This is a genomic window from Brevibacterium sp. HMSC063G07 (assembly GCF_001810665.1).
Lineage (GTDB): Bacteria > Actinomycetota > Actinomycetes > Actinomycetales > Brevibacteriaceae > Brevibacterium.
Map to the genome: position 1 here is coordinate 1 of NZ_KV802360.1, position 170147 is coordinate 170147.

The following is a 170147-nucleotide window of genomic DNA, read 5'->3' on the forward strand; positions in this document are numbered from 1 at the left end:
CAAAGAACAGACACACAAAGAATCCACACCCACAAACGCAGGCACATCATCAAAAGTGAAAGTCTTACGCTCGGAATGTGAGCGCTTGGCTATCTTAGCCTGAAGTTCATCTGCTTGCAAATCTCTGATCTGCTGCAGTTAATCTTCGCCTGTGCCGTTTCGCTTTCGCGTCCTGGCAACGAGATATAACTTTAGACTGCAGCCAACCAGCTTTGCAAGCCGGTATTGCGTGATGTGCACCACCCGCCTTTTGCCGCGGAGGACACCTCGTGTCTTCTCCTCAGCAGACCTCAGCGGCGGCCCGCCCGGCCAGCGCAGGACCTCAGCCCATCCAGCCCTCACACGGGCTGAGCGCGACTGGGCCGGACATTGACATCCCGCACTGTGACACGAAACCACGACCTCGACGCGCGAGGACTGCCAAGAAAGGCAGTACCTCAAGAGATTGGATCTTCTCGACGGGTTCTATCGCCAGCACTGGCATATCAACGTCCCCCAGCTCATGGGGACCGTCGAATGGCCGGGCCGCGGGTCGATGGATTGCCAGTTTGTTCGGTCGCTGCGGTCGTGGCGAGCTTCTGCCGGCATTATTGAAGCTGCGGAGTTGAAAACCATCTCATGGAACCCAGGAGCTGGGACCCGGCCACGATGGCAAGAGTCGACCTAACACGGTTAGTTCGAACTTCGAGTTCAGCAGGGGGACCCGACACCTTGGGTGTTTCGTCTCCTACGCAACTGTGGTGATTTGGACTAACACTTCGACGTACCGTATCTGGCTACCACCCAGGTAACGTAAACAATGACAGTGCATCGAAGACCATCACAGCTACGCCTGATCCGACAAACAACAGTGCAGCGACCGCGACAGTCGTCGACATGCACATGCACAGTCAAACAACGACGACCTTCCCCTCGGACCTTCCTTTCCCGGCACCTCCAACATACTGAAGGGCCCGACGTCGACGGGCGCCCGAAAAGAATCACTCATTTCGCTACTCGCCCACGTCCATGCCTCGCTGACGAACCATTCGGACTACTACATACGGGAATGCCCCGACAGGATGTCGAATGGTGCTGGATCACGTCCAGCAGAGCGCTCCTAGCTCCTGAGTCCTCGATTCACTATGAGTGTGACCTGCGTTTCAGATCACAAGACCGGTAAATTACGTTACACGCTAGGTTGTCAGGCAATTCACGATGCAAAGAGTTGGGTGCTCACCTCAGCGCAGTTTGACAGCGCGAATAAGCGCCACTGTGGCCAGGGAAAACAGAGCAGCGATCGCGACAGCAGTGCCGATCAGTGGCAGCGCTGAACCGACAGTCAGACCACCCGACCCAGCAAGGGCGGTCGAACCAAGGTTGAGTGCCCGGGTGTTTATTCCCTGCGGGAGTACGAAACTCAGCGGTCGAAGCGCAACAGACGTGACGCTGGCTACGCCGATGACGCACCCCAACAAGCAGATAGCGACGGGCGCAGCAAAGGACTTCAGCAACATCGAGAGAAGGGACTGCACTGCAATAAGCGGCAACGCAGCAACCACCGAGATCACTCCGACCAGCACAAACTGCCAAGGGATAGCTCCATCAAGGTCCAGGAAGACCACGCCGGAGACGACAGTCCCGATGACGAGGACGACCTGCATAAATGCAACTGGAACAGTGATTGCCGCGATCTTTGCAACGACCAAAGCTAGGGGTTTTCGTGTGGTGGTCAGCAGCAGGTTCCAGTTTGTTCCGCGGTGTTCCATCCTCCAGGCCGTTGCTGCGAGTAGCGCAATGCCCATTGAATAGAACAACAAGCCGTAGAACAGGGTGACTTGGGAGGTAAACGATTGCCACCCGGTGTCAAGAGTCTCAGTGTTGTTGGCCAAATTGATTGTGCCCGTGACTACGGCTAATACTGGCAAGATCAGAGCGATGAGCCATGTGGTCGAACGCTTAAGTTTTAGAAGTTCAGCTCGAAACACTGGTTTACCTCTCAATTCGGTTGAGTCGATGAGTAACAACAGCAAATGCCAGAGCAACGATGAGCAGGAATCCGACGACCCACCCGTACTCCGGCGTGATGTATGCAACACTGCCCCCGCGTTGTCCAGCGTGTGAAATCATTGCGTAGTACCCCCACGGGATGAAGCGCGCGATGGGGCCCGGCATGAGAAAGGTAAAAGCAGCGAGAAATGCGCCCAGCATTCCAATACCCACGCTGATCAACTGGTTCTCAACGACTGCTGCCAGCCAAATATGTATTGCCAGGAAGCCGACGTCGACGAAGAACAGCAGCAGGGTGTACCCCACCCAGGGCCCTGGCTCAAGGGGTGCCCGGATACCCGCGAGCAATCCGATTCCGATGACGAGCAAAGTCTGAATCGCGACTGCCGGCACTAATACGATGCTTAAAGTTATTAGCTTGGCTTGACATAGCCTGCCAGGTGAGTATCCGGCGGTCGATGCGAGCGTCCATCCCACACCGGAGTGTTCGATGTCGGTTTGCCGACTCGCGATTACTGAGATCAAGATTGGTGACGTCATTGCAGACATCAACGTGTATGTCGTCAAGAGTCCCGCCCACGGCATGGAATCTGGATCGTTCAAGGTTTCCTGGGTGCTTCCCGAAAAGAGGGAGAAGCTCGATAGCACAGCGACAGCTACAACGAGGATAGCCACGGTCGGAGCTGTCCGCAGTCGGCGCATCTTGTGAAATTCCAACACCATTGCGAGCTTCACAGCAAACCCTCGCGTCCAGTGAGGTCCATGAACACGTCTTCCAGGCTCTGCTGTACTCGACGAACCTCAAAGATGGGCACGTTAGCTACAGCCAGACGGTGAATCATTTCGGCAGTCTCTGTCTTATTGATGCCGCTGACTACTACCCCGCCTTGAGTCTTGGTTGCGTCAACGCCTTGTGCCAAGACAGCTTCAGGGTCGGGAGTTTCAATGATGAGGTCGGGTAGCGAATGCTCGAAAAGCGTTTCGCGAGTGCCTTGAAAGATCATCCGCCCTTGAGAAAGAATCCCAAGCACATTCGCCATCTTGTCTATTTCGTCGAGGAGATGGCTAGATACCATCACTGTGATTCCCTCGTGGGCCAGATGCACGAGCAAGTTTCGAATTTCCTCGATGCCGGCGGGATCAAGGCCGTTGGTCGGTTCGTCGAGGACAAGTAGGGACGGGCCCCTCGCGATGGCCATCGCAATGCCGAGCCGTTGTTTCATGCCCAATGAGTAGTTGCGAACGAGTTTTGTGCGGTGCTCCGTTAGCCGAACCGTCGACAGCGCATAGTCGATCTGTGCATTCGACAGGCCAAGCATGTCGCGCACAATCCGCATGTTTTCCTCCCCGGAGAGATGGCCGTACCCCGGTGGAGCTTCGATCATGGATCCGATTGCCGGTAACAGCTCGGTTCTGCTCGTAGGATTGAGTTCGCGCCCGAAGAGTTCTATCTCTCCATGCGTCGGTGATGTCAGACCAAGCAACATTCTCATGGTGGTCGATTTGCCTGAACCGTTTGGCCCCAAAAAGCCGTACACCGAGCCTTCTGGTACGTTCAGGTCGAGAGCGTCGACCGCCGTGTGGTTCTTGAATGTCTTTGTCAAAGCATGCGTCTTGATTACTGCTGTCATAATGGTCCTTCCAGAGTCAGCATGGTTCTATCGTCTCCAGAGCTGCACCATGACGAAACATCCCCTGGGACCATCTTGGAGGCATACTCCGGTATCCCACTGCCAAGCATCCGCCCCGGTAGGGTTAGCACTATGATGCCCACGATCGAGTCATCGTTCGCACGACTCCGCTCGCAGCTCTCGCAGTTGCCGAACGTTGCCCTCGCCTTAGCCATCCTGGTGGCCGCGTTGTTGAGCCGACCCGCGCCACCCACGGGAACGATCCAAGCGTTTCATTGGGCAATCACAGCGCTATGCGTCATTCTTGCCACGTTCAGAAATGCGGTGCCGCTCGTTTCGGTCGTAGGCTTCGCAGTGGCTGGGGCCGCACATGTCCTCGCTACCCATAAGCTCAGCCTTCTGACTATCGCACTCGCATTGTCTGTGGCATATGGTTCACAAACACAGGTCAAATCGTCGTGGCGGTGGCTCAGCCTTGTTGCTCTGCTGGTCGGAACTACGGTCACGATTCTCCTTATCGCAAAAGATTCGGCACTCGAGTCCTGGCTGGATCCACTTATCGCCACCACTATGGCCTGGTCGCTTATCATCGCAGCCGCTCTTGCCGGGCTATTGCGCCAGCGCAATCGGGAACAATTCGATATGGCGATCGAGCGAGCAGAACTGCTTGAAGAACAAAGAAGGGTTGAGCAGCGGCTCAATACCATCGAAGAACGGGCGAACATGGCGCGAGAAATCCATGATGTCCTAGGGCATTCGCTCAGCGTTGTTGCGGTTCAGGCGGAAGGAGCCAGATATATCCTTGAATCCGATCCAAACGGCGCCGATAGGCTGCTCCAAGATATAGGTAATGTCAGTCGAGAAGCTGTCAGCGAGGTTTCAAGAGTTACCCGCCTGTTGCGTGGACCTACCGGACAGAGCGCGCAGCTGGTCGACAAGCCTCCACCTCCGCAACTCAGCGATTTGGAAGGTTTTGTATCGTCGGTCCGATCCACGAATCCGTCTGTAGAACTACAAATCCTTGGAAACATCGACGATGTGCCAGCTCAAATAAGCGGTGCCGCTTACCGTATCGTCCAGGAATCTTGTGTCAACGCGTTGAAACATGCACCGGGTGGGAGTGTAACGATTAGAGTACAGATCGAAGCAAGTAGGATCATGTTGCACATATGCAACACTGCCGGTAGCGCAGTGCGAGAAAGGACTACCGTCGGAACCGGAACCGGGATCGTCGGAATGAAAGAAACAGCTCTTGCTTTTGACGGCACCCTCACAGCAGGTGCGGACGCAACCACTGGCGAGTGGCATGTCAAGAGTGAACTGTTTTGGAGCAGGTCATGATTACTCTCGGTCTCGTCGATGATGAACCCCTTTTCAGTGCTGGGTTGGCCCTAATTCTCAACGGTCAAACAGGCATGGATGTCTCGTGGCAGGCACAAGATGGACAAGAGGCGATCGACCGTCAGCGGAATACTCCGGTGGATGTGATTTTGCTAGATATACAAATGCCTATCTTTGATGGAATCCAAACAACCAAGAAACTGCTGGAAGTGAACTCCGCAGTGAAGATTGCAATTCTGACGACCTTTGATTCCGACAATAACGTGATCAAGGCTATAGACAACGGCGCATCTGGTTTCTTGATGAAGAACACTCCGCCTGACGAACTAGTCGAAGCCGTTCGTGTGATCCACCGCGGCGAGTCGGTCATCTCCCCTGGCCCCACCGCAAAACTGTTCGACCGTATACGTCAAATGGATAATGATCGCTTCGATCCAGCACACGCTGGCACCGATCAAATGCAGCTCCGCGACTGCCTTACGCTTAGGGAAACTGAAGTGCTAAAGCTAGTGGCCCACGGACATTCAAACAGAGAAATCTGCGAAGTCCTGTCGCTTTCTATGCCAACTGTTAAGAAGCACATCGGAAACCTCTTCTCCAAGACCCAGGCACGCGATCGCGTCCACCTCGTGTTACTAGCTTTTCGCACTGGGATCGCCGCGCCGATATAGAAGCACCGCTCATCGTGAAGGAATTCGGTACCGAGACCACCCATTCGACCCAAGAGCGTCACAACATGGTCGACGCGAACAGTGTCAAGCGAATGAGCCGCTCATAGTACGGAGCCAGTTCTTGGCTGACTCAGTTCAAAGGCAACTTCGTCGTGGCTTCGTCGACCGACCGCAAGCTGTTGTGCCAGCAGCTGAATCTGGCGAATTTCACTACCGCTGCTGGAACCAGGACCGGAATAGGGTCCAACCGGGAAGAGCACGAATACGACGATGAAGCCCACGACCCTCAGCCTCTTGGAAATTTCTCGCGGGAACGAGCAAGTCCGCGCACCGAGCGAGTCAAGCGCGTAAATTTTAGAATGACACAACGCCACTCGGGCCACATTGTTTAAATGGTTACAGTTCAGAAGGGCCGCCCGTACGCTCGCGGCGTCAGTGACGCGTTGATTACCGCAGCGAAAGAGTTGATGATCACGGAGGGTTATTCGGCCCTCAGCGTTGATAGGCTGACCAAGAAGGCAGGGACGACAAGACCGACATTCTACAGCCCATTTAATGGCATTGCCGACATTGCCCTTACCGTGATCCGGAAAGAATATGGTGTTGGCGCTGAGGTAGACACCGGTTCAATCGCCACAGACATCCTCGCTCTTCAAAACCGCGAAGTTGAGATGCTATCGACGCCACTCGTTCGCAAGAACCTCACGGGTATCCTTGAAGCGATCCGGCAAGACAGTGAATTCGGTGAGCTGTTTGCTGAACAATTTGTCAAACCTCGAAGAAGAAATGTCCACCGAGTCCCGTCGCTTGCTCAGGCAAGGGGCAAGGCGGTAGGCGAAGTCAGCGCCTCTGACGTGTGTGACGCTCTGCTCGGGCCTTTGTTAGTCCGAGCAGTTCTACCGGGCTCACCCCCCCTGGATGCAGCGATTGCGGAAACATCAACGAGGATGGTTCTTGCTGCTATAACCACGTGAAGACATACACTCTGGACCGGACTTGCACGTTTCCCAGGTGCATGCGGAACGTTGGCGCCTCGTTGAAGGAGCACAGCACGAGTCTGCAGCCGATGACGGAAAATGCAACAACAACTCGACAACCAGAACGATTCGCATCACTGCATTCAGCGGCCCCGCGTCCTAGGAATATCGGCTGACGCGAACCGGGGGTATAAACTCCGCCCCGGCTGGTTGGGGCAGGCGGCCTTCAGAACGAAGGAGTGGTCAGCTTTCTACCCTCTCGTACGTTCTATACGCCCATCTGCATTCTTCTTTCCCTGAGCGCGACCGAAACTCCGGAATAGGGTGCCAAAGTCCGCCTACAAACGACACGCTGGTCAACACGTATCTTACTCTCATCCCCCGTACCGAAGTCATTTCTTGTTCCCCACCTCGTAGCCCTGCAATGAGGTCGAGACCAGGTGCCCATTGGACACCGATGGATTACTCTCAGCGCGGCCAGCCGAATTCAGTCCTTTCCCATGCACAGCAGCTGTTGACCGCAAGAGCGCAACGCCGCTCAGTGAAGGCCATGCGAAACATCGGCTGCGTGTCAACGGGTTCTGATCGTGCATTGCCTGCGCACAAGCAGCTCTTGTCACCCTTGGCCCATCCTGGCGCCAGGACCCAATGCGCCGCTTCCAGCCGCCAGGTCAGCCGTCCGCACATGAGCACATCATCGCGCCGACCCCACATGAGCGCACTGATGTGCGCTCGACCACACAAGCGCTTTAGACTCAGCCCGACTATGGCTGAGAAATTCGACCCGATTCGTGAAGCGCGCCGGCAGTGGCTGGCTCACGGCTACGCAGAAGCGGCCGACGGGATGACGCTGACTACCAGCATCATGCGCTCCCAGCAGCTGCTCATGGCACGCATCGACCGTGCACTGCGGCCGCTGAAGCTGACATTCGCCCGCTACGAGCTTTTGACCCTTCTGCGCTTCAGCAGTCACGGTGAACTCCCGATGTCAGTGGTCTCCCGACGGCTTCAGGTGCATCCAACCTCGACAACAAACGCCGTCGACCGCTTAGAGCGGGCCGGCCTAGTCGAGCGCGCGCCGCATCCGCAAGACGGGCGATCCACAATCGTCCGACTGACCGATGCGGGCTGCGAACTGTCCCTTGCCGCAACAGAAGCCCTCAACCGCGAGGTATTCAGCCACCCGGGGATTGAAGGAAAGCGTCTGGATCAGCTGCTGCAGCTTCTGGCCGAACACCGAGGGGCGCTGGCAGAGGAATGACACCCGCGGGCGACGCCTCGCCCCTCCCACCACCTCGTGCACTGAATATTCACTTCCCCGCCAGGAGACCAACACCGGCGCGCGTGACGAAAAGGTGTGACACCGACTACACTGACGGCGACTTTGTTTGACGTCCTACTAAATTTTGGAGGCAACCACATGGCACGTAGCACCGCGGCTTCTCTGCCCTTCGGGCTGAGCGATGACCAGCTCGAACTGGCGAACATGTGCCGCGAGTTCGCGGACGAACAGCTGGCACCGCACGCTCTCGAATGGGATGCGAATTCGCACTTCCCCGTCGACGTCATCAAGTCGACCGCAGACCTGGGAATGGGAGGCATCTACATCGACGAAGACTTAGGCGGCTCGGGCCTGGGACGAATGGATGCGGCCCTCATCTTCGAGAACCTGTCGACCGGCTGCCCCGCTGTGGCTTCGTACATCTCGATTCACAACATGGTCGCCTCGGTCATCGAGCGCTTCGGCAACCAAGACCAGCATGAGCGCTACCTGTCAAAGCTCGTGACGTTTGAAAACCTCGCCAGCTACTGCCTGACCGAACCGAACGCCGGTTCTGACGCAGCCGGCCTGCGCACCTCGGCCCGCCGCGATGGCGATCACTACATCCTCAACGGCGTCAAGCAGTTCATTTCGGGTGCCGGTGCATCGGATGTCTACCTGGTCATGGCCCGCACCGGCCAGGACGGCGCCCGCGGAATCTCGGCCTTCATCCTCGAAAAGGGCATGGAAGGGCTGGATTTCGGACCCGACGAAATCAAGATGGGCTGGCACGCACAGCCCACCCGCCAGGTCATCATGGAAAACGTGCGCGTTCCCGTGGAAAACCTGGTCGGCGAAGAAGGCGAAGGCTTCAAAGCCGCTATGAGCGGTCTGGACGGCGGGCGCCTCAACATCGGCGCCGCGTCTCTCGGCGGCGGCCAGTCGGCACTGGAAAAGGCAGTGCAGTACCTGGGTGAACGCCAGGCATTCGGTCAAGACCTCAACCAGTTCCAAGCGCTGCGCTTTGAAGTCGCCCAAATGCAGGCAGACCTCGAAGCCGCCCGTTCGCTCCTGTGGCGCGCCGCCCAGGCCTACGACGCCAAACACGAAAACACGACCCTGCTGTCAGCAATGGCGAAGCTCAAAGCGACCGACACCGGCTTCGACGTTGCCAACCGCGCCCTGCAGCTGTTCGGCGGCTACGGCTACCTCCACGAGTACGGTGTGGAGAAGCTGGTCCGCGACCTGCGCGTCCACCAGATTCTCGAAGGAACAAACGAAATCATGCGCGTCATCATTTCGCGCAAGAGCACAGGAGTTGCATAAGTTGAGTGAAGAAACGCCCGTCGTCCTCAGCGCCGAAGGCGGCTTGGGACGCATTGAACTGAACAAGCCGCGTGCAATCAACGCCCTGAACCAGGAAATGGTCGACATCGTCAACGAGGCCCTGGTCAAGTGGCAGGACGACGATTCAATCAAGGCTGTACTCGTCACCGGCCGCGGTGAGCGCGGGCTGTGCGCAGGCGGCGACATCAAGGCCATCCACGCATCGCTGATCGACGGCACTGACGTGAACCTGCGGTTCTTCGGCGAAGAGTACGTGATGAACGACCGGATCGCCCGCTTCCCCAAGCCCTATGTGGCTTTCATGAACGGCATCACGATGGGCGGCGGCGTTGGAATCTCGGTGCACGGTTCACACCGCGTCGTCACCGACAGCACCAAGATCGGCATGCCCGAGACCACGATCGGTCTGTTCCCGGATGTCGGCGGCACCTACCTGCTCTCCCGGGCTCCCGGCGCGGTCGGCATGTACCTGGGCCTGACTGGCCTGCCGGTCGGCGCAGGCACCGCGCTGGCCGCGGGTCTTGCCGACTACTACATCGAGGACGCCAAACTCGAAAAGGTCGCGGCAGAACTGGGCAAACGCCCGGCAGAAGCCGAAGCTGTTCTCAAGGAGTTCGCCGCAGAAGCTCCCGCGGATGAACTCGATGAGCACCGCGAAGCCATTGACCACGCCTTTTCGGCCGACTCAGTCGAGGAGATCCTCGAGCGTCTGCGCGGACTCGGCACCGAGTGGGGCACCAAAATGGCTGACCTCATTGAAACGAAATCGCCGCTGAGCCTGAAGGTGACGTTCGAATCGATTCGCACCGCCGGCGACATGAGCCTCGAAGAGGTTCTGGAGCGCGACCTGCGCACCGGAATCAACCTCGGCAAACACAATGACCTGACCGAAGGCATCCGTGCCCAGGTCATCGACAAGGACCGCAACCCGCAGTGGAAGCCGGCCACCCTGGAAGAAGTCAGCAGTGAACTCGTCCAGGAAGTCCTGACAGAACCCGCAGCACGAAAGGTTTTCCAGTGACCCAGTACGAAACCATCAAGGTCGACATTTCGGACAAGATCGGCACAATCACCCTGGCTCCGGGCCCCATGAACCCGCTGAGCTCAAAAGTCATGAAAGACGTCACGGCAGCGCTTGCCGAATTCGACGCCTCTGACGATGTGCGCGCAATCATCATCACCGGTGACGGCGACAAGGCGTTCGCCGCCGGTGCTGACATCAAGGAAATGGCTTCGCTTGAATTTGCCGAAGCCTACCGCGAAGACTTCTTCGTCGGCTGGAACCGCCTACGTGAAGTCCGCAAGCCGATCATCGCCGCCGTCAACGGCTACGCGCTCGGCGGCGGCTGCGAACTGGCGATGATGTGTGACTTCATCATCGCCTCCGACCGTGCTCAGTTCGGCCAGCCGGAGATCAACCTGGGCGTGCTGCCCGGCATGGGCGGATCCCAGCGCCTGACCCGCGCCATCGGCAAAGCAAAGGCTATGGACCTGTGCCTGACCGGCCGTTTCATCAAAGCTGACGAAGCTTTGGAGTCCAACCTCGTGGCACGCGTTGTACCGCATGAGGAGCTCATGGACACCGCCCGTGAAGCCGCCGGCGTCATCGCCTCGAAGTCGCTCATTGCATCGGCAATGGTGAAGGAAGCCGTCAACGCGGCCTTCGAGACTACCCTCGACCAGGGTCTGCTGTACGAACGTCGGCTGTTCCACTCCTCGCTGGCCACAGAAGACCAGAAGGAAGGCATGGGCGCTTTTGTCGAGAAGCGCAAGCCCGAATTCAAGGACCGCTGATCAGCTTGCCGTGACCAGTATGCGAACGCCCCGCCCACCGGCGGGGCGTTCGTCGTCTAAAGTGATGTCGGACACTCGAACCGAAGGAGCTTCATGACCGTCGAACGCACCGAACTTCCCGAACAGCTGCGCACTGATCTGCGCCTGCCAGTTGTGGCTTCGCCCATGTTCATCGCATCGGGCCCCGAACTCGTCAAAGCCCAGTGCCAGGCAGGAATCATCGGCGCCTTCCCCACCCTGAACGCCCGTCCACAGGAAGCACTGTCGGACTGGTTTGACGAGATCAGCGAATCCAATGCCGAATTCGCGAAGAACAACCCCGGCACGCCCGTGGGCCCGTTTGCCGCGAACCTCATCGTACACCGCTCCAATGACCGTATTGAGCACGACCTCGGCGTTGTTGTGGACCACAAGGTCCCGATTGTCATCACGTCACTCGGTGCGCGCGAAGACGTCTACGAGGCCGTCCATTCCTACGGCGGCATTGTGCTGCACGATGTGATCAACAACCGCTTTGCCCACAAGGCCATTGAGAAGGGCGCGGACGGCCTGGTTGCTGTCTCCGCCGGTGCCGGGGGCCATGCCGGTGCGCTTTCGCCGTTTGCGCTCATCCGCGAGATCCGCGAATGGTTCGGCGGCCCCCTGCTGCTGTCGGGAAGCATTGCCCACGGCACCTCGGTTCTGGCCGCACAGGCCGCCGGAGCGGATTTCGCCTATGTCGGTTCGGCCTTCTTGGCCTGCCCCGAAGCGAATGTCGTTGAGGGATACCGCGACATGATTGTGTCTTCTGGCGCAAGCGACGTTGTGTATTCGAATCTGTTTACGGGAGTGCACGGCAATTATCTGCGCGGCTCAATTGAGGCCGCCGGCATGGACCCGGACAATCTGCCCGAATCCGATCCTTCGAAGATGAACTTCGGCAGCGGCGGGTCGTCGAAGTCGAAAGCCTGGAAGGACATTTGGGGTTCGGGCCAGGGCATTGGTGCGGTGCGCGAGAAGCTGCCGGTCGCCGCGCTCGTGGATCGTCTCGAAGGCGAGTATCGGGCCGCCGTCGAGGATCTGCGCGGCCGGATCTTCTGAGGCTGCGCTGTGGGGAACTCACTTTCCCTCGCGCACGAGGTGGAGGTCGGCGGGTCTGTCGCCTCCGCCTCGGCGGCGGTACGGTGAGCGTATGAAGATTGCGCTTGCACAGATCAATACGACTCCTGATGTTTCGGCCAATGTGAGCAAGGTCGAAGACTATGTGCGTTCGGCCGCTGAGGCAGGAGCTGTCCTGGTGCAGTTTCCGGAGGCCACAATGCGGTCGTTCGGCCCGGGGCTGCGGGAGGACACGCGAGCGCACGCGGCTGACTGGCAGGAGCGGATGCAGGCGCTTGCGGATGAGCACGGACTGACGATTGTGACCGGAGAGTTCTTCGCGCACGGGGCCCGAGTGGTCAATCAGCTGGCGGTCTACTCCCCCGCTGGTCAGCGCGTGGCGTACGAAAAGATCCACCTGTACGACGCTTTTGGGTTCCGTGAGTCCGACACGGTGGAACCGGGCAGTGACATTGTCACCGTCGATGTCGACGGGGTGGCCGTCGGCCTTGCCATCTGCTACGACATTCGCTTCCCGAAGCTGTTTGCGGAGCTTTCCCGCGCGGGTGCGAAGCTGACGCTGGTGTCCGCCTCTTGGGGTGCGGGCCCGGGCAAGCTCTACCAGTGGGACCTTTTGGCGCGGGTGCGGGCACTGGATTCCAACATGATCGTCTCCGCGGTAGATCAGGCGGACCCGGAAGTCTCCGGTGTTCAGGTGCCTGCAGACGCGCCGACGGGTGTGGGCGGTTCGCTCGTCGTTGACCCGTTCGGTGAGCTGATCGCGCAGGATGACGGGCAGGGTGAGCAGCTGGTTGTCGCCGACATTGATTTCGCAGTCGTCGACAAAGCCAAAGCAGCGCTTCCGGTTCTCGAAAACGCGCGTCTGGGCTACTGACGTCGCCTGCCAGGATCAGGGCCTCCCGACGGCTAAACGGGTGTGGTCTGCGCACTGGATTTTCAGCTGCCATTTGCCTGTAGACGATTAGATTAGAGCCGACGGCAGACCGCCGTTGTAACGCATACCGCCCGAAGCTCACCGGGCGGAGGAAGGCGAAAGTCTATGACCCGCACCTATGTTGTCACCGGCTCAGCGTCGGGTATCGGCGCCGCAACCGTCGAGATTCTGCGCAAACGCGGTGACCGCGTTGTCGGAATCGACCTGAAGAACGCTGATATTGAGGCTGACCTGTCCACTCCGGAGGGCCGCTCGCAGGCTGCCGCTTCCGCTGTTGAACTTGCCGGTGGGACAGTTGACGCTGTCATCGCCTCTGCCGGTATTGCCGCTCCTATTCCTAAGACCGTGTCGGTGAACTACTTCGGCGTTGTTGAGCTTCTGGAAGCTCTGCTACCTGCGCTGAAGAAGTCGGAGGCTCCTCGGGTTGCTGTTGTTTCGTCCATGGCGTCACTGCAGCCGAACGATCCCGCCATGGTCGAGGCGATGCTCGCCGGCGACGAAGCCAAGGCCCTTGAGATCGCTGAGAGTCACCTGTCGGATGACCCGATGACCGGCTATGTTTCCTACCCCTCTTCCAAGCGCGCTCTGTCGCGCTGGATCCGCCGCGTCTCGATTTCCGACGAATGGGCTGGCGCCGGTATTCCGGTCAACGCGATTGCCCCGGGCACGGTGCTGACTCCCATGACGGAAGAGCTTCTGTCCACTCCCGAAATGACGGCGTATGTCGACCAGCAGGTTCCCATGCCGCTGAACTACCACCAGCCGCCGGAGTCTGTGGCTGACGCGCTCATCTGGATTACGGAACCTGCCAACACCCACATGGCCGGACAGACCATCTACGTGGATGGCGGTGCAGAAGTTTCGCTGCGCGGCGAAGACGTCTGGGCCTGGAACGACTGAGGTCACCGGCCCTTTGACTGAGGCTGCTGCTCGCAGCCGACCGAAGCTAAACAGCAGCGGTCACTCGCTGAAGTCGGGCGCCAGCTCCGGTACTACGACTTCCCGGCGAAAGAGCACCGCTCAAAGACAGCGGCCCGGAACTGTTCTGAACAGTTCCGGGCCGCTGCTATACGAGCCGATGTGTGTGGACGTGGCTCAGAAGTCCCAGTCGTCGTCTTCGGTGGATTCGGCCTTGCCGATGACGTAGCTGGAGCCGCTGCCGGAGAAGAAGTCGTGGTTTTCGTCCGCGTTCGGGTTGAGCGAAGACAGAATAGCCGGGTTCACATCCGTGACTTCGGCCGGGAACATGGCCTCATACCCCAGGTTCATGAGCGCCTTGTTCGCGTTGTAGTTGAGGAACTTCTTCACGTCCTCAGCCAAGCCCACCCGGTCGTAGATCAGGTGGGTGTAGGCGACTTCGTTTTCGTACAGATCGAACAGAACTTCGTAGGTGAAGTCCTTGAGCTCCTGGCGGCGCTGCTCGGATTCGCTCTTGAGGTTCTGCTGGTACTTGTACCCGATGTAGTAGCCGTGCACCGCCTCGTCGCGAATAATCAGCCGAATGAGGTCGGCGGTGTTCGTCAGCTTCGCGCGTGATGACCAGTACAGCGGCAGGTAGAAGCCCGAATAGAACATGAACGATTCCAGAAGCGTGGAAGCGATCTTGCGCTTCTGCGGGTCATCCCCGTGGTACAGGTCGGTGACGACCTTCGCCTTCTTCTGCAGGGTCGGCTCTTCTTTTGCCCACCGGAAGACTTCGTCAATCTGGCGGGTGTTCGACAAGGTCGAGAAGATCGACGAATACGACTTCGCGTGCACCGACTCCATAAAGCAGATGTTGGTGTACACGGCCTCTTCGTGCGGTGTCAGGGCGTCCGGCAGCAGCGAAACCGCACCGATGGTGCCCTGAATGGTGTCCAGCAGAGTCAGCCCTGCAAACACCTGCATGGTCATCCACTTTTCGTCATCGCTGAGCGTGGCCCACGACTGGATGTCATTGGACAGCGGAACCTTTTCCGGCAGCCAGAAGTTCGACGTGAGCCGATCCCACACCTCAAGGTCGATGTCGTCCTCAATGCGGTTCCAGTTGATCGCCTCAGCCCGCTCGGACAGTCCAAAGTCACGTGTCTGTGTCACTGTTGTTCCCTTCTGTTCTCCCGCTGCTAGTCACAGCATGCAGGAAACGCAGCCTTCGACTTCCGTACCGGTCAGCGCCATCTGGCGGATGCGGCTGTAGTAGACCGTTTTGATGCCCTTGGTCCAGGCGTAGATCTGGGCCTTGTTGACATCACGCGTGGTGGCGGTGTCCTTGAAGAACAGCGTCAGCGACAGCCCCTGATCCACGTGCTGGGTGGCTTCGGCGTAGGTGTCGATGATCTTCTCCGGGCCGATTTCGTAGGCATCCTGGAAGTACTCCAGGTTGTCGTTCGTCATGTGCGGTGCCGGGTAGTACACGCGGCCGATCTTGCCTTCCTTGCGGATTTCCACCGGAGCGGCGATCGGGTGAATCGACGATGTTGAGTTGTTGATGTAGGAAATCGAGCCCGTCGGCGGCACAGCCTGCAGGTTCTGGTTGTAGATGCCGTGCTCGGCGACATCGTCGCGCAGCTTGGCCCAGTCGTCCTGGGTGGGAATGTGCACACCGGCTTCTTCGAAGATCTGTGCCACACGCTGCGTGCGCGGAGCCCATTCCTGCTGCGTGTACTTCTCGAAGTACTCACCGGAGGCGTATTTGGAGTCTTCGAAGCCCTCAAAGGCCCGACCGCGTTCTTTGGCGATCTCCATGGATGCGCGCACCGCGTGGAAGGCCACGGTGTAGAAGTACATGCTGGTGAAGTCGAGTCCCTCTTCGGAACCGTAGTGAATCCGCTCGCGGCCCAGGTAGCCGTGCAGGTTCATCTGGCCCAGGCCGATGGCGTGCGACATCGAGTTGCCGCGTTCAATCGAGGGAACCGAAGCGATGTTCGAAGTCTCCGACACGGCGGTCAGGCCGCGGATGGCGACTTCGACGGTCTGCCCGAAGTCTTCGGAGTCCATAGTCGCGGCGATGTTGAGCGAACCGAGGTTGCAGGAGATGTCCTTGCCGATGTGGTTGTAGGTGAGGTCTTCGTTGTAGAGCGAAGCGGAGTTCACCTGCAGGATCTCCGAGCACAGGTTCGACATGGTGATGCGGCCCTTGATGGGGTTGGCACGGTTGACCGTGTCTTCGTACATGATGTACGGATAGCCCGATTCGAACTGGATCTCGGCGAGCGTTTGGAAGAATTCGCGCGCGTTGATCTTGGTTTTCTTGATCCGCGCGTCGTCGACCATTTCGTAGTACTTCTCTGTCACCGAGATTTCGGTGAACGGCACCCCGTAGACGCTTTCGACGTCGTAGGGGCTGAACAGGTACATGGGCTCGTTCTTCTTGGCCAAGTGGAACGTGATGTCCGGAATGACCACACCCAGTGACAGGGTCTTGATGCGGATCTTTTCGTCTGCGTTTTCGCGCTTGGTGTCCAAGAAGCTGTAGATGTCCGGGTGGTGGGCGTTCAAGTACACCGCACCGGCACCTTGGCGGGCGCCCAGCTGGTTGGCGTAGGAGAAGGCGTCTTCGAGCATCTTCATGACGGGAATGACACCCGAGGACTGGTTTTCGATCTTCTTAATGGGTGCGCCGGCTTCGCGGATGTTGGTCATGCAAAAAGCCACACCGCCGCCGCGCTTGGACAGCTGCAGCGCAGAGTTCACCGACCGGCCGATGGACTCCATGTTGTCTTCAATGCGCAGCAGGAAGCAGGAGACCATTTCGCCGCGCTGCTTCTTGCCGGCGTTGAGGAACGTGGGCGTTGCAGGCTGGAAACGACCGGAGATGATTTCATCGACAAGCTGACGGGCAAGCTTTTCGTCACCGCGGGCAAGGAACAGAGCCACCATGACGACGCGGTCTTCGAAACGCTCAAGATAGCGCTTGCCGTCAAAGGTCTTCAGCGTGTAGGACGTGTAGAACTTGAACGCACCGAGGAACGTCTCGAAGCGGAACTTCTTGGCGTATGCGTGCTTGGACAGCTCTGAAATGAAGGCGAACGAGTACTGGTCGAGCACTTCTTTTTCATAGTACTGGTGCTCGATGAGGTAGTTGAGCTTCTCTTCCAGGTCGTGGAAGAAGACGGTGTTGTTGTTGACGTGCTGGAGAAAGAACTGTCGTGCCGCCTGCTTGTCGCGTTCAAACTGAATGCGACCGTCCTGGTCGTACAGGTTGAGCATGGCGTTGAGAGCGTGGTAGTCGAGGTCGGTGTCCTCGCGGATGATGGCTTCTAGGTCGCGGTCTGCGGCTGTCGTTGACACAGCTTGTCCAACCCTTCTTTCACTTTGTCGACGTCCTCCTGCGTTCCGAACATTTCGAAGTTGTAGAGGACGGGAACTTTGGTCTTCTCTGCCACCGTGTAGGCCGCACGGCAGAAGTTGCTGCCGAAGTTCGTGTTTCCAGAGCCGATGACTCCGACGATCTTGTCGCGGTTTTCTTTGACATTGAGGAATTTGATCACCTGCCGCGGCGTGGAGCCGGCGTTGCGTCCGGCTCCGTACGTCGGCGTGATGAGGACGAAGGGTTCGCTGACCAGCGGAGTGTCGTCCTTCGTCAGCAGAGGCAGCCGCACGGCGGGCAGCCCCAGTTTTTCTACAAACCGGTGGGTGTATTCAGAACTACTGGAGTAGTAGACGATCAGCATGATCAGACCGCTGCGGCCTCCGCACTGTCAGTTGCGAGAGCATTGATCTTGTCGGGGCGGAAGCCCGACCAGTGATCGCCGTCGGTCACAACGACGGGAGCCTGCATGTAGCCCATCGCCTTGACAACGTCGAGGGCACCATGGTCCTGGCTGAGGTCAACCGACCGGTACTCCAGACCGCGGACATCCAGGGCGCGGAACGTTGCAGTGCACTGGACGCAGGAGGGTTTGGTGTAAACGGTGATCATGTGGGTCTCCTTCAAGGTGACTCGGATCTCAGGCTGCTGGCCGTCCAAACCGGACGGGTGAGTAACCACAAGATGTTGTGTTCCGATAAGAGACTACGCCCATATCTAGGCTTTTTCGAGCAAATCTCCTGGCGCCGCGCCGCGTCCCACCCAGTGTCAACAAGGGGCTGTCAGCCCGTCATCCACAGTTGTGAACTTCCAAAATCACATCAATGTAGTTCAACTCCCGCGAGATTCCGGGGATCGCCCGAGATTCGCAGAGTTTTCAGCCTGGGCTCTATCCACAGGTTTTCGACATCTGTCCACAAGAAAAATTTTTTCAGTTTAATGCATCACACCGGGCCTGTCAGGGCCCAATTCGAGCAAAAAAACAAAGGCCTTCAGTCCCAGCGATATCTGATTGGGCCCCAAGACCCGGGCCCGCCAGAGGCGCACGCAGAGATATACCTTGCAGCATATGGGCGGGCGCTGTTGGCCATACTGGATATGTCATGATGCAGCTCACCCCTCAAACCTGAAGCTGAATCATCGCAACTAGGAGGAACACGTGAGCGAATCCCAACCCCTGGGCCCAGCCGACTACAGCCTGACCCCGCGCTTTGCAGGCCCACCGACCTTCGGCCTCCTGCCGCGCATTGACGAAGTCGAAGCACAGCGGCCAGGCCAGCCAATCGACGTCAAGGTCATCGGCATCCCCTTCGACGCCGGTGTGAGCTACCGCAGCGGCACCAGGTTCGGCCCCTCCCACATCCGCCAGTCCTCCAAGCTGCTGCGCCCCTACAACCAGGCCACCGACGTGCACCCGTTCTCCTGGCAGCAGGTCGCCGACTGCGGAGATCTGGGCGTGAACCCCTTCAACATCGAAGAGGCCATCGCCGCTGTCGAAGCCAACGCCGACGAAGCGCGCAAAGACGGCTCGAAGCTGCTCACCCTGGGCGGAGACCACACGCTTGCCCTGCCGAACATCCGCTCGCTGCACAAAACCCACGGAAAGATTGCGGTGCTGCACTTCGACGCTCACCTGGACACGTGGGACACCTACATGGGTGCGCCCTACACTCACGGAACGCCGTTCCGTCGCGCATCAGAAGAGGGTCTGCTCGACCTCGAACACTGTATGCACGTGGGAATCCGCGGTCCCCTGTACGGCAAGAAGGACCTCGAGGACGATGCTGTGCTCGGCTTCCAGATTCTGCGCTCCGACGACTACCAGTTCCAGCCGCTGCCGGACATTGTCGCCCGCATCCGCAAGCGCCTGGGTGATGCGCCCGTCTACATTTCCGTCGACATCGACGTGCTCGACCCCGCGGCCGCACCGGGCACCGGCACCCCCGAGGCCGGCGGTATGACAAGCCGCGAACTGCTCAACTCCATTCGCGGCCTCCAGGGACTCAACATCGTCGGCGCTGAAATCGTCGAAGTCGCTCCTGCCTATGACCACGCCGAAATCACCGGTCTGGCCGCAGCACAGGTCGGCTACGAACTCCTTTCTCTGTGGGCCGCTCAGAAGAAGGGCGCCGAATCTCCCACGGGCTTCGCCGCTGACAACCTCGGCTGATCCGCTTGCCCTCCCGCGGACTGCCTACACGGCACAAGTGGGAGGGAAGCTCCGCCTCGTACTCTGACCATCCCCTTCTACCCTGGACCAGGAGCACACGTGACCAGCATCAACGAACGCCTGAAGCGCGTTGACGACGCCTATCGCAACGGCGGTTTGGCCGTCATCGCCGCACTGGCGGCCCACGGCGTCGACACCGTGTTCGGCATTCCCGGAACCCACAATCTGGAGTTCTACCGCCACCTTGAAACCTTCGGCATCCGCGCCATCACGCCCCGCCACGAACAGGGTGCAGGCTATGGCGCTGACGGCTACTGGCTGCTCAGCGGCAAACCCGGTGTTGTCATCACAACCTCCGGTCCGGGCCTGACGAACGTCATCACGGCAGCCGCCACCGCCTATGCGGAATCCCGTCCCATGCTCATCCTTTCCCCCGGTGTGCCCAACGGGTTGGAGCGGGCCGATGTCGGTCTGCTGCACGAAACAAAGGCCACCGCCGAAGCCATCGACAATCTCCTGGTCGGCTCCAAGCGCACCCGCACCGCCGAAGGTGCCGCTGCCGCCGTGTCCGAGGCTTTCGCCCGGTTCGCTTCGGAACGGCCGGGGCCGATCCACATCGAGGTGCCGCTCGATGTTCTCGAGGGCCCCTGGCACGGCACCGCCGAGGTGCCGCGCACCGTCACGCCGATACAGCCGGCTCCCGCAGTAGTTGCCGAAGCTGCCGAGGCGCTGACGGCGGCACAGCGTCCGCTCATCATTGCCGGCGGTGGTGCCCGCCGCATGGCCGGGCCGCTGACCGCGCTGGCTGAAAAGCTCGACGCACCGCTTGTGACCACCGCCAACGGCAAGGGCGCAGTCGATGAGTCACACCCCCTGTCCTTGGGTGCCAGCGTGCGCTTTCCTTCGGTGCAGAAAGAGTCGCAGAACGCCGACGTCCTGTTGGTGATCGGTTCAGAGCTTGCAGACTCCGACCTGTGGGGCGGACGGATCGGCGCGCGCGGCGTCAATTCCTGGGACCACCTGGGCTGCCCACCCGAACAGCCCGAAAACCAGCCGACCCAGACAGTCATCCGCTGCGACATCGACCCCGATCAGCTGCACAAAAACCTGCCGGGCAACATCCTGGTTCACTCCGACAGCCGGGAGTTCGTCGATGCGCTGAGCCGGGAACTGGGTGAGCAGCCGGGCCGCAGCGGCGCTGAACGGACAGCCGATCTCAATCGCGAATGGCGCAGCGAATTCCCCGACGGTGCGGGAGTGTGGACGACGCGGGCAATCACAGCCGCAGGCGGGCCCGGAACCGTGATCGCCGGTGATTCTTCGCAGGTCACCTACGACGGAGCCGTCCACGCCCTGCAGGCCCACAGCGAAGACCAGCTGCTGTACATGCCGGGCTTTGCCACCCTCGGCTACGGCATTCCCGCTGCAATCGGCGCCAAGCTGGCAGATCCAAACCGCCCGGTGGTCGTCCACGTGGGCGACGGCGCTGCCATGTTCTCCATCCAGGAAGTCATGACAGCAGTCGAACTGGGTCTGGGCATCCCCATGGTCATCGTCGACAACGGGGGCTATGCCGAAATCGAAGCGCAGATGCAGCAGCGGCACATCGACCCGTTCGCCGTCCACCTGGCCAGGCCGAATTTCGCGGCTTTGGGCACGGCGTTCGGCGGCAAGGGCGTAGAATTGGACGCCACCGACCCCGACTGCTCTGACCAGCTGGAACGCGCAGTTGCCGAGGCGTTGGGCGCTGATGTCCCAACACTCATCCACGTGAGGATCTGATCCGCTTCACCAACCACCCGAATCCGTCGGGGCACGCACTGCAGCTGCCCCACTGCCCTTCCCGCAAGAGAGAAACACCATGGAAACAGCAATCGTAGCCGTCTACCTGGCGTGCATGCTCGCATTCGGCGTCTGGGGTCGAATCCGCGCGAAGAACCAGGAGGACTTCCTTGTTGCCGGACGGCGGCTGGGACCGTTGGTGTTCATGGGCACTATGGCCGCCGTTGTGCTCGGCGGAGCCTCTACCGTCGGAGGTGTCGGCCTGGGATACGTCCACGGACTGTCGGGCATGTGGCTGGTTGTGTGCATCGGCTTGGGCATCATCATTCTGAGCCTGCTCTTCGCCCCAACGATCCAACGCCTGGAGATCTACACGGTGTCCCAGATGCTGGAGCTGCGCTACGGAATCGGCTCCCGCACTGTTTCGGGAATCATCATGACCGCATACGGGCTGATGATCTCGACAACCTCCACGGTGGCATACGGCGCGATCTTCCACTCGCTGTTGGGCATCGACCGGGTGCCTGCGGTGCTCATCGGCGGAGCTGTCGTCATCGTCTACTCCATGCTCGGCGGCATGTGGTCGATCACCATGACCGATTTCGTGCAGTTCCTCATCCAAACCGTCGGCATCTTCATCATCCTGCTGCCGATCGTCCTGACAGACGCAGGCGGCTTCACCGCCATCCGGAACGCAGTGGGTCCCGAAGCGTTCGACCCGGTGGCCATCGGGCCGAACATGATCATCACCTACGTTCTCATCTACACAATCGGCCTGCTCATCGGTCAGGACATCTGGCAGCGCGTGTTCACCGCCCGCTCCCCCGGCACCGCTCGCTGGGGTGGTTTCGCCGCCGGTGTGTACTGCGTGCTCTACGGTGCTGCCGGTGCCCTGGTGGGTGTGGGGGCCCGCGTGCTGGTGCCCGGCATCGAAGACTCCGACCAGGTGTTCACAGCCGTCACCGAACATGCGCTGTCACCGCTGCTTGCCGGACTGGTTCTCTCAGCAGCGCTGTCGGCTGTCATGTCGACGTCATCCGGTGCGCTTCTTGCCGCCTCAACGGTTCTGCGTCAGGACGTTGTTGAACCCGCTCTGGCCAAGCGCACATCGACCAGCAGCGGACTCGGCGAAGCTCTGCGCGGCAGCCTCGTGCGCGAAACCGGGGACGAAGTTCGCGACTCACGGATCTACCTGGTCAGTTTGGGAATCGTGTCGATCATCCTGGCCTGCGTCATGACCAGCGTGGTCGATGCGCTGACAATTGCATACAACATCCTCGTGGCCGGTTTGTTCATCCCGATTGTCGGCGGGCTGGTGTGGAAGCGCGGCACCATCGTCGGAGTTCTGGCGGGCATGATCGCAGGAACAGGTACCGCTGTCATCTTCATGATCGTCAACGGGCTGTTTGCGAACACGCCGATCTACTTCGGCCTGGGCGCTTCGCTCATCGCCTACGTTGTCGGCTCGCTCATGTCCCGGCCCACGCCGGAGCGGATCATGACTGCGTGGCAGCAGCGCATCCGCCGCGGCACTGAGGATATGCCGCGGGCTTGATGTCGGGCAGCGGCTAGACCGACGCCGGATTCACGCAGTAATGCAGGTTTGCGCTTTAATGCGCTGCATTACTGCGTGATTTCGCATTAAAGCGCAAACCTGCGGCCACTACGGACAGCTCGTTGCCCTGTGCCAGTTCTTGCCGGGCCCGGCATCGTCACAGGTGGGCTTTGCTCTGGGCCTGCTCCGCGGCGGAACCCTGGGCGCCCTTGCCGCATGGACAGCCTTCACTCTCCCCTCCGCCCTGCTTCTGGTGCTGTTCGCACTTGGTGCCGTCCACCTCGGCGGCCCTGTGGGTGACGGCCTCCTCATGGGCTTGAAAGCTGTTGCCGTTGTTGTTGTGGCGCACGCGGTGATGGGTATGGCGACAACGCTCGCGCCAGATTTTCGTCGCGCGCTCATTGCAGCCACGGGAGCTGCTGCGGCCCTGCTGGTACCTGGGAACCTCGGGCAGGTGACGGCTATCGGTGCGGGCATTGTGGCGGGACTGCTCTTCTGCCGTGGGGTGGCTGGTGGCGCTGACCATCCGCTGCGTGTGCACGTTTCGACGACAGTGGGTCTGATCAGTGTTGGCCTGTTCGCGGTCCTCTTGATGGGCCTTCCCCTGCTGGCCAGTTTGGCTGCGCCCCAGTGGGTCGCCACCGCCGAGGCGTGGCTCAGTGCGGCGGTTGCGCTGATTGCCGTTTTCCTCCCCGGACTGCTCCTGGTGATAGCCACGCTTCCGTTCTGGGCGTCAGTGCAGACAAGCCCGCTTGCGCGCGCTGGTGTGGCTGGAGCGAATGCCGCTGTTGTCGGGATCCTCGCCGCGGCCCTCATCACCCCGGTTGTGTCTTCAGCTATTACGGGGCCCGCTCCCCTGCTGATTGCTCTGGCGTGCCTGGCGCTGCTCATGCTGGCTAAGTGGCCCGCATGGGCCGTCGTGCTGATCGGCGCAGTGACGGGACTGGCGGCAAACCTTATTGGGGCGTAGGCAGGCAACTTTCGAAGGGCTGTGTCAGCGCTGCTGAATACACTTGCTTCGAACAGCGAGAGGAGCATTGCATGAGCACGATAACTGTCGAACTGCCTGACGAAAGCGCCGTTCTTGTTCGCAAATTTGCCGATTCTGAAGGCGTCACGGTTTCCGACTTCGCCCGGTCAGCGATCTTGGAGAAAATCGAAGACTCCTTTGACCTACAAGAGCTCCACGAAGCAATTTCGGAGGACAACGGCGAACGTTTCAGCATTGACGAGGTCCTAGAGGAACTCTGAGCGCGACCCAACCATCGAGGTGTTTTCTATCGGCCGGAGCGACAAAATCTACAAGAGTTGACCGGAAAAGCTGCGGAAGCGCACTTTGAAGCTCTTTACTCGAAGGGAACAATGACTTCACTTACGACTGAGCGATTGGCACTACGACCACCGCATGACGGCGATGAAGATGCTGTGTTCAGCATCCACTCTGACCCAAGGACCTACCAGCATCGCCCTGAACTGGCGATGAAGAACCGTGACGAGGCCTTCGAGCTGCTGGCCGCGTGGCAGCGCAACTGGGCGGAGGACGGAATCGGCTACTTTGTCGTTTTCCGAGAACCAGCCGAGATCATCGGCTTTACAGGCTTGCGCTTCTCAGAGGAACAGGGCCAAAAGGTACTCAACCTCTACTACCGCTTTGCGCCCGAAGCCCAGGGAAGGGGCTATGCGGCCGAGGCCGCAGCTGCCGCCATTGACTGGGCACGTCAGACGCATCCTGAGCGTCCAGTCGTGGCGATTATTGATCCAAGCAACGCCCCATCCGCCCGGCTGGCAGAAAAGCTCGGCCTGCACCTGCAGACGGCAGACCATGAACAAGGCCACCTGTACCGGCGCTGAGGACAAACCAATGTCGGGGACAAAATGAACCCCAGTCGTTCGAAGAACCACCGGGGCCTGCAGAGCCACCCAAAGGCGCATTCCGAAACTTGCTGCCTCTTGCTCAGCAGGCAAGTCAGAACGCCTTCACCGAATTGATCTGTGGTTCTCCGCCTGCACCCAAGTTTCCCGCCGGTCAACTGAGAATTCGCTCGACAAGTGGGATTGCGTATTTCCAGTCGTCGCCGTCGGGGTCGACAAGATCATCGTCATCAAACCAGGTTTTATCAGCTTCTGGATGGGGGCCAATCAAGCCCACACTTCCCTCCCCAAACCGATAGTACGCGGCGGCGATGTCGCCTGTTTCGTAATGGGCATAAGCCTCAGCGCCTTCTTTGGGCAGCCTCGCTCCCTCTTGAAAATAGGTCCATCGCGAGGTTTCGTCCCACGTGACTGCCACAACTTGAGCCGTGCTGTCTGTCACGGGGAAGCCGGGAACATTCACCTGACCCTCGACGGGTTCGTTCACAAGACCAAAGCCTTCGGTCCCTGCAAGATATGCACCCATGCAGACCCCAAGGTAGCTTCCGCCTGCCATAACAAAGTCAGCAACCCCGCGAATGAAATCGGAAGGAAAACTCTGCGCAGCGGCGGGAATATCGTCTCCACCGCCCGGCTGAGCGTAGAGAGCGACTCCAGAAAGAGCACTCGCTTCGAGAGGGAACTTTTCATCCGGGCCGATGAACGCAACGTCCATACCCAGCGGCGATTGAGACAGCCGCTCTGCAAGAGTTTCCGCGCAGCCTTCGCACCCCGCCGGCCCGCGGTAGACCAGGGCCTTCCGCGCACCCGAAGTTTCGCTGTGTTTCGTGCTGATTGGTGCACAACCGTTAACCAACCCAACAAACGGGGCCGTCAGCAGCCCGGCGAGGACCGACCGACGGGTCCATGCAGAAGGTGATTCAAACGCAGTCATTACTCAATGCTAAGCAAGCCTTCTCTGCTGGTCGCACAAGCCAAGGAAACTCTGGCGTCAGTCATGACAGCATGATTCGCACCCGCAGTTCGCCAGGCCGAAACACAAAAAGTCCCGAAACATCGAGTGAACTACGTCCCAGGACTTTACACGGTTGTCCGTACTCAACTTTGGCTACAAAACTCAAGTGGGTGTACGAAACGGCTGGGTGGCTGAATCGCAAACCACTGCTGGGTTCACCCCTACAAGGATCTTGCACCCAACTGATGCACACCGAACATCAGTGCCGAGTTAGAAGTTGCTATTCGCAATACTCGACAGATAAGAATCCCTGCAAGCACCCAAACAGAAAATCATAATGGATTGCAGCGGTGAGCGTTCATTCCCCCTCTCCCCCACCTCTACTATAGTGAGTACGCTGAATTCACAGCCAACGTCCTTTCCCGGACCCACTTAAAGTGCAAGACACTCAGTCAACCAAACCTTTGGCAGTCCCTGGCGTTGGACTATCACCGCGCTTGGCGTCAGGGGCTTGTCCTGCCGGGGAAAGACCGCACTCGAATGCGTACTCTCGCAGACAGGAATCAAATCGTGGGGGCGACTTGGAGAGGCACTGTTCTGTTCGATGCGCCGATGGCTCACCGGCTGTTACGCCGTGCCTCGAGAATCCTTCGACAACGGGGCGGGAAACCGACCCTCGAACGTGAGACGACAACCTGGCAAATCATCGAAGCCTGGGAGAACTGACCTTCCCTTCGGGACCGGGACTGGTGGTGGGCACGTTGCGCTGACCGGTTGCAGAACGTGACCACCCCCCAGACAGCTGCCACGCTCACCAACCGTCGTGAAACGGCGGTCGATAGCTTGGCTGCAGCTGTATTACCGCTCAGGCCCCTCGCGAGCCAGCAGCACAGCCAATGCAAGCAACTGGCGGCAAGAAGATAATCGATTACGGCGTTACTCAGCCGTGGGCTCCCACATTGCATGAGTTGATGCCGCTTCTGACGGCCTCCATACGAAGACCATCAGTCAGCACACCTCTCCCCCCTTCGTGGTCACCCACTCTGCTCCGCGCATCGTGTGACGGTCAACTTCAAAAGCAGGGCGCATATGGCCACGTCAGTCGAGCCCGCGCCGCACCAACTGTCGAGGCGGCCTCGTCAGCAGCAGCGCTGCCAGCATTCCCGCGACGACGACCCCCGCCCCCAGCATGGCTTGGTAGCCCCACAGTGGGACGGTGTCCAGCCACGCCCCGCTGGAAGCGATCCGCCTCTTCCAAGCGACGTGGTAGGCGCTGACCGCGAGCCCGGTGCCGAGCCCTAACGGCACCCCGAACAGCAAGATCACCGCAGCTTTCGCGATCCCGATCCGCACGAGCACGCCTCGTGACGCACCCACCGCATAGGCCGTGATCGCGTCGCGGCGCCCCTGCGTGGCGGACAGCAGCACCGCGATGGCCGCCGCTGCAACGGAGAGGACCCCCAGCAGCACCGGCGGCCCCCACGTGGCCGCACGCTCCTCTGGCCCCCTGTTGCCCTCAAGCGGGTCTGTCGAGTCCGGGAGGCTCACCCACACCAGCCCGCCGACTCTTTCGTCACCCAAGCGCTCGAGCGTAGCTTCATCCAGCGGTTTCGAGGTGTCTGCCAGCACGCCCTCCAGCACGATGTGGTCGAGACCAAGGCCACGCGCCGTCGAAGGTGACATCACGAGGCCGGTACCGATGCCCCGCACAAACTTCGCCGGGAGCTTCACCTCGTCGTGCGGATCAGTTTCGAGCGTGTCGAGCTTCTCACGAGGGATGCGCGCAAGACGGACACGACCGTCGTCATCGATCAACGAGGCATCGCTCACCAACACACCCCCACTATCCAGCACCTGCGCGGCGGCGTCGGCCCCTGGCAGACGCATCGCCTGCAGCGCAGGGCCATCCATCAACACCGGCGGCTCCGAGGGAGATTCGGGGCTTCCGAACCGGGTGGTCCCCCCATTGAAGGCAGCACCAGAGACCTCGCTCACGCAACGAAGCGGAGCTCCCGGAGTTCGTGCCGAGGCGGCGTGAACCAATGTGTTTTCGGGGCATTCGCGGCCCTTCGGCTGGAGAGGGAGAAGCAATGTCGGCGAGTCGTGGGCCAACGCTTCGACGGGATGCGAACCGTCGACCTCAGGCAGGCTGCGGGACAGCTCTTCCAGCGCAGCATCGGCGATGGCCCGATCGAGCACCGGGTCGATGGACACCGTCGGAGAGACGAGGAATGTCCCCCGCCAGTCGACGGACTCGCCCGTCGTCCGAAGATCGGCATGCTGCGACGCGCCCATGACCAACAGATACGACGCTGCCAGCAGCGAGAACATCACGCCGAGGACCGCCGGCACCGTCCGCGACGGATGATCGGCCGCATCTCGAAGCGCCAGCTTCCACACCGGTCGACGGCCATCCCCGAGCCTCCCGAGGAGTGGAAGCAGCCCTCGCACCGTGACCGCGAGGCCGGCCAGCGCGGCCACGATGGCAAGTGACGCCCCAATGACGAACACCGTCGCGCCTGGCGGCAGCGAGCCCGGCGCAAGTTCCGCCTTAGCTTCCTGGCCCGCCACATGTTCGGGCACTCGCGCCAACAGCGTCGCCGCGCCAACCAGCACCGAAATACCGAGCAGTGCGGGGCCGATGATGAGCGAGCGTCCCCGACGACGACGTTGCGCGCGCACGCTGGGCCTGTCGCGCAGCGCATCGACTACCGAGAGACGAGCGACGGAGCGCGCCGGCCCCCACGCGGCGATCAGGCCGAGCAGCACGGCGATGCATGCACCGGCAACGAGCACCCACCAGGGGAAGTTGGCGAGCGCCACGTCCGCACCAAATCGCGGCTGCTCGGAGTCCTCGGCTGGCACCATCGCCCCGAGCAGTGCGCCGAATCCCGCAGCTGACGCGACTGCCAGCACGCATCCCAGCACCGCACCGAATACTCCGATGACAAGCCCTTGGGACAGCACGATGCGCCGCAGGTGGCGTGGGGTGGCGCCGACCGCCCCGGCAAGTCCGAGCGTGCGCCGCGACTGCTCCGCGGAAATCGCAATCGCAGGAGTGACGAGGAAGAACACGAGCAGCCCACCCACCACAAGTGCTACCGCGACGCCGATAGCTCGCTCCAGCAGCTGCGCTGGATCGATGTCCGCCGGGTAGAGCTCGTCGGCGGCCGGGTAGTGTTCGAGCACGTGCCTGGAAATCGCGAAAGCCTGGAGCTTGTTCAGCGCTTTGGCATCCGTCCACGTCACGGGCTCCGAACCGTGCGCGAACCAGTGCCGTTGCAGCCCTTCCGGATGCTTCGCGGCCAGCGACGACAACCAGCCCGACGGCGCCCAGGCGCGGGTGCCGGACGTGTCAGCGATGCCAGCCACACGGTAACCTCGGGCGGAATCGTTCATCGCGGCGGCGAGGTTGCCGTCGTAACTGCGAACGCCGACGTCCGGTGGCGCGAGGAAGCCCAGCGAATCGCCCACTTCGAGGTGGAGTCGGTCGGCCAGGGAGCGCGTGATGATGACTTCCGAGGGCGTCGTCGGAGCGGTGCCCTCAGCCACACGCGGCGCGCTGGCGGAAAAGGCCCACGGTTCGCCCTCCCACAGCTCCACCATCGCGAGCCGCTTGGGGGGCTTCCCATCGAGCGTCTTCACTTGACTGTCGAGGGTCTGCTCCTGCCCCGGCTGCAGCCCGAGCTCTGGCGATGCGACGAGCGACGGCGACGTCCAGTACTCGGAGAGCTCGATGGCCGGTGGGAGTGCCGCGCGAATCTGCTCCGGATCTGCGGCGCGCACTTCTTCATCGTCCATCCACGGCCCGGGGGCACCCTCGGGGATCTGCGGAAATGGTGGTCCACCCTGCGGCAGGGCTGCGGCCGTGATGGTGGCCTGGCCACCGTCGGGAATGCTCTCCAGCACACGCTTCGTGGTCGGGGCGCCCGGCGAGGAGATAGAGAAGAACGTGCCGAGCGCCGCGACCGGCAAGGCGATGAGCAAAGCGGCGAGAATCGTCCGGGTCAAGTGGCGTCGAGCGTCGCGGCTCGCCAACCGCAGCACGGCGCGCCAGGCGCTCATCGGGGTGCTCCGTCGCCGGTGTGGAGCTCGTCAAGCAGCTGGTTCGGGTCGGTCGGCCCAGCCTCTCCCGAGATGCGCCCATCGCGCAGATATACCGTGCGGTCCGCCCATGCCGCGAATCGAGGCTCGTGCGTCACCATGACCACCGCCGCTCCCTCGTCAGCACGCTGGCGAAGGAGTTCGAGCACCGCGACGCCGGTCTCGCTGTCGAGCGCGCCCGTGGGTTCGTCGGCGAGCAGGAGCCGTCGAGGCCCGACGAGCGCCCGGGAGATGGCGACGCGCTGGGCCTGACCACCCGACATTTCCTCGGGACGACGATCAGCGAGCTTGGCAATCCCACATTGGGTAAGCACATCCATCGCCGCGCGTCGAGCTCGACGCCATGGCATGCCGTCGAGCTCGAGGGGAAAGGTGACGTTCTCGACGGCGCTCAGCCCAGGCAGGAGGTTGAAGTCTTGGAACACGTAGCCGACGTGGCGGCGTCGCATGGATGCGAGCTGCGGGCTGGTGAGCCCGGAGAGCGGGGATCCCTCGACGAGCACCTCGCCGCTCGTCGGGGAGTCGAGGCCTCCCGCGAGATTCAGCAGCGTCGATTTGCCCGAGCCTGAAGGTCCCATGATGGCAACGAATTCGCCCGCCTCGACGACGAGGCTCACGGCGTCAAGAGCGGTGACTCGACGCGCACCCTCGCCGTGGACGCGGGTCACATCACGTAGCGCTAACAGCGGGCCCGGCGACGTCATCGGCGGCCTTTCGCGTTGCTCACCGGCGAGGGCTCAGCCGTGATGGCTGCGTCGGCGTCTGAGCGCACCTCGGCACGACGGCCCAGGGTGCCTTCGATGTGGTCGAGCCAACGGAGTTCAGCTTCGGTGAGGAACAGGTGGTGGTCAAGCACGAGCTGGCCGACGAAATCGTCGGCTTGACGACGCAAGCGGGTGAGATCGTGCAGGGTCCGCTGCGTCGTGCTGCGCTGGCGCTGCACAAGCGCGAGCACGTCGACGCCGGGCGTGACCGTAGCGAGGGCGAGCTTCACGACGAGCTCGCCCCGGCCGCGCTGCTCTGCGACTACAGGGCGCTCCCACCAGACCTGGAGATCATCGGCGCCCTTGCTCGTGAGCCGCCAAGGCTGGCCGCCTGACTCGCCGTCGGTCTCCGTGTCGTCGCGGACCACGAGTCCGTCGCGCTCCAGGCGCTGGAGCGTCGACGACGCCTGCCCAATGTTGAGCGGCCAACTCTGGCCGGTGGACGCGTCGAAGCGTTTACAGAGTTGGTATGTCGACGACGGCTCCGACGACAGGAGCGCAAGTATCGCGTGCTTTACGGACATGCACTGTCCCCCGTTTCATGAATACAACGAATGGTTACCTGATAACCAGTTACAAGGTAACCCCTGGTGGTTGAGACTGTCAACAAGCGCAGCCGCAGCTGGCGCGGTGGCTAGGTGGCTACGGATGCCGCGCGAGTACGGTACGGCCCTGGCACTGGGCCCGACGGCGTCGAGCGCCCGCGAGAACCACTGGAGAAGCTGCCGATGACCGTGATCGTCACGCGCTCCGAAAGCCATTGCAGACCACGTGGATCTACCACCAGCTGCTGGATGCTTCGCGCAACAACAGGGCATTTCAGGCTCGCGCCAGTGATGGCGTTGCTGCAAAGCCCTGACTCTTCGCGCCCAACGACCGTGGCAACAATGGTCAAGTCGACGAGAACAGTCATGTATCGGTGTTTAATACTAAAGATCGAGGCCTCGCGCCTCCCCACTTATATGGAGAAGGTGCAAGGTGTTTCAGAAACATCGAAAACCGGCAGAAAGCACCGGTACTACTACTGCTTCAACCAGCGTAAGAAGCAGTGCACGCTTAAGCCCCTCCGTAAAGACGACTTGGAGGCACGTGTCGCGGAGACGGCTGAGGACTTCCTCGACGACGAAGCCATGTTGGCTTCTCTAGCCGTGGACATGGCAGTCCACTACCGAGAGACGCATGAACGGGGAACGGCAGTTCTAGAGGCACTGGAGGCTCGCCGGAAGGGTGTGGCGGCCAAGCTGGCTAACTTCGTCAAAGCGATAGCTGCTGGCATCTTCAATGACGCCACAGCTGAGGCTATGCAGGTATTGGAAGACCAAAAGCGTGAGCTTGATGGTGCGATCCAGGCCGAGCATGTCAAAGCAGCCCCGTTCGAGGATGAGGTCAGCATCGGAACGTTCTACAAAAAGTATGCCGGGGCAACAATGGATGCCCCTGAGACCAGGGATCTGCTGCTGGAGTACTTCATGGACAAGATCTTCGTCGGTCCAGGCGAGCTGACCATCGCATCATGGTTCTTCGACCACGGTGCAGAAGTCACCTTCGAGGAACTCTCTGACGCAAAAGAAATGGGGGAAGCGTTGACTATAGAGTTCAACGCTTCCCCCGAGGTGGAGATGGCGGGAATCGAACCCGCGTCCGTCGACGATGCACCGAGGCTTCTCCGGGTGCAGTTCGTGAAGAATGTTTCTTAGGTCCTGAGCTTGGCACGAACACCGTGCTCAACAGACGGAGTTGGGTAGAAGTCCCGACGGTGTCCCCAACAAACACCGTCAGCAGTGGCTTTCTAAGCTGATACCGGGAGCTAGGCCGAAAGCAGACCTAGGCCGGCAGAGTCGCAGCTCGCTAGTTGAAGGCCTTTATCAGGCGGCGAGGGCGAACTCGGTGCGGTCGTTAGATTTAGCACCTATTCTTTTGCAAGGATCGTTAACGAGATGACCCTGCATCCTCGACCCGCTTCACTCGACACACACGTCAACGTCGAAACCGATCATCCCCATATGAATTTGTCTAACACACAGCGTTAACGCTGCAGGCTCAGACGATTATTCCACCCCCGCCCCACACAAAGCCAACCGGGGCGCGAAGCAGTGAGATCAGCACCCGAAAACAGATCTGAAGCCACACTCACGCATAACTTCAGACCCACCCTGCTGGCAAACTGAATCCCCAAATCCCACAGGGTTATCCACAGCCGTGGACGAGCAGTGCTCAACAAGCAGGAACCGCCTCAGCGCGGGGCCAACGCCAGCAGGAAGCCCTCTTGATCCACAGATCCAACCACAGGCAGAAGAATAGCGTGCATAAACTCACAAACATATATTTATGCAGGTCAGAAGCTCAGCATCTGTCAAGTCGACTGCAGGGCAACCCCTGGCAGAAACTTGATCGGCCGACTTATCCCCAGGTTGTCCACAGCCGATGCAAAACCCTGTCCCAGCGCCTGAACTCCACACAACAGGCCCCCGAGAATCCACAAGTCCCGTTGCCGTCCCCGGAAGGGAATGGCAACGAGACCAAATCGGCGCTGGGTGAGCTCCGCCTCGTCAGAGAAATGGTGCTCTGTCAACCTAAGCGTGCTGGGAAATCAGTGCAATCCTCAGAGACCCTTGGTGCTCTGGGTATCGGGCCCGCCAGATGGACGGGTGCGCTTGAGTTCGTAGAAGGTTTCAACCGTGGCCAAGCTGCTCAGGCCGTCCCACATGGCGAGGCTTTCTTCTTCCGCGGGAAGGGTAAGGATGACCGGACCAAAGTAGCCCTGTTTGGAGCCGTCTTCGCGTTCGAAGGCGATGATTGGCACACCGACATCGTCTCCGACCAGGTCGAGAGCCGACTTCAGTTCAGCGTTGAGGTGCTCATCCCAGCTGTCATCGTCAGCGGCTTTCAGAAGGTCTTCGGAAAGGCCAGAATCAGCAAGGATTTCACTGATGAGTTCGTCAGTGAAGTCCGTGCCGTCAACGTGCCGAGCCGCACCGAACACGGTGTACAGACCACCTGCGTTGACGCCTTCTTTCTCAGCCGCCGCAATCACACGCAGCACACGGTGACCGGCGTTGTGGCCTTTCGAGTGACCTGAGTTTTCATTGGCACCGCCGGGCAGTTCGTCGTTCTTAATCGCCAAGCTGAATGGCCGCCACGTGACGTCAATGTCGCGCTTAGCGCTGACCTGCACAAGCCAGCGGCTGGTGACCCAGCAGAAGGGGCAAGAGGGATCGTAATAGAAATCTACTCGCTGCATAGCCCCGAGTTTAACGACTCACGCTGAGGGACGCACTGGTCAAAGCCCCTGCCGAGGTGCCGGCTCAGTCCCCGATCATGTGCCGGCTGACAGCCGACTAAAGGAAGGCCGAGGTTCCGCTCACCTGTTCTGCCGCAGCGACATGGCGCGTTCGGCTTCGCGCTTGTCCTGCTTTTCGCGCAGTGCCTGACGCTTGTCCCAATCCTTCTTGCCCTTTGCCAGGGCGAAGGAGATCTTGACGCGCGAACCAGAGAAGTACAGCTCAAGCGGTACCAGAGTGCGCCCGGATTCTTTGAGCTTCTGAGTGATCCTGATGATCTCGGCTTTGTGCAGAAGCATCTTCCGCTTGCGCCTGGCCGCGTGATTCGTCCAGGTCCCCTGGAGGTATTCGGGAATGTAGATGTTCTCGATCCAGGCTTCACCGCGGTCAATGTGGGCATAGCCGTCAGTGATTGATGCCCGGCCTTCGCGCAGCGACTTCACTTCCGTGCCCGTGAGTACGAGGCCAGCTTCGAATTCCTCTTCCAGGTGGTAGTCAAAAGAGGCACGGCGATTGCGCGCGACGACCTTTTTGCCGTCGTTCTTTATGAACTCGCCGGTCTTAGCCATGTTCTGGGATCGTCCTTTTTATCAGGGCAGAGCGTTTTCTTCTTCTGCCTTCTGCTGTTCTTCCTTGCGCCAGCGGATGCCCGCTTCGAGGAAGCCGTCGATGTCACCATCGAAAACAGCAGAGGGATTGTTGACTTCGTAGCCGGTGCGCAGGTCCTTGACCATCTGGTACGGGTGGGTGACGTAGGAGCGCATCTGGTCGCCCCACGATGCCTTGATGTCACCGGCGAGGCTCTTCTTCTGCGCCTCTTCTTCTTCGTGCTTCAGCTGCAGCAGTCGCGACTGGAGCACTCGCATGGCTGCCGCGCGGTTCTGAATCTGCGACTTTTCGTTCTGCATTGACACAACCACACCCGTGGGGATGTGGGTAATGCGCACAGCGGAGTCAGTCGTGTTGACCGACTGACCGCCGGGACCGGAGGAACGGTACACGTCGATGCGCAGGTCGTTTTCGTCAATGTCGACGTGGTCGGTCTGCTCGATGAGCGGAATGACTTCGACTGCCGCAAATGAGGTTTGGCGGCGGCCCTGGTTGTCGAACGGGCTGATGCGCACCAGGCGGTGCGTGCCGGCTTCAACTGACAGGGTGCCGTAGGCGTAGGGCGCATTGATCTGGATGGTCGCAGACTTCACACCCGCACCTTCTGCGTACGAGGTGTCGAGTTCCTGCACGTTGTATTCGTTGTTTTCCGCCCAGCGCACGTACATGCGGGTGAGCGTCTGTGCGAAGTCGGTGGCGTCGTCACCGCCTGCACCGGAGCGAACCGTGATCACCGCGGAGCGTTCGTCATATTCACCGGACAGGAGCGTGGCGATTTCCATGTCCGACAGTTCGCGGGAAAGCTTGTTGACTTCGTCTTGCGCTTCTTGCAGGGCGTCGCCGTCGTCTTCGTCTTCGGCCATGGAGACCAGCAGTTCGACGTCGTCAATGCGCTCATCAAACTTTTCGAGTTTTTCAAGCCTGGACTGGCGGTGCGAAAGCTTCGAGGTGACCTGCTGGGCCTCATCCGGGTTGTCCCACAGGTCAGGTGCTGCCGCCTGCTCGGTGAGCTCAGCGACTTCTGAGCGCAGCTGATCGATGTTGGACACCTCGCGAATCGAGGCGAAGGTCTGCTTGAGGTCGGCGATTTCGCTCGCAAAGTCAAAGGCCATAGTCCCGCCAGTCTACGGCACCGGGTTCAGAAGCCGCTGACCGTTGTCCCACAGGACAGCTCGCATCCACTCTTCCCCCAGCTCCAGCCGCTCAAGCGCTTCAACCTGGTGCGCGTAGCTGTAGGGAATGTTGGGGAAATCTGAGGCGAACACAATCCGATCCCCGTAATCGCCCAAGCGCCTCCGGTACTTCCCTGAAGTCGGGGCGAACCGCTCCGTGAAGTCAGTTAGCGCCATACAGGTGTCCAGGTGGAAGTTGGGGTGCTCATCGGCGAGGTCAAGGAACGCATCGTAATCCGGCATACCCAGGTGGGCCATAACCAAGGTGAGGCGCGGGAACCGTCTCAGCACCTCGCGAATCGGCTCGATGCCGGTGTGCGCTCCTCTCTGGGGAGCATGGCCGGCATGAATGACGATGGGCAGTTCCGCCTCGGCAATCATGCCCCACACGGGGTCGAGGTGGGGGTCGGTCGGGTCGTAGCCGCCCACCTGCACGTGGGCTTTGAAAACCCGGGTGCCGGACTCGATGGCGGTGCGGACGTAGTCTTCAGCTTCGGGTTCCGGGTAGAAGGTGCTGCTGTGAGCGCAGTCGGGGGTGCGGGCGGCGAAGTCGGCGGCCCAGGAGTTGAGCCATGCGGCCATGTCCGGCTTGTGCGGGTAGAGCAGCGATGTGAACTGCTTGACCCCCAGCGTGCGCAGCGTGTCGATTCGCTCAGCTTCATCAGTGCGGTAGGTGATGGGCCAGTCGTAGCCGAGGACGTCCTCTGCCTGTTCGAAGTAAGCCCACACTTTGCGCAGCACGTTGTGCGGCATGAAGTGCGTGTGAATATCGGTCAGACCGGGGATGTCCAACTGTGTGCACAGGTTCCGGATGTAGTTCGCATCGTCATTGAGGCTCGCCATGGGTTCACTGTAGATGACGCGCGGAGTACGGGTGCTGAGCCTGTTGACTGCTGCACTGATCAGGCGAAGTTATCCACAGATTCGGCGCGAGCCGTAGCCAGCCGGCCGCAAGTCCTCTATATTTCGAATTACCGAACTCGCTGTGCAAAGGAGCACCGCGGCGCAGAGGATGAAAAGAGGCTGAAGCTTCATGGACGCCACCGACATCATCGCCGAACAGGTCCGTGATGCCGTCCGGCTTCGAGGTCTTGACCCGCGTATGGAGCCCGAGCCCACACGGGCACTCATCCGCGATGTCATCGCCGCCTACGACGAACACACACTCAGCGGATCACTTCCTCTTCTTGACGATCCTGAGCAGGCATTTCAGCGGATTGTCGATGACCTCACCGGCTTCGGTCCCCTGCAGCGTTTTCTTGACGACCCAAACGTCGAAGAAGTCTGGATCAACAGCCCCGACAAGGTGTTCATCAGCCGTGAGGGCATCAGCGAACTCACCACGCTCGTGCTCACCGATACCGATGTCTACGAACTCATTGAAAAGATGCTGCGCACCAGCGGACGCCGCGTGGACCTGTCGCAGCCTTTTGTCGATGCGATCCTGCCTGACGGTTCACGCCTGCACGTGGTCCTGCCGGACATCACACGCCGTCACCCCTCGGTGAACATCCGCAAGTTCATCAAGAAGACCCGCAGCCTCGACGACCTGGTCAGAACAGGTTCCCTCACCTCGGCAGCGGCGCGATTCCTTGACGCAGCAGTCAAAGCCGGAGCGAACATCGTCGTCTCCGGGGCAACCCAGGCGGGCAAGACGACAATGCTCAATGCACTCGCCGGTTCCATTCCGGCGCGCGAACGGGTCATCTCCTGTGAAGAGGTTTTCGAATTGGCCATCCCCGCCCGAGACTGGGTGCCCATGCAGTGCCGCCAGGCATCCCTGGAGGGAACGGGCGAAGTCACACTGCGCGATCTCGTGAAAGAGGCCCTGCGGATGCGGCCCACTCGGATTGTCGTCGGCGAAGTCCGGCAGGCTGAGAGCTTCGACCTGCTCATTGCTCTTAACTCCGGTTTGCCCGGCATGGGCACCATCCACGCAAACTCAGCCCGAACCGCAGTGACGAAGCTGTGCACCCTGCCGCTGCTGGCCGGGCCGAACATCGGCTCTGAATTCGTCACCCCCACAGTCGCCGCAGCACTGGACCTCGTTGTGCACTTGGCATTAAACGCCGACGGGTCCCGCAGGGTCGTGGAAATCGCAGCCGTTCCCGGCGGGATGGAAAACGGCGTTGTCGAACTCGAAAGCGTTTTCCACACGGTGGACGGCAACCTGGTCCGCGGCACCGGTTTCACGCACCTGGGCGAGCGCTTCGCCCGCATGGGACTGAACATTCACCAGATCCTGGAGGGCATATGAGCGCCTCGGCAACCGCCGTTATGTGCGGCATGGGAATCGGCACCGGATTGGCACTGCTGTGGCTGGCCATGTGGGACGGCCCGCCCAAACACAAACGCACGCTCGGATTCATCCAAAACCTCGAAGATCAGCTGCGAGCCGCCGGGTTCCACCGTCTGAGGGCAGCGCACGTTTTCGCGGTTGCCGCTCTCGCTGCGGTGCTGACGATGTTCACACTGTGGGCAATCACGGCGGCAGTGCCGATCGCCGCGTGCTTTGGCATCTTTGCAGCGGCGACGCCATTTGCCGTTTTGAAGGCAAAAGCACGCAAAACGGCTTTCGTCCGCCGCGACCTGTGGCCGCAGGCGGTCGACCATTTGAGTTCGGGTGTGCGTGCCGGGCTGTCCCTGCCCGAGGCTGTTGCAGCTCTTGCCGAACGCGGCCCCGAGGGCCTGCGCCCGATCTTCGCAGTGTTTGCCCGCGAATACCGCGCAACGGGTGTTTTCTCTGTCGCTCTGGACCGGTTGAAAGAAGCAGCGGCCGATCCAGTGGCTGATCGAATCGTGGCCGCGTTGCGAGTGACCCGCGATGTCGGCGGTTCCGATTTGGGAACCCTGCTGAAAACGCTGAGTCACTTTCTGCGTGAAGATTCACGCACCCGGGCAGAACTCACAGCACGCCAGTCGTGGACTGTCACCGGTGCTCGGCTGGCGGTGGCCGCCCCGTGGGTTGTTCTGGGCATGCTCGCCACCCGGCCGGAAGCTGCTGCCGCCTACAGTTCACCGCGCGGCGCATTGCTTCTGGCCGTCGGGCTGGTGGTGTCGCTCACAGCGTATTCGGCCATGAAGAGAATCGGCAGACTGCCGGAAGAGCCACGAGTTCTGAGGTCATGATGTCCCCCGTCGCTGTCATCGCCCTGGGCATGCTCATAGGCATCGCCGCTGTCAATCTTGTGCTGTCCCTGCCGATTATGCGCCGGCCCAGCCTTGAGGATCGTCTGGCGCCGTACATGCGGGAGTCCGAAACCGTGGGCCGGATGTACTCACTGTCAGCACCGGATACCAGCGGGCTTCGCGGAATCATCGACACCGCCGTGGGGCGGGCCGCCAGCTGGCTGGGTGAACGACTGACAACCGATGCCGGGGTGCGCAGTCGGCTGGAACGCCTGGGCCCGCATGCCACAGTTGAGCGCTTCCGCGCCCAGCAGATCGTCTGGACCGCCGCCGGAATCGTCATCGGCATCGCGGCTGCAGTCGGTCTGTCTGCTCTGCGCGGCTTCTACCCCGTCGTAGTCATCACAATGCTCGTCCTGTGCGGCGTCGCCGGGCACTTCTTCAACGACTGGCTTCTCACACGCGCCGTCCGTCGCCGCGAACAGCGGATCCTCGCGGAATTCCCGACTATTGCCGAACTGCTCGCGCTGTCCATCACCGCCGGCGAATCCACCGTCGACGCTCTTGAGCGCATCTGCCGCACAACAACCGGGGAGCTGAGCCGCGAACTGCAGGCTGCGTTAGGCGAGGCACGCACTGGGACACCCCTGGTGGAGGCTCTTGACACCATGGCGCAGCGCTCCGGGGTGCGCAGCCTCGGCCAGTTCGTCGATGGCATTGCCGTCGCGATTGCCCGAGGCACTCCCCTGTCAGAGGTCCTGCGTGCCCAGGCCGCTGATGTCCGTGCTGAGGGCCGCCGCTCACTCATGGAACTGGCCGGCCGCAAAGAGGTCGGGATGCTCGTTCCCGTTGTCGCTTTCGTCCTGCCGATCACCGTCATCTTCGCTGTCTATCCATCGCTCGCTGTCCTGCAGCTGGGACCGTAGAGATTCGCCCCGACACAAGTTCAAAGGAGAACTCATGTTTGACCGATTCACCGCACACCTCCTGACCTTCGCCGCTGTCGTCTTCGCACCGGCAGCACCGCGTCGCCGCCGCAGCGACCGCGGAGATGTTCCCGGCTGGGTGCTCATAACAGTTATGACAGCGGCCTTGGTTGTCGGCTTGTGGGCATTGGCCGGCGAAGCGTTCACCAGCTTCTTCCAAGACGCAATGAACAAGGTCCGCAGCGCCGGCTGATGACTGCAAGCAGAGCGCCAGCTTGCAAAGCACCCGCCCGCAGGGCCGATGCAGGCAACGCGGTTGCCGAATTCGTCCTTGTCGCAGCGCTGCTGAGCCTGGTCTTCGCGGCCGTTCTGCAGATTGTGCTGGCCATCCACGTGCGCAACACCGTGACGGATTCAGCCCTGGCAGGTGCCCGCCACGCCAGCCTCGTCGGCCACACGCCCGCACAGGGAGCGGATGTTGCGCGCGAACTCATCACCACCGCGATTTCACCGCGCTACGCGGAAGACATCACGGTCGAAGAAGACCACGAGGCGGGGCTGGTCACCGTCACTGTCCGCACCCCGGTTCCCGTGGTCGGGTTTCTGGGCCCCGGCGGCGTGTGGGAGCTGCGGGGGCGCGCCCTGATGGAGGACCCGTCATGAGGAAAGCGGATGCTGGGCGAGCCCCGATCGAGTTCATCTTCGCCTCGATAGTCCTCATCATCCCCCTGGTGTACGGGGCTGTTGCGTTCTCGCAGGTGCAGTCAGCCGCCTACGCGGCCCAGGCTTCTGCCGTCGATGCCGCACGCGCGGCCGCCCGCTACCCGCAGACGGCTCAGGAGCGCGCACAACAGTCGGCAAAGCTGCACTTTGCCGACTTCGGTTTGGACTCTGCCGAATACACCATCAGCTTTGACTGTGCCGGGGACTGTCAGAAAGACGGGACTCGTGTAACGGCAACTGTGAGATCTACGGTTCCGCTGCCTGGCATCCCCAACTGGCTGGCCAGCGGCGGCAGGGCAGGCATCACCGTGCAGTCAGAGCACGCCGACATCGTTGCGGCATTCGGCGAGGTCAGACCATGAACCGCCGCAGGGACCGCGGATCGATCATGCCTCTGTCGATCGGCTTCATGAGCATCGCCTTGGCGCTGCTGATCATTGCGGTTGTCATCACCGATATCTACATGGCCCACAGGAAGCTGTTTGCCCTGGCGGATTCAGCTGCCCTGGCCGCCGCGGACTCCTACACACCAGGTCTGACAGAACGGCCGTCCCTCTACTTCACCAATTCCGATATCGAAAGCGCAGCCAGCCGCTATATTCGGCTCTCCGCCGACGATTCCCGGTGGACCAACATGCGCGTGCGGGCGCAGACCACCGATGCCAATCACGTTTCCGTAGAACTCACCGCCGGCTACAGACCAGTTCTGATCAGCCCTTTTGTGCCAAAGGGACTGCCGCTGCGCGCATCGGTCACGGTTGAGGGCGCTCTGCTCGATCCCGCCCGGCGGTAAATCTCGAGGTGCCGCTCGGCTGCGTCAGCCCGGGCGGCTGCGATGGTGCCGATGTGATCCGGTGACTTCTGTTCGGCGCAGTGTGGATAAGACAACGGCAATGCACAGGGCTAAGCAGCAGGCTGCGCGGTTCTCCCCTGCTGTCCTATGTTCCGAGCATGGCTCAGACAACAGTTCACGTCACCGGTCAGGGGCACGCGTCCTATGCGCTCAGTGCCCCTGACCGGGCGAGTGCTGCTGATGTTCTAGCGGCCTTCACCCGTCACACCGGAGCTGAGTCGGCGACTGCGTGGGCAGTCAGCCCCGATGGCGAACACTTCCAGCCCGCCTCGGAAACCTGGCGCCAATGGTGTGCCCGGTATCCGGCAACCGTGGTCAGCCGTCCAAGCCAGCTGGATGTGCGCGCTGGACTGACCGGCGTTCAGCCGGCCGCCAGAGTTGTGGCCGGACCGGATGCGGGTTTCGCTTTCATCCTGCCTGCCCACTCCGTCACGGTCGGCCGCAGCGAGCGTGCTGACTTCTGCCTGCACGACCCTTTCGCATCGCGTGTTCCGCAGCGACTGCAGTTCGGCACGAACACGGTTGGCAGCAGCATCGTGGTTGTTGACGACGGGCAGCCTGAGACCATCAGCAGCTCAACTGTTCCCTGGCCGAAAGCGCCGCGGGTGGCGCAGCTGAACCGCCCATCGATACTGCATCTGGTCCTTCCGCTGCTCATTGGGCTTGTCTTGGCCGTGGCGATGCAGGTGTGGTGGTTTCTTGCCTTCAGCCTCTCGGGACCGCTGAGCGCGGGACTGCAGCTGCTCACGGAGCGTCGGCGCATCCGCCGACAGTCAGCCGAAGGACTGCGCGCCTACGCAGCCAGGTTGCGTGCTTTGGCAGATGAAGTCAATCTGCAGACAGTCGAAGCGAAGATCCCACCCAGTCGAGACCCGCTGACGGTGTGTGTCGGATACGGGACTGTTCTTCTTCCGGCTGCTGTTGCCGAACCTGCCGAGCCCGAAGAATCATGGGATGACGATTACTGTGCGGCTTGCCAGACACTCGAGGGTCGGACCGTGCTGCCGATCGAGGCTGACAGTCGCAGAATTCAAACGCAGGCGCCCATCAACATCGACCTGCGGCAGCATGCTGTGGTGCTCTGCGGTGCAGAAGCCGTGCCGATTGCCCGCGCGCTGTGCGCTCAGGTCTGCACTGCGTCTGTACCTCTTGTCCACGGTCACGCGGCTGTCCAGCGCTCACCGGAACTGGTGTCTGTCCTGCCGACCTGCCCCTGTGTTCGCGGCCAAAGCTGTATCGACAGCGAAGCAGAAGTGTCGATCACCGTTGAAGACGACCGCATCGTGGTGGCCGGTGCCGAAACACGGCTGCGTGTTGTAATCGAAGCGTCTGCCCGCACGGCGCGAATTGTGCAAGCCGCTCCGTCTTCTGCAGCTGTTCCCCAACCTGGAATGTTCAATCCCGCGCGTATGACTACCGGTCGGTTCCTCAGCCTGTGCCCGCACACTGCAGGAACAGCGGATGCGTGGGCCGCACCCGTGAGCTTCGATGATCTTGCGGCCCAGTGTACGCAAACGGCTGTTCCCATCGGCATGGGCGAAAATGGTCCGATTTTCGCTGATCTGCGCGCCGATGGGCCGCACGCTCTTGTCGCCGGAACCACCGGAAGCGGAAAATCTGTCCTCCTGCAGACTTGGATCGCCGCTTTGTGCCGAAGCAGAAAGCCGGAGGAGCTGCGGCTTATCCTCATGGATTTCAAGGGCGGAGCAGCATTTGCCCCGCTTGCTGACCTGCCGCACGTTGAATCGTGTTCGGACAACCTGGACCTGCGATCGGCTCTGCGCACACTGCGCAGCGTTCAGGCCGAAGTTCGCTACCGCGAAGCAGTTCTCAAAGGCTCAGGCTGTCCTGACATCGATGCGCACAATCAGGCCGGTGCTGAACCTCCGCTGCCCAGAATCGTCGTTGTGATCGACGAATTCCAAGTGCTGACAGCAGACTTTCCTCCGGGAGTCGAAGCGCTCGAATCCCTCACCGCGCTGGGCCGATCGCTGGGCATCCACATTGTCCTTGCCACGCAGAAGCCCTCGGGGGTCATCACATCGCGCATGCGGACGAACATCGCACTGCGCGTCTGCATGCGGGTGCGAGACGCTGCCGACTCACTCGAAGTTCTCGATTCCCCCGCGGCTGCCGATATCCCACCGGACCGGCCGGGCATGGGCTGCATATCCACTGGCCACCGCAGCGATATGTTTCGCGCAGCCTCGCTGGATGTTCCCACTGACGCATCCGCCACGGTGAGTTGGCGGCTGCTGGCGGGTAGCAAGCGCGAAAGCGATTCCGCCTCGGGTGAGTGCGGTATCGAAGTTGAAGACCCGCCTGCACCGATCCTGCAGAAGCTGCGGCAGATCAGTCCGCCGCAGCGCACGCGCAGGATCACTCCGGAGGCGCTGCCGGACATCCTGCCGTTCACCGATTCAGGCCCCGTGGGGCGGATTGACCTTCCTGACCGCCAAACTCTCGTCGACTGGACACCCGATGCCGATATCAGCACAGCGATTCTGGGAGGGCCCCGCACGGGCAAGTCATCCCTGCTGTGGCTGCTTGCCGATGGGTCTGACAGCACATGTGAACGTGGTAGGGCGCTATCGTCTGGCTCACCGTCAGCGCCAGACGGCATTGTGGCTCCGACCGGTGTGGTCTTTACGCGAGACAAGCCCTCGCACTGCCGGTATGAGCTGCTCGTAGTCAATCATTCCGATGCCTGGCTGGTGGAATACGCGCTCGGTCTGATTGAACGCACGATCTCTTCCGGTGGCCGACCGCGGGTGTTCATCGACGATTTCGAACACCTGACTGCCCAGCCGCACATCCTCATGCGGGTGGAGGCGCTGCTCGGCGACGCTGCGACCACTATTGTGTGCGACCGCAGAACACTGCATTCGCGGGTCGGCGGATCGGTCAGCAGACGAGTTTTCTTCCCACCTGCCTCTGACGGTGACGCTGTTTTTCTCGGGCTCAGCAATCACCGCTTTGACGGTTTTCCACCCGCCGGACGTGCTGTTCTCATCGGCCCGCCCACCGATTGTGCCGGTGCCAGTGCTGATGAAAGACACCATGCGCTGGGGGCGGACGTTATCGGAGCTGACGGGGTCGATGTGCAGGTCGCCTGTGCGGCAAGTGCTGTCGGTTCTGCCGCTGCTGCCAAGTCTACCGCCACTGCGGGTGTTGGGGGCGGCATTGCTGAATCGCCTCTCCCGCTGCCGTGGGGTGCCGGGCGTTCACCGGCCTACGGCATTCTCGGCTACGACCCCTGCGGCCAACCGGCTGTGTGGGACACGGAAGAGCACGGCCAAGTGCTGAGCATCATCGGTCCCGCCGAGGTGCGGCAGGCAATAGTGGCAGGCCTGCCCGACTGCTTCACGCAGCTCAGTGCGGCCGATGCACTTCCAAGTGACCTAGCACCGGCTATGACGGCAGATCGAGCAATTCTCGGATGGGGTCTGCACGAACAGCTGCCGTACGGTTCACCTGCTGCACAGGCGAGCGCTTTGGGCCCCAGAATCATCGTCGGAGCCAGAGCCCAGGCCGAACTGGAAAACCTGGGCCTGCGACACCTGCCGGTGGCCCCACCGGGTGTTGCGTGGTTCATCACGCGGACTGCCGCGATACCCATCCAGCTGCAGGGAACTCAGCGGCACGAACCTGCCAAGTCAGAAGGCCCCGTCACGCCGAAAGAAGGAGAACCGCTGTGAGACTCAGCTGGTGGCAACCGTGTCGTATTCGTAGAGCACGCGTGCTTTGCCGGCCTCCACCAGGCCGTCAATGAGCGTTGAGAGCACCGGCATTTCGTCTGTTACCTCAACCACAACAGGGGTGTCCGTCGACAGACGGGCAATGAGCGCGCCCGTGTCCTCAAGTGCGGCCTGGAACTCAGGAGTATCAGCCGATTCCGCCTGGTGCACAGCGCCGTCGCCCTCAGCCCCGGCCGCATCAGCGTCGGACACCGCGCCGCCGGGCACAGCCCCGTCGTACACGGAGCCGACGGTCAGCTCGGTCGCACCGTCCTCACCGTCGTCAATCGCGGGGAACGACACTGCGAAAGCCGTGATCTGACCATCACGTCGCATAAGCGCCGCCCCGTGCGCACCGGTTGCCTCAGACAGGAAACGCTGATTGACCTGGCCAATCGTCATCTCGGCCGGACGGTCAGCGCGATTAACGCCCGCATACCAACTGCCGAACGCCTGGGTGAGCGCAACAGAACCGGTCGCAGTCACCTCGAAGTCCTCCAACCGGTCAGCACCCAAACCACCCAGCCCGGCAGCCTCAATGCGGACCACCCGGGTGCAAAACAGCGGCGAAAAGCCCCACGCGGCAGCAGCCTGCGCTCCCGCCGTGCCCGGCTCCACCCGAGCACGCAGCGGCAGCCCCTCCAGATCCGTGCCGACAACAGCCTCGCGTGCAGCAGTCAGCAGAGCCGAACCGACACCTCGTCGTTCATCAGTTGAGGCAACCTCAACGTGCACCCACGCACGCTTGGGGTGCGCCGGCGACTGCGCCACAGCGGCGGCACCGACCAGCACATCATCAGCCACCTGGGCGACAACGGCCCGGCTGACAGGAGCATCAGCATCCGCCCGAAACAGCGAACGAGCCATGTGAGCGGCAGGATTCTGCGGATCGCCGAGGATCGTGTTGAGCTTGAGATCGTCACCGTCGACAAAAGGGCGGATATGCATACAAAGTCCTTCCAGGGCAACTGACCCCACTATTTTAGGCCCGCCCACACCAGCACCCAGAGGCGGCAGTTGTGCCCAGAAGAGCTGTGTCCCACTCTGCCCGGCGCAAGGGCATTCCGCTACCGTTATGACATGACTTCGAATACCTCGCCCACTAAGGCGCAGATGACGGACAATCCCATGAAAGCGGCCGAAGAAGCCGCAGCGGTCATCAACTCGGCAGCCGGTGTCGACAAACACGACATCGCCCTGGTTCTCGGCTCCGGCTGGGGCAGCGCAGCGGACCTGCTGGGCGACACGATCGCCGAAACCCCGGCGGCAGAAGTCCCCGGATTCCATGCCTCGGTCGTTGCCGGCCACGGCGGCACCCTCCGGTCCATCCGCCTGAAGAACAGCGACAAAATCGCCCTCGTGCTCGGTGCGCGCACCCACTACTACGAAGGCCGCGGCGTACGCGCAGTCGCCCACGGAGTCCGCACCGCAGCGGCCGCCGGGGCAGACAAACTAGTCCTGACCAACGGCTGCGGCTCAACCTCGGAAGAGTTCGCACCCGGCACCCCGGTCATCATCAGCGACCACCTCAACCTCACCGCCATCAGCCCGCTCGAAGGTGCGAACTTCGTTGACCTGACCGACCTCTACTCACCGCGCCTTCGCGAGGTTCTGCGCAGTGTGGACCCTGAACTCAAAGACGGCGTCTACGCCCAGTTCCCCGGACCGCACTACGAAACCCCGGCGGAAGTGCGCATGGCCCGCACCCTCGGCGCAGACCTCGTCGGCATGTCCACCGCGCTCGAAGCAATCGCAGCACGGGCCGCCGGATTGGAAGTTGTCGGCATTTCACTGGTGACCAACCTCGGCGCCGGAGTATCCGCCACTGCCCTGTCCCACGCCGAAGTCATCGAAGCCGGCCAGGCCGCAGGACCGCGCATCTCTGCTCTGCTGGCCGAAGCCGTCAGCACCATGGCCGAACTGCCCCGACAGGAGCGCTGACCCATGATCGCCGATCGCTTCACAAATGGCTTCGACCCCGAAATCGTCAAAGCTTGGATCGCTGACGACCCCGACCCCGTCACGGCCGCAGCCCTCCAGAAGCAGCTGGACGCGGCCACCGGCGAACCTGGCGAAGCTGCAGACCGCGCAATCGCCGACATCACGGAAGGCTTTCAGGGTCTTCTGCAGTTCGGAACGGCCGGTCTGCGCGGCGAAATCGGGCCAGGCCCCAGCCGCATGAACGCAGCCGTCGTCACCCGTGCAGCCGCAGGACTCGCAGCAGCTCTGCGCGATGTTGTCGGTGAGGGCTTCACCGTCGCCATCGGCTGCGATGCTCGCCACGGCTCCGCCGATTTCGCCCGCGTCACCGCCGCCGTCGTCACCCAGGCCGGTGGCCACGCCATGCTCTTGCCCGCACAGCTGCCCACGCCCCTTCTGGCCTTCGCCGTCAAACATCTGGGAACTGACGCCGGAGTGATGGTCACAGCCAGCCACAACCCGCCCCAAGACAACGGCTACAAGGTCTACCTTGGCGAGCGGCCCCTCGTCGGTTCGGCTCGTGCAGCCGCGGCTGCTGACGGGCGCGAACTCACAGATGCCGAACTCGAAACCATTGCGGCCGGTGCAGGCGCGCAGATCGTTGAGCCCTTTGACGCATTCATTGCCGGCAAAATCGCCGAGGTTCCGTCTGTCGGCAGCATGACCCTGCCGGACACCGGGTGGACCGAACTGGGCGACGAGGTGCTCGATGCCTACACCGAGCGGCTTGCTGAATTCAGTGACATGGCCGGTGCCCGCCAGAGCGCACCGCTGACGATTGTCTACACTGCCATGCACGGCGTGGGCGGTCAGACCGCGCTGCGTGTTCTTTCCCAGGCCGGCTTCACGGATGTTCACGTGGTCGATCAGCAGCACCAGCCCGACCCCGACTTCCCCACCGTCACCTTCCCCAACCCGGAAGAGCCCGGTGCGCTCGAGCTCGCCTTTGCCAAAGCGCGGGAGGTCGGCGCGGATCTCATCATTGCGAATGACCCGGATGCCGACCGCGTATCGGCCGCTGTGCCGGATCCGCGGGACGAAAGCGGCTACCGTCAGCTCTCCGGTGACGAGGTGGGGCTTCTGCTTGCCGAATTCATGGCCGGAACCGTGCGAGCCCGCCAGGCTGTGGGCGAGACATGCGTCATGGCGAACTCGATCGTGTCCTCGACCGCTGTTGCCCATTTAGCGGCCAACCGAGGCATTGCGCACCGGCAGACGCTGACCGGCTTCAAATGGATCACCCGCGTACCCGGTCTGGTGTACGGCTACGAGGAAGCACTCGGCTACTGCGTCGACCCCGAAGCTGTGCGCGATAAGGACGGCATAAGCGCTGCCGTTGTCTTCGCCGGTCTCGTCTCCAAACTCAAAAGCGTTGGACTCAGTGTTGAAGACCAGCTGGATGACATTCGTCAGCGCGACGGTGTCTTCCTCACCGCGCCACTGACATTCCGCTTTGACGACGTGGAGAAGATCACCGCGGCAGTTGACTCGCTGCGCAGCACCCCTCCTGCCGAACTCGCGGGGCGGGACGTCGTCGAAGTCATCGACCTGGCTGCTGGAAGCGATGAGCTGCCGCCCACCAACGGCATCAAACTGCGTCTGGCAGGCGGTGACAGGATCATCATCCGCCCGTCGGGCACAGAGCCGAAGCTCAAGTGCTACCTGGAAACGGTCGCACCGGCTGACGGCTTCGACACCCCCGAGGACGTGCGCACCGCAGTTGCCGAATGTCGCCAGCGTCTATCGGCGCTCTCAGCCGCACTCGGCACATACCTGGGGCTGTAAAAGCTCACGCTGGCAGACCACCAACTCAGCCAAGACACACAGCCGCCGAACCTCGACACACCGCAAAAGAACAAATCCACCCGTTAGCCGTGCGGCTAGCGGGTGGATTTGCTGCTATCGGGAGTTTTCCGGCTGACGAGTGTTTTCCGGCTAGAGCCGAACCCAGAACCTCAGTCTTCGAAGCCGTCGAGAACCGCAGCGGAACCGGAAAGGCCCAAACGCGATGCTCCGGCTTCAATCATTTCGCGGGCAGCTTCAGCCGAGCGGATACCGCCGGAGGCCTTAACACCCAGAGCGTCGCCGACGGTCTTGCGCATGATGGCAACAGCGTGAGCCGAAGCCCCACCAGCCGGGTGGAAGCCGGTGGAGGTCTTCACAAAGTGAGCACCGGCGCGCACCGAGGCTTCGCACGCGGCGACGATTTCGTCGTCTTCGAGCGCTGCGGATTCGATGATGACCTTGACCAGGGCATCGTGCCCGGCCTTCTTCGCGGCATCTGCAACGGCTTCGACAACGCCGCGGATGTCAGCTTCGACGTCATCCCACAGTCCGGCCTTGGCGGCACCGATGTTGATGACCATGTCGACTTCCTGAGCACCCTGTTCAACAGCCAGTGCCGCCTCGGCAGCCTTGATCTGGGGGGCGACAGCACCGGAGGGGAACCCGCAGACGGTTGCGATCACAAGGTTGCCCGTGTCTTTCAGCGGCAGAGCCGACGGCGACACGCACACTGCGAGCACGCCGAGCTTCTTGGCTTCCTCAACGAGAGCGGCGAAGTCTTCCGGGGTGGATTCGGGCTTGAGCAGCGTGTGGTCGATCATCGCTGCGACATCGGTCTTCTTCATAATGCTCCTTGAGTTCACTTGATGTGTTCGAAGATGACCGAGGTGGATTCGGCAGCCGCTGTCGCTTCCGAGCTTCCTGCCGGGGCGATCACAGCTGCCCCCTCGAGGCTTTCGAGGGCTCGGTCGAAGCGCTGGGCTTCATCTGTGTACAGGGTCATGAGCGGGGCACCGGCTTCAACAGTCTCGCCGGGCTTGGCGTGCAGGCGAATGCCCGCACCGGCCTGTACGGCGTCGCCCGGACGGGCGCGGCCTGCGCCCAGTCGCCACGATGCCTGGCCCACAGAAAGCGCGTCAAGACCGGTGAGAACACCGGATTCAGGGGCCGTGACAACGTGGTTCTCGCGGCCCATCGGCAGTTTCGCGTCAGGGTCACCGCCCTGTGCGCTGATCATCTGACGCCACTTGTCCATGGCGCGTCCGTCCTTGAGTGCCGCGGCGACATCGACGTCTGTCTTGCCGACGAGTGCCAGCATTTCCTGCGCCAGAGCGACGGTGAGTTCGACGACGTCGGCCGGGCCGCCGCCGGCGAGCACCTCGACGCTTTCCTCAACTTCGATCGCATTGCCCACAGCCAGGCCCAGCGGGGTGGACATGTCGGTGATGAACGCGGATGTTGCGGTGCCTGCGGCTTTACCGAGTTCAACCATGGTGCGGGCAAGCTCCTCGGCCTTCTGCCGGTCTTTCATAAACGCGCCGGAGCCGGTTTTGACGTCCAGCACGAGAGCTTCTGTGCCCTCGGCGATCTTCTTCGACATGATCGATGAGGCGATCAGCGGAATCGTGTCGACGATCCCGGTGATGTCGCGCAGCGCGTACAGCTTCTTGTCTGCAGGTGCCAGCCCTTCTGTGGTTTCGCAGATGATGGCGCCGACCTCGTCAAGCTGTCGCACAATGCCCTCGGTGGAGATCGCTCCGTGCCAGCCGGGGATCGCTTCGAGTTTGTCGAGCGTGCCCCCGGTGTGGCCGAGTCCGCGGCCGGACAGCTGCGGTACGGCGACGTCGAACACTGCGACAAGCGGTGCCAGCGGCAACGTGATCTTATCGCCCACACCGCCGGTGGAGTGCTTGTCCGTGGTCGGCACCGACAGGCTGGAGAAGTCCAGGGTTTCACCGGACTTGATCATCGCCTGCGTCCAGCGCGTGATTTCGCGCGACTCCATGCCGTTGAGGAAGATCGCCATGCCGAGAGCAGACATCTGCTCATCGGCAATGACGCCGCGGGTGTAGGCGTCGATTGTCCAGTCGATCTGCTCGTCGGTCAGGGAATTGCCGTCGCGCTTGGCGATGATGATGTCAACGGCGTCAAACTTTTCCACGTCACACACTCCTCATGGTTGCGGTTGGGTGGTCTGCTGTTTCAGGTGGTCGGGCCCGAACGCTTCGGGCAGCACGGTAGACAGCGGCTGGATGCCGCTGGGCATGTCCAGCAGGAGGTCAGGTCCGCCGAATTCGTAGAGCAGCTGGCGGCATCGCCCACACGGGACAAGCTTGCTGCCCTGGCCGTCGCTGCAGCTGAAGGCGACGAGCTTGCCTCCCCCGGTTGCCGCCAGCTGCGATACGAGTCCGCACTCGGCGCACAGGCCGAGCCCGTAGGAGGCGTTCTCGACGTTGCATCCGGTGATCACCCGGCCGTCGTCCACGAGCGCTGCCACCCCGACCGGGTAGCCGGAGTACGGCGCGTAGGCTCGCCGCATGGCTTGGCGGGCCTGTTTTCGCAGGTCCTCCCACACGCGCTCGTCCACGCTGCCCGGCATGCTGTCGGCCTGTCGGCTGTCGCTCTTTTCTGACGAGGCGCCGCTTGGCTGATCGGGCATGTGCATCACTGCTTGGAGTAGGGTACGCCTTCGGCCGCCGGTGCGCGCACTTTGCCCACGAATCCGGCGACGGCGAAGATCGTGACGATGTACGGCAGCATGAGCAGCAGGTCCGGCGGGATCGGCGAGCCAATGGCCGAAAGCGAATTGCCGAGGTTCTTCGCGAACCCGAACAGCAGCGCAGCCATGAGCGCGCCGCGGGGGTTCCATTTGCCGAGGATCATGGCGGCCAGGGCAATGTATCCCTGTCCGGCTGTCATTTCCTTGCCGAAGGCAAGACCCGAACCGACGGTGAAGAACGCTCCGCCCAGACCGGCAATTGCACCGGCCATGATGGTGTTGAGCACGCGGCCGCGGTTGACGTTGATGCCGACGGTGTCAGCTGCCCGCGGGTGTTCGCCGATTGCGCGCAGGCGCAGGCCCCACTTGGAGTTGAACAGCGCAATCTGCAGAACCGCCACGAGGATGTACATGAGGTACACGAGGATGTTCTGGTTGAACAGCACCGGTCCGATGATCGGAATGTCCGACAGGACCGGCACGGGCAGTGCCGGAAGGCGCATGGAGCGGTTCCACTGTTCGGGGTTGTCCGACAGGACGGTTGAGAAGAAGAAGCTGGTCAGACCAATCACGAGGACGTTGAGGACGACACCGATGATGATCTGGTCGACCCAGTAGCGCACCGCGAAGAACACGAGGACAATCGCCACGAGCACGCCGCCGATGGGTGCGGCGACAAGGCCCGCGTAGGGGCTGCCCACGAGCGAGGCGACGACTGCGGCAACAAAAGCACCGGCCAGCAGCTGGCCTTCAATTGCGATGTTGATGATGCCCGCGCGTTCGCCCACCAGACCGCACATTGCGCCGAAGATCAGCGGAACCGACAGTGCAAGAGCACCGGCGAGCAGAGCGGTTGCGGGGATGACGCCTGATCCGGCGCCGGACCACGCGAGGAACGCAATGACGAACAGCACGCCGACGGCCACGGGAAGCCAGTTGCCGATTGTGATGCGCTTGAGCTGACCCCAGAAGGACAGTCCCGCAAGCACTGCCAGCAGCAGTCCCATCACAATGCCGGTGGTTTTGGCATCGACGGTGATGTTCGGAATGTGGAAGAAGTCGCCCTGCTGGCCCAGCTGGAAGGTTGCGTTTCGACCGCCTTCGGCGGCCAGGCCGAAGGCCGCCAGTGCGATGAAGGCGAGGACGCCGTAGACAACCGGGAACTTCCAGTCCCTCGGTGCGAGCTTCTGGGCGCTGTGAACGCTGGTCTGTGTGCTCATCGTTCCTCCCCGCCGTTAGCAGCGGCTGCGGTCGTCGGTGCGGCGTCTGCCGCTTCTGTGCTTTCGGCTTTCGCGCCGGTCGAGTCTGCTGTTTCATCACCTGTCGAGGTGCCGGTCGACTTCACGTCTTCACGGCGCTTTTCGATGGGCTCCGGCAGGCGGAAGATTGCCCTGACCAGCGGGGGTGCCGCAATCAGGAGCACGATGATCGACTGCACGACGAGCACGATGTCAATCGGCGTGCCGGTTTGGGCCTGCATGAGGTAGCCGCCGGCTTTGAAACCGCCGAACAGAATCCCGGCGAAGAACACTCCGATCGGGCGCGAACGGCCCAGAAGAGCCACCGTGATGGCGTCGAAGCCGATCGTTCCGGCGATGCCGCCGCCGACGTTGCCCTCTGTGGCGAGCACCTGGTTGGCGCCGCCGGCACCTGCCAGCGCACCCGCTACCGCCATGACGACGATCGTCACCTTCGACACGGAAATGCCGGCGGTGCGCGCCGCGGCCGGGTTCTGTCCGACCATGCGCATTTCGAATCCGATGGTGGATCGCTCAAGCAGCCACCAGATGATCGCGGTGGCCAGTATGGCGATCACAAAGCCGATGTGCAGGCGGAACGGGTCCGGCAGGATCTTGAAGAAGTGCGCGGTCGAGTCAATATTGGCCGTCAGCGGGATCGAACCGGACTTGTGCTTGTACCACTCCTGTTTGAGCAGATAGGCCATGAGGTACAGCGCGATCGAGTTGAGCATGATCGTCACGATCACTTCGTTCGCACCGGTCTTGGCTTTCAGCACACCGGCAATCGAAGCCCAGATGGCGCCTGCGAGCATACCGCCGAGAAGTGCCACGAGCATGTGGAGGACAGCCGGCAGGTGCAGCGCGTAGCCGAGGTATCCGCCGATGACGGCTCCGAGGATGACCTGGCCCTGACCGCCGATGTTGAACAGACCCGAGCGGAAGGCCAGCGCGATGCCCAGTGCGGTGAGGATCAGCGGGGTTCCCGACACCAGCGATTCGGTCAGCGGGCGCACAGAGCGCACAAAGGAATTCGCGTTCCAGTCGAACACGGCACCCCGGAAGAGAGCCGAGTAGGCTTCGAGAACCGAGTGGAAAGCGTAGTAGAAGAAGTCGCCCGGCCGGGCGAAGATGTAGCCTGCGGCCCGCTGGACGTCGGCGTCGGCCAGGATGATGAGCACGGCTCCTGCGACGAGCGCAATGACGATCGCCAGAACCGACACCAGCCAGCTGCCCGACAGCAGTCCGCGGATGATGCTCTGGCGCGCACTGCCTCGATCAGCGCTGGCGGCAGTGGTCTTCTGATTCATACGATGTCCTCCTGGGCTGCCTGGCTGACCTCTGTCACGGCCGAACCGTCGGCAACGCGGGCGTTGGCTTCTTCTTCGGGCACACCGGCCATCATGAGGCCCAGAACGTCACGCGATGTGCCGCCGGGCACGGTGCCGATGATCTGTCCGCGGTACATCACGGCGATCCTGTCGGCAAGGTTGAGCACTTCGTCGAGTTCTGTTGAGACGATAAGGCACGGAGTTCCGCTGTCACGCTCTTCGATGATCCGCTTGTGGACGAACTCGATGGATCCGACGTCCAGGCCGCGGGTGGGCTGACTGGCCACGAGCAGACGCAGATCGCGTCCCATTTCGCGCGACAGAACAACTTTCTGCTGGTTGCCGCCCGAAAGCGTGGAGATTTGGTCCTGCACTGATCCGCAGCGGATGTCGAACTGCTCGACCTTTTCCAATGCGGCTGAGCGGATGGCCGACGGATTCAGCGCCAGTCCGTTGGCGTAGGGCTTCTGGTCGTACCAGTCGAGGATCATGTTCTCTTCAATCGAGAACCCTGCCACGATCCCGTCTGTTGAGCGGTCCTCGGGGACGAACCCGATGCCCTTGTTGAGTCTGGCCTTAATCGACGAGGCTTCGAGGTTCACGCCGTCAAGTTCGATCGTTCCGGCAGCCGGGGCCTCCAGACCGATGATCGCTTCGGCAAGTTCTGTCTGGCCATTGCCGTCAACGCCTGCGATCGCAAGGATTTCGCCCCGGCGCACGTCGAGGGACACCTGGTTGAGCGCCGGCAGGTTGTTCTTGTCGAGCACCGTCAGATCTGTGACCTTGAGTGCGACATCGCCGGGTTCGGCGGGCGTCTTGTCAGACTTGAGGTTGACTTCGCGGCCGACCATGGCCGAGGCGAGTTCCGCCTCTGAAGACTCCGGGCTGACTTCGCCGACGACCTTGCCGCGGCGGATGACCGTGATGGAGTCTGCAACGGCGCGGACTTCGCGCAGTTTGTGGGTGATGAACACGATCGATGTGCCGCGCTCTTTGAGCTGGCGCATGATTTCGATGAGTTCGTCTGTTTCGTGCGGGGTGAGCACCGCGGTCGGTTCGTCGAGGATCAGCACCTGAGCATCACGCGACAGGGCTTTGATGATCTCGACGCGCTGCTGCACACCGACGGGAAGGTCTTCAATGTAGGCATCGGGGTCGATGTCGAAGCCGAAGCGGGCTGAGATCTCCTTGACTTTCTCCCGAGCCTGCTTGAGATCCAAAAGGCCGAGCGATTTGGTGGGCTCATAGCCCAGGGCCACAGATTCTGCGACCGTGAACACGGGAATGAGCATGAAGTGCTGGTGCACCATGCCGATGCCTGCCGCAACAGCGTCACCCGGACCCGAAAAAGACACGGGTTCGTCGTCAATGAGGATACGGCCGGCGGTGGGCTCATACAGTCCGTAGAGAACGTTCATGAGAGTTGATTTTCCTGCACCGTTCTCCCCCAGGAGCGCATGGATTTCGCCTGGTTCGACGACGAGGTCAATCGAATCGTTTGCGGTGAATTCACCGAACTTCTTCGTGATTCCCTCGAGGGTGAGTTTCACTGATTACTCCTCAATACATGTGGACAGGCGCGGTCCCGGCAGGAAGATTCTAACTGCATGAGGACAGTCGCTCTTCCATGCCGGGACCGGCGTCTCGTTTCAGAGACCTGCGCGTTCAGCGCGGGGTCACTTAGGAGCGTTCTCGGTTTCGACCTTGGTCTTGCCGTCGATGATCTCCTGCTTGATCTTTTCGACGCCGTCCTTGACGTCGTCGGAGACCTTGTCTTCGAAATCGTGGAACGGAGCGATCGACACGCCTTCGTTCTTCAGATCGCCGATGTAGGGCTCACCGGTGAAGTTGTCTTCCGAAGCTTCCTTGGCGCTGTCGTAGACGGCGTTGGACATCTCCTTGAGCACCGAGGTCAGCATGAGGTCGCCGTACTCGGTGGTTTCGTAGCCGTCAGCGTCAACCCACACGAGCGAAACATCGCCGTGCTTCTTAGCCGATTCAGCCGCACCGAGGCCCACCGGCCCTGCAACGGGCATCACGATGTCAGCACCCTGCGAAATGAACTGGTCTGTCAGAGCCTGACCCTGACCCTGGTCGGAGAAGTTTCCGACGAAGGAGCCCTTCTGCTTGGCTTTGTCCCAGCCGAGCAGTTCGACCTTGCCGTCGTGGTCCTTGTTGTAGCGGTCCACACCGTCGGCAAAGCCGTCCATGAAGATAGACACGGACGGAATCTGCATGCCGCCGAAGGTGGCGACTTTGCCGCTCTTGGTGGTGCCTGCGGCAACGTAGCCTGCAAGGTATGCGGCTTCAGCGGTGTTGAACACCAGCGGCTTGGCGTTGTCGTACTCGACGGTTTCGCCGTTTTCGTCAGAGAAGTAGGAGTCGACGAGCGCGTATTCGATGTCGCTGTTCTGCTTGGCGGACTTGCCGAGTTCAGCGGCGAGGTTGAAGCCCACGCCGTAGATGATGCTGCAGCCGTTCTGCACCATGGTGTCGACGTTCTGCGAGTAGTCCGACTTGTCCTTGGATTCGGCGACTGCCTCCTGCAGGCCGAAGTCCTTCACGGCGCGGTCGAAGCCGTCCTTTGACGACTGGTTGAACGACTTGTCATCCCAACCGCCTTCGTCAGAGATGATGCAGGCCTTGAAGTCAGACTTCTTGGCATCGGCGCCGCCCTCCGGGGCTTCACCGCAGGCGGAAAGAGCGAGAGCTGCGGTCGCAAAGACGGCGACGGCAGGAGCGAGAAACTTGCGCTTCACAGTCACTTCCTTAGAAAGACGCACCGAATGGGAGGACCGTCGAGACTGTGGGTGCCTATGAGCACAGCTGTCTGAACAGCCCGCGCGCAGTGCGTGCAGTGATATTACGACTCCAAGAATACTGGAAGAACACCCAGGATTTCATGAGGGGGATCACAGAGCCCTGCCCGCCGTGTTCGCTTCGGTCCGCTTGCCCAGAATGGCGGGCATCGCAGGCTTCGCGCTCGCGTGAACTTAGACACGTCCGCGTCTCGTATTTCGGAGCCTGATTCCCTGCAGTCTCGGCGTTCGCGTTGCCCCTGTCCATAAATGGGGCTGCTTGATCCCAAAGCGCGGACATCGCCAGAGGCGCGGTCGGATTTTCCCAATTAGGATGAACGCCATGCTTCCGGATTCCCTTAACCGCCTGTTCGACACCGCTGGCAAACAGCATTTTCCGTCGGACACTGAATTCAACGCGGAGCTTGCGCGCTTGGTCCATGCCAATATGGCGCAGACCAACCTCATTCGCACCGCGCAAGCACACTTCGCCCGCCGTCACGGTCTCAATCTTGTCGATTTCACCGTCCTGACTGAGATCGTCTACGCGACAGACCAGCACACGACCATCACCCCCGGCTACATCAGCGAACGCGTGGCCCTGTCGGCTTCTACCCTGACCTCTATTCTTGAGCGTCTGGTCTCCCGCGGCCTGCTGGTGCGCGAACGCGACATGACGGACAAGCGCCGGATCGCCGTCAACTACACGGCGGACGCCGCGGAGCTCATCACGAACTTCTACGGCGCAGTCGGCAAGATCTACGCCGCGGCCTTTGCAGACAGGCGAAAAGCGGCAAAGGCTCTCGACATGGCAGAGCAGCTCGAAGACGCCAACCGGTCCCTCTACGAATCTCTGCGCGACCGCATCCTCTGACACTCCGCCAACTCGCACTGCGCCCAGCAGGCACCTCGTAATCATCCGTGCGGGGTTTGGAGCCTGCTGGGCCACCACACCCTGTCGCCGATCAGGGTGAACACGGCCGGCACGATGACAGTGCGCACCAGAAGGGTGTCGATGAGCACGCCGATTCCCACAATCAGGCCCAGCTGCCCCAGGGTCACCAGCGGCAGCACACCCAAGGCGGCGAAGACGGCGGCGAGCACAATGCCCGCGCTCGCAATGACCCCGCCGGTGTGGGTGACGGCTTCGATCATGCCTTCGGCGGTTCCGCGCAGACCGGCCTCGCGGCGGGCCCTGTGAACCAAGAAGATCGTGTAGTCAATGCCGAGGGCCACAAGGAACAGGAACGCCAGAAGCGGAACCTGCAGATCCAGCGCTTCGCTTCCCAACATCAGGCGGCTGAGAACCCAGCCTGCACCAATCGCGGCAAGCGAACTGGCCGCATTGATCGCCAGCAGAACAACCGGGGCAACAGCCGAACGAGCAACGAAGATGAGCACGATGAGCGTCACCCCGAGAATCAGGGGGACGATCAGCGCGAAGTCCTGTGCATTGCCCGCGCGCGCATCGACATCCGCTGCGACCTGCCCGCCGACCAGAGCATCCGCACCGTTTATCGCACCGACGGCGTCGCGCAGCTCATCGATCTGCGCCAGACTCTTGTCCGTGCTCGGGCTGTAGTCGCTTGTCACCATGATCTTCGACAGACCGTCGTGCGTGTCTACTTCACCGGCACGGACAACGCCTTCGCGGTCTTCCACCGCCGCCACGACGTCATCAGCCTTGTCTTCGTTCGCGACGATGAGGATCGGCTGGGCCTCACCGGGAGGGAAATGCTGCGACAGGGTTTCCAGACCGGCTGCCGACTCCGACTGCACCCGGAACCGATCAAGCTGGTCAAGGCCGACCTTCACACCGAACAGCCCCGATGCCATAACGGCCAGCGCGGCGATGCCCGCACCTGCTGACACAAGAGGCCGGCGGGCAACGGAAGTCGCCACACGATGCCACACCCCACCCCGGCCCGCAGCGGCACCGCAGCGCGGAATCGAGGGCCAGAAGGCGCCTCGTCCGACTATCGCGAGCATCGGAGTCAGCACAAGAAGAACAGCAGCCAGTGCGGTCAGCAGGCCGATAGCCGAAGTGACGCCCAGGCCGTGCGTACCGGGAATGACGGCCAGCACGAGTGTCAGCAGAGACAGCACAACCGTGAGATTTGAGGCGACAATCGCACCGACCGTGTGCCGCCACGCAGCCGCAAGCGCCGCCCGGTGGTCGGCCTGGCGCAGCAGTTCCTCGCGGTAGCGCGAAATGAGCAGAAGCGCATAGTTGGTGCCCGCGCCGAATACGAGCACGCTGATGATTCCGGCATCGAACTGCAGATTCCACGCTTGGCCAGCCGCTGCTGTCAGGCGGCCCGCGAGACCATCAGCCAGGCCGACGGCGAGCAGCGGCACCAGCCACAGAATCGGCGAGCGGTAGGTGACGATCAGCAGGACGGCGACAATCGCGATCGTCACCGCCAGCAGAGTGAAGTCCGCCCCGTCAAACGCGGCGGCGACGTCCGCACCGAAGGCAGGCCCGCCCGTGACCTCCAGCTTCAGATCGGCCGGGCCGTGCTCAGCGACGGCCTCGCGCAGCTCGCCGATAACTTCGGCATTGGCGGTGTTGGATTCGCCCGCCTGGATAGGGGCGAGGACGACCGCGGCGCGACCGTCCTCACTGAGAATAGGCTCGGATGCCTCACCGAGCGATGCTGACGCGGTTCTGCTCAGCGCCTCAGCGAGGTCTTTCAGTTCGGTCTTCTGGCCGTCTGTGATCTTTTCGCCGTCACGCGCGGTGGCGACGATCAGCACGGACTGTTCGTCCGCGCCGGGAAATTCGTCCAGCAGCGCCTGCGCCCTTTGTGATTCGGATGCGGCCGGGGCCTGTTCGCTGGCTTCGGGCGCTTTCGCCGAACCGAAAACTCCGAACAGCACCCCCATCACCACAAGGCCGATGATGAGTGTGAACCATGACCCCCGCTTGGAGGTGATTCTGTCTGCAAAACCGTGTCGTTCCATGTTTCCAGTTCACCGAAAACACGGGGTGATCCCATCGGTTCTTCGGCTGAACCGGAGTCATACTTTCGGACGACACCGCACTGGGGGCGGGGTCGTGGCCGCTGGCGCAGTCAGCTGTCTTCGAGCAGATCAGACAGTTCGAGCCAGCGCTCTTCGAGCTGTTCGGCTTCTTCGCGGTGTCCCCGCAGTTCTTCGCCGAGGGCCTGCAGCCCCTCGAAGTCGGTCTGGTCGTGTTCGCCGAGCCGTTCGAGAACCTTCTCGATTTCGCCGTTGACCCGGTCGAGCCTGCGTTCGATCGCGCCGACCTCTTTGCGCTTGGCGTGCCTTTCGGCGCCGGTCAGTCCGCTGTCAGCAGAGGATGCCGAGGTTCCGCTGTCTTGGTTCCGGGCACCTCGGCTGCTGCTGTCGGCACCGTCAAGTTCAGCGGCGAGTTTCAGGTATTCGTCGATTCCGCCGGGCACGTGGCGCAGCGTGCCGTCGAGAATTGCGTACTGCTGGTCGGTGACGCGCTCAATGAGGTAGCGGTCGTGGGATACGACGATGAGTGTCCCCGGCCAGGAGTCCATGAGGTCTTCCATGGCGGCGAGCATGTCAGCGTCAACGTCGTTGGTCGGTTCGTCCAACAGGATGACATTGGGTTCATCCAGCAGCAGCAACAGCAGCTGAAGGCGCTTCTTCTGCCCGCCGGAGAGGTCTTCGACATAGGCCGAGAGATGTTCGCGCTGAAAGCCCAGCCGTTCCAGAAGCTGCGCCGGGGTGTGGTCTTTGCCGTCGATTTCAAAGCTCGTTTTGGTGCGGGCGAGAACTTCGCGCACACGGTCGCGGCCGATGTCGGCAAGCTGGGAAAACTGCTGGTCGAGCACCCCCAGTTTGACGGTCTTGCCGCGTTTGATCCGCCCGTCGGTCGGCTGCAGGCTGCCGGCGATCAGCCCCAGCAGCGTCGATTTTCCCGACCCGTTGCGGCCGAGGATTCCGGTGCGCTCACCGGGGGCGATCCGCCACGTGACACCCGTGAGCACATAGCCGTCCGGGTAGGCAAAGGCCACATCTTCGAGATCGACGACGTCTTTGCCCAGGCGCGACACCGCCAGCCGTTTGAGTTCAAGCGAGTCGCGTACCGGCGGAACATCGGCAATGAGCTGATTGGCCGCTTCCACGCGGAACTTCGGCTTGGATGTGCGGGCGGGGGCGCCTCGGCGCAGCCAGGCGAGCTCTTTGCGCATGAGGTTTTGGCGCTTGGCCTCTGCTGCCGCGGCCAGGCGGTCGCGTTCGACTCTCTGCAGGACATAGGCCGCGTATCCGCCCTCAAACTGGTCGACCGTGCCGTCGTGAACTTCCCACGTGTCGGTGCTGACCTCGTCGAGGAACCACCTGTCGTGGGTGACGACCAAGAGTCCCCCCGTGTTTTTGGGCCAGCGCTTGTTCAGGTGGCCGGCCAGCCAGGCAATGCCCTCAACATCCAGATGGTTGGTCGGTTCGTCGAGTGCGAGCACATCCCAGTCGTCCACCAGCAGGGCGGCGAGTGCCACGCGCCTGCGCTGCCCGCCTGAAAGTGCGGAAATCTGGCGGTCCCAGTCGAGATCGCCCACAAGACCCGCAATGATGTCGCGGATCCGAGCGTCGGAAGCCCATTCGTATTCGGGGCGGTTACCGACAATTGCGATGCCGACGGTGTCATCGGGGTTGAGGCTGTCAGTCTGGGTGAGAACTCCCACGCGCAGCCCACCGCGCTGGGTCACGCGGCCAGAATCGGGCTCCATCTGCCCGGTCAGCAGTGCCATCAGCGTCGATTTGCCGTCGCCGTTGCGGCCGACGATGCCGATCCTGTCGCCTTCGTGGACACCGATGGTGAGCGAATCGAAGACGGTCTTCGTGGGATAGTCCAGCGAAATGTCTTCGGCTCCGATCAGATGTGCCACGGTGCGTCCTTCCTGCAGTCAGTCGGCTGAGGCTCTTCAGCCGCCGTCTCAGTCTATTGGTCGTTCACGCGCCCAGCTCCACCAGGAGCACACCGGTGCAGATGAGCGCAATGCCGGCACCCATTGCCAGGGTCAGAGGCTCCTTGAAGATCAGAGCTGCGAGCACAGCTGTGGCGGCCACGCCGATGGCCGACCACAGTCCGTAGCCAACAGACAGGGGCATGCCCGCGGCAAGTGCGAGCGAAAGGAAGAAGAACGCCCCCGCGTAGCCGATGCCGACTGGGATGTACCAGCGTTTGCGCCCGAAAGCAGCTAAGCGCAGGAACATTGTGGCGGCGATTTCGGTGACGATCGCAAGGCCGAGGAAAACCCAGGTCACTGTGAGTCCTCCCGCTTGTCTTCGGAAGGGTCACCGGCGGGAGCAGAACTGTCAGCCTCCAGCAGGTCCGCCCATTCTTCGTACTCAGCGGACATCGTGAGCTCGTCAGCGTCGACTGCCGGCCCCAGAGCCGCCGGGAGGGATTCGGTGACCGGTCCCACCTCGGCTGGGTAGACCGTCGTATCCCAGAACGTGCCGTCGTCTTCGACCTCAAGCTCAGCCGATTCGGCCAGGAACTCCTGAGCTCGGCGCTTGAGCGCCCGACCCGAAGCGACCTCAACGACAACCACGCCGATGGCGATCAGCCCAATCCCCACCCACGAAATCAGGCTGAGCTCTTCGCTGAAGAACGCAGAAGAAGCCGCAGCTGTCAGCGCAACACCAGCGGCTCCCCAGATTCCATAGGCGATGCCCAAGCCAAGGCCCCTGCGCAGAGCCTTCGACAAGCACATGAAGGCGGCACCGTATCCGGTGACGACTGCCGCATAGAGAACCGGCACCTCGAGAGCGGCTTTAAGACTGAGAGTGGCGAGCACTTCGGCAATGATGGCGCTGCCCAGCCACAGTGTCGCGGTTTTCTTGACTTCCGCAGGAACGGCAGCCTGGTGAGCTGCGATGTGCTGCTCTTCGAAGAGGGCTCCGGGGCGGTGGTCCTCAGTCCTCAACGAGGTGAGCTCCCGGGGCGGGTCCCGTTGTGCGCACGACATTGCGCACAGACGTGCTGGCTTCGAGAATGACAGCGAGGTCAAGGGCGTGAGTGGCATCTTCGGCGAGGAAGGCAACAGTCGGCCCGGAACCGGACACGAGCCCTCCGAGGGCTTCAGCTTCACGTCCGGTTCTCAGCACCTCGCGCAGTTGGGGCAGCATGTCGCAGGCGGCGGCTTCGAGATCGTTGTGCAGAGCATCAGCCAACCGGTGCGGGTCACCGGCGACAAACGCTGCAACAGCCTCCCCAGCATCGACCGTCGGGCCCGGTGCGCGGCCCTCGGCTCGCATCTGGTCCAGCCGACCGTAGACCAGCGGTGTTGACAGTTCGCTCGCCGATGTTGCCAGCACCCAGTGAAACTGCGCATCAGACATGACGGTGGCGAGCTCATCGCCGCGGCCGGTGCCGATAGCCGTCCCGCCCAGGAGCGCAAAGGGCACGTCCGCCCCGAGTGCTGCCGCGGTGTCATGAAGCAGCTGCGGATCGTCCAGGCCGATGCGCGCCGCATACGCGACCAGCGCTGCTGCGGCATCGGCAGAACCGCCTCCCATTCCACCTGCGACCGGCACGTTCTTGTCGATTGCGATGTCAACCGCAATGTGAGTGTCCGTCGCCCGGGCGAGCGCGTTCACAGCTTTTCGAGCCAAGTTCCGCTCGTCACAGGGAATGGATGACGATGCGTAGGGGCCAGCCACCGTCACCTTCGGGTTGGCGGGGTCGTCAGCTTCTGTCAGTGCGATGGTTTCGCGCACGTTGAGGGCGTGGAAGACGGTGACGAGGTCGTGATAGCCGTCATCGCCTGGTTCGCCGACGCCGAGCATGGCGTTGACTTTGCCGTGAGCGGTGGCCCGAATCATGTGGCTCCTCTGATTGTTTGGGTCCACACTATCGGCTGATGAGCGTTTCTCAGCGAAGCCGGGCTCTATCAGGTGTGCACGGTCAGGACTGTGCTTCTGCGCGGGCGAGCGCAATGAAATCCTCGATCGCGAGTGTTTCACCCCGCGCCTGCGGGCTGATGCCCGCAGCTTCGAGGATCTTCTGAGCGGGCTCTCCCCCGCCGAAAACACCGCTGAGGGCGGCACGCAGGGTTTTGCGGCGCTGCGCAAAGGCCGCGTCGATGAGTGCGAAGACTCGGCTGCGCTCAACCTCGTCGGCCCCCGGCAGCGGCTGTGCATGGCGGACGATTCGCACAAGCCCCGAACCGATGTTCGGGGCCGGCCAGAAGACGTTCTTCCCGATGTCAGAGCCTCGCGATACCGTTCCATACCACTGAGCTTTGAGGCTGGGCACTCCGTAGACTCTGCTGCCGGGACGGGCGGCAAGCCTGTCAGCAACTTCGGCCTGCACCATCACCAGCACATTTTCAATCGAGGGAAACTGGGCCAGAAAGTGCAGAAGCACCGGGACGGCCACGTTGTACGGCAGGTTCGCTGCGAGTGCCCGCGGCTGTCGCGGCAGTTCGGTCACGTGCAGGGCATCGCCGACCACCAGGTCGAACGCGGCGTCGGGACCGTGGAATTCCTCGATCGTGCGCGGCAGCCGGGAGGCCAAGAGCTCATCGAGTTCGACGGCGACAACCGGGTGACCAGCCTCCAGCAGACCCAGAGTGAGCGAACCCAAGCCGGGCCCCACCTCGGCAACGGTGATGCCGGGCGCCAACTGGGCTTCGGCAATAATCATGCGCACCGTGTTGGGGTCGATCACGAAGTTCTGGCCGCGCTGTTTGGTGGGGCGCAGTCGAAGTTCCGCAGCGATCTCGCGCACAGTGCGGGCGGTCAGGAGGGTAGTCACATTCATAGCCTATAGGCTCGAAGGCATGGACCCTCAGACTGCCGCTGCCCTGCTCGACCCTGATGTGCTGGCTGTTCTCGACTCAATCGAGTACAGCCCTTCTGCTGAAATGCAGATTCAGCAGCGACTGCGCAAACAAGGACTGTCACCGGATGTCGTGGCCGCCGTTATGACACAGGCGCAGCTGCGGATCGAGGCGCGTGCCAAATTCGGGCCGTTTGCCGATTCCATGCTGTTCACCCGCGACGGCCTGGGGCAGGCCACCCGCCTGCCGGTTGCGGCGATGCACGCCAAGCGCATCCACAGGGGCAAACCTCAGCTGATTGCCGATCTTGGCTGCGGGATCGGGGCTGATGCTCTTGCCTTCGCCGGTGTTGGCGCAGCTTCCGTGTACGCCTGCGATTCCGACGAGGTCACTGCCGCGCTCGCCGCCTACAACCTGCGGCCGTTTGACGCGATTGCCGAGCACGCCCGCGCGGAGGACTTCAACCTTGATCGGGCTGACGCCCTGTGGCTGGATCCTGCCCGGCGCAGCGGGAAGAACGCGGACGGTTCGGCATTCCGCCTATCGCACCCGGAGGCTTTTTCGCCGCGGCTGTCATGGGCTTTGGCCGCGGCCGAGCGTGTGCCCAGTGTCGGCATCAAGCTCGGCCCCGCTTTGAGTCACGGTCTCGTGCCTGCCGGTTGGGAGGCTCAGTGGACTTCGCACATGGGCGATGTTGTTGAGGTTGCGCTGTTTCGCGGTCACGCGCAGGAACGCGAGGGACGAGCGGCCCTCATCATGGGCGAAGAAGGATCGCTCACGGTAACGGAAGCCGATCTTCCCTCCGCCGAGGTGGAAGTCGCCTCCATCGGCGACTACCTGTTCGAACCGGACGGGGCGGTTATTCGGTCCGGCCTCATTCAAGCTCTCTGCGCCCCGCTGGGTGCCCACAGGATTCATGAGTCGATTGCGTACCTGTCCGGGGACCGCCCTGCCGAAGGGCCTGCCGCCCAGGCGGTTTCGCAGTACCGGGTGGAGGACATTCTGCCCACCGGAATCAGGTCCCTGCGCGGTGCGCTGACGCAGCGCGGAATCACCCAGGTGGTCGTCAAGAAGCGCGGCATGGACATTGATCCCGCTCAGGTTCAGCGCCAGCTGAAACTCGAACCGGCGGGCAAGGGCCAGCCGTCTGAATCTGCGGTCGTCATCTTCACCCGGGTGGGCGAACAGCGCTGCGCCATCCTCGCCCGCGAATGTTGAAGCGCGTGGCGAGCGCATTACCGCCCGGCTGCCCAGCCAACCTCGCGCGCAGACCGGCCTCCACCTCGTCAGGTCGGCGCCCGCCGCCCGGTTGCCCAGCCAGCTTCGCGCTGTAATGCAGGTTCACGCGTTAATGCGCTGCATATAAGGGTGAAAACGCATTACAGCGTGGATCCGCACCGACGGGCATCCGGCTAACCGCACTTGGGCGGTTTCAGACCCGAAACGGAGACCGGCAGCCGCGCGGAGGCTTCAAGTTTGCCTGCCAGATAGGCGGCGACGGCGTTCATGGCGTATTTGCTGTCGGCATAGGTCGCCAAAACCGTGTCGGCATTCCTCGCTGCGGGTGCGACATTCCACGGCCCGCCCATACCGACGACAACATCCGCTCCGCCGCCGGAAGAGCTGTCGGTCCCATCAACCAACCGCACGCGCGTACCCCCATCGGCCGTAATACCGTGTTTCTTCAGCGCCTTCTTCAGAGCCTCAGCAGCAGCTGACTGTCCGGAAATCGAAACGCTTTTCACCGGCTTCGCCGAACAGCTGCCAGCAAGAACCGTGAGAGATTCGCGTCCGACCTCGTTGAAGATCTCGTCCGCCGATTTCTTGTCAGCTTTGCCGTTTCCAGCACCTTCGTCCCCACCTTCAGCGCTGTCACCACCACCGTGCGCTCTCTGCTGCCACAGGCTCATGGCAACAACGCGCTGCGCTTTGGCCTGCATGTCTTCAGCCGACAGTTCGCCTGAGTCCATAGCCTTTTTCACAGCCCGCACTGCCGCGTCCAAATCAGGCGGCATGAGAGCAAGGTCCGCTCCGGCTTTCAGCGCCTCGACGGTTTCCTCACCGGCGGGAACACCCTTCGTAATGGCTCCCATATTGAGCCCGTCGGTCACCGCAACCCCTGAAAAGCCAAGGTCGTCCCGCAGTGCGTCATACACTTTCGGATTCAGCGAGGCAGGCTTGTCACCGGCCCCGGCAACCCGCATATGGCCCACCAGAACAGAGGACACACCGGCCTTGATCGCCGCTTCGAACGGCTGCCATTCGGTGTCGCTGTATTCTTCCAGCGTCTTCTTCGATTCGGGCAGGTCGATATGCGAGTCAACCGTCAGCTGCCCGTGGCCGGGAAAGTGCTTGGCGCTCGAGGCGATGCCCGCTTTCAGATATCCCGTCACGGCCGACTCAACAGCAGCCGAAACAGTCTTCTGACTGTCCCCGGCCGCGCGAACATTGACCGCCGGGTCTTTCTTCCCCAGGGTGACATCAGCCACCGGAGCCCAGTTGACCGTGAAGCCCAGATCGGCCAACTGCCCACCCTGCACGGTCATGGCCTGTTCCGTCAGCTCGGGCTCGCCGGCTGCACCGAAGGCCATGAGAGGAGGAAAGCTGTACGCAGCGGATTCGAGCCTGGCGACTGGGCCGCCTTCTTGGTCCACGCTCAGCTGCACGGGCCATGCGCGCTCACCCGCAGCTTTGCGCAGTGTTGCCGTGTAGTTCTTGACCTGCTCGGGCGTCGTGCCGTCGGGCAGGTTATAGCCCATGATGATGACACCGGACAGACTGTGCTTTTTGATCGTCTTCCCGGCCGCAGCGGGATCTGCACCGTCGTACGTGCCCATGATGGTTGCGCCGACCAGCTGGTCATCGCTCATGTTTTCGACGATCTTGCGGGCCTTGCGCAGATCGTCCTCGCTGACCCCTGACGAGGCGGAGGAGGGTTCTTCTGCAGTGCTCGGTCCCGCTGGGGTCGGTGTGGGCTGGTTCGGCCCCGAGCACCCTGCAAGAACCATGACGCCGGCGGTCAGTGCGGAGAGGAATCGAAACGCGCGCATCTGTGAGAGTGTAGTGGGAATGGCTGTTGTCCGTATGAACGAAGGATTGCCGTATGTCGCTCATCACCGCCGATGCGCTCAAAGCCGCTCTTGCAGACGCAGATTCTGCACACCGATTCGTCATCCTCGACGTCCGCTGGACCCTGCAGAAGCCCAACGGGTTGCACGACTATGCGGCCGGACACATTCCCGGGGCTCAGTATGCAGACCTTGACACACAGCTGTCGGGAACATCGGATGATCCCACTCTGGGCCGCCACCCGCTGCCGGATGCCGCTGACCTGCAGGAAGCTGTCCGCGGCTGGGGCATCACCCCGGATTCGACCGTCGTCGTCTATGACGACAACAGCTCTTTGGGTGCCGCCCGCGGCTGGTGGATTCTGCGGTGGGCGGGCCTTGACGACGTGCGCATCCTCGACGGCGGGCTGAACGCCTGGAAGGCCGCCGGAGGTGGGCTTTCGACCGAAAGTCCGCAGCCGAAGCCCTCCGACATCACGATCACCACCGGTGCGATGCCGACGGTCGATGCAGACCAGGCCGCGGCAACGGCAGCACTTGGCACACTGCTCGACGCCCGACCGTCGGCTCGCTTCCGCGGTGAAGACGATTCCATGGATCCGCGCGCAGGCCACATTCCCGGTGCTCTCAACCGCCCGGCCGCCGACAACTACCGCGGGGGCGCACTCCTGCCGAAGCACGAACTCGCAGCCCAGTTCGCCGAGCTCGGTGCTGACAGCGGCGGTGTCGTCGCCTACTGCGGTTCCGGTGTGACTGCCTGCAGCAACATCTTCGCCCTCGAACAGATCGGCGTGCACGCGGCCCTGTACTCCCCCAGTTGGTCGGGTTGGTCGGCAGATGAGTCCCGCCCGACGGCAAAGGGCTGAGGGCCGCAGCTGACCCGGTGTTACCTGCCGGTTGGTTTAGGATGACCGCATGCTTTCTTTTGCCTCGTCCGCTCAGTCGACACTGGGAGCGGAATGGGAACTTGCGATCGTCGATGCCGAAGACTTCGCTTTGGCCTCCCGCGCGCCTGAAGTCCTCGAGGCTCTCAAAGCTGACGGCAACGAGAACTTCCAGGGCAAGATCGTGGGCGAAATGCTCACCAACACCCTCGAAATCGTCAGCGGAGTGCAGGCCGAGGTAGCCGGCATCACAGCTGACCTGAGCGAAACTCTCGACTATCTGCGCAGCATCCTGGCGCCTCGCGGGCTCGACGTTCTTTCCGCGGGCACGCACCCCTTCTCCCCGTGGTGGGAACAGGAAGTCACACCGGCCTACCGCTACGAAGAGCTGGTCAACCGCACCCAGTGGTGGGGCAGGCAGATGCTGATCTTCGGTGTGCACACCCACGTGGGCATCGCGAATCGCGATCACGTCATGCCGATTGTCCGGGCCCTCATGGCCTATGTGCCGCACTTGGAAGCCGTCAGCGCGTCCAGCCCCTACTGGGCCGGTCATGACACCCAGTACGCGTCGAACCGCGCCATGCTCTTCCAGCAGCTGCCCACTGCGGGTCTGCCCTTCCAGCTGAAGAACTGGGGTGAATACGAAGACTACATCGGCGACATGCTGCACACCGGCGTGGTCGATTCGATCAACGAAATCCGCTGGGACATTCGCCCGGCTCCCGGCTGGGGCACCGTCGAGGTCCGCGTGTGCGACGGCATTCCGACACTCGCGGAACTTGCCGCAGTCACGGCTTTTGTCCAGTGCCTTGTCCACGACATGTCGCAGCGGCTGGATCGGGGCGAAGAGCTCAACTTTCTGCCGGACTGGTTCCACCGTGAAAACAAGTGGCGTTCGGCTCGCTACGGCATGGACACGATCATCATTGAAAACGCCGCCTGCGACGAACGTCTGGTAACGGATGTCATAGCTGACGAGGTGGAGCGACTGGCCCCGATTGCCCAGGAACTCGGGTGCTCGGCTGAACTGGAGTCAATGCTGAACTTTGCCCGCGTGGGAGCCTCTTACCAGCGGCAGAAGAAGCTGTTCGAGGAAACCGGCCGCATAGAAGACGTGGCTGGTCTGCTGGCTGCGGAAATGCGCGCTGGCAAGCCCGCCGGGTGGTAATAGCTCAGGCAGACGCTGCGCCGCGGCAGTGCTGCGGGCATAAAGGCAGGGCGGCAAGCGCTGAGTCCTCACTGTGCTGAATGCTGACGCAGCACCTGCTCCAGTTCCGGCCATGCGGCTGCGAATCCCGGGTGAAGTTCGTATTCGGGGACTTCTTCCACCGGCACCCACCGCAGTTCAATGCTTTCAGCGTCTGCCACGCGCTCTTCGAGCCTCTGCGTAGCCTGCGTGATGACGGTCGTGTAGGCCCAGCCTTCTTTGTCGACCCGGTATTCGCCGATGACCGTAATGCCCTCACCGCCTGGTCCGGGCACACCGGTTTCCTCCCAACATTCGCGAATGGCACCCTGCTGGGGTGTTTCGCCTTCGTCGAGCGCACCGCCGGGAATGCCCCACGTGCCGCCCTGGGCTGACCACACGGCACGGTGCTGCAGCAGCACCCCTCGGTCGGGGTCATGAATGAGCAGACCGGCTGCGCCGAACAGGCCCCAGAAGCGTCCCTGCGGGGTTTCCACCCAGCCGTCACCGGCGCGGCGCTGCTGGCGCAGGTGCTCTTCCGGTGGGCGTGAATCGCGAGCGCTGGCAGGACCTTCAGATGACAACCTGGTCGACCTCCAATGAACTTGTCACACCGAAATCCGGTGCTGAGGGCTGTTTTCCGCGGGCAACCACATGTGCGCCCAGGGCTGCCATCATCGCCCCGTTGTCAGTGCACAGGCTCAGCGGCGGGATGAGCAGGGAAATGCCTTCGTCGGCACACCGTTGGCTCAGCCGTTCGCGCAGGCGGCCGTTGGCGGCGACTCCCCCGCCCAGAAGCACCCGGTTGATGCCGGTGTCTTTGCAGGCCAAAAGTGTTTTGCGCACAAGAACATCGACCACGGCCTCTTCAAAAGACGCGGCGATATCGGCCAGGCGCACCCGCTGGGATGCAGGTTTGGCCTTTTCGGCTTCAACAGCCCGCAGCGCCGCGGTTTTCAGACCGGAGAACGAAAACGCGTATCGGCGTTCGGGGTCGCGCAGGTCTTTTGCCGTCATGAGTCCGCGCGGGAACTTCACCGCCGTCGGATTGCCCGCCGCACCATCGTCGAAACCACCCGCGGCGGCCTTGGAAATGTTCGGCCCACCCGGATAGTCCAGCCCCAGCAGGCGGGCAGTCTTGTCGAACGCCTCACCGGCAGCATCGTCGATTGTCGAGCCCAAAAGTTCAATCCCGTCCACCAGGTCGGTGATCTTGAGGATTTCCGTGTGCCCACCCGACACGAGCAGCGCGATAGTCGGCAGTTCAAGACCGAAGCCGGGCTCCGCCTCGTCAGAGGCAGAGTCCAGGGTTGCCGCAGCAACGTGACCGGCCAGGTGATTGAGCCCGTACAGGGGTTTTCCGGTCGCAGCGGCTAGGCCCTTTGCAGCACTCACCCCCACCATGAGCGCCCCGGACAGTCCCGGGCCGGCGGTTACACACACAGCGTCAATGTCATCCAGGCTCACCCCCGCGGTCTGCAGGGCCTTGGTGAGTGTCGGAGCGAACGCCTGCACGTGGGCACGCGATGCGACTTCCGGCACCACCCCGCCGAAGCGGACGTGTTCATCCATGGACGATGCCACGGTGTTCGCCAGCAGCGTGCGGCCGCGCACAATGCCGACCCCGGTTTCATCGCACGAAGTCTCAATGCCCAGGATGAGCGGCTCAGTCATCGCTGCTGTCATCGCATTCCGGAACCTGGGCAGAGCCAGACTTCACGCTGTCCGCTCCGAATTCCGCGACCGCCAGTTCGGTGTAGCGGGCGTACAGTGCAGCTTCGCTTTCAGACGCTGTCAGATCGGCGTCGCCGAAGGTCCCGGCCAGCAGCCGCAGGTGCGTATCCCACACCGGCCCCACCTGTGGGATCAGCTGCGCGGCCTCTGCGTCTGACGCGTACGTGTGGGCTGCCGTGACTGTGACTCCGGGCTGCCCTGCGAGGGCTTGTGTCAGGCGCAGGCTGATGCGGCCCAGTCCGCCGAGTTCCACCAGCACGTGCTCGTCTTCCACACTGGATAGAACGTGGGCGTTCAGGGGACTTCCCTCGAAATCGAACTCGATTTCGGTGACATCTGAGGCTTCGCTGACAGCCGAGGTGCCCTCGCCCTGATCGGCGTCTTCACCTTGAACCGGGCGGAATGGAGCGAACCACAGTGCGCACTCCATGGGGCTGGTGACGCGCTTCCACACGGTGTGAATATCGGCGCTGATGGTTGTGCTCAGCACAAGGTCGGTGCCGTCTTCCCAGTGTGTGATGGATGCCGAAATCATGTTCACAAGCCTAGCAACGACGCCCGCATGACCAGCGCGTCCGCGCCCCTGTAATAGCCGGGCCTGGTGTGCAGAACGACAAAGCCAAGCGACTCGTACAGGCCCAGTGCTGCCGTGTTGTCGCTGCGCACTTCAAGGTACACCGCTTCGACCCCGCGGGCGCGGGCAGTGTCCAGGAGGGATTGCAGGAGAAGACGACCGGCGCCTCGACCCCGGATGTTGGGGTGGGTGGCGATTGTGAGGATCTCAGCTTCTCTGCCGCTGATGCTCAGTCCGGCAAAACCGGCCAGGCCATCTTCGGCGTAGGCTGCGGCGAGAAACACGGATGGGCTTGCCGCCTGCGTCCAGAAGAAGTCTTCACTCCAGGCGTCAGGGCCGAAGATCTCCCGGTCCATACGGGCTGCGGTGGGAATGTCCCACCACTGCAGCGGGCTGAGGCTGACGGTCATAGCGGCGGGCTGATCAGCGGCCGGGCAGCGGTCTGGCATCTGGTTCGCGCAGGTACAGCGGGATGGGATCCAGCTGCTGGCGGCCCGCGGCTTCTGTGCGCGCGGCTATCCGGGCGATGTCAGATGCCAGCGCCTCGGTCGGAAAGCGCGGATCGGGTGGCCCGAGAACATCAGCGTAGAGCTCAAAGCCAGCGCCGATGCGCAAGAGGGCGGGCCCTATTGGGTTCGGCTCTGCGAGGTTGTGTTCGGTGGGGCTGTGTTCGGTGGGGTCGGCATACCCGGAGTCACCGTCAGCAGCTGTGCCCAGGCCCTTGAGTTTGGCCAAATCAGCAGGTTTGGCGACGTCCGGGCCAGCAGCCAGCATCGGCAGGCCGGCCTCGTCGAGTCCTGCGTATTCAGCCCAGTAGACCTCACGGCGGCGGGCGTCTGAGGCCACGAGAATCCGCACGTCGCCAACGGCTTCGCCAGCGCGGCGCAGCTGTTCGTACACCGCGAGCGCCAGACCGTCCTGGGAGCGCACACCCACTGTGGGAAGCCCGCGCCCCACGGCGAAGCCCAAGCCGGAGGCAATGCCTGCGCGCATACCGGTAAACGGCGCTGGCCCCACGCCGACGGCCACGAGTTCGGGTTCTGGCGTCTGCTGCAGCACATCGGTCAGCGCCGGTCCTAAAAGTTCAGCGTGGCGACGCGCCCGCGACTGCGCCCATTCGGCTTCAGTCCGGTCATCGGCGACAACGGCAACAGAAGCGGCGGACGATGTATCGAGGGCAACGACCACGGGGGGCTTGGGCTGGGCTTCGCCGGTGTTCCGGGCAGTCACTTCATGGCCTCCTTCACACGTGCCAGACGGGGTGCCCAGGAATCGCCGAAGCCCTGCAGAACAGCCTCGCGCTGACCGGATTCCGGGTCGGCGGAATCGGGCCTGGTCAGGGTGATCTCCAGGTGGTCGTCCGCCAGGGATTCAGCCACGCCCGCGCCCCATTCGACGACCGTGACGACCTCGTGCTGTTCAGAGTCGAGGTCGAGGTCATCGAGTTCGGCAGCGTCTTCCAGCCGGTAGGCGTCAACGTGGACGAGGCCAGGACCGTCGCCTGCCGGCGGGTGCTCCCTGGCGATGATGAAGGTCGGTGAGGATACGCGCCCGCGAACGTTGAGGTGCACAGCCAGTGACTGCGTGAACGTGGTTTTTCCCGCCCCGAGCCCGCCGGTGAGGATGATGAGGTCCCCGGCGCGCAGCTGCGGCGCCAGTGCAGCGGCGAGTTCAGCCGTACGGGCTTGGTTGCGCAGCTCGATGTCGATGCGGCTCACGCGAGCTCCCCGCTTTCGTCGGCATCGCCTGCCTCGGCACCGGAATCACCGACAGCGCGCCCGGTCATGATCCGCTCAACGCGACTGCCGATGCCGGTGACGATTTCGTAGTTGATGGTCCCACCCCACGCGCCCCAGTCAGCCGCCGTGGGCTCACCGAACTCGCCGGGGCCGAAGATGATCACTTCATCGCCAACGCCCACATCCGAGTCCAGGCCGACTTCCACCACAATCTGGTCCATCGCGATTCGGCCCACCTGCCGGTACTGGCGTCCTCCGATGAAAACGCGCGCGGCATTGGATGCAGACCGCGGCAGACCGTCAGCGTAGCCGCCGGCCACGAGCGCAAAGCGGGTGTCGGCTTCACACGTGTAGGTCAGTCCGTAGCTGGCGTGACTGCCGCGGGCTACGTCTTTGAGCGCTACGACCTGGGATTTCAGCGTCATGGCCGGACGCAGTCCAAGGCTTTCCGGGCTGCTGCCCGCGAAGGGGCTGAGCCCATAGACTGCCAGTCCGGTCCGCACGGCGCGCGCGGTCAGTGTGTCCGGTCCCGTGCCGATTGTCAGCGCGGCGGGCGAATTCGACGCGTGGACGATGAGTTCGTCCTCTTCGCCGAGCTCTGGTTGGGACAGCAGGAAACCGCGCAGCTTCGCGATCTCCTCGGTGAAGATGCTGTACTGGTGGTCGGTGAACTCGCTGCCCGGCTCGTCGGCAACTGCCAGGTGGGTCATTGCGCCGACGATTCTCAGGCCCGCGCGAACACCGTCGTCCATCTGGGCGACTTCGCGCAGGAAGCCGTCAAGCTGGTGTTCGGTCATACCGCCCCGGCCCAGCCCGGAGTCGATTTTGATATGGATGCGCAGCGGATTGTCTGTACACTGCCGGGCTGCTTGGGCAAGGTGCGGCAGCTGTTCGGCAGCGCTGATCCCCACTTCGATGTTCTTCTCAGCAAGTTGGGCGAAGTCCACGCCGATGGGCATCAGCCAGCACAGAACAGCAGTGTCTTCTGCTCCTGTGAGCCCCTCAGCGGCCAGGCGCTCTAAAAGGTCGCGCACCTGCAGGGCTTCGGGCACTGTGGCCGTGCCGATTCTGCGAATGCCGGCTTCGACCAGGACGGGAACGACCCCCGTGATGCCGTGGCCGTAGGCGTCGGCTTTGACTACCGGAATGACACCGGCTTCGCCCGCGTGTTCGCGCAGCACCGCAAGGTTGGTGCGGATGGCGTCACGGTCGATGTGCGCCGTCAGCAGCGATGGCCCGTAAGCCGTGGTGGGCAGAAGTTGCGATGACGATGGGGACACGCCTCGATCCTAACGCCCCCGAGCTTTGAGCACAGCCTGCTCCACAGCCTGCGGCAGGCCGGAGGCGTGGACGGCGGTCTTGCCCGCCCTCCCGTGGAGCAGAACGGCAGCCGCGGCGGTCACGGCCGTCGTACCGGGGTCGAGGCGCCCTTTGGCTGCCGCTCTTTCTGCCAGGAACGCTGCGAGCACCCCCGTGAGCACGTCCCCTGAGCCTGCTGTCGCAAGGTTGGCTGAACCGGCTTGGGGCAGGTGGACGGTGCCGTCGGGTTCGGCAATGACGCTGCGGTGGCCCTTGAGCAGAACGACCGCGTCGAGTTCTTCGGCGGCAGCGCGAGCCCAGTGCAGCTGGTCCTGTTCAATCTGGGCCCGCTGCACGCTGTGCCCGCGTGCTGTGAGAAGCCTTTCGAGTTCCCCGGCGTGCGGTGTGATGATGCTGCCTGTCGGCAGGTGTTCGGGCAGATGGTCCAGGGCGCCCGCATCGGCAATGACCGGCTCCCCGCTGGCGAACACGGCTTCAGTCCTGTCGCTGCTGGGGCTGCCGGGGCCAACGGCCCACACTTGGACGCGCCCGTCGGCTGCAACGGCTTCTGGAACCTCGGCTGCAACGGCGGACCGCAGCTGAGCATCCCCGGTGATCCGCACCATTCCGGCACCTGCGGCCACCGCAGCGCTGGTGCACAGAACGGCAGCACCGGGATAGTCAGCGGAACCAGCGCAGATGCCCGCAACACCTCGGGTGTACTTGTGGTCCTCCCCCGTCGGCGCTTTGACGAGTTCGCGCAGATCATCCCTTCTGTACACCCACGCATCCGGCACGGTATCTGAGAAATCCAGGCCGATGGGCGCAAGCACAACGCGGCCGGCAGCGGAAGCGCCAGCACCCGTGAACAGGCCGGTTTTGAGGCCGCCGAAGGTGACCGTCCAATCAGCCTGCACGGCAGCCTGTGCGCTGCGTCCGGTCGATGCGTCAATGCCCGTGGGCACGTCGACCGCCACTGTGATCTGCCCCTCCGCACGGGCCGAACTGGCCTGCCACACGCACAGCAGCTGCACAATGTCCTCCGGCAGCTGGGGTTTGGCGCCGGTGCCGAATATCCCGTCGACAACCAGATCAGCCGCTCCCAGGTGGCCCGGCGCCTCGGCGATTTCAGCTTGCCGGCAACCAGCGCTCAGGGCGGCAGCAAGGCCCGCCCGGTGGGGTGTGCCGAGGGTGTGCAGGAGGGTGACGGCAGCACCGCGGCGGGCGAGGTCAGCGGCAGCGAACAGGGCATCCCCGCCGTTGTTGCCCGGACCGGTGAGAACAGCTGCGCGCCGACCGTAGACGGTGCCGCCGCCTAAGCGCAGCACTCGGCGACACACGGCCGCCAACTGACCCGCGGCCCGACGCATGAGCCTGTCGCCTTCACCGGCTTCCAAAAGCGGAGCTTCGGCCTGGCGGATCTGCTCACCGGTGTACGCGGGGCGGGGCATAGTGTTTCCTGTTCTGTTCGAGCTGGGGGCAATGCGCGGGGTGACTCGGTTTCTGCTGGTTCAGCCGGGGTTGTTCCGGCGGGCTTCCTCCCGCATCCGATTGCGCTCTTGCCGCCTGAGTGCGACATCGGCGCGGAACTGGGCGAGCGCACGGTCGTGCTCTTCTGTTCCCGGCAGCGGCGGGGCCGGCTGGTCGACAGGCGGGGACAGTGACGGTCCGCTGCCTTCGACAATGACGTAGGTGATTGTGCGGTCCCCGTCGTGGGTGATCGACAGGTGCACGTGCTCACCTCCGCGCTGGCGGAACATCTCCAACACCCAACCGCTCAAACGGAAAGACGGGGCACCGGAGAAGGCCGACACCACCTCGGCCTCCTGCCACGGAATGATCTGCGGGAACTGCAGAGCCTTGACCAGGGCCTCTTTTGCCGAGAACCGGGCGGCGAGGCTTTCCGGGCTGCGCCGCCTTCCGTTCTTCTTCAGCTGCTCGGCAGGAGTCAGCAGGCGGTCCAGGAGTTCGGGCACCCGCTCAATGTGCTCCTGGAAGCGGGGAACGTCGGCAATGTCAACGCCGATGCCGATGATGCCCACGGCTCTGTCCTCCTCTATGCGGCTCTGTCCGACCGTTTATTCGACCGTGACGGATTTCGCGAGGTTGCGCGGCTGGTCGACATCCAGGCCCTTGGCCTGAGCCAGTTCCATAGCGAAGATCTGCAGCGGCACCGTAGTCAGCAGGGGTGCCAGCAGCGTGGTGGTGTTGGGCACGTAGATGACTTCGGAGGCGTACTCGCGCACTGCTTCGTCACCCTGTTCGGCAATGACGATCGTGTTGGCTCCGCGAGCCCGGACCTCCTGAATATTGGAGACGACCTTCGAGTGCAGCGAATCCCTGCCGAAGCGGCTGGGCACGATGATGATGACAACCTGGCCCTCGTCGATCAGCGCGATGGGACCGTGTTTGAGTTCGCCCGCGGCGAAGCCCTCGGCGTGAATATAGGCGAGCTCTTTGAGTTTGAGCGCGCCCTCCATGGCCACGGGGAAGCCCACGTGGCGGCCCAGGAACAGCACGGACGGGGTTTCGGCCAGGCGCTTGGCCAGGTCGGTGATCTGCTGGGAGTCGTCATCCAAAAGCTGCTGGACCTTGCCCGGAATGTTCTGCAGTTCGTCCAGGATCAGCTGGATTTCGTCGCGGTACTTGTTGCCGCGCAGCTGTGCCAGATACAGACCCAGCAGGTAGCAGGCGACAATCTGAGAAAGGAACGCTTTGGTGGAGGCCACTGCGATTTCGGGGCCCGCGTGCGTGTAAAGAACGGCATCGGATTCGCGCGGAATGGTCGAACCGTAGGTGTTGCAGATGGCAACCACCTTCGCCCCTTGGTGGCGGGCGTGGCGCAGGGCCATGATGGTGTCCATCGTTTCGCCGGACTGCGAAATCGCGACGACGAGGGTCTTCTCCGACACGATCGGGTCGCGGTAGCGGAATTCGTGGGCCAGTTCGACTTCCACCGGGATGCGGCACCAGTGCTCGATCGCGTATTTGGCGACCTGACCGGCGTAGGCGGCCGTGCCGCAGGCCACGACGATGATCTTGTCAACGGATTTCAGCACGGATTCGTCAATCCGCATTTCGTCGAGGGTGAGGCGCCCGTCGGTGTCGAAGCGGCCCAGGAGCGTATCGGCGACTGCCTGCGGCTGGTCGTGGATTTCCTTTTCCATGAACGACGTGAATCCGCCCTTGTCCACAGTTGCCGGATCCCAGTCGATCTCATACTCGGTGCCTTCGACCGGGTTGCCGTCGAAGTCCATGATGTCGACTGAATCAGCTGTGATGGTGACGACTTCGTCCTGGCCGATCTCAACGGCGCGGCGGGTGTAGTCGATGAACGCGGCAACATCCGAACCCAGGTAGTTGGCGTCCTGGCCCAGGCCGATGACCAGCGGCGAATTGCGGCGGGCCGCGACAACCGTTCCGGGTTTGTCAGCGTGGACGGCCAGCAGGGTAAAAGCACCTTCAAGCTCGTTAGAAGTCCGCCGCATGGCTTCGGTGAGGTCACCGGTTTCGCGGTAGTTCTTGGCCAGCTGGTGCGCTGCGACTTCCGTGTCGGTTTCAGATGCGAATTCGACGCCGTCCTTCAGCAGGCGCTCTTTGAGTGAGGCGTAGTTTTCGACGATTCCGTTGTGGATCAGCGCCAGACGGCCGTCATCGGCCAGGTGGGGGTGCGCGTTTTCGTCAGTCGGTGCCCCGTGGGTTGCCCAGCGGGTGTGGCCGATGCCGGTTGCGGCTTTCGGCAGCGGGTGTTCGGCAAGCTCAGCTTTGAGATTGTCCAGCTTCCCGGCCTTTTTCGCTGATGCCAGCTGGCCGGTCTCGGTCACGAATGCAACGCCCGCGGAATCATAGCCGCGGTACTCCATTCGCTTGAGGCCTCCGACTGTGACGTCTTCAGCGGTGATCTGGGCGTTCGGGTTTCCAACGAATCCAACAATTCCACACATAGACCTCAATATTAACGCGCGGTTGTGCCTTAAGCTGGAATTCCCTGTCTGGGGGATCGCTGAGCGAAACGAGGATCTGCATCACCTATGGAACACAACGACGCCGCTACGTCCGTTCGATCCAGCGACCTCGATCCCGCGCGGCTGCTTGCCGGACTGCGCCCGCACCAGAAGTCGGGCAGCCAGTCCGTCTCATCGCCCTTCTGGCGCTTTGACCGCACAACGTGGTCAGAACTTGCCCAGGCCACTCCCCTGCCGCTGACGGCCGAGGATGTTGAGCGGCTGCGCGGCAAGGGCGAGCGCATGGACACCACGGAGATCGAAGAGATCTACCTGCCTCTGTCGCGCCTGCTCAACCTGTATGTTTCAGCACGTCGCAAAAAGCACAGGCTCACGCGGGAGTTCTTTGCTCCGCTGCGCGCCAGCGGCCACGACCCCGCCCCACAGCACATCCCGTTTGTCATCGGCGTGGCCGGTTCAGTGGCTGTCGGCAAGTCCACCACCGCGCGAGTTCTGCGCGAAATGATGGCCCGGTGGCCGGACACCCCGCAGGTTGAGCTCGTCACCACCGACGGATTCCTCTTTCCCAATGCCGAACTGGCACGCCGGGGTCTGACATCCCGGAAGGGCTTTCCGGAATCCTACGACCGGCGGGCGCTCATGCGCTTCCTCGCCACCGTCAAGTCCGGTGCGGGCGAAGCTCGCGCCCCCGTGTATTCGCACCACACCTACGACATTGTTCCCGGTGCTGAGATCACGGTGCGCTCACCGGATGTTCTGATTGTCGAAGGGCTCAACGTCCTGCAGCCGCCCAGGCCGCGCGCCGATGGGAAAGTGGGAATGTCGGTCAGCGACTACTTCGATTTCTCCGTCTACGTCGATGCGGCACCCGGTGATATCCGCCAGTGGTACATCGACCGGTTCATGGAGCTGAAGTCAGGTGCTTTCACTCAGCCGGATTCGTACTTCCACCGCTATTCAGAGTTGACAGAAGACGAAGCGCTCACCCTTGCCGGGGAGATTTGGGACTCCATCAACTCTCCCAATCTGCGTGAGAACGTTGCGCCGTCGCGCGGTCGGGCCGATCTGATTCTGACGAAGTCGGCTGACCATTCAGTACGCCGGATCCAGCTGCGCAAACTGTAGTCAGCCTGCAGTGCTGGACCCGGCGTCTGGTGGGTCTTACAGGGCCTGAGCCCTGCGGATGGGTGGATCAGAAAGCGGGGAGCACCGCGCCGTCGGTCCACTTGTCTTCGATGAACTTCTTCACTTCCGGTGAGTGCAGCAGTTCGTCGAGCTTCTTGATGGCTTCGTTGTCCTGGTCGCCTTCGCGGACTGCGAGGAAGTTCGCGTAGGGGTTGTCTTCAGCCGATTCGACGAGCACCGAGTCCTTGGTGGGCGACAGTCCGGCTTCCAGGGCGTTGTTGCCGTTGATGATCGAAGCATCGGTGTCTTCCAAGGTGCGCGACAGCTGTGCTGCGTCGGCTTCCTTGAATTCGAGCTTCTTCGGGTTGTCCTTGATGTCCTTGATTGTGGCGGTGGTTGCGTCCTTGCCGTCAGCGAGGCTGATAACGCCTTCCTTGGCAAGCATTTCGAGTGCGCGGCCCTGGTTGGCGGGGTCGTTGTTGATGCCGATGGTGCCGCCGTCGGGAAGTTCGTCAACCGACTCCACCTTCTTGGAGAACAGTGCGATCGGTTCGATGTGCACGCCTTCGAAACCGTGGATCTTGTAGCCCTGGCCTTCGACTTCCTCGTCCAGGTACGGCTTGTGCTGGAAGTAGTTGGCGTCGAGGTCGCCGTCGACGAGCGCACGGTTGGGCAGCGCGTAGTCGGTGTACTCCTTGATCTCGATGTCAAGGCCGGCTTCTTCAGCCAGGTTTTCGTCGACGTAGCGCAGAATGTCACCGTGTGGGACAGGTGAAACGCCGACGGTCAGCTTGGTGATATCGCCGTTCTTCTGGCCGACCTCCTGGTCTCCTCCGCCTGCACCGCAGCCGGTGAGAACCAGGCTTGCGGTAGCGACGATAGCTGCGATGCGCAGTTTCATATGTGCAGTCCTTCTATGCGAATTGTTCAGTTATTGTCGTCACCTTCTCACTGTGCGGACACGCATTGCCCGTGTTTCGTCATAAACCTCCACATGACGAGGCGGAGCCGGACTGCCGCTGAGAGACAGCCCAGCCCGGACGCACTGCCTCTGGGCGGGGCTAGACTTCCCGTGCGTCCCTGTGAGGCCGGCTCGGCTGATACGGGTGAGGAAAGGAGCACCGTGACGAACTACTCCCCCATGGCGATTCTGCATCGCACAACTGCCAGCCAGCGCACTAAGGGCCGTCCCGCCCCCGAGGTTGACCGGGAAGCTCTTCGGCGCATCGGCGGTTTTGCCGCCGGGCACAAGAGCAAACTGGTCCTTTTCATCCTGCTCTCGGCGGTATCCGCCGGTGTTGCAGTGGCCACTCCGGTGCTGGCCGGGCGGGTGGTCAATGCCATTACCGCTGGTGGGCCTGCGAAGCTGATTGTCGGCACGGCGGTTCTCATGGGCTTGCTCGCAGTGGTCGATGCGGCCCTGACAATACTGTCGCGCTTTCTTTCTGCCCGCATCGGCGAAGGGCTCATCTACGATCTGCGCACAGCCGTTTTCGACCACGTGCAGACTCTGCCGGTCGCGTTTTTCAACCGGACCCGCACGGGTGCGCTCATATCGCGGCTGAACAACGATGTCATGGGTGCCCAGCGGGCGTTTTCCAACACGCTGTCCGGGGTTGTGACGAACCTTGTGCCGCTTGCTCTGACAGTCGGTGTGATGGTCGCGATTTCGTGGCAGGTGACGGTGCTGTCCGTGCTGCTCCTGCCGATTTTCCTCGTGCCCGCCCGCTTCATTGCGGGGCGTTTGGCGTCGCTGCAGTTTGCTGCCGCTGATCTCAACGCGGCTATGTCCACACGTATGACAGAGCGGTTTTCCGCTGGTGGGGCGACTCTGGTCAAGCTGTTCGGCAGCCCGCAGAAGGAATCTGCGGAATTTGCTGAGCGTGCTGGCCGAGTGCGCGATATCGGTGTGCGCACCGCCATGCTGCAGGTGACATTCCTTGCCGCGCTCACTCTCGTGTCGGCACTGGCTTTGGCGCTGGTCTACGGCGTCGGCGGTATGCAGGCGGTAGCCGGTTCACTCGATGCCGGGAAGGTTGTTACGCTCGCACTTCTGCTGACCCGCCTGTACACCCCGCTGACGATGCTGGCGAATGCGCGCATGGACGTGACATCGGCCATTGTGTCGTTCCAGCGGGTGTTCGAGGTTCTCGACTTGCGCTCGACCGTTCAGGAGCCTGTCGATCCGAAGCCCCTGCCGGCGGGCCCTGTGTCTGTGGAGTACCGGGATGTTTCGTTCCGCTACCCCACCGCCGCCGAGGTGTCGCTCGCCTCTCTTGAAGACGTTGCGGTTCTCGACGGTCGGGAATCAGCCGAGGTGCTGCACGGGCTGAACATCTCCGTCCCGGCAGGGCACACGGTCGCCCTGGTCGGCTCATCCGGTGCTGGGAAGTCCACGATCGCCTCCTTGCTGCCCAGGCTGTACGACGTGACGAAAGGCTCGGTTGAGCTGTCCGGTGTTGATGTGCGCCAGCTGAGCTTTGACACGCTGAAGTCGACCGTCGGCATGGTCACCCAGGACGGACACCTGTTTCACGAATCGATCCGCGACAATCTGACGATTGCCAAACCGGACGCATCGGATGCTCAGCTGCGCTCTGCGCTGGAGCGCGCCAGGCTCTGGACCGTCATCGACGCCCTGCCCGACGGTCTTGACACCGTGATCGGAGAAAGGGGCTACCGGCTGTCCGGCGGGGAACGCCAGCGGCTGACAATTGCCCGCCTGCTGCTGGCCGAACCGGCGGTCGTGGTGCTCGATGAGGCTACGAGCGCTCTCGATTCAACAAACGAGGCGGCTGTCCAACAGGCCCTGAACGAAGCTATGACCGGCAGGACGGCGCTTGTCATCGCCCACCGACTGTCGACTGTGCGCAGTGCCGATCAGATCATCGTGATCGAAGGAGGGCAGGCTGTTGAACGCGGCACCCACAGCGAGCTTCTGGCTCAGGGCGGTCGCTACGCGCAGCTGTACACCACCCAGTTTGCAGACCAAGAAGAGTCAGAAGATCCTGCCGGCGGCGCCTCGGCAGAATAGGGACTCCCGCTGTAGCGGCAGAGATCGGGCCTCTATGCGATGGCCCTCAGACATCGATTGAGCTCACCGCACCTGCTCGCAGCAGAAGCGGCCAGACCAGCAGGAAGATGAGCGCGCCAGCTGCTGAGCACAGTAACGTCGAAACTGCGACCATCAGCCCGTTGGTCAGCCACGGGCCGGTGACGATGTACAGAGCAGCCGGGGTCGCGAAGGCTATGAACAGTGCTGTCATTGCGCTCCAGCGGGCAGGCGCGGCCGGGTCGGCCACATAGCCCGCCCGCACGAAACCGGTGAGAAAAGCACCGACCGCGGCGATGCCGCCGAGTACGGCAAATGATGATGTCAGCACACCGAACATCCACCACAGGCCGGACATACCCGACGTTGCCCGAGCCACGAGGCTCAAGCCGATTACGACGACGGTGCCGACCGCCGTCGAGGCAGCTGCGGCAAACCCGGCGGCTAAGCGTCCGTAGAGGACTTTCCCGCTGCGCGCGCTCTTCTGCACCGCCCGGTCACCGCCCGTTCATCAGCTCAGCGGCAGCCCGCCGCAGACGCTCACAGAGCAAGGTTCTGCTTGACGCACTCGGCCAGGCGTTCGGCCTGCTTCTGCGCTTCGGATTCTGTTTCGGCTTCGACCATGACGCGGATGACCGGTTCGGTGCCGGAGGCCCGCAGAAGAACACGGCCTGTCTTGCCGAGCTCGCCTTCGACAGCGGCGACCTCAGCCTGAACGGCGGGGTCGTCGGTGCGTGTCTTGTCGACTCCGCTGACGTTGATGAGAACCTGCGGCAGCTGCGGGATTTCCGCGGCAAGATCAGCCAGCGTACGGCCGGTGGAGGCCAGGCGGTTGATCAGGTGAAGTGCTGTCAGCACTCCGTCGCCGGTTGTTCCGTGATCAAGCAGGAGCACATGGCCGGACTGTTCACCGCCGAGCACGTGACCGCCGGCCAGCATGCCCTCCAGCACGTAGCGGTCGCCGACTTTCGTCTGCACGTCCGCAATGCCCGCCCGCTCCATTGCCAGTTTGAGTCCAAGGTTCGACATGACGGTTGTGACGAGCGTGTCGTTCTTCAGAGTGCCCGCTTCTTTCATGCCCAGCGCCAGGATGCCCATGATCTGGTCTCCGTTGACTTCGCGCCCGCGCGCATCAACTGCCAAACAGCGGTCGGCATCACCGTCAAAGGCCACCCCCAGGTCAGCGCCGTTTTCGACGACAGCTTCCTGCAGTGACCCCAGGTGTGTGGAGCCGACACCGTCGTTGATGTTCAGGCCGTCAGGGCTGGCCGCAATCACCGTCACATCCGCACCAGCCTGACGCAGGGCCGCCGGGCCTACGACAGATGCGGCACCATTGGCGCAGTCGACAACCACGCGCAGTCCCTGCAGCGGGGTCGAAGTGTCGCCGAGGGTGGACACCAGGTGTTCGGTGAATTCATCTGCTGCCGCAGCATACGGTTTGATGCGGCCGACATCCGCGCCGGTGGGACGATCCCATTCAGCGTCGAGCAGTTCGAGGATTTCGTCTTCCGCGGCATCGTCGAGCTTGGTGCCGCCGGGACCGAAGAACTTAATGCCGTTGTCCGGCATGGGATTGTGGCTGGCGGACAGCACAACACCGAAATCAGCACCGGTTGCCTTCACGGCATAGGCCACACCCGGGGTGGGCAGAACACCGGCGTTCCACACATCTACACCCGTCGAGGCGATTCCGCCGGAAATAGCCGAAGCCAGGAAGTCACCGCTGATGCGGGTGTCCCTGCCGACAATCGCAAAGGGGCGTTTGCCGCCTGACCCATAGCGCTTCTCGGGCCTGCCGAGAACCCGGCTGCCTGCCACACCCAACTGGAGAGCGAGTCGAGCGGTGATGTCCCTGTTGGCCAGACCGCGAACACCGTCCGTGCCGAAAAGCCTGCTCATAGAACCTCCTGTTTTTGATCGGAACCATTTTACGTTTGCGAAGCTGAACACCTGATCAGAACCCCGCAGTGCATGAAGAACACAGCGGAAGGCGCGCGGCGCCTCGTACCCGGAAAGCACAAAACCCCCGCACCGAAAGTGCGGGGGTCTTGATGCAGGCGTCGTGCGCCCCAAGTGCGATCTGCCCGGGTGGGCGAAGATCAGCGCTTGGAGAACTGCGGAGCCTTGCGAGCCTTCTTGAGACCGGCCTTCTTGCGTTCGGGAACGCGAGCGTCACGCGTGAGGTAACCGGCCTTCTTCAGTTCAGGGCGGTTGTTTTCACGGTCGATTTCGTTCAGCGAACGGGCGATGCCCAGGCGGACAGCACCGGCCTGGCCGGAGGGTCCACCACCGGAAATGCGCACGAAGACGTCAAAACGGCCTTCGAGGTCAAGCAGGCGGAAGGGTTCGCGAACGAGCTGCTGGTGCATCTTGTTCGGGAAGTAGGCTTCAAGGTCACGACCGTTGATCTTCCATTCACCGGTGCCGGGGACCAGGCGGACGCGAGCGATTGCGCGCTTGCGACGGCCAACGCCCTGGCCGGGAGCGGTGAGCGATTCGCCGCGGCCACCGGCCACGGTTTCGCCGAGACCAGCCGAAGCCGGGGTTTCGGTCGAGTACGACGTCATTTCGACGTCCTCGTTCAGGTTCTGGTTGTCAGCCACGATTCTCCTCGGTTAACTGAGCCTTGGGCGCTTACTGCGCGACCTGGCTGATTTCGTACTTCTGCGGGTTCTGCGAGGCGTGCGGGTGCTCAGCACCTGCGTACACCTTCAGCTTGCGCATCTGGGCACGGCCGAGGCGGTTCTTGGGGATCATGCCTGCAACAGCCTTCTCCACTGCACGCTCGGGGAACTTCTCAAGGAGCTCTTCGTAGCTGAGGCTCTTGAGACCACCCGGGTAGTTGGAGTGGCGGTAGGCGCGCTTCTTCTCCAGCTTGTCGCCGGTGAGCACAATCTTGTCCGCGTTGATGATGATGACAAAGTCACCCGTGTCGATGTGAGGTGCGAATTCCACCTTGTGCTTGCCGCGCAGCAGACGAGCTGCCTGCGAAGCAAGGCGACCGAGAACGACGTCAGTGGCGTCGATGACGTGCCACTGGCGCTCGACATCGCCGGGCTTTGGTGTGTACGTACGCAAAAGTTGCCTTCTTTTCGTCTCTAGCTTCCAAGCCACACACGTCTGCCTGACAAGGTCGTGAGTCTTGTTCAGCAGTACTTGACTTGCTTGAGGTGCACGGTACGCGTATACATTTCCCGCTTGTCCTGCAACGCGACTAGAGGTCTGCGGCATGTGTATCTGACGTACAGCGACTGTCCATACTAGCCCGGATTCGCGCGGCTTTGCAAAACGGGGCCGGTGTATGCGGAAACGCTTCGGCGGGCAGCTCCCCTGTGGGAACTGCCCGCCGAAGCATTCAGGGCTTGCGCCTCAGTGACTCAGAACCTTAAGAACCGCAGCTTCAGTTCACGTCTGCGTTTTTGCGGCGGGTGACGACAAGCGCACCGGCACCGGTCAGCAGCAGTGCGACTGCCGCGGCAGCAGCCAGGCCGAGTTCCGTACCCGTGCGCGGCAGCGGGTTGTTCGCTCCGTCACCCGGCTTATCGCCGTCGGTGTCGGCAGCTCCCGGCTGCGCGTCCTTGTCACCGGCTTCCGGCTCAGCGCCCTTGTCGCCAGCCCCCGGCTTGACGGTCTTGTCGTCAGCTTCCGGCTTTTGCGCATCGGCAGGTTTGTCGGCAGCAGAAACCACACTCACGGGAATTTCGACCTTGCCGCCGATGGGCAGCGGGTTGTTGTCCCACCAGTCGTGATCGGGCGAAGCAGTGAGGGAAGCCGTCATCTTCGAGCCCTTGTCTGCCTTGGCTTTGCCGCCTTCGGCCTTAGCAGACTCAGCTCCGTCAACCTTGCCGCCGGCCTTCGGTGTGCCCTTCTTGCCGGCGTCCTTTGAAGCGGTGACCTTGAACTTCACCTCGGACTTGCCTTCGGGAACCGAGTCGAACTTCGCAGCGTTCTTCTTGCCCTTGACGGCGTGCTTGCCAAGGTCGATCGAAACACCCTTCGGCAGGTCGAAGGTCATCTGCAGAGGGCCCTTGATTTCCTTCTTGGCGTTGAACTGAACGCCGATCTCCGCGGTGCTGCCGGCCTTGATTGCAAAGCCGCCGTCTTTGCCCGCAGGATGGTCGATGGAGACTTCGAGGTCGCCGTTCTTCATCACGTCCAGCGCAGCGTCAGCCTGACGTTCGTCCTTGTCGGCCTTCACCTTCTTGCCTTCATCCTGACGGGCATTGAAGTAGGCTTCCCAGACTTCGAAGTCGGTCAGACCGGACTGTTCGAACTTGCCGTTGGCAAAGGCCTCGAAGTTGTCGCCGCCTGCCGCCAGGAAGGACAGGGTGGCCACACGGTAGGTCTTCTTCGGGTCAATGTCCTTGCCGTTTACCTTGACGGATACCACGTGCTTGCCGCGTTCAGCCTTGGAGTCGTAGACGACTTCGAGTTCCTTAGACACGCCCAGGTGCAGGAACGGACGGCTGACACCATCAGGCTGCCACTGCTGTTCAAACAGCTTGATGACGTCGGAGCCCTTGAGCGAAACAACTCCGTGGTCATTGGCAAACGGAAGAACCTGGTTGAGTTCTGCAACCGTGACTTCGCCGGGCTTTTCGCCGTTGAAGATGTCATCGACCTTCAGATCGGTGCGCAGACCACCCGGGTTCGTGATGCCGAAGTCCGACTTCTCCAGCTGAGACAGGCCGGTGCCTTCGTTGAGTGCGTCAGCAACGAGGTTGCCGAGCGTCGATTCGGCACCGCGGTCTTCCTTGCCGTCCTTGTCGAAGGCGCGCGTGATGTCTTCGTCGATTTCACCGGCTACTTCCTTGCCGATTTCCTGCGACTTTTCGGTGGCTGCCTTGATGATCTCACCGGTCTTGCCGATGGTCTCAGTCGAGGCAGTCTGCCCCTTGGTGTCGACAACTTCCTGACTGTCGACGGTCCAGCTGCCGTCGCCCTTGGAGGTCAGGTTGATCGCGGCGACGTTCTTGCCGTACTGGCCTGCCTGCATCACGGGGACCGTATTGTCGCCCTTCTTGTAGGTGCAGTTGACCGGAACGTGCGTGTGGCCGAGGAAGAACGCGTCGACTGAATCGTCAGCGGAGTCGAGGATGCTCTTGACTTCCTTGCTCTTGCCGATCGCAGTGGAGCAGCTGTCTCCCTCAGCTGATCCGCTCATACCGACGTGCGCCTGAACAAGCGTCACGTCCGGTGCCTGATCCTCGGGCAGGTCGGCGATCTTCTTCGAGGTGTTCTTGACCGCTTCTGCGGTGTCGCCGAAGTCAAGGTTCTTGATTCCAGACGGGCTGACGAGGCTTGCGGTTTCCTGCGTCACAACACCGATGACGGCAATCTTGATGCCGTCCTTTTCGATGATTTCGTAGTCCTTGACGCCTTCTGGGACGTCTTTGGTGCCCTTCTTGTAGACGTTGGCGGCCAGGTGCGGGAACTCTGCCTTGTGAGGCCCTGCCAGCACGCGCTCGCTGAAGTCTTTGAAACCGCGGTCGTATTCGTGGTTGCCCATTGCCGAGGCGTCGAGCCCCAGTGCGTTGAGGTAGTCAATCGTGGGCTCGTCTTTCTGGGAAGACGACACGTAGGTGCTTGCGCCGATGTTGTCGCCGGCGGACAGCAGAACTGAGCTGCCCTCAGCTTTGCCGCGCTGGTTTTCGATGGTCGAGGCCATTGCCTGGCCGTCGGGGTCTGCGATTCGTCCGTGGAAGTCGGTGATTCCCAGCACCTGGAGCTTGGCGCCCTCCGGGGCGTCCGCGTAAACCGGCATTGCGCCGAGAGGTGCGACCAGTGCGGCGGCGGCAGCGCCTCCGCACAGCGCACGGCGTGCTTTGAACATGTTCAATCCTCTGTTTCTGAGTCAGCGTCTATTCGCGTGTTCCTGGAAAAGGTCTGACCATAGTGTTGCAAATCTGAGACATTTTTGGGGACTTCTTTATGAACTCAACATGGCCTATTCATGAAGGGCCGTTGTCGTGCGCTACCCGTTTCCCAGCTCGGCCGAATCCCTCCGAGCCCGTGTCTGCCGCGCCCGCGCGGCCCATTCATCTTCCGGAGGATAGCCCACTTCTTCCATCACCAGCCCCTCCCCGGGGGCTATGTAAAGCGGTTCCGGGCTTCCACCTTGTGAGCTGGCTCGTTCCAGCAATTGGGCAGGGTAATCAGCTGACCACGCACCCGTGCCGACTCGGATCAGGCCGCCGACGATTGCGCGGACCATGTGGTGGCAGAAGGCATCCGCGCGCAGCCTGAAGACAATCACACCATCACGGTCGCGGCCGACTGAGATCTGCTGCAGCGTGCGGATAGTTGTCGAATCCGGGCGGGGTTTGCAGAACGGCAGAAAGTCATGCAGGCCCAGCAGTCCGGCAGCGGCACGGGCCATGGCGTCAGAGTCGAGGGCACCTCGGTGGCGGACCGTAGCGGCGGCCAGAAGGGGATCGAAGAACGACAGGTCATCAGCCAGCCGGTACGAGTAGGCCCGCCACTGTGCCGAGAAGCGCGCATCGAAGTCATCCGATACCGCAGCGGCACCGTGAATGACGACATCGTGGGCATCCAGCCGACTCAGCGCACCGCGCAGACGGCTGACAAGGGCAGATTCAGGCGTGCGCGGAACACCGTCCCGATCGACTCGGCGCTGCCCCACGAGTGCCGCAATCTGGGCTTCGCCGAGGTCCAGGTGGACAGCCTGCCGGCGCGCGTGCACTCCCGCATCGGTGCGCCCGGCAACAACCGTGCGCACGCGAGAACGGCAGACCAAAGCGAGCGCCTCTTCCAGGGTTCCCTGGACGGTGCGCAGATTCGGCTGCACTCCCCACCCGCGGAAGTTGGTGCCGTCATAGCCAAGATCGAGTCGAAACCTCACGGACGAAACTCTACGACGGGCTCCGCTTCGACATCCTGGTACTCCATGGGAGCAAGCAGCGGAAACGCCGTGCGAAGGGCGAAGGCAGTCGGCTGGCGGCGCTGCGAAGTGTATTTGGCAACTGCCAGGTTGTAATAGCGGATGCTGGACACGATCCGCCCTTCGATGATCCGCATTTGAGCGTGCAGATCGATTGCCGAACCTAAGCTCTGGCGGTGCTGGTCAACTTCAATGAGCCCAATGGCCAGTGCGTCGATTGCGTGGGTCAGCCGCTCTTCCGCCTGCCCGATTTCGGATGCGTCCTTGACTGTTCTGGCCCGCCGCAGAGCATCCTGCACTGCCCGCTGATGGTGTTCGTCCTGTTCCGAATGAGCTGTCGCCATGCGCAGGAACTCGGGCACGAGGGCGTGCCGGTCCGTGCGCACCTGGTCCAGCTGCCGCTGGGCCTCCCCCACGAGGTCAAGCGCCAGTCTCAGCCGCGAGCCCCGGGAGTACAGAAGGTAGGCCAGACCCAAACACAGGACGACCGCAACGATCACGAGGACGATCTCTGCCACCGCGCCTCCTTCGCCTTCTCTCCGAACACCTGCACGATCCATGTTCTCGGCACCCGCCGGGGCCGTTGGGACAGCTGCTGTGAGCACCTTATCCGCACCCGCGTTCCAGGCTGCACTCATGGTATCGACCGGCCTTGGCGGCTGAAAGGACTCACCGGGCAGGTGACCGAAAGTTCACCTTGGAGTGTTCTGTGCGTGGCAAAACGGCCACCTGGGTGGATGATCCTAAAACCGTGAGAGTTGCGATTGTTGCTGAAACTTTTCTGCCCCAGATGAATGGTGTTGTCGGAAGTCTCCTCAAGGCGATTGAGCACATCACCGAACGCGGCTATGAAGCTCTGGTCATTGCCCCGGGCACCCGAATGGGCGGTCCGCGTGAATACATGGGCGTGCCGATTGTCTATGTGCCCTCGCTGGCTTTCCCCGCGTATAAGCGGCTGCGCGTAGCGCCTGGTGGAGTCGCCCGCATCCGCCGGATTCTCGCCGATTTCGCACCTGATGTTGTGCACATAGCCTCGCCGTTCCTTCTGGGATGGCGTGCGGTGCAGGCGTGCCAGGAGCTCAACATCCCGTCAGTCGCGGTCTACCAGACTGAGGTTCCCGCCTACGCTGCCCGCTACGGTCTTACCGGCGTTGAGTCCATGCTGTGGGGCCACGTGCGAAACATCCACAACCGCGCCACCATGACCCTCGCCCCGTCGACCCCGACGATCGAACAGCTGGAATCGCACGGTGTTGACCGGATCGCCAAATGGGCCCGAGGCGTCGACGCCGCGCGTTTTCACCCGGACCGCAGGTGCGATGAGTGGCGGCAGTCGGTGGCCGGCGGGAAGAAGGTCATCGGCTACGTGGGTCGGCTGGCCGCCGAAAAACAGGTGGAGAATCTGCGGGTGCTTGCCGATGTCCCCGATGCCAAGATCGTCATCATCGGCGAAGGTCCGCTCATGGGCCGCCTGCGGACGGTTCTGCCGAACGCGCACTTCACGGGCTTTCTCGGCGGCGAAGCTCTGGCCCGGGCTGTTGCCGGCTTTGACCTGTGCATAGCACCCGGTGAATTTGAGACGTTCTGCCAGACAATTCAGGAGGCCATGGCCTCCGGTGTCCCCGTGATCGCGCCGGCTCGCGGCGGACCGCTGGACCTGGTGGATCATTCGCGCACCGGCTGGCTGTACGCCCCGGGCGATGTTGCGGGTCTGCGCGACCGCGCTTTGGACCTGCTGGGTGACGATGCCAAGCGCCGCGCCTTTGCGCAGGCCGCCCGGGCCGAAGTCGAGTCCCGCACGTGGCGCGGGGTGTGCTCGCAGCTGGTCGGCTATTACGCGCAGGCGATTGCCGCTCACGAAAACCTGGCGCACTCCCGGTAGTCGGCGCCTCGGCGGTGTGCCAAAGCGCAGCTGCCGCAGCGGCACCCCTCCCGGAGGTCCCGGTCGCCTACTCCCCCGAGGTACTACCCGGCTCTTCGACGAGACCGCGCGCTTCCAGCGCGGCACCGGTGTCAATGGCGTAGCGCACCGTACCGAGCACAACCGGCACTGAGCGCGCCCGCAGTGACCTTTCCAGTCCGCGGGCGCGGGCGGAATCGGCGGCCAACCCTACGAGGTCCGCGATATACGACACACTGCGAATGGTGAGGGCCGCGGCCAGGCCCACGATTCTGGGACTTACCCCCACCCAGCCCAGCGGCCTGGCGGCAGCGGCGAACACGCGAAGCAGTTCGCTGATGCTGGTGGTCAAGATGAGCACGGATGCTCCGATGACTCCTGCGAGCATGGCGGTGGCCACCCTGGCGGCGGTGACCGCGTCTGTGAATATGAGGTTGCCGAGCACCAAGAGCAGCATGACCGGCCACATGCGCAGCAGGGGCAGGACCACTTTGCCAAGCGGCAGGCCCGCAGTGAGTGCGATGAGCACGATCAGCACGAACACCGCACCGTTGACCCATGCGTCGCGCACAATGATCACCGGCAGGCTGGTCAGCATCAGGACGATGACTTTGATCCAGGCGGGCGTTCGGTGCAGCCAGCCTGGAATCGGCCAGCGCACCCCGAGGAATTCACCGCGGCGACGCTGAACCGTGCGCGGCTTCGGCATGGCCGATCGGGCAATCATGCGAGGCGCTGTCTGGCCGGCGGGGTCGACGCTGGCTGACGAGGCGCCGCTTTCCTCGGCCTTGTCAGTCATCGGCACTCGGGGTGCTGGGATTGTGCGGGGGACGGCGTGTGGCTCGGGCAGCTGAGACAGCTGCTTTGCGGTAGTGGGCGATGGCCTGGTCAGCAGGGCCGTCGAAGGCGATCTGGCCGCCGTCGATCACCAGGGCACGTTCGGCATCGGCTGCGAATTCGAGATCGTGAGTGGTGGTGATGATCTGCACGCCGCGTTTTTCGGCGAGTTCGTCCAGGGTATCCCGCAGGAGCGTCCGGTTAGTCAGGTCGAGCAGGGTTGTAGGTTCGTCCATCAGCAGAACCTGCGGTTCCACCGTGAGGACCGAGGCCAGCGCCACCAGTTGGCGCTGGCCGCCGGAGAGCTCATAGACCGATCGGTCGGCAAGTCCGGTCAGGCCGAGTTCGTCGAGCACCGCGAGGCAGCGTTCGCGCCGCTGGCGCTTGTCTTCTATGCGCCGCAGTGACAGTTCGATGTCTTCTATGACGGTCGGCATGACCAGCTGCGCTGCCGGGTCGGTGAAGACAAAGCCGACGTTTTGGCGTACGGTGCGCCCGTCATCGACCGTGTCGAAGCCGTCAACGGCGACCCTGCCCCACGTGGGCAGAGTAAGGCCGTTGATCATCCGCAGGAACGTGGACTTACCTGAACCGTTGGCGCCGATGACGGCCACCCGCTGCTCATTGATTTCGCAGGTGAAAGGGCCTGCCAGGGTGCGCCACTGACGCTCTGGCCCGCCTTCTGCCGAATCGAGAACAGCGGCGTGAGCGCCGTCGAAGACAATGTGGGCCATCAGCGTCGTGTCAGAACCGGGAAGGCGCGCAGAACCATCACGGCTAGGAAAGCAGCAACGGTGGTCTTGATGACGTCACCGGGCCAATAGGCCATATCGGCAACTGTCGCAGCGCCGAACGGGATGCCGCCGTTGATGGACATCCCGGCAATTCCCATCAGGTGCAGAAGAACCGAGGCGGTCACCAGCGAACCGAGGATCATCACGACAACTCGGCGGGCACCGGAGAAGCGGCGGTAGGCAAAGCGTGCAGTCCAACCGGACAGCAGCGTGTAGAACGGGAAGCCCAGAATGAAGCCAGCTGAAGGGCCGGCGAGAACGCCGATTCCGCCTCGTCCTCCCGAGAACACGGGGAGACCCACAAAGCCCAGCGCCAAGTACAGCAGCACCGCAATGAAGCCCCGCGTGGGGCCCAACACCATGCCGGTGAAGGCCAGCATGAGAGTCTGCAGGGTGATCGGCACGCCGACCGGACCGACCGGGATGGGAGGCACGAGGGCGAACACCCAGATGAGAGCCGCGAACACGGCGATGAGTGCAACGGACAGGCCGGCAGAAACGCCCTGCCCGCGGGCGCCGTTCTGCGGCGCGGAAGGGTTGTTGGAAGTCATGAGGTGAATCGTACCTGAACACTGTTCAGGTGAAGAAATCTTGCCGAGTTAGCAGAGTTGCCCACATTGGGGTGGCGTGTGATTCTGCCGCCGCTGGCCTTGAGAGACCTCGCCCCGCCTAGGCCCCGCCTCAGCTAGGTGCGAACCTCTGCCTCGTTCTAGTGCTGAGGCCGCCTCCCAGCACTGCCCCACGCTTTAGCAACAAAAACTCCCGTTAGCAGTTGTTGCTAAAGCGCAGATTTGTTGCTGAGGGGGGTCCCCTTGGGGCTAACGGGTGGATTCGTTGCTAACGGGTGTTGTTCCTGGCAAGAGGCGCCAGCAGCTGGCCAGGTCAGGCCGCACCCGCGCCTAAGCGCAACTGCGCCGACAAGCATTCGCTTGTCGGCGCAATGTTCTGAGTGGAAGGGCTACACCCCGCTCACTCCCATTCGATGGTGCCCGGAGGCTTCGAGGTGATGTCGAGGACGACGCGGTTGATCTCGTCGACTTCGTTGGTGATCCGGTTGGAGATCTTCGACAGCGTGTCATAGGGCACGCGGGTCCAGTCTGCCGTCATGGCATCTTCGCTCGAAACGGGACGCAGCACAACGGGGTAGCCATAGGTGCGGCCGTCACCGGCAACGCCGACGGAGCGGACGTCTGCCAGCAGCACAACGGGGCACTGCCAGATGGTGTTGTCAAGGCCGGCGGCGGTGAGTTCTTCGCGGGCAATCGCATCGGCTTCGCGCAGAATGCTCAGGCGCTCTTCGCTGACCGCCCCGACAATGCGGATGGCCAGGCCGGGGCCGGGGAACGGCTGACGGGCAACGATCACTTCCGGCAGACCGAGTTCGCGGCCAACAGCCCGAACTTCGTCCTTGAACAGCGCGCGCAGCGGTTCGACGAGTTCGAACTGGAGGTCCTCCGGCAGACCGCCGACGTTGTGGTGGCTCTTGATGTTCGCGGTGCCCGATCCCCCACCGGATTCGACAACGTCCGGATACAGGGTTCCCTGCACCAGGAATTCGATGTTTTCGCCGTCGCCTTCGCGCGATTCTGCAACGAGTTCAGCCGCGGCCTGTTCAAAGGTGCGGATGAATTCGCGGCCGATGATCTTGCGCTTGCGTTCGGGATCTTCAACACCGTCGAGTTCGCCCAGGAACTTCTGCGAAGCGTCGACTGTCACCAGTCGAACGCCGGTCGCTGCCACGTAGTCCTGTTCGACCTGTTCGCGTTCGTTTTTGCGCAGCAGGCCGTGATCGACGAAAACGCAGGTCAGCTGATCGCCCACGGCGCGGTGGACGAGAGCTGCGGCGACCGCGGAGTCAACGCCGCCGGACAGACCGCAGATGACCTTCTTGGTGCCGATCTGTTCGCGGATGCGGGCAACCTGTTCGTCGATGATCGAGTCAGCCGACCAGTCCGCACTGAGGCCGGCGACCTTGAACAGGAAGTTCTCGATGGTCTGTTTGCCGTATTCGCTGTGCATGACTTCCGGGTGCCACTGCACCCCGGCAAAACGACGCTCGCTGTCTTCTATTGCGGCGATGGGAGCCCCGGCTGTGCTGGCTAGGACCGTGAAGCCCTCGGGTGCGGTTTCAGCGGAGTCGCGGTGGGACATCCAGACGGTCTGCGCTGCGGGCAGGCCGGACAGCAGAGCCCCTTCTTCAGTCACTTCGAGTGCCGTCGATCCGTACTCACTGGCCCCGGTGCGGGCCACACGACCGCCGAGTGCCTGCACCATGGTCTGGAAGCCGTAGCATATGCCCAGCATGGGAACGCCGAGGTTGAACACCTCCGCGTCAATGGACAGGGCGTCTTCTGCGTTGACGGATGAAGGTCCGCCCGAAAGCACGATGGCGACCGGATTCTTGGCCGCGAATTCGTCAGCGCTTGCGGTGTGGGCAATGATTTCGGAGAAGAGCCCGGCTTCGCGTACACGGCGTGCGATCAGCTGCGCGGTCTGTGCACCGAAGTCGACGACGAGGACGGGGCGAGCGTCCGTACCGGTTTCGGGGGTCTGGGTCATGCTTCTATCCTAAGCTTTCGCAGAGCTGATTCTGCTGGTGCAGACGGTGGTCAGAGGGCTGATTTCGGTGCGACGACGACAGCGTCGTCGAGTTCTTTTTCACCGCGGCGGTGGATTTTCGCTTCGACGATGAACGACATGACCGGAACAACCCCGGCCAGGGCCAAGATGATGAGGTTCTTCAGCCCCCACTTCATCTGCGAGTTCAGCCAGAAGCACACGATCAGGTAGGCCACGTAGCACCAGCCGTGTGCAATGGCGACGGCCGCGGCGGCGTTGAAGCTGCCGAAGGTCAGCGCTTCGGAGGGGTCACCGCCCATCATGAGCCCCCAGATGAGGTACTTGAAGATCATTTCGACCGTCAGGATCAGCAGCATGACGCCGGTGATGATCGCCATGATCCGGTAGAACCGCAGTGCGTTGCGGGCGGACTGCCAGCGGTTGAGGGTGAACACCGCGTTGGGGTCTTCCTCGTTGAATTCGGGACGGCGGTCCAGAGGGTCGCCGCCGTTCTGGGGATCCTGGCTCACTGGTCGTCTCCGTTCGTTCGAGTGCGGGGCATCTTTTCGCCGGCGTCTTTGACCACCACGTATTCAACGGGGCCCTGTTCTTCCCGGCGGAGAGAATTGTATTCGTCGCGCAGCAATCGGAACCAGATGTACACGGCGAAGACTGCGAACACGATCCATTCGACCGCGTAGAACGCCGATTGGAGGTCAAAGCCCGCATCCTGCGGTTCCTGGTAGGGAACATGGGACAGCTGGTCGCCGCCGATGCCGACTTCCGGGTTCTCCTGCGGGAAGAGGAACGCGGAGTAGGTGTAGACGTCGAACAGGTTGACAAGCTGTGAGGTTGAAATGGACCGGACTACGCCTTCGGGCAGGCCCTTTGTGTCCAGGGGGCCTTCAATGGGGGCGATGCGGGCGTCAAGTGTGACTTCCGCGTCCGAGGCGGTGCTTGCCTTGGCCGTTTCGAGGTCTTCTGTCCATCCGCGCACCACCGGGATGGCGACGGGTTTGGATTCGAGTTCGTCGGTGTCTGCGTCCTGGGAGAACTGCGGGTCGTCAGGGGCGAACATGGTGACGACCCAGTAGCCCTTGACGCGGTTCAGGTAGCGGTCGTCGATGATGATCTGCTGGTCTGGCAGGAAGTGCCCGCTGATGGTGACCCGCTGGTCGGCCAGGTAGCCCGGCATGGGCCCCTGGGCTTGCATGATGTCGTTGAAGGGCTTCGCCACCGCCAGTTCGGGGTTGTCGGCCTGCTGGCTTTTGGACTGGGCGCGGTCAATCTGCCATGCAGAAAGCGTGACGAAAGCGGTGACCAGCAGCAGAACGAGCGCCAGGAATCCCAGCCATCTGGGTTTCAAGGCAAGACGAAGCACGGCGCCCCTCAGCTTTCGGCGTCGACGACCACGTTGACGCGCTGGAAGGATTTGAGGTCCGTGTAGCCCGTCGTGGCAAGGGCGCGGCGGAGGGCACCGGCGAGGTTGACTTCGCCCACTGCGGAGTGGCCCGGCCCGTGGATGAGCTGCTCCAGCGGTGCCACGGTGCCCATGTGCACGCGGCGGCCGCGCGGGAGTTCCGGGTGGTGGGCTTCTGCACCCCAGTGGAAGCCCTGACCGGGGGCTTCTTCGGCCCGGGACAGTGCTGAGCCGAGCATGACGGCGTCAGCGCCCATGGCGAAGGCCTTGACGATCGAACCGGTGGAGCCCAGTCCGCCGTCGGCGATCACGTGCACGTAGCGACCGCCGGATTCGTCCATGTAGTCGCGGCGGGCAGCCTGGACGTCGGCGATTGCCGTGGCCATGGGCACCTGAATGCCGAGAGTGTGGCGGGTGGTGGATGCTGCACCGCCTCCGAAGCCCACCAGCACCCCGGCGGCACCCGTGCGCATGAGGTGCAGGGCAGGTGTGTAGGCGCTGACACCGCCGACGATCACGGGGACGTCGAGTTCGTAGATGAACTGTTTGAGGTTGAGCGGGTCGGTTGTGTTGGACACGTGTTCGGCGGAGACCGTGGTGCCGCGGATGACGAAAAGGTCAACCCCGGCGTCGACAACAGTCTGGTAGAACTCCTGGGTCCGCTGCGGGGTGAGCGCACCGGCAACGGTCACACCGGCTTCGCGGATCTGCGCCAGGCGGGCCGTGATGAGTTCGGCCTTGATGGGTTCGCGGTAGATCTCCTGCATGCGCTCGGTGGCGCGCTGGTCGTCGAGACCTGCGATTTCGTCAAGCAGCGGCTGGGGGTCTTCGTAGCGAGTCCACAGACCTTCGAGGTCGAGCACTCCGAGCATGCCGAGTCGGCCCAGAGCAATGGCTGTTGCCGGGCTGACGACAGAGTCCATGGGTGCGGCAAGGTAGGGCAGGTCGAACTGGAAGGCGTCGATCTGCCAGTGGAGTGAAACATCCCGGGGATCGCGGGTGCGCCGCGAAGGGATAACCGCTACGTCGTCTAGTGAATAGGCCCTGCGTCCGCGCTTTCCGCGGCCGATTTCCAACTCTGTGCTCACGTATCCCAGCTTATCCCAGCGCACTGACGCGGTGCGGGTGGGCGGCACCTCGTCAATCAGGGCTTCGGCGTCGTCCAGTCCTCGTAGACGTGGGCGCTGGCCCAGAAGTGCAGTTCGTACAGGCTGGCCTGTTCGAACACGGCCTTCATTTCGGCGCGCATTACCGGGGTGGCCTGTTCCATTTCGCGTTCGAGGATCGCAACGGCTCCGCGGGTGGCTTCGTCGAATTCGGGGCTGTCGTACATGGTGATCCACGAAGCGAAGGGGTGCCCGTCGAGGTTGGATCCGGCTTTCTTCATGAGCACCTTGCCGATGTGGGCGTACACCCAGAAGCACGGCAGCACACCGGCGACACCCACCTCGTAGGGGCGCAGTGCGGCTGTGGCCATGAGGAATGACACGTAGCCCAGGGAAGTGGGACTGGCGATGACGGTTTCGGCGTCACGGCCTTCGTCCGAGCCGCGCTCACCGTGGCGCAGACCGCGAGCCTGCGCGGTTTCCTGCTGGATTTCCCTGACCAGCGGGGCGAAGCCCTCGTCTGCGAAGACGGCTTCGTGGAGTTCGTTTTCGGCAACAACGGCTTCTGATGTCGCTCCTGCCCAGAACTCCATGTCGTCGTTGCGGGAGGACTTGCTCGACAGCTGGGCCATTGCCCGGCCGTAGCCGTCCAGGTAGACCTCGTCCTGCAGCAGGTAGTGGACGAAGACCTTCGGGTCGAGGCTGCCGTCCGAGAGCTGTTCGATGAAGGGCAGGGCTTCGATGTCGTTGATGATGGGGGCCACGTGTTCCCAGAGTTCACGGCTGTGGGGGCCTGCGATGAATTCGCTCATTGTGTCTCCTGACAGTCGTTTTGCGGTCGTTGTTCCGCTTCGGTCTATTGCAGGGGTGCGCTGATGTGCTCAGCACTGTGCGGACACTGCTGCAGCGTTCAGTGCTCTGCGCTCAGCGGGTGATGTCGACAATGTGGTCGACCGGCCCGTGGGCACCGTCGGAGTTCAGCGACAGCTGCCAGTCGGCTGCGCTGCCGATGGCGCGGGCCAGGTAGTCAAGTGCCGCACCGACGGCATCTCCCAGCGCCTCCCCGCTCGAAGCGCCCGCAGGGTCTTCTCCCGCAGCCTCCAGGACGTGCCTGCGGTGGGCGACCTCTGCGGCTATGGCCGCCGAAAGCGTGCAGCCGGTGCCGTGGGTGTTGGCCGAAAAGACGCGCGGGTGGCTGAATTCGCGCCACGCGATGTCGTCGCCTTCGGCAACCGCAAGGATGTCTGTGACGATGGAGTCTGCTGCGTGCCCGCCTTTGAGAAGCACGGCTTTCGGCCCCATTTTCAGCAGGCGGGCAGCCTGTTCGCGCATCTGTGCGGGAGTGCCGGCTTCGGGTTCGTCATCGCCCAGCAGGAGTGCTGCTTCAGGCAGGTTGGGAGTGATGAGACCGGCGTGTGGCAGCAAAGCGGTGCGCACCGCTTCGATTGCGCTCTCTGCCAGCAGTCGGTGGCCGGAGGTTGCGACCATGACGGGGTCGACCACCAAAAAGCCCAGTCTGCCGGCCGACGCATAGTCTGCCGTGGTCTGCACGAGTTCCGGTGTGCCGAGCATGCCGGATTTGCTCGCGTCAACATGGATGTCATCAACGACCGAATTGAACTGGTCGATTACGAAGTCGTGGTCGATCTCGTAGATGCGGCTGACTCCGTGGGTGTTCTGTGCGACGAGGGCCGTGATGATGCTGGCTCCGTATGCGCCGCGGGCGGTGAAAGTTTTGAGGTCGGCCTGAATTCCCGCACCGCCGGAAGGGTCGGTGCCGGCGATGGTGACGGCGACGGGAGGACGATGGCCTGCTGCGGTCATGATCTTTCTCCTGTGTAGGCCGCCAGAATGTCCCGGGCTGCTCCGGCCGGGTTTGGTGCGGTCATGATGGCTGACACAACGCAGATTCCCGCGGCACCCGTACCGCGCAGCGCTGCGGCGTTGTGGTCTTTGATCCCGCCGATGGCAAATGCGGGCAGGCCCGCTTTTCCGGCGCGGTCGCGGAAACCTTCCGGGCCGATGGCACTGCGTCCGGTCTCTTTGGTCTGGGTGGCGTACACCGGCCCGATGCCGACCAGATCGACGTTCTGGCTTCGAGCGCGCGCAAAGTGTTCGGGCTCCTGGGCTGAAACACCCAGCAGCGGTTCCGCACCGATGCGCTGGCGCACATCGTCTGCCGACATGTCGCCTTGACCCACGTGCACGTGGACTTTTCTGCCGCGCTCCAGAAGGCGGGCTGCGACATCGACGCGGTCATTGACGAAGACGGGGACGTCAGTTTTGATGCTGTGCTCAGCGCGTGCGCGCTCAACGGCATCGAGCACGCTCAGGGTGAGCTTTTCGAAGCCTGCATCGTCAATGTGCTTATCGCGCACCTGCACGATGCCCACTCCCCCGGCAACTGCCTGGGCGACGGTCTCGGCCACCGTGCGCCCGGCGCTTTCGGCCATGGCGGTGTCAGTGACCAGGTAGAGGTCGGTGCGGTAGTCGGACAGGCGGTCCAGTGGTGCGCTCATGCGGTTCCTCCCGTTGTCCACGCGGTCTCAATTCGGGCTAGGTCATCTGGCCCCACGGCGTGCAGGCCATCGAGGAAGTGCGCGGCGAATGTTCCGGGTCCGCTGGCTTGTGTGTGCGCTGCCTGGGCGGCCGAGGTGAAGTGCAGGTGCGCTGCTGCCGCGGCCATGCCTGTTCTCACCCGGGGGCTGAGGTCCTGTGTCTGCCGGGTGTGGGCAGCTGTCGCGGCGTAGGCGGCAGCGAGTGCTCCGAGCGAGCACCCGGTGCCGATGACGCTGGGCATATAGGGACTGCCGCCTGTGATCGTCACGGTGTGGGTTGCGGAATCGTCGGCGAACACAATGGCGTCAGACTCCCCAGAAACGGCGGCGACAATGCCGGCCTGGGCGAGGCTTGCCGCTGCTGCCAGGGCGTCGTCGACGGAGTGCGTTGAGTCGGTTCCGCGGGCGCTGCCGGACTGCTGGGCCAGGCCGATGATTTCGGAGGCATTGCCGCGCACAATGGCCGGGCCGCTGTTCAGAGCGCGCATAATCCTGGAGGTGCGGTGCCCGGAAATCCCAAAGCCCACGGGGTCGAGCACCCACGGTTTGCCGGACTGAGCGAAAGTGTCGATGGCACCGTCAGCTGACAAGTACTGGTGCGATGTTGGTGTGCCGAAGTTGATGAGCAGACCGTCGGCGATTTCGGCGAAGTCTGCAGCGTCGGCTTCGTGGTCGATCATGGCGGGGCTGGCACCTGACGCCAAGAGCACATTTGCGGCGAACTGCTGAACGACCGTGTTCACAATGCACTGCACGAGCGGCGTGCGCTGCCGCAGAGTTTCAAGCAGTGCGCCCGCATAGTCTTTGAGTTCCATGACATCCCTTCGCTGGTCCTAACCACACAGGTTCAACGGGTTAATCTCAGCCGCTGCTTCGCGGCACCCCGTGTCACTTTGCTCACCCTAGCACCCGCCCATGACACAGATCGACGGTGCAAGCCCACGACGCAGGCCCCGTCCTGCACCGCACACCAGCGCAGTAGGCCCGACAGCCGCGACCTCCGCCTCGTGAGCAGACAGCTGTGCGCCCGGCCAGAGGCACGGGCGCACAGAAGACGATCACAGACAGCCGGATCGGCTGCGGCGGATCAGTGGTAGTTGGGGGCTTCCTGGGTGATCTGAATGTCGTGAGGGTGGCTTTCCTTCAGACCCGCAGTGGTCAGGCGCACGAACTGGCCCTTGGCCTTCAGTTCCGGAATCGAGCGGGCGCCCACGTAGAACATGGTCTGACGCAGGCCGCCGGTCAGCTGGTAGGCCACCTGACGCAGCGGACCGCGGTAGGAAACACGGCCCTCAATGCCTTCGGGCACAAGGTCGGTGTCGGTGACGACATCGGCCTGGAAGTAGCGGTCTTTAGAGTAGGAGCGTCCTTTGCGCGGAGCCATAGCCCCAAGTGAGCCCATACCGCGGTATGCCTTGTACTGCTTGCCGTTGACCAGGATGAGCTCGCCGGGGCTTTCCTCACAGCCTGCCAGCAGCGAACCGAGCATGACCGAATCGGCACCGGCGACAAGAGCCTTGCCGATGTCGCCCGAATACTGCAGACCGCCATCGCCGATGACCGGCACACCGGCTTCGCGGGCAGCCTGGTAGGCCAGGTTGATTGCGGTGACCTGCGGGACACCCACACCGGCGACAATGCGCGTGGTGCAGATGGAGCCCGGGCCCACACCCACCTTGATGGCGTCAGCCCCGGCGTCGATGAGCGCCTGAGCTCCCGCGCGGGTAGCCACATTACCGCCGATGACCTGCACGTCCTTAAACGCCGGATCCTTTTTGAGCGACGTGATCATGTCGGTCACACCGCGGGCGTGGCCATTGGCGGTGTCGACCACCAGGACGTCCACACCCGCTTCGGCCAGCAGACCCGCCCGCTCAAAAGCATCGCCGTAGAAGCCGACCGCAGCACCCACGAGCAGGCGTCCCTCGCCGTCCTTTGAGGCGTTGGGGTATTCATCGCGCTTGACGAAGTCCTTGACCGTTATAAGGCCCTGGATCTTGTTGTTCTCGTCAACCAGCGGAAGCTTTTCGATCTTGTGCTCCGCCAGCAGTTCGTAGGCCTTTTCGGCGGACACATTGTGGGGAGCGGTGATGAGCGGCATCTTCGTCATGATTTCGCCGACCGTGGTGGTGGCGAAGTCAGTGCGCGGCACAAAGCGGAGGTCGCGGTTGGTGATGATGCCCACGAGAGTGTTGTCATCATCAACCACCGGAAGGCCGGAAATGCGGTACTGACCGCACATGTGGTCAAGCTCTTCGAGTGACTTTTCAGCAGTGATCGTCACCGGATCGGTGATCATTCCCGATTCCGAGCGCTTCACATAGTCGACCTGAGCGGCCTGATCTTCTTTCGACAGGTTGCGGTGAATGATTCCCACACCGCCGAAGCGGGCCATGGCGATTGCCATGCGGGACTCCGTCACGGTGTCCATAGCGGCTGAGACCAGCGGAACCGCAATGTCGAGTTCGCGCGTCAGGCGAGTTTTCGTTGTGGCCTCCGACGGGATGACATCTGTGTCTCCCGGCAGCAGCAGGACGTCGTCATAGGTCAGACCGGTAAGCGAAAACGGATCTTCTGCGTCTTTGAAATGCTGGTGAACCTCTGGCAAGAGAACCCTTCCTCCGGTTGAGACCATAACCGCGTGCCATTTGCATGACATCCGCGGTGTTTTTATGAACCTATCCTAAGGGGTTCGCGCTGGTCTTCCCGATGCGGGTGAAGCGCAGAATCAGCCGAAAGTATGACCCCGAATTCAGCTTTCCGCGCGATGTGCCGAAGAATTGAGCGCGCCAAGCTGAAGGCATGCTGATTCTTGCGATTGTCCTCATTTCACTGGCACTGGTCTTCTACACGATCGGCGTGTGGGCCGAGCGTCTGAAGAAGACCCTCACCTGGCCGCACGTGGCCCTGTTCGGAATGGGTCTGCTCTTCGATGCGTCAGGGACCGAGGTGATGCGCCGCATTGCTGCCGCCGGCGCATCGACAATGTCGAACGCACCCGATGGTTCTCTCGCCCAGATTCTGTCGATCACCATGGCGATCACCGGCCTGATCGCGCTCATCCTCATGGCAGTGCACTTCTTCTGGGCTCTCATCGTGATGATCAAGGGCACCCAGCGGGCCAAGGCCGTCTTCCACAGATTCTCTGTCACCGTGTGGGCCATCTGGCTGGTCCCCTACCTGACAGGCATGGTGTCCTCAATGGTCGCCTGAGCACATTCACCGAGCCGGCCCCTCCGGCAGCGTGAGCGGGAAGTTCGACTGGAACTCCCGTTCCTTCCCGCTGAGCGGATCGGCAAAGCGCAGCCCGTCTGCCACCAGCTGCAGCGGGTCGGAGAAATCGTACGGGTCCGGTGCCCAATCAGCCGGGTAGACGGGATCACCCACCATCGGCACGCCCAGCCCATTGAGGTGTACGCGCAGCTGGTGGGTCTTCCCGGTGACCGGCTCCAAGGCGAACTCTCCGATCGAGGTGAGCTCCGCCTCGTGAGCCGGCGTCGAGGCTTTCGGCCCTGCGACGGGTGCCGATTCCGGCGGAAGCCGGCGGGCGGCCCGGCCGCGGATGCCCTCAAACCGCAGGCGGGTTTCGGTGTTGGGGATCCCGGGCAGTTCAACCACTTGGCGCTCGCCCTTGGTTTTGTGCAGGCGGGTTCTGCGGACAGTTGGCAGGGTCCCAGGGTCGAAGTCGGGCCGCAGCCAGGCCAGCGCGCGGTAGGTTTTGTGCACGCTACGGTGTTGGAAGAGAACCTGGTAGGCGCCTCGGGTTTCGCGGCGCCGCGAGAACAGCAGCAGGCCGGCGGTCACACGGTCCAGCCGGTGGACGGCAACCAAGTCGGGTTCGTTCAGCTCAAGGCGGAGACGGGTCACCGCCGACTGGCGCACAAAACGGCCGTTGGGGGTCGAAGCGAGGAAATGCGGTTTGTCGACGACCACAATGTCGCGATCTTCATAGAGGACGGTGAGGTCAAAGGGGACGGGGTCTTCTTGCGGGACCGGCCGGTGGAAGAAGTAGAAGCCGCCGGGAATGACGGGATCTTCCGGGGCGGCTGGACGGCCGGTTTCGTCTGTCAGGCAGCCGCCGTCGGGGTGCTCCGTCAGCCAGGTGCGCTCCTGTGGAGAGTGGTCTGGGAACTCCTGAGCCAGCCACGCGTGGACGGTCTTCGGCACCGGCAGGTGGGCTTTTGCGGATGTCTGGTTCCCGCCGGGAGCACGCAGGCGGTTTGCGCTGATCCCCTCACGAGGAGGAAGGGGGCTTTGCATCACAACCTCCATGCAGTCTCGGAGCGGGTGTGGAATGGACAAGGTTCGGCCTGGTGACAGCGCGATTTTGCAATCTATTTGAAATAAGAAAACCCGCCGAGTTCAGCGTATTCGCGATAAAGTCGACCGGGCCGGAATTTTATCGACAGGAGAAGCTGTGAAGCTCACCACCATGCTGCAGAACGTTGTTTCCGACCATGGGGACCGTATCGCACTGGTCACTCCGACAGAGCGCGTGACCTACGCGCAGCTGGACGATAGGGCGCGGCGGGCGGCCGCAGTGCTCGCCGCTCACCAGGTGTTTCCCGGTGATCGGATCGGCGTAATGACCCTCAACAGCGCTTCAGCCGTATATACGCTGTTCGGCGCGTGGTACCTCGGGGCGATTCCCGTTCCCCTGAATCCGAAGATGGATTCGGATGACCTCGAAGCAGTCATCAGCCACGCGGGCATTGAGGTTGCTCTCGTGTCGGCCGAACTGTGGAAAGCCGCCAAGCGCGTTGACCTGGGCATTGAGTGGATTGTGTCCGAGGCCGGCCGTAGTCAGCGTGCAGAGGGCCGCGGTGGAAACGGTCGTTCCGGCGGCACTGTTTTCGAAACGACCATTGACGCTGTCGACCCGTACACGGAAGCTGAATACGAAGACGCCGCGACCGCGCTCATTCAGTACATCGACCTTGTTGACGGTATTCCGCGCGGCGCGGTATTCACCCACGCCGGCCTGGCCGAAGCACAGCCAGCTGTTGCACGGGCCATGGGAATCGACGGCTATGACGTGGTGCAGACCGCCTCTCCCCTGTGGAATCCCACAGCCTTGCACACTTCGATTCTGACCCCGCTGTCGTTGGGTGCCGCGGTGGTGTTGTCGGCTGATCCCAAGCCGGCCTCGGCAGCATCACTTGTGCAGAAGGCCGGTTCGACGGTGGTCACCGGCACGGAAGCGGCGCTTCTTGCAACTCTGCCGGGGGCGACCTCTGCTGGTTTTGCGCCGGGTGACATTGAGCGGATTTTTGTGCTCGGCACCGTGTCGTCACCGCGAGTGGGTGCTGAAATTGCGCGCGCCTATCGGGCTAAGCACTTCTATGGCCTGTACTCCCCCGGTGCTGCCGCGGGTGTCGGTCTGCTGATCACGGCTCAGGACATTGTGAAGGCTCCCGGAGCTGTGGGCACCGCCGAACAGGGAACCGGCATTGACGTTCGAATTGTTGAAGGCTCCGGCACCGCCATGGGCGGAGCCTCCCCTGACGAGGTGGAAGCCCGGGACTCGGCTGCTGCTTCCGGTGGGGATACAGCGGCGGCGGGGGACGACGAGCGTTCGGCCTCTGGAGAGGTCTCGGCTTCGCACGGTGAGCTGCAGCTGCGCGGTCCCGGCCTGCTGAAGAGCTTCTGGCGCAATCCGCTTGCAACCGCCGATTCGCTTGACGGCGAATGGCTGCGCACCGGAGTGACAGCCCACCTCGACGGCGAAGGGCGAATTCACGTGGACTGAGGCGCAGACCGATTAGCTCACGCTCAGGTGTTTCACGGTCAGGGCCGGGTGCAAGCGGCAGACTGCCTGCACCCGGCCGCTGCTGTCAGGTGGCGCTGCTCTGCCGCATCAGCCAGCCGAAGTCCTGCCGCATTTCCTTTTCCAGTCCGTCCGCCAGGGAACGCGCAAACGGCGCCGTGAAGTGGCCGTGGTCGTAGCTGGTCAGGATGTTGCCCACAATCGCATCGCAGTTGTCGGCTTGTGGATCGTTGACGGCGGGACAAACGTATTCCTTCATGTCCAGCGAATAGGCGCCGTCGGGAAGATCCGTCTGCGGATCTTCTTTCAGCCACTTCTTCGGTATGCCGCATTCCTGCGACGTTCCGCCGTCGGACAAGCATCGAGGGATGTCGAGGTTGCTGTCCTTGGGTGCAGCGCGCATGAGCATCAGCTGCGTGTCGGTCTCGGTGATCTGCTTCCACCAGTACGGGGCGCGATCAAGAATGTACTCTTCATCCCGCGCTTCATCCGTGCGGGATCCCGACGCAACCACCAAGTCGACGTCGTTGGAGGCGAGCCATTCCACAAGATTTTCGTTGTATCGTCCGCACATTGAGTCTGGAGACAGTTCTCCGCCGAGCGGGCAGCCGCCCTTATCCAGCACGATGACTTCCCAGCCGTATTTGCGTGCCAGGCTTTTGAACGTCGTCTCCCAGTGGCCGCCGAATGACCCGCCGGTCAGAACAATCGTCGCCGTGGGCTGCGACGGCGCACCTTCGTCCTCACAGACCAATACAACATCCGTGCCCGGGTCATCGCCCGAGCTCTGCTCACAACCCTGATAGAAATACGGGGACTTGAAGTCTCGTGCCTCTTCTGGCATCGGAACCATGTCTGCCTCCGGAAGATCGCGGTCGTCCTCCCAAAAGGCGATGTGTGCCCCGGGGTATACGTCCTGGTTCAGGTCTTCGTATGCGGTCCGGACTTCACCGTTGGAATTGGCCAAAGGGGTGATGACAAGCGCCCCGACAAGCATTGCCGCTGATCCTGCCGGGATCATGGTCTTGTTGCGTTTGAAGATCGTGCCTATGCGCGAAGTCGACCGCGGCGCCAGGCGCAGCTCGACAGACCGATAGGTTGCTGCCGCGAGAACCAAGGTGATGAAGAAGACAAGGGCCGCGCCCTTAATGCCGACGGCGGATCGGTCTCTGATGTTCAGGTAGAAGATGAGAACCGGCCAGTGCCACAGGTAGATGCCATAGGACCGGTCAGCAAACCAGCGCACCGTGGGCGACTTCAGGAACCTCGAAGCCGAGAACCGATCTGCGGGCGTACCGCTGAGGTCCCCAGAAACCATCACGAGCAGCCAGCCGAACAGCGGCCACAGAGCCAAGGGGCCGGGAAACACCTGGCCTCCGTCGAACACAAATCCAGTTGTGGCGATCATTGCAAGGCCAATCCACCCGGCTGGCAGCCGCCAGCTGCTGCGCACACGGATCCGGTCAAGGACAAGAGCAGCAAGACCGCCGAACGCGAACTCCCAAAGCCTGGTCCAGGTCGACAGATAGGCCTTGTCCTGAGCATAGAAACCCTGGATGGCCGCCCACAGCAGTGAGATGATCAGAACACCGCTGAGGGCCAGGGCGATCGCCCGGACAAAGTGCATCCCCCGGACTGTGCCGGCGGAAATCGCCACTGCGACGAAGAAGACAGGCAACACAACATAGAACTGTCCCTGTACTGACAGTGACCAAAAATGTTGGTACAGCGACGTCTGCGGCCCCGCTGCCCCGTAGGCCAACTGCGAGCGGATGAGCTCGAAGTTCTCAAAGTACAGAAGCGAGGCGCGCGCCTCAGCAAATGCCTGACGGTGAGCGGTTTTGGGCAGGATGAAGTATGCGAAGGCTGCCGTAATGCCGATGACGAGGGCTGCGGGTATGAAGATTCGCCTGTACAGTCTGCCGAAGTATTGCGTCAGGTTGACCTGGCCATCGGCGGTGAACTCCCGCACCAGCATGCTGACAAAGAGAAAACCGGTAACCGCAAGAAATATGTCAATGCCACCGGAGACTCGCCCTTGGCCGAAAAGGTGGAAGAGCACAACACCCAGCAGCGCAAGCCCGCGAACACCGTGAAGCTCTGGACGAAATCTGCGTTCGGGAACACCCAACATCGAAGATACTCGCACCGGCGTACTCACTACAGCGAACTTTCATCTCGACTCAACGTGCACAGCATGCTGGCCGGAGCATGCTCGATTTTCGTACGGCTGAAAGCCAATTCGCTCAGTATTCCGACTACGAGTGTCAGGAACGTGAACTCAGGGTTTCGGCAAGGGGTAAGTTCCTCTGGCAGCTGAGATCCACCTCGTCCTTCTGAGTCACCCGCGCCCTGCGCACAAGGACTCCCTTTAGCAACAGAAACTCCCGTTAGCCGGACTGCTAACGGGAGTTTCTGTTGCTAAAGGGTGGGCACACCCAAATCCAGACGGCTCAGGCGCTGAGCCTGAGCCTCAAACTCAGGCAATAAGCCAATCCTCAGCTAGACGCTCAGTCGTCTTCGTCTTCTTCCTGCTTCTCGACCACGAGCGATTCGGTGGTGAGAACCAGGGCTGCGATCGATGCTGCATTGCGCAGTGCCGAACGGGTGACCTTGACCGGGTCGATGATGCCCTTGCCGATGAGGTCGCCGTATTCGCCGGTTGCTGCGTTGTAGCCCTCGCCGAGGTCGAGTTCTTCGACCTTGGACACGACGACGAAGCCGTCCTGTCCGGCGTTTTCGGCAATCCAGCGAAGCGGCTGGCGCACAGCGCGGCGAACAATCTCCGCGCCGGTGGCTGCGTCGCCTTCCAGGCCGAGGCCTTCGGCAGCAGCGGATGCGTGCACGAGTGCGGTGCCGCCGCCGGCGACGATGCCCTCTTCGATGGCTGCGCGCGTAGCCGCAACTGCGTCTTCGACGCGGTGCTTGCGCTCCTTGAGCTCAACTTCGGTGGCTGCTCCGACCTTGATGACGGCAACGCCGCCGGCCAGCTTAGCCAGGCGCTCCTGCAGCTTTTCGCGGTCCCATTCGGAATCGGTCTTTTCGACCTCTGCGCGGATCTGGGCGACGCGTCCGGCAACAGCTTCGTCTGCTCCGCCGCCGTTGACGACCGTGGTGTTGTCCTTGGTCACGGTGACGGTGCGTGCGGTGCCGAGCTGTTCGAGGGTGGCCTGTTCGAGCTTCATGCCCATGTCGGGCGTGATGACTTCGCCGCCGGTGAGGACTGCGAGGTCTTCCAGGATTGCCTTGCGGCGGTCGCCGAAGCCGGGAGCCTTGACGGCGGCAACGTTGAGGATGCCGCGCATCTTGTTGACAACCAGCGTCGACAGGGCTTCGCCTTCGACGTCTTCGGCAATGATCAACAGCGGCTTGGATGCCTGCTGGACCTTTTCGAGCACCGGGAGGAGGTCCTGGATGTTCGAGATCTTGCCCTGGTTGATGAGGATGTAGGGGTCCTCAAGAACAGCTTCCTGGCGGTCTGCATCGGTGATGAAGTACGGCGACAGGTAGCCCTTGTCGAACTGCATGCCCTCGGTGAATTCGAGTTCGACCGCGGACGCCTGCGATTCGTCGATGGTGATGACGCCGTCCTTGCCGACCTTTTCGAAGGCCTCGGCGATCAGTTCGCCGATTTCCTCCGACTGTGCCGACAGTGCTGCGACGTGTGCGATTTCCTCAGATCCGGACACTTCGCGGGCGTTTTCGCGCAGGCGGGCCTCGACGGCTTCGACTGCGGCTTCGATACCGGCTTTGAGCTGGCCGGGGGCTGCGCCGGCGGCCACGTTGCGCAGGCCTTCGGACACGAGCGCCTGTGCCAGAACGGTTGCTGTGGTGGTGCCGTCACCTGCGACGTCATTGGTCTTGGTGGCGACTTCCTTGGCCAGCTGGGCACCGAGGTTTTCGTAGGAGTCGTTGAGTTCGACTTCGCGGGCGATGGTCACACCGTCGTTGGTGATGGTGGGTGCGCCCCACGCCTTGTCGAGGACGACGTTGCGGCCCTTGGGTCCCAGCGTCACCTTGACGGTGTCGGCCAGGACGTTGACGCCCTTTTCGAGTGCCTTGCGGGCTTCGTCGTCGAACAGAAGGGTCTTAGCCATGGTTCACTTCTCTTTCTGTAAGCCTTTGCCTATTGGGTGAGCGCCTTGCCCGTGGGGCGGGCTCTGCCTCTAGGGAGCGGCAGCTGCTGTTGGTGCGGAAGTGATCAGGCGATGACTGCGAGGACATCGCGAGCCGAGAGCACCAGGTACTCTTCGCCTGCGTACTTGACTTCGGTGCCGCCGTACTTGGAGTAGATGACTTTGTCGCCGACTTCAACGTCGACGGGCACGCGGGTGCCGTTTTCGGCAACGCGTCCGGGTCCGACTGCGACGACTTCGCCTTCCTGCGGCTTTTCCTTGGCGGTGTCCGGGATGACGAGGCCGGAGGCAGTGGTCTGCTCGGCTTCGACCTGACGGACGACGATCCGGTCTTCAAGCGGCTTGATGTTCACCGACATGGAGGAAACTCCTTCGATCAGTTGTATGAAGGTTGCTGGGGTCAACTTGAGCGGAGGGGACAGCTGGGGCGCTGTCTTCTGACGAGGCGCCGCCCGCTTTGGTCTGTTTCCTGCCGTCGTCGCGGGTGCCGGCGGGAACGGTCCTTGACGAGTGCGGTGTGCTGAGGTTTCCGGCTGAGCCCTGTGCTCAGCTCACTGTTCAGCGATTAGCACTCGCACCACTCAGGTGCTAATTCAGACTGTAGTCCGCCCCTGGCACTCGGTCAAGCCGAGTGCTAACCGCTGTCAGTCAGGACCACTCCCCGATTGCCCGCAGAGCATTGGCGGTGGTGACGTTCGCAATGTGCTCTTCGGTGACTCCGCGCACTTCGGCCAGCTTGCGCGCGTTGAGTGCCGCGAGATACGGCCCGCCGGGCTTGCCGCGGTGCGGGTGAGGCGTAAGGAACGGCGCATCGGTTTCAGTCAGCAGGAGTTCATCTGGCGCGACCGCTGCGGCTTCGCGCAGCCCGTCGGCGTTTTTGAACGTGATGTTTCCAGCAAAGGACATGAAGTATCCGCGGCGAGCGCACTCTTGGGCCATCGCAACATCGCCGGAGAAGCAGTGGAGGATGGTGACCTCTGGCGCCCCGACTTCAGCAAGGGTGTCCAGAACGTCACTGTGTGCCTCGCGGTCGTGGATCTGCAGTGCCAGACCGCGGCGCTTGGCGATTTCGATGTGCGCGCGGAACGATTCTTTCTGCGCCTGAATATCCGCACTGTCCGATGCGTCGGTGCGGAAGTAGTCGAGTCCGGTTTCCCCGACAACTCGCACGCGCTCACGGCCTGCGAGTTCGTCGATTTCCGCCAGGGCTTCGTCCAGTTGGCCCGCGCGGGCCAACGTCGGCGCTTCGTTCGGATGCAGTGCAACCCCGCCCAGCAGCCACGGCCTTCCAGCGGCAGCTTCGGAGGCCACGGTGTCGGCCGTCCAGCGGGCGGCCGGCAGGTTGCAGCCAATCTGGACTACGCGTTCGATGCCGGCGGCCATGGCGGATTCGTAGAAGAACGACATCGGCGGAAACTCTTCGTCTTCGCCGGGTTGGACGTCTTCTGCGATGACTTCGCCTGCTTTCAGCGGCAGGCGCACGCCGGTGCAGATGTCCAGGTGGGTGTGGGTGTCAACACCGGGTGTCGCCAGACGTTCCGGTACTTCCGGGTACTCCCCCGCTGCGCGTGAGGCCACGCCTATCAGTCCTCCGGTTCTGTGTATTTGGGAAATACGGGTTCGGGCTTGGGCAGTTCGGTGCCGCCGCTCAAGCGCACATCCAAAGCTGCGAAGCTGCGCGGGTCATCGGCTTCGATATTGTGCGCACCAGCTTCTGCCGTGCCGGTTTCCACACCCAGAAGGTCGAGCACTTTGGACGCGGATTCGGGCATGACCGGCTGAACCAGAATGGTGACTCGGCGCAGGACTTCGAGAGTCGTGTAGAGAACTACCGCCATGCGGCGCTCGTCGGTTTTGCGCAGCTTCCACGGTTCCTGCGCGGAGAAATAGCGGTTGGCGGCTTCGAGCACCCGCCACAGGGCGCCCACATAGCGGTGGAGTTCCTGCAGCTGCACTTCCGAACGGGCCTTGTTCAGCAGGGCCTCGGCCGCGTTCAGAAGTTCGCGGTCGTCGTCAGTGAATTCGTCGTCGGAAACGTCCGGCACAGTCCCGCCGAGGTTTTTGGCGACCATGGACAGCGAGCGCTGCGCCAGATTGCCGTATTCATTGGCGAGGTCAGCGTTCTTGCGCGAAATGATGCCTTCGGCGGAATAGGAGCCGTCCTGACCGTAGGAGATCTCCCGCAGCACAAAGTAGCGCAGGGTATCGAGTCCGAAGCTGTCGATGAGGTCATAGGGGTCGACCACATTGTCGATCGACTTGGACATCTTTTCGCCCTTGTTGAACAGGAAGCCGTGGGCGTGGACGCGCTTGGGCAGTTCGAGGCCCGCGCTCATGAGGAATGCCGGCCAGTAGACCGAGTGGAAGCGCAGGATGTCTTTGCCGATGATGTGTACATCAGCCGGCCAGAATTCGCGGAACGACTCAGATTCGACATCCGGGTAGCCCACGCCGGTGAGGTAGTTGGTCAGCGCGTCGACCCACACGTACATGACGTGCTTGTCATCGCCTGGAACCGGCACGCCCCAGTCGAAGGTCGTGCGCGAAATCGAGAGGTCCTGCAGCCCCTGTGACACAAAGCCGATGACTTCGTTGCGGCGGCTGTCCGGGCCGACGTATTCGGGGTGCTCTTCGTAGAGTTTGAGCAGTTTGTCCTGGTAGGCCGACAGGCGGAAGAAGTAGGACTCTTCCTCTGTCCATTCGACTTCCGTGTCGGTGCTGATGGAAACGCGGGTGCCGTCTTCGCGCAGCGTGGTTTCGTCGTCAGCGTAGTAGGCCTCGTCCCGCACCGAGTACCAGCCGGAGTATTTGTCCAGGTAGATGTCCCCGGCATCGACCATCTTCTGCCAGATGAACTGACTGGCCTTGAGGTGGTCTTCGTCCGTTGTGCGGATGAAGCGGTCGTAGCTGCAGTTGAGGTCGTCGTGGAGCTTCTGGAATTTCGCGGCGTTGCGATCGGCGAGTTCACGGGTGCTGATGCCCTCTTTTTGGGCGGTCTGCTGCATTTTCAGACCGTGTTCGTCAGTGCCGGTCATGAAGAACGTGTTTTCGCCGTCCAGGCGCTTGAACCGCGCGATCGTGTCCGCTGCGATGTATTCGTAGGCGTGGCCGATGTGCGGCTGGCCGTTGGGGTAGGCGATCGCCGTGGTCATATAGAAGCTCATGTGGCACAGTCTACGGGCGGTCACTGACATCACGAGGCGCCGCCCACCTTCGGCTGCACCGCCCTGGTTCTCTTCGCCGCAGGCCGGGGTCAGTCCCGGTGCAGATAGGCTTCGTAGACCTCGCGAGTCTTCAGTCCCGCGGTTTTGGCAACCTGAGCGGCCGCGTCTTTGCCGCGCATGCCCTGAGTGACGAGTTCTGAAACCCGTTCGAGCACATCATCCGGTTCGAGCCCTGGACCGTCAGTGCCAGATACGACCAGGGCGATTTCACCTCTCACCCCGTCGGCTATGTCGGCCAGCACGTCCACGGCGCGGCCGCGGATGACTTCCTCGTGCAGTTTGGTGAGCTCTCGGCACAGTGCGATCCTGCGGTTGGGGCCGAACACTTCGACAATCGCTTCGACTGACTGGACGATCCTGTGTGGGGCTTCGTAGAAGACCATGGTGCGCTCTTCGCTCTGCAGTGACTGCAGGAGACTGCGGCGCTTGCCGGCTTTGCGCGGCAGGAAGCCCTCGAAGGTGAAGCGGTCGGTGGGCAGTCCCGACAGCGCCAGCGCGGTTGTCACGGCGGTGGGGCCGGGCGCACTGGTCACGGGCAGGCCGCTATCGGATACGGCTTTGACCACGTGGTATCCGGGGTCGGAAACGCCGGGCATACCGGCGTCGGTGAGCAGCACGACGCGCATGCCAGAATCGACGGCATCGGCGATTCTTTCGGCGCGGGACTGTTCGTTGTGGTCGAACAGGCTCATGATCTTGGCCGTGTGCTGAACACCGAGCCGTTCGGCCAGGTCGAGGAACCGGCGAGTGTCTTCTGCCGCGATGAGGTCAGCCGCGGCGATCTCTTCGCGCATGCGCGGCGAAGCGTCACCGAGGTTGCCAAGCGGCGTGCCCACTAGCACGAGTGCAGCTCGGTCCTGATGGTCGTTCACGAGTTTGCGAGCGTTCCCGCACCGATAATAAGGCCGAAGAACGCGAGCATGCCCAACAGGAACAGCACAACAAGGCCAGTGCCGATGTAGCCGCAGATCAGCCCGCCCAATGCCATGCCTCGACCCTGTTCGCCCGTCTTCTTGATCTGGGACAGAGAGACGTGCCCCAGAACGATGCCGACCAGCAGACCCAGGAAGAGCGGGCTGAAGGTCCACCCCAGAACGAATCCGACAAGCGAGCTGACCAGCGATCCGATTGCCAAGCCGTTGGTGCCCGGCGATTGGTAATAGCCCGCCGGCTGGCCGTAGGGCTGTCCATAAGCCTGCCCGTGCGCTGGACCATAGCCGTACTGCCCAAACGCCCGCTGACCGTAGGGGTGCTCCTGGTGGCCGTACTGCGACTGCCCGTAGGACGGGCTTGTATAGCCGCTTTCAGAGTGCGAATACGGCTGCAGACTGCTCTGCGGCTGTTCGTCCGGCGGCTGGGGGATGTGTGAACTGGACACGGCGGCTCCTCGAATATCGGGATGCGTATCCGCCCAGTGTAGTCATGACCGCCCCGGCACTGTCAGCTCAGCTGTGTCAGAGCCTGGCTTTAGACTGGCGTCGTGAGTTTCTTGACAGCAGACGCGCGCAGCGGCACCGGATCAACGCGCATCCGGCACCCCAGACCGCGCGCTCAGGTGCCGCAGAATCCCGCACTGAGTTCTGTGTGGGGCTGGGTGTGGCCGCTGCTGATCGCCGCGATCGGCGGGGTGCTGCGAATGCTGCGCCTGGATCATCCGCGCGAACTCGTGTTCGATGAAACGTACTACGTCAAAGACGCCCACTCCGTTGCCCACCACGGGGTCGAACTCAAATGGGCAGAAGACGCCAATGACAAGTTCGCCGCCGGTGATTTCTCAGCTCTGAGCGGCGATCCTTCCTATGTAGTCCACCCGCCGCTGGGCAAATGGATGCTCGGCGCAGGGCAACTGCTCTTCGACGGCGGCGCAAACCCCTTCGGGTGGCGCTTTGCCGCAGCGCTCATCGGCACGCTCACCATCGTGATCATCGCCCGCATTGCCATCCGCATGTTCGGTTCGGTATGGCTGGGCGTCGCGGCGGCTCTTCTCCTGGCCGCTGACGGTCAGCACTTCGTCCATTCGCGCACCGGCCTGCTGGACATCTTCGTCATGTTCTTCGTGCTCATCGCATTCTGGCTGCTGCTCATTGACCGCGATGACGCCCGCCGGAAGATCCTGCAGCGCACCGCAGGCCTGCTTGGCGCCGAGGCCGGCGTCGGAAAACAACACAGCGCGGGCCCCAAATCATGGTTCATGCCTGCGTCTTTCGGCCCTTCTCTTGGGCTTCGCCCCTGGCGGCTGGCCGGCGGCATTGCCCTGGGCCTCGCCTGCGGTGTCAAGTGGAACGGCCTGTACGCACTGGCTGTTTTCGGCATCATGATCGTGCTGTGGGATGTTGCCAACCGCCGCGCAGCCGGTGTCAGCCGCCCGTGGCTTGCCGCTCTCGGCAAGGACTCCGTGCCTGCGTTCATGTCGCTCGTCCCGGTTGCCGGAATCGTGTACCTGCTGTGCTGGACCGGGTGGATTCTCAGCCCCAAGGGCTGGGACCGCGGCTGGGCGGCTGACAACAGCGGCTGGTGGGACTTCCTGCCGGACTGGCTGGTCAGCCTCGCGCACTACCACTACACGGCCTACAACTTCCACGTAGGACTGGACAAACCGCACACCTACATGTCGAATCCATGGGGCTGGACAGTTCAGTGGCGGCCCACCAGCTTCTACTACCGCTCCTATGGCCCTGGCGAACACGGCTGCGCAGTGGACAAGTGTTCGGCTGCGATTCTCGCCGTGGGCAACCCGGTGGTGTGGGGTCTGGGCACCGCGGCACTCGTCGTAGTGCTGCTGGCCTGGGTGCTGCGCCGTGACTGGCGAGCCGGCGCAGTTCTTGCCGGACTGGCGGCCGTGTGGCTGCCGTGGTTCAACTACCAGCACCGCACCATCTTCACCTTCTACACCATCGTCATGGTGCCGTTCATTGTTCTCGCACTCGTCTACGCTCTGGGGATCGTCTGGGGAAGAACCACAGGCGGCACGGCCGTCCAGGGTGCGGCAGCACAGTCCCTGCGTGCGCGCCGACTGGCGGTTGCCGTGATTCTGGCAGCCGCGGTCCTCGTGTTTGCCTTCTACTACCCCATTTGGACGGGCGCCACGATCCCCTACGATTCGTGGCGCATGCGCATGCTCAACCCCACCTGGATCTGACCGGCCCTGCCGCACACAGCCAACCTCCCCGGCACATCCGCACCGGCAGAAGTCGGGCAACTCAATCGCGCCTGCCTACAGCACCGCATGCAAACACACCCTCAGCAAAACCCGTCCAGTTTCGGAAGGAAGGTTAACCGGAAACCAACTGGAGTGTTGCTTTGATTTAAAGTTCTGTTCGCAACGGAGTCCTGATAATGGCCCCCTATGACCATTTCAGCCAACACTCCCCCGTCCCCCGCCACAGCAAACACATCGGATACACAACGCGCATCGGCGGTGGCAATCATTCCGGCCCGCGGCGGTTCCAAGGGAATCCCCCTGAAGAACCTGCAGAAGATCGGCGGACGCTCCCTTTTGGCGCGTGCTATCGAAGCGGCACAGAGAAGCACGGGAATCGATACCGTCGTCGTTTCCACCGACCACCAGGGCATTGCAGAAGAAGCACGCGCTCACGGGGCCGAAGTCGTCATGCGCCCCGACGACATCAGCGGTGACACAGCTTCCAGCGAATCCGCCCTGCTCTACACGCTCGCGCAGCTCAGCCGCACCCACCGCCCCTTTGACATCACGGTGTTCATTCAGTGCACCTCGCCGTTCATCAGCCCGCAGGACCTCGACGAAGCAACAGAGGCCGTGGCCGCCGGACGCCACGACGTTGTCTTCTCAGCCGCTGTTGACCATTCGTTCCTGTGGAAGCTCAGCTCGGACAACACCGCCGAAGCCGTCGGCCACAGCGCGGAATTTCGACCCCGCCGCCAAGACCGCGAACCGCACTACTCCGAAACCGGCGCGTTCTACGTCATGCGCACCGCGGGCTTTCAGGAATCGGGCCACCGCTTCTTCGGTTCGATCGGCATCCAGGAAGTCCCGGAAGACGACGCCCGCGAAATCGATTCGCTGTCCGATCTCACGCTGCTGCGCGCGCTGGCTGATCAGCGCCAGCAGGACACATCACAGCTGAGCGAACTCGACATCGACGCGGTTGTCACGGACTTCGACGGCGTGCACACTGACGACCGCGTGTTCACCGCAGAGGACGGCACCGAGACCGTGCCGGTCCACCGCGGCGACGGCATGGGAGTCTCCCGCCTGGTCAAGGCAGGTGTTCCGTTCCTCATCCTGTCCAAGGAGCGCAACCCCGTGGTCACCCGCCGCGCAGAGAAGCTGCGGGTGGAAGTCGCCCAGGGCATCGACAACAAGGCCAGCGTGATCGCCGACTGGATGGCTTCGCACGGGCTGGACCCCGCCCGGGTCGCCTATGTCGGCAATGACGTCAACGACCTCGAAGCGTTCAGCGAAGTCGGCTGGCCGATTGCCGTCGCCGACGCCCACCCGGCTGTTCTCGCCGCCGCCCGCCACGTGTTGGCAGCAGAAGGCGGCCGAGGTGCCGTCCGCGAGGTCTGCGACCTCGTCCATGTGCCCACTCGCCATTCTGCGAGTGCCCAAGAACCCGACTCACCCACCACACTCTGAGCCGAAAACCACCTACCCGAAAGGATTGACATGACCGCTGTCCCCTACTCCACCACCAGCGCAGGAAAGACCATCACCCCCGTCGCCATCGGCGAACACAAGGTCGGACCGGGCAACCCCACCTACCTGATCGGCGAAATCGGCATCAACCACAACGGTGACGTCGAACTGGCCAAGCAGCTCATGGACGTGTCGAAGGTTGCCGGCGCACAGGCCGTGAAGTTCCAGAAGCGCAACCCCGAAGTTGCGGTACCGGAACACCAGAAGTCGAAGCCGCGCTCCACACCGTGGGGCGAAATGACCTACCTGGAATACAAGTACCGCGTTGAGTTCGAAGACGAGCAGTACACCGAAATCGACCGCTACGCCAAGGAGCTGGGCCTGCAGTGGTTTGCAAGCCCGTGGGATGTTGACTCGGTGAACTTCCTGGAGAAGTTCGACGCTGTCACCCACAAGGTTGCTTCGGCCTCCATCACGGACGTCAAGCTGCTTGAAGCTCTGCGCGACACCAGCAAGCCGCTCATCATGTCCACCGGAATGTCGACTCTCGAACAGATCGACCGCGCCGTGGAGATCCTCGGCACCGACAACCTGGTGCTCATGCACGCAACTTCGACCTACCCGCTGCCTGCGGACGAAGTGAACCTGCTGGCGATTCCGGCTCTGCGCGAACGCTACGGCGTTCCTGTCGGCTACTCCGGCCACGAACTGGGCACCACCATCACCACCGCCGCAGTCGCCCTGGGCGCTGTGACCGTTGAACGTCACATCACGCTGGATTCGACCATGTGGGGTTCGGACCAGTCGGCCTCCATGGAACCGGCTGAGTTCATTGCGCTGGGACGTCATATCCGCGAAGTCGAGACTGCTCTGGGTGACGGCAACAAGCGCGTCATGCCGGGCGAAGAACCCAAGATCGCTTCGCTGCGCGTCCACAGCTGAGTCACGCCGACCACTTCCACTGACAATTCAGTTCGCACCCCGGCAAGGCGCCGGGGTGCGAACTGAATTGACCGCAGTTTCAGAGCACCGAAAGATCCCCATGCCCAAGCTTTCGCTTATCGTTCCCGCAAAGGACTGTGCGCACTATCTGCCGCAGGTCTACCGGTCTATTCTCATGCAGGCCGAACCCCACCCACTGCAGCCAGATCCCATTGACCTCAAAGAGCTGCAGGTCATAGCAGTCGATGACGGCAGCTCGGACGGGACTGCCCAAGTCCTCGATGAGTTCGGCGCGAAGTTCGACAACTTCGAAGTCATCACCAACCCCACCAATGTCGGCCTGGCCAATGGCCGCAATCAGGGCCTTGACCGGGCCGAGGGCGAATACATCGTCTTCCTCGACGGCGATGACTGGCTGGCCCCGAACCACCTGCCCACCATGCTCGCGGCAATGGAGAGTCTGCACGTCGATTTTGTGCGCTGCGACCACACGACCGTCACCGGCAACAAGCGCGGTCTCAAGCGGGCACCCATGTCGGTTAGGAATCGCGCGCTCAATCCCCGCACCGGAATCCTCCCGGCTCACACCAACACCATGGTCGACTACCCCTACGCGTGGGCGGGAATCTTCCATAGGCGCCTGCGCGATTCAGGACTGCTGTACTTTCCCAAGGACTTCATGACGGCCGAAGACCGCAGCTGGATCTGGGGGCTGCACCTGGATGCTGAATCATTTGCCGTGATTGATGCTCCCGGCATCATGTATCGGCGCAATGTCAGCGGTTCTCTCACCCAGATTCTGGATGAGCGCCAGCTGATGTTCCTCGATGCCTTTGATCTCATCTTCGAACGCTTGGACAACGACTCTGAGGGTCACACCTTCTACCCCAAAGCAGCCCGCAACCTGTTTGCGCTCATGGAACATCACCACAAGCGCTATATTCAGGCGGTCGCCTATGCCCAGGCGGTTGCAGAGCTCGGGGTCGACACAGCAGAGACGAGCGCAGATTCTTCAGTTCTCGACCATCTCAAGCTTCGCGTTGCCGGCCGTCGTGGGCGTTCGCAGATGTTTCTGGCGGCGGTCGAGGAAGAGCGCAGGAACATTCAGGCCACGAAGGATCCCAGCGATCTCCCGCCCGTGCAGATCATTCCGCAGGAAGTGCTGGATGCCCTTCGTGCTCGTGGCGGACGGGTGGCTCAGCGCATCCCGCGGGATGTTTTCAGCGAAGTCTTCGCAGCCAGCACTGACAAACGCCAGGCGCATATTTCCTGGTATCTTCCGGAAACGGAAAGGACATCGGCATGAAACAGCTGTTCTTTGTTTCCACTATGTCTCAGGTGATTACGCTTGCCGCAGGCATTGACGACGGTGCGTATGACACCGGATGGCTTCCGCAGGTGGCGTCTTTGTCGATCGGCGAACCTTTCAGCACACTTGAGGCTATGCCCGCCGAGCGGCGCGTGCGAGATGACTTCCCGTCGATTTCTGAGCGCATCCTCGTTGTATCGAACCATTCGCTTGCCCCTGAAACAGCGACACCGCTGTGGGAGCTGCCCGAAGCGCAGCCTGCGCTGAGCCGCTTTGACCGTGTCGTCGACCTCAATGCCACGCTGTCGCCCATTCATCCTTCCACGTGGTCCCCGGAAGACACCGAACTTCCCGTATGGGAGCGCCTGCTGCGTCAGCGTTGGGAGCTCGGCGATGCTGAGCTCGAGCTGATTGTCGAATCACCGCAGGTCAACCCTGCCGTGGCGATTGGCCGTGTCTTTCACACCGCTTTTCAGAGGGTGCACGCTGACGGTCTGATGTCCTATGCGGCAACGCGCAATCATCTGCATCTGAGCAATGGTCAGCGCATGACTTCTCTGCACTACCTGCCCTACATTGAGCAGCTGGACCCGGTGCTGTTGAGCGAACACGGAATCGTCCCGGTTGCACTGAGCTGGGACGCGTATCGGCGTGTGGTTGTCGAAAGCCTGGAGACTGTCAGAGCTGTTCTCGATGCACAGCTGGGCTCTCTGTCCGGTTCTTCCACCGCGCTGGTGGTCGGTCAGTACCTGGCTGCTCTCGATATTCTCACGCCGGATGAAGAAGACCGGCTGCACGTGAGCATGCTGGAAGAAGCACACCGCCGAGGTGCCGCTCACGTGGTCTTCAAGCCGCACCCCGCAGCGCCGCCGGCGGCCGTCAGTGCTCTGCGAGACGCTGCTGAGGGTTTGGGGCTGGGCTTCACGATATTCAACCGTCCGGTCATCGCCGAAGCAATCCTGGAGCATCTGTCACCGGCGCTTGTAATCGGGTGCTTCTCAACGACGCTTGCCACGGCGCGCTCCGCCTACGGCATTCCCGCTGTTGCAGTCGGCACGCAGACCGTGTTGAATGCGCTGACCCCGTTTGAGAACTCCAACCGCATTCCGGCTGTCCTCTGTGACGCCGTCATGGACGGTTCGGCCGGTGCACTGACCTCCGATGACATTGAGCGTCTGCAGGGTCTGATCGAAGCCATTGCCTATGCGTCGCGCCCCAAGGTCGTTCCGCATCTGCGCACTCATGCGGAATCCTATTTGAAGACCGCGCAGCACACGGACGATATTCGGTACTTCCGCAGGCGCCGACTGACCAAGCTCAATCTTCCGGGAGCTTTGCCGAAGAAGGAAAAGGTCCAGAACGGCAAGATTGAAAGACGCCTGCCCACAAATCTGCGGGAGCCCTATCGCAGGCTCCGAAGGCGCGTGAAGAGGACGGTCAGGCCCTTACAGCGCTGAAGTCTTCTCGCGCAGCGGCCCGTCGGCTGTTTCGGCGGGCCGCTTGCTTTTGCCCCTGAAATGTTCCGTGAAAGCAGCTATCAGGGCTATAGACACCGCTACGGCAGGCCAGTGGGTGTAGCGGAAGTGAGCTTCGGGGATCACCGGAAAGTACGCGGCTGTGTAGAGGAAGGCTGACGCCGTCAGCGTGAGCACGGCGGCTGCCGCACGCCTGCGCTTCAGAGCCACAGCTGCGACTAGAACGCAGCCTGTCAGCCAGAACCAAGGTTTGAATGTGAACCCAAGCTTCTCAACGCCGAAATCCAAAACATATGTTTTCACCGCACGTTCAAACGGCTCAGGCCCAGTGCCGAACCCGATCTCCTGCGCAGTGTTTACGGGATATTGGAAATACTCCAGCGCGGAAGTCGTCAAATAGAAGCGGTACACAGACCAGCGGTAGGAAAGATAGCGCGCGGGGTGTGTGATGACGTTCTCACGCCACAGTTTTTCCAGACCTTGTCTGTGGGATTCTTCAATAGGCTGATAGTCTCCGCCGTGGCCTCTTCCGAAACAGTTCCAATAGGCGTCGTAGAACACGCCTCTTTCATAGCAGAGAGCTCTAGACGTGTTGATGCGCTTCTTCAGCTTCGGAGTAACATCGGCTGCGTTGAGTTCATCTTCGGGAACCGAAAACATGACGTCATCGAGCATCACCTGATACTCCTGGTGGGTTTCCTTGACGTGCCAGACTCTTGCGATTCCGGCATCGGCGACAACAGCCGCCCCACCAACCGCAAAGATGAGAACAAAGGACCCAGCGAGCCATGCGACGAACCTGCGCAAACTCGAACTGGCCGCGCTGCTGCGCGCCTGCAGCTTCCGCATCGTGCGTTGTGCAATCGGCAGCAGCTGCCAGGACAGGTAGAAGCAGATGGGCACAACTGCGGCTATGGCGTTTTTGCGCACCAGAGTCGCAAAGATCAGCGCTCCCACCGCGACCAGCGCGAGAACTGCGGTCCGCTTTGACCGGGCGCCGCGGCGTATGAGCATGACGCAGCCGCACCCGGCCAGCAGTGCACCGGTGAGGATTGTGTCTTTCCATGGGATGTTGATCTGGCTGTACGCCCACGGGCTGATGGATACGGCCAAAACGCCGAGCGAACCCAGTCGGCTGCCCAACCGCCGGTGAACATACTCGGCGGTCAGCAGCACTCCGGTGAAGTACAGGAGCGCCGAGCACACGAACAGCGATCCGATCCAACCGGTCAGCCCGTACAGGCATCTCCACACAACGGCGACGATCGGCGGATGCCAGTCGCTCATCTGCTTCTGGCCGACAGCCTGCTTGAACTGTTCAACAATGTCGTATTCGGCCCGGCCGGTGCCGAAGCCGATGATCGTCCCAGCGGCGCAGAATGCTGTCAGTGCGACGAGCAGCAGGCTCCACCGGGACGACTTCTTCACTGTTCGGCTGTTTCTATCTTCAGGGCCTTGACCACGTAGTCAGCCAAAGTTTCCGAATAGGCTGCCGAAATGTGGTCATTGTCGCGGTAGACGACCACCGACCCGACCACGGCAGGACACGTTGTGGACTGGCCGCAGAAATACGGTGTGGGATCCCAGTGGCGGATGCCGAGGTCTTCCGAAGCCTGTTTCAAAGCGAGATCCGCACCGTCAGGTTTGGGGTCTTCGCGTTTGAAATTGCATTCTTCCGGGTTGGCTTCATTCAGACCCATGCAGTCGGCCATATTGGAAGGCGGGATGGGGGTATCGCCGAATGCGACGACATCGATTCCGGCTTCCTTCAGCGGCTTGAGAGTTTCAATGTAGCCATCGTAGCCGACAACGTCAGAGTCAGCGAGACCCTGCTCGCGCGCCGCGTCGACGTCGTAGTCGTCAACGTCGAGGTTCGCAATGAGCACCTTGTCCGGTTTGTCTTCTACAAGGTGTTTGACGAGCTTCTTCACCGGCTCAACACAGTTGAGCCCTTCGTTTTTGTAGTCACGAGGGGTCGTGTTCAGACCGCAGGCGTTCTTCGCGTAGACGCGCAGCTTCCAGTCTGTGCCGTCAAGGGCCTTTTCCAGTCCCGGCACCCACTGTGCCGCATGGGAATCCCCCACCACGGCCAGTTCTTTTGACCCTCCCGGGTTGAGGACAGTGCAGCCGCGTATGGTGTCGGCTTCCCTCTTGTTCGGGTACGGGTCACACTCGTCAGGGAACTGGGGACGGTCTTCAATAAGATCGACCGCCTTCGGGAAATAGTCTTCCTGGCCCTCAGCGTGCATTGGCAGGTCGAACGTGTCCAGCGGATCGCTGATTGCGCGAGCACCGAACAGCGGCTCACTGTCTTCCTGTTTCTGCTGCGCCTGATCATCGGCAACCGTGTCGTATGTTTCCTGTGCTTCCGGCACCCTGTCGTATTCACGGTTGACCGCCCACTGCGGAACAAGTGCGAGCACCGCGGCAAGCACCATGGACACCGCCGCGATTTCCACTGTCAGCCACCTGCGCTTCTTCAGAAGTTCGCTGCGGCGCAGGGGCTCTTCAACAAAGGTGAAGCTCAGATAAGCCAGCGCCACCGCGAAGGCCAGCAGGCCGGTGCCTTCGATGGTATTGGCATGGCGTTCGAACTGCGCGGTGAAGAAGACCACCAGGGGGAAGTGCCACAGGTACAGCGAGTACGACCAATTGCCGATCTTCTGCACTGCCCGCAGATCGACAATCGGAGTGAGCGAGCCCAGCCCCTGCGTCCGTCCGGCCGCAATGACCGCCATGGTGCCCAGCACGGGCAGGAGCGCTGATATTCCCGGAAACGCCGGTGTGGTGCCGTCGTAGAAAATACATGCCACGACAATCGCGGTGACGCCGGCAAGGGCCAACAGCGTGCGCAGACGCGCAAAGCGCTCCGTATCGACCATAACCACGGCCAGCAGACCGCCGGCGCCGAGTTCCCAAATGCGGGACTGGGTGACGAAGTACGCGGTGGGATCACCGGAGCCCACAAGCACCGCCGACCACACGAACGACGCCAGGATGATGACGGCAAAGAGAATGCCGACGCAGATGCGGAACGTCCGGTGGAAACGATGCTCGGGTGACACATGGTGCGCCCCCGCCGTGCCGAGCTTGCGCAGAATACCGGGGACGGCGCCTCGTGAGTGGCGAGCGGTGGTCCGTCCCGCAACCCACACGGCCAGGATCACCACCAGCGGCCACAGAATGTAGAACTGCTCTTCGATCGACAGCGACCAGAAGTGCTGGTACGGCGATGGCGAGTTCTGGGCGCCCAGATAGTCAACCGCGCCGGAAGCCAGCGCCCAGTTCTGCACGTAGAACGCTGAGGACAGTCCTTCAACCGCGGCTTGAGATAAAGCGCTGCGCGGCAGAAAGTACAGGGATGCCAGGGCGGTGACCACAATCGCGACCGTCGCCGCCGGAAGGATGCGGCGAGCCCGGTTCGCCCAGAATGTCAGCAGGTTGACCGTCTGGGTGCGTTCGGCTTCGCGCAGCATGTGCGCTGTGATGAGGAACCCGGATATGACGAAGAAGACATCAACGCCCACAAAGCCGCCCGGCAGGAAATCCGGGTTGATGTGATAGACGACCACGGTGACGACGGCCAGTGCGCGCAGCATCTGGATCTCCGGCCGAAACCTACGGTGCATGGTCTCCTCGCGTTCGTTTGACGGTCAGTGGGCAGTCCGGGTTCGAATTCTAAGGCTACTGAGAAGTGTCGGCGGAATCGTGCACGACTGTCCGGCTGCGTTTGACCATCGGGCGCTGCTTTTCACAGCGGAGCCTGCGGGTGTGCCTGCGCGACGCCGCGATCAGCAGCCAGCCGAACATAGCTCCGGCAAACGGCCAGTAGCTGTAGCGGTACAGGTCTGCTGGCGCGGTGGGGAAATACGTCAGGACGTAGAGGATGACGGATGTGAAAACGGCGCACGCCCCCAGGGAACGGGTGCGTGTGCGCAGACTGACGACTGCGCCCACTATGCAGGCCGCGAGCGCCGTTATGCCCAGAAACATGAACGGCATGAACCCGTAGGCGGCTGAGTAGACGTAGCCGGAGTGAATGTCGCGTGCCTTCGGGTGGGTGGGCGGTAAGTCCACCTGGTCACCGCGGACCGGTGCAGCGGCCACGGACGATGTGTGGGTCAGGAACCGCCAGGTGGTTTTAGTTCGGTACTTGGCGTAGTCGCCCAGGTGGTGAGGCACTGTTGCCTTCCACAGTGTGACCACGGCATCGGGGTCCTCAACTTCCGTGTATGCCCCGTTGACGCCTAGGCCGTAGCAGTTCCAATAGGCGTCCCATATGATTTCACGCCCTTCTTGTTCTTCGCGCTTCTTGCAGGTTTCGCGGGCGAACATGATGCGGTCTTTTTCTGCTTGCGGGGCATCTGCCGCAAAGATCGCCTCTTCGGGCATGCCGAAGACGATGTCGTCGATGAACACCTGGGTGAACTGCGAGTTCTGGGTGGCACCGGTGGCGGTGGCAAGTGCTTTGTCCGCTGCGAGCACCGTCCCGCCGACAATGCCGGTGGCAAGAACAGAGATGACGCCGACTTTGATCAGTTCTGCCCGAACACGGCTGCCGCGGGCGCGCAGGAACCACAGCACGAACACCGCGACAATGGGCAGCACCGCTACGGCGGAGTTCTTGCGCACAAGTGCCGCATAGACCAAACTGCCGAACGCCACGGCGGCCCAGACCCAGCGTCCTTTCGGCTGGAGCAGCACCAGGAACATCATGAGAACAGCCAGGTACAGCGCCAGCGCTAAGTGCACGTCCTTGTAGAAGACGCCCAGGATGTTGACCATGTTCGGCATGAAAAGCATGAACAGGCCCAGTGCGGCAACCCAGGTGCGCCGGGAGATCTTCAGCAGCACATAGCTGGTCAGCAGCGCGCACACCCAGCCGAAGAGGACCTGTGCCCACAGCAGGGCCGTGACAGTGCCGAAGATGTTTGTCAGCTGGTGCCACGTCCAGGTCATAGAGACCGGCTGCCAGTCGTTGTACGGAACCTCGCCGCGAATCTGCCTGACCTGGAAAACTCCGTCAGGGCTGATACCGCCGGGGTACATGGCAAAAATGATGAGGCCTGCGAGCACTGTGCCGATGACTGAGAGCACGCCCATCACCCTGCGGTGCTCAGGGCTTAGAGGAGCGCGCTCAGACACGGCCTTCGGCGCGGCGGTTTCATTTTCAACAGTGGTTTGGGGCACAGGAGAACTGTACGGGCTGTTCCTCCAAAACCAGTGAACACCCCTTTACGGCCCCTGTGAGCGCCGTCTCATCCCATGCGGCGGCGCTTCTGGCCTTCGGCCCACAGCACCAGCCAGCCCAGCATCGCGGCAAGCCACGGCCAGAAAACATAGCGGTAGTCATTCGCCGGAGCGGTCGGCACGTAGGTCATGAGGTACAGAATGGCTGAACTGAATACAACGAGCGCACCCGGTGAACGTCGTCTCTTCTTGGCACCCACAGCGATTCCGACTGCAGACAGCCCAGCTGCGACTGCCCCCAGGAACAGCCACGGGAAGACTGCAACTCCGAAGTCAACAACATAGGTGCGCAGGGAGGCGCGAAGCATCTGCTGCTGTGCGGGGTAATCGCGGTCGCGGTCGCGGATGAACTGGAGTTTCGATGTGAAGAGGAACTTCGTCGTGGTCTGAATGCGGTAGGCGGCATAGCTGTCCAGGTGCTGCGGCATTGTCTGCTTCCAGATGCTGGTCACGGCCGCTGGATCTTGGATCTGGGTGTATTCACCGTTCGCGCCCATGCCGTAGCAGTCCCAGTAGGCGTCCCAGATGATCTCCGCTTTGCCGGCTTCGCGGCGTTCGGTGTTCTTGTCGGCGCACGAAATTTTGGCCTGGGCCAGTCGCGTCTTCTCCGCCGCGGGAGCCGCAGCTGCGTCAATGGATTCCTGCGGCACCGCGAATACGAGGTCGTCGAGCATCACCTGCGTGAACTGCGAATTCTCGGTTGGCTGGAGCGATGCTTTGAGACCCGTGTCAACCCCTACGAGCACAGCAGCGAAGCTCACTGCCGCCGCGACGGCGGCTGTCAGTCTGCGCCGCTTGGACAGTGTCCGCTTCTGCCCCGTCGTCCGCTTCTGTTCCTTTGACTTCTTGCTCTTGATGCGGACCAGCAGCCACACGGCGATGAGCGCGATGATCGGCAGGACTGCAACGGCTGAGTTCTTGCGCACCAGCCCGCCGTAGACCAGGGCGCCGAAGGCAAGCGCCGCAAGCACCCAGCGAAGCCTGGGCACCACCGGCATGAGCAGCGTGAGAATCACCGCGAAGTACAGCGCCAGGCCCAGGTGGGTGTCCTTCCACACGATCCCGACGATGTTGACGGTGTTGGGCATGAACAGGATGAACAGACCTGCCAGCGCGCTCCATCCGCGCCGGGACACTTTGAGCAGGTAGTACGCGGTCAGCACCGCGCAGACCCACGCGGCGCAGACCTGCATGAAGAGCATCGAGTTGATGGTCCCCGTGAGGTCTATGAGCCACTGCCACGTCCAGGTCATGGCTATGGGGTGCCAGTCGTTGAGCGGAAGCGTCCGCTGAGCCTGACCCAGCTGGAAGACGGTGTCCTTGCTGAAGCCGCCGGGAGCCATTGCTCCATACAGCAGCCAGGCCAGTGCTGTGGCTATGCCCGCAGAAGCAGCGAAAATGCAGCGGTGACGGCGGTTGAGAGGAGCCTCAGCGGTCACCGCTGATCGAGCAGGAGTCACCGAGTGCGGCTTTCAACCGCGCTGCGAGCAATGTCGTCCAGGGTGAACTGCGCTTTCCAGGCCAAGTCTGCGTTGATTGCCGTGGGATCGGCAATCAGCTGTGGTGGGTCGCCTGCCCGGCGGTCGGCCATGATGGGTTCGAGATCTTCGCCAAGAGCCTTGGAAACGGCGTCGATGACTTCGAGGACCGAAGCGCCCGTGCCCGTGCCCACGTTGAACGAGGTTCCGCGGATATTGCCGCCCTTGAGGTAGTCGAGAGCGGAAATATGGGCTTCGGCGAGATCCGCCACGTGAATGTAGTCGCGAATGCACGTGCCGTCGGGGGTGTCGTAGTCATCGCCGAAGACAACCGGCTGCTGGCCCTGATCAAAGCGGTTGAGCACGATGGGAATGAGGTTCATCACGGCGGTGTCGGCAAGGTCGGACCAGCCGGTGCCTGCAACGTTGAAGTAGCGCAGCTTCACCGCGGAAAGCCTGCCGGCTGCCATTTGAGCGTCGATGAGCCATTCGCCGATGAGCTTGGTGTGACCGTACGGGTTGATGGGGTGGCAGTCTGTTGTTTCGCGCACCATTTCAACGTCTGGCATGCCGTACACGGCTGCCGAAGACGAGAACACGAGCGTTTCAATGCCGGAGTCTTCCATGGCCTGCAGCAGATTGGTGAGCCCGCCGACGTTCTGCTGGTAGTACCAGAGGGGACGCTCAACGGATTCTCCCACCTGCTTCTTGGCGGCAAAGTGGATGACGGAGTCGACGCTGTAGTCAGCGAACACTCCGCGCAGCACTTCAGGTGCCTGCGGGGATGCGAGGTCGACTTCGACAACCGGAAGCCCTTCAACACGCGAACGCACTCCGTTGGACATGTCATCGACGACGACCACGTCATCGCCGCGCTGTTTGAGCAGTCGCACAACGTGCGAACCGATGTAACCGGCACCGCCGGTCACCATGACTGCCATGTGTTTACCTTCCGGTCATCTGTTTGATTCACTCTTGGCCCATAATCTCACAGCGCTTCCCGGTTGCTGTCACTGTCTGCGCCGGGTCGTGCACATTTAGGGAGGGTATTGCGTGGCACGAACGTACATTCTGGCTGAATCACCTCTGCAGCTTCTGTCAGGGCTGGAGGCTCTGCACGCTGCTCAGCACAGAGACGACGTGGTGGTCTGCATTCGCGAAGACAGTCCGTCACTGGCCGCGTTCGCCAGCAACCTGCCCGAGGGTCTGCTGCGGGACGACTCTCGCCTGCAGTCGGGCTTCCCCTCCCCCGCGCAAGCCGCGCAGGCTGGCCATCTGCTTTTGGGTGACCCTCTGTCCGGCAGGATTCAGCGGCTGCTTGCCGAATGTGCGGTGCGGCCGGGAGGGCTGCCGCACATCACGGTTCTTGATGACGGCTTTGCCACGGTGCGCGCTATCCGACTTATTCTGAGCCCCAACCGGCAGGCGCTTGTCCGTGCGCGCATCAAACCGACGGTGCGGCGGACCGCGCTGGGCCATGCCGCCGCAGCGGTGCTGCGCAGCGCCATCAAGCTGGGCAGGCTCACGTGGTTCAGCGCTCTGACGCCCGATGAGTCCCTGCCGCAGCGCTTTACGGCCGCCGGTGGGAAGCTCGTCCGTCATTCCTTCGCGCAGGTGCGCAGGTGTTTGGAGGCCACCGCGCCCGACACTCCCACCGACCGCGCTGTCATTGTGGGCACTGCACTTGCCGCTGACGGGCTGATCAACCAGCAGGCGCTTATCGACTGGGCCGCTGGTATCGGCAGGCAGCAGCCTGCACTGTATTTCGCTCACCGCCGCCAGACAGCTGACGAACTCGCTGCCATCGGCGCCTTGCAGGGCATCACCGTCGTGGAATCGGGCACGCCTCTCGAACTGCGATTGGCGCCGTTTCCCGCGCACACACCGGTCTATTCGATGCCGTCAACGGCGGTGCAGACACTGCCGCTGGTCATGGACTGCCCCGAAATCCACATCACCGAAATTCCGCGCGCGTGGTGGGAAACATCCGCCCCGGACTCGCTGCGTCGTGAACTCAATGCCCAGTCGGCCCTCTCTCCGGGCCGGATGCTCGATTCTCACGGGGCGAGGCGCCACCGGCTTGTCGCTGTCTGTGACAGCGAGTCCTATCTCAAGTGGGCGGCTGCGCTGCTGGACGGCTTGGACGACAGCTTTGAAACGGACCTGTGGATTGTCGAGTCTCCCATCCAGCCCACGGGCGAGCAGATTGCCAATGCGGTTGCCGGAACATCGCGGGCCGAGGCGGAGGTCCCCCTGGTCCCCGTGTCTCGTTTGGAGGGCGAACTGTCGGCGGCCAGCCCGGACGTGGTGTTGGCAGCGGCCACCGGCCCGGTGGTGCAGACGGTGTATTCGACTGCCGCTCGTCTGCCGCGCCGACCCGGTTTGGTGTCCGGTCTGCCCGGTGTGGGCCTGCCTGCAACGTTCAAGGGCCAGCGCTACCGCCGCCGCGGGGATGCTTTCATAGCCCATTCTGAACATGAGCGCCAGCTGTACCGCGAGGTCAATCGACGGCTGGGCCTGCCGGTGGATGTGTGGGTGGGACGCCTGCCCATGCTGAAGTCCGTCGGTGCTCCGCAGCCGCAGTTCGCCGACGGCACAGCCCCGAACCGCATTATCTTCGCCCCGCAGGCAAAGGTTCCCAAGGAGCGCTGTGACCGTCGCACCGCTCTGCTGGAACTTGCCCGTGCCGGAAGACAGCTCGATGTTCCTGTCATCATCAAGGTCCGCAGCCGCCCAGGCGAACACGAAACCCACCACGAAGAGCACACCTATATTGAGATCCTGTCGGAGCTCATTGCCGAAGGAGCTTTGGGACCTGACGACCTCCAGGTTGAAGTCGGCCCCATGGCTGATTTCCTCACAGACGGGGCTGCGCTTGTGACGGTGTCATCAACTGCGGCGCTGGAGTCTCTGGACCGGGGCCTGCGCACTTTCATCATCGGCGATTTCGGGGTGACCAAGAAAATGCTCAATGAGGTCTTCGCCGGTTCAAACCTCATAGGAACTTTCGATGACCTCGCGGCGGGCAACTTCCGCCACCCGGACCCGGCCTGGCTGGAGGAGAACTACTTTCAAAAGCCCAGCGAGGAGGTCCCTTCGCAGCTGGCGTGCTTGGCGCGACGCTCGGAGAACTATGAACTCGCGGGCCGAAAGACCCGGGATTCACTTCAGTCCTGGCCGACTCTGCGCGCAGAGCTGCGCGCGCACTCACCCAAACCGGTGGTGCGTGCTTACAGGTCAGGACGCAGGGCCGTCAAGAACTTCGCGCGTGTCGCGAAAGACCCAGGTTCGGTAGGCGTAGAAGCGGAACACCATGGCCAGGCCGATGCCGACGATGTTCGTCGAAATGTTGTAGGCAATGGGGCCGCGCAGTCCCAGCACGTACCAGGTGAAGGCCAGCGGCAGCACGGTGATGATCATGCCGGCGCCGTTGACTAGGACGAACAGCACAAAACCGCGCAGGTTTGAGCCGGTCTCCCTGTCCCCGTAGGTCCACAGCTTATTGCCCATCCAGGCGACGATGACGGACGCGATAGTCGAAATGATCTTCGCTTTGATGGGGCCGTCGTGCAGGAGTGCGGGCACTGCCCACAGGCCGTACACCAGGAGGTTGGACAGCCCCACATCGACAATGTAGCTGATGCCGCCGACGGTCAGAAACTGCAGCGCCTCCTTGATCAGCGAGCTGTGCCGACTCTCACTCATTTCCGGGCGCCGGCAGTGCCAGGTAGTGCAGGCGGGAGGTCTCTCGGCGGGCTCGGCGCACACCGTCCATGATGATTCCCACCGATCCCATGAGGAACGCAAGGATCATGCAGCCTGCTGACAGCAGCGCGGTGGGCAGGCGCGGCACGTAGCCGGTTTGGAAGTACTCCCACACCACGGGAAGGCCCAGGATGAGCGAAATGAGGGCAAACAGAACGGTCAGACCGCCGTAGAACAGCCGGGGCCTTTCGTGGGCGGTCAGCTGGGTGATCAGGCCGAGGATTCTGAATCCGTCTTTGACGGTGGACAGTTTCGAGAAGCTGCCTTCCGGACGGTCGCGAAAGCCCACCGGGTATTCGGCGTTGGGCAGTCGCAGCGACATGGTGTGCACCGTGAGTTCGGTTTCGATTTCGAAGTGCCGACTGACGGCGGGGAAGGATTTGACGAACCGGCGTGAGAACACCCGGAAGCCCGACAGCATGTCAGTGACCTTGTCGCGGAACGTCCAGCTGGTCAGAACGTTGAACGCTCGGTTGCCGCTTTCGTGGCCGGGCCTGTACGCAGATGAATCGGCGGGGGTGCGCACCCCGAGCACGTGGTCGTAGTTCCCGTCGATCATCGTCTGGACCATGCCGGGGGCGTCTGCGGCTTCGTAGGTGTCGTCACCGTCGATGATCAGGTAGATGTCCGCTTCGATGTCAGCGAAAGCCCGCCGGATGACATTGCCTTTGCCGGGCCGGTCTTCGAAGCGCACGGCAGCGCCTGCTTCCCGTGCGACTTCGGCAGTGTTGTCGGAGCAGTTGTTGGCGTAGACGTAGACTGCCGCGCCGGGCAGGGCGGCGCGCAGGTCGGTGACGACTTTCCCGACCGTCAGCTCTTCGTTGTGGCACGGGACGATGGCGGCGATGCGGCGCGAGCCGAAGGGATTGTTCTCTTGCACTCTCAGCTTCACAGGTTTGAGGGGACTGTATCCAGAGCAATGGTAGCCGCATGCGCCTGGTGCGGCGGTGCAGAAACGCTTTTATTCTGCAGTTGTGATCAGCGGAACGACATCACGGCTGATATAGCTGTCGAGTGTGGTCGCATACTCCGCTGTGATGTGGTTGGAGTCACGGTAGACGGCGCGAGACCCAATGACCGCCGGGCAGGTGGTGTCGGTGCAGAAGGCGTCGAGGGTGTCTGCGTAGTCGACGCTGTCACCGGCTTTGTCTGCGGCCCCGCGCAGCGCCCGGTTGGACTTCTCTTCTGCCTGCCCTGGCCGTGGGAAGTCACAGGCGCTGGTGTCGTCACCGGCTGCGGCCACGCAGTCGGCCATGTTCTCCTCGTTCGCTGCTTCGGGAGAATCGCCCAGCGCAATGATCTTCGCTCCGGTGTCGGACAGCTGCTCGAAGACCTCTTCGTAGCCGCGCTGGGCATTGGACTGCCCGCCGGCGAAGTCGTCGTAGCGGCGGTTGGTGATCACGATGGCGTCTGGCTTCTGCTTTTGAATGCTGGTGAGCATGTCCGGCACGGCCTGTGAGCAGACAAAGCCGCTTTCCTGCTGCTCGAAAGTGCGCGGTTGGGGGTTCAGCGGGCAGTTTTCACGCGCTATGACGACGATCTTCCACCCCTGACGGCCCAGTGCTTCTTCAAATGCCGGCACCCACTGCACCGCGTGGGAGTCACCTGCCACAACGAGTGTTTTGGTTCCGCTGCTGTCTCCGGCAGTGCACGGTGGGGTGTTTGCCGAGGTGCCGAGAGCGGGAACGTCTCCGCACCCGTCGAATGTGGGGTGGTTTTCGCTGATCGAGCCCAGTCCCGGTTTGATGGGCTGGGCTTGGTAGACCGGTTCGTACATGGTGGTCCGCAGGGACTTGAATCCCGGCCCGAATTCACCGGCGGCAGTCAGTTCCGGCGGGTCGAAGACCTGAGCTTCAGCGGCGGCGGCTTTCGCCTCGTCCATTTTGACCAGAGCGTGCGGCACGGTGCCGATGCCCACCGCGGCGGTGACGGCCACGAGCGCTCCGGCCAGGGTCAGCGGAGATGAGCGGCGCATGGTCGGTGAGTGCAGGATCGGCTTTTCGAACAGGTAGAAGCTGAATCCGGCGATGAGTATAGAGGCCAGCACAATGATGACCGCTTCGAGCACTGTTGCTTTGCGCCCTGCGAGCGCTTCGAAGAAGACGATGATCGGAAAGTGCCACAGGTACATGGAATAGGACCAGTCGCCGATTCTCTGCACGGGCCACAGTTCGAAGATTCGCTGTGGGGACCCCCAACCGGTGGTGTGGCCTGCGGTGATCACTGCGGCGGTTGCCGCCACCGGCACGAGGGCGGTCAGACCGGGGAAGGGAATGTCGCCGGAATATGCAAAGGCGCAGGCGAGGATTGTGAGCGTGCCGGTCAGTGCCAGCCATTTGCGGGTGCGGGGGAATTTCACGGGGTCGCCCAGGTAGACGGCGAGGATGCCGCCGACTCCCAGTTCCCACACGCGTGACAGGGTGTAGAAGTAGGCGCTGGTGGGGTTGTGTGCGGTGATGTAGACGCTGTATGCGAAGGACCCTCCGACTACAGCGAAGAACAGCACTGTGGCTGCCACTCTGACGCGGCGTCGGTGGCGGATGTCGTCGGTGGGGCTGGCCCAGCGGATGCGCTGAGCTATGTGCCATGCGGCGACTACCAGCATGGGCCAGAAGATGTAGAACTGCTCTTCGATCGACAGGGACCAGAAGTGCTGGAAGGGTGTGGGGGCTGTGTCGGCGGCCAAGTAGTCAACCGACTGTCTGGCAAGTGCGTAGTTCTGAATGTAGAAGCCGGAGGCGACTGCCTGCAGGCTCAGGGTGGGAAACTGTGAGCGCGGCAGAATGAACAGCGACGCGATGGTCACCGTGATGATGGTCAGCGTTGCCGCAGGCAGTATTCGGCGGGCCCGGTTGGCCCAGAAGTCAGCTGCGGAGATTCTGCCGTGTTCGGCTACGCGGCGCAGCAGCCCCGTGGTGATGAGGTAGCCGGAGATGACGAAGAACACGTCCACGCCGATGAATCCGCCGGGCAGCCAGTTCGGGTTGATGTGGTAGATGACGACGGCGAGCACTGCGATTGTTCGCAGGGCTTGAATTTCGCCGCGGTATTTCCTCACCATCGGGGTCATCTTAGTGAAAATCCGCGCCAACGTGCTTCACGACGCTTTATGACGGGCCGGATAGCCGGGATAGTCATCTGGTGTCACACTTTCTTTGCCGCCTGTGTTTCGGCGCCGAATGCTCCGCACATCGAAGGTGTGCGGCGTTTGGACTCCCTCGCGTGTTTCGCACAGCGGCTTATCCCCACGGAAAGGAAACTGCCGGGTGATCACTCTGACTGGCCTGACGAAGGAATTCGCGGGCACCACGGCTTTAGACGGCATTGACCTGCGGGTTGATGCCGGACTCATTCACGGCATTGTCGGTCGTTCTGGTGCTGGCAAGTCGACCCTCATCCGCTGTCTGACAGGGCTGGAGCGGCCCACGTCTGGGACGGTGGAAATCGACGGGGTCGATGTGACCGGTCTGCGCGGGGCGGCGCTGAGGAAGGCCCGCCGCAATATCGGCATGGTGTTTCAGCACGCTGAGCTGCTGTCGGCGAAGACTGCGCTGCAGAACATTGCCCACCCTCTGCTGGTTGCCAGTGTGCCCAAGAAGGATGCTTTCGCAAAAGCGGAATCGCTGCTGGGCCGCGTTGGCTTGGAAGGACGCGGGAACAGCTACCCCGCGCAGCTGTCGGGTGGGCAGCGTCAGCGTGTGGGCATTGCCCGCGCCCTGGCTGCCGACCCGCAGATTCTGCTGTGTGACGAGCCCACCTCGGCCCTTGACACCACCACGACCGCCCAGATTCTGGGGCTTATCCGCCAGCTGCGTGACGAACTGGGCATCACGGTGCTCATCATCACCCACGAAATGTCAGTTGTGCGTGAAATCTGCGACTCGGTCACTCTGCTGGCTGACGGCAAGAACATGAAGACTGGCCGTCTGCGCGACATTCTGGCTGACCCTTCATCGCCCTTGGCGAAGGAACTCATTCCTCTGCCGTCAGCGCCTTTGCCGCAGGAAGGTGAGGAGCGCAGGACTCTGGAAGTCAGTTTGGCTGGGACGTCGGCATCAGAGCTGTTTGCGCTGGCGGATTCCGCTGGTGTTCCGATTGCCGAGGTGCAGGCGGGAACCCTTGAGACGATTGACGGTTTGGAGGTCGGCAGGCTGCGTGTGCGCGGGGCCGATGACCCTGCTACGCAGCGCTTGGCTCAGGCCCTGGCGGATGCCGGAATCTACTGCAAGGAGGCTCGCTGATGTTTGCTTCTGATGTTGTGCTTGCAGCCGGCGACAAACCGCGTTGGCTGAACAACCCGGCGATCACCAAGGATCTGCTTCCGGCGACGATTGAGACGCTGCAGATGACGGCGTTCTCTACCCTGTTTGCGGTTCTGCTGGGCTTGCCGTTGGGCATTTGGCTGTGGGTGACAGCGAAGGGTTCGCTGGCTCCACAGCTGACTGTGCACCGGATTGTCAGTGCGATTGTGGATTTCGGCCGTTCGATCCCGTTCATCATTCTGATGATTGCGATCATCCCGTTCACCCGCTTTGTGGTCGGCAGTGCTTTGGGTTGGCAGGCGACTGTTGTGCCGCTGGCAATCGGCGCCATTCCGTTCTTTGCCCGCTTGGTCGAGGCTGCTCTGCGCGAGGTTGCCGGCGGCAAGATCGAAGCTGTCCAGATGATGGGTGCGACGAATTTTCAGATCATCCGTCAGGTGCTGATTCCCGAAGCCCTGCCGGGTTTGATTTCGGCGGCGACGGTCACAGCGGTCAACCTGGTGTCATACACGGCGATGGCCGGGGCTGTGGGCGGCGGAGGCTTGGGTGCTTTGGCGATTTCCTATGGCTACCAGCGCTATCAGGGCGATGTCATGATTGCCTGCATTGTGCTGCTGGTGGCGGTTGTCGTCATCATTCAGCGCGTGGGCGACTGGCTGGCCCGCCTGGTGGACCATCGCTGATCTGAGCTGTCTCACTTCTTACGAGGCGGAGGTCCAGTTCCGCGGTGACCCGCGGGAGTTCTGGACCTCCGCCTCGGGCGTGTGGGCTTAGAACAGGCCGGAGATGACCCCGTCATCGTCGACGTCGATGGACAGTGCTGCCGGTCTTTTAGGCAGGCCCGGCATGGTCATGATGTCACCGCAGATGACGACTATGAAGCCCGCACCTGCGGACAGGCGCACGTCGCGCACTGTGACGGTGTGGCCGGTGGGTGCACCCAGGCGGGCCGCGTCGGTGCTGAACGAGTACTGGGTTTTGGCGATGCACACCGGCAGGTCGCCGTAGCCGTCGGCGGTGAACATGTCGAGTTTGCGCTTGACCTTGGCGGGTACGTCGATGCCGTCGGCGTTGTAGATGCGCGTGGCGATCGCCTCGATTTTGGCTTCCAGCGGCTGGTCGAGTTCGTAGGCGAATTTCGGCTGCGGCTGGCTGCCGTCGGCGGCTGCGATGACTGCTTGTGCAAGCTCGATTGCACCGGCGCCGCCTTTGGCCCAGTGTTCGGCAATGGCGACCGTGGCGGTGCCGTCGAGTTCTGTTTTCAGCGCTTTAAGTTCCGCGTCGGTGTCTGTGGGGAAGCGGTTGACGGCTACGACAGTGGGGATGCCGTAGACCTCACGCAGGTTGTTCAGGTGTTTGCGCAGGTTGGGAAGCCCGGCTTTGAGGGCGTCAATGTCTTCGGCTTCGAGGTCAGCTTTGGCCACTCCCCCGTGGTATTTGAGGGCGCGGACGGTGGCGACGACTACTGCCGCGCTGGGGAAGATTCCCGCGGTTCGGCATTTGATGTCGAGGAACTTTTCGGCCCCAAGATCTGCACCGAAGCCGGCTTCTGTGATTGCGTACTGGCCGTGGGTCATTGCTGCCGTTGTGGCGAGCACGCTGTTGCAGCCGTGGGCGATGTTGGCAAAGGGGCCGCCGTGGACGAACGCCGGGGTGTGTTCGATGGACTGCACCAGATTGGGTGAGAGTGCTTCAGCAAGGAGGGCTGCCATGGAGCCCTGCACGCCGAGGTCGGCGACTGTGACGGGCTTTTTGCTGAAGGTGCGGGCTACGACAATGCGGCCCAGCCGGTCTTTGAGGTCTTTGATGGAGGTGGCCAGGCAGAACACTGCCATGACTTCGCTGGCAACGACGATGTCGAAGGCGTCTTCGCGGGGCATGCCCCCGGTGAAGCCGCCCAGGCCTATGGCGATTTGGCGCAGGGCACGGTCATTGAGGTCGACTACGCGGCGGATTTCAACCCGGCGCGGGTCGATGCCGAGTTCGTTGCCGTGCTGCAGGTGGTTGTCGAGAACAGCTGCCGCGAGGTTGTTGGCAAGGGCGATGGCGTTGAAGTCGCCGGTGAAGTGCAGGTTGATGTCTTCCATGGGCAGCACTTGCGCGTATCCGCCGCCGGCTGCGCCGCCTTTCATTCCGAACACAGGGCCCAGGGATGGTTCGCGCAGGGCAAGCACGGCAGGCTGTTTGCCGTCTGGGACGTCCCAGTTCTCCTGCTGGGCCAGCTGGTTGATGCCGTCGGCCAGGCCGATGCTCGTGGTTGTCTTGCCTTCGCCCGCCGGCGTTGGGCTCATGGCGGTGACCAGGATGAGCTTGCCGAGATCGGTACTGTTTCCGCGCTGCACAACGTCAGGTGCGGGGACTTTCGCTTTGTAATGGCCGTAGGGAATGATGTCATCAGCGCTGAGCCCGACTGCCTGAGCAATTGAGTCGATGCGCTCAATCTGAGCCTTGCGTGCAATCTCCTGATCAACAGTCATGAGACCAGTGTCTCACTGAAGAGGGTGAGCGCAATGATTCGCAGGCGGGGATCGCTGCCCTGCATTTTCCGAGCCTGAATACAGAAGGAGGCGCTGACGTGAAGTCAGCGCCTCCCCTAGCAGAAGCTCAGCGGACCAGTATGTTTTCAGTTCTCCTGTGACCGGGCGGCACGGACGATTTCATCGGCAATGCGTTCGGCCGAGTGCCCATCCTCGTGGGGCAGGTAATCAGCCACAAACTCCGCGTACTTAGCCCCGTATGCCTCTGATCCCTTCTCAATGACAGTGTTCAATGCGTCCGCCAGTTCGGCCGTCGTGCGCACCAGCGGGCCTGGGACGGTTGACTCGTAGTCCAAGTACATGCCGCGGCTCTTCTCCAAGTAGTCCTCTAGGTCCGGGGCGAAGAACACCATCGGTCGGCGGGTCGCTGCGAAGTCGAACATGATGGACGAATAGTCAGCAACCAGCACGTCGGTAGCCGCGAGAAGCGTTTGCGCGTCGGGAAATTCGGTGACATCAATGACGAATTCGTCACCGGCCAACTGCATGGCCCTGACATTTGAGTGCGCTCGAAGTCCCAGGCGAACATTGCCAGGCAGCGCCTGCTTTAAACGCTCAAAGTCAATGGCAATGTCCAGGTGGTATCCAACACCGGCCTTTTTCGACGCATCACGGAAGGTCGGTGCATAGAGGACGAAGATGTCATCATCACTCAGTCCCAGGTTCGCCCGGGTTGCTGCGCGCGCTGCACGCATCCGCTCAGGGTCCACAAGCACATCCACGCGCGGGTATCCATCAACAATAGTCCGGGCGTGTGACGAAAAGGCTGACTCAAACTTCTCGGCGGCAAAATCAGACTGGGCCAACAGAATGTCCCAATACTGCGTTTCGCGTCGCACCTTTGCACGGTACTCAGGAGACAGTCCCGCGCTGTGAACGTCTGCCCCAATCATTTTGAGTGGAGTTCCATGCCACGTCTGCACGTACAGCTGTCCTGGCTGCTTTCGGAAGTACGCCGGGAATTCGCAGTTATTGACGATGATCTGACTGGTGAACAGGGCCCTGATGTACTTTTCGGAGTGGGTGACAACGGTTTCAGTGCCCTCGGGGCTTTCGAAGCTCTCCTGCGCGTTCGACCAATAGAATTTCCAATCCGGCAGACGCTTGCGAAGTTCGAAGTACAGGGGCTCTGGAATATCCCCCGCTCGTCTTCCGAAGAAAGATTCGAACAGGATAGCTTTCTCCAGTGGTCTGTCGGCGTGGGCGCGAACAGCGTCCTCGATAACCCGAGCCCGGTTATACGCGCTCCGTTCCGCAAACTTAACCGGCGGTGTGAGTCGCAACCACAGCGACCGAGTTTTGACTGTGCGGGTGATGACGACGGCAGGCGTCGCATCATCAGACAATCCGGGCAATGACATAGCTGCCGAATCTGACAACCGGAGCCACTTGCGCGCGGTGTGCCCAGTGCGACTGTCAGTTCCTTCGACTTTGAAGTGATACCCGCCCGCAGGCAGAGGCACGGTGTTGTCAAACCAGTCTTGAGAGGTCAGGTTGACAGTGGCAGAAAATTCTCCCGCAGCCCATTCGACATCTGCATGAGCAACCGTCTTGGTTTCGGAGCACAGCTCCAGAGCGGAGGGGCTCCACCCGGTCGGCAGTTCGAAGCGACCGTTGATGCTGATTCGCGTATGACCGCTGTCCGAATCAATGGCGTAAGAGTCGGCCATAACGAACCACGGGTTTTCATGGATTTTGAGGTTCCCGGCAGTCGTGACACCGGCATGGACAGCCCCAGCGTCTAGAAAGCTCCGGACCCCGCTGTATCCGAGATGCGGCTTCAACGGCATCTGCTTTTTGCCGTTGACTGCGCGAAGCGTCCATGCGTTGTCAGTGTTCTTTTCGGCTAAAGACCCGCCAAGCGTCGGCAGTTCAAACTCAAACCGGCAACTTCCATCGGGCGTGGGCTGGCCTGCAACCACAAGTTCGTGCGATGAACGGCGATTGTAGATCCGCAGTCTATTGAAGTCTGCCGCACGGTCGCCGCGTGTGACCACAGCGAATCGACGGCCGCCGACTTCTTCAATCTCTGCCGACAGCGTCACCTGTTGGGGTTTGAACCACAAGTTGCCGTCCGGGGCTGGCTCAAGAATCCAGCGCCGGCCATCTCGCACATCCGAAAATCCAGGATCAGCAGCTGCCTTTGCTTGGTCGAGTGCCCCAACGGGGTGGTCAATATCGATGTCGTTGACGGAAACTCGAGCGATGAGGCGCCACTCTTCGATCGCATCAAAGGTCTCTGTGTTGATTCGCACCGAGTAGGCAGCCTTTGTCGGCGCAACCAGCTGAGACTTGAAAGGATGAAGAAGCAGCGGTTGCGTGCGATCGGCGGAGAGTTCGATTTCCCGGTCACCGGACTTGCTAACCAAAAGCAGGCGGGGCGTCACTTCGCTGCCGTTGAACAGGTGATCACAGTGCGCGTGCCCGGCGATCTCAACGACCGAACCGGTTACCCATTCGACCCGGTTAACAGCACAATTGAGTACAACGGAGTCCGGTGCGACCTGAAGTATCTCTGATGGAACGGTGCCAAACGCTTCTTCGAAGTCTGCGCCGTCAACCACAAACCCAGCGTCAGTTGACTTGAGGTTGAGTCCGGTTCCATGCTCACTGCGCCAGAGCACCGCGGCAAATGCCTCACTCCTCCCTTTATGGACAGCAAGCCACATGGGCAACCTGAGCCAAAACGGGAGGTCACTCCACAGATCGTCTCCGCTGAGGGCGACAATCTTCTTCAGTCCACCGCTGAAAACGTCCCAGTATTCTTGCCCGGTTCTCTGCGCTACGTGCAGGTACTGAATCAGATCACCGGTCAAGACCTTTTTGAACCACCCACGGCGCGCAACGTCTGAGCCTTCGCTGAATACGTGTTGTGTCCCGGCTTCAAGCACTGTCAGCCGGTCTGTAAGGTCATCAATGTTTTCTTTACCTTGGGTAATGGACGAACCGTCATCGCGGAGCAGCCAGTAGTAGACCGGGTGCCGAAGAACATCAAAAGATCGCGCCCGCAAGTACGCCTTCGCCATTGGTTCCTGGTCCTCGTAGCGAATGCCGACAGGGAATTCTCCGACGGCCCGCTGAAAGAACTCCATGGAAAAGATCTTGTTGCAGGCCATGGCGTCTTCGAAGATTTCCGGGAAATCATCAATGGTGATGCTGAGCCGGTCTTCCGAATGGAACTTTTTTGTCCACGCAGAGAGCCAGACCTTTGTCCCCTTCTGCCGGTACACTCCACCGCTGACCATGTCGGAGCCAGTGCGCCGTATAGTGCGCATCATCACTTGGTACGCGTCACGCGGGATACGATCGTCAGAATCGACAAACGTCAGATACTCGCCGGTCACGTGTTCAAGACCAGTGTTGCGAGCAGCTCCAAGCCCGCCGTTGACCTTGCTGATCACCTTGACACGGTTGTCCCATCGAGCGTATTGGCGAGCGATCGCTGCCGAATTGTCAGGGCTTCCGTCATCAACAACGATGATTTCCAAGTTCCGGTAGGTTTGCTGAATCAGACTGTTCAGGCATTTGGCAATATACGGTTCTACGTTGTAGACGGGTACGATGACCGACAGCTTGGGTTTGCCAGACTGAGATCCTGCCAAAAGCGTCACGATTCGCTGCCGCAGCGCTGGGTGAACGCCGTCGCGAACTCTGCGCCTTGTTTCTGCCGGCACACGCTTTACTGCACGCCCCAGGATTTTCCGTACTGCCTGCTTCATTGCGCCCTTCTGTTCACTTACGATTTGCTGTACGTTCAGCATCACTAACCGTGTATTGTACCGAGGCGGCAGCTTTCGCGACCGTATAGCCGAGCGGCGAGGCGCATTTTCTGCAACGCCGGCTGTGGATACAGTGCTCCAGCACCACTCAAGCCGCCAGTAGAATGTGCCCGATCTGCTCTATCCCCAGGAGGACGTGTGCGCCAGCTTGTACGAAACGCCATTCTCGCAGTCCTGCGATCGCGCGCTTGGAAGGCCACCAGCCAGCGTATACGCGGCACGCGCGACTTCACGCTGACTGCCCGCGAGTTCGCAGACAGCGCCGCACCGGGCGCCAAGGCTCTCGTTTACTTCGGCGACACTCACTCAAAGCTCTACCAGCTTCAACAGTGGCTTCCCGTACTCGAAGAGCTGAACAGAGCTGTCCCAACTGCAGTTTTTCTTCGCCGCCCTTCCTCAATCCAGGAAACCGCTGACTGCACATCCCTGCCCATTGTCTTCCGGCAGTCTTTCGACGACATGATGACGTACGTAGAAGAGCACCAGCCGAAGCTCATCCTGTATGTCAACAACGGGCAATCGAACTTCCAGGTGCTGAGTTTTGCTCCCGCGGTGCACGTGCACATCAATCACGGTGAATCTGACAAGCTGTCCATGGTTTCAAACCAAGCCAAGGCATACGACGCTGTCTTCACGGCCGGCCCGGCTGCATTGCGCAGGCACCAACGTGCACTCGTTGATTTTGACGAATCCAAACTCATTGAGGTCGGCAGGCCTCAGCTTGACCTCGACTACGAACCCGAACTTCCAGCCAGCGATAAGCGCACCATCATGTATGCCCCCACGTGGGAAGGCGAAAACGACAACAACAACTACACCTCAGTCGACTGCTTCGGCCCGGCCATCGTTGCGGCTGCTCTGGCAACACCGAACACTCGCCTTGTCTACAAGCCGCACCCGCGTGTGGCTGGTGCGCACGACGAGGGCATGCAGGGCGGGCACGCCATGATCCTCGAGCTGATCGAAAAAGCCAATGCTGGCGGCGGAGAGCACTTGGTCTTGACCGACGGCAACATCCTTGCCATGTTCGAGGATGTTGACCTCATGATCACCGACATCTCCAGCGTTGGCTTGGACTTCCTCTACCTCAAAGCAGACAGCCCGCTCCTGCTGACTGACCGCCGCACAAACCGCGAAAAGCTCATCGACGAGTCCCCCATCGCATCCAGTGTGCCCATCATCGACGATTCAACTGTCAATGGCCTTCAGACAATGATCGAAACTGAATTGGCCAGTGGCGGCAATGCAGAAGCCCGTGCCGAAGCACGTGCTCTGTACTTCGGCAGCCACGGGGTCGGCGAATCGAAGCAGGCTTTCATTTCGACCGTTGAACGGCTGATTGCCGAACGTGAAGCCCAGAACATCGATCAGGCCTACATGGTGTCAGCAGCTGAAGCCAGCGAGGACAACAGCTAAGACGCCGTCCGAAGGCGGGCGGCAGCACTAGGCTAAACCCTCACCCATCAGATAACCGGCGGGCGTCCTTTGAAGCTCATGCGCAGGACTCCGCGTTTGCTGAGTTTAGCTTCGTCTTCTTCGCCGTCCCACGGGTCGTCCCGCCAACCGTCAACCCAGCCCTTGAACCACGGTTTGAGCTGTTCAGGTTTGCGTGCCCACCGGAGAACCTGAACTCCCGTCCATGAGCCCACATAGGCCCAGCTGAAGGGCCAGGGCAGGTTCCTGCGGGCCAGCCACACCCTGTTGCGGGCGTTCATGTAGAAGTATTCGTCGTGGCGCTTCGGGTCGATCACGGGGTGGGCTACTGCAAGGTCGCCCATGTACCACACGTCATAGCCTGCATCCCATACTCGCCAGGCCAGTTCGATTCCTTCGTGGGCGTACCAAAACGATCCCGGCCAGCCCCCGCATTCGTCGAATGCCTTCCTCTGCATGCCGATAGCGCCTTCCCACACGGAGAACACGTTCGACGAATGGCTTGCCGACCTTTTGCGCAGGCGCGGGATCCAGCGCTTGGGCGCGTTGGGGTTCTCAGGGTCGACCACACGGGGCTGCACCATTCCCACATTCGGGTTTTCGCGCATGTACTGCGCCATCCTCCACAGGGTGTCCTGGTCGGGCAGCCATGCATCATCGTCGAGGAAAAACAGGAACTCGCCTTTGACCAGCGGAACACCGGCATTGCGCCCGGCGGGAATCCCAACGTTTTCGGGCAGCATGTGGGTTCTGACTTCGTCTGGCAGGCCCACGGGGTCCCAGCCGTTGCCCACGCACACAACGTCAAGATTGACGTTCCGCTGGGCCAACAGCGAGTCAATGCCCCGTTTGAGGTCGTCCGTCCTTTTGCCCATGGTGAGGATGACAACGCCGTAATCGAATACTTCCATCAGCCCAACCTTCGGGAAAACCAGATCGACACGAAGTGCCCTACCACGGAAAGCGCGGCAAGCGGCACCATCGCCAGAATCATCCAACGTTCACCGGCGAGCTCCGGGCCGCCGGCTGCAACCACAATGAGCGAAACCACGCTCGCGACAACAGCCAGCATCGACATTTCAACCGAATGCCAGATGCGATGGAACGGCACAAACCGAGCAAGCTGTTTCACACGGGCAAGACCGCCATGGGTGACGGCAGTTGCGGCAGCGGAGTCTTCCAGTTTGTCCAAGCCGTTGAAAGCTCGGCTCATGTGGACCAGGCTGTTGAGTGCTTTGTTCAGCAGCACGAGCGATGCGACTACTCCCCCGGCCACCAAGTAGGGGTAGGCGAAACCGGGATCAGACTTCAGCAGACCCAGATCGCTGACTGCTCGCACGCCCAGCATGAAGGCGACAAAACCTTCTGTCGTGTAGTGGCCTACCGCGTCGAGGAAAACTCCCTTCGCGCTGCGAGTGCCGCGCCAACGTGCGACTTCGCCGTCACAGCAGTCGAAGTACAGCTGCAGCTGCGAAAAGAAAAGAGCCAGCAGCGCTCCCCAGATGCCCGGGATGAGCAGAGCAAAGCCGATCGCCCACCCCGACAGGATCATCAGCCCTGTTACGCCGTTGGCGGTAATCGGCGTGCGCACCAGCAGCGCAGTCAGATAAATGGAGATGTGCCGCAGGTACAGTTCCGCTGTCCAGTGCTCGGCGTTTTTGCGCGCACGCACTTCCGGCGGCTGGGCAACAGCTCGCAGCTGTTCCAGCGTCGGATTCCTAGGACGGTCAGAGTGTGCTTCGCTCATGTCTAAAGGCTAGGTAGCACCCCAGCAGGATAGCTGGAGCTCACTGGCTGAGATCACCCTTGATCTTGGTGGTTGAGATTTCCGGTGTGCGCGGCAGATAGACCACGTCGCACAGGTCTTTGAGGTCGTCGAACTTGCCTTCCCAGTCATCGCCCATGACGAAGGTGTCGATGTGGTACTTCTCGATGTCTGTCCGCTTCTGTTCCCACGTGTTCTCGGGGATGACCAGGTCGACAAAGCGGATGGCTTCGAGCATGTTCTTGCGGTCGTCCCACGAAAAATAGGACTTCTTGCCCTTGCCGGCGTTGAATTCGTCAGTGGACAGGGCAACGACAAGGTAGTCACCCTGTGCCTTGCAGCGTTGCAGCAGTCGGATGTGGCCGTAGTGCAGCAAATCAAAGGTGCCGTAGGTGATGACACGGCGCATGAAACAGCCCTCGCTTAACTTGGAGTTAACTTGAAGATCATATAGACGATACCCCAGAGGTCTCGCGAAGTCGTGCCCAGACGTCCGCCGAGCGGGTGCCGTTTACCACAGCAGCGGCAGGGCATTCCTGAGTTTCCACTCAGCGGCTGCGCAATAGAGTGGCTGTTGATGAACTCGTCACTGCCTCGGCGTGTGCGCCGCATAATCCCCGCCCTGCTCCGCTCTGAGCCCAAGGGCATTCTTCCTGCTGGCAACTACTACACCATGCTGTGGGCCATTCCCGAGACCTTTGGCGGGATGACCTCAGTCGCGTTGGAGCGGTCCTCGGCATTTGCCCGCCGAGACAACCGCCCCGTCGAGATCCTCACATTTTCGCGTGACAACAGCGGCGAAGAACGTGAACGAGCCCTCAAAGCTGAAGGCCGACTGGATAAGCGCGTTTCCCTGCGCAACGTCTGGGAAGACCTCAGCCAATGGTCAGATGACGAACTTGCTCGCATGAAGGGCACAGCTCAGCCCGTACCGGAAGCGGTCGACGACGCCCTCCCCCGCACGTCGGGCGAGGCATGCGAGCAGCGAACCGATGATGTTGGCACAGTTCTGCAGACTGACCATTACAGCGCAGGGGGCAACCTGCTGGTCATCGACCGCCAAGACACAAAAACCCGCGGCACCAAGGGCGGACGCCTGTTGACCCTCCTGAACTCACAGGGGGAAATCATCGGCCAGTGGCGTACCGCCACCGCTTTCTACAAGGCATGGCTCAACGCTGTCTTCGGAAATAAGCCCAGCTATGTCATCGTCGATTCGTCCTATGCGGGGTCCCTCTTCAGCACCTATAGGAAAAAGAACGTCATCTTCTGCACTGCGATGCACAGCAATTTCCTCGAGAACCACAAAACCGATGCGCGCAGGCTGATCCGCGGCAAGTTCAAGATCCTGCGCAACCTTGACCGTTTCGACCGGGCAATCACGCTGACCCACGCCCAACAGCGAGACATGCTCGAGCACCATTTGTCCTCCGGCAACCTCACCGTTATGCCCAACCTGATTCGCAATCTCAAGGGCAACGCCAAGAAGCCCCGCACCAAGACACACGGTCTCATGCTGGCCCGACTCACCAAGGGCAAAAGGATCGACCACGCTATCCGTGCTGTGACTGCAGCATGTGCCAGCGCACCACGACTGCAGCTGGATATCTGCGGTGATGGCGATATGCACAGCAAACTCGCCCAGCAGATCGACGCCAACAGCGGGGGCGGGCACATCACCCTGCGCGGTTATGTCAGCAACGCCAAAGAGCACTTCCACGATGCCTCGTTCAGCCTTCTGACCAGCGCTCAGGAAGGCCAACCGTTGGTGATCCTCGAAAGCATGTCAGCCGGCTGCATTCCGATTGCCTACGACATCAAATACGGTCCGAGTGACATCATCACCGACGGAGTGGACGGCTTCCTCGTACCCGATGGCGACATTGAGGCCCTCACCCAGGCAATCATCCGGATAACCACAATGGACGATGCCGAACTCACCACCATGCGCCGCAACGCCATTAAGCGGGCACAAGACTTCTACGAAGCCACCATCGTCGAAAAATGGGCGGCCATGTTCCGCGGCTGTTCATTCGATCCATTTCAACGCTCGCAGGCCATCGCGAACCTGACCTCGCTGACAGTCACAGACACCGGCGTCGCAATCGAAGCATCCGTTGAAGACCACCCCTGGGAGCAGACCGCCCACACCTACGTGTCATGGTGCCTGACGGGCACAACCTACTACGGCCGCACCCCGGCTGATTTTGACGGAACGACTCTTCGCGCGCACATTCCCCTGTCCGAACTGCAGCTGCTGCCAGCAGGAACCCTAGAGCTGTCCGCGGACTTCGCAGACGGCCGTTCGTTCCGCCGCACCCGCATCCTGGCTGACCAAACTCCAACAGCAGCTGGCCCGTTCTTCACCTCGGCCCTCGATGACGAAGGACAGCTGAGCCTGCAGATCAGCAAACACTGAACCGGCAGACTTCAACTGTTGCCGGCATTGAGCTGCCGATCGGCCCAGCGCTGCTCCACAACACCGGCAACAGCCGCCGCAAAGCGCCGCCTCTGGCTTCCGGGGCTCGTATCGCCCAAGTAGTAACGGCACACTTTTTCGCGTTCTGCTCGACCAGAATCCCTTGAGTCGAGTTGCTGCCGAACCATCTGCGCTGCCTGCCGACCCCCTTCGGCAGTGCCCGCAGCCGACGGCACCCGCTCAAACAGACCACCGGCAGCCACCTCGGCACCCGGATCGGTCGGAGCTAGCGCCACCAGCGGCTTATGCGTTGCCAACCAGTCGAACGCAACTGACGACATTTCCGCAACACACGCATCTGCTGCGGCAAACTGCCACGACACCGTCGGAGAATCATCAAAAACAGAGCCGTCGGCTGCCGCCACAATTTCACGGATCTGGGCATCAGCCCGAGCACACTCCGGCTTGACCACCCCGGTGCGCGGATGCGGCCGGTAGATGACACCGACACCGGCGTTCACCAGCCCCTCTACCAAAGGCACGCCCGACTGGGCGAGAGTGCCGTAGGCCATTGAAGGCGAATCGCCTTCCCACGTGGGTGCATAGAACACAGTGGGCCTGCTGCCATCGAGCACCTGCTGGAAGCACTGTGGCAGGGGCTGCGCATAGTCCAACTGGGGCCTGCCGACATCCCTCATGTCCGGCAGCCGCCCCAGAAGCGCCTTCTCAATCCGCTGCCTGGCAGCCAAACCAGCCGTGAATACACAGTCATAGGCCTTCAGCTGATTCGACACCATTGAGATCTTTTCGCTCTCGCCGTGCGACAAATGCACATGAGCTGGCCCCGGATACCGCAGAGCCTGAAAATTCAGCACAGCCTGATTGACATACAGCACCGCGCACAGCGTGGGCTGAGTCATAAAGCGATCAAGGTCAGCCGTCAGCCGCGCATAGCGAACCGGCAGTTCCGTCAGCTGGGCAATTTCGCGGGCGTTGTCCAGATTGCGCATCAGAATGCCCACCGGCCACGGTGCGCCTTCTCCCGGACCGTCCAAAGTGGTGCCTGACTCCAAACTCATGGTGGCCGCAAGGTCCTCAATAGGGGCCAGCCACTGCTTGAGCTGATACGACGACGCCCTGTCACCCGCGTGATACACCCCGACCACAAAGCCGTCATCACGTGACGGCCTGAACTTCGGATCCAACCGCCGTTCTGCTGCACGCACCGACAGTTCACGGCCCATCTGGGCTGAGAATCGCTTCGCCGATGAAAGCACGTGGGACACCCTGTTCATCATGCTGACAAGTATGCCAGCGTGAAGCTGTCAAAGCGCTCGGGTTCCGGCTGCCAAGGCGGGGGTCTAGACACGCCGAGACTTCCCATACAACTGTCAGAAAACACTAGACTGGCGGTCAGCAGCATCACCCAACCGTGGAGAAACATGAGCTCGAATCCCAACGACCCGCATCCGACATACGGCAGCTACGAGCAGCAGCTCGGGGCATCCTCATTCAGCGCTGGGGAGCCTTTCGGTGGAGCACAGTCCACACCGCAGAACGCAATGATGACAGAGGCCGACTACCGCCAGCTTGGCCAAACGCCCCCGCTGTCACAACCGCTCTACGGTGCGAAACCCATAACCGCCTACATCCGCTTCTGGAAGAAATACGTGCGGTTCAAAGGCTACGCTTCAAGGTCTGAATACTGGTGGCCAGCACTGATCAACACCCTCATCTTTGTGGGTGTGTACGTCCTTGCCGTATCCGTAGCAGCGATCGGCGCCAGTATGAGTGACCAAACCACCTACTCCGGATACAACAGCGAACCTGTCACACCGGATATTGCCATCTCCCTAATGCTGTTTTTGGCCTTGTTTGGGCTGTCCATCCTCCTGCCTTTACTGTCCGTAGGCTGGCGGAGAATTCAGGACGCCGGCATGCACGGCGCGCTGACGTTCCTTTACTTCATCCCGTTCGTGGGCAGGTTCATCGTCATGGTCTTGTGCGTATTTCCGAGCAAACCAGAACTCCGCAACCCCAGCTACGACGACAACACCGGCGACTGACCCCACCGCCCAACCACCACGAGGTGCCTGCTCAGATGAGCAGGCACCTCGCCATTTTTCTGGGCTGGGGTCAGTCCGCGGGTGTATCCGGGTGTTCCTGGGCGGCAGCGGCGGCTTCTTTCAGCGCCTTCTGGCGTTTCTGCAGGTTCCATTCGTGACGGGTCAGCCACACAATGAAGATGTCGAAGATCGTCAGCGCCAAGAAGAAGATCGACTGGCGGGCGAAGATCTCATATGTCTGATAGATGATGAACACTGCCAAAAATCCGAGCATCCACGGGTAGGCCCACATTCTGCCCTTCAGCACAGCCCACACCAGAACGATCTTCGTGGCCGCGTGGCTGATCATGTAGATCGCCGCATACAGCTGAATACCCGAATCCAGATGCTCCGTCTGCTGCAGAAGCCACGCTGTGACAGGGTTATCCGCATTGCCCGCAGTGAGCTTCACCGCCAGCTGGTGCCACACGTGCCTGGGCACAACGAGAACCACAATGCCGGAAGCCATTTGGCCCAGGCCGAACAGGCCCTTGCCGATCAACGTGATGTAGAAGATCACGTGCAGCCAGTGTTCGCGCTTGCGCTGGGCGGGCGGAATGAGTTCGTCCGGGGTTTCCGTATCCGCCAGAGTCGGCACCAGGCGTTCGGCCGCGTCGTGCTGATGAAAAGTCATGCCGGAGCTTCCGTGTTCTTCGGGGCATCCGTGCTTTTCCGAACATCTGTGTTCCTCAGCGCAGTCAATCTGCGGCGAACAAGCACATACAGCACCAAACAGGCCCCCACGCCCACCAAACAGCCGGCACTCACATCCGTGAAATAGTGCACGCCCAAATACAGGCGAGACAAACAGATGAGGGCGGTCATGCCCAAAGCACCCGCCCAAATGAGCGCCCGCTGCCACAGGCGCACAAACAGCAGGCTGAACACAACGGCCGAAGAGAACAGCAGCGCCGACGTACCCGTTGCGTGCCCGGAGGGAAACGAAAAGTTCGTTTCCAACACCATCCGATGTTCCACCGCGGGCCGCGGGCGCGCATACAGCGGTTTGAGCGAATGTGTGATGGCCGAGGCGAGCGCAACGCAGCCTGCAATATAGGCTGCCGGGCGCCAACTGCGCGCCAGAATCCACACGAGGGCCGACACCGCCGCGCCCAAGATGATCGTGCCCAAGGGGCTGAAGATATTGGTGAAGAACACCAGAACAGCAGTGCGCGGATCGCTGCGGTGATCAATCATGTCTCCGAGCACTTCGCGATCGGCCTCCATCACCACACTGGTCTGCACAAACAGACCGAATACGACCACCAGGGCAAACAAGAGCACGCCCGTGCTGATCCGCTTGACAGGCGGATTGGGGGCTGGGCGGTTATTGCCGGATGGCTCTTCGACAGGTGGGTTGGCATTTGGGCCAGGTGCGCCTTCGCGGTTGGTCATTCACTTCACCCCGCGGTTCAGCAGCTCAGGAATGACATGATTGCGCGTCAGCGGCGCAAAGGCACGCTCCGGAGTGTCCCCGGGCAGGTCCGCAATGGGGAACCACTGCGCCTGATCGATTTCGCTGAAGAAACACGGGTCCTCAGCATTCAGCCCCGCCGGTGTTCCGCGATGCAGAAACACCGTCCCGGTCACGTGAGTGTCGGGTTCATTAGCCGCATCCGTGGTCCACGATCCCAGCAGTTCCAGCTGATCCGGGCTGAGATTCAAGCGCAGCTCTTCCGCTATTTCACGGACGGCAGCGGCCTGTGCGTCCTCACCCGGTTCGATCTTTCCGCCCGGCAGCATAAACGACGATGTCCCCTTTTTGCGGACCATCAGCAGCTCGGGCCCTTCGGGGTGGACCAGGCACACGGCTGCGACGACAACAGACTTCGGAGACTGCTTTGGGGATTCACTCGGGGGCTGTTTCGGGGACTTGCACATCCAACCAGTATGGCCCACCAGCTTGGGAGGTCAGTGAGCCCGTGCAGGCCATGGTCGTTACTGCGCGGGCCCGGTGTGCTGCCTGGTCGGAGGGCGCCCATCAGACGATGAAACTCACCGCAAACAGGGTTCCGCCCAACACGATGCCCGAACCCACAAGGGTCATTGTGGTGTAGCCCAGAATGTCACGCATCTTCAGACCCGCAATTGCGAGCACGGGCAGAGCCCAGAACGGTTGAATCATATTGGTCCACTGATCCCCGTAGGACACCGCCATGATCGCAACCGAAGGGTCGACGCCGAGTGATTCGGCGGCCTTCAGCATGATCGGCCCCTGCACGGCAAACTGCCCACCACCAGAGGGCACAAAGAAATTGACTACACCGGCAGCGAGGAAAGCGAGAACACCGAAAGTGTGCGGACCAGAGATCGACACCAGCGCGTTCGAGAAGATCTCAATAAGGCCCGAAGCGCTCATGATACCCATAATGCCCGCGTACAGAGGGAACTGCAGAAGAATCTCGCCGACATTGACCGCCGCGCCCTTCGCCAAGTAGATGATCTCAAACGGGCTGCGCACCAGAAGCAGGATGAGCGTCAAGAAGCTCCAGTTGACGATGTCGAGGGTCATTGTGCCCCCGCGCACAAAGTGAACAACAACATACGCCGCAAGCAGCAGCCCCACCAGGACGGTCGGGACACGGGACGCGTCAATGCGGTCGGCCGGGGTGACGATCTCCTCGCCGACGAAGGGCTTTTCACCGTGTTCGACTTCCGCGGGCATTTCGACAATCGGCGCGCTGGACTTCGGCGCAGTAAGAGCAAACAGAATCGCCATCACAATGAGCACTCCAGCGGCAGCCGCCAGGTTCCACCACACGAATATGGTCTGCGTGACCGGAATGGTGCCGCCCATTGCCTCATCGAGGAACGACCCCGGCGTCGCCGCTGTCAGCGGGCCCGAAGCCGAATAGCCCATGTGCCACACGACCATGCCGGAATAGCCAGCCGCAACAAGCAGCGGGAAATGCACCTTGAACCCGCGGCGACGAGCCGACCGGGCCACCTCGACCGCCAACAGCGCACCGACCACCAGCGACAAGCCCCACGTGATGAGCGCTGACACGCCAGCCACCAAAAAGACCAAGACGTAGGCAGCACGGGGGCTGGAAGGCACATCGGCAATCTTGGTCAGCAGCTTCCGCACCGGCGCAGTGTGGGCCAACATGTGCCCCAAGAAGATGATCAGCGCCATCTGCGTCATAAACTCCAGCAGACCCGAAAGGCCATCGCCCCAGCCGACCAGCACATCGACAGGTGCAGTCGGAGTGAGCACAAGCGCAAGAACACCGACAACAGCACTCAGCGCAATAGCGAACATGAGCGCTGACGGCGTCCACTTCTCCAACAGCGAATTCAACGGCCGCATGATCGCCGGAGCCGCAGCAGAGCTGGGAGGCGTGGCGGTTTCAGCACGATCCGCAGCAACCGCCCGGCTTTCAGAAGCCGGCGATTGAAGCTCACTGCGGCTGCTGGAATCTGAATGTCCGTTCGCGGACTCCGACATGAGAGCGCTCCTTTGCGTTCGTGTGCTGGTTCACAGTTATCGTAGAGAACGCCCAGCCGGAGGGCGAAACCTCTGATGCAGACGCCTGTCGCAGAAACGAGTCTGCGCACGCTCAATGCAATGACGCCACACGAAAGGACGGACCATGACCGCCGAACTCTCCCCCGCCGATGTTGAAGCTCTCGTCCGCCGGTACTACACCACCGTCGACGCCGGTGACGACAACGCCACCGCAGACCTCTTCGCCGCTGACGGCACGTACGACCGGCCCGGCTACGACACCATGGTCGGTGAAGACATCCGCCGGTTCTACCTGGAAGACCGCGTGATCGAATCTGGTGAACACACGCTGTTGGACATCATTGTCAGCGGAAGCCAGGCGGCTTCCCGCGGCGAATTCAACGGCAAGCTCAAAGACGGTTCAGACGCGCACGAAGGCTTCGCCGACTTCTTCGTCTTCAACGCCGACGGCACAATCGCCAAGCGCACCAGCTACTTCTACCGCGCCGCAGTGTGAGGTGTGAGGTGGGTTCGGCCCACAACTCCGCCGGTGCTGCTAAAAGTTACTCTGCCGTCTAGTCGGAAGAACGAGGCAAAAACGCACGGATCGCCTCAATATTCCACCTAGAATGCAGAATCCCTCGCCGAGCAGAAGAAACCGAACCCGGCGAGGGAATCTGACGGTTAAGCGAAGCCCATGCCCGGCCGTCAACGCCCCGCGGCTCTCGCACGCAGGATCGCGTTTTGGATTTCGTCGCGGCGAACAGCGATCGACTCCTCAGGCGGCATGCCGTAGGCAGCTTCAGTCTGCTCGAAAACCTCGGTCATACCTTCCATAGACATGTCCGGCTCAGGCAGATCGATCTGTGCGAAGCTCGGCCCAATGTGCTCGATCAGCCCTCGCAGACCAGCCTTGCCGCCGCCTAAGTGCAGGCCTTCAAACGGCCCAACCGCAGCCCAACGGATGCCCAGTGAATTGCGTACAGCAGCATCGAGATCTTCAACATCCACAACACCGCTCTGCACCAGGTGCACAGCTTCACGCAGCACCGCATTCTGCAGTCGGTTGCCCACAAAGCCGCGCGCTTCCTTCTTCAGCACAATCGGCTCACGGCCCACACCGCGATAGAACTCGACAGCTGTCTGCACCGCGGCGTCCGAGGTTTTCGGCGAAGGCACGACTTCCACCAGCGGCATGATGTGCGGCGGGTTGAACGGGTGCCCCACCAGCAGGCGGGCAGCGACATCGTCCGGCAGCTCGGCAGCGGTCACCGATGCCGGGATCGCCGACGAACTCGACGCAAACACCGCCTGCGCCGACGCATGCTGGGCAGCTGCGGCGAAGAGTTCGCGCTTCACATCGACACGCTCCGGGCCGCATTCCTGGACGAAATCAGCTCCCGAGGTGGCATCTGCCAGGGGATCTTCCCCCTCCGCAGCCCGCACGGAACCGGCCGAAACCGAACCAGCCCCAGCCGGCACCTCGTCAGCCTCACCCGAACCAGACCCAGCCTCAGCCAACTCGGCAGAAAACCCCGAAACGATCTCCCCGAGATCCTCCCGAGGATCGCTCAGAACAACTTCGTGGCCGTGAGAGGCAAACAGCTTGGCCCACGACTGGCCGATAACACCAGCACCGATAACAGCGATCTTCATCAGCGAACACCCTTCATGAGTTTGGTGACGGGTTTGGCCGCGGCCAGCACAGCGGCGCCGAACACCAGAGCGGCAATGCCGTGCCACATCCAGTACGGCAGCTGGTTGTCCACCGCGTAGAAGCGGGAGGTCACACCGGCAAGCGACGTTCCGACACCGGAGGCCAGGAAGAACAGGGCGATCATCTGCGAGCGGAACACTCTGGGAGCCAAACGGCTGGCGGCGGAAAGCCCGATGGGTGAGATCAGCAGTTCGGCAATGACGAACAGCATCAGCAAGAAGATCATGTAGAGCAAGGGTGTGCGCGCCCCGCCGGTGCCGCTGGCAGAGAACGGAATGAACAGCAGGAACGCGACACCGATCAGCAGCAGCGAAAGACCGGCTTTGACCATGGTCGAGGGCTGCTTGTCACCCATGCGTAGCCACAGGGCCGACGTTCCCATCGACAGCAGGATCACCCACGCTGCGGGAATGAGGGTCACCCATGCAATCGGCATTTCCCAGCCGAACACCGCCCGGTTGAGGCTTTCATCGGAGTACACAACCAGCACGCCGAAGATCTGCTGGTACAGCGCCCAGAAGACCACGGAAGCCAAGAAGAACGGAATGAATGCAAACACGCGCGATCGCTCAACAGCCGTGACCTGCTTGCTGGTGGTCATAATCGTGAAGTACACGATCGCAGCGAAGGCAGAAACCCCGGCAATCCACGTGGAGATATTCGACACCGTCAGCCAGCCGAAAGCCACAACGGCCCAAATGGCCAGCACAACCGCCACGACGGCCGCCGGCAGAATCCACAGCTTGTTGCGCGGAAGAGGGTTGACCGTTCTGCGCGAATCCGCCGGCAGGTTCTTCCGGCCGGTCATGTAGGCAAGCAGGCCGAGCGCCATACCGACCGCGGCGGCACCGAAGCCGATGTGGAAGCCAATCCGATCCTGCAGCAGACCCACAATCAGCGGACCCAGCAGAGCACCGATGTTGATGCCCAGGTAGAACAGCGAGAACCCGGCATCGCGCCGCGGGTCCTTTTCCGAATACAGCGTGCCGACAATCGCCGAAGCAGTCGCCTTCAGACCACCCGAACCGAGTGCCACCAGCCCCGTACCGATGAGCACACCGGCAAAGTCCGGCACAATCGCCAACGCCACGTGGCCTGCCACGATGATGATCGCGCTGCTGAACAGCACCCGCTCGGAGCTGAGCACGCGGTCGGCAATCCAGGAACCCAGAATGGTCGCCAGGAACACCGCCCCGCCATAGGCGCCGACAAACGCGGTGGCAACCGTTTTGGAGTAGCCCAAACCGCCGTCGGCAACCGAGAAGTACAGGTAGATCGCCAGGATCCCCTGCATGCCGTAATACGAAAACCGCTCCCACATCTCCAAGCCGAACAGCTGGGCGAGCGGAAGCGGGTGGCCGAAGAAGCGAGTATCCGCTTGGACTTCGTCAGAACTCTTTGCTGGGGTTTTCATCACTCCACCAGCGTAGAGGACAACAGAGCACGAGGCGCCGCTGAACTTCCCGACCACCGCACCTTAGGTGGGGTGCAGCTGGGAGGCAGGCGGCGCCTCGTGAAGGAGAAGACGCTGGTCAGATCAGCTGTTTGCTTCGTCCCAGTCCTCGCGCAGGACCTTCTTGTCGAGCTTGCCGACAGAGGTGCGGGGCAGCTCTTCGGCAATGATGATCTTGTCCGGCAGCTGCCACTTGGCAAAACGGTCCTTGAGAACCGCGATGATCATGTCGTCCGTGACTTCCTTGCCGGGGCGAGGCACAACGAAAGCGACGGGACGTTCGTCGAACCGGGCATCCGCCACACCGATGACAGCGGCTTCGAGGACAGCCGGTTCATCGAGGATCGCGTTTTCCATGTCGATCGAGCTGATCCACTCACCGCCGGACTTGATGACGTCCTTCAGGCGGTCAGTGATCTTGCGGTGACCCGACGGCAGGATGACCGCGACATCGCCCGAACGCCACCAGCCGTCCATGAAGCGGTCGTCGTTGTCATCGAGCTTGTAGTACGACTCCGTGATCCAGGGGCCGCGCATAATGATCTCGCCGTTGGACTTGCCGTCGTGCGGAACATCCTCGCCAGTGGGGTCGACCACACGGGACTCGACACCCAGCAGCGGCACACCCTGGGCACGGCGGATGTCCCACTGTTCGTCCTCCGACAGGTCATGCAGCCACGGCGGCAGCTGCCAGTTGATCGACGCCAACGGGGACGTTTCCGTCGCACCGTAGCCGTGGATGACATAGGCGCCGGTCAGTTCTTTAAAGCCCTTCATGAGCGCAACAGGAGGTTCGGTCGAACCGGCGATCATGCGGGTGCGCGACAGATCCGGCGGAGTGTCCAGTGAACGGAAGTACTCAAGAATCGGCGCAAACAGTGCAGGCGCACCGTTCGTGACGGTTACGCCCTCCCGGGCAATCGCCTCGGCCACCGGCCCGATGTCCGTTGCCGAGAACATACCCGGCAGAACGAGCTTCGCTGCGGCACCCATCGCCGCCTGCGGGAAGCCCCACGACAGCACGTGGAACATCGGCGTAAACGGCATAGCAACATCAGTGAAGTCGATCTTGAGGTTGCTGATGACCGCCATGGTGTGCAGGTACATGGAACGGTGCGAATAGTAGACGCCCTTCGGACGTCCCGTGGTGCCTGTGGTGTACCCCGCGTAGCAGGCCGTGGTCTCTTCAACCTGCTGGAATTCGTAGTCATCGCCGTGTTCTTCGGCAGCCTCAGCCAGCAGGTCCTCGTAGAAGTAGGCGTTGGGCAGGTTGTGCTCAACTTCCGATGATGGCTTGTCCGTCATGATGACGAAGCCCTTGACGTAGCTGGCCTTGGCAATCGCTTCGGCAATCGGCAGGAGGGTTTCGTCAATGAAGATCCACTCGGCGTTCGAGTGGTTCACGACGTACTGAATGTCTGTCGGCGCCAGGCGGATGTTGATCTGCAGCATGGTCGCCGCAAGTGCGGGGATGCCGAAGTAGAGCTCGAAGTGGCGCAGCGAGTTCCAGTCGGCAACACCGACCATCGTGCCCGGGCCGATGCCCAACTTGTCCAAAGCGTGCGCCAAGTGGCTGACCCGCTTGCCGAATTCACCGTACGTCGTGTTGTGCCACTGGCCGTCAACGGTGCGGTGGGTGATGACCTGCTGCGGGAAGTTGTTCACCGCGTGCCGCATCAGAGTGGTGGTGTTCAGCTGGTAGCTGTCACCGAGAGTCGAAGGGATTCCTTTGAGCATGTGTCCTCGCTTCCTGTGGGAACAGCGTCCCGCCGAACAGGCCGAAAAGCAGCCGCCAGCCCACTTCTATGTGGGCCGAAGGCTGACGCACAGGTCTGTCCGGCGGATGGCTACTGATGAGTCTAAACCTATTTCCGAACCCGCTGTGCACCCGATCACATAGTCTTCAGGTTCAGGACAGCGGCTTCGTGAGCACTGCGAATTCGAGGTCGTCGCACTTGGGAACCCCAAAGCGCTCCTGACCGTAGGGGAACGGCTCGGTCTGCCCCGTGCGGACATAGCCGCGGCGCTCATAGAAGGCGATGAGCTCCGCGCGCTTGCTGATGACCGTCATCCGCATGGCCGTCGTGCCCCACTGACGCTGAGCATAGGATTCGGCGAAGGCCATGAGCTCTTTGCCCACCCCGCTGCCCTGCGCGTCAGGAGACACGGCGAACGTGCCGAAATACGCGACACCGTCGCCTTCATCGGCAAGCGTCACGGTAGCCAGCGGAGAGCGGGGACCTGCAGGCGCCTGGTCATCTGATGGGAAGGCGACCAGAACAGTCGAGGTGCCGATCATGTCCTCGACCATGGGCAGATCGACCCGCTGCCCGCCCAGAAGATCAGCCTCCGTCGTCCACCCGGAGCGCGAGCGCTCGCCACGGTAAGCAGATTCGATCAGTTCTACCAGCGCGGGAGCGTCGCCCAGTTCGGCGCGGCGGACTACAAGACGGCTCACTTGTCAGCCTCCCCGCGCACGCCGCGGTATGCCAGGCCTGCCACGACAATGTCTTCCCAGCCTTGGCCGACTGTCTTCCACACAAAGGGGCGATCGTCGGGAATGCGGGCCCCAGCGGAGTTCACGATGTCGCTGAACGACAGAACCTCATCCCAGGTCAGGTGGCCTTCTTCAACCGCCTGGTGAACGTCCCCGGCTTCACGTCTGCCGTTGTCGAGAGCTTCCACGCCGACGGTCGAACGGCCCAACAGTTCGCCGGGAAGTTCACGGGCGTCCAACAGGTGAGAGCCCATCGCGACGACAACCGCGTCATCGCGCACGTGGACATCCTCCAGCAGGGGTTCAGAGGCGCCGGTCGCCGTGACAATAAAACCGGCCCGCTGGACAGCGGCAACAGCTTCAGGGCTGTTGGACGTTGCTTCAGTGAAGTCGATGCCGAACTCCGCAGCCTTTTCGGCAACCCTCTGCGCTTTGCCCTCACCGCGAACAACCGCGGTGATCGAGGTCAGCGGCACGGTAGCCAGTGCGGCCTCAATGTGAGCGGCAGCCTGCGCTCCCCCACCGAAGATCACCATCGCAGCACCCTCTGCGAAGCGGCGCTGCAGCACGTCTTTCACCCCGGCCATTGACAAAGCGGGAGTGCGCAGCTCAGTGATCGCGGCACCGTCGACAGTCGCCAGCGGAGTCTGCGTTTGGCCGTCGAACAGCAGAACACTGCCCTGAATTGTCGCCAGGCCGCGGTCGGCGTTCTCCGGGGTGACAGTCAGCACCTTGATGCCCACGAAATCGCCGACAGCGCTGGGCATGAAGAGAAATTGGCCGTTGGGAAGATCAGCCGATGTACGCGGCAGGCAGGTTTCCGGATCATAGCCTCCGCGCAGAGCTTCGCGCATGCCGTCGCGCGCCTGAGCTGACGACACGGTCGACAGCAGGGTTTCGGCGTCGATGTTCAACAAGGAAACCTCCCACGGGTTTGAGTATCCGGGTTTGCATGTGCTGGTCACCACTGTAGACGGAATAAGCTGAGCGCCTCACCTCGTTTCGACGAGTGAGGAAGGGAGACCCATGACGAACGTCAACGTAGAACACCAGCGCGAGAACAAGCGCTACGTCGGATTCATCGACGGCGAAGAAGCAGGTTTCGCCGCCTACAGCGAAAACGGCACCCACCGCGACTTCTTCCAAACCGTCACCCACGACGGCTACACCGGAAAAGGAGTCGCCGGCCAGATCGTAGGCCACGCGCTCAGCGAATCAGTCAACGACGGGTTTACGTTCACGCCTTCATGCAGCTACATCGAGCACTACATCGGAAAGCACCCCGAATACGCCGAACACGTCAAATGACGCACACACCCGCGAACGGCCGGTGAGCACAGCGGAACCGGGCCGTGGACAGGGTGGTGAGCGGCGCCTCGTCAGCTGTTGAGTGCAGGCGCTGACCAGCAAAAAAGGGGAAGCCGAACGGCACCCCGGGCGCATACACTGGCACAGGAGCAAAGAGAAAGGACGGCTCAAGCATGGACGCACAGTCGATCATCGACAAGGTCAACACGGGACTGTTCATCGACGGGCAGTGGCGCGACGCCGAAACCGGCGACACCATCGACGTCATCAACCCCGCCACCGGGAAAGTCATTGCGAAGGTTGCCGACGGCAGCGAAAAGGACGCGCAGGACGCCATCGAAGCAGCTGGCCGCGCCCAGAAGTCGTGGGCGGCAACCCCGCCGCGCGAACGCGGTGAAATCCTGCGTCGCGCTTTCGAGCTGCTCATGGAACGACAGGATGAAATCGGTGCGGTCATGACCGCTGAAATGGGCAAATCGCTCACCGAAGCCAAGGGCGAAGTGGCCTACGGCGCCGAATTCTTCCGCTGGTTCTCCGAAGAGGCCGTGCGCGTCGGCGGTGACTACATGAAGTCCACCGACGGCAAAAACCGCCTCATGATCTCCAAGGAGCCGGTTGGCCCGTGCATCCTGGTCACGCCGTGGAACTTCCCGCTGGCCATGGGCACCCGCAAGATCGGACCCGCACTGGCAGCAGGCTGCACCGTTGTGCTCAAGCCCGCGCAGCTGACCCCGCTGACTTCGTTCATGCTCACGGAAGTGCTCATCGAAGCCGGTGTTCCCGCGGGCGTGGTCAACGTCGTCACGTCGAGCTCGGCCCGCCGCGTGGTCACCCCGTGGATGGAATCCGGAATTGCGCGCAAGATCTCCTTCACCGGATCCACCGATGTCGGCAAGAACCTGTTGAAGCAGGCGGCCGACAACGTGCTCAAGACCTCTATGGAGCTCGGCGGCAACGCACCGTTCATCGTGTGTGAAGACGCTGACCTCGACAAAGCGGTCGACGGGGCAATGCAGGCGAAGCTGCGCAACATCGGCGAAGCCTGCACGTCGGCCAACCGACTGATCATCCACTCGTCCGTGGCGGATGAATTCGCCAAGCGGATGGCTGAGCGCATGAGCACGCTCAAGGTCGGCAACGGGCTTGAGGAAGGCGTTGACATCGGGCCGCTGGTTGAAGAAAAGGCACTCGACAAGGTTGCTGAGCTGGTGGATGAGGCCGTTTCCGCCGGTGCGACCGTCGTCACCGGCGGCAAGCGCATTGAAGGCGACGGCTTCTTCTACGAGCCGACCGTTCTGACGAACATCCCCGCCGGTGTTGCCATCAACCACGAAGAGATCTTCGGACCGGTTGCCCCGATCTACACCTTCGACAGTGAAGACGAGGCCATCGAGATGGCCAACGCCACCGAATTCGGGCTGTCGTCGTACCTCTACACGGAGAACCTGGAGAAGGCCCTGCGTCTGTCCGAGCAGATCGAAGCCGGAATGGTCGGCCTCAACACCGGCCTCGTTTCCAACCCGGCCGCCCCCTTCGGCGGGGTCAAGGAATCCGGTCTGGGACGCGAAGGTTCGCAGTTCGGCATCGACGAATACCTCGAAATCAAGTACGTTGCCACGCCCGTCGGCTGATTGCTCAGCGCGCACTTCTGCAGATCAGGGCGCATATGGAGGCGATTTTTGCCTCCGGATGCGCCCTGATCTGCACACCACCCGGCGTGCAGGACGCTGAAATACTGAAGCCTCGCACGGTGATAGAACCGGGCGAGGCTTCAGCAGTTGAGTTCAGAGATCAGGCGCGGCGGCGAGCCAGCAGATCGTTGACCTTTGCATAGGCGGCGTCCTCAGCAGCACGCGACACAGCGCCCAGCTGCGCGGTCTGCTTGTCGGCACGGATTGCCTTCCGCCCGTGTTTCAGGGCCGCAGTGCCGTCATCTTCCTTTGCCGCATCGACCAGTTCGGGAACAGTGCCGTCGGCCGCCGCGAAGTGTTCGGCGGCGGATTCGCGTTCTGCAGGTGAGCCTTCAGCTTTCTGCGCATCGCCTGCGGCATCCTGCGCGGCTTTCTCACCAGCCTCCCGAGCCACCTTGACGTACGTGGGCTCCGGCACCGGGCGAGGCGCAAACTCAGCACTCGCCACGACCTCTCGGGTGCGCTGAACACCAGTTGAGACAACTGGGATTTCGCCGGTCGGAGCTTCGAGGTCCAACACCTCTCGGCCTGCAGCATCGTTGCGGCGCGCAGAGCTGGCCGCCAAGCGACGCGCGTCCTCAGCACGGGCTTCGCTATTGTCTCCGCTATCGCGAAAAGCAGGCTTTGAATCCGACGAGGCGGCAGTCGCCTTGTCTTTCTGCGCGGGCGTCTGCCGGCTCACCTTGGCCGAGGAAGGCTCAGCTTTCACCGTCGGCGTGGGCTCAGCGGTGCGGGTCTTCTGCGCAGTGCGCGCCGGCTGCGCGGCCGGGGCAGCTTTTACGGTCGGGGCAGCTTTTGCTGCGGGCGCAGGTTTGCCGGTTCCAGCCTGAGCACCGGCAGTCCGACCGGCAGCACCCTGCGAACCAGCCACCCGATCAGCAGCGCGACCGGCGGGAGCTGAACGACGCTCGACTGCGCTTTCGGAGGCTTCGCCGTTGATGGCTATGACAACCAGCACGCAGCTGAGCGCCATGGCTGTGCTGAGCACGGGAACCGCCCAGGTCAGAGCCGTGAACAGGGAAAAGAAGAACGTGACGATCGTTGTGAGGCTGAAGAGCAGAAAACCGATTCCGAGCGCGCGTCGCACATTGCGCGTGTCCACACCGGCTGCAGCGTCGCCGTTGCCAGCACCACGGTGTGCTGGTGCACCGCTGTGAGTCGAAGCAGCATTCTGCGCGCCGCGTGCAGATTCCCGAGTGCTGCGCGGCTGCGATGAGCTGTGTGAATTCATAGATGTGTCCGTCCGGCGCCGTTTTCGCTGATCATCCAGAACACAACAATATGCAGACCCCTTATTGGGTGGGGGATGCTTTGCGGTGTGTCTGTCACATTGTCAGCGTCTATTCACATTCACGGCCCCGCACTGCCTGCCAGCACGCTTTTCCCAACTGCCGAGGCACCAGCCGAGCTCCGCCTGCCCACTCACCTTCAGGGCGCCTCACCCATCTGCCCACCCGCGGTCACGGGTGTAGAGGCTGGTCAGCCCGGTGGGCACCTCGTCAGCAAGCAGGGCGTAAGAGCGGTGATCCGCCCACTTTCCCGCAATGTGCATGTACCCTCGGCGCACACCCTCAAACCGAAATCCCAGCTTTTCGACAACGCGGAGGCTCTTGGCGTTTTCGGGTCGAATGTTGATCTCCACCCGGTGCAGCCCCAGCTCAAAGAAACAGGCGTCGACAGTCATAGCCACAGCAAGCGGAACGAGCCCCCGCCCCGCCATGCGCGAATCAATCCAATAGCCGATCTGCGCTGAGCCGATCGACCCCCACTGAATATCCGAAACGCTCACCTGCCCGCGAAAACTCCCGGCAATCTCAATGGCAAACGGGAGCGCCTCTCCCCTTCTGGCCCGTGCTTTCAATGCCCGGCGCATAAAGTGAAACGCGGTGCGCTCCTCCTTGAGGGCCGCTCGGAGATTCGGGTCGGAAGACTGCTCGTCAAGGCTGCTCGCCGCCCAGGCCGCAGAACCGCCGGGCACGGAAGCCCCGGGCAGAGTTGCGTCCCACGGTCTGAGCCAATCGCGATTAGCCACCCGAACCTCGGCAAAGGCCGCAGCGTCAGAGCGCTTGAGCGCCCGCAGAACCAAGCTCTGCGGGCCCACCAGTCGCATCGGCCACCACGGAGCACCCACGCCTCTCAGCCCCACAGCGCCGCGCGCTTAAGCATCACCCTCGTCATCCGGGGTGACAGGGCGCGGCATCTGAAGGATCGAAGCACCGCCGGAGGGTTCATTTCCGGGCCCGCTGCGAGATTCACCGCGCAGACGATCAGAGGGCCCGCCCGGCCCAGTGTCGCTGTCGCGCTGCTCCAACAGCTGGGAGTACAGCGGAAGCAGTTCGGACATGACGGAAGCTGCCACCGCCTCGTCAGCGGGCAGGGCAATAGCGAGTGTCGTGCCGACCCATCCAACCCACGGGGCCGTGAACAGCACGTGAGCAGCCCCGTGACGGCGAGCGGAATCGAAGATGATCGCCTGCAGCCCCGGCAGCGGCGTGTCGGTGAACTGTGACAGGGCGCCGGCCACATCCATGCTGTCATCGGCGCTGAGCCCTCCGACCAGCACGAGCAGATCCGCCGAATCAGCAAAGGCATCGCACAGCGGCCCCACACCGGCAACATCCGGCAGGAGTGCTTCGATGGAGTCAAAACCGGCGCTTTCGAGCTCTTCGTGCACGGAGGTCGCCGCCTGCGCTGCCAGCGAATCGCCCCCGAGCGGCGCAACCGCAGCACTTCTGTGAGGCGGCTGCCACTGACCCGCAGTCATCAGAGAACCTCCCGGATGCCGATTGGGCATGAGCGCACAGCGGCAGAAGCGCGCGTTGGCATGCTCATCTGCGCATCTGGGGCAGCGCCTGCCGCATCACCCTTCTCAGTCAAGGGCGCTCACGTAGTCGCGCAGCCAGTCGTTGAGGTCTTTGCCCAGGTCATCGCGGCGGCCGGCGAGGGTGACAACAGCTTTGAGATAACTGAGCTTGTCGCCCGTGTCATAGCGGTCGCCTGAGAACACAACGCCGTAGACACCATTCGAAGACGGGTCTTCCGCCAGTGTCTGCAAAGCGTCGGTCAACTGGATCTCACCGCCGCGGCCAGGTGGGGTCTGCGCCAGCACGGGGAAGATCTCCGGTGCGAGCACATAGCGTCCGATGACTGCGAAGTTCGACGGGGCTTCTTCCGCTGCCGGCTTTTCAACCAGACCGGTGATCTTGACGGCCGAATCAACTTCCAGACCTTCAACAGCAGCATCTTCAACCGCTGCGCAGCCGTACAGGCTGACGTCTTCCGGGGGCACCTCCATGAGCGCGACAACTGAACCGCCCGTAGCTTCCTGCACCTTGATCATGGTCGGCAGAATGGGGTTGTTCGTGTCAATGAGGTCATCGCCCAGAAGCACGGCAAAAGGTTCGTCACCCACGTGCTGCTCGGCTTTGAGAACGGCGTGGCCCAGGCCCTTGGGATCTCCCTGGCGCACATAGTGAACATCCGCCAGCGTGCTGGCCTTCTGGACTTTTTCCAGTTTGGCGTCATCGCCTTTTGCCCGCAGTGTCTCTTCCAGCCCGTCAACCCGGTCGAAGTGGTCCTCCAGCGGCCGCTTGTTGCGCCCGGTGATCATGAGAACGTCGTTCAGCCCCGCATCGACGACTTCTTCGACGACGTACTGGATGGCGGGCTTGTCAACCACCGGAAGCATTTCCTTGGGGATGGCCTTCGTGGCCGGGAGGAAACGGGTACCGAGTCCGGCAACCGGAATAACAGCTTTGCGGACTTTTCTCTCAGGGTTCTTCATGCGGTCATTCTAAGCTGTAACAGATGAACGGAAGGTGAGCGACGATGGACCACAGCATCAAAGCCGCTCTGCGCGCCGATGTGCGGAAAACCCGCAGGTCAGGCAGCCTTGCTGCGGCATCCGCACAGAAGCGTCTGGCACGCGCGACCGCTCGACTCATCGCCGGTCGTCCTGCCGTCGTCGCCTACGCGGCACTGCCCGGCGAACCCAACCTCGATTCCGCGCTGAATGCCCACATGCACGACGGCGGCACCGTGTTCCTGCCCGTCACCCGCCCGAATAGGCCGCTCACCTGGGGGCGAGCTCCCGGCCGCATGGACCTCCCACCGCGGGGCAAGTGGCACATTCGCGAACCCCGCGAAGAGCTCACCACCGCGCAGCTGGCCGAACACCTGCTCGACCTCACCCAACCTGCCAGCGTGGATTCCAAAGAGAACCGGGCCGGCGCCTCGGAAACTTCCGGGCCTGAGCGCGGTGCGTTCCCCCAGGACAGACCGCATGCTCCGCTCGTGCTGGTTCCGGGCCTACGGTTCGGTGCCGACGGCACCCGGCTGGGCAACGGCGGCGGGTTCTATGACCGCACTTTCGGGCCGCAGGGGCAGGCTGCCGCTCTGGCTCACGAGGTGCCGCTGACCGGAGTCTGCTTCTCTTGGGAGTTCGGCGGTCGCCTGGCGGCAGAGGAATGGGACCTCACCGTTCAGTCGGTCCTGACGGAAGACGGGCTGCGCACAGCCGAATAGTCGGTGCGGCACTCGCAGGAGCCTTGGCGGGCGGCGGAGTTCGGGGGGGGGTGCGGCGGGTGCGGCGGGTTCTGCGCATGCGCGGCTGGCTATACTTTCTGGGTCGGTCACACGGGCCGCAACAGCCCACCGTCAAGGAAAGAACACATGCCCACGTACTCCTACTCCTGTAAGAACTGCGGTCACAGCTTCGACATCCACCAGGGTTTCAACGACGATGCCCTGACAACATGCCCCGAATGCGGGCAAGACCAGCTGCGCAAAGTGTTCGGTTCACTCGGGGTGTCGTTTAAGGGTTCGGGGTTCTACCGCAACGATTCTCGCGGCTCATCTGACGGAGGCTCCGGGGACTGACGCCGCTGCTGCGGGGATTCGCAGCAATAGCAGCTCTTTCGCGACGATTGCGGAACAGCAGCGCGGCACTGTAGGTCACAGTTGCTCTTTTTTCCGTGTGTCACTTACCTCCGCGGCACACACTTGGGGCATGTCTGAACGCCTCGCCTCTCTTCGTCGAACAGTGCGGTCGCACCGAATGGTCATCGCTCCGCTGCTCGTGGGCCTTGCCACCCTGATTGCCGTCTGGACCGTCATTCCGCAAACATCCGGCAAGCCCGTCGTGGTTGCCGCCACAAACCTGGCGGCGGGAACAGAAATCACATCTGCCGACCTCGACGTTCGCACTTTTCCTCCCGCCCTCATTCCCGAAAGCGCACACAGTTCCATCGAGACAGTCGTCGGATCGCACGCTTCCGGATCACTGTCTGCCGGTGCACCCGTCACTGACAATGCCCTGTTGGAAAAGACAACAGCCCCAGACGGGACAGTCCTCGTGCCGGTGACCGCCGCTGACCCGGCATCGGCCTCAATCATCCAGACCGGCAGCAGAGTGCGCGTCTACTCTGCCCATGGCGATGGCCGCATAGGGCCGGACAGTCCAGGCCCGACTGGGGAATCAGACGGGGCAGGCGGTGCCGGACCCAAGGCGCTGACACGCAGCGGTGCGGCGGTCGTTCAGTCAGCCGTTGTCACCGGAATATCCCGTCCGGCAGGCAATGCGCTTGCTGACGACAAGCTGGTCTTCACACTGGCCGTCACCCCGGACGAAGCCGCGGAACTGGCGACAATACCGCCGGACATGCTGAGCTTCGCGATCGTCCAGTAACTCCAATAGCCGCTGCGCTCGGGGCTCTGCAGCACTGCTCAGCCGACGGCATAGTGCCCGCTCTGCAAGCACGTGCAGCAGGATCGGAAGCACAGAATAGGCGCGCTATGTGACAGATTCCACCCATTAATGGCGAGGCAACCTGCCTAATGGACAGGTTTTCTGCCTAAAATCGGTACGTATCTGTTACAAACAGTGTCCTACTTAACTCAAAAACAGGACCGCGAAAGGGAAAACCATGCTCAAAGGGTTCCGCGACTTTATTCTGCGCGGCAACGTTGTCGAACTGGCAACCGCTGTCATCGTCGGTGCTGCATTCACCGCAATCGTCGAAGCCATATCGACCAAGCTCATCCAGCCGCTGCTGGCCGTTGCGGGCCCGCCGGACATGGAAGGCCTCGGCTTTGAGATCGTCTCCGGCAACAAGGCCACCTTCATGGACTTCGGTGCTGTTATCACCGCGGCCATCAACTTCATCATCGTCGCTGCCATCGTCTACTTCGTCATCATCGTCCCGATGAACAAGCTCAACGAAATGCGCAACACCGGCGACCTCGAAGACGAAGACGTTCCGCCCACTCAGGAAGAACTCCTCACCGAAATCCGCGACCTGCTCGCAGGCCGTTCGATTGCCGGCGAACCTGCCGCAGAAGGCAACAACATCAACTTCAACAACGGTCCGGACGTCCCTCCCCGTCACTGAGATCAGCGGGATCAGCGCAGCCAGCTGACATCCCGATCAGCACAAAAGGCTGATGCCCCAAGCCGCGGCTTGGGGCA

Annotated in this window: 149 protein-coding genes, 1 other RNA gene, 1 pseudogene and 1 riboswitch; of the genes and pseudogenes, 53 read left to right on the forward strand and 98 right to left on the reverse strand. The window is 62.0% G+C overall.

The annotated features are described in order from the left end of the window. Nucleotides 1–1220: 1220 nt before the first annotated feature. The 3 genes from HMPREF2757_RS06490 to HMPREF2757_RS06500 are packed head-to-tail and all read right to left on the reverse strand — an operon-like array spanning nucleotide 1221 to nucleotide 3620. The gene (locus tag HMPREF2757_RS06490) at nucleotides 1221–2006 is read right to left on the reverse strand and encodes an ABC transporter permease (RefSeq protein ID WP_226829389.1); all 786 of its coding nucleotides are present in this window, start codon (nucleotides 2004–2006) and stop codon (nucleotides 1221–1223) included. Beyond that, nucleotides 1972–2724, reverse strand: coding sequence for an ABC transporter permease (locus HMPREF2757_RS06495; RefSeq protein ID WP_070574466.1), 753 nt, complete (start codon nucleotides 2722–2724; stop codon nucleotides 1972–1974). The genes HMPREF2757_RS06490 and HMPREF2757_RS06495 overlap by 35 nt, the downstream gene beginning before the upstream one ends. Then, nucleotides 2721–3620, reverse strand: a complete 900-nt coding sequence (locus HMPREF2757_RS06500; RefSeq protein WP_070574468.1) for an ABC transporter ATP-binding protein — start codon at nucleotides 3618–3620, stop codon at nucleotides 2721–2723. The genes HMPREF2757_RS06495 and HMPREF2757_RS06500 overlap by 4 nt, the downstream gene beginning before the upstream one ends. A 132-nt stretch (nucleotides 3621–3752) precedes the next feature. Here HMPREF2757_RS06500 and HMPREF2757_RS06505 point away from each other — a divergent pair, with 132 nt between their 5' ends. The 3 genes from HMPREF2757_RS06505 to HMPREF2757_RS06515 all read left to right on the forward strand — a co-directional run bounded on the left by HMPREF2757_RS06505 (nucleotide 3753) and on the right by HMPREF2757_RS06515 (nucleotide 6606). Beyond that, nucleotides 3753–4961, forward strand: a complete 1209-nt coding sequence (locus HMPREF2757_RS06505; protein WP_070574469.1) for a sensor histidine kinase — start codon at nucleotides 3753–3755, stop codon at nucleotides 4959–4961. Then, nucleotides 4958–5632 (forward strand): response regulator transcription factor, encoded by a 675-nt coding sequence (locus tag HMPREF2757_RS06510; RefSeq protein WP_070575280.1) that lies wholly within the window; start codon nucleotides 4958–4960, stop codon nucleotides 5630–5632. The genes HMPREF2757_RS06505 and HMPREF2757_RS06510 overlap by 4 nt, the downstream gene beginning before the upstream one ends. Before the next feature lie 392 nt (nucleotides 5633–6024). Next, nucleotides 6025–6606, forward strand: coding sequence for a TetR/AcrR family transcriptional regulator (locus HMPREF2757_RS06515; RefSeq protein WP_070574471.1), 582 nt, complete (start codon nucleotides 6025–6027; stop codon nucleotides 6604–6606). 471 nt (nucleotides 6607–7077) lie between these two features. Here HMPREF2757_RS06515 and HMPREF2757_RS11460 read toward each other — a convergent pair whose 3' ends face one another. Further along, entirely contained in the window at nucleotides 7078–7323 is a 246-nt protein-coding gene (locus HMPREF2757_RS11460; RefSeq protein ID WP_083304150.1) for an SOS response-associated peptidase family protein, read from the reverse strand. Nucleotides 7324–7375: 52 nt separating this feature from the next. On the opposite strand from HMPREF2757_RS11460, the gene HMPREF2757_RS06520 reads away from it, so the two are divergent. The 7 genes from HMPREF2757_RS06520 (at nucleotide 7376) to HMPREF2757_RS06550 (ending at nucleotide 13943) form a co-directional block, all read left to right on the forward strand. Next, a complete protein-coding gene (locus HMPREF2757_RS06520; RefSeq protein ID WP_070574473.1) occupies nucleotides 7376–7870 on the forward strand; it encodes a MarR family winged helix-turn-helix transcriptional regulator in 495 nt (164 codons plus the stop codon). Between the two features lie 159 nt (nucleotides 7871–8029). Further along, nucleotides 8030–9196, forward strand: a complete 1167-nt coding sequence (locus HMPREF2757_RS06525) for an acyl-CoA dehydrogenase family protein (protein ID WP_070574475.1) — start codon at nucleotides 8030–8032, stop codon at nucleotides 9194–9196. A 1-nt stretch (nucleotide 9197) separates the two neighbouring features. Beyond that, a complete protein-coding gene (locus tag HMPREF2757_RS06530; protein WP_070574477.1) occupies nucleotides 9198–10238 on the forward strand; it encodes an enoyl-CoA hydratase/isomerase family protein in 1041 nt (346 codons plus the stop codon). Next, complete coding sequence (locus HMPREF2757_RS06535; RefSeq protein ID WP_070574480.1) at nucleotides 10235–11011, forward strand: enoyl-CoA hydratase-related protein; 777 nt, start codon at nucleotides 10235–10237, stop codon at nucleotides 11009–11011. Before HMPREF2757_RS06530 ends, HMPREF2757_RS06535 begins: the two co-directional genes overlap by 4 nt. Before the next feature lie 93 nt (nucleotides 11012–11104). Then, entirely contained in the window at nucleotides 11105–12091 is a 987-nt protein-coding gene (locus HMPREF2757_RS06540; protein WP_070574482.1) for an NAD(P)H-dependent flavin oxidoreductase, read from the forward strand. Nucleotides 12092–12182: 91 nt separating this feature from the next. After that, nucleotides 12183–12983 carry a nitrilase-related carbon-nitrogen hydrolase gene (locus tag HMPREF2757_RS06545; RefSeq protein WP_070574484.1) on the forward strand — a complete coding sequence of 267 codons (801 nt, stop codon included), beginning with the start codon at nucleotides 12183–12185 and terminating at the stop codon, nucleotides 12981–12983. Between the two features lie 165 nt (nucleotides 12984–13148). Then, complete coding sequence (locus tag HMPREF2757_RS06550) at nucleotides 13149–13943, forward strand: SDR family NAD(P)-dependent oxidoreductase (protein WP_070574486.1); 795 nt, start codon at nucleotides 13149–13151, stop codon at nucleotides 13941–13943. 195 nt (nucleotides 13944–14138) lie between these two features. On the opposite strand, the gene nrdF is transcribed toward HMPREF2757_RS06550, so the two are convergent. From nrdF to nrdH, 4 genes are read right to left on the reverse strand one after another with little or no spacing between them, the layout of a single operon-like run. Further along, entirely contained in the window at nucleotides 14139–15119 is a 981-nt protein-coding gene (gene nrdF, locus HMPREF2757_RS06555) for a class 1b ribonucleoside-diphosphate reductase subunit beta (RefSeq protein ID WP_176745903.1), read from the reverse strand. Between the two features lie 30 nt (nucleotides 15120–15149). Further along, nucleotides 15150–17276, reverse strand: coding sequence for a class 1b ribonucleoside-diphosphate reductase subunit alpha (nrdE, locus tag HMPREF2757_RS06560; RefSeq protein WP_370919392.1), 2127 nt, complete (start codon nucleotides 17274–17276; stop codon nucleotides 15150–15152). 5 nt (nucleotides 17277–17281) lie between these two features. Next, nucleotides 17282–17695, reverse strand: a complete 414-nt coding sequence (nrdI, locus tag HMPREF2757_RS06565) for a class Ib ribonucleoside-diphosphate reductase assembly flavoprotein NrdI (RefSeq protein ID WP_070574490.1) — start codon at nucleotides 17693–17695, stop codon at nucleotides 17282–17284. A 2-nt stretch (nucleotides 17696–17697) separates the two neighbouring features. Then, the gene (nrdH, locus tag HMPREF2757_RS06570; RefSeq protein ID WP_070574492.1) at nucleotides 17698–17943 is read right to left on the reverse strand and encodes a glutaredoxin-like protein NrdH; all 246 of its coding nucleotides are present in this window, start codon (nucleotides 17941–17943) and stop codon (nucleotides 17698–17700) included. 547 nt (nucleotides 17944–18490) lie between these two features. Between nrdH and speB the strand changes: the two genes are divergently transcribed. The 6 genes from speB to HMPREF2757_RS06600 all read left to right on the forward strand — a co-directional run bounded on the left by speB (nucleotide 18491) and on the right by HMPREF2757_RS06600 (nucleotide 24689). Next, nucleotides 18491–19501 carry an agmatinase gene (speB, locus tag HMPREF2757_RS06575; RefSeq protein WP_070574494.1) on the forward strand — a complete coding sequence of 337 codons (1011 nt, stop codon included), beginning with the start codon at nucleotides 18491–18493 and terminating at the stop codon, nucleotides 19499–19501. Nucleotides 19502–19600: 99 nt separating this feature from the next. Beyond that, nucleotides 19601–21283 carry a thiamine pyrophosphate-binding protein gene (locus HMPREF2757_RS06580; protein WP_070574496.1) on the forward strand — a complete coding sequence of 561 codons (1683 nt, stop codon included), beginning with the start codon at nucleotides 19601–19603 and terminating at the stop codon, nucleotides 21281–21283. Nucleotides 21284–21362: 79 nt separating this feature from the next. Then, the gene (locus tag HMPREF2757_RS06585; RefSeq protein WP_070574498.1) at nucleotides 21363–22838 is read left to right on the forward strand and encodes a sodium:solute symporter family protein; all 1476 of its coding nucleotides are present in this window, start codon (nucleotides 21363–21365) and stop codon (nucleotides 22836–22838) included. Between the two features lie 85 nt (nucleotides 22839–22923). Continuing rightward, a complete protein-coding gene (locus tag HMPREF2757_RS06590) occupies nucleotides 22924–23808 on the forward strand; it encodes a chromate transporter (RefSeq protein ID WP_083304151.1) in 885 nt (294 codons plus the stop codon). Between the two features lie 71 nt (nucleotides 23809–23879). Then, nucleotides 23880–24089 carry a type II toxin-antitoxin system RelB family antitoxin gene (gene relB / locus HMPREF2757_RS06595; protein WP_070574500.1) on the forward strand — a complete coding sequence of 70 codons (210 nt, stop codon included), beginning with the start codon at nucleotides 23880–23882 and terminating at the stop codon, nucleotides 24087–24089. 111 nt (nucleotides 24090–24200) lie between these two features. Further along, nucleotides 24201–24689: a GNAT family N-acetyltransferase gene (locus HMPREF2757_RS06600; RefSeq protein WP_070574502.1), complete on the forward strand. Its 489-nt coding sequence runs from the start codon at nucleotides 24201–24203 to the stop codon at nucleotides 24687–24689. A 175-nt stretch (nucleotides 24690–24864) separates the two neighbouring features. On the opposite strand, the gene HMPREF2757_RS06605 is transcribed toward HMPREF2757_RS06600, so the two are convergent. The 10 genes from HMPREF2757_RS06605 to HMPREF2757_RS06650 form a co-directional block, all read right to left on the reverse strand. After that, a complete protein-coding gene (locus tag HMPREF2757_RS06605) occupies nucleotides 24865–25644 on the reverse strand; it encodes a BPL-N domain-containing protein (RefSeq protein ID WP_141750203.1) in 780 nt (259 codons plus the stop codon). A gap of 1119 nt (nucleotides 25645–26763) precedes the next feature. Then, the gene (locus HMPREF2757_RS06610; RefSeq protein WP_070574503.1) at nucleotides 26764–29730 is read right to left on the reverse strand and encodes an FtsX-like permease family protein; all 2967 of its coding nucleotides are present in this window, start codon (nucleotides 29728–29730) and stop codon (nucleotides 26764–26766) included. Continuing rightward, nucleotides 29727–30473 (reverse strand): ABC transporter ATP-binding protein, encoded by a 747-nt coding sequence (locus HMPREF2757_RS06615; RefSeq protein WP_070574505.1) that lies wholly within the window; start codon nucleotides 30471–30473, stop codon nucleotides 29727–29729. Before HMPREF2757_RS06615 ends, HMPREF2757_RS06610 begins: the two co-directional genes overlap by 4 nt. After that, nucleotides 30470–31057 carry a PadR family transcriptional regulator gene (locus HMPREF2757_RS06620; protein WP_070574507.1) on the reverse strand — a complete coding sequence of 196 codons (588 nt, stop codon included), beginning with the start codon at nucleotides 31055–31057 and terminating at the stop codon, nucleotides 30470–30472. Before HMPREF2757_RS06620 ends, HMPREF2757_RS06615 begins: the two co-directional genes overlap by 4 nt. 110 nt (nucleotides 31058–31167) lie before the next feature. Further along, a complete protein-coding gene (locus HMPREF2757_RS11710) occupies nucleotides 31168–31446 on the reverse strand; it encodes a hypothetical protein (protein WP_141750204.1) in 279 nt (92 codons plus the stop codon). Between the two features lie 698 nt (nucleotides 31447–32144). Continuing rightward, nucleotides 32145–32534, reverse strand: a transfer-messenger RNA (tmRNA) gene (gene ssrA, locus HMPREF2757_RS06625). 601 nt (nucleotides 32535–33135) lie between these two features. Further along, nucleotides 33136–33774 (reverse strand): mycothiol-dependent nitroreductase Rv2466c family protein, encoded by a 639-nt coding sequence (locus HMPREF2757_RS06635; RefSeq protein WP_070574511.1) that lies wholly within the window; start codon nucleotides 33772–33774, stop codon nucleotides 33136–33138. 120 nt (nucleotides 33775–33894) lie between these two features. After that, nucleotides 33895–34383, reverse strand: coding sequence for an SsrA-binding protein SmpB (smpB, locus tag HMPREF2757_RS06640; protein ID WP_070574513.1), 489 nt, complete (start codon nucleotides 34381–34383; stop codon nucleotides 33895–33897). Between the two features lie 21 nt (nucleotides 34384–34404). Further along, complete coding sequence (prfB, locus tag HMPREF2757_RS06645; RefSeq protein ID WP_070574514.1) at nucleotides 34405–35535, reverse strand: peptide chain release factor 2; 1131 nt, start codon at nucleotides 35533–35535, stop codon at nucleotides 34405–34407. Nucleotides 35536–35547: 12 nt separating this feature from the next. After that, nucleotides 35548–36438: an amidohydrolase family protein gene (locus HMPREF2757_RS06650; protein ID WP_070574516.1), complete on the reverse strand. Its 891-nt coding sequence runs from the start codon at nucleotides 36436–36438 to the stop codon at nucleotides 35548–35550. A 190-nt stretch (nucleotides 36439–36628) separates the two neighbouring features. Between HMPREF2757_RS06650 and HMPREF2757_RS06655 the strand changes: the two genes are divergently transcribed. From HMPREF2757_RS06655 to HMPREF2757_RS06690, 8 genes are all read left to right on the forward strand, one after another. Beyond that, on the forward strand, nucleotides 36629–37852 hold the full coding sequence (locus HMPREF2757_RS06655; protein ID WP_070574518.1) for a TadA family conjugal transfer-associated ATPase: 1224 nt from the start codon (nucleotides 36629–36631) through the stop codon (nucleotides 37850–37852). Continuing rightward, the gene (locus tag HMPREF2757_RS06660) at nucleotides 37849–38724 is read left to right on the forward strand and encodes a type II secretion system F family protein (RefSeq protein ID WP_070574520.1); all 876 of its coding nucleotides are present in this window, start codon (nucleotides 37849–37851) and stop codon (nucleotides 38722–38724) included. The genes HMPREF2757_RS06655 and HMPREF2757_RS06660 overlap by 4 nt, the downstream gene beginning before the upstream one ends. Next, the gene (locus HMPREF2757_RS06665; RefSeq protein WP_256278282.1) at nucleotides 38721–39650 is read left to right on the forward strand and encodes a type II secretion system F family protein; all 930 of its coding nucleotides are present in this window, start codon (nucleotides 38721–38723) and stop codon (nucleotides 39648–39650) included. The genes HMPREF2757_RS06660 and HMPREF2757_RS06665 overlap by 4 nt, the downstream gene beginning before the upstream one ends. A gap of 34 nt (nucleotides 39651–39684) precedes the next feature. After that, nucleotides 39685–39903, forward strand: coding sequence for a hypothetical protein (locus HMPREF2757_RS06670; RefSeq protein WP_141750205.1), 219 nt, complete (start codon nucleotides 39685–39687; stop codon nucleotides 39901–39903). Continuing rightward, nucleotides 39903–40313 carry a TadE/TadG family type IV pilus assembly protein gene (locus tag HMPREF2757_RS06675; protein WP_070574524.1) on the forward strand — a complete coding sequence of 137 codons (411 nt, stop codon included), beginning with the start codon at nucleotides 39903–39905 and terminating at the stop codon, nucleotides 40311–40313. The genes HMPREF2757_RS06670 and HMPREF2757_RS06675 overlap by 1 nt, the downstream gene beginning before the upstream one ends. Continuing rightward, nucleotides 40310–40735, forward strand: a complete 426-nt coding sequence (locus tag HMPREF2757_RS06680) for a hypothetical protein (protein ID WP_070574526.1) — start codon at nucleotides 40310–40312, stop codon at nucleotides 40733–40735. The genes HMPREF2757_RS06675 and HMPREF2757_RS06680 overlap by 4 nt, the downstream gene beginning before the upstream one ends. Beyond that, nucleotides 40732–41166, forward strand: a complete 435-nt coding sequence (locus HMPREF2757_RS06685) for a pilus assembly protein TadG-related protein (protein ID WP_070574528.1) — start codon at nucleotides 40732–40734, stop codon at nucleotides 41164–41166. Before HMPREF2757_RS06680 ends, HMPREF2757_RS06685 begins: the two co-directional genes overlap by 4 nt. A gap of 158 nt (nucleotides 41167–41324) precedes the next feature. Continuing rightward, entirely contained in the window at nucleotides 41325–44924 is a 3600-nt protein-coding gene (locus HMPREF2757_RS06690) for an FtsK/SpoIIIE domain-containing protein (RefSeq protein WP_083304152.1), read from the forward strand. Nucleotides 44925–44927: 3 nt separating this feature from the next. Here the strand turns inward: HMPREF2757_RS06690 and HMPREF2757_RS06695 are convergent, their stop codons facing one another. Continuing rightward, nucleotides 44928–45911: a histone acetyltransferase gene (locus HMPREF2757_RS06695; protein WP_070574531.1), complete on the reverse strand. Its 984-nt coding sequence runs from the start codon at nucleotides 45909–45911 to the stop codon at nucleotides 44928–44930. Nucleotides 45912–46076: 165 nt separating this feature from the next. Here HMPREF2757_RS06695 and HMPREF2757_RS06700 point away from each other — a divergent pair, with 165 nt between their 5' ends. Together HMPREF2757_RS06700 and HMPREF2757_RS06705 are read left to right on the forward strand one after the other, a co-directional pair. Beyond that, nucleotides 46077–46904 carry a purine-nucleoside phosphorylase gene (locus tag HMPREF2757_RS06700; RefSeq protein WP_070574533.1) on the forward strand — a complete coding sequence of 276 codons (828 nt, stop codon included), beginning with the start codon at nucleotides 46077–46079 and terminating at the stop codon, nucleotides 46902–46904. A gap of 3 nt (nucleotides 46905–46907) precedes the next feature. After that, nucleotides 46908–48728, forward strand: coding sequence for a phospho-sugar mutase (locus HMPREF2757_RS06705; protein ID WP_070574535.1), 1821 nt, complete (start codon nucleotides 46908–46910; stop codon nucleotides 48726–48728). A gap of 170 nt (nucleotides 48729–48898) precedes the next feature. Here HMPREF2757_RS06705 and deoC read toward each other — a convergent pair whose 3' ends face one another. From deoC to HMPREF2757_RS06740, 7 genes are all read right to left on the reverse strand, one after another. Further along, complete coding sequence (deoC, locus tag HMPREF2757_RS06710) at nucleotides 48899–49573, reverse strand: deoxyribose-phosphate aldolase (protein ID WP_070574537.1); 675 nt, start codon at nucleotides 49571–49573, stop codon at nucleotides 48899–48901. A 14-nt stretch (nucleotides 49574–49587) separates the two neighbouring features. After that, on the reverse strand, nucleotides 49588–50889 hold the full coding sequence (locus tag HMPREF2757_RS06715; RefSeq protein WP_070574539.1) for a thymidine phosphorylase: 1302 nt from the start codon (nucleotides 50887–50889) through the stop codon (nucleotides 49588–49590). 12 nt (nucleotides 50890–50901) lie between these two features. Beyond that, nucleotides 50902–51327, reverse strand: coding sequence for a cytidine deaminase (locus HMPREF2757_RS06720; protein WP_070575290.1), 426 nt, complete (start codon nucleotides 51325–51327; stop codon nucleotides 50902–50904). A 65-nt stretch (nucleotides 51328–51392) separates the two neighbouring features. Next, a complete protein-coding gene (locus HMPREF2757_RS06725; RefSeq protein ID WP_070574541.1) occupies nucleotides 51393–52667 on the reverse strand; it encodes an ABC transporter permease in 1275 nt (424 codons plus the stop codon). After that, on the reverse strand, nucleotides 52664–53995 hold the full coding sequence (locus HMPREF2757_RS06730) for an ABC transporter permease (RefSeq protein ID WP_070574543.1): 1332 nt from the start codon (nucleotides 53993–53995) through the stop codon (nucleotides 52664–52666). The genes HMPREF2757_RS06725 and HMPREF2757_RS06730 overlap by 4 nt, the downstream gene beginning before the upstream one ends. Beyond that, on the reverse strand, nucleotides 53992–55566 hold the full coding sequence (locus HMPREF2757_RS06735) for an ABC transporter ATP-binding protein (protein ID WP_070574545.1): 1575 nt from the start codon (nucleotides 55564–55566) through the stop codon (nucleotides 53992–53994). Before HMPREF2757_RS06735 ends, HMPREF2757_RS06730 begins: the two co-directional genes overlap by 4 nt. Before the next feature lie 126 nt (nucleotides 55567–55692). After that, nucleotides 55693–56775, reverse strand: a complete 1083-nt coding sequence (locus tag HMPREF2757_RS06740; protein ID WP_070574547.1) for a BMP family lipoprotein — start codon at nucleotides 56773–56775, stop codon at nucleotides 55693–55695. 382 nt (nucleotides 56776–57157) lie between these two features. Between HMPREF2757_RS06740 and HMPREF2757_RS06745 the strand changes: the two genes are divergently transcribed. Continuing rightward, nucleotides 57158–57688, forward strand: a complete 531-nt coding sequence (locus HMPREF2757_RS06745; RefSeq protein WP_070574549.1) for a MarR family winged helix-turn-helix transcriptional regulator — start codon at nucleotides 57158–57160, stop codon at nucleotides 57686–57688. A gap of 41 nt (nucleotides 57689–57729) precedes the next feature. Here the strand turns inward: HMPREF2757_RS06745 and HMPREF2757_RS06750 are convergent, their stop codons facing one another. The 6 genes from HMPREF2757_RS06750 to rsmA all read right to left on the reverse strand — a co-directional run bounded on the left by HMPREF2757_RS06750 (nucleotide 57730) and on the right by rsmA (nucleotide 64579). Then, nucleotides 57730–59778 (reverse strand): MMPL family transporter, encoded by a 2049-nt coding sequence (locus HMPREF2757_RS06750; RefSeq protein ID WP_070574551.1) that lies wholly within the window; start codon nucleotides 59776–59778, stop codon nucleotides 57730–57732. A 110-nt stretch (nucleotides 59779–59888) separates the two neighbouring features. Continuing rightward, nucleotides 59889–61697 (reverse strand): ABC-F family ATP-binding cassette domain-containing protein, encoded by a 1809-nt coding sequence (locus HMPREF2757_RS06755; protein ID WP_070574553.1) that lies wholly within the window; start codon nucleotides 61695–61697, stop codon nucleotides 59889–59891. Between the two features lie 64 nt (nucleotides 61698–61761). Next, a complete protein-coding gene (locus HMPREF2757_RS06760) occupies nucleotides 61762–62076 on the reverse strand; it encodes a DMT family transporter (RefSeq protein ID WP_070574554.1) in 315 nt (104 codons plus the stop codon). Continuing rightward, on the reverse strand, nucleotides 62073–62741 hold the full coding sequence (locus HMPREF2757_RS06765; RefSeq protein ID WP_070574556.1) for a DMT family transporter: 669 nt from the start codon (nucleotides 62739–62741) through the stop codon (nucleotides 62073–62075). The genes HMPREF2757_RS06760 and HMPREF2757_RS06765 overlap by 4 nt, the downstream gene beginning before the upstream one ends. Continuing rightward, the gene (locus tag HMPREF2757_RS06770) at nucleotides 62731–63639 is read right to left on the reverse strand and encodes a 4-(cytidine 5'-diphospho)-2-C-methyl-D-erythritol kinase (RefSeq protein WP_070574558.1); all 909 of its coding nucleotides are present in this window, start codon (nucleotides 63637–63639) and stop codon (nucleotides 62731–62733) included. The genes HMPREF2757_RS06765 and HMPREF2757_RS06770 overlap by 11 nt, the downstream gene beginning before the upstream one ends. Before the next feature lie 82 nt (nucleotides 63640–63721). Continuing rightward, the gene (gene rsmA / locus HMPREF2757_RS06775; RefSeq protein ID WP_070574560.1) at nucleotides 63722–64579 is read right to left on the reverse strand and encodes a 16S rRNA (adenine(1518)-N(6)/adenine(1519)-N(6))-dimethyltransferase RsmA; all 858 of its coding nucleotides are present in this window, start codon (nucleotides 64577–64579) and stop codon (nucleotides 63722–63724) included. A 19-nt stretch (nucleotides 64580–64598) separates the two neighbouring features. On the opposite strand from rsmA, the gene HMPREF2757_RS06780 reads away from it, so the two are divergent. Next, the gene (locus HMPREF2757_RS06780; RefSeq protein ID WP_070574562.1) at nucleotides 64599–65816 is read left to right on the forward strand and encodes a class I SAM-dependent methyltransferase; all 1218 of its coding nucleotides are present in this window, start codon (nucleotides 64599–64601) and stop codon (nucleotides 65814–65816) included. Between the two features lie 194 nt (nucleotides 65817–66010). Here HMPREF2757_RS06780 and HMPREF2757_RS06785 read toward each other — a convergent pair whose 3' ends face one another. Beyond that, complete coding sequence (locus HMPREF2757_RS06785) at nucleotides 66011–67648, reverse strand: glycoside hydrolase family 3 protein (RefSeq protein ID WP_070574564.1); 1638 nt, start codon at nucleotides 67646–67648, stop codon at nucleotides 66011–66013. 53 nt (nucleotides 67649–67701) lie between these two features. Here HMPREF2757_RS06785 and HMPREF2757_RS06790 point away from each other — a divergent pair, with 53 nt between their 5' ends. Both HMPREF2757_RS06790 and HMPREF2757_RS06795 read left to right on the forward strand, forming a co-directional pair. Then, on the forward strand, nucleotides 67702–68532 hold the full coding sequence (locus HMPREF2757_RS06790; protein ID WP_070574566.1) for a sulfurtransferase: 831 nt from the start codon (nucleotides 67702–67704) through the stop codon (nucleotides 68530–68532). Between the two features lie 49 nt (nucleotides 68533–68581). Next, nucleotides 68582–69721 carry a glutamate--cysteine ligase gene (locus tag HMPREF2757_RS06795; protein ID WP_070574568.1) on the forward strand — a complete coding sequence of 380 codons (1140 nt, stop codon included), beginning with the start codon at nucleotides 68582–68584 and terminating at the stop codon, nucleotides 69719–69721. A 68-nt stretch (nucleotides 69722–69789) separates the two neighbouring features. Here HMPREF2757_RS06795 and HMPREF2757_RS06800 read toward each other — a convergent pair whose 3' ends face one another. The 10 genes from HMPREF2757_RS06800 to glmS are packed head-to-tail and all read right to left on the reverse strand — an operon-like array spanning nucleotide 69790 to nucleotide 79029. Next, nucleotides 69790–70323 (reverse strand): NUDIX domain-containing protein, encoded by a 534-nt coding sequence (locus tag HMPREF2757_RS06800; protein ID WP_070574569.1) that lies wholly within the window; start codon nucleotides 70321–70323, stop codon nucleotides 69790–69792. Beyond that, nucleotides 70313–71413, reverse strand: a complete 1101-nt coding sequence (gene tsaD / locus HMPREF2757_RS06805; protein WP_070574571.1) for a tRNA (adenosine(37)-N6)-threonylcarbamoyltransferase complex transferase subunit TsaD — start codon at nucleotides 71411–71413, stop codon at nucleotides 70313–70315. The genes HMPREF2757_RS06800 and tsaD overlap by 11 nt, the downstream gene beginning before the upstream one ends. Beyond that, nucleotides 71406–72008, reverse strand: coding sequence for an SRPBCC family protein (locus HMPREF2757_RS06810; RefSeq protein WP_070574572.1), 603 nt, complete (start codon nucleotides 72006–72008; stop codon nucleotides 71406–71408). The genes tsaD and HMPREF2757_RS06810 overlap by 8 nt, the downstream gene beginning before the upstream one ends. A 2-nt stretch (nucleotides 72009–72010) precedes the next feature. Further along, nucleotides 72011–72457 carry a ribosomal protein S18-alanine N-acetyltransferase gene (gene rimI / locus HMPREF2757_RS06815; protein ID WP_070575293.1) on the reverse strand — a complete coding sequence of 149 codons (447 nt, stop codon included), beginning with the start codon at nucleotides 72455–72457 and terminating at the stop codon, nucleotides 72011–72013. Between the two features lie 13 nt (nucleotides 72458–72470). Next, nucleotides 72471–73277, reverse strand: coding sequence for a tRNA (adenosine(37)-N6)-threonylcarbamoyltransferase complex dimerization subunit type 1 TsaB (tsaB, locus tag HMPREF2757_RS06820; protein ID WP_176745905.1), 807 nt, complete (start codon nucleotides 73275–73277; stop codon nucleotides 72471–72473). Next, the gene (tsaE, locus tag HMPREF2757_RS06825; RefSeq protein WP_070574574.1) at nucleotides 73274–73765 is read right to left on the reverse strand and encodes a tRNA (adenosine(37)-N6)-threonylcarbamoyltransferase complex ATPase subunit type 1 TsaE; all 492 of its coding nucleotides are present in this window, start codon (nucleotides 73763–73765) and stop codon (nucleotides 73274–73276) included. The genes tsaB and tsaE overlap by 4 nt, the downstream gene beginning before the upstream one ends. Further along, complete coding sequence (gene alr / locus HMPREF2757_RS06830) at nucleotides 73762–75066, reverse strand: alanine racemase (protein ID WP_083304157.1); 1305 nt, start codon at nucleotides 75064–75066, stop codon at nucleotides 73762–73764. Before alr ends, tsaE begins: the two co-directional genes overlap by 4 nt. A gap of 9 nt (nucleotides 75067–75075) precedes the next feature. Continuing rightward, on the reverse strand, nucleotides 75076–76536 hold the full coding sequence (locus HMPREF2757_RS06835; protein ID WP_070574576.1) for a bifunctional ADP-dependent NAD(P)H-hydrate dehydratase/NAD(P)H-hydrate epimerase: 1461 nt from the start codon (nucleotides 76534–76536) through the stop codon (nucleotides 75076–75078). A gap of 60 nt (nucleotides 76537–76596) precedes the next feature. Beyond that, nucleotides 76597–77127 carry a holo-ACP synthase gene (locus HMPREF2757_RS06840; protein ID WP_070574578.1) on the reverse strand — a complete coding sequence of 177 codons (531 nt, stop codon included), beginning with the start codon at nucleotides 77125–77127 and terminating at the stop codon, nucleotides 76597–76599. A gap of 36 nt (nucleotides 77128–77163) precedes the next feature. After that, complete coding sequence (glmS, locus tag HMPREF2757_RS06845; RefSeq protein WP_070574580.1) at nucleotides 77164–79029, reverse strand: glutamine--fructose-6-phosphate transaminase (isomerizing); 1866 nt, start codon at nucleotides 79027–79029, stop codon at nucleotides 77164–77166. Nucleotides 79030–79116: 87 nt separating this feature from the next. Here glmS and coaA point away from each other — a divergent pair, with 87 nt between their 5' ends. After that, entirely contained in the window at nucleotides 79117–80175 is a 1059-nt protein-coding gene (gene coaA, locus HMPREF2757_RS06850; protein WP_070574582.1) for a type I pantothenate kinase, read from the forward strand. A 67-nt stretch (nucleotides 80176–80242) separates the two neighbouring features. Here the strand turns inward: coaA and HMPREF2757_RS06855 are convergent, their stop codons facing one another. Beyond that, nucleotides 80243–81076 carry a MetQ/NlpA family ABC transporter substrate-binding protein gene (locus tag HMPREF2757_RS06855; RefSeq protein WP_070574584.1) on the reverse strand — a complete coding sequence of 278 codons (834 nt, stop codon included), beginning with the start codon at nucleotides 81074–81076 and terminating at the stop codon, nucleotides 80243–80245. 240 nt (nucleotides 81077–81316) lie between these two features. Between HMPREF2757_RS06855 and HMPREF2757_RS06860 the strand changes: the two genes are divergently transcribed. After that, on the forward strand, nucleotides 81317–83209 hold the full coding sequence (locus tag HMPREF2757_RS06860; RefSeq protein WP_070574586.1) for an ABC transporter ATP-binding protein: 1893 nt from the start codon (nucleotides 81317–81319) through the stop codon (nucleotides 83207–83209). A gap of 46 nt (nucleotides 83210–83255) precedes the next feature. Here the strand turns inward: HMPREF2757_RS06860 and HMPREF2757_RS06865 are convergent, their stop codons facing one another. The 7 genes from HMPREF2757_RS06865 to HMPREF2757_RS06895 form a co-directional block, all read right to left on the reverse strand. Beyond that, a complete protein-coding gene (locus HMPREF2757_RS06865; RefSeq protein ID WP_070574588.1) occupies nucleotides 83256–83717 on the reverse strand; it encodes a hypothetical protein in 462 nt (153 codons plus the stop codon). A gap of 50 nt (nucleotides 83718–83767) precedes the next feature. Beyond that, complete coding sequence (gene glmM / locus HMPREF2757_RS06870) at nucleotides 83768–85129, reverse strand: phosphoglucosamine mutase (RefSeq protein ID WP_070574589.1); 1362 nt, start codon at nucleotides 85127–85129, stop codon at nucleotides 83768–83770. Between the two features lie 200 nt (nucleotides 85130–85329). Beyond that, entirely contained in the window at nucleotides 85330–85797 is a 468-nt protein-coding gene (gene rpsI / locus HMPREF2757_RS06875; protein ID WP_070575301.1) for a 30S ribosomal protein S9, read from the reverse strand. 67 nt (nucleotides 85798–85864) lie between these two features. Continuing rightward, nucleotides 85865–86308, reverse strand: coding sequence for a 50S ribosomal protein L13 (rplM, locus tag HMPREF2757_RS06880; RefSeq protein ID WP_019176036.1), 444 nt, complete (start codon nucleotides 86306–86308; stop codon nucleotides 85865–85867). 322 nt (nucleotides 86309–86630) lie between these two features. Further along, entirely contained in the window at nucleotides 86631–89063 is a 2433-nt protein-coding gene (locus HMPREF2757_RS06885) for a bifunctional metallophosphatase/5'-nucleotidase (RefSeq protein WP_070574592.1), read from the reverse strand. A gap of 141 nt (nucleotides 89064–89204) precedes the next feature. Next, nucleotides 89205–90092, reverse strand: coding sequence for a tRNA pseudouridine(38-40) synthase TruA (truA, locus tag HMPREF2757_RS06890; protein WP_070574593.1), 888 nt, complete (start codon nucleotides 90090–90092; stop codon nucleotides 89205–89207). Further along, on the reverse strand, nucleotides 90089–90649 hold the full coding sequence (locus HMPREF2757_RS06895; RefSeq protein ID WP_176745906.1) for a LemA family protein: 561 nt from the start codon (nucleotides 90647–90649) through the stop codon (nucleotides 90089–90091). Before HMPREF2757_RS06895 ends, truA begins: the two co-directional genes overlap by 4 nt. 272 nt (nucleotides 90650–90921) lie before the next feature. On the opposite strand from HMPREF2757_RS06895, the gene HMPREF2757_RS06900 reads away from it, so the two are divergent. Further along, entirely contained in the window at nucleotides 90922–92013 is a 1092-nt protein-coding gene (locus HMPREF2757_RS06900) for a glycosyltransferase family 4 protein (protein ID WP_083304197.1), read from the forward strand. 67 nt (nucleotides 92014–92080) lie between these two features. Here HMPREF2757_RS06900 and HMPREF2757_RS06905 read toward each other — a convergent pair whose 3' ends face one another. The 12 genes from HMPREF2757_RS06905 to guaB all read right to left on the reverse strand — a co-directional run bounded on the left by HMPREF2757_RS06905 (nucleotide 92081) and on the right by guaB (nucleotide 103913). Beyond that, complete coding sequence (locus HMPREF2757_RS06905; protein ID WP_256278283.1) at nucleotides 92081–92830, reverse strand: energy-coupling factor transporter transmembrane component T family protein; 750 nt, start codon at nucleotides 92828–92830, stop codon at nucleotides 92081–92083. Continuing rightward, nucleotides 92823–93602, reverse strand: coding sequence for an ABC transporter ATP-binding protein (locus HMPREF2757_RS06910; RefSeq protein ID WP_070574599.1), 780 nt, complete (start codon nucleotides 93600–93602; stop codon nucleotides 92823–92825). The genes HMPREF2757_RS06905 and HMPREF2757_RS06910 overlap by 8 nt, the downstream gene beginning before the upstream one ends. Continuing rightward, nucleotides 93602–94213, reverse strand: coding sequence for a biotin transporter BioY (locus HMPREF2757_RS06915; RefSeq protein WP_256278284.1), 612 nt, complete (start codon nucleotides 94211–94213; stop codon nucleotides 93602–93604). The genes HMPREF2757_RS06910 and HMPREF2757_RS06915 overlap by 1 nt, the downstream gene beginning before the upstream one ends. Before the next feature lie 418 nt (nucleotides 94214–94631). Continuing rightward, nucleotides 94632–96221 (reverse strand): glutamine-hydrolyzing GMP synthase, encoded by a 1590-nt coding sequence (gene guaA, locus HMPREF2757_RS06920; RefSeq protein ID WP_070574602.1) that lies wholly within the window; start codon nucleotides 96219–96221, stop codon nucleotides 94632–94634. Nucleotides 96222–96271: 50 nt separating this feature from the next. Then, nucleotides 96272–96751, reverse strand: coding sequence for a DUF3817 domain-containing protein (locus HMPREF2757_RS06925; protein WP_083304158.1), 480 nt, complete (start codon nucleotides 96749–96751; stop codon nucleotides 96272–96274). After that, nucleotides 96748–97587: an SURF1 family protein gene (locus HMPREF2757_RS06930; RefSeq protein ID WP_256278285.1), complete on the reverse strand. Its 840-nt coding sequence runs from the start codon at nucleotides 97585–97587 to the stop codon at nucleotides 96748–96750. The genes HMPREF2757_RS06925 and HMPREF2757_RS06930 overlap by 4 nt, the downstream gene beginning before the upstream one ends. 23 nt (nucleotides 97588–97610) lie before the next feature. After that, complete coding sequence (locus tag HMPREF2757_RS06935; RefSeq protein ID WP_070575309.1) at nucleotides 97611–98729, reverse strand: GuaB3 family IMP dehydrogenase-related protein; 1119 nt, start codon at nucleotides 98727–98729, stop codon at nucleotides 97611–97613. A 56-nt stretch (nucleotides 98730–98785) separates the two neighbouring features. Next, the gene (locus tag HMPREF2757_RS06940) at nucleotides 98786–99559 is read right to left on the reverse strand and encodes a TenA family protein (RefSeq protein ID WP_070574606.1); all 774 of its coding nucleotides are present in this window, start codon (nucleotides 99557–99559) and stop codon (nucleotides 98786–98788) included. Between the two features lie 112 nt (nucleotides 99560–99671). Then, complete coding sequence (thiD, locus tag HMPREF2757_RS06945; RefSeq protein WP_070574608.1) at nucleotides 99672–100571, reverse strand: bifunctional hydroxymethylpyrimidine kinase/phosphomethylpyrimidine kinase; 900 nt, start codon at nucleotides 100569–100571, stop codon at nucleotides 99672–99674. After that, nucleotides 100568–101266 (reverse strand): thiamine phosphate synthase, encoded by a 699-nt coding sequence (gene thiE, locus HMPREF2757_RS06950; protein ID WP_070574610.1) that lies wholly within the window; start codon nucleotides 101264–101266, stop codon nucleotides 100568–100570. The genes thiD and thiE overlap by 4 nt, the downstream gene beginning before the upstream one ends. After that, nucleotides 101263–102120: a hydroxyethylthiazole kinase gene (gene thiM / locus HMPREF2757_RS06955; RefSeq protein ID WP_070574612.1), complete on the reverse strand. Its 858-nt coding sequence runs from the start codon at nucleotides 102118–102120 to the stop codon at nucleotides 101263–101265. The genes thiE and thiM overlap by 4 nt, the downstream gene beginning before the upstream one ends. Next, nucleotides 102108–102201: riboswitch (TPP riboswitch) on the reverse strand. It overlaps the preceding gene by 13 nt. 191 nt (nucleotides 102202–102392) lie before the next feature. Beyond that, nucleotides 102393–103913: an IMP dehydrogenase gene (gene guaB / locus HMPREF2757_RS06960; protein ID WP_083304159.1), complete on the reverse strand. Its 1521-nt coding sequence runs from the start codon at nucleotides 103911–103913 to the stop codon at nucleotides 102393–102395. Between the two features lie 194 nt (nucleotides 103914–104107). Between guaB and HMPREF2757_RS06965 the strand changes: the two genes are divergently transcribed. Continuing rightward, nucleotides 104108–104518 (forward strand): HsmA family protein, encoded by a 411-nt coding sequence (locus HMPREF2757_RS06965; protein ID WP_070574616.1) that lies wholly within the window; start codon nucleotides 104108–104110, stop codon nucleotides 104516–104518. A 6-nt stretch (nucleotides 104519–104524) separates the two neighbouring features. On the opposite strand, the gene HMPREF2757_RS06970 is transcribed toward HMPREF2757_RS06965, so the two are convergent. Further along, on the reverse strand, nucleotides 104525–105565 hold the full coding sequence (locus tag HMPREF2757_RS06970) for a pseudouridine synthase (RefSeq protein WP_083304198.1): 1041 nt from the start codon (nucleotides 105563–105565) through the stop codon (nucleotides 104525–104527). Between the two features lie 157 nt (nucleotides 105566–105722). Between HMPREF2757_RS06970 and HMPREF2757_RS06975 the strand changes: the two genes are divergently transcribed. Next, nucleotides 105723–107054 (forward strand): AMP-binding protein, encoded by a 1332-nt coding sequence (locus HMPREF2757_RS06975; protein WP_070574621.1) that lies wholly within the window; start codon nucleotides 105723–105725, stop codon nucleotides 107052–107054. Nucleotides 107055–107139: 85 nt separating this feature from the next. Here HMPREF2757_RS06975 and HMPREF2757_RS06980 read toward each other — a convergent pair whose 3' ends face one another. The 7 genes from HMPREF2757_RS06980 to HMPREF2757_RS07010 form a co-directional block, all read right to left on the reverse strand. Next, nucleotides 107140–109233 carry an acyltransferase family protein gene (locus tag HMPREF2757_RS06980; RefSeq protein ID WP_141750209.1) on the reverse strand — a complete coding sequence of 698 codons (2094 nt, stop codon included), beginning with the start codon at nucleotides 109231–109233 and terminating at the stop codon, nucleotides 107140–107142. A 349-nt stretch (nucleotides 109234–109582) separates the two neighbouring features. Continuing rightward, nucleotides 109583–111169 (reverse strand): chaperonin GroEL, encoded by a 1587-nt coding sequence (gene groL / locus HMPREF2757_RS06985; RefSeq protein ID WP_070574625.1) that lies wholly within the window; start codon nucleotides 111167–111169, stop codon nucleotides 109583–109585. A 104-nt stretch (nucleotides 111170–111273) separates the two neighbouring features. Then, a complete protein-coding gene (gene groES, locus HMPREF2757_RS06990) occupies nucleotides 111274–111567 on the reverse strand; it encodes a co-chaperone GroES (RefSeq protein ID WP_070574627.1) in 294 nt (97 codons plus the stop codon). Between the two features lie 289 nt (nucleotides 111568–111856). Beyond that, nucleotides 111857–112786 (reverse strand): TatD family hydrolase, encoded by a 930-nt coding sequence (locus tag HMPREF2757_RS06995; protein WP_070574629.1) that lies wholly within the window; start codon nucleotides 112784–112786, stop codon nucleotides 111857–111859. A gap of 5 nt (nucleotides 112787–112791) precedes the next feature. Continuing rightward, nucleotides 112792–114372, reverse strand: a complete 1581-nt coding sequence (gene metG / locus HMPREF2757_RS07000; protein WP_070574631.1) for a methionine--tRNA ligase — start codon at nucleotides 114370–114372, stop codon at nucleotides 112792–112794. Nucleotides 114373–114461: 89 nt separating this feature from the next. Further along, nucleotides 114462–115268 carry a 16S rRNA (cytidine(1402)-2'-O)-methyltransferase gene (gene rsmI / locus HMPREF2757_RS07005; protein WP_256278286.1) on the reverse strand — a complete coding sequence of 269 codons (807 nt, stop codon included), beginning with the start codon at nucleotides 115266–115268 and terminating at the stop codon, nucleotides 114462–114464. Between the two features lie 32 nt (nucleotides 115269–115300). Continuing rightward, a complete protein-coding gene (locus tag HMPREF2757_RS07010; RefSeq protein ID WP_070574635.1) occupies nucleotides 115301–115810 on the reverse strand; it encodes a DUF4190 domain-containing protein in 510 nt (169 codons plus the stop codon). A gap of 102 nt (nucleotides 115811–115912) precedes the next feature. Here HMPREF2757_RS07010 and HMPREF2757_RS07015 point away from each other — a divergent pair, with 102 nt between their 5' ends. The 5 genes from HMPREF2757_RS07015 (at nucleotide 115913) to HMPREF2757_RS07035 (ending at nucleotide 122755) form a co-directional block, all read left to right on the forward strand. Then, entirely contained in the window at nucleotides 115913–117571 is a 1659-nt protein-coding gene (locus tag HMPREF2757_RS07015; protein WP_256278287.1) for a dolichyl-phosphate-mannose--protein mannosyltransferase, read from the forward strand. Between the two features lie 207 nt (nucleotides 117572–117778). Then, entirely contained in the window at nucleotides 117779–119047 is a 1269-nt protein-coding gene (locus HMPREF2757_RS07020; RefSeq protein WP_070574637.1) for an acylneuraminate cytidylyltransferase, read from the forward strand. 30 nt (nucleotides 119048–119077) lie between these two features. After that, nucleotides 119078–119989 (forward strand): N-acetylneuraminate synthase family protein, encoded by a 912-nt coding sequence (locus tag HMPREF2757_RS07025; RefSeq protein WP_070574639.1) that lies wholly within the window; start codon nucleotides 119078–119080, stop codon nucleotides 119987–119989. 55 nt (nucleotides 119990–120044) lie between these two features. Continuing rightward, nucleotides 120045–121295 (forward strand): glycosyltransferase family 2 protein, encoded by a 1251-nt coding sequence (locus HMPREF2757_RS07030; protein ID WP_256278288.1) that lies wholly within the window; start codon nucleotides 120045–120047, stop codon nucleotides 121293–121295. Continuing rightward, the gene (locus tag HMPREF2757_RS07035; RefSeq protein WP_070574643.1) at nucleotides 121292–122755 is read left to right on the forward strand and encodes a polysialyltransferase family glycosyltransferase; all 1464 of its coding nucleotides are present in this window, start codon (nucleotides 121292–121294) and stop codon (nucleotides 122753–122755) included. The genes HMPREF2757_RS07030 and HMPREF2757_RS07035 overlap by 4 nt, the downstream gene beginning before the upstream one ends. On the opposite strand, the gene HMPREF2757_RS07040 is transcribed toward HMPREF2757_RS07035, so the two are convergent. From HMPREF2757_RS07040 to galE, 5 genes are all read right to left on the reverse strand, one after another. Next, entirely contained in the window at nucleotides 122744–124201 is a 1458-nt protein-coding gene (locus tag HMPREF2757_RS07040) for a hypothetical protein (protein ID WP_070574644.1), read from the reverse strand. The two genes, HMPREF2757_RS07035 and HMPREF2757_RS07040, sit on opposite strands and share 12 nt — an antisense overlap. Then, nucleotides 124198–126402, reverse strand: a complete 2205-nt coding sequence (locus HMPREF2757_RS07045) for an acyltransferase family protein (protein WP_083304161.1) — start codon at nucleotides 126400–126402, stop codon at nucleotides 124198–124200. The genes HMPREF2757_RS07040 and HMPREF2757_RS07045 overlap by 4 nt, the downstream gene beginning before the upstream one ends. A 55-nt stretch (nucleotides 126403–126457) precedes the next feature. Next, nucleotides 126458–127963, reverse strand: coding sequence for a hypothetical protein (locus HMPREF2757_RS07050; protein WP_141750210.1), 1506 nt, complete (start codon nucleotides 127961–127963; stop codon nucleotides 126458–126460). Between the two features lie 68 nt (nucleotides 127964–128031). Continuing rightward, entirely contained in the window at nucleotides 128032–129483 is a 1452-nt protein-coding gene (locus HMPREF2757_RS07055) for a hypothetical protein (protein WP_141750211.1), read from the reverse strand. Next, complete coding sequence (gene galE / locus HMPREF2757_RS07060) at nucleotides 129480–130442, reverse strand: UDP-glucose 4-epimerase GalE (RefSeq protein WP_070574651.1); 963 nt, start codon at nucleotides 130440–130442, stop codon at nucleotides 129480–129482. The genes HMPREF2757_RS07055 and galE overlap by 4 nt, the downstream gene beginning before the upstream one ends. Nucleotides 130443–131547: 1105 nt before the next feature. On the opposite strand from galE, the pseudogene HMPREF2757_RS12225 reads away from it, so the two are divergent. Continuing rightward, nucleotides 131548–132597 (forward strand): annotated as a pseudogene (locus HMPREF2757_RS12225) (DUF6716 putative glycosyltransferase); the annotation flags it as partial. Nucleotides 132598–132738: 141 nt separating this feature from the next. Here the strand turns inward: HMPREF2757_RS12225 and HMPREF2757_RS11470 are convergent. The 3 genes from HMPREF2757_RS11470 to HMPREF2757_RS07075 all read right to left on the reverse strand — a co-directional run bounded on the left by HMPREF2757_RS11470 (nucleotide 132739) and on the right by HMPREF2757_RS07075 (nucleotide 136327). Beyond that, nucleotides 132739–133206 carry a GtrA family protein gene (locus HMPREF2757_RS11470; RefSeq protein ID WP_083304162.1) on the reverse strand — a complete coding sequence of 156 codons (468 nt, stop codon included), beginning with the start codon at nucleotides 133204–133206 and terminating at the stop codon, nucleotides 132739–132741. Beyond that, nucleotides 133199–134158 carry a glycosyltransferase gene (locus HMPREF2757_RS07070; protein ID WP_256278289.1) on the reverse strand — a complete coding sequence of 320 codons (960 nt, stop codon included), beginning with the start codon at nucleotides 134156–134158 and terminating at the stop codon, nucleotides 133199–133201. Before HMPREF2757_RS07070 ends, HMPREF2757_RS11470 begins: the two co-directional genes overlap by 8 nt. A 69-nt stretch (nucleotides 134159–134227) precedes the next feature. After that, nucleotides 134228–136327 (reverse strand): acyltransferase family protein, encoded by a 2100-nt coding sequence (locus tag HMPREF2757_RS07075; protein WP_070574656.1) that lies wholly within the window; start codon nucleotides 136325–136327, stop codon nucleotides 134228–134230. Nucleotides 136328–136532: 205 nt separating this feature from the next. Between HMPREF2757_RS07075 and HMPREF2757_RS07080 the strand changes: the two genes are divergently transcribed. Together HMPREF2757_RS07080 and HMPREF2757_RS07085 are read left to right on the forward strand one after the other, a co-directional pair. Beyond that, complete coding sequence (locus HMPREF2757_RS07080; RefSeq protein WP_070574658.1) at nucleotides 136533–137507, forward strand: methionine ABC transporter ATP-binding protein; 975 nt, start codon at nucleotides 136533–136535, stop codon at nucleotides 137505–137507. Continuing rightward, on the forward strand, nucleotides 137507–138211 hold the full coding sequence (locus tag HMPREF2757_RS07085) for a methionine ABC transporter permease (protein WP_070574660.1): 705 nt from the start codon (nucleotides 137507–137509) through the stop codon (nucleotides 138209–138211). The genes HMPREF2757_RS07080 and HMPREF2757_RS07085 overlap by 1 nt, the downstream gene beginning before the upstream one ends. An 87-nt stretch (nucleotides 138212–138298) precedes the next feature. Here the strand turns inward: HMPREF2757_RS07085 and HMPREF2757_RS07090 are convergent, their stop codons facing one another. Together HMPREF2757_RS07090 and HMPREF2757_RS07095 are read right to left on the reverse strand one after the other, a co-directional pair. Further along, nucleotides 138299–140005 (reverse strand): formate--tetrahydrofolate ligase, encoded by a 1707-nt coding sequence (locus HMPREF2757_RS07090; RefSeq protein WP_070574663.1) that lies wholly within the window; start codon nucleotides 140003–140005, stop codon nucleotides 138299–138301. Nucleotides 140006–140151: 146 nt separating this feature from the next. Further along, complete coding sequence (locus HMPREF2757_RS07095) at nucleotides 140152–143739, reverse strand: bifunctional glycosyltransferase/CDP-glycerol:glycerophosphate glycerophosphotransferase (RefSeq protein ID WP_176745907.1); 3588 nt, start codon at nucleotides 143737–143739, stop codon at nucleotides 140152–140154. A 243-nt stretch (nucleotides 143740–143982) separates the two neighbouring features. Here HMPREF2757_RS07095 and HMPREF2757_RS07100 point away from each other — a divergent pair, with 243 nt between their 5' ends. Then, nucleotides 143983–145260, forward strand: coding sequence for a CDP-glycerol glycerophosphotransferase family protein (locus HMPREF2757_RS07100; protein ID WP_083304165.1), 1278 nt, complete (start codon nucleotides 143983–143985; stop codon nucleotides 145258–145260). 47 nt (nucleotides 145261–145307) lie between these two features. Here the strand turns inward: HMPREF2757_RS07100 and HMPREF2757_RS07105 are convergent, their stop codons facing one another. From HMPREF2757_RS07105 to tagD, 3 genes are read right to left on the reverse strand one after another with little or no spacing between them, the layout of a single operon-like run. After that, nucleotides 145308–146189, reverse strand: coding sequence for a glycosyltransferase family 2 protein (locus HMPREF2757_RS07105; protein WP_070574666.1), 882 nt, complete (start codon nucleotides 146187–146189; stop codon nucleotides 145308–145310). Next, nucleotides 146189–147025, reverse strand: coding sequence for a CDP-alcohol phosphatidyltransferase family protein (locus HMPREF2757_RS07110; RefSeq protein WP_070574668.1), 837 nt, complete (start codon nucleotides 147023–147025; stop codon nucleotides 146189–146191). Before HMPREF2757_RS07110 ends, HMPREF2757_RS07105 begins: the two co-directional genes overlap by 1 nt. Before the next feature lie 40 nt (nucleotides 147026–147065). Then, nucleotides 147066–147452, reverse strand: coding sequence for a glycerol-3-phosphate cytidylyltransferase (gene tagD, locus HMPREF2757_RS07115; protein WP_070574670.1), 387 nt, complete (start codon nucleotides 147450–147452; stop codon nucleotides 147066–147068). Nucleotides 147453–147620: 168 nt separating this feature from the next. Here tagD and HMPREF2757_RS07120 point away from each other — a divergent pair, with 168 nt between their 5' ends. Beyond that, nucleotides 147621–149462, forward strand: a complete 1842-nt coding sequence (locus HMPREF2757_RS07120) for a glycosyltransferase (protein WP_083304166.1) — start codon at nucleotides 147621–147623, stop codon at nucleotides 149460–149462. A gap of 11 nt (nucleotides 149463–149473) precedes the next feature. Here HMPREF2757_RS07120 and HMPREF2757_RS07125 read toward each other — a convergent pair whose 3' ends face one another. Next, nucleotides 149474–150760, reverse strand: coding sequence for a CDP-glycerol glycerophosphotransferase family protein (locus HMPREF2757_RS07125; protein ID WP_141750212.1), 1287 nt, complete (start codon nucleotides 150758–150760; stop codon nucleotides 149474–149476). Nucleotides 150761–150904: 144 nt separating this feature from the next. Between HMPREF2757_RS07125 and HMPREF2757_RS07130 the strand changes: the two genes are divergently transcribed. Further along, a complete protein-coding gene (locus tag HMPREF2757_RS07130) occupies nucleotides 150905–151528 on the forward strand; it encodes a DUF805 domain-containing protein (protein WP_083304167.1) in 624 nt (207 codons plus the stop codon). A 70-nt stretch (nucleotides 151529–151598) separates the two neighbouring features. Here HMPREF2757_RS07130 and HMPREF2757_RS07135 read toward each other — a convergent pair whose 3' ends face one another. From HMPREF2757_RS07135 to HMPREF2757_RS07150, 4 genes are all read right to left on the reverse strand, one after another. Further along, a complete protein-coding gene (locus tag HMPREF2757_RS07135; RefSeq protein ID WP_070574678.1) occupies nucleotides 151599–152201 on the reverse strand; it encodes a DUF2127 domain-containing protein in 603 nt (200 codons plus the stop codon). Beyond that, nucleotides 152198–152962, reverse strand: coding sequence for a phosphatase PAP2 family protein (locus HMPREF2757_RS07140; RefSeq protein WP_070574680.1), 765 nt, complete (start codon nucleotides 152960–152962; stop codon nucleotides 152198–152200). The genes HMPREF2757_RS07135 and HMPREF2757_RS07140 overlap by 4 nt, the downstream gene beginning before the upstream one ends. Next, nucleotides 152963–153448, reverse strand: coding sequence for an NUDIX hydrolase (locus HMPREF2757_RS07145; protein ID WP_070574682.1), 486 nt, complete (start codon nucleotides 153446–153448; stop codon nucleotides 152963–152965). Between the two features lie 100 nt (nucleotides 153449–153548). Beyond that, nucleotides 153549–154877, reverse strand: a complete 1329-nt coding sequence (locus HMPREF2757_RS07150; RefSeq protein WP_070575317.1) for a short-chain fatty acid transporter — start codon at nucleotides 154875–154877, stop codon at nucleotides 153549–153551. Between the two features lie 283 nt (nucleotides 154878–155160). Between HMPREF2757_RS07150 and HMPREF2757_RS07155 the strand changes: the two genes are divergently transcribed. Further along, entirely contained in the window at nucleotides 155161–155532 is a 372-nt protein-coding gene (locus HMPREF2757_RS07155; protein WP_070574684.1) for a nuclear transport factor 2 family protein, read from the forward strand. Between the two features lie 191 nt (nucleotides 155533–155723). Here HMPREF2757_RS07155 and HMPREF2757_RS07160 read toward each other — a convergent pair whose 3' ends face one another. The 5 genes from HMPREF2757_RS07160 to HMPREF2757_RS07180 form a co-directional block, all read right to left on the reverse strand. Further along, entirely contained in the window at nucleotides 155724–156671 is a 948-nt protein-coding gene (locus HMPREF2757_RS07160) for a 3-hydroxyacyl-CoA dehydrogenase NAD-binding domain-containing protein (protein WP_070574686.1), read from the reverse strand. Continuing rightward, complete coding sequence (locus HMPREF2757_RS07165) at nucleotides 156671–158146, reverse strand: peptide MFS transporter (protein ID WP_070574687.1); 1476 nt, start codon at nucleotides 158144–158146, stop codon at nucleotides 156671–156673. The genes HMPREF2757_RS07160 and HMPREF2757_RS07165 overlap by 1 nt, the downstream gene beginning before the upstream one ends. A gap of 123 nt (nucleotides 158147–158269) precedes the next feature. Beyond that, nucleotides 158270–159922, reverse strand: coding sequence for a long-chain-fatty-acid--CoA ligase (locus tag HMPREF2757_RS07170; RefSeq protein WP_070574689.1), 1653 nt, complete (start codon nucleotides 159920–159922; stop codon nucleotides 158270–158272). Between the two features lie 172 nt (nucleotides 159923–160094). Continuing rightward, the gene (locus HMPREF2757_RS07175) at nucleotides 160095–160643 is read right to left on the reverse strand and encodes a GNAT family N-acetyltransferase (protein ID WP_070574691.1); all 549 of its coding nucleotides are present in this window, start codon (nucleotides 160641–160643) and stop codon (nucleotides 160095–160097) included. Continuing rightward, nucleotides 160640–161599 (reverse strand): ornithine cyclodeaminase family protein, encoded by a 960-nt coding sequence (locus HMPREF2757_RS07180; RefSeq protein WP_141750213.1) that lies wholly within the window; start codon nucleotides 161597–161599, stop codon nucleotides 160640–160642. Before HMPREF2757_RS07180 ends, HMPREF2757_RS07175 begins: the two co-directional genes overlap by 4 nt. A 109-nt stretch (nucleotides 161600–161708) precedes the next feature. Between HMPREF2757_RS07180 and HMPREF2757_RS07185 the strand changes: the two genes are divergently transcribed. Together HMPREF2757_RS07185 and HMPREF2757_RS07190 are read left to right on the forward strand one after the other, a co-directional pair. After that, nucleotides 161709–161990, forward strand: coding sequence for a GNAT family N-acetyltransferase (locus HMPREF2757_RS07185; RefSeq protein ID WP_070574695.1), 282 nt, complete (start codon nucleotides 161709–161711; stop codon nucleotides 161988–161990). A 173-nt stretch (nucleotides 161991–162163) separates the two neighbouring features. Further along, complete coding sequence (locus HMPREF2757_RS07190; protein ID WP_070574697.1) at nucleotides 162164–163621, forward strand: NAD-dependent succinate-semialdehyde dehydrogenase; 1458 nt, start codon at nucleotides 162164–162166, stop codon at nucleotides 163619–163621. A 160-nt stretch (nucleotides 163622–163781) separates the two neighbouring features. Here HMPREF2757_RS07190 and HMPREF2757_RS07195 read toward each other — a convergent pair whose 3' ends face one another. The 4 genes from HMPREF2757_RS07195 to galU all read right to left on the reverse strand — a co-directional run bounded on the left by HMPREF2757_RS07195 (nucleotide 163782) and on the right by galU (nucleotide 167465). Continuing rightward, nucleotides 163782–164912 carry a hypothetical protein gene (locus tag HMPREF2757_RS07195; protein ID WP_070574698.1) on the reverse strand — a complete coding sequence of 377 codons (1131 nt, stop codon included), beginning with the start codon at nucleotides 164910–164912 and terminating at the stop codon, nucleotides 163782–163784. A gap of 207 nt (nucleotides 164913–165119) precedes the next feature. Next, nucleotides 165120–165791 carry a GNAT family N-acetyltransferase gene (locus HMPREF2757_RS07200; protein ID WP_070574700.1) on the reverse strand — a complete coding sequence of 224 codons (672 nt, stop codon included), beginning with the start codon at nucleotides 165789–165791 and terminating at the stop codon, nucleotides 165120–165122. A 48-nt stretch (nucleotides 165792–165839) separates the two neighbouring features. Continuing rightward, entirely contained in the window at nucleotides 165840–166445 is a 606-nt protein-coding gene (locus HMPREF2757_RS07205) for a hypothetical protein (RefSeq protein ID WP_070574702.1), read from the reverse strand. Between the two features lie 105 nt (nucleotides 166446–166550). Further along, nucleotides 166551–167465: a UTP--glucose-1-phosphate uridylyltransferase GalU gene (gene galU, locus HMPREF2757_RS07210; RefSeq protein WP_070574703.1), complete on the reverse strand. Its 915-nt coding sequence runs from the start codon at nucleotides 167463–167465 to the stop codon at nucleotides 166551–166553. A 44-nt stretch (nucleotides 167466–167509) separates the two neighbouring features. Between galU and HMPREF2757_RS07215 the strand changes: the two genes are divergently transcribed. The 4 genes from HMPREF2757_RS07215 (at nucleotide 167510) to mscL (ending at nucleotide 170070) form a co-directional block, all read left to right on the forward strand. After that, nucleotides 167510–168205, forward strand: coding sequence for a 5-formyltetrahydrofolate cyclo-ligase (locus HMPREF2757_RS07215; RefSeq protein ID WP_070574705.1), 696 nt, complete (start codon nucleotides 167510–167512; stop codon nucleotides 168203–168205). A gap of 147 nt (nucleotides 168206–168352) precedes the next feature. Then, entirely contained in the window at nucleotides 168353–168559 is a 207-nt protein-coding gene (locus HMPREF2757_RS07220) for an FmdB family zinc ribbon protein (RefSeq protein WP_070574707.1), read from the forward strand. 130 nt (nucleotides 168560–168689) lie between these two features. Continuing rightward, nucleotides 168690–169367 (forward strand): SAF domain-containing protein, encoded by a 678-nt coding sequence (locus HMPREF2757_RS07225; protein WP_083304169.1) that lies wholly within the window; start codon nucleotides 168690–168692, stop codon nucleotides 169365–169367. A 238-nt stretch (nucleotides 169368–169605) separates the two neighbouring features. After that, nucleotides 169606–170070, forward strand: a complete 465-nt coding sequence (gene mscL, locus HMPREF2757_RS07230; protein WP_070574711.1) for a large conductance mechanosensitive channel protein MscL — start codon at nucleotides 169606–169608, stop codon at nucleotides 170068–170070. The last annotated feature ends 77 nt before the right edge of the window (nucleotides 170071–170147 follow it).

What these genes read in the sequence shown, in the direction of transcription:
- HMPREF2757_RS06545 (WP_070574484.1), top strand. Translation starts at nt 12,183, where the DNA reads ATGAAGATTGCGCTTGCACAGATCAATACGACTCCTGATGTTTCGGCC.
- HMPREF2757_RS06750 (WP_070574551.1), bottom strand. Translation starts at nt 59,778, where the DNA reads ATGGAACGACACGGTTTTGCAGACAGAATCACCTCCAAGCGGGGGTCA.
- HMPREF2757_RS07090 (WP_070574663.1), bottom strand. Translation starts at nt 140,005, where the DNA reads ATGACTGTTGATCAGGAGATTGCACGCAAGGCTCAGATTGAGCGCATC.
- HMPREF2757_RS11470 (WP_083304162.1), bottom strand. Translation starts at nt 133,206, where the DNA reads ATGAGTGAGAGTCGGCACAGCTCGCTGATCAAGGAGGCGCTGCAGTTT.
- HMPREF2757_RS06785 (WP_070574564.1), bottom strand. Translation starts at nt 67,648, where the DNA reads ATGCGCGCGTTTCGATTCCTCTCCGCACTGACCGCCGGCGTCATGGTT.
- nrdI (WP_070574490.1), bottom strand. Translation starts at nt 17,695, where the DNA reads ATGCTGATCGTCTACTACTCCAGTAGTTCTGAATACACCCACCGGTTT.
- groL (WP_070574625.1), bottom strand. Translation starts at nt 111,169, where the DNA reads ATGGCTAAGACCCTTCTGTTCGACGACGAAGCCCGCAAGGCACTCGAA.
- galE (WP_070574651.1), bottom strand. Translation starts at nt 130,442, where the DNA reads ATGGCAGTCATGGTGACCGGCGGTGCCGGTTACATCGGTTCGCACGTT.
- HMPREF2757_RS07025 (WP_070574639.1), top strand. Translation starts at nt 119,078, where the DNA reads ATGACCGCTGTCCCCTACTCCACCACCAGCGCAGGAAAGACCATCACC.
- HMPREF2757_RS06510 (WP_070575280.1), top strand. Translation starts at nt 4,958, where the DNA reads ATGATTACTCTCGGTCTCGTCGATGATGAACCCCTTTTCAGTGCTGGG.
- metG (WP_070574631.1), bottom strand. Translation starts at nt 114,372, where the DNA reads ATGAGCTTCTATATGACCACGGCGATCGCCTACCCCAACGGCCAGCCG.
- HMPREF2757_RS07150 (WP_070575317.1), bottom strand. Translation starts at nt 154,877, where the DNA reads ATGCGGCCGTTGAATTCGCTGTTGGAGAAGTGGACGCCGTCAGCGCTC.
- HMPREF2757_RS06745 (WP_070574549.1), top strand. Translation starts at nt 57,158, where the DNA reads ATGCTTCCGGATTCCCTTAACCGCCTGTTCGACACCGCTGGCAAACAG.
- HMPREF2757_RS06910 (WP_070574599.1), bottom strand. Translation starts at nt 93,602, where the DNA reads ATGGCCCACATTGTCTTCGACGGCGCTCACGCCGCTGTTCTCGATTCG.
- HMPREF2757_RS06610 (WP_070574503.1), bottom strand. Translation starts at nt 29,730, where the DNA reads ATGAGCGCCTGGCGCGCCGTGCTGCGGTTGGCGAGCCGCGACGCTCGA.
- HMPREF2757_RS06970 (WP_083304198.1), bottom strand. Translation starts at nt 105,565, where the DNA reads ATGCAAAGCCCCCTTCCTCCTCGTGAGGGGATCAGCGCAAACCGCCTG.
- HMPREF2757_RS06730 (WP_070574543.1), bottom strand. Translation starts at nt 53,995, where the DNA reads ATGAATCAGAAGACCACTGCCGCCAGCGCTGATCGAGGCAGTGCGCGC.
- HMPREF2757_RS07145 (WP_070574682.1), bottom strand. Translation starts at nt 153,448, where the DNA reads ATGTGCAAGTCCCCGAAACAGCCCCCGAGTGAATCCCCAAAGCAGTCT.
- HMPREF2757_RS06620 (WP_070574507.1), bottom strand. Translation starts at nt 31,057, where the DNA reads ATGTCCGTAAAGCACGCGATACTTGCGCTCCTGTCGTCGGAGCCGTCG.
- HMPREF2757_RS06685 (WP_070574528.1), top strand. Translation starts at nt 40,732, where the DNA reads ATGAACCGCCGCAGGGACCGCGGATCGATCATGCCTCTGTCGATCGGC.
- HMPREF2757_RS06525 (WP_070574475.1), top strand. Translation starts at nt 8,030, where the DNA reads ATGGCACGTAGCACCGCGGCTTCTCTGCCCTTCGGGCTGAGCGATGAC.
- HMPREF2757_RS07125 (WP_141750212.1), bottom strand. Translation starts at nt 150,760, where the DNA reads ATGATGAACAGGGTGTCCCACGTGCTTTCATCGGCGAAGCGATTCTCA.
- HMPREF2757_RS11710 (WP_141750204.1), bottom strand. Translation starts at nt 31,446, where the DNA reads ATGACTGTTCTCGTCGACTTGACCATTGTTGCCACGGTCGTTGGGCGC.
- relB (WP_070574500.1), top strand. Translation starts at nt 23,880, where the DNA reads ATGAGCACGATAACTGTCGAACTGCCTGACGAAAGCGCCGTTCTTGTT.
- HMPREF2757_RS06665 (WP_256278282.1), top strand. Translation starts at nt 38,721, where the DNA reads ATGATGTCCCCCGTCGCTGTCATCGCCCTGGGCATGCTCATAGGCATC.
- deoC (WP_070574537.1), bottom strand. Translation starts at nt 49,573, where the DNA reads ATGAAGAAGACCGATGTCGCAGCGATGATCGACCACACGCTGCTCAAG.
- smpB (WP_070574513.1), bottom strand. Translation starts at nt 34,383, where the DNA reads ATGGCTAAGACCGGCGAGTTCATAAAGAACGACGGCAAAAAGGTCGTC.
- HMPREF2757_RS07195 (WP_070574698.1), bottom strand. Translation starts at nt 164,912, where the DNA reads ATGAATTCACACAGCTCATCGCAGCCGCGCAGCACTCGGGAATCTGCA.
- HMPREF2757_RS07205 (WP_070574702.1), bottom strand. Translation starts at nt 166,445, where the DNA reads ATGACTGCGGGTCAGTGGCAGCCGCCTCACAGAAGTGCTGCGGTTGCG.
- HMPREF2757_RS11460 (WP_083304150.1), bottom strand. Translation starts at nt 7,323, where the DNA reads ATGTGGGGTCGGCGCGATGATGTGCTCATGTGCGGACGGCTGACCTGG.
- HMPREF2757_RS07130 (WP_083304167.1), top strand. Translation starts at nt 150,905, where the DNA reads ATGAGCTCGAATCCCAACGACCCGCATCCGACATACGGCAGCTACGAG.
- HMPREF2757_RS06520 (WP_070574473.1), top strand. Translation starts at nt 7,376, where the DNA reads ATGGCTGAGAAATTCGACCCGATTCGTGAAGCGCGCCGGCAGTGGCTG.
- HMPREF2757_RS06795 (WP_070574568.1), top strand. Translation starts at nt 68,582, where the DNA reads ATGCTTTCTTTTGCCTCGTCCGCTCAGTCGACACTGGGAGCGGAATGG.
- HMPREF2757_RS07220 (WP_070574707.1), top strand. Translation starts at nt 168,353, where the DNA reads ATGCCCACGTACTCCTACTCCTGTAAGAACTGCGGTCACAGCTTCGAC.
- HMPREF2757_RS06905 (WP_256278283.1), bottom strand. Translation starts at nt 92,830, where the DNA reads ATGACTGACAAGGCCGAGGAAAGCGGCGCCTCGTCAGCCAGCGTCGAC.
- HMPREF2757_RS06695 (WP_070574531.1), bottom strand. Translation starts at nt 45,911, where the DNA reads ATGCATATCCGCCCTTTTGTCGACGGTGACGATCTCAAGCTCAACACG.
- glmM (WP_070574589.1), bottom strand. Translation starts at nt 85,129, where the DNA reads ATGAGCAGGCTTTTCGGCACGGACGGTGTTCGCGGTCTGGCCAACAGG.
- HMPREF2757_RS07110 (WP_070574668.1), bottom strand. Translation starts at nt 147,025, where the DNA reads ATGAGCGAAGCACACTCTGACCGTCCTAGGAATCCGACGCTGGAACAG.
- HMPREF2757_RS07165 (WP_070574687.1), bottom strand. Translation starts at nt 158,146, where the DNA reads ATGAAAACCCCAGCAAAGAGTTCTGACGAAGTCCAAGCGGATACTCGC.
- HMPREF2757_RS07155 (WP_070574684.1), top strand. Translation starts at nt 155,161, where the DNA reads ATGACCGCCGAACTCTCCCCCGCCGATGTTGAAGCTCTCGTCCGCCGG.
- HMPREF2757_RS06855 (WP_070574584.1), bottom strand. Translation starts at nt 81,076, where the DNA reads ATGAAACTGCGCATCGCAGCTATCGTCGCTACCGCAAGCCTGGTTCTC.
- glmS (WP_070574580.1), bottom strand. Translation starts at nt 79,029, where the DNA reads ATGTGTGGAATTGTTGGATTCGTTGGAAACCCGAACGCCCAGATCACC.
- HMPREF2757_RS06655 (WP_070574518.1), top strand. Translation starts at nt 36,629, where the DNA reads ATGGACGCCACCGACATCATCGCCGAACAGGTCCGTGATGCCGTCCGG.
- HMPREF2757_RS06680 (WP_070574526.1), top strand. Translation starts at nt 40,310, where the DNA reads ATGAGGAAAGCGGATGCTGGGCGAGCCCCGATCGAGTTCATCTTCGCC.
- HMPREF2757_RS06965 (WP_070574616.1), top strand. Translation starts at nt 104,108, where the DNA reads ATGCTGATTCTTGCGATTGTCCTCATTTCACTGGCACTGGTCTTCTAC.
- guaA (WP_070574602.1), bottom strand. Translation starts at nt 96,221, where the DNA reads ATGACCCAGACCCCCGAAACCGGTACGGACGCTCGCCCCGTCCTCGTC.
- HMPREF2757_RS07215 (WP_070574705.1), top strand. Translation starts at nt 167,510, where the DNA reads ATGGACCACAGCATCAAAGCCGCTCTGCGCGCCGATGTGCGGAAAACC.
- HMPREF2757_RS06940 (WP_070574606.1), bottom strand. Translation starts at nt 99,559, where the DNA reads ATGAGCGAATTCATCGCAGGCCCCCACAGCCGTGAACTCTGGGAACAC.
- HMPREF2757_RS06780 (WP_070574562.1), top strand. Translation starts at nt 64,599, where the DNA reads ATGGACCCTCAGACTGCCGCTGCCCTGCTCGACCCTGATGTGCTGGCT.
- HMPREF2757_RS07160 (WP_070574686.1), bottom strand. Translation starts at nt 156,671, where the DNA reads ATGAAGATCGCTGTTATCGGTGCTGGTGTTATCGGCCAGTCGTGGGCC.
- HMPREF2757_RS07105 (WP_070574666.1), bottom strand. Translation starts at nt 146,189, where the DNA reads ATGGAAGTATTCGATTACGGCGTTGTCATCCTCACCATGGGCAAAAGG.
- groES (WP_070574627.1), bottom strand. Translation starts at nt 111,567, where the DNA reads ATGTCGGTGAACATCAAGCCGCTTGAAGACCGGATCGTCGTCCGTCAG.
- HMPREF2757_RS06770 (WP_070574558.1), bottom strand. Translation starts at nt 63,639, where the DNA reads ATGATTCGGGCCACCGCTCACGGCAAAGTCAACGCCATGCTCGGCGTC.
- HMPREF2757_RS06885 (WP_070574592.1), bottom strand. Translation starts at nt 89,063, where the DNA reads ATGTTCAAAGCACGCCGTGCGCTGTGCGGAGGCGCTGCCGCCGCCGCA.
- HMPREF2757_RS06650 (WP_070574516.1), bottom strand. Translation starts at nt 36,438, where the DNA reads ATGGCGAGCCTCAATGACGATGCGAACTACATCCGGAACCTGTGCACA.
- nrdH (WP_070574492.1), bottom strand. Translation starts at nt 17,943, where the DNA reads ATGATCACCGTTTACACCAAACCCTCCTGCGTCCAGTGCACTGCAACG.
- HMPREF2757_RS07075 (WP_070574656.1), bottom strand. Translation starts at nt 136,327, where the DNA reads ATGGTGAGGAAATACCGCGGCGAAATTCAAGCCCTGCGAACAATCGCA.
- HMPREF2757_RS06720 (WP_070575290.1), bottom strand. Translation starts at nt 51,327, where the DNA reads ATGCCGGGCAGCGTGGACGAGCGCGTGTGGGAGGACCTGCGAAAACAG.
- HMPREF2757_RS06515 (WP_070574471.1), top strand. Translation starts at nt 6,025, where the DNA reads ATGGTTACAGTTCAGAAGGGCCGCCCGTACGCTCGCGGCGTCAGTGAC.
- mscL (WP_070574711.1), top strand. Translation starts at nt 169,606, where the DNA reads ATGCTCAAAGGGTTCCGCGACTTTATTCTGCGCGGCAACGTTGTCGAA.
- HMPREF2757_RS07045 (WP_083304161.1), bottom strand. Translation starts at nt 126,402, where the DNA reads ATGCACCGTAGGTTTCGGCCGGAGATCCAGATGCTGCGCGCACTGGCC.
- HMPREF2757_RS06675 (WP_070574524.1), top strand. Translation starts at nt 39,903, where the DNA reads ATGACTGCAAGCAGAGCGCCAGCTTGCAAAGCACCCGCCCGCAGGGCC.
- thiE (WP_070574610.1), bottom strand. Translation starts at nt 101,266, where the DNA reads ATGAGCGCACCACTGGACCGCCTGTCCGACTACCGCACCGACCTCTAC.
- HMPREF2757_RS06810 (WP_070574572.1), bottom strand. Translation starts at nt 72,008, where the DNA reads ATGATTTCGGCATCCATCACACACTGGGAAGACGGCACCGACCTTGTG.
- HMPREF2757_RS06725 (WP_070574541.1), bottom strand. Translation starts at nt 52,667, where the DNA reads ATGAGCACACAGACCAGCGTTCACAGCGCCCAGAAGCTCGCACCGAGG.
- tagD (WP_070574670.1), bottom strand. Translation starts at nt 147,452, where the DNA reads ATGCGCCGTGTCATCACCTACGGCACCTTTGATTTGCTGCACTACGGC.
- HMPREF2757_RS06505 (WP_070574469.1), top strand. Translation starts at nt 3,753, where the DNA reads ATGATGCCCACGATCGAGTCATCGTTCGCACGACTCCGCTCGCAGCTC.
- HMPREF2757_RS07135 (WP_070574678.1), bottom strand. Translation starts at nt 152,201, where the DNA reads ATGACTTTTCATCAGCACGACGCGGCCGAACGCCTGGTGCCGACTCTG.
- HMPREF2757_RS06500 (WP_070574468.1), bottom strand. Translation starts at nt 3,620, where the DNA reads ATGACAGCAGTAATCAAGACGCATGCTTTGACAAAGACATTCAAGAAC.
- HMPREF2757_RS06900 (WP_083304197.1), top strand. Translation starts at nt 90,922, where the DNA reads ATGAATGGTGTTGTCGGAAGTCTCCTCAAGGCGATTGAGCACATCACC.
- HMPREF2757_RS07140 (WP_070574680.1), bottom strand. Translation starts at nt 152,962, where the DNA reads ATGACCAACCGCGAAGGCGCACCTGGCCCAAATGCCAACCCACCTGTC.
- HMPREF2757_RS06550 (WP_070574486.1), top strand. Translation starts at nt 13,149, where the DNA reads ATGACCCGCACCTATGTTGTCACCGGCTCAGCGTCGGGTATCGGCGCC.
- HMPREF2757_RS06585 (WP_070574498.1), top strand. Translation starts at nt 21,363, where the DNA reads ATGGAAACAGCAATCGTAGCCGTCTACCTGGCGTGCATGCTCGCATTC.
- HMPREF2757_RS07120 (WP_083304166.1), top strand. Translation starts at nt 147,621, where the DNA reads ATGAACTCGTCACTGCCTCGGCGTGTGCGCCGCATAATCCCCGCCCTG.
- HMPREF2757_RS06600 (WP_070574502.1), top strand. Translation starts at nt 24,201, where the DNA reads ATGACTTCACTTACGACTGAGCGATTGGCACTACGACCACCGCATGAC.
- coaA (WP_070574582.1), top strand. Translation starts at nt 79,117, where the DNA reads ATGGAACACAACGACGCCGCTACGTCCGTTCGATCCAGCGACCTCGAT.
- HMPREF2757_RS07020 (WP_070574637.1), top strand. Translation starts at nt 117,779, where the DNA reads ATGACCATTTCAGCCAACACTCCCCCGTCCCCCGCCACAGCAAACACA.
- HMPREF2757_RS06635 (WP_070574511.1), bottom strand. Translation starts at nt 33,774, where the DNA reads ATGCAGCGAGTAGATTTCTATTACGATCCCTCTTGCCCCTTCTGCTGG.
- HMPREF2757_RS06705 (WP_070574535.1), top strand. Translation starts at nt 46,908, where the DNA reads ATGATCGCCGATCGCTTCACAAATGGCTTCGACCCCGAAATCGTCAAA.
- HMPREF2757_RS06690 (WP_083304152.1), top strand. Translation starts at nt 41,325, where the DNA reads ATGGCTCAGACAACAGTTCACGTCACCGGTCAGGGGCACGCGTCCTAT.
- HMPREF2757_RS06700 (WP_070574533.1), top strand. Translation starts at nt 46,077, where the DNA reads ATGACGGACAATCCCATGAAAGCGGCCGAAGAAGCCGCAGCGGTCATC.
- HMPREF2757_RS06670 (WP_141750205.1), top strand. Translation starts at nt 39,685, where the DNA reads ATGTTTGACCGATTCACCGCACACCTCCTGACCTTCGCCGCTGTCGTC.
- HMPREF2757_RS07185 (WP_070574695.1), top strand. Translation starts at nt 161,709, where the DNA reads ATGACGAACGTCAACGTAGAACACCAGCGCGAGAACAAGCGCTACGTC.
- HMPREF2757_RS07170 (WP_070574689.1), bottom strand. Translation starts at nt 159,922, where the DNA reads ATGCTCAAAGGAATCCCTTCGACTCTCGGTGACAGCTACCAGCTGAAC.
- HMPREF2757_RS07035 (WP_070574643.1), top strand. Translation starts at nt 121,292, where the DNA reads ATGAAACAGCTGTTCTTTGTTTCCACTATGTCTCAGGTGATTACGCTT.
- HMPREF2757_RS06615 (WP_070574505.1), bottom strand. Translation starts at nt 30,473, where the DNA reads ATGACGTCGCCGGGCCCGCTGTTAGCGCTACGTGATGTGACCCGCGTC.
- HMPREF2757_RS06540 (WP_070574482.1), top strand. Translation starts at nt 11,105, where the DNA reads ATGACCGTCGAACGCACCGAACTTCCCGAACAGCTGCGCACTGATCTG.
- prfB (WP_070574514.1), bottom strand. Translation starts at nt 35,535, where the DNA reads ATGGCCTTTGACTTTGCGAGCGAAATCGCCGACCTCAAGCAGACCTTC.
- tsaD (WP_070574571.1), bottom strand. Translation starts at nt 71,413, where the DNA reads ATGACTGAGCCGCTCATCCTGGGCATTGAGACTTCGTGCGATGAAACC.
- HMPREF2757_RS06835 (WP_070574576.1), bottom strand. Translation starts at nt 76,536, where the DNA reads ATGCCCCGCCCCGCGTACACCGGTGAGCAGATCCGCCAGGCCGAAGCT.
- rimI (WP_070575293.1), bottom strand. Translation starts at nt 72,457, where the DNA reads ATGACCGTCAGCCTCAGCCCGCTGCAGTGGTGGGACATTCCCACCGCA.
- HMPREF2757_RS06660 (WP_070574520.1), top strand. Translation starts at nt 37,849, where the DNA reads ATGAGCGCCTCGGCAACCGCCGTTATGTGCGGCATGGGAATCGGCACC.
- HMPREF2757_RS07200 (WP_070574700.1), bottom strand. Translation starts at nt 165,791, where the DNA reads ATGCGACTGGTGGGCCCGCAGAGCTTGGTTCTGCGGGCGCTCAAGCGC.
- HMPREF2757_RS07225 (WP_083304169.1), top strand. Translation starts at nt 168,690, where the DNA reads ATGTCTGAACGCCTCGCCTCTCTTCGTCGAACAGTGCGGTCGCACCGA.
- rpsI (WP_070575301.1), bottom strand. Translation starts at nt 85,797, where the DNA reads ATGACGTCGTACTCGACCGAAACCCCGGCTTCGGCTGGTCTCGGCGAA.
- galU (WP_070574703.1), bottom strand. Translation starts at nt 167,465, where the DNA reads ATGAAGAACCCTGAGAGAAAAGTCCGCAAAGCTGTTATTCCGGTTGCC.
- rsmA (WP_070574560.1), bottom strand. Translation starts at nt 64,579, where the DNA reads ATGAATGTGACTACCCTCCTGACCGCCCGCACTGTGCGCGAGATCGCT.
- HMPREF2757_RS06915 (WP_256278284.1), bottom strand. Translation starts at nt 94,213, where the DNA reads ATGACTTCCAACAACCCTTCCGCGCCGCAGAACGGCGCCCGCGGGCAG.
- HMPREF2757_RS07085 (WP_070574660.1), top strand. Translation starts at nt 137,507, where the DNA reads ATGTTTGCTTCTGATGTTGTGCTTGCAGCCGGCGACAAACCGCGTTGG.
- HMPREF2757_RS07190 (WP_070574697.1), top strand. Translation starts at nt 162,164, where the DNA reads ATGGACGCACAGTCGATCATCGACAAGGTCAACACGGGACTGTTCATC.
- HMPREF2757_RS06605 (WP_141750203.1), bottom strand. Translation starts at nt 25,644, where the DNA reads ATGACTGCGTTTGAATCACCTTCTGCATGGACCCGTCGGTCGGTCCTC.
- thiD (WP_070574608.1), bottom strand. Translation starts at nt 100,571, where the DNA reads ATGACCGCAGCAGGCCATCGTCCTCCCGTCGCCGTCACCATCGCCGGC.
- HMPREF2757_RS06790 (WP_070574566.1), top strand. Translation starts at nt 67,702, where the DNA reads ATGTCGCTCATCACCGCCGATGCGCTCAAAGCCGCTCTTGCAGACGCA.
- HMPREF2757_RS06860 (WP_070574586.1), top strand. Translation starts at nt 81,317, where the DNA reads ATGGCGATTCTGCATCGCACAACTGCCAGCCAGCGCACTAAGGGCCGT.
- thiM (WP_070574612.1), bottom strand. Translation starts at nt 102,120, where the DNA reads ATGGAACTCAAAGACTATGCGGGCGCACTGCTTGAAACTCTGCGGCAG.